The organism is Pseudomonas sp. IT-P100 (assembly GCF_949767185.1).
Taxonomy (GTDB): Bacteria; Pseudomonadota; Gammaproteobacteria; order Pseudomonadales; family Pseudomonadaceae; genus Aquipseudomonas; species Aquipseudomonas fluorescens_B.
The window spans coordinates 109027-303384 of the sequence record NZ_CATKQK010000055.1 but is presented as its reverse complement, the minus strand read 5'-3'; the positions used below and the strand labels follow the sequence as shown (position 1 = coordinate 303384).

185 protein-coding genes and 3 pseudogenes (1 of these 188 only partly in view) are annotated in these 194358 nt (G+C 59.7%); 72 read left to right on the top strand and 116 right to left on the bottom strand.

What is annotated here, in order from left to right; all coding sequences use genetic code 11:
- Window positions 1-8: 8 nt before the first annotated feature.
- Window positions 9-1307 carry an MFS transporter gene (locus ACM6IQ_RS25385; RefSeq protein WP_414880129.1) on the bottom strand — a complete coding sequence of 433 codons (1299 nt, stop codon included), beginning with the start codon at window positions 1305-1307 and terminating at the stop codon, window positions 9-11.
- Window positions 1308-1510: 203 nt separating this feature from the next.
- Here ACM6IQ_RS25385 and ACM6IQ_RS25380 point away from each other — a divergent pair, with 203 nt between their 5' ends.
- The gene (locus tag ACM6IQ_RS25380; protein WP_414880128.1) at window positions 1511-2500 is read left to right on the top strand and encodes an FAD:protein FMN transferase; all 990 of its coding nucleotides are present in this window, start codon (window positions 1511-1513) and stop codon (window positions 2498-2500) included.
- A 207-nt stretch (window positions 2501-2707) separates the two neighbouring features.
- The gene (gene sthA / locus ACM6IQ_RS25375; RefSeq protein ID WP_007907752.1) at window positions 2708-4102 is read left to right on the top strand and encodes a Si-specific NAD(P)(+) transhydrogenase; all 1395 of its coding nucleotides are present in this window, start codon (window positions 2708-2710) and stop codon (window positions 4100-4102) included.
- A 42-nt stretch (window positions 4103-4144) separates the two neighbouring features.
- On the opposite strand, the gene ACM6IQ_RS25370 is transcribed toward sthA, so the two are convergent.
- Together ACM6IQ_RS25370 and ACM6IQ_RS25365 are read right to left on the bottom strand one after the other, a co-directional pair.
- Window positions 4145-4867, bottom strand: coding sequence for a glycerophosphodiester phosphodiesterase (locus ACM6IQ_RS25370; protein ID WP_414880127.1), 723 nt, complete (start codon window positions 4865-4867; stop codon window positions 4145-4147).
- Between the two features lie 14 nt (window positions 4868-4881).
- Window positions 4882-5460 (bottom strand): PilZ domain-containing protein, encoded by a 579-nt coding sequence (locus ACM6IQ_RS25365; RefSeq protein ID WP_017339874.1) that lies wholly within the window; start codon window positions 5458-5460, stop codon window positions 4882-4884.
- 94 nt (window positions 5461-5554) lie between these two features.
- Here ACM6IQ_RS25365 and ACM6IQ_RS25360 point away from each other — a divergent pair, with 94 nt between their 5' ends.
- The 3 genes from ACM6IQ_RS25360 (at window position 5555) to ACM6IQ_RS25350 (ending at window position 8805) form a co-directional block, all read left to right on the top strand.
- A complete protein-coding gene (locus ACM6IQ_RS25360; protein WP_017339873.1) occupies window positions 5555-6805 on the top strand; it encodes a lipoprotein-releasing ABC transporter permease subunit in 1251 nt (416 codons plus the stop codon).
- Between the two features lie 7 nt (window positions 6806-6812).
- The gene (lolD, locus tag ACM6IQ_RS25355; protein WP_017339872.1) at window positions 6813-7496 is read left to right on the top strand and encodes a lipoprotein-releasing ABC transporter ATP-binding protein LolD; all 684 of its coding nucleotides are present in this window, start codon (window positions 6813-6815) and stop codon (window positions 7494-7496) included.
- A gap of 64 nt (window positions 7497-7560) precedes the next feature.
- A complete protein-coding gene (locus ACM6IQ_RS25350; RefSeq protein ID WP_017339871.1) occupies window positions 7561-8805 on the top strand; it encodes a lipoprotein-releasing ABC transporter permease subunit in 1245 nt (414 codons plus the stop codon).
- 123 nt (window positions 8806-8928) lie between these two features.
- On the opposite strand, the gene ACM6IQ_RS25345 is transcribed toward ACM6IQ_RS25350, so the two are convergent.
- The gene (locus ACM6IQ_RS25345) at window positions 8929-10278 is read right to left on the bottom strand and encodes a heavy metal sensor histidine kinase (RefSeq protein ID WP_414880126.1); all 1350 of its coding nucleotides are present in this window, start codon (window positions 10276-10278) and stop codon (window positions 8929-8931) included.
- Window positions 10278-10958 (bottom strand): heavy metal response regulator transcription factor, encoded by a 681-nt coding sequence (locus ACM6IQ_RS25340; RefSeq protein ID WP_414880125.1) that lies wholly within the window; start codon window positions 10956-10958, stop codon window positions 10278-10280. Before ACM6IQ_RS25340 ends, ACM6IQ_RS25345 begins: the two co-directional genes overlap by 1 nt.
- Window positions 10959-11113: 155 nt before the next feature.
- Here ACM6IQ_RS25340 and ACM6IQ_RS25335 point away from each other — a divergent pair, with 155 nt between their 5' ends.
- Entirely contained in the window at window positions 11114-11638 is a 525-nt protein-coding gene (locus tag ACM6IQ_RS25335; protein ID WP_017339868.1) for a plastocyanin/azurin family copper-binding protein, read from the top strand.
- Between the two features lie 61 nt (window positions 11639-11699).
- Window positions 11700-12530: an NADPH-dependent 7-cyano-7-deazaguanine reductase QueF gene (gene queF, locus ACM6IQ_RS25330; RefSeq protein WP_414880124.1), complete on the top strand. Its 831-nt coding sequence runs from the start codon at window positions 11700-11702 to the stop codon at window positions 12528-12530.
- A 167-nt stretch (window positions 12531-12697) separates the two neighbouring features.
- Here the strand turns inward: queF and ACM6IQ_RS25325 are convergent, their stop codons facing one another.
- The gene (locus ACM6IQ_RS25325; RefSeq protein WP_017339866.1) at window positions 12698-12961 is read right to left on the bottom strand and encodes a DUF4404 family protein; all 264 of its coding nucleotides are present in this window, start codon (window positions 12959-12961) and stop codon (window positions 12698-12700) included.
- Between the two features lie 109 nt (window positions 12962-13070).
- Window positions 13071-13691, bottom strand: a complete 621-nt coding sequence (locus ACM6IQ_RS25320; RefSeq protein WP_414880123.1) for an HAD family phosphatase — start codon at window positions 13689-13691, stop codon at window positions 13071-13073.
- 200 nt (window positions 13692-13891) lie between these two features.
- On the opposite strand from ACM6IQ_RS25320, the gene ACM6IQ_RS25315 reads away from it, so the two are divergent.
- A complete protein-coding gene (locus ACM6IQ_RS25315) occupies window positions 13892-14581 on the top strand; it encodes a VacJ family lipoprotein (RefSeq protein WP_017339864.1) in 690 nt (229 codons plus the stop codon).
- A gap of 61 nt (window positions 14582-14642) precedes the next feature.
- Here the strand turns inward: ACM6IQ_RS25315 and ACM6IQ_RS25310 are convergent, their stop codons facing one another.
- Window positions 14643-14942, bottom strand: a complete 300-nt coding sequence (locus ACM6IQ_RS25310; protein WP_017339863.1) for a PilZ domain-containing protein — start codon at window positions 14940-14942, stop codon at window positions 14643-14645.
- Between the two features lie 276 nt (window positions 14943-15218).
- Between ACM6IQ_RS25310 and rssB the strand changes: the two genes are divergently transcribed.
- On the top strand, window positions 15219-16403 hold the full coding sequence (gene rssB / locus ACM6IQ_RS25305; RefSeq protein WP_017339862.1) for a two-component system response regulator RssB: 1185 nt from the start codon (window positions 15219-15221) through the stop codon (window positions 16401-16403).
- The gene (rssC, locus tag ACM6IQ_RS25300; protein WP_007935262.1) at window positions 16400-16882 is read left to right on the top strand and encodes an anti-sigma factor antagonist RssC; all 483 of its coding nucleotides are present in this window, start codon (window positions 16400-16402) and stop codon (window positions 16880-16882) included. Before rssB ends, rssC begins: the two co-directional genes overlap by 4 nt.
- A 216-nt stretch (window positions 16883-17098) precedes the next feature.
- Here the strand turns inward: rssC and tal are convergent, their stop codons facing one another.
- Both tal and dusA read right to left on the bottom strand, forming a co-directional pair.
- Window positions 17099-18025: a transaldolase gene (gene tal, locus ACM6IQ_RS25295; protein WP_414880122.1), complete on the bottom strand. Its 927-nt coding sequence runs from the start codon at window positions 18023-18025 to the stop codon at window positions 17099-17101.
- 178 nt (window positions 18026-18203) lie between these two features.
- Entirely contained in the window at window positions 18204-19223 is a 1020-nt protein-coding gene (gene dusA / locus ACM6IQ_RS25290) for a tRNA dihydrouridine(20/20a) synthase DusA (protein WP_414880121.1), read from the bottom strand.
- Between the two features lie 101 nt (window positions 19224-19324).
- On the opposite strand from dusA, the pseudogene ACM6IQ_RS25285 reads away from it, so the two are divergent.
- Window positions 19325-19723, top strand: a pseudogene (locus ACM6IQ_RS25285) (integrase); the annotation flags it as partial.
- A gap of 58 nt (window positions 19724-19781) precedes the next feature.
- Here ACM6IQ_RS25285 and ACM6IQ_RS25280 read toward each other — a convergent pair.
- From ACM6IQ_RS25280 to ACM6IQ_RS25265, 4 genes and pseudogenes are all read right to left on the bottom strand, one after another.
- Entirely contained in the window at window positions 19782-20153 is a 372-nt protein-coding gene (locus tag ACM6IQ_RS25280) for a hypothetical protein (RefSeq protein ID WP_414880120.1), read from the bottom strand.
- Window positions 20138-20776: pseudogene (locus ACM6IQ_RS25275) on the bottom strand (hypothetical protein); the annotation flags it as partial. The gene ACM6IQ_RS25280 and the pseudogene ACM6IQ_RS25275, both read right to left, overlap by 16 nt.
- The gene (locus ACM6IQ_RS25270; RefSeq protein ID WP_414880119.1) at window positions 20719-21030 is read right to left on the bottom strand and encodes a hypothetical protein; all 312 of its coding nucleotides are present in this window, start codon (window positions 21028-21030) and stop codon (window positions 20719-20721) included. The gene ACM6IQ_RS25270 and the pseudogene ACM6IQ_RS25275, both read right to left, overlap by 58 nt.
- A 176-nt stretch (window positions 21031-21206) precedes the next feature.
- Window positions 21207-21476 carry a short-chain dehydrogenase gene (locus ACM6IQ_RS25265; protein ID WP_414880118.1) on the bottom strand — a complete coding sequence of 90 codons (270 nt, stop codon included), beginning with the start codon at window positions 21474-21476 and terminating at the stop codon, window positions 21207-21209.
- 479 nt (window positions 21477-21955) lie between these two features.
- Here ACM6IQ_RS25265 and ACM6IQ_RS25260 point away from each other — a divergent pair, with 479 nt between their 5' ends.
- Window positions 21956-22174 carry a hypothetical protein gene (locus tag ACM6IQ_RS25260; RefSeq protein ID WP_414880117.1) on the top strand — a complete coding sequence of 73 codons (219 nt, stop codon included), beginning with the start codon at window positions 21956-21958 and terminating at the stop codon, window positions 22172-22174.
- Between the two features lie 94 nt (window positions 22175-22268).
- Here the strand turns inward: ACM6IQ_RS25260 and ACM6IQ_RS25255 are convergent, their stop codons facing one another.
- Together ACM6IQ_RS25255 and ACM6IQ_RS25250 are read right to left on the bottom strand one after the other, a co-directional pair.
- Complete coding sequence (locus ACM6IQ_RS25255) at window positions 22269-23030, bottom strand: transporter substrate-binding domain-containing protein (protein WP_414880134.1); 762 nt, start codon at window positions 23028-23030, stop codon at window positions 22269-22271.
- 125 nt (window positions 23031-23155) lie between these two features.
- Complete coding sequence (locus tag ACM6IQ_RS25250; protein ID WP_017339851.1) at window positions 23156-24028, bottom strand: LysR family transcriptional regulator; 873 nt, start codon at window positions 24026-24028, stop codon at window positions 23156-23158.
- A gap of 268 nt (window positions 24029-24296) precedes the next feature.
- Here ACM6IQ_RS25250 and ACM6IQ_RS25245 point away from each other — a divergent pair, with 268 nt between their 5' ends.
- Both ACM6IQ_RS25245 and ACM6IQ_RS25240 read left to right on the top strand, forming a co-directional pair.
- Window positions 24297-25622, top strand: a complete 1326-nt coding sequence (locus ACM6IQ_RS25245; RefSeq protein WP_414880116.1) for an MFS transporter — start codon at window positions 24297-24299, stop codon at window positions 25620-25622.
- Window positions 25623-25626: 4 nt separating this feature from the next.
- Window positions 25627-27024, top strand: coding sequence for an FAD-dependent oxidoreductase (locus ACM6IQ_RS25240; RefSeq protein WP_414880133.1), 1398 nt, complete (start codon window positions 25627-25629; stop codon window positions 27022-27024).
- Here the strand turns inward: ACM6IQ_RS25240 and ACM6IQ_RS25235 are convergent, their stop codons facing one another.
- Window positions 27025-28347, bottom strand: coding sequence for a type VI secretion system Vgr family protein (locus ACM6IQ_RS25235; protein WP_414880115.1), 1323 nt, complete (start codon window positions 28345-28347; stop codon window positions 27025-27027).
- Between the two features lie 220 nt (window positions 28348-28567).
- Between ACM6IQ_RS25235 and ACM6IQ_RS25230 the strand changes: the two genes are divergently transcribed.
- Window positions 28568-29272, top strand: a complete 705-nt coding sequence (locus ACM6IQ_RS25230; protein WP_008029612.1) for a YebC/PmpR family DNA-binding transcriptional regulator — start codon at window positions 28568-28570, stop codon at window positions 29270-29272.
- A gap of 129 nt (window positions 29273-29401) precedes the next feature.
- Here the strand turns inward: ACM6IQ_RS25230 and ACM6IQ_RS25225 are convergent, their stop codons facing one another.
- From ACM6IQ_RS25225 to ACM6IQ_RS25185, 9 genes are all read right to left on the bottom strand, one after another.
- Entirely contained in the window at window positions 29402-30706 is a 1305-nt protein-coding gene (locus tag ACM6IQ_RS25225) for a protein kinase (RefSeq protein WP_414880114.1), read from the bottom strand.
- Window positions 30707-30817: 111 nt separating this feature from the next.
- On the bottom strand, window positions 30818-31948 hold the full coding sequence (zapE, locus tag ACM6IQ_RS25220) for a cell division protein ZapE (protein WP_414880113.1): 1131 nt from the start codon (window positions 31946-31948) through the stop codon (window positions 30818-30820).
- 229 nt (window positions 31949-32177) lie between these two features.
- On the bottom strand, window positions 32178-33224 hold the full coding sequence (locus ACM6IQ_RS25215; protein ID WP_017339845.1) for an ABC transporter substrate-binding protein: 1047 nt from the start codon (window positions 33222-33224) through the stop codon (window positions 32178-32180).
- 18 nt (window positions 33225-33242) lie between these two features.
- Window positions 33243-34358 carry an NAD(P)/FAD-dependent oxidoreductase gene (locus ACM6IQ_RS25210; protein ID WP_017339844.1) on the bottom strand — a complete coding sequence of 372 codons (1116 nt, stop codon included), beginning with the start codon at window positions 34356-34358 and terminating at the stop codon, window positions 33243-33245.
- A complete protein-coding gene (locus ACM6IQ_RS25205) occupies window positions 34355-35710 on the bottom strand; it encodes an FAD-dependent oxidoreductase (protein ID WP_414880112.1) in 1356 nt (451 codons plus the stop codon). Before ACM6IQ_RS25205 ends, ACM6IQ_RS25210 begins: the two co-directional genes overlap by 4 nt.
- 157 nt (window positions 35711-35867) lie before the next feature.
- Window positions 35868-36158, bottom strand: coding sequence for a (2Fe-2S)-binding protein (locus tag ACM6IQ_RS25200; RefSeq protein WP_017339842.1), 291 nt, complete (start codon window positions 36156-36158; stop codon window positions 35868-35870).
- A gap of 7 nt (window positions 36159-36165) precedes the next feature.
- Complete coding sequence (locus tag ACM6IQ_RS25195) at window positions 36166-36960, bottom strand: ABC transporter permease (RefSeq protein ID WP_414880111.1); 795 nt, start codon at window positions 36958-36960, stop codon at window positions 36166-36168.
- A gap of 6 nt (window positions 36961-36966) precedes the next feature.
- The gene (locus ACM6IQ_RS25190; protein ID WP_414880110.1) at window positions 36967-37836 is read right to left on the bottom strand and encodes an ABC transporter permease; all 870 of its coding nucleotides are present in this window, start codon (window positions 37834-37836) and stop codon (window positions 36967-36969) included.
- Complete coding sequence (locus ACM6IQ_RS25185) at window positions 37833-38852, bottom strand: ABC transporter ATP-binding protein (protein ID WP_017339839.1); 1020 nt, start codon at window positions 38850-38852, stop codon at window positions 37833-37835. Before ACM6IQ_RS25185 ends, ACM6IQ_RS25190 begins: the two co-directional genes overlap by 4 nt.
- 241 nt (window positions 38853-39093) lie before the next feature.
- Between ACM6IQ_RS25185 and ACM6IQ_RS25180 the strand changes: the two genes are divergently transcribed.
- Entirely contained in the window at window positions 39094-39930 is an 837-nt protein-coding gene (locus ACM6IQ_RS25180; protein ID WP_414880109.1) for an IclR family transcriptional regulator, read from the top strand.
- 39 nt (window positions 39931-39969) lie between these two features.
- Here the strand turns inward: ACM6IQ_RS25180 and ACM6IQ_RS25175 are convergent, their stop codons facing one another.
- Together ACM6IQ_RS25175 and ACM6IQ_RS25170 are read right to left on the bottom strand one after the other, a co-directional pair.
- On the bottom strand, window positions 39970-40722 hold the full coding sequence (locus tag ACM6IQ_RS25175; protein ID WP_414880108.1) for an anti-sigma factor family protein: 753 nt from the start codon (window positions 40720-40722) through the stop codon (window positions 39970-39972).
- The gene (locus tag ACM6IQ_RS25170) at window positions 40719-41225 is read right to left on the bottom strand and encodes an RNA polymerase sigma factor (protein ID WP_414880107.1); all 507 of its coding nucleotides are present in this window, start codon (window positions 41223-41225) and stop codon (window positions 40719-40721) included. Before ACM6IQ_RS25170 ends, ACM6IQ_RS25175 begins: the two co-directional genes overlap by 4 nt.
- Before the next feature lie 156 nt (window positions 41226-41381).
- On the opposite strand from ACM6IQ_RS25170, the gene ACM6IQ_RS25165 reads away from it, so the two are divergent.
- Both ACM6IQ_RS25165 and ACM6IQ_RS25160 read left to right on the top strand, forming a co-directional pair.
- Entirely contained in the window at window positions 41382-42467 is a 1086-nt protein-coding gene (locus ACM6IQ_RS25165; RefSeq protein WP_414880106.1) for a catalase family peroxidase, read from the top strand.
- Complete coding sequence (locus ACM6IQ_RS25160) at window positions 42464-43009, top strand: cytochrome b (RefSeq protein WP_017339834.1); 546 nt, start codon at window positions 42464-42466, stop codon at window positions 43007-43009. Before ACM6IQ_RS25165 ends, ACM6IQ_RS25160 begins: the two co-directional genes overlap by 4 nt.
- A 98-nt stretch (window positions 43010-43107) precedes the next feature.
- Here ACM6IQ_RS25160 and ACM6IQ_RS25155 read toward each other — a convergent pair whose 3' ends face one another.
- On the bottom strand, window positions 43108-44337 hold the full coding sequence (locus ACM6IQ_RS25155; RefSeq protein WP_414880105.1) for an MFS transporter: 1230 nt from the start codon (window positions 44335-44337) through the stop codon (window positions 43108-43110).
- Between the two features lie 94 nt (window positions 44338-44431).
- Between ACM6IQ_RS25155 and ACM6IQ_RS25150 the strand changes: the two genes are divergently transcribed.
- Window positions 44432-44878, top strand: a complete 447-nt coding sequence (locus ACM6IQ_RS25150) for a winged helix-turn-helix transcriptional regulator (protein WP_017339832.1) — start codon at window positions 44432-44434, stop codon at window positions 44876-44878.
- A gap of 81 nt (window positions 44879-44959) precedes the next feature.
- Here the strand turns inward: ACM6IQ_RS25150 and ACM6IQ_RS25145 are convergent, their stop codons facing one another.
- Together ACM6IQ_RS25145 and ACM6IQ_RS25140 are read right to left on the bottom strand one after the other, a co-directional pair.
- Complete coding sequence (locus tag ACM6IQ_RS25145) at window positions 44960-46111, bottom strand: M14-type cytosolic carboxypeptidase (RefSeq protein WP_414880104.1); 1152 nt, start codon at window positions 46109-46111, stop codon at window positions 44960-44962.
- Window positions 46112-46595: 484 nt separating this feature from the next.
- Window positions 46596-46937 carry a DUF6124 family protein gene (locus ACM6IQ_RS25140; RefSeq protein WP_017339830.1) on the bottom strand — a complete coding sequence of 114 codons (342 nt, stop codon included), beginning with the start codon at window positions 46935-46937 and terminating at the stop codon, window positions 46596-46598.
- Window positions 46938-47066: 129 nt separating this feature from the next.
- Here ACM6IQ_RS25140 and ACM6IQ_RS25135 point away from each other — a divergent pair, with 129 nt between their 5' ends.
- Window positions 47067-47714 (top strand): LexA family protein, encoded by a 648-nt coding sequence (locus ACM6IQ_RS25135; protein ID WP_017339829.1) that lies wholly within the window; start codon window positions 47067-47069, stop codon window positions 47712-47714.
- Window positions 47715-47753: 39 nt separating this feature from the next.
- On the opposite strand, the gene ACM6IQ_RS25130 is transcribed toward ACM6IQ_RS25135, so the two are convergent.
- The 4 genes from ACM6IQ_RS25130 to ACM6IQ_RS25115 are packed head-to-tail and all read right to left on the bottom strand — an operon-like array spanning window position 47754 to window position 53322.
- Window positions 47754-49709: an acetyl/propionyl/methylcrotonyl-CoA carboxylase subunit alpha gene (locus tag ACM6IQ_RS25130; RefSeq protein WP_414880103.1), complete on the bottom strand. Its 1956-nt coding sequence runs from the start codon at window positions 49707-49709 to the stop codon at window positions 47754-47756.
- Window positions 49709-50524 carry a gamma-carboxygeranoyl-CoA hydratase gene (locus ACM6IQ_RS25125; protein WP_414880102.1) on the bottom strand — a complete coding sequence of 272 codons (816 nt, stop codon included), beginning with the start codon at window positions 50522-50524 and terminating at the stop codon, window positions 49709-49711. The genes ACM6IQ_RS25130 and ACM6IQ_RS25125 overlap by 1 nt, the downstream gene beginning before the upstream one ends.
- 13 nt (window positions 50525-50537) lie before the next feature.
- Window positions 50538-52145 (bottom strand): carboxyl transferase domain-containing protein, encoded by a 1608-nt coding sequence (locus ACM6IQ_RS25120; RefSeq protein ID WP_253429386.1) that lies wholly within the window; start codon window positions 52143-52145, stop codon window positions 50538-50540.
- Window positions 52146-52158: 13 nt separating this feature from the next.
- Window positions 52159-53322, bottom strand: a complete 1164-nt coding sequence (locus ACM6IQ_RS25115; protein WP_017339825.1) for an isovaleryl-CoA dehydrogenase — start codon at window positions 53320-53322, stop codon at window positions 52159-52161.
- A gap of 331 nt (window positions 53323-53653) precedes the next feature.
- On the opposite strand from ACM6IQ_RS25115, the gene ACM6IQ_RS25110 reads away from it, so the two are divergent.
- Window positions 53654-55345, top strand: coding sequence for an AMP-binding protein (locus ACM6IQ_RS25110; protein ID WP_414880101.1), 1692 nt, complete (start codon window positions 53654-53656; stop codon window positions 55343-55345).
- 683 nt (window positions 55346-56028) lie between these two features.
- Here the strand turns inward: ACM6IQ_RS25110 and ACM6IQ_RS25105 are convergent.
- The 3 genes from ACM6IQ_RS25105 to ACM6IQ_RS25095 form a co-directional block, all read right to left on the bottom strand.
- Window positions 56029-56928: a hydroxymethylglutaryl-CoA lyase gene (locus ACM6IQ_RS25105; protein ID WP_414880100.1), complete on the bottom strand. Its 900-nt coding sequence runs from the start codon at window positions 56926-56928 to the stop codon at window positions 56029-56031.
- Window positions 56929-57134: 206 nt separating this feature from the next.
- Window positions 57135-57536, bottom strand: coding sequence for a MerR family transcriptional regulator (locus ACM6IQ_RS25100; RefSeq protein WP_017339822.1), 402 nt, complete (start codon window positions 57534-57536; stop codon window positions 57135-57137).
- Between the two features lie 132 nt (window positions 57537-57668).
- Complete coding sequence (locus tag ACM6IQ_RS25095) at window positions 57669-58598, bottom strand: LysR family transcriptional regulator (RefSeq protein WP_008148497.1); 930 nt, start codon at window positions 58596-58598, stop codon at window positions 57669-57671.
- 176 nt (window positions 58599-58774) lie between these two features.
- On the opposite strand from ACM6IQ_RS25095, the gene ACM6IQ_RS25090 reads away from it, so the two are divergent.
- A complete protein-coding gene (locus ACM6IQ_RS25090) occupies window positions 58775-60004 on the top strand; it encodes an acyl-CoA dehydrogenase (RefSeq protein WP_017339821.1) in 1230 nt (409 codons plus the stop codon).
- Between the two features lie 39 nt (window positions 60005-60043).
- Here the strand turns inward: ACM6IQ_RS25090 and ACM6IQ_RS25085 are convergent, their stop codons facing one another.
- Window positions 60044-60853, bottom strand: a complete 810-nt coding sequence (locus tag ACM6IQ_RS25085; RefSeq protein ID WP_017339820.1) for a TatD family hydrolase — start codon at window positions 60851-60853, stop codon at window positions 60044-60046.
- 235 nt (window positions 60854-61088) lie between these two features.
- On the opposite strand from ACM6IQ_RS25085, the gene ACM6IQ_RS25080 reads away from it, so the two are divergent.
- The 3 genes from ACM6IQ_RS25080 to ACM6IQ_RS25070 all read left to right on the top strand — a co-directional run bounded on the left by ACM6IQ_RS25080 (window position 61089) and on the right by ACM6IQ_RS25070 (window position 63606).
- Window positions 61089-62510 carry a transglycosylase SLT domain-containing protein gene (locus tag ACM6IQ_RS25080; RefSeq protein ID WP_414880099.1) on the top strand — a complete coding sequence of 474 codons (1422 nt, stop codon included), beginning with the start codon at window positions 61089-61091 and terminating at the stop codon, window positions 62508-62510.
- Window positions 62511-62615: 105 nt separating this feature from the next.
- Window positions 62616-63050, top strand: a complete 435-nt coding sequence (locus tag ACM6IQ_RS25075; protein ID WP_017339818.1) for a DoxX family protein — start codon at window positions 62616-62618, stop codon at window positions 63048-63050.
- Window positions 63051-63297: 247 nt separating this feature from the next.
- A complete protein-coding gene (locus tag ACM6IQ_RS25070; protein WP_017339817.1) occupies window positions 63298-63606 on the top strand; it encodes a hypothetical protein in 309 nt (102 codons plus the stop codon).
- A gap of 3 nt (window positions 63607-63609) precedes the next feature.
- On the opposite strand, the gene greB is transcribed toward ACM6IQ_RS25070, so the two are convergent.
- From greB to ACM6IQ_RS25055, 3 genes are read right to left on the bottom strand one after another with little or no spacing between them, the layout of a single operon-like run.
- A complete protein-coding gene (gene greB, locus ACM6IQ_RS25065) occupies window positions 63610-64107 on the bottom strand; it encodes a transcription elongation factor GreB (protein WP_017339816.1) in 498 nt (165 codons plus the stop codon).
- Window positions 64108-64141: 34 nt separating this feature from the next.
- A complete protein-coding gene (locus ACM6IQ_RS25060) occupies window positions 64142-66646 on the bottom strand; it encodes an ABC transporter permease (protein ID WP_017339815.1) in 2505 nt (834 codons plus the stop codon).
- Entirely contained in the window at window positions 66646-67329 is a 684-nt protein-coding gene (locus ACM6IQ_RS25055; protein ID WP_017339814.1) for an ABC transporter ATP-binding protein, read from the bottom strand. The genes ACM6IQ_RS25060 and ACM6IQ_RS25055 overlap by 1 nt, the downstream gene beginning before the upstream one ends.
- A gap of 10 nt (window positions 67330-67339) precedes the next feature.
- Here ACM6IQ_RS25055 and ACM6IQ_RS25050 point away from each other — a divergent pair, with 10 nt between their 5' ends.
- The 3 genes from ACM6IQ_RS25050 to ACM6IQ_RS25040 all read left to right on the top strand — a co-directional run bounded on the left by ACM6IQ_RS25050 (window position 67340) and on the right by ACM6IQ_RS25040 (window position 69365).
- Window positions 67340-67945, top strand: a complete 606-nt coding sequence (locus ACM6IQ_RS25050) for an arylesterase (RefSeq protein ID WP_017339813.1) — start codon at window positions 67340-67342, stop codon at window positions 67943-67945.
- A 56-nt stretch (window positions 67946-68001) separates the two neighbouring features.
- Entirely contained in the window at window positions 68002-68295 is a 294-nt protein-coding gene (locus ACM6IQ_RS25045; RefSeq protein WP_003226812.1) for a hypothetical protein, read from the top strand.
- Window positions 68296-68393: 98 nt separating this feature from the next.
- Window positions 68394-69365 (top strand): L,D-transpeptidase family protein, encoded by a 972-nt coding sequence (locus ACM6IQ_RS25040; protein WP_017339812.1) that lies wholly within the window; start codon window positions 68394-68396, stop codon window positions 69363-69365.
- Window positions 69366-69488: 123 nt separating this feature from the next.
- Here ACM6IQ_RS25040 and oprI read toward each other — a convergent pair whose 3' ends face one another.
- Complete coding sequence (oprI, locus tag ACM6IQ_RS25035) at window positions 69489-69740, bottom strand: outer membrane lipoprotei OprI (protein ID WP_002553018.1); 252 nt, start codon at window positions 69738-69740, stop codon at window positions 69489-69491.
- 644 nt (window positions 69741-70384) lie between these two features.
- On the opposite strand from oprI, the gene ACM6IQ_RS25030 reads away from it, so the two are divergent.
- Window positions 70385-70672, top strand: coding sequence for a GNAT family N-acetyltransferase (locus ACM6IQ_RS25030; protein ID WP_008057026.1), 288 nt, complete (start codon window positions 70385-70387; stop codon window positions 70670-70672).
- A gap of 62 nt (window positions 70673-70734) precedes the next feature.
- On the opposite strand, the gene ACM6IQ_RS25025 is transcribed toward ACM6IQ_RS25030, so the two are convergent.
- Window positions 70735-71811 carry a 3-deoxy-7-phosphoheptulonate synthase gene (locus tag ACM6IQ_RS25025; protein ID WP_017339811.1) on the bottom strand — a complete coding sequence of 359 codons (1077 nt, stop codon included), beginning with the start codon at window positions 71809-71811 and terminating at the stop codon, window positions 70735-70737.
- Window positions 71812-71972: 161 nt separating this feature from the next.
- Window positions 71973-72416 (bottom strand): PilZ domain-containing protein, encoded by a 444-nt coding sequence (locus ACM6IQ_RS25020; protein ID WP_017339810.1) that lies wholly within the window; start codon window positions 72414-72416, stop codon window positions 71973-71975.
- On the opposite strand from ACM6IQ_RS25020, the gene ACM6IQ_RS25015 reads away from it, so the two are divergent.
- The 5 genes from ACM6IQ_RS25015 (at window position 72415) to cysB (ending at window position 76531) form a co-directional block, all read left to right on the top strand.
- Window positions 72415-72801: a thioredoxin family protein gene (locus tag ACM6IQ_RS25015; protein ID WP_031319037.1), complete on the top strand. Its 387-nt coding sequence runs from the start codon at window positions 72415-72417 to the stop codon at window positions 72799-72801. The genes ACM6IQ_RS25020 and ACM6IQ_RS25015 overlap by 2 nt on opposite strands.
- Window positions 72798-73754: a putative 2-dehydropantoate 2-reductase gene (locus ACM6IQ_RS25010; protein WP_414880098.1), complete on the top strand. Its 957-nt coding sequence runs from the start codon at window positions 72798-72800 to the stop codon at window positions 73752-73754. Before ACM6IQ_RS25015 ends, ACM6IQ_RS25010 begins: the two co-directional genes overlap by 4 nt.
- A 25-nt stretch (window positions 73755-73779) precedes the next feature.
- Window positions 73780-74685 carry a 5'-nucleotidase gene (locus ACM6IQ_RS25005; RefSeq protein WP_017339807.1) on the top strand — a complete coding sequence of 302 codons (906 nt, stop codon included), beginning with the start codon at window positions 73780-73782 and terminating at the stop codon, window positions 74683-74685.
- 94 nt (window positions 74686-74779) lie between these two features.
- Window positions 74780-75283: a universal stress protein gene (locus tag ACM6IQ_RS25000; RefSeq protein WP_017339806.1), complete on the top strand. Its 504-nt coding sequence runs from the start codon at window positions 74780-74782 to the stop codon at window positions 75281-75283.
- Window positions 75284-75556: 273 nt separating this feature from the next.
- Window positions 75557-76531 carry an HTH-type transcriptional regulator CysB gene (gene cysB, locus ACM6IQ_RS24995; RefSeq protein WP_008148549.1) on the top strand — a complete coding sequence of 325 codons (975 nt, stop codon included), beginning with the start codon at window positions 75557-75559 and terminating at the stop codon, window positions 76529-76531.
- Window positions 76532-76539: 8 nt separating this feature from the next.
- Here cysB and ACM6IQ_RS24990 read toward each other — a convergent pair whose 3' ends face one another.
- The gene (locus ACM6IQ_RS24990; RefSeq protein ID WP_017339805.1) at window positions 76540-77022 is read right to left on the bottom strand and encodes a GreA/GreB family elongation factor; all 483 of its coding nucleotides are present in this window, start codon (window positions 77020-77022) and stop codon (window positions 76540-76542) included.
- A 2-nt stretch (window positions 77023-77024) separates the two neighbouring features.
- The gene (locus tag ACM6IQ_RS24985; RefSeq protein ID WP_017339804.1) at window positions 77025-77435 is read right to left on the bottom strand and encodes a hypothetical protein; all 411 of its coding nucleotides are present in this window, start codon (window positions 77433-77435) and stop codon (window positions 77025-77027) included.
- Window positions 77436-77559: 124 nt separating this feature from the next.
- On the opposite strand from ACM6IQ_RS24985, the gene earP reads away from it, so the two are divergent.
- Together earP and ACM6IQ_RS24975 are read left to right on the top strand one after the other, a co-directional pair.
- A complete protein-coding gene (gene earP / locus ACM6IQ_RS24980) occupies window positions 77560-78702 on the top strand; it encodes an elongation factor P maturation arginine rhamnosyltransferase EarP (protein WP_414880097.1) in 1143 nt (380 codons plus the stop codon).
- 48 nt (window positions 78703-78750) lie between these two features.
- A complete protein-coding gene (locus ACM6IQ_RS24975; RefSeq protein ID WP_007943632.1) occupies window positions 78751-79320 on the top strand; it encodes an elongation factor P in 570 nt (189 codons plus the stop codon).
- A gap of 161 nt (window positions 79321-79481) precedes the next feature.
- On the opposite strand, the gene ACM6IQ_RS24970 is transcribed toward ACM6IQ_RS24975, so the two are convergent.
- The 4 genes from ACM6IQ_RS24970 to ACM6IQ_RS24955 all read right to left on the bottom strand — a co-directional run bounded on the left by ACM6IQ_RS24970 (window position 79482) and on the right by ACM6IQ_RS24955 (window position 82800).
- Window positions 79482-80495 (bottom strand): alpha/beta hydrolase fold domain-containing protein, encoded by a 1014-nt coding sequence (locus tag ACM6IQ_RS24970; RefSeq protein ID WP_414880096.1) that lies wholly within the window; start codon window positions 80493-80495, stop codon window positions 79482-79484.
- A 32-nt stretch (window positions 80496-80527) separates the two neighbouring features.
- Window positions 80528-80947, bottom strand: coding sequence for an organic hydroperoxide resistance protein (locus ACM6IQ_RS24965; protein WP_017339801.1), 420 nt, complete (start codon window positions 80945-80947; stop codon window positions 80528-80530).
- Between the two features lie 365 nt (window positions 80948-81312).
- A complete protein-coding gene (locus tag ACM6IQ_RS24960; RefSeq protein ID WP_031319036.1) occupies window positions 81313-81774 on the bottom strand; it encodes a MarR family winged helix-turn-helix transcriptional regulator in 462 nt (153 codons plus the stop codon).
- 69 nt (window positions 81775-81843) lie between these two features.
- The gene (locus tag ACM6IQ_RS24955; protein WP_017339799.1) at window positions 81844-82800 is read right to left on the bottom strand and encodes a LysR family transcriptional regulator; all 957 of its coding nucleotides are present in this window, start codon (window positions 82798-82800) and stop codon (window positions 81844-81846) included.
- A 111-nt stretch (window positions 82801-82911) separates the two neighbouring features.
- Between ACM6IQ_RS24955 and ACM6IQ_RS24950 the strand changes: the two genes are divergently transcribed.
- Window positions 82912-83661, top strand: a complete 750-nt coding sequence (locus ACM6IQ_RS24950) for a sulfite exporter TauE/SafE family protein (RefSeq protein ID WP_031319035.1) — start codon at window positions 82912-82914, stop codon at window positions 83659-83661.
- On the opposite strand, the gene ACM6IQ_RS24945 is transcribed toward ACM6IQ_RS24950, so the two are convergent.
- Window positions 83651-84505, bottom strand: coding sequence for a LysR substrate-binding domain-containing protein (locus ACM6IQ_RS24945; protein ID WP_414880095.1), 855 nt, complete (start codon window positions 84503-84505; stop codon window positions 83651-83653). The two genes, ACM6IQ_RS24950 and ACM6IQ_RS24945, sit on opposite strands and share 11 nt — an antisense overlap.
- Window positions 84506-84601: 96 nt before the next feature.
- Between ACM6IQ_RS24945 and ACM6IQ_RS24940 the strand changes: the two genes are divergently transcribed.
- Both ACM6IQ_RS24940 and ACM6IQ_RS24935 read left to right on the top strand, forming a co-directional pair.
- Window positions 84602-84817, top strand: coding sequence for a DUF1127 domain-containing protein (locus tag ACM6IQ_RS24940; protein ID WP_017339796.1), 216 nt, complete (start codon window positions 84602-84604; stop codon window positions 84815-84817).
- A 64-nt stretch (window positions 84818-84881) separates the two neighbouring features.
- Window positions 84882-86108, top strand: a complete 1227-nt coding sequence (locus ACM6IQ_RS24935) for a winged helix-turn-helix domain-containing protein (protein WP_414880094.1) — start codon at window positions 84882-84884, stop codon at window positions 86106-86108.
- A 111-nt stretch (window positions 86109-86219) separates the two neighbouring features.
- Here the strand turns inward: ACM6IQ_RS24935 and ACM6IQ_RS24930 are convergent, their stop codons facing one another.
- Complete coding sequence (locus ACM6IQ_RS24930; RefSeq protein ID WP_017339794.1) at window positions 86220-87566, bottom strand: class II 3-deoxy-7-phosphoheptulonate synthase; 1347 nt, start codon at window positions 87564-87566, stop codon at window positions 86220-86222.
- 149 nt (window positions 87567-87715) lie between these two features.
- Here ACM6IQ_RS24930 and ACM6IQ_RS24925 point away from each other — a divergent pair, with 149 nt between their 5' ends.
- The gene (locus tag ACM6IQ_RS24925; protein ID WP_414880093.1) at window positions 87716-88471 is read left to right on the top strand and encodes a spermidine synthase; all 756 of its coding nucleotides are present in this window, start codon (window positions 87716-87718) and stop codon (window positions 88469-88471) included.
- Between the two features lie 177 nt (window positions 88472-88648).
- On the opposite strand, the gene ACM6IQ_RS24920 is transcribed toward ACM6IQ_RS24925, so the two are convergent.
- Complete coding sequence (locus ACM6IQ_RS24920) at window positions 88649-89440, bottom strand: crotonase/enoyl-CoA hydratase family protein (RefSeq protein ID WP_017339792.1); 792 nt, start codon at window positions 89438-89440, stop codon at window positions 88649-88651.
- A 420-nt stretch (window positions 89441-89860) separates the two neighbouring features.
- Here ACM6IQ_RS24920 and ACM6IQ_RS24915 point away from each other — a divergent pair, with 420 nt between their 5' ends.
- Complete coding sequence (locus ACM6IQ_RS24915; protein ID WP_017339791.1) at window positions 89861-91534, top strand: DEAD/DEAH box helicase; 1674 nt, start codon at window positions 89861-89863, stop codon at window positions 91532-91534.
- 232 nt (window positions 91535-91766) lie between these two features.
- Here ACM6IQ_RS24915 and ACM6IQ_RS24910 read toward each other — a convergent pair whose 3' ends face one another.
- From ACM6IQ_RS24910 to minC, 8 genes are all read right to left on the bottom strand, one after another.
- Window positions 91767-93923, bottom strand: a complete 2157-nt coding sequence (locus ACM6IQ_RS24910; protein WP_031319034.1) for a mechanosensitive ion channel family protein — start codon at window positions 93921-93923, stop codon at window positions 91767-91769.
- A 78-nt stretch (window positions 93924-94001) separates the two neighbouring features.
- Window positions 94002-94178 carry a hypothetical protein gene (locus ACM6IQ_RS24905; protein WP_017339789.1) on the bottom strand — a complete coding sequence of 59 codons (177 nt, stop codon included), beginning with the start codon at window positions 94176-94178 and terminating at the stop codon, window positions 94002-94004.
- Window positions 94179-94444: 266 nt separating this feature from the next.
- Window positions 94445-95734, bottom strand: coding sequence for a M18 family aminopeptidase (locus ACM6IQ_RS24900; RefSeq protein WP_017339788.1), 1290 nt, complete (start codon window positions 95732-95734; stop codon window positions 94445-94447).
- Between the two features lie 75 nt (window positions 95735-95809).
- The gene (locus tag ACM6IQ_RS24895; protein ID WP_414880092.1) at window positions 95810-96916 is read right to left on the bottom strand and encodes a hypothetical protein; all 1107 of its coding nucleotides are present in this window, start codon (window positions 96914-96916) and stop codon (window positions 95810-95812) included.
- A gap of 49 nt (window positions 96917-96965) precedes the next feature.
- A complete protein-coding gene (locus tag ACM6IQ_RS24890; protein WP_017339786.1) occupies window positions 96966-97601 on the bottom strand; it encodes an RluA family pseudouridine synthase in 636 nt (211 codons plus the stop codon).
- Window positions 97602-97692: 91 nt separating this feature from the next.
- Complete coding sequence (gene minE, locus ACM6IQ_RS24885; protein ID WP_007944431.1) at window positions 97693-97947, bottom strand: cell division topological specificity factor MinE; 255 nt, start codon at window positions 97945-97947, stop codon at window positions 97693-97695.
- Entirely contained in the window at window positions 97947-98759 is an 813-nt protein-coding gene (gene minD / locus ACM6IQ_RS24880; protein ID WP_017339785.1) for a septum site-determining protein MinD, read from the bottom strand. The genes minE and minD overlap by 1 nt, the downstream gene beginning before the upstream one ends.
- Before the next feature lie 201 nt (window positions 98760-98960).
- Window positions 98961-99698: a septum site-determining protein MinC gene (gene minC / locus ACM6IQ_RS24875; RefSeq protein WP_031319033.1), complete on the bottom strand. Its 738-nt coding sequence runs from the start codon at window positions 99696-99698 to the stop codon at window positions 98961-98963.
- A 118-nt stretch (window positions 99699-99816) separates the two neighbouring features.
- On the opposite strand from minC, the gene ACM6IQ_RS24870 reads away from it, so the two are divergent.
- The 3 genes from ACM6IQ_RS24870 (at window position 99817) to ACM6IQ_RS24860 (ending at window position 104837) form a co-directional block, all read left to right on the top strand.
- Window positions 99817-100749, top strand: a complete 933-nt coding sequence (locus ACM6IQ_RS24870; RefSeq protein ID WP_017339783.1) for a lipid A biosynthesis lauroyl acyltransferase — start codon at window positions 99817-99819, stop codon at window positions 100747-100749.
- Window positions 100750-100783: 34 nt separating this feature from the next.
- Window positions 100784-101953, top strand: coding sequence for a patatin-like phospholipase family protein (locus tag ACM6IQ_RS24865; RefSeq protein WP_414880091.1), 1170 nt, complete (start codon window positions 100784-100786; stop codon window positions 101951-101953).
- Window positions 101954-102026: 73 nt separating this feature from the next.
- Entirely contained in the window at window positions 102027-104837 is a 2811-nt protein-coding gene (locus ACM6IQ_RS24860; protein WP_414880090.1) for an RHS repeat domain-containing protein, read from the top strand.
- A 68-nt stretch (window positions 104838-104905) separates the two neighbouring features.
- Here ACM6IQ_RS24860 and ACM6IQ_RS24855 read toward each other — a convergent pair whose 3' ends face one another.
- From ACM6IQ_RS24855 to puuE, 8 genes are all read right to left on the bottom strand, one after another.
- Entirely contained in the window at window positions 104906-105691 is a 786-nt protein-coding gene (locus ACM6IQ_RS24855; protein ID WP_017339779.1) for an outer membrane protein OmpK, read from the bottom strand.
- 374 nt (window positions 105692-106065) lie between these two features.
- Window positions 106066-106851 (bottom strand): outer membrane protein OmpK, encoded by a 786-nt coding sequence (locus ACM6IQ_RS24850; protein ID WP_414880089.1) that lies wholly within the window; start codon window positions 106849-106851, stop codon window positions 106066-106068.
- Window positions 106852-107007: 156 nt separating this feature from the next.
- Complete coding sequence (locus tag ACM6IQ_RS24845) at window positions 107008-108366, bottom strand: nucleobase:cation symporter-2 family protein (protein WP_414880088.1); 1359 nt, start codon at window positions 108364-108366, stop codon at window positions 107008-107010.
- Window positions 108367-108470: 104 nt separating this feature from the next.
- Window positions 108471-109763, bottom strand: coding sequence for a urate hydroxylase PuuD (locus ACM6IQ_RS24840; RefSeq protein ID WP_414880087.1), 1293 nt, complete (start codon window positions 109761-109763; stop codon window positions 108471-108473).
- A gap of 50 nt (window positions 109764-109813) precedes the next feature.
- On the bottom strand, window positions 109814-110317 hold the full coding sequence (locus tag ACM6IQ_RS24835) for an ureidoglycolate lyase (RefSeq protein WP_007898831.1): 504 nt from the start codon (window positions 110315-110317) through the stop codon (window positions 109814-109816).
- A gap of 115 nt (window positions 110318-110432) precedes the next feature.
- A complete protein-coding gene (alc, locus tag ACM6IQ_RS24830; RefSeq protein WP_017339775.1) occupies window positions 110433-111428 on the bottom strand; it encodes an allantoicase in 996 nt (331 codons plus the stop codon).
- Between the two features lie 88 nt (window positions 111429-111516).
- A complete protein-coding gene (gene uraD / locus ACM6IQ_RS24825; protein ID WP_414880086.1) occupies window positions 111517-112032 on the bottom strand; it encodes a 2-oxo-4-hydroxy-4-carboxy-5-ureidoimidazoline decarboxylase in 516 nt (171 codons plus the stop codon).
- Window positions 112029-112955, bottom strand: a complete 927-nt coding sequence (gene puuE, locus ACM6IQ_RS24820) for an allantoinase PuuE (RefSeq protein ID WP_017339773.1) — start codon at window positions 112953-112955, stop codon at window positions 112029-112031. Before puuE ends, uraD begins: the two co-directional genes overlap by 4 nt.
- 420 nt (window positions 112956-113375) lie before the next feature.
- Between puuE and uraH the strand changes: the two genes are divergently transcribed.
- Entirely contained in the window at window positions 113376-113729 is a 354-nt protein-coding gene (gene uraH / locus ACM6IQ_RS24815) for a hydroxyisourate hydrolase (protein WP_017339772.1), read from the top strand.
- Window positions 113730-113922: 193 nt separating this feature from the next.
- Here the strand turns inward: uraH and ACM6IQ_RS24810 are convergent, their stop codons facing one another.
- The 3 genes from ACM6IQ_RS24810 to ACM6IQ_RS24800 all read right to left on the bottom strand — a co-directional run bounded on the left by ACM6IQ_RS24810 (window position 113923) and on the right by ACM6IQ_RS24800 (window position 116721).
- A complete protein-coding gene (locus ACM6IQ_RS24810) occupies window positions 113923-114549 on the bottom strand; it encodes a LysE family translocator (protein WP_017339771.1) in 627 nt (208 codons plus the stop codon).
- Between the two features lie 79 nt (window positions 114550-114628).
- Window positions 114629-115978, bottom strand: a complete 1350-nt coding sequence (locus tag ACM6IQ_RS24805) for an NCS2 family permease (RefSeq protein ID WP_414880085.1) — start codon at window positions 115976-115978, stop codon at window positions 114629-114631.
- 296 nt (window positions 115979-116274) lie between these two features.
- A complete protein-coding gene (locus tag ACM6IQ_RS24800) occupies window positions 116275-116721 on the bottom strand; it encodes a MarR family winged helix-turn-helix transcriptional regulator (RefSeq protein WP_017339769.1) in 447 nt (148 codons plus the stop codon).
- Window positions 116722-116803: 82 nt separating this feature from the next.
- Between ACM6IQ_RS24800 and ACM6IQ_RS24795 the strand changes: the two genes are divergently transcribed.
- Window positions 116804-117970, top strand: a complete 1167-nt coding sequence (locus tag ACM6IQ_RS24795; protein ID WP_414880084.1) for a PLP-dependent aminotransferase family protein — start codon at window positions 116804-116806, stop codon at window positions 117968-117970.
- Window positions 117971-118057: 87 nt separating this feature from the next.
- Here ACM6IQ_RS24795 and ACM6IQ_RS24790 read toward each other — a convergent pair whose 3' ends face one another.
- The 7 genes from ACM6IQ_RS24790 to ACM6IQ_RS24760 all read right to left on the bottom strand — a co-directional run bounded on the left by ACM6IQ_RS24790 (window position 118058) and on the right by ACM6IQ_RS24760 (window position 122971).
- Window positions 118058-118429, bottom strand: a complete 372-nt coding sequence (locus tag ACM6IQ_RS24790; protein ID WP_017339767.1) for a glutathione S-transferase N-terminal domain-containing protein — start codon at window positions 118427-118429, stop codon at window positions 118058-118060.
- 100 nt (window positions 118430-118529) lie between these two features.
- Window positions 118530-119075 (bottom strand): GTP cyclohydrolase I FolE, encoded by a 546-nt coding sequence (gene folE / locus ACM6IQ_RS24785; RefSeq protein WP_010456659.1) that lies wholly within the window; start codon window positions 119073-119075, stop codon window positions 118530-118532.
- Window positions 119076-119473: 398 nt separating this feature from the next.
- Window positions 119474-120148, bottom strand: a complete 675-nt coding sequence (locus tag ACM6IQ_RS24780) for a polysaccharide lyase family 7 protein (RefSeq protein ID WP_084323848.1) — start codon at window positions 120146-120148, stop codon at window positions 119474-119476.
- A gap of 308 nt (window positions 120149-120456) precedes the next feature.
- Window positions 120457-121191 (bottom strand): XRE family transcriptional regulator, encoded by a 735-nt coding sequence (locus ACM6IQ_RS24775; protein WP_017339765.1) that lies wholly within the window; start codon window positions 121189-121191, stop codon window positions 120457-120459.
- 93 nt (window positions 121192-121284) lie between these two features.
- Window positions 121285-121842 carry a Smr/MutS family protein gene (locus ACM6IQ_RS24770; protein WP_017339764.1) on the bottom strand — a complete coding sequence of 186 codons (558 nt, stop codon included), beginning with the start codon at window positions 121840-121842 and terminating at the stop codon, window positions 121285-121287.
- 86 nt (window positions 121843-121928) lie between these two features.
- The gene (locus tag ACM6IQ_RS24765; protein ID WP_017339763.1) at window positions 121929-122249 is read right to left on the bottom strand and encodes a hypothetical protein; all 321 of its coding nucleotides are present in this window, start codon (window positions 122247-122249) and stop codon (window positions 121929-121931) included.
- A gap of 131 nt (window positions 122250-122380) precedes the next feature.
- On the bottom strand, window positions 122381-122971 hold the full coding sequence (locus ACM6IQ_RS24760) for a cysteine hydrolase family protein (protein ID WP_017339762.1): 591 nt from the start codon (window positions 122969-122971) through the stop codon (window positions 122381-122383).
- 239 nt (window positions 122972-123210) lie between these two features.
- Between ACM6IQ_RS24760 and prmB the strand changes: the two genes are divergently transcribed.
- Window positions 123211-124119, top strand: a complete 909-nt coding sequence (gene prmB, locus ACM6IQ_RS24755) for a 50S ribosomal protein L3 N(5)-glutamine methyltransferase (RefSeq protein ID WP_017339761.1) — start codon at window positions 123211-123213, stop codon at window positions 124117-124119.
- A gap of 110 nt (window positions 124120-124229) precedes the next feature.
- On the opposite strand, the gene ACM6IQ_RS24750 is transcribed toward prmB, so the two are convergent.
- Together ACM6IQ_RS24750 and ACM6IQ_RS24745 are read right to left on the bottom strand one after the other, a co-directional pair.
- Window positions 124230-125021, bottom strand: coding sequence for a hypothetical protein (locus ACM6IQ_RS24750; RefSeq protein WP_017339640.1), 792 nt, complete (start codon window positions 125019-125021; stop codon window positions 124230-124232).
- Window positions 125022-125119: 98 nt separating this feature from the next.
- Window positions 125120-126119: pseudogene (locus tag ACM6IQ_RS24745) on the bottom strand (alpha/beta hydrolase).
- A gap of 83 nt (window positions 126120-126202) precedes the next feature.
- On the opposite strand from ACM6IQ_RS24745, the gene aroC reads away from it, so the two are divergent.
- From aroC to mtnC, 5 genes are read left to right on the top strand one after another with little or no spacing between them, the layout of a single operon-like run.
- On the top strand, window positions 126203-127294 hold the full coding sequence (gene aroC / locus ACM6IQ_RS24740; protein ID WP_007914036.1) for a chorismate synthase: 1092 nt from the start codon (window positions 126203-126205) through the stop codon (window positions 127292-127294).
- 28 nt (window positions 127295-127322) lie between these two features.
- Window positions 127323-128474 carry an MFS transporter gene (locus ACM6IQ_RS24735; protein ID WP_414880083.1) on the top strand — a complete coding sequence of 384 codons (1152 nt, stop codon included), beginning with the start codon at window positions 127323-127325 and terminating at the stop codon, window positions 128472-128474.
- Entirely contained in the window at window positions 128471-129097 is a 627-nt protein-coding gene (locus ACM6IQ_RS24730; RefSeq protein ID WP_017339637.1) for a methylthioribulose 1-phosphate dehydratase, read from the top strand. The genes ACM6IQ_RS24735 and ACM6IQ_RS24730 overlap by 4 nt, the downstream gene beginning before the upstream one ends.
- Before the next feature lie 20 nt (window positions 129098-129117).
- Entirely contained in the window at window positions 129118-129663 is a 546-nt protein-coding gene (locus ACM6IQ_RS24725) for a 1,2-dihydroxy-3-keto-5-methylthiopentene dioxygenase (protein ID WP_017339636.1), read from the top strand.
- Window positions 129664-129667: 4 nt separating this feature from the next.
- Complete coding sequence (gene mtnC, locus ACM6IQ_RS24720) at window positions 129668-130351, top strand: acireductone synthase (RefSeq protein WP_414880082.1); 684 nt, start codon at window positions 129668-129670, stop codon at window positions 130349-130351.
- Window positions 130352-130452: 101 nt separating this feature from the next.
- On the opposite strand, the gene ACM6IQ_RS24715 is transcribed toward mtnC, so the two are convergent.
- Window positions 130453-130731, bottom strand: a complete 279-nt coding sequence (locus tag ACM6IQ_RS24715) for a DUF3509 domain-containing protein (protein ID WP_017339634.1) — start codon at window positions 130729-130731, stop codon at window positions 130453-130455.
- A 332-nt stretch (window positions 130732-131063) separates the two neighbouring features.
- Here ACM6IQ_RS24715 and ACM6IQ_RS24710 point away from each other — a divergent pair, with 332 nt between their 5' ends.
- Together ACM6IQ_RS24710 and ACM6IQ_RS24705 are read left to right on the top strand one after the other, a co-directional pair.
- Window positions 131064-132902, top strand: a complete 1839-nt coding sequence (locus tag ACM6IQ_RS24710; RefSeq protein WP_414880081.1) for a long-chain-acyl-CoA synthetase — start codon at window positions 131064-131066, stop codon at window positions 132900-132902.
- Window positions 132903-132998: 96 nt separating this feature from the next.
- On the top strand, window positions 132999-133517 hold the full coding sequence (locus ACM6IQ_RS24705) for an ankyrin repeat domain-containing protein (protein ID WP_414880080.1): 519 nt from the start codon (window positions 132999-133001) through the stop codon (window positions 133515-133517).
- 156 nt (window positions 133518-133673) lie between these two features.
- On the opposite strand, the gene ACM6IQ_RS24700 is transcribed toward ACM6IQ_RS24705, so the two are convergent.
- Together ACM6IQ_RS24700 and xthA are read right to left on the bottom strand one after the other, a co-directional pair.
- Window positions 133674-135014: a substrate-binding domain-containing protein gene (locus tag ACM6IQ_RS24700; protein ID WP_017339631.1), complete on the bottom strand. Its 1341-nt coding sequence runs from the start codon at window positions 135012-135014 to the stop codon at window positions 133674-133676.
- Between the two features lie 228 nt (window positions 135015-135242).
- Window positions 135243-136055 carry an exodeoxyribonuclease III gene (gene xthA, locus ACM6IQ_RS24695; RefSeq protein ID WP_017339630.1) on the bottom strand — a complete coding sequence of 271 codons (813 nt, stop codon included), beginning with the start codon at window positions 136053-136055 and terminating at the stop codon, window positions 135243-135245.
- A 331-nt stretch (window positions 136056-136386) separates the two neighbouring features.
- Between xthA and ACM6IQ_RS24690 the strand changes: the two genes are divergently transcribed.
- From ACM6IQ_RS24690 to ACM6IQ_RS24660, 7 genes are all read left to right on the top strand, one after another.
- Complete coding sequence (locus tag ACM6IQ_RS24690; RefSeq protein ID WP_017339629.1) at window positions 136387-137037, top strand: GNAT family N-acetyltransferase; 651 nt, start codon at window positions 136387-136389, stop codon at window positions 137035-137037.
- Between the two features lie 66 nt (window positions 137038-137103).
- Window positions 137104-138831 (top strand): autotransporter assembly complex protein TamA, encoded by a 1728-nt coding sequence (locus ACM6IQ_RS24685; protein ID WP_414880079.1) that lies wholly within the window; start codon window positions 137104-137106, stop codon window positions 138829-138831.
- Window positions 138828-142496, top strand: coding sequence for a translocation/assembly module TamB domain-containing protein (locus ACM6IQ_RS24680; RefSeq protein ID WP_414880078.1), 3669 nt, complete (start codon window positions 138828-138830; stop codon window positions 142494-142496). Before ACM6IQ_RS24685 ends, ACM6IQ_RS24680 begins: the two co-directional genes overlap by 4 nt.
- A 213-nt stretch (window positions 142497-142709) precedes the next feature.
- Entirely contained in the window at window positions 142710-143183 is a 474-nt protein-coding gene (locus ACM6IQ_RS24675; RefSeq protein ID WP_017339626.1) for a MarR family winged helix-turn-helix transcriptional regulator, read from the top strand.
- Window positions 143180-144649: an efflux transporter outer membrane subunit gene (locus ACM6IQ_RS24670; protein ID WP_414880077.1), complete on the top strand. Its 1470-nt coding sequence runs from the start codon at window positions 143180-143182 to the stop codon at window positions 144647-144649. The genes ACM6IQ_RS24675 and ACM6IQ_RS24670 overlap by 4 nt, the downstream gene beginning before the upstream one ends.
- A 15-nt stretch (window positions 144650-144664) precedes the next feature.
- Window positions 144665-145867 (top strand): efflux RND transporter periplasmic adaptor subunit, encoded by a 1203-nt coding sequence (locus tag ACM6IQ_RS24665; RefSeq protein WP_414880076.1) that lies wholly within the window; start codon window positions 144665-144667, stop codon window positions 145865-145867.
- 241 nt (window positions 145868-146108) lie between these two features.
- The gene (locus ACM6IQ_RS24660) at window positions 146109-147638 is read left to right on the top strand and encodes a DHA2 family efflux MFS transporter permease subunit (RefSeq protein ID WP_017339623.1); all 1530 of its coding nucleotides are present in this window, start codon (window positions 146109-146111) and stop codon (window positions 147636-147638) included.
- Between the two features lie 21 nt (window positions 147639-147659).
- On the opposite strand, the gene lpxH is transcribed toward ACM6IQ_RS24660, so the two are convergent.
- Entirely contained in the window at window positions 147660-148388 is a 729-nt protein-coding gene (gene lpxH, locus ACM6IQ_RS24655) for a UDP-2,3-diacylglucosamine diphosphatase (RefSeq protein WP_017339622.1), read from the bottom strand.
- Complete coding sequence (locus ACM6IQ_RS24650) at window positions 148385-148891, bottom strand: peptidylprolyl isomerase (RefSeq protein ID WP_017339621.1); 507 nt, start codon at window positions 148889-148891, stop codon at window positions 148385-148387. Before ACM6IQ_RS24650 ends, lpxH begins: the two co-directional genes overlap by 4 nt.
- A 277-nt stretch (window positions 148892-149168) precedes the next feature.
- Here ACM6IQ_RS24650 and ACM6IQ_RS24645 point away from each other — a divergent pair, with 277 nt between their 5' ends.
- Both ACM6IQ_RS24645 and cysS read left to right on the top strand, forming a co-directional pair.
- Window positions 149169-150869 (top strand): glutamine--tRNA ligase/YqeY domain fusion protein, encoded by a 1701-nt coding sequence (locus ACM6IQ_RS24645; RefSeq protein ID WP_017339620.1) that lies wholly within the window; start codon window positions 149169-149171, stop codon window positions 150867-150869.
- Between the two features lie 17 nt (window positions 150870-150886).
- Complete coding sequence (gene cysS, locus ACM6IQ_RS24640; RefSeq protein ID WP_414880075.1) at window positions 150887-152269, top strand: cysteine--tRNA ligase; 1383 nt, start codon at window positions 150887-150889, stop codon at window positions 152267-152269.
- Window positions 152270-152497: 228 nt separating this feature from the next.
- On the opposite strand, the gene ACM6IQ_RS24635 is transcribed toward cysS, so the two are convergent.
- Entirely contained in the window at window positions 152498-154345 is a 1848-nt protein-coding gene (locus ACM6IQ_RS24635) for a sigma-54-dependent Fis family transcriptional regulator (RefSeq protein WP_017339618.1), read from the bottom strand.
- Window positions 154346-154663: 318 nt separating this feature from the next.
- On the opposite strand from ACM6IQ_RS24635, the gene ACM6IQ_RS24630 reads away from it, so the two are divergent.
- Genes ACM6IQ_RS24630 through ACM6IQ_RS24605 form a run of 6 tightly spaced genes read left to right on the top strand, consistent with a single transcriptional unit; the run spans window position 154664 to window position 160600 of the window.
- Window positions 154664-155758, top strand: a complete 1095-nt coding sequence (locus ACM6IQ_RS24630) for an ABC transporter ATP-binding protein (RefSeq protein ID WP_017339617.1) — start codon at window positions 154664-154666, stop codon at window positions 155756-155758.
- A complete protein-coding gene (locus ACM6IQ_RS24625) occupies window positions 155758-156855 on the top strand; it encodes an ABC transporter ATP-binding protein (protein WP_017339616.1) in 1098 nt (365 codons plus the stop codon). Before ACM6IQ_RS24630 ends, ACM6IQ_RS24625 begins: the two co-directional genes overlap by 1 nt.
- A complete protein-coding gene (locus tag ACM6IQ_RS24620) occupies window positions 156852-157718 on the top strand; it encodes a carbohydrate ABC transporter permease (protein ID WP_008032762.1) in 867 nt (288 codons plus the stop codon). Before ACM6IQ_RS24625 ends, ACM6IQ_RS24620 begins: the two co-directional genes overlap by 4 nt.
- 8 nt (window positions 157719-157726) lie before the next feature.
- A complete protein-coding gene (locus ACM6IQ_RS24615; protein WP_017339615.1) occupies window positions 157727-158527 on the top strand; it encodes a carbohydrate ABC transporter permease in 801 nt (266 codons plus the stop codon).
- Window positions 158528-158537: 10 nt separating this feature from the next.
- The gene (locus ACM6IQ_RS24610; RefSeq protein ID WP_031319023.1) at window positions 158538-158810 is read left to right on the top strand and encodes a DUF2160 domain-containing protein; all 273 of its coding nucleotides are present in this window, start codon (window positions 158538-158540) and stop codon (window positions 158808-158810) included.
- Between the two features lie 47 nt (window positions 158811-158857).
- A complete protein-coding gene (locus tag ACM6IQ_RS24605; protein WP_017339613.1) occupies window positions 158858-160600 on the top strand; it encodes an extracellular solute-binding protein in 1743 nt (580 codons plus the stop codon).
- Window positions 160601-160729: 129 nt separating this feature from the next.
- On the opposite strand, the gene ACM6IQ_RS24600 is transcribed toward ACM6IQ_RS24605, so the two are convergent.
- The 24 genes from ACM6IQ_RS24600 to ACM6IQ_RS24485 all read right to left on the bottom strand — a co-directional run bounded on the left by ACM6IQ_RS24600 (window position 160730) and on the right by ACM6IQ_RS24485 (window position 187745).
- Entirely contained in the window at window positions 160730-161107 is a 378-nt protein-coding gene (locus ACM6IQ_RS24600; protein ID WP_414880074.1) for a type II toxin-antitoxin system VapC family toxin, read from the bottom strand.
- Window positions 161104-161403 (bottom strand): type II toxin-antitoxin system Phd/YefM family antitoxin, encoded by a 300-nt coding sequence (locus ACM6IQ_RS24595; protein WP_414880132.1) that lies wholly within the window; start codon window positions 161401-161403, stop codon window positions 161104-161106. The genes ACM6IQ_RS24600 and ACM6IQ_RS24595 overlap by 4 nt, the downstream gene beginning before the upstream one ends.
- Window positions 161404-161568: 165 nt before the next feature.
- Window positions 161569-163032 carry an NADH-quinone oxidoreductase subunit NuoN gene (gene nuoN, locus ACM6IQ_RS24590; RefSeq protein ID WP_017339610.1) on the bottom strand — a complete coding sequence of 488 codons (1464 nt, stop codon included), beginning with the start codon at window positions 163030-163032 and terminating at the stop codon, window positions 161569-161571.
- A gap of 7 nt (window positions 163033-163039) precedes the next feature.
- On the bottom strand, window positions 163040-164572 hold the full coding sequence (gene nuoM / locus ACM6IQ_RS24585; protein WP_017339609.1) for an NADH-quinone oxidoreductase subunit M: 1533 nt from the start codon (window positions 164570-164572) through the stop codon (window positions 163040-163042).
- 40 nt (window positions 164573-164612) lie between these two features.
- On the bottom strand, window positions 164613-166466 hold the full coding sequence (nuoL, locus tag ACM6IQ_RS24580) for an NADH-quinone oxidoreductase subunit L (RefSeq protein ID WP_017339608.1): 1854 nt from the start codon (window positions 166464-166466) through the stop codon (window positions 164613-164615).
- Entirely contained in the window at window positions 166463-166771 is a 309-nt protein-coding gene (gene nuoK / locus ACM6IQ_RS24575) for an NADH-quinone oxidoreductase subunit NuoK (RefSeq protein ID WP_007946416.1), read from the bottom strand. The genes nuoL and nuoK overlap by 4 nt, the downstream gene beginning before the upstream one ends.
- 2 nt (window positions 166772-166773) lie before the next feature.
- Entirely contained in the window at window positions 166774-167277 is a 504-nt protein-coding gene (nuoJ, locus tag ACM6IQ_RS24570) for an NADH-quinone oxidoreductase subunit J (RefSeq protein WP_084321326.1), read from the bottom strand.
- 9 nt (window positions 167278-167286) lie between these two features.
- The gene (gene nuoI / locus ACM6IQ_RS24565; protein WP_007946418.1) at window positions 167287-167832 is read right to left on the bottom strand and encodes an NADH-quinone oxidoreductase subunit NuoI; all 546 of its coding nucleotides are present in this window, start codon (window positions 167830-167832) and stop codon (window positions 167287-167289) included.
- Between the two features lie 12 nt (window positions 167833-167844).
- The gene (gene nuoH, locus ACM6IQ_RS24560; RefSeq protein WP_017339606.1) at window positions 167845-168852 is read right to left on the bottom strand and encodes an NADH-quinone oxidoreductase subunit NuoH; all 1008 of its coding nucleotides are present in this window, start codon (window positions 168850-168852) and stop codon (window positions 167845-167847) included.
- The gene (gene nuoG / locus ACM6IQ_RS24555) at window positions 168849-171563 is read right to left on the bottom strand and encodes an NADH-quinone oxidoreductase subunit NuoG (protein ID WP_414880073.1); all 2715 of its coding nucleotides are present in this window, start codon (window positions 171561-171563) and stop codon (window positions 168849-168851) included. The genes nuoH and nuoG overlap by 4 nt, the downstream gene beginning before the upstream one ends.
- A gap of 137 nt (window positions 171564-171700) precedes the next feature.
- Window positions 171701-173056, bottom strand: coding sequence for an NADH-quinone oxidoreductase subunit NuoF (nuoF, locus tag ACM6IQ_RS24550; RefSeq protein ID WP_017339604.1), 1356 nt, complete (start codon window positions 173054-173056; stop codon window positions 171701-171703).
- Window positions 173053-173550: an NADH-quinone oxidoreductase subunit NuoE gene (nuoE, locus tag ACM6IQ_RS24545; RefSeq protein WP_007946422.1), complete on the bottom strand. Its 498-nt coding sequence runs from the start codon at window positions 173548-173550 to the stop codon at window positions 173053-173055. Before nuoE ends, nuoF begins: the two co-directional genes overlap by 4 nt.
- A gap of 2 nt (window positions 173551-173552) precedes the next feature.
- Window positions 173553-175337 carry an NADH-quinone oxidoreductase subunit C/D gene (gene nuoC, locus ACM6IQ_RS24540; RefSeq protein WP_017339603.1) on the bottom strand — a complete coding sequence of 595 codons (1785 nt, stop codon included), beginning with the start codon at window positions 175335-175337 and terminating at the stop codon, window positions 173553-173555.
- 72 nt (window positions 175338-175409) lie between these two features.
- A complete protein-coding gene (locus ACM6IQ_RS24535; RefSeq protein WP_007946424.1) occupies window positions 175410-176084 on the bottom strand; it encodes a NuoB/complex I 20 kDa subunit family protein in 675 nt (224 codons plus the stop codon).
- A gap of 10 nt (window positions 176085-176094) precedes the next feature.
- Window positions 176095-176508, bottom strand: coding sequence for an NADH-quinone oxidoreductase subunit A (locus ACM6IQ_RS24530; protein ID WP_003223812.1), 414 nt, complete (start codon window positions 176506-176508; stop codon window positions 176095-176097).
- A 546-nt stretch (window positions 176509-177054) separates the two neighbouring features.
- Entirely contained in the window at window positions 177055-178380 is a 1326-nt protein-coding gene (gene aceA / locus ACM6IQ_RS24525; RefSeq protein ID WP_008032724.1) for an isocitrate lyase, read from the bottom strand.
- A 501-nt stretch (window positions 178381-178881) separates the two neighbouring features.
- A complete protein-coding gene (locus ACM6IQ_RS24520; protein WP_414880072.1) occupies window positions 178882-179643 on the bottom strand; it encodes a secretin N-terminal domain-containing protein in 762 nt (253 codons plus the stop codon).
- Window positions 179644-179878: 235 nt separating this feature from the next.
- Complete coding sequence (locus ACM6IQ_RS24515) at window positions 179879-180304, bottom strand: GNAT family N-acetyltransferase (RefSeq protein ID WP_017339601.1); 426 nt, start codon at window positions 180302-180304, stop codon at window positions 179879-179881.
- Complete coding sequence (locus tag ACM6IQ_RS24510) at window positions 180297-181466, bottom strand: cupin domain-containing protein (protein ID WP_017339600.1); 1170 nt, start codon at window positions 181464-181466, stop codon at window positions 180297-180299. The genes ACM6IQ_RS24515 and ACM6IQ_RS24510 overlap by 8 nt, the downstream gene beginning before the upstream one ends.
- An 86-nt stretch (window positions 181467-181552) precedes the next feature.
- Window positions 181553-182923 (bottom strand): adenylosuccinate lyase, encoded by a 1371-nt coding sequence (purB, locus tag ACM6IQ_RS24505; protein ID WP_017339599.1) that lies wholly within the window; start codon window positions 182921-182923, stop codon window positions 181553-181555.
- A gap of 127 nt (window positions 182924-183050) precedes the next feature.
- The gene (gene hflD, locus ACM6IQ_RS24500; RefSeq protein WP_017339598.1) at window positions 183051-183674 is read right to left on the bottom strand and encodes a high frequency lysogenization protein HflD; all 624 of its coding nucleotides are present in this window, start codon (window positions 183672-183674) and stop codon (window positions 183051-183053) included.
- Entirely contained in the window at window positions 183671-184816 is a 1146-nt protein-coding gene (gene mnmA / locus ACM6IQ_RS24495) for a tRNA 2-thiouridine(34) synthase MnmA (RefSeq protein WP_017339597.1), read from the bottom strand. Before mnmA ends, hflD begins: the two co-directional genes overlap by 4 nt.
- A 59-nt stretch (window positions 184817-184875) precedes the next feature.
- Entirely contained in the window at window positions 184876-185322 is a 447-nt protein-coding gene (locus ACM6IQ_RS24490; protein WP_017339596.1) for an NUDIX hydrolase, read from the bottom strand.
- 197 nt (window positions 185323-185519) lie between these two features.
- Window positions 185520-187745: an NADP-dependent isocitrate dehydrogenase gene (locus ACM6IQ_RS24485; RefSeq protein ID WP_017339595.1), complete on the bottom strand. Its 2226-nt coding sequence runs from the start codon at window positions 187743-187745 to the stop codon at window positions 185520-185522.
- A gap of 494 nt (window positions 187746-188239) precedes the next feature.
- Between ACM6IQ_RS24485 and icd the strand changes: the two genes are divergently transcribed.
- Entirely contained in the window at window positions 188240-189496 is a 1257-nt protein-coding gene (gene icd / locus ACM6IQ_RS24480) for an NADP-dependent isocitrate dehydrogenase (protein ID WP_017339594.1), read from the top strand.
- Window positions 189497-189557: 61 nt separating this feature from the next.
- Here the strand turns inward: icd and ACM6IQ_RS24475 are convergent, their stop codons facing one another.
- Window positions 189558-189845 carry a cold shock domain-containing protein gene (locus ACM6IQ_RS24475; protein WP_031319021.1) on the bottom strand — a complete coding sequence of 96 codons (288 nt, stop codon included), beginning with the start codon at window positions 189843-189845 and terminating at the stop codon, window positions 189558-189560.
- A 225-nt stretch (window positions 189846-190070) separates the two neighbouring features.
- Between ACM6IQ_RS24475 and clpS the strand changes: the two genes are divergently transcribed.
- Both clpS and clpA read left to right on the top strand, forming a co-directional pair.
- On the top strand, window positions 190071-190433 hold the full coding sequence (clpS, locus tag ACM6IQ_RS24470) for an ATP-dependent Clp protease adapter ClpS (RefSeq protein WP_015094394.1): 363 nt from the start codon (window positions 190071-190073) through the stop codon (window positions 190431-190433).
- A gap of 30 nt (window positions 190434-190463) precedes the next feature.
- On the top strand, window positions 190464-192734 hold the full coding sequence (gene clpA / locus ACM6IQ_RS24465) for an ATP-dependent Clp protease ATP-binding subunit ClpA (protein ID WP_017339592.1): 2271 nt from the start codon (window positions 190464-190466) through the stop codon (window positions 192732-192734).
- 142 nt (window positions 192735-192876) lie between these two features.
- On the opposite strand, the gene infA is transcribed toward clpA, so the two are convergent.
- The 3 genes from infA to aat all read right to left on the bottom strand — a co-directional run.
- Window positions 192877-193095 (bottom strand): translation initiation factor IF-1, encoded by a 219-nt coding sequence (infA, locus tag ACM6IQ_RS24460; protein ID WP_002553999.1) that lies wholly within the window; start codon window positions 193093-193095, stop codon window positions 192877-192879.
- 100 nt (window positions 193096-193195) lie between these two features.
- Complete coding sequence (locus tag ACM6IQ_RS24455) at window positions 193196-193903, bottom strand: arginyltransferase (RefSeq protein ID WP_017339591.1); 708 nt, start codon at window positions 193901-193903, stop codon at window positions 193196-193198.
- Between the two features lie 57 nt (window positions 193904-193960).
- Window positions 193961-194358 carry the 3' portion of a leucyl/phenylalanyl-tRNA--protein transferase gene (aat, locus tag ACM6IQ_RS24450; RefSeq protein WP_017339590.1) on the bottom strand. The gene runs 283 nt beyond the window's last position, so 398 of the gene's 681 nt are visible here — the last part of the coding sequence; its start codon lies off the right edge, out of view — the gene reads right to left on this strand; the stop codon is at window positions 193961-193963.

Sequence of the window (194358 nt, the reverse complement as noted above, 5' to 3'; positions counted from 1 at the left end):
GCGATCTATCAGGTGCGGCCGACCACCGCTGCTTGCGCAGTCCGCAGTTCATGCCGATTGCCTTTGAACAGCACCAGCGTCGCAATCAATCCAAGCACCGCCGCGCCACTGAGCCAGATCCCCGGTGCTGCCTTGTTGTCCAGCACATGAATCAGGTACGTACAGGCTGCCGGTGTAAACCCACCGAAGGTTGCGGTCGCCAAGCTGTAGGCCAAAGAGAAACCGGTCGTACGAACTTCCACCGGCATGATTTCGGTCAGCGCTACGACCATGGCGCCGTTGTACGAGCCGTACAGGAACGATAGCCACAACTCGACAATCAGCAAATGGTTAAAGCTCGGGTTTGCAACCAGCCACGACAGGGCCGGGTAGGCAGTGAGAATCGCCAGGATAGTCGCTGCGAGAAGTAACGGTTTTCGCCCGATTTTGTCGGACACAGCGCCCATCACCGGCAGCCAGAAAAAGTTCGACAGGCCGATGCACACCGTCACCAGCAACGCATCCAGGTCCGACAAATGCAGTTCGGCTTTGCCGAAGGTCGGGGTGTAGGCGGTGATCAGGTAAAACGACACGGTCGTCATGACCACCAATGCCATGCCGGCGATGACAATGCCAAAGTTCTGACCGATCGAGCGGACGATTTCCCGCAGGGTAGGGCGATGTTTTCGTGCCTGGAACTCAGGGGTTTCTTCCAGCGAACGGCGAATCACGAAGATCACCGGCACAATCATGCAGCCGATCAGGAACGGCACGCGCCAGCCCCAGTCACCCATTTCTTCCGGGCTGAGCCAGTGGTTCAAGACAACCCCCAGCAGGCCGGCGAAAACCACCGCCGCTTGCTGACTGGCGGACTGCCAACTGACGAAGAAGCCTTTGCGTCCCGGTGTGGAAATCTCGGCCAGATACACCGAAACACCGCCCAGCTCCACGCCCGCCGAGAAACCCTGCAACAGGCGACCGAACAGCACGAGCAGCGGCGCGGCCACGCCCAATGTGGCGTAACCCGGCACGCAGGCAATCAACACCGTGCCCGCGGCCATCATCGCGAGGGTGATGATCAACCCTTTGCGACGACCATGCCGGTCGATGTAGGCACCGAGGAAAATCGCACCCAGCGGACGCATGAGAAAGCCGGCGCCAAACGTGGCCAGCGATAACATCAGGGAGGCGAAAGCACTGTCGGTGGGGAAGAAAGTTTTCGCAATGGCCGTGGCGTAAAAGCCGTAGACCATGAAGTCGAACATCTCCAGGAAGTTTCCGCTGACGACGCGAAAAATCGCTTTGCCGTTGCTCGTATTGGAAGGCATTTGTAGGTACTCGCGCTGGTAAATCTTGTTTGAAACGCTGCGCTTGTGGGAACGAGATCGGCAAGTCGCTCTCGCGGCCACAGGTTTTGCGTCTGGCTCACGGGCGCTGGCAGATCTCGCTCTCATGCGCTCTGAGCCCCATAATGGCGGGCGCGGTTTTGAGGGGAGATGAAGATTTGTTAACTGGACGGTGGGGTGGACTTATGGTGCTGGCCGGCGTTTTGTCCGGTTGTGGCAACGGCGCCAGCCTGGAACGCTTCGACGGCCCGACCATGGGCAGTCGTTATTCCATCCAATACGTAAGACATTCCTCTGCGCCCGGGCCGAAAGCGGTGCAGGTCGAAGTAGAAAATATCCTCGCCGAAGTGGATCGCCAATTCTCGACCTATCGCAGCGACTCGGACACTGCTCGCTTCAACGCATTGCCGGCCGGCCGCTGCCAGGTCATGCCCGGCGCTGTACTCGAATTGATCCGTGTGGGTGAGCAGTTGTCGTCCCAAAGCGACGGCTCCTTCGACTTGACGGTGGAACCGCTGCTCAACCTATGGGGATTCGGTCCGCAGGCGCGTGAAGAAAAAGTCCCGAGCGCCGAAGCGCTTGCCGAGATGCAGCAACGCGTCGGCCACACCCACTTGCGCATCGAGGGTGATCAGCTGTGCAAGGACGCGGCCGTCGAGGTCGATTTCAATAGCATCGCGGCGGGCTACGCGGTCGACACCATTGCCGCAAGGCTCGAAGCCATGGACATCCACAACTACCTCGCCGAAGTCACTGGCGAACTCAAGGCAGCGGGCAAGAAACCCGACGGTTTACCCTGGAAGATTGCGTTGGAGGAGCCCCGCGATGACCAGCAAGTGGCTCAGCGCATCATCAATGTGGACGGCTATGGCGTGTCCACTTCCGGGGACTACCGCAATTATTTTCAGCAGGATGGGAAACGTTATTCCCACACCCTTGATGCCCACACCGGTGCGCCGGTCTTACACGCCCTGGCGTCGGTCACGGTGATTCATCCTTCAGCGTTGATGGCCGATGGCTTATCGACGCTGTTGCTGATTCTCGGTCCTGAACGGGGTTGGGACTATGCCGAAACTCACAATATCGGTGCATTCTTTGTGATTCGTGCCGATACAGGTTTCGTCACACGAACCAATCAGGCTTTTGAACGCCTCAGTGGCGGTAAAACCGAATGATTGCGGCGATTCGCGCATTGAAGACTGGCGTTGTAGTGCAGGCAAAAGTAGCCTACGACGCGACCAAGGGTTAATGTGCGCGGCGTTGACGCTTCTATAGACTGTGTCCGGGTTCTGCACTGGCCCCAAATTGTTCCTTCACGCCGCAGATCGGCGTGATTTAGCCGCAGGTGCCGAGGGCGCCGCGGCCTGTTCTGAGGAGTACGCATGGCTGTCTACAACTACGACGTGGTGGTGCTGGGTTCCGGCCCGGCGGGAGAAGGCGCGGCAATGAACGCCGCCAAAGCAGGGCGCAAGGTGGCGATGGTCGACAGCCGTCGCCAGGTCGGCGGCAACTGCACCCACCTGGGTACCATCCCGTCCAAGGCACTGCGTCACTCGGTCCGGCAGATCATGCAGTTCAACACCAACCCGATGTTCCGGGCCATTGGTGAGCCGCGCTGGTTTTCGTTCCCGGACGTACTGAAAAGCGCCGAGAAAGTCATTTCTAAACAAGTCGCTTCGCGCACCGGCTACTACGCCCGTAACCGCGTCGACGTGTTCTTCGGCACCGGCAGCTTTGCCGACGAGCAAACCATCGAAGTGGTCTGCGCCAATGGCGTGGTCGAAAAACTGGTGGCCAAGCACATCATCATCGCCACCGGCTCGCGTCCTTATCGCCCGGCGGACATCGATTTCCATCACCCGCGTATCTACGATAGCGACACCATCCTCAGCCTCGGCCACACCCCGCGCAAACTCATCGTTTACGGCGCTGGGGTAATCGGTTGCGAATACGCATCGATCTTCAGCGGTCTGGGCGTATTGGTAGAGCTGGTAGACAACCGCGGTCAGCTGCTGAGCTTCCTCGACTCGGAAATTTCCCAGGCGCTGAGCTACCACTTCAGCAACAACAACATCACGGTTCGCCATAACGAAGACTACGACCGCGTCGAAGGCGTGGACAACGGCGTGATCCTGCACCTCAAGTCCGGCAAGAAGATCAAGGCCGACGCCTTGCTCTGGTGCAACGGCCGAACCGGTAACACCGATCAGCTGGGCCTGGAAAATATCGGCGTCAAGGTCAACAGCCGTGGCCAGATCGAAGTCGACGAGGCCTACCGCACCTGCGTACCGAACATCTACGGTGCCGGTGACGTGATCGGCTGGCCGAGCCTGGCCAGTGCCGCGCACGACCAGGGCCGTTCGGCCGCTGGCAGCATCGTCGACAACAACAGCTGGCGCTTCGTGAATGACGTGCCGACCGGCATCTACACCATTCCGGAAATCAGCTCGATCGGCAAGAACGAGCAGGAGCTGACGCAGGCCAAAGTGCCGTATGAAGTCGGCAAGGCATTCTTCAAGAGCATGGCGCGTGCGCAGATTGCCGGCGAGCCTCAGGGCATGCTGAAGATCCTGTTCCACCGCGAGACGCTGGAAGTGCTGGGCGTTCACTGCTTCGGTTATCAGGCGTCGGAGATCGTGCACATCGGTCAGGCGATCATGAGCCAGCCGGGCGAATTGAACACGCTGAAGTACTTCGTCAACACGACGTTCAACTACCCGACCATGGCCGAAGCCTATCGGGTAGCGGCGTACGATGGCCTCAACCGGCTTTTTTGAGTGGCTCCGGCCGGTGGCCTGAGCCGGCCGGGGAGACCGATTTCAGCAATTCTCGAGCGTGGCAGTGGCCAAACCGGGAAAGTCTGTAATCAGGCTGTCAACGCCGAAGTCGGCGAGTCTGCGCATCAGCGCGGGCTCGTTGACTGTCCACACCGACACATGCAACCCCTGACGCTGCGCCTTCGCCAGGCGTTCCGGCGTACACAGGGTCCAGTTCAGCGCCAGAATTTCACAGCCATAGCTTGCCGCGACCTTCAGCGGGTCGAGCCAGGCGTATTCGGCCACCAGTCCGCGGGACACGTCCGGCACCAGGTCCAAAGCCGCTTTCAGCACTTCTCGCGAACTCGAGGTGATGGTGACCTTGTCGAGCATGCCAAAACGCTGGGCCATTTCGCGAATCGCCAACACGGTGGTCGCGGCGCGGGTGCGTGAAGCGCTTTTGACTTCCAGCTGCCAGTGCTCGAAGTCGCATTTCTCGAACAATTCTTCCAGCGTCGGGATCGGGCACGGCTTGATCCAGCCCGGGCCACCCTTGCGTGCGTCGTAGGTCACCAGCTCGGCAGCGGTGTGCTCGACCACCTTGCCGCGGCGGTCGGTGGTGCGCTTGAGGGTCGGGTCATGAATGACCATCAACTCGTTGTCCATGGACAGGTGCAGGTCCAGTTCGCAGCGGCGCACGCCGTGCTTGAGGCATTCCTGAAAGCCGGTCAGGGTGTTTTCCGGTGCTTCGCCCTTGGCGCCGCGATGGCCGTAGATGAGGGTCACGGTTCTTCCTTAATTTAAATGCCTGATTCGTTTTCGCGGGCCAGACGTCGTTCCTGGGCCTGCTTCTGCAAAATGTAGCGGGCCAGCAGTTGGCGCTGGGCATCCGTCGGACGTTCGAACTCGGTGCCGACGTCGTAGCCGTCGCCCTTGCGATCGCAATGGGTAACGCGCGCCCGCAGCAACAGGCCGAGGGCTTGCGGCATCAGCACCAGTTTCACCGACAGGTGCGTGCCCGCGGCAATCGGTGTGGGGTGCTGGAAGTCGACGCCACCCTCGGAGATGATCACAGGCTGCGGCTCGCCGATCTGTCCGAGCACGGTGATGGCGATCACCTGGCTGAGCAGATCGATGCGTTTGTTCTGGGATTTCAGGAACGCCGCGAGGTTGCGGTCGCGCTCGCTGATCTGGCGCAACAGGTGTTGCGATTCGAATTCGCTCAGGTGCAGTTCGCTGAGCAGGTTGAAGAGTGGGGAAGCATCCTGCAACACTTCCTGGCCTGCGGCTTCGGGAGCGGACAGGGGCCGAATTTCCAGTGCGATCGTGTCCTCGATACGGTAGTATTCGCGGCGATCTTCTTCATCTAATGTCGACATGGCGAACCCATGGTAGCGGCGGTGGTCTGAGTGTAAAGCTGGTTATCGACCCCCGCCACAAGGACGTTCCTTTTCCCTCCGAACAAGCCCCGACATGTTCAGACCTCTCTTCGTATTTATTGGCACGCGTTATACCCGTGCAAAGCGTCGCAATCATTTTGTGTCGTTCATTTCCCTGACTTCGATGATCGGTCTTGCCCTTGGCGTGATCGTGATGATCGTGGTGCTGTCGGTCATGAACGGCTTCGATCATGAGATGCGCACCCGCGTGCTGGGCATGGTGCCCCATGCGACCATCGAGTCCGGCGAGCCGATCAGCGACTGGCAAGACCTCGCCGCCAAGGTCAAGCAGAACCCGCAAGTGACGGCCGTGGCGCCGTTCACCCAGATGCAGGGGTTGCTGACCAACAACGGCAAAGTCTCCAAAGTGCTGCTCAATGCCATCGACCCGGCGCTGGAACGCCAGGTATCGATCATCGACAAGTTCATGCTGCAGGGCAAACTCGATGACCTCGCACCGGGCAGTTTCGGCATCGTCATCGGCGACAAGGCGGCCGCCAAGCTCGGCGCGGCCATTGGCGACAAGCTGACCTTCGTCGCGCCGGAAGTCACCGTGACCCCGGCCGGCATGTTCCCGCGCATGAAACGCTTCACCGTGGTCGGCATCTTCCATGTCGGCGCGGGCGAGATCGACGGTTACCTGGGCGTCACCAACCTGCAGGACCTGGCGAAGCTGCACCGCTGGAAACCGGATCAGGTGCAGGGCATCCGCCTGAAGTTCGACGACCTGTTCCAGGCCCCGCGCACCGCATGGAACATCGCCCAGCAACTCGGTGAAGACCATTTCTACGCCCGCGACTGGACGCGCACCCATGGCAACCTGTATCAGGCGATCCGCATGGAAAAAGCCATGATCGGTCTGCTGTTGCTGCTGATCGTTGCCGTCGCTGCGTTCAACATCATTTCCACGCTGGTGATGGTGGTGAACGACAAGAAGGGCGACATCGCGATTCTGCGCACCCTCGGCGCCACGCCGGGCTCGATCATGGCGATCTTCATGGTGCAGGGCACCGTCATCGGTGTGGTCGGCACGCTGATCGGCGCCGTGGTTGGTATCTTCGCCGCGCTGAACGTCAGTGCCGCAATCTCGGCCCTCGAAGGCCTCATCGGCCACAAGTTCCTCAACGCCGACGTGTACTTCATCGATTACCTGCCGTCGCAAGTGCAGAGCCAGGATGTGTTGATGGTCTGCGCCGCCGCGTTGATCCTGAGTTTCCTCGCCACCCTGTATCCAGCCTGGCGTGCCGCGCGCACCCAGCCTGCGGAGGCGCTACGTTATGAGTGAGTCGGGCATGAGTGATAAAGCAATCTTGAGCTGCCGCAACCTGGGCAAATCCTACGAGGAAGGCCCGGAGTCGGTAGAGGTTCTGGCCGGTCTGCAACTGGAGCTGCATCCGGGTGAGCGCGTAGCGATCGTCGGCACGTCGGGGTCGGGCAAAAGTACCTTGCTCAACCTGCTGGGCGGCCTCGATACGCCAACCAAGGGCAGCGTCTGGCTCGACGGCCAAGAGCTTTCGGCTCTGAGCGAGAAGAATCGTGGCCTGCTGCGTAACCGTTCCCTCGGGTTCGTGTACCAGTTCCACCATTTGCTGCCGGAGTTCACCGCACTGGAAAACGTCTGCATGCCGCTGCTGATCGGCAAGACCGCGATCCCGGAAGCGCGCCAGCGTGCGACGGCGTTGCTGGAGCGGGTAGGGCTGGGCCATCGCCTCGAGCACAAACCGGCGGAATTGTCCGGTGGCGAACGTCAGCGTGTGGCCATCGCCCGCGCCCTGGTCAACAAGCCAGGCCTGGTGATGCTCGACGAGCCGACCGGCAACCTCGACTCCCATACCGCCCAAGGCATTCAGGATTTGATGCTGGAACTCAGCACCTCGATGCGCACGGCGTTCCTGGTGGTGACCCACGACATGAACCTGGCTCGCCAGATGGATCGCGTCCTGCATTTGCAGGAAGGTTGCCTGACGCCTATCTGATTGGTCGAAACCCGATGTCTGAAAAGACGTCGGGTCTTTTTGTTTTTATACGGTGCCCCAGCGAATGTTCAGACCGTTATCGATCTTTATCGGCACGCGCTATACCCGCGCCAAGCGCCGCAATCGCTTTGTTTCGTTCATCTCGATGACCTCGATGATCGGCCTCGCCCTCGGCGTGCTGGCGATGATCGTGGTGTTGTCGGTGATGAACGGGTTCCAGCGCGAAATGAGCTCGCGCATCCTCGGCATGGTGCCCCACGCAACCATCGTCGGCGTCAAGCCGATCGACGATTGGCAACCGGTGGCCGCCGCCGCGATGAAAAACCCGGAAGTGACCGCCGCCGTGCCGTTCACCGAGATGGAAGGCATGCTCTCCTATAAAGGCACGATGCAGCCGATTCAGGTCAGCGGCGTCGATCCGGCACTGGAAGGCAAGGTCTCGATCGTTGCCCAGCACATCGTTCAGGGCCGTCTCGATGCCTTGAAACCGGGCGAGTTCGGCGTAGTGATCGGCGAGATCACTGCGCGACGTTTCCGCTTGAATGTCGGCGACAAGATCACCCTGATCGTGCCGGAAGTCAGCAACGCGCCGGGCGGAATTACCCCGCGCATGCAGCGACTGAACGTGGTTGGCGTGTTTAAGGTGGGTGCCGAGCTGGACGGCTCGATGGCACTGATCCACGTCGCCGATGCCGCGCAGATGCAGCATTGGGAGCCGAATCAGGTGCAGAGCGTGCGCCTGGCGGTGAAAGATTTGTACGCGGCGCCGCAGGTTTCCAGCGACATCGCTGGCGGCTTGGGCGCCGCTTACAAGGCTGACGACTGGACCCACACCCAGGGCAGCCTGTTCAGCGCGATGAAAATGGAAAAAACCATGATCGGCCTGTTGTTGCTGATGATCGTTGCGGTAGCGGCGTTCAACATCATCGCCACCCTGATCATGGTGGTGAACGACAAAGGCGCGGACATCGCGATCCTGCGCACCATCGGCGCCACGCCACGACAGATCATGGCGATCTTCATGGTCCAGGGTACGGTGATCGGGGTGGTTGGCACCTTGATCGGCGGCGTGCTCGGCGTGATCGCCGCACTGAACGTGAGTGAGTTGGTGGGCTGGATGGAGCGGGTGAGCGGGCAACACATCTTCAGTTCCGATGTGTATTTCGTCAGTAACCTGCCTTCGGAGTTGCAGGGCGGGGATGTGTTGTTGATCTGCTCGGCGGGGTTTGTGTTGAGCTTCCTTGCCACGGTATACCCGGCGTGGCGTGCGGCGAAGATCGAGCCGGCTCACGCGTTGCGGTATTCGTAATCAGTTGTACTGCCATCGCGAGCAGGCTCGCTCCCACAGGGTTATGAGTCGTTCACTACGGTGTGATTGAACTCGATCTACTGTGGGGGCGAGCCTGCTCGCGATGTGGCCAGACTGCTTGCCTCAATCTCTCTTTGGCAACTCGATCACAAACCTGGTCCATCCATCGGCCGATTCGCAACGAATTTGCCCGCCATGGGCACGAACGATCGACTGGGTAATCGCCAATCCCAACCCCGCATGTTCACTGCTGCCTTCCTGTCGAGCCGGATCCGCCCGGTAGAAGCGATCGAAGAGTCGCGGTAGCAACACCCCGTCTATCCCATCGCCGCTGTTCTCAACCGTCAGGCTCAAACCTTCTGGTCGCTCAACAATCCGCACCCTGACCTCACCCTTGGCCGGCGTGAACCGCAGCGCGTTATCCAGCAAATTCGAAAGCGCCCGGCGCAACATACTCCGGTCTCCCACCAGGCGCGCGGTGCCTTCGCGGCTCAATGTCACTTGGGCGTCCTCGGCCAGCGGTGCAAAAAACTCCAGCAACACATCCGCTTCTTCCGCCAGTTCCAGCTGTTCACGTTTTGGCATCAACAATCCATGGTCAGCCTTGGCCAGGTACAACATGTCGTTGACCAGTTGCGCCATCCATTGCACTTCTTCGAGGTTGCTGTGCAGCGCTTCGCGGTAATCCTCGATGGGGCGCGGGCGGGTGAGGGTGACCTGGGTGTGCGTCAGCAGGTTCGACAGCGGCGTGCGCAGCTCATGGGCGATGTCGGCAGAAAACGCCGAGAGACGCTGAAACGAGTCGTCGAGGCGTCCGAGCATGGCGTTGAAGTGGTGGGCCATTTCCGCGAGTTCTGGCGGCATGTCGTCTTCGGGCAGGCGCGCGTTGAGCGATTGCGCCGAAACACCGCGTGCGACCGCACTCATGCGGCGCAATGGACGCAAACCGCTGCGCGCCGCCCATGCACCGAGCAGCGCCGTGGCCAGGGCCGACAAACCCACGGTGAGCCAGATCAGGTGTTGCATGCGCTGCAGAAAATGCTGGTGATGGGTGATGTCCAGCAGCAGGGTCAATTGCGGTGAGTCAGGCTTGTCCACAAACAACGGCGCATTCAGGACGCGGTAGTCGGTGTCGTTGTCATTGATGGTCGACAAGCCCGGTTTGTGCGGCAGCTTGTCGGGCAAGCGCGTCGAACTGTCATACCAACGCTGGCCGTCGCTGCCGGTAATCCTCAGTGAAAGATCCGCCTGACGGTTCAATTCTTCCGCCAGCCTGACTTCGCTGTCGCTGGACTGAAGATCGTGAAGCGCTCGACGCAAACCAATCAACTTGCCGCTCAGCAATTGCTGGTCCAGCTCAACGAAGTGCGCCTCGCTGGCGCGACTGAACAACACCCCGGCGAACAATGAAACCACGGCGGTGCAGGCGGCAAACAGCAGCGCCAGGCGGCTGCTCAAGGACAGTCGGCGCATCAGGCAGGACGCTCTTCAAGGACATAACCCATGCCGCGCACGGTGTGGATCAACTTGTTCGGGAACTCATCGTCGATCTTCAGGCGCAAGCGGCGGATGGCGACTTCGATGACATTGGTGTCGCTGTCGAAATTCATGTCCCAGACCTGGGACGCAATCAGCGACTTGGGCAGCACTTCGCCCTGACGTCGCAGGAGCATTTCCAGCAGGGCGAATTCCTTGGCGGTCAGGTCGATGCGTTGGCCGCTGCGCTCGACGCGGCGGCGGATCAGATCCAGGCGCAAATCGGCCAGTTGCAGGTTGGTTTCCTGAGGCGCGGCACTGCCACGGCGCAACAGGCTGCGGACCCGGGCCAGCAGTTCGGAGAAGGCGAACGGCTTGACCAGGTAATCGTCGGCGCCGAGTTCGAGGCCGTGGACCCGGTCCTCCACCGCATCTCGTGCCGTCAGAAAAAGTACCGGCGTGTCGAGGCCGGCGCTGCGCACGGCTTGCAGGATCTGCCAGCCATCGCGCCCCGGCAGCATCACATCGAGGATCAATAGCGCGTAATCGCCGCTCAGCGCCAATTGCTGGCCGGTGCTGCCGTCAGCCACCAGCTCCGTGTTGAAACCGGCCTCGGCCAGGCCTTGGCGCAGGTAGTGGCCGGTTTTCGGTTGGTCTTCGACGATCAGCAGTTTCATGGGCGACTCGAGGCAAGTGGAACGAACGCTTTATACCGTGGGCAGCGTCAGTACAGTCCAACCTGACAAAGTTGTAATCTGGCTGTCAGGTTGTGGGCAGTGGCGGCAGTTTAAAGTTTTCCACAGGCTGAACCTTATCTTGTTGGAGTACGACTATGTTTTTGCGCAAACCTCTGATGCTGGTCGCGTGTCTGCTGGCGCTGAGCTCACCGGCGTGGGCAGCGCCGGCGCAAACCTACGACTTCGGTCAACCGGCCCCGGCTGCAAAGGCTGATCGAAGCGTCGAAGTGGTGATGGGCGACATGTCGTTCACTCCGAAAGCCATCGATTTCAAGGCGGGTGAGACAGTTCGCTTTGTTCTGGTCAATAAAGGCCAGTTGCTGCACGAATTCAACCTCGGCGATGCGGCGATGCATGCAAAACATCAGCAGGAAATGTTGAAGATGCATCAGAGCGGCATGCTCACGCCTACAGGCATGAAGGAAATGGGCCACGGTTCGATGGCTGGCATGGATCACGGAATGATGAAACACGATGACCCGAATAGCGTCCTCGTTGAACCTGGCAAAACCGCGGAGCTGACCTGGACCTTCACCAAGGCCACCAGCCTGGAATTTGCCTGCAATATCCCTGGCCATTATCAGGCAGGCATGGTCGGCAAGTTGACTGTCAGTCAGTAAGCACTCAAAGGCGGGCACAAAGGCTGGTAGAATCCGCTGATTCTTCAGTCAGGTTTCCGCCATGCATCCCGCAGCCGAACACTCGCCGCTGGGCAAATCCAGCGAATACATCGCCACGTACACGCCGTCCTTGCTGTTTCCGATCCCGCGCACCGCGAAATGGGCAGAGCTGGGTCTGACGGCTGAAACCCTGCCGTACAAGGGCGTGGATTTCTGGAACTGCTTCGAGCTGTCGTGGCTGTTGCCGTCCGGCAAGCCTGTGGTGGCGATCGGCGAATTCAGCATCCCGGCGGATTCGCCGAACATCATCGAATCGAAGTCGTTCAAGCTGTACCTCAATTCGCTGAACCAGACGCCGTTTGCCGACACCGCGAGCCTTGAAGCGACGCTGGTGAAAGACCTGTCCGCTGCGGCGGGTAAGCCGGTTGGCGTGCGGATTCGCAGCCTGAAAGACGTTGAAGCCGAAGGCGTCGTGGCGCTGCCGGGCGTGTGCATCGATGACCTGGAGATCAGCGTCAGCAACTACGAGCATCCGCGGCCGGAGCTGCTGCGTTGCGACGAGTCGCGCATTGTCGAGGAAAGCGTGCACAGTCATTTGCTCAAGTCCAATTGCCCGGTCACCAGCCAGCCGGACTGGGGCAGCGTGGCGGTGGAATACCGTGGCGCGGCGCTGGACCATGCGAGTTTGCTGGAATACATCGTGAGTTTTCGCCAGCACTCGGACTTTCATGAACAATGCGTGGAGCGGATTTTCCTCGACCTGCAACGGTTGCTGAAGCCGGAGAAGCTGACGGTGTATGCGCGCTACGTGCGGCGTGGCGGGTTGGACATCAATCCGTATCGCAGCACTGAAGACATCCAATTGCCGAACCACCGTCTGGTCCGTCAATAAAGTACCAATGTGGGAGCTTGCTCGCCATGAGTCCAGCACGTTCAGCATTGATGTTGACTGACACTCCGCAATCGCGAGCCGGCTCGTTCCCACAGGGATTGCGTTACAAATCGCAGATATGAAAAAGCCCCGCTAGCGATAGCGGGGCTTTTTTGTATCCGGCGGGTTCAGATCCCCATACTGCCCAAGGCGTGCACGATGTTGCGCAGTGTGCCGGCCAAGGTAGGGTGCTCAATTTCGAAGCGCTCTACGGCCAGATTCACATTGTCGGCGAGGTTGGTGTCCTGAGTTTTTGTTTCCAGCTCAAGCTCAAGTTCGATCTGTTGCATCAGCGCATGCAGGTCTTCGCGCTCGGCTTCGGTCAGCGGTGGATTCTGTTCCAGTTGCTCGCGCAGAGTGTTGAGCTGTTGTTGCAGTTCGCGGGCAGGCATGGCGTTCTTCCTTTTATCGATAGGCACTGGCATAGACCGCGGCAGTGCGCCAAAGGTCTATGGCTGACCTTTAGATTAATCCACTCGCGCGAAACCTGCATGATCCCGGTCAGGGCTTTTCACCCTTGAGACGACGCAGGCTGATATCGGCCAGGCAAGTGTCGAGTTCGCCCAGGTGATCGATCACCGAATGCACGCCCAGACTGAACAACTGCACTGTCGCCTTGCCGCGCAGGTGTTCGCGTTCTTTCTGGCTCAAAGCCTGCCATTCGCTGGGCGCCAGCCCGCAGAGCGAGCCGCAGGAGGCCAGGCCAATCGTCCACAGCCCGGCATTCAGGCCCGACTGCAGCAGTCGCGGTTCGCCGCTGACCAGCACGCAGCCATCCAGGCGCTCGACATTCAACGCCATCAAGGCTTGCCAGCACGCATTCGGCGCGGGCCAGGGATTGATTGTTGCGGGGTGTTGCGAAGGTTTGATCCATTCCGGCAGAGCGGCGGCCAGGGAATGGCTAAGGGCAGGGGTGAGTTCGTCGAGCCAGGCGCAGGGAATCTGCTGACGTTGCAAGCTGTGCAAACTATCCAGGGCGCCCGGTGTGACCTCAGCGTGCTCGGCACAGTGGGTGCCGTGCTGACGCGTCCGGGCGCCGAAATCCACCAGGCAACCGCTGAGGCCGAACAAGACGGCGGTCAGGCTGGGCGTGGCGAGGGGCAAGGTTTCGGCGTGCGGCATGTCAACGTCCTTGAAATAGCGACAAGGCTATGCGCAGCCGGTGACAGTTGGATGACATAGATGTGAATCACTTACACTCAGGGCGAATCATCCGAAGGCCATCACGCACGATACTGCCTAAAGCGGCTTTTCCATCTTATACTAGCCAGCTTAATGCCCGGGCCAAGACGCCCGCGCCAGTACAAACCAAGGAGTTTTCTATGCGCTGGAGCAATCATCTAGCTCAGCTTTGTGTATGCGCCAGTGCCTTACTGGCTCCGTTCGTTGCCCAGGCAGCCACGGAAGATGACCCTTGGGAAAGCATCAACCGTCCCATCTACAAATTCAACGACGTGGTCGACACCTATGCGCTGAAGCCTTTGGCGCAGGGTTACCAGTTCGTCACCCCGCAGTTTCTCGAAGACGGCATCCACAACATGTTCCGCAACGTCGGTGATGTCACCAACCTTGCCAACAACATCTTGCAGGCCAAACCGGCCGCCGCCGGGGTCGATACCGCGCGCTTGATCTTCAACACCACCTTTGGCGTGCTGGGCTTCTTCGACGTGGGCACCAAAATGGGCCTGAATCGCAGCGACGAAGACTTCGGTCAGACGTTGGGCTACTGGGGCGTAGGCAGCGGTCCGTACGTGATGCTGCCGTTTCTCGGCCCAAGCACTCTGCGTGATGCGCCGGCGAAATACGTCGATGGCTACACCGGCCCATACCCGTACATTCACGATGTGCCGGTGCGTAACTCGATCTTCGGTCTGAACATTGTCGATACCCGCGCCAGCCTTCTGTCCGCCGAGAAGCTCATCACTGGCGACAAGTACACCTTCATCCGCAATGCGTACTTGCAGAACCGCGAATTCAAAGTCAAGGACGGTCAGGTCGAAGACGATTTCTGATCACGACCGGTAAAACGAAGAAGGCGGCCTGTTGGCCGCCTTCTTTGGTTTTGGATCCCGGTTATTTCATCTTCAAGATTGTAAGGCCGAGTTTCTGACTGCCGCCGTCCTGTTCTTTGACCCACACCACTTCGGTGTCGGCCTCGAGGCCTTTGAGTGCCGCATGATCGGAATCGATCCGTACGCTAAGGCGGTCACCTGCCTTGAACAAACGAGGCGCCTCAACCTGCATGCCACTGCTGGAAAGGTCGATACAGACGCCTGCAACCTCGTCTCCTTCATGAATCAGCGCAACGTCGGCATCCACCCGCATGCGGATGAAATCACGCTTTTCGCTGTAGTCCCGATCGGTTTGACTCATGGGCTTGGTCCTTCCATTGGGTTACGGTTTTGCCTGTTCTTATAACTCCCGGTGATTTGACAAGTAAAGACGTCAAGCGACCATCGGCGTGAGCTTGAAACGCCCCGCGGATGGGAGTACCGTCTGCGCCTTAGAAGGGCACCTCTGGTGTGCCTGCGAGTAGGGTGAATGCCCGAAAGCGGTGCAACAGAGAGGCTAGAAAGCGAATCCAGTAGTGTGCGCGGGGTCAATTGCCCAGCCTGCTACGCCAACCTAATTCTGGCGCCGTTTGCCCACATGCCAAAAACCAGTGCCACGCTGCTGATAATCGATGATGACGAAGTAGTGCGCGCGAGCCTCGCCGCCTATTTGGAAGACAGTGGTTTCAGCGTCTTGCAGGCCAGCAATGGCCAGCAGGGTCTTCAGGTATTCGAGCAAGACAAGCCCGACTTGGTCATCTGCGATCTTCGCATGCCGCAGATGGGCGGACTCGAACTCATCCGCCAGGTCACCGAGCGGTCACCGCAAACCCCTGTGATTGTGGTGTCGGGTGCCGGCGTGATGAACGACGCGGTCGAGGCCTTGCGCCTGGGCGCAGCGGATTACCTGATCAAGCCTCTCGAAGATCTGGCTGTGCTCGAGCACTCCGTGCGCCGGGCCCTGGATCGCGCGCGCCTGCTGCTGGAAAACCAGCGCTATCGCGAGAAGCTGGAAAAGGCCAATCGCGAGCTCGAAGCCAGCCTGAACCTGCTCCAGGAAGACCAGAACGCCGGTCGCCAGGTGCAGATGAACATGCTGCCGGTCAGCCCGTGGACCATCGACGAGTTCCAGTTTGCTCACCAGATCATCCCGTCGCTGTACTTGTCGGGTGATTTCGTCGACTACTTTCGGGTCGACGAGCGTCGGGTAGCGTTCTACCTGGCGGACGTTTCCGGCCATGGCGCCTCTTCAGCCTTCGTTACCGTGCTGCTGAAATTCATGACCACGCGCTTGCTGTTCGAATCCAAGCGCAACGGTACATTGCCGGAATTCAAGCCTTCAGAGGTCCTTGGTCATATCAACCGGGGCCTGATCAGTTGTAAGCTGGGTAAACACGTCACAATGGTCGGTGGAGTCATCGACGAGGAGACAGGTTTGTTGACCTATAGCATCGGCGGTCATTTGCCGTTGCCTGTGTTGTACACGCCAGACAGTGTCCGTTATCTGGAAGGGCGTGGCCTGCCGGTGGGCCTCTTCAATGAAGCCACCTACGAAGACCACGTGCTGGAACTGCCGCCGACGTTCAGCCTGACGCTGATGTCTGATGGCATTCTGGACCTTTTGCCAGAGCCTACACTCAAAGAAAAAGAAGCGGCTTTGCCCCAACGGGTCAAGGCAGCGGGCGGCACCCTGGATGGGCTGCGGCAGGTTTTTGGATTGGCCACGCTAGGGGAGATGCCGGATGATATCGCCCTGTTGGTGTTGAGCAGGAATCTTCAATGAGTACCGGTAGAATCCAGTTCGCCGAGCAGGACGGCACCTTTGTCCTGAAGTTCGTCGGTGAAGTTCGCCTGACCCTGTGTTCGGCGTTGGATGCGACTATTGAGCGGATCTTCACGGCGTTGAACTTCAACGCGATCGTGATCGACCTGACCGAAACCCGCAGCATCGACAGCACTACCCTTGGCCTGCTGGCCAAACTGTCGATCCTGTCGCGGCAAAAGGTCGGCCTGCTGCCGACCGTCGTCACCACCCACGAAGACATCACCCGTCTGCTGCAATCCATGGGCTTCGAGCAGGTGTTCAACATCGTTGACCGCCCGATCCCGTGCCCTGAATGCCTGACCGACCTGCCTGACCAGGATCAGTCCGAGGAAGTGGTGCGGATCAAGGTGCTTGAAGCACACAAGATCCTGATGGGGCTGAACGATTCGAATCGTGAAGCGTTCCATGATCTGGTGAATGCCCTGGAGCGTCACTGATCCCTGTGGCGAGGGAGCTTGCTCCCGCTGGGCTGCGAAGCGGCCCTGAAACATCCACGTCGTTGGGTCAGCCAAACCCCGGTTAATCGCTTTACGACTGCTGCGCAGCCGAGCGGGAGCAAGCTCCCTCGCCACCGTTCTTGATCTGCCTCAAAGCCGCACAAAAAAAGGGCGAACCCAATGGGTTCGCCCTTTTTGCATGGCGTCGAAACTACATCACAACTTGGCCTGCAACAGCGACTCAAGCTTCTCCTGATCACGGGCAAACTGACGAATCCCCTCAGCCAGTTTCTCGGTTGCCATCGCATCTTCGTTCGACAACCAACGGAACTGCGCTTCATTCAGGCTCAAGCGCGCTTCGCCGGCATGACCCGGAGCGAGTTTACGCTCCAGTTTGCCTGTGTCCGCCGCCAGCTTGTCGATCAAGTCAGGGCTGATAGTCAAACGGTCACACCCGGCCAACTGCTCGATCTGATTCAGATTACGGAAGCTCGCGCCCATGACCACGGTCTTGTAGTCATTGGCCTTGTAGTAGTTGTAAATGCGCGTCACCGATTGCACGCCCGGATCATCCGCACCGGTGTAGTCGTTGCCGTTGGCCTTCTTGTACCAGTCGTAGATCCGGCCCACGAACGGCGAAATCAGGAACACACCCGCATCGGCGCACGCGGCCGCCTGGGCGAACGAGAACAGCAGCGTCAGATTGGTCTGGATGCCTTCTTTTTCCAGAATCTCGGCAGCGCGGATACCTTCCCAGGTGGAAGCGATCTTGATCAGCACGCGGTCACGGCCGATGCCGGCCTTGTCGTACAGCTCGATCAGACGGTGCGCACGCTTCAATACGGCGTCAGTGTCGAACGACAGGCGCGCATCCACCTCAGTGGAAATACGGCCCGGAATCACCTTCAGAATCTCTTGCCCTACCGCAACGCCAAAACGGTCGCTGGCCAGGCCCACGTCGCCCTTGCAGTCGTTGACGCAAGCGTTCAGCAACTCGGCATAAGCGGGAATGGCCGCCGCCTTGAGCAGCAGGGAAGGGTTGGTGGTAGCGTCCACCGGTTTAACGCGAGCAATCGCTTCGAAGTCGCCGGTGTCGGCAACCACGGTGGTCATCTGTTTGAGTTGTTCCAGCTTGGAAGTCATGGGCGTGCTCTGTCCTATGGGTCTAATGACATTACCCGAGCGCTGACAGCCACTCAAGGGCGCATGTACGTATCGAAGGCCCCAGCGGCAACAACCTGAAAACGGCTGTTTGAATGGCGGGGCGCGGTGTCCGTAAATACGATGCCAAATCCGGGCGCAGGTTCAACCCGGGTGACCGTTAGCGTCCTTTCAGCAACTGCGCCGCCTGGTCCAGCAACACCAAAGGTTCCTTGGCCTTGTGAATATCCACCGACAACAACTGCCGAAACTTGCGCGCCCCCGGAAACCCGGTGCCCAGCCCCAGCACATGCCGGGTGATGTGGTGCATGGAACCGCCCGCATCAATATGCGCCGCTATATAAGGCCGCAATTGCGCCAGCGCCTCGGCCCGGCTGATCACCGGCGCCGTGCTGCCGAACAGTTGCTGATCCACCTCGGCCATGACATAAGGATTGTGATACGCCTCGCGCCCCAGCATCACGCCATCAAACGTCTGCAAATGCTCGTGACAGGCCTCCAGCGTCTTGATCCCGCCGTTGAGAATAATCTCCAGTTCCGGAAAATCCTTCTTCAACTGCGCCGCCACGTCATACCGCAGAGGCGGAATGTCGCGGTTCTCCTTCGGCGACAACCCCTCCAGAATCGCAATCCGCGCATGCACGGTAAAACTCGTGCACCCGGCATCGCGAACGGTGCCGACGAAATCACACAACTCCTCGTAACTGTCCCGTCCGTTGATCCCGATCCGATGCTTCACCGTCACCGGAATCGACACCGCATCGCGCATCGCCTTCACACAATCCGCCACCAACTGCGGATGCCCCATCAACACCGCGCCGATCATATTGTTCTGCACCCGATCACTCGGGCAGCCGACATTCAGGTTCACCTCGTCGTAACCGTGTTCCTGCGCCATGCGTGCGCAAGCGGCCAGGTCCAGGGGAACGCTGCCACCGAGTTGCAGGGCGAGCGGGTGTTCGGCTTCGTTGTGACGCAGGAAGCGGTCGTGATCGCCGTTGAGCAGCGCGCCGGTGGTGACCATTTCGGTGTAGAGGAGGGCGTGCTTGGAGAGCAGGCGCAGGAAGAAACGGCAGTGGCGGTCTGTCCAGTCCATCATGGGCGCCACGCTGAAGCGGCGGGACGGCTCAGAGCGGGCAGGGCTAGTGATTGCGGGGGCTTCAGGTTTTTCGAAATTCATTGGTACTGATCTTTTATACGGCAGTTTTTACCCATTTTTCCTTGTTTCTGAAGTCGGTTGCTAAAATGTAGCAAGCGAATTCGGCAATGTAGCAACTGGAAATGGGCACGATCACATCACGCAAGCGCAAGGACAATTCGACGGCCTACACGGCGCAGATACGGATCAATCGGGACGGGAAGACAGTTTATCAGGAAAGCCAGACGTTCGACCGTAAGCAGGTCGCCCAGGCTTGGATCAAGCGCCGCGAGACGGAGTTGGCCGAGCCTGGTGCCATTGCACGCGCTAACCGTAAGGGTGTGACGGTCAAGAAGATGATTGAGCAGTACCTGGACGAGTACGAAAAGATCCGTCCGTTGGGCAAAACCAAAAGCGCAACGCTGAATGCTATCAAGGACACCTGGCTGGGCGAGCTCGGCGACTCGGCGCTGACCAGCCAAAAACTGGTGGAGTTCGCTCAATGGCGAATGAGCAAGGAGGGTGGTGGTGTCCAAGCGCGGGGTTCGAATCCCTATCTCAGAAGCTCTATTGCGCCGGCTGAGGCTATTCTTATGGGGGCTACAATGACTGAAAATGATGAAATTTCATGATCTCCTTCCAGATGTAACCGTAGCTGTAACATAGCCATGTAACTTTTAACCGGTCGAAGCTACGTCGTAGCCAACTGCTTTCTCGCGCTTTGAGTTCTTTGGCTATTTCATCCAGTAACCATTCATCCTGAAAACCGGTCCAAACAGGAGGGACGGGCGTTTCAAGGTTGCTGAAACACACGGGCGCGACCTCTGAGTACAAGATGTCTTCAACGACCTTTGGGTCATAGCCCCGGATTCGCTCTGCGATAGAGGCGTAGTCGACAACGCTGTCTACAAAGGCCTCTGCCAGCGCAATCTGGATGTTCGCTCGTTCCGCAGGAGTCAAAATATGTCCCAATGGGCCAGCTCCTCTAGCTCTGCGTCGAACGTATCAGCCGCGACCCCGCCAGCAATGCCACCGGCAATGCTTCCAATGAGAACAACGGCTATGGCACAGGCCGGAGCTCCAGGACCACAAAGAGCGGATATGCCCAAGCCCGCCAGAACCCCCCCTGCCGCACCACCACCCAGGATGGTGGCTTGACGGGCCGTTTCTTTGGCCTTGTCGTCTGCGTTCAGTATTTGGTAAGTGGCAAGCACCGCTGTCATGATGATGCCAACCTTGCCCATAACGGACATGATTTTGGTGCCAGAAGTGAACTTGGCATTGGCACTGCCAGACCGCTCTAGAGCTTTGTACAAGACTTCTTTCTGTTGAGCCTTAGAAAGTTGTTCGTAATTTTTGTTGAACTGAGTTTGAGATTTTCCGTTCAGGATTTCGCTGTGTGTTTTCCCAGTTTTCTTCTTTTTTTGCACGATGGCCAGGCCCTGAGCAGAGGTCAGCTTGCGGTGTTCGAACATGATTTTGTTGCGCATCTCATTGCTGAATTTTGTCGCGTCCTCAACGCTGATATTGCCGGCTCTCACCTCAGCAAATATCTGCTGTGACATTCGTCGAATATTGCCCTCTGTAGTTGCTTGAGCGCCGAGCTGAAATTTGGACTTTTGGGGCTGCCGTTCTGATTAAAAAAAGCGAAACGCTCTTTCCATTTTGGGCTGGCGGTGTCGGTTTGCAATTCATCCGTGTTGCTCATGTTCTGTCCTTTTTTCGGGTGGCGCTCGGTCGAGGTATCGACCAGATTTTCTTTCCGTGTGCTTGGTATCGCGTTTTTTGCATGCTGCAGGCCAGTGGCCAATGTTGCGGGGTGAGTTTCCGGCAGCGTATGAAATTTCACAAGCCATTATGTTTGGCCGAGACTTCGTTCGTTTTCCCTCATGTACCCGCAAAGAACTGCAAGTTGATCTTGAAGATCATCAACGTCGTGCTGATCGTCGGTGCTTGTTTCTGAGCGCGTGCTCGGGTGATCCATGAGTTCGAAGGGGCGTCCGGGGAGGGCGCCCCTTTGTGACGTCAGGACTTTTCGGCATCCATACGTCGCGCAACGACATCCAGAACATCACAGCCATCACGCAACGGTATGCAGCAAAGCATTGCGAAGTCGCTGAGAATCACCGAGTCCGTGGTGATGTCGCCGCGCATTGCGAGGTTTTCGAGGATCTGTGTTACCGCGCCAATTCGGTAGCGTGCGGTGCTAAGCAGTGAATGCAGCGGTTGGGTGGTGTTTACATACAGCGAGGGAAGGTCATCGGCATTGCTGGTTAAAGCCATAAACTCTTTCATGTGAAGCTCCATTAATTTGAGAAAACTACTGCTCATTCGTCGCCAAACGAATGGGTGGTAGCTGTACGCGGGTTGGCGAACCGGGCAATGGAGAAACCGGCAGACCCGAAGGTCTCCCGCGCACAGCCACCATAAAACAGGCAGCTAAGTGCGTTCCGAAACGCTTCGAAAATGGTCGAAGGATTCAGTTCAATTGCCATCGAGTCGCCAAACCCGACACGCCATTTGGGCGTTGGGTGGACTATAGGCCTCGTGACAAAAGTGCAGCAATGGACAAGTGTACGGACAATTCCGAGTGTCGTGTAGGACGTTGCTCTTTCAACGATTTGTCAGGGGAGCGACCTTTTTCGCATCAACAAACCGCAGCAGCTGAACCAATGCTGTCGCCCTGCAAAGTTTCATAATGCGCAGCCGCTTCCGGGCCTACGATGACGAGCAAAGCTCACATCACCACGCCCCAGCCCACAGGAAACGGAAAAATGATCTCGAACCTCGCCAAAGCCTTGCTGATCGGTGGTGCGTTGCTGTTGAGCGCCTGTTCGGGGGTAAGCACCCAAAGCAATTATTCAGAAGACCTCCAGCCATCTGCCGGCTTTGGCCCTGGCCCTACCAATAATCACAGTCAGTTGAATTTCCATGGCAGTGCGCTCGGTAACAGCTTCGGCGAGTACAGCTCGGGGTTGTTGCACGACGACTAGAGTGTGACGCAACGGCGCGGTATTCCTGCCGTTGCGTGTTCTCCGAGGGGGCGACTACTGCGCAGCCGAACGCAGGCGTTGCCAACGTGGTCGGCTATTTGCTCTCAGGCGTCGCAATCCATTCACCCAAGACCTTCTGGTATTTCCCTGTCACCTTGGCCAGATGCAACCACTGATCCACATACAACTTCCAAGTCATGTCATCACGCGGCAGCAAATAAGCCTTCTCGCCATACTGCATGAACTGCCCCGGATTCACCGCGCACAATCCAGGTTTCAGTTTCTGCTGATACAGCGCTTCCGACGCATCGGTAATCATCACGTCGGCCTTCTTGTCCAGGAGCTCCTGAAAGATGGTCACATTATCGTGAAGGCTCAATTGCGCCTTGGGCAGGAAGGTGTGAACGAAGGCTTCATTGGTGCCACCGGCCGGTTCGACCAGTCGAACCGAAGGCTGGTTGATTTGCTCGACGGTCTGGTACAGCGCCTGATCCTCGCAGCGCACGAGGGGGATTTTGCCGTCGACGTCCAGCGTGGTGCTGAAGAACGCTTTTTTCTGCCGCTCCAGCGTGACCGAAATCCCGCCCATGCCGATGTCGCATTTTCCCGCGAGCAAGTCGGGCATCAGGGTTTTCCAGGTGGTCTGCACCCACTCGACCTTGACGCCGAGGCTGTCGGCCAGCGAGCGGGCCATGGCGATGTCTATTCCCGAGTATTCGCCGTTCTCTGCTTTGAAGGTATAGGGTTTGTAGTCCCCGGTGGTGCAAACGCGCAGTTGGCCTTGCTGAATGATGTTGTCCAGATGCGATGGCTCTGCCTGAGCGCCAAACGAGAGGGCGAGCAGCCCGGCAAGCATCGATAAGCGTTGTGTCGTCTTCATTGTTTTCCGGCTTCCATGAGGGATTGGATGCGTTTCTTGGCGCCTCGCTTGAAGTGCGAAAGATCGCAGCCTTTGCCACCTCCTACAAGGGCGCCGTGCGTTCACTTCAAACTCTCGCGAACCATGTCCAGAAACGTCGCCACCACCCGCCGTGAACTCTGCTCGCGCAAGCACACCAGTGTCTCCGTCAGCCGCCGTGTGCAATCGGTGATGGGTAACGCACACACCCGCGAATCCGCGCCAAATTCCGCGGCCGAGACCACGCCCACGCCAATCCCCACGACCACTGCCTCACGCGCCGCTTCCCGACCTTCGACCTGAATCGCCGGACGAATGCGAAACCCCGCCCGGGCCATTTCCTCCTCCAGCGTCTGACGCGTCACCGAGCCGATTTCCCGCAGCACCAGCGGGGTGTCGTCGAGGTCGGCCAGGCAGATCGACTCGCGGTCGGCCCACGGATGATTGCGTGAAACAAACGCCACCATCGGGTCGTTACGCAGCGCGACCGAGATCAATCGTTCATCGCTGACCTCACGCCCGAGCAACGCCAGGTCGGCCTGATAGTTGAACAGCCGAAACAGCGATTCATCGGTGTTGCCGGTTTCGATTTTCACGCTGATGCCGGGATAGCGCTCGCAGAACCGCGCGATCTGCGGCAGGACGTGGACCGGCGCATCCACCGCCAGGATCAGGCTGCCGGTCTGCAACGCCTGGGAGTCCTGCAGCAACTCCTGCGCCTCGGCCTCAATCACAAACAGCCGCTGGGTGATGCCGAGCAAGCGTTCGCCCAGATCGGTGAGGCGCACCGAGCGTTTGTTGCGGTGGAACAGCAACACGCCAAAGCGTTCTTCGAGTTTGCGCACCTGGTCGGAAATCGCCGGTTGCGTGAGGAAAAGCCGCTCGGCGGCTTTGGTAAAGCTTCCGTGAACAGCCACGGCGTGGAAGGCTTTGAGCTGGGCGTGGGAAACCGACATCGAAACCTCCAGTAACAAGCTGAGCTTATATTGGAAATACGATAAATCGATTTCACTTATTAATCAGTAATTGTTTTTATCGGCCTCAGTTGCGGTGACTGGTCGGTCGAACAGCCTCCGTGACCATGAGCCTGCGCGTGTAATTGCAGAACTCATCTGACCGGTATCGCCTCAGGGAAGCAGCGATATCGCAGTGCTCAACAATAAAAACACAGGCGTTATTTCTCAAATTCTGCCGGCACACTCACACCCTGAGGTCAGAACCACAATGAACAAGCACATCGGCACCATCAAGCGTTGGCGCGTGCAGATCTTCGCGATCACCTGGCTCGCCTACGCCGCTTTCTACTTCACCCGCAAAGCGTTTTCCGTGGCCAAACTGGGGATCGCCGAAGACCCCACGTTCACCCTCGACAAAATGGCCATGGCCAACCTCGACGCCATCTACCTCGCCGCTTATGCCGTCGGGCAATTCACCTGGGGCATCCTTGCCGACCGTTTTGGCCCGCGGGTCGTGGTGCTCGGCGGGTTGCTGATTTCCGCCGCCGCCGCGCTGGTGATGGGCAGTTTTGCCACGTTACCGATTTTCGCCACCTGCATGCTGATTCAAGGCCTGGCCCAGTCCACCGGATGGTCGGGGTTGTGCAAGAACATCGGCAGTTTCTTTCCCGCCGAACAGCGCGGGCGGGTGCTCGGTCTATGGAGTTCCTGCTACGCCTTTGGCGGGCTCGTGGCTTCGCCGTTTGCCGGTTGGTGGGCGTACACGCTCATCGGCAGCTGGCACGCGGCGTTCATTTCCAGTGCGGCGGTGGTTGGGCTGGTCGCCGTGCTGTTTTTTATTTTTCAACGCAACAAACCCGAAGACGTCGGCTTGCCGGCGGTGGAGCCTGAGCCGGAGCTGACCGCCGAGGAGGCGCACGCTCAAAGCAAGATCAGCGTGCTGGAACCGCTGAGGGAAATCCTGCGCAATCGCACGGTGCTGGTTCTCGGTCTCGCGTATTTCCTGCTGAAACCGGCGCGCTACGCGATTCTGCTGTGGGGCCCGGTGATCGTTTTCGAGCAGATGCCGACGGTGGGTAAAGTCGGTGCGGCGATCATTCCGACGGCGTTCGAACTGGCCGGGCTGCTTGGGCCGATCTTGCTGGGGCTGGCCTCGGACAAGCTGTTCGGTGCCCGGCGCATGCCGGCCTGCGTGCTCAGTCTGTTGGCGCTGACCGTTTCCCTGGCGTTGTTCATGGGAGCACTGCACACCGGCAGTGTGATGCTGGTGGTGGCATTGTTGTTCGTCATGGGCCTGACCCTGTACGGGCCGGACTCGATGATCAGCGGCGCGGCAGCCATCGATTTCGGCACGGCCAAGGCTGGCGCAACGTCGGCAGGCTTCGTCAACGGTTGCGGTTCGGTCGGAGCGATTCTGGGCGGCTTGCTGCCGGGTTACTTCGACTCGGTCACCGTGTTCATTATCTTCGCCGGTTGCGCGTTGTTCTCTGCGCTGGTGCTGATCCCTTACTGGAACAGCCGCCCGGCGGGCCTGCAGGCCAAAAGTGCGTTCGTGCCTAACCGGCCGATGAGTGTCAAACCCCTGCGTACCTGAGGAAATACCGATGAGACCTTTCTGGCTGGAACAGGCGCTGGCGGCCGAGTCCTGCGCGCCGTGCGAACCCTTGGTGGGCGATACCCGCGCCGATGTGTGCATCGTCGGCGGTGGCTACACCGGGTTGTGGACCGCGATCATGCTCAAGGAGCAGAACCCGGAACTGGATGTGTTGCTGATCGAGGCGGACATTTGCGGTGCCGGCGCCAGTGGACGCAACGGCGGTTGTGCGCTGTCGTGGTCGGCCAAGTATTTCACCCTGGAAAGGTTGTTCGGCGTCGAAGAGGCGGTACGTCTGGTCAAGGAGTCCGAGCGCAGCATTTACGCGATTGGCACCTTCTGCGAACAGTACGGCGTGGACGCCGATTACCGCCTCGACGGCACGCTCTACACGGCGACCAACCGCGCTCAATGCGGTTCGACCGACGCGGTGATCGCAGCGCTCGAACGCAACGGCATCAACTCCTTCACTCAGCGGCCGGTCGCGGATGTACAACGCATGGCCGGGTCGAGCAAACACCTGGAAGGCTGGTTTTCACCGGCCGCCGCGAGCGTGCAGCCGGGCAAGCTCGTGCGCGGTTTGCGCCGGATTGCATTGCAGTCGGGTGTGAGGATCCATGAAAACACAGCGATGACCGGGCTGGAGGAGGGCAAGCCGGCAGGCATTCAAACAAAGAACGGCACTGTCCGCGCGGACCGGGTCGTGCTGGCGATGAACGCGTGGATGGCCCGCGCGTTCCCGCAGTTCGAACGCAGCGTGGCGATTGTCTCCAGTGACATGCTGATCACCGAGCCGCGGCCGGATCTGCTCAACGAAATCGGTTTGACCAGCGGTGTCACGGTGCTCGATTCGCGAATTTTCGTGCACTACTACCACAACACCCCGGACGGCCGGATCATGCTTGGCAAGGGCGGCAACACGTTCGCCTACGGTGGGCGAATGCTGCCGGTGTTCGATCAGCCGTCGCCCTATGCCGGTGTGTTGAAGCACAGCCTGAGCGAATTCTTTCCGGCGTTTGCCGAGGTCAAGGTCGAGGCCACCTGGAACGGACCTTCGGATCGCTCGGTCACAGGGCTGCCGTTCTTCGGTCAGATGAGTGCCCACGGCAATGTGTTTTACGGTTTTGGTTATTCCGGCAGCGGAGTCGGACCGTGCCATATGGGCGGGCAGATTCTCGCTTCGATGGTCCAGGGGCTGGACAACGCCTGGACCCGTTCACCGCTGGTCAACGGTCCTTTGGGCTTTTTTCCGCCGGAGCCGATTCGCTACCTGGGCTCGCTGATGGTGCGCAACGCCATCCGCCGCAAGGAGCGCGCCGAGGATCACGGGCACCGGCCAAGGCATCTGGATGTGCGCCTGGCGAAATTCGCGGCGGCGGCCGGCAAGGCAGACAAGGGCTGATCAGGTTTTGCGGTTGACCAGCCAGTCAAGCAGCAGGCGGTCATCGCCCCTGGGGTGCGGGACGGGGCGAGGCGGGCTGTTTACGGTGGCGTACAACACGGGGCGGTCCGGATCACCGTCGAGAAAACTGATGAGCACCTCGGTTCCGGCGACCGGCAGCCTGGACGGATCGATCCGGCCATCCGGCGCAACGACGACCATGGGCAGCCAGAATCCGCTGGACTCGTCCTCCTTGGTCTGCGGGGTTGGCCATAACCTGACCTTTATCCGGCCTTGATCATCCAGCTCCGCTGGCTGGCCGACTGGGCCCAGCACCCGGGCCGTCTGGAAACCCGGAATGGTGGGTCTGGCCTGTGTGAGCGCGGGCCGGAATACCGTTGACCAGGGAATGGCGGTGAACTGATTGCTGTAACGCCGCACCCTGTCGGTTGCGTTGCGCTCAAGAATCGACGGCTGCCGGCCCTGATGCCGGATTTCGGTCAGCAGCCATTGATCGTTGAAGTTCGGCAGCGGATGTTCCGACACTTGTACGATTCGTCCGCTGCGCAATGCGCTCTGGTTGCTTTGGCCCTGCATCCGCCCATGTCGGCAGCGCAGGCGTTCCAGTGTCCGGCGGCTGAGCTGGTCGCGTTCGAGCGTATGTGGGGCGAGGGGCGCGGTGAGGGGGTGCGAGGTGTGGCACTGGAACAATTCACTGATCACCGGCACGTTCACAGTAGGAGACGCATCGCCGTGAAAAGGCAGGAGCAACGGTTCTTGAGGGAAACTCAGGCTGTCGTCCGCCAGCACCAGCACGTGACCGTCCCGCTGATGTTCGAAGTGATAGTGGATGCCTTCTTCTTCGCAGAGTCGTTGCAGGAAGGCCAGGTCCGTCTCATCGAACTGAATGCACAACGGCCTGGCGGGATAGCGCCCGTTCGGCAGTTCAAAGCGGTAGCTGTCTTCAGGCAGGCCGTTTTCTTCGAGCAACTGGCGCAGGATGGCGGGCACATCGAGTTGATGAAATACCCGGCGGCAACGCTGCCGGTCGAGGTTTTGCAACCAGGGCACCACCGCCAGCCTGTAGCCGACCCGGTGCAGGTCGCGATGTTCGCGGGTGGCGCAGTGGATGATGCCGTGAATGCCCTGGCCCTCCGCCAGGCTGAAGAACACCGGTTGTTGCAGCAGGCGATCCAGGCTCATGGCCGGCGCCAGGCCGATCACTTCGATGTCGAATCGGTAAGGCTGGTTGAGGGCTTCAAGGCCATGGAACTGCAACGCCTGCAAACTCAAGTTATCGTTCAGCAGTGTCAGGGTGAAGGGACTTTCCTTGTCGTTGTGCATTCGAACGCGCTTCTGCCAGGGAGTACGGGCGCAGAGGGTACGAAACCGTGGCCCCTTGTAGTCACCGCAAATCGAATTTTCAGAATCGCCCTACAACCAGCGGTGAAGATGTCGATTCGACGAGATGGAATTTTTGGTCGATTGCCAACTTTAGGCCGTATAAACTTGCACAAAGCGTCGGCCAATAGATGTCTCGGCGCCACAGATAAGAGAGTGAGTAATGGGCGCACAGTGGAAGGTTAAACACAAAGAAGCGGCAGCCAACGCCAAGGGCAAGATCTTCGGCAAACTGGTGAAGGAAATCACCATCGCTGCGCGCAACGGTGCCGATACCGCCACCAACGCACACCTGCGTCTGGTAGTCGAACAGGCGAAAAAGGCTTCGATGCCCCGCGAAACCCTGGAACGTGCGATCAAGAAAGGCTCCGGCCAGCTCGGCGAAACCGTGCAATACCATCGCGTGACGTATGAAGGGTTCGCTCCGCATCAGGTGCCGCTGATCGTTGAGTGCGTGACTGACAATATCAACCGCACCGTCGCGGAAATCCGCGTCGCGTTCCGCAAGGGGCAATTGGGCGCATCCGGTTCCGTGGCCTGGGATTTCGACCATGTGGGCATGATCGAGGCGTCCCCGGACAGCCCGGATGCCGATCCGGAAATGGCTGCCATCGAAGCCGGCGCTCAGGATTTCGAGCCTGCCGACGACGGCGCAACCTTGTTCATCACCGAAGCGACCGACCTGGATTCGGTACAGAAAGCCTTGCCCGAGCAGGGTTTCACCGTGTTGTCGGCGAAGCTGGGTTACAAGCCGAAGAACCCGGTCAGCGGCTTGAGCGACGAGCAGATGGCTGAAGTTGAAGCTTTCCTGGAAGGCCTGGATAACCACGATGACGTGCAGGACATGTTTGTCGGGTTGGCCGGTTAAACCACATCGCTGAGATCTAAGTGTGGCGAGGGAGCTTGCTCCCGCTGGACGGCGAAGCCGTCCCAAAAGCGGCGGCTGCTGCGCAACCGAGCGGGAGCAAGCTCCCTCGCCACAGGTTTTGTATTACCTTCAGTTCAACCTGGCCAGCTCCCGCACAATCTCGCTGAACCCCGGCCGCGCCAGCACATCCGGCTGACTGCAACGCTGCTGCAAATCTTCCAGCCGCTCATGCACCTCATCGCTCAACCCCGAATCGATCCGCTCCAGCAATTCCCCCAATAGCACCCCAAACGCACGCACCTCGATCCGTTGCAATGCACGGCTTTCAAGGCTGTCCTCCGTCGAATGGAAAGACGCTGCGCCAAAGTCCCCTAACAGGCAATCACCCTGTTCGTTCCACATAATGTTGTGGCCATAGAGGTCGCCGTGGGTGATGCCCTGACGGTGCAGATGCTCGGCTACCGACGCGATGCCACAGGCGATCCGCAGGGCCACGCCAGCGCTGAAGCGGGTGTCGCTGGCGTAGACATCGCGGCTGCAGGACGCCAGGCTCGGCAACCCGGCGAGGTTGCGATAACTCGGTTCGATCAGCTCCATGACCAGCCCGGCCTGCGCCTGCGGGTGATCGATGATCCGTCCTTCGACCCGGATCAGGTTAGGGTGAAGACCGGCGGTCATGCAGGCGTTCATTTCGTGCAGCGGCGAGCCATCGCTGGTCATTTCACCCTTGTAGAGTTTCACCGCGACCGGCGTTGCCTGTTTCCACAACGCCTGATGAATGACCCCGGAGGCGCCTTCTCCCAATTGTTGTTCCAGACTGAGCTGCGACCAGGGAATCGTCGGCGTGGCCTCGAGCACGGCCGCATCCGCCTCTGTTTCCAACGGATTACCGGCGTAAGCCAGCCAGGTCAGGCTTGGCAGGGTCAGCAGCCATTCGGGCAGTTCGGTCAACTGGTTGGCGGCGATGCGGGTCAGCTCGAGGCGATGGCAATTGCTCAGGCTCTCGGGCAAGCGCTGCAATCGATTGCCGGCCAGCATCAGCTTTTGCAGGTGCGGACGTTCACCCAGTTCGGCGGGCAGTTCGCTGATGCGGTTGTCCGTGAGGATCAGCCAGCGCAACAGCGGTGGCAGCGCAGCGCCCGGTACGGTTTCGATGCGGTTGGACTTGAACCCGAGCATGGTCAGCGCGGCGCACTGGCCAAGGCAGGCGGGCAACTCGCTGAAATGGTTGCGGTCGCAGAACAACACACGCAAACGGGTCAGGCGGTGAAAGTCGTCTGGCAGGGCGCTCAAGGCGTTGCCACTGAGGTTGAGCACCTCGAGCGAGTCCGCGAGGTCGAGGATTTCCCTGGGGAATTCCGTCAGGCCGGCGGCCAGGTCCAGGCGAGTGGAGCCAGCCAGCAGGCCGGCGCGCAGTTGCGCAAGGGTATCCATGAACAGATTCGCTATTGATCGAAGGTAGGGCGCGGGGGCCTGAAAAAGGGCGACATGATAGCGGTAAAGATGCGGTGACGGTCAGGAACTCTGCGCGAGCAAGCCCTGTGGTCAGACCGGTTCCCTGACCTCCACCAACTGCCCCAGCCGGCTGCGGGTGCGTGCCAGATCAATGGCATCGCCGCCCAGGTTCTCGCGCAACGACCGCTGGCCCAGCAGGATCAAATGCTTGTCCTGGTCATACAAAACGTCCACCAGATTGATGAAGCGCTGCTGCGCGGCGATCGGGCAGTCGGCGAGGTTGGGCAGCCCGTCGATGATCCAGTGATCGAAACGGCGGCACAGTTCCAGGTAATCCATGACCGCGGTGGGGTGGTCGCACAGGTCGGCGAAGGTGAATCCGATGGTGCGTCCTTCGCAATACCGGGCTGGAAGATGTCGAGCCCCGACGGGCAGAGCAATGGCCGGCGCGTCGGGTTCGGGCAGGTTGAACGCCTGACGCTGTGCCACGGTGGCCGGCCAAATGTAGTGGCCTTGGGTAAACAGCTGCTGGGCGTGATGTCTCGCCTGACTGCGGTAATCGTGAGGGCCGCCGACTTCCATCACTTGCATGCGGGCGTTTATCAAGTCGATCACCGGTTTGAAACGCGCATGGTAGAGCGGGTTGGGCAGCAAGCCTTCGGGTGGGTAATTCGACGTGACCAACAGCAGGATGCCGCGGCGGAACAGGGCCTTGAACAACCGCGTAATGAGCATTGCATCGCCGATGTCATGGACGTGAAACTCGTCGAAGCACAGGACCCGGCAATCGCTCAGCAGCTCGTCCAGCGTGGTCGCCAGCGCATCAGGGTGGTCGCGATGACTGAACATGCCCTGGTGCAGGCGGGCGAAAAACTCATGAAAGTGCAGGCGCTGTTTTTCCGCGATGGGCACGGCCTGGAAAAAACCGTCGAGCAACCAGCTCTTTCCGCGACCGACGGCGCCATGCAGGTAAAGCCCCGGCAATGGTTTCGATGAAGTACCAAGCAGCACCGCGGCGTGCTGCGCCATGCAGTCGATCACGCGCTGTTGGCTGTGGCTGAGTGTGTAACCCTGGGAATGAGCCTTGTGGCGAAAGTAGTCGTGGACGGCGCGTCCCGTCGCGCAATGACTGGCGGAGGCGGTCGATGCCTTGCCGAAGAGGCGGCGCAGCGCAGGCCAGCGTGGTGTGAATCGCGAACGGTCAGGCGGTCGAACGGCCACTGATATCACCCCGTTATCGTCAGGCAGGCTCACCGAGCTGCGGCGGCGTAGTGTAACCAATACGGGAAATTGGCTGCCAGTTGTGTAGACAAGTGCGGGGTGCAAAACGGGGGGCTGGCGGTGAAGTTTGTTACTTGGCGCGGACCTGTAGGCGCGGGCAAGTCGAATCGTCGCACCGCCGCTCCCACAGGGTTTTGCATTGTTTTACTGACAGTGCCGCGTCAGTTGCCTACCGCTCGATACTGCGATTCCACCGCGCATTCCACGCCGGGCGCTGTTCGTTGACCTGATCCCAGTCGATGGCAATCGCCGTTGTCAGGTACTGCTTCATCGCCTCGACCTGGCCGCGAGTCTTGTCGGTGGTCGGGGTATTCGGGTTGGACGGGATCTGATCGCCATCTTCAAGCGCAGCGGCTTGCGCCTCGGGCGTCAGCAGAAACGCGGCGAGCTTCTGTGCCAGTTCCGGCTGGGTGTTGTTGGCGATGGCGCATTCGGCAACGTTGAGCACCACCGCGCCTTCCTTCGGTTGCGCGTACTCGATCGGCATGCCTTTGAGTTTCAGCGCCGTGACTTGCGTCGGTGTCAGCGGGAACAGCGCCGCTTCGTCGGTCTGGAGCATTTCGGAAATCTTCGCCGAGCTCGGAATGTATTCCAGCACGTTGCGTCCGACAGTGTTCGGCCACGCCTTGAAGCCGGGTTCGACGTCGGTTTCGCTGCCACCCTGAATCCGGTTGAACATCAGGAAACCGTGCAGGCCGAAGGTTGACGAGGCCATCGACTGGAACACCAGTTTGTCCTTGAAACGCGGGTCGGCCATGTCCATCCACGAGGTCGGCGCGGCCCAGCCTTTTTCCTTGAACAATCGCGTGTTGTACGCCAGCCCCGTGACACCGAGGCTGACCGCCACGGCCTGGTCCTTGATACGGCCCTTGGCCGGAATCTGCGCCAGGGTCGGGCTGTCCTCGAGTTTGTCGCACAGGCCCATGGCGATGGCGCGGTACATGATGCCGTCGTCGAGGAACATCACGTGCATCTGCGGGTTGCCTTTGCTGGCCTGGACCTTGGCCAGGATATCGGCGGAGGTGCCGGGCACAATCACCACTTTGACGTTGTTGGCTTTCTCGAACACCGGCAGCACCTTGTCGGCGTAGAGCCGCTCCATGGTCCCGCCGTTCATGCCGAGGTAAAGCGTCGGCTCGGCCTGGGCCTGGGTGACCGTGAGCAAGGCGCCCAAGCAGGACATACCGAGCAGTGCAGTGCGTTTGACGTTATTCATTGGCGCGACCTTCCTCTATCAAGCAACGGAGATGGAGTGAAACCGGGTGATGGAAAACGCATCCAGCGACGTGGTTGAAGCGCCGCTGCAGATGATCTCGGTGAGCGCCTGGCCCACCGCAGGACCGATCTGGAAACCTGCGCCGGCAAAGCCGAACGCGTGCAACAGACCGGGTTGAGTGCCACTGTGGCCGATCACCGGCTGGCGGTCGGGCAGGTAACCTTCGGTGCCGCTCCAGGTACGAATCGCCTGGGCGCCTTCAAGAAACGGGTAGAGCTCGACCGCCTGGCGCAGGATCTCGATCACCGCGTGTTGACCGGGACGGGCGCGGGCGTCGTCGAGGGCAAAGCCCTGACCGCCGCCCAACACACAATTGCCGCGCGCGACCTGGCGCGCATAGATGCCGCCGCCCTCGACACCGGTGCTGGCGTTCATCACCCACGGCAGCGGCTCGGTGACCAGCATCGCCGGGTGCCCGGCGTGCATCGGCACGGCTTCGCCGAATTGCTCGGCCAGTTTTCCCGCCCACGCGCCGGCGCAGTTCAACACCCAGGGGGCCCGCAGTTCGAGACCGTTTTGAGTGCTGATGCGAAAGCGCTGGCCGTCGTGCTCCACCGCGCCCACCGCGCATTGTTCATGGACCTGCGCGCCGTGGCGCCGTGCTGCACGGGCAAACGCTGGCGATACCAGGCGCGGGTTGGCGTGACCGTCATCCGGACAAAACGAGGCACCGACCGCCACCTCGCCGACCCACGGAAAGCGCGCGCGCAATTCACTGCGATCGAACACCTGCAAATCGAGGCCAAAGCCCTGACTGCTGGCGGCATAGTCCTGCAACGCGCGCAGGTCATCGAGGCTGCGCGCCAGTTTCAAGTGGCCGCTGCGCTGGTACTCGCCGTCAATGCCGATCAACTGCGGCAACCGGCTCCAGATCTCGTGGGCACGTTGCGACAGCGGCAGTTGCGACAGCGGTCGGCCCTGGCGGCGCACGCCACCGTAGTTCACGCCGCTGGAATGCGAGCCGCAAAAATCCCGTTCCAGCAGCACCACGCGACGGCCCGCCTGGCTCAGGAAAAGCGCCGCGGAAGCCCCGACAATGCCGCCGCCAATGATCACTGCATCGACTTCGATCATGGTTCGATCTCCAGACCAAACGGCAACGGTTTGATCGGCGCCTGCGCTCGCAGTCGACCGATCCCGGACACCGCCCGCTGACTTTCGCAGGCGATGATTTCCGCCGCCGCGGCACCACACATCCGACCCTGGCAGCGGCCCATGCCGACCCGGCAATGGGCCTTGACCCGATTGATTTCCCAATGGCCTTCGCGCACCACTTCGCGGATGTCCCCGGCGCGCACTTCTTCGCAGCGACAGATCATTACGTCGTCAGCGGTATCGGCCGCCCAGTTTTCGGGGAATACGAAAGCGCGTTCCAGACCATGACGGAAGGTATCGATCCGTCCAAGTGCCTGCTCCAATTGCCTGCCACGCTGCGGCGCGATCGGGTAGTCGTTGTCTTCGAGCAAGGCGAGGGCGGCGCGTTCGCCGGCCATTTCCGCCGCGTCGGCGCCCATGATGCCGGCGCCGTCACCGGCCAGGTAAACCTCGGCGACACTGCTGCGACCGGTGCTGTCGCGTTGCGGCAGCCAGGCGCGGTTGAGCGGGTTCCAGGCGAATGCGCAGCCGAGCAGATCCGCCAGTTGGGTTTCGCTGCGCAGGCCGTGGGCGAAGGCCACGGCATCACAGTCCAGCGAATGCTCGCCGCTTGAGTTGGACCAGCTCAGCGACTGCACCCGTTGTTCGCCGTTGATGCGTTTCAGGGTTGCACCCTGATGCACCGGGATGCCGTGGGCGGTCAACCAGCTGCGGTAATAGATGCCTTTGGCCAATGTGCCCGGTTGCGACAGCAGGACGGGCAGGGCACGGGCCTGAGCGCTGAACGGCGAGCTGTCGAGTACCGCAACCACTTTGGCGCCGGCCTTGGCATATTGATACGCCACCAGATACAGCAACGGACCGCTGCCGGCGAACACCACTCGTTCACCGATGGCGCAGCCCTGGAATTTCAGGGCGATCTGCGCGGCGCCGAGGCTATAGACACCCGGCAGCGTCCAGCCCTGTACCGGCAAAACCCGGTCGGTGGCGCCGGTGGCGACGATCACCCGAGAGAACTCCAGACGTGCCGCGCAGCCCTCGTGCAAGGTGTCGAGTGCACCGTCTTCGGCGTTCCACACCAGGGTGTCGGGACGGTAATCGAGCTGGTCGCGCAACTCATCAATGGTTTGATGCAACGCCTGCGCCTTGCGGGCTTCGAAGCCATACAGCTTGACCGCCGAACGTTTGAAATTCGCCGGCTGACGCCGATAAATCTGCCCGCCGCCGCGTGCGGCTTCGTCCAGCAGAATCGGGCGTATGCCATGCGCAACCAAAGTCTGCGCCGCACGAATCCCGGCCGGCCCGGCACCGATGATCACCACGGACTTCATACCCACCCCCCTTGAGCCGACCACCGCTGAAACCCTGTGGGCGCCAGCCTGCTGGCGATGACGGTGGCACATTCAAAAATGGGGGAGGCTGATACTCCGTCATCGCGAGCAGGCTGGCTCCCACAGGGGGTTGGGGAGAGGCAGTTGAAAGGTGGGTTCATAGGGCACGCCCCGGTTCGCGGCTGATGTGTTGGCCGGCTTCGAGCAACGTCGAACACGCGCGCACCCGCCGGCCATCGCCCAGCCGAACCCAGCAGTCCTGGCACGCCCCCATCAAGCAAAACCCGGCGCGAGGCTCGGCGCTGAAATCGCTGCCGCGCAAATGCTCGCTGCACGTCAGCACCGCGGTCAGCACGGTGTCGCCGAGCAGCCCGCTGGCCGGTTGGCCGTCGAGGGTAAAGTCCAGGGCCGGGCGATCGCCTTCGGCCAGTCGTTTCAGCAGAGCCATGGCGCCCTCATTGTTTACCCACCAGAACCCGATCCAGGCCGTACACCCGGTCGAGCAGAATCATGGTCGCCGCGGTCAGCGCAATCACCAGGGCCGATACCGCCGCCATCATCGGATCGATGGATTCGGTGGCGTACACGTACATGCGCACCGGTAAGGTTTGCGTGGCCGGCGAGGTGACGAAGATCGACAGCGTGACCTCGTCGAAACTGTTGATGAACGCCAGCAGCCAGCCACCGGCGACCCCCGGCAAAATCATCGGCAAGGTGATCTGGCGGAACAGCGTGAAGCGCCCGGCACCCAGCGATTGCGCGGCGTGTTCGGCGCTGCGATCCAGGCCGATGGCCGACGCCAGCACCAGACGCAACACATACGGTGTGATCACCAGCACGTGAGCAAAAATCAGCCAGGCGAAGCTGCCGTTGACGCCCATCAGCGCGAACAGACGCAGCAGGGCAACCCCCAGCACCAGGTGCGGAATGATGATCGGCGACAGGAACAGGCCGTTGAAAAAGTCCCGGCCGGGGAACTCGAAGCGAGTAATCGCCAACGCTGCCGGCACTGCAATCAACGTCGCCAGACTGGCGGCGCTGAACGCCAGGATCAGGCTGTTGTAAAACGAATCGACAAAGTCGGCGCGCTCGAACACCGCACGGAACCAGCGCAAGGAAAATTCCGTGGTCGGCAGGCTCAATGTGTTTTCCGGGGTGAACGCGACGAGGCACACCACCACCAGCGGCGCCAACATGAACACGACCACCAGGGTATGGAACAGCAGGGCGAAAGGACCGTTCTTGGACATGACGAGTTATCCCAATGACTTCTTGTAGCGGCCTTCGATCATCCGGTTCCACGACAGCATGATCAGCAGGTTGAGCAACAGCAGCGCGACGGCGATGGCCGCGCCCATCGGCCAGTTGAGTTCCGACAGGTACTGGTCGTAGATCAGCGTGGCGACCATCTTGATGCGGCGCCCGCCGAGCAGGCCGGGAATGGCGAAGGAGCTGGCGGCGAGGCCGAACACGATCAATGTGCCGGAGAGCACACCGGGCATGATCTGCGGCAGCACCACTTTGCGAATCACCGTGAGATGGCTGGCGCCCAGGGACAACGCCGCTTGCTCGGCGGCGGGGTCCAGTTTCTGCAGCGAGGTCCAGACCGGAATGATCATGAACGGCAGCATGACGTGGACCAGCGCGATCACTACCGCGAACGGTGTGTAGAGCAGCTTTACCGGTGAGCCACCGAAGGCTTGCAGGGTCTGGTTGACCAGGCCGTCGGCGCCGAGCAACAGGCTCCAGCCGAAGGCGCGCACCACCACCGAAATCAGCAACGGCGTGAGGATCAGAATCAGGAAAATCGAGCGCCAGGGCGCGCCCATGCGGCTGAGGATGTAGGCTTCGGGCACGCCGATCACCACGCACAGCAAGGTGGTCAGGGCGCTGATCCAGAACGTGCGCAGGAAAATTTCGTAGAAGTACGGGTCACCCAGCAGGCTGCTGTAATGGTCGACGGTGTAGGCGTTACCGTTGATGCCCGAGCTGTAGTCGAAGACGTTGAACGACAACACCAGCGTCAGCAGCAGCGGGATCACCAGCAGGCAGACGTACAACGCCAGCGCCGGTGCCGACAACAGGTAACCCTGGCGTCCCTGGCGAAGGGCGACGAGCGTGCTCATGCCGACACCTCGTCGACACTCAGCACCCGCAGGAGCGCCGCGTCCCAGTCCAGGCCGACGGCCGTGCCTTCGTTCATCGGCGCCGAGCCATCGTTGCGGCGCACCACGCAGAGCTCGCCCAGGGGCGTGGAAACGCCGTAGAGCCATTGGCTGCCGAGGAAGAAGCGGCTGACGATCTGGCCTTGCAGACGGCCGTGATCCTTTTCCCGCAGATCGATTTTTTCCGGGCGCAGGCTGAGGGTCAGTTCACCGCCGCTGCGCACCTGAACCACACCCGCACTGTCACGCTCGCCGGGCAGCAGATTGGCCTTGCCGACGAAGCCGGAAATGAATTCGGTGCGCGGGTGTTCGTAAAGGGTGTAGGGCGCGTCGATCTGGGTAATGCGCCCGGCCTGCATCACCACCACGCGGTCGCTGATGGACAGCGCTTCGGACTGGTCGTGGGTGACCATCAACGTGGTGATTCCGACTTCGCGCTGGATGCGACGGATCTCGAACTGCATCTCTTCGCGCAGGTTGGCGTCGAGGTTGGACAACGGCTCGTCCAGCAACAGCACCGGCGGTTCGATCACCAGCGCTCGGGCCAGGGCAACACGCTGGCGCTGACCGCCTGACAGTTCTCGTGGGTAACGCTCGGCGTGCTGGTCCAGACGCACCAGTTTCAGCACCCGGTCCACACGCTGCTGCAACTCGCCGTTGGGCACCTTGCGCATGCGCAGGCCGAAGGCGACGTTGTCTTTGACGGTCATGTGCGGGAACAGTGCGTAGCTCTGGAACACCACACCCAAACCGCGGCTGGCAGGTTTGGCGTGGGTGATGTCGCGACCGTCGAGCAAAATGCGCCCGCTGGTGACTTCGACGAAGCCGGCGATCATTTGCAGGGTGGTGGTTTTGCCGCAGCCGGAGGGGCCGAGCAGGGAAACGAACTCACCTTTCTCGACCGAGAGGTGGGTGGCGACGACGGCGTCGATCTCACCGTAGCGTTTGCCGAGTCCTTCAAGTTGCACAAAAGCCATAACTGCGCTCCACCTGAGATTGTTATGCGCGGCCTGAGGTCGCGCTTTTTTGTATGGGCAGATACGAAAGGTGTTGCCGGGTGCGTTGGCGCTCGACTTGAGTCGGCTGCCGCTGTTGTTCGAATCGCCCCTGTGGACGCAGATTAGGACGAAGACTAGGATGGGCTCAATGGCCTATTTCACTGAATCGATGGTTATTTTTAGTTTCATTCAGTGAGTAAATTAATCGTCGAGAATTAACATGAATGATTCCACTGAGCGGAATGAAAATAAAAATGAAGTCGGCGTCGGTGCCGTCTCAAGACTGTTTGCCGTGTTGCGCACGTTGGGTGACACCGTCGAGGGCGGCGAGCGTGTGACGCAACTGGCCCAGCGCATCGGTTTGTCGCAACCGACCACGCACCGTCTGCTGCGCAGCCTGATGGACGAGGGCATGGTCGAGCAGGACGTGCGCAGTAAACGCTATCGCCTGAGCCTGGATTTTTTTGCCCTGGCAGCGCGTGCCGGCAACACCGGAAACCTGCGCGAGCTGGTTCGGCCGTCGTTGCTGCGGCTCTCGGCCTCGTTGGGGGATTCGTTGTTTTTGCTGGCGCGCAGCGGGTTTGATGCGATCTGCCTGGACCGCAGTGAAGGGCCGTTTCCGATCCGTACGTTTACCGGCGACATCGGCGGGCGGGTGGCGCTGGGTGTGGGGCAGGGCAGTCTGGCGATCCTGGCATTCCTGCCGGAAGAGGAACGTGACACGGTGATTCATTACAACTTGCCGCGGCTGAAGGATTTTCACCTGTATGACGAGGTGTTCCTGCGCTCGGAAGTCGAGAACGTGCGTGCCCTCGGTTACGCCGGGCGCAACACCGGCGTGTTGCAGGGCATGGCTGGTGTGGCGGTGCCGATTCTTGATCGTGAAGGGCGTGCGGTGGCGGCGTTGAGTGTTGCCACCGTGAGTGATCGGCTCGGGCCGGATCGTTTGCCCACGGTAGTGGACATGCTCAAGCGCGAAGCGGCGCTGATCGGGCCGCGGATCAATCCGTTTGATCCGCTGTTGCGCCGGCCATCTCAAGTCTTCGGGCAGGGTTGAATACGGTTAACAATCCTCCCACAGGGGACGGTGGTGTATTCAGAACTGAACGGTTTGCTTGAGCATTTTCGCCGCAGGCGTGTCTGTCGGGCTGACCATCGCGTAGTTGTAACCGCTCCCCGACCAATACTCGGCCTGTAATTCACCGTCACTGCGACTGCCCCTCGGCAGCAGGAAGTTTCTCGGTCCCGGCGGGCGCACGTAGAAGCTGACTTTGTGCCCGCTGCGATCCTCGTAAACCACCATCGCCGCCGGCCCTTGTTCGGTGCTGAGCAAGCGCCCGCTGACCGGTTTGAACCCTGCGCCGGACAGGTCCGGCAAGCGATGGGCCTGGGTGAAATAACGGTCGAGCCAGCCCTGCATATCACCGTCGTCGCTGACCTTGTAATCGGCCGGCAGCATGCCTTGCTGGGCAAACAGCCGATAAGCCTGCATCGCATCGGCCATCGGTGCCGCAGCGCTGAGAAGGGTCATTTCCCGCGCCTGCCAGCCGCCGATTCCGCCGATGCTCACAGCGATCAGCAACACCGCAGCGCTGGCCAGGTGACGGCGTGATTGGCGCTTGAGGCGTTGGCGAATCAGCGCCGGGTCGAGGTCCGGGTTGGCCGGTTGCTGCAATGCGCCACTGAGGGCCGCGCGCAGTTGCTGGGCGTCCTGCTGCCAGGCGCGCACCTGTGCAGACATTTCCACGTTACCGGCCAGAAAATTCTCCACCAGGCGTCGGTCGTCATCATTGAGTTGGTGGTCCACATACGCGTGCAGGTCACGCTCGCTCGGGGGCATGCTGATCATTTGAGTCTCCGCAGAGAAGGGCGGGTGATTTCGCCGTCGCTGAGTTGGCGCAAGGCCTGGCGGGCGCGGGACAGGCGCGACATCACGGTGCCGACGGGAACGTCGAGAATCTCGGCGACCTCCTTGTAACTCAGGCCTTCGACCGATACCCAGAGCAACAAGGCGCGCTGCTCGGTGTTGAGCTGATCGAAGGCTTGCAAGGTCGATTGGGCGATCACGGTGCGTTCTACCGACGGTTGGGAATCGTCCCGTCCGGTAAAGAATTCGAGCATCCGCGCATAACGCCGAGCGCGGCGGTGAGCGTCGAGAAACTGCCGATAGAGAATCGAAAACAGCCAGGCCCGCAAGTCGCCCTCGGGACGCTTTTCGCTCCAGCTCGACAGCGCCCGCTCAAGGCACGACTGCACCAGATCGTCGGCGCTGCTGGGGTTGCGCGTCAACGACACGGCAAACCGGCGCAATCTGGGAATGATTTCACTCAGTTGTTCGTCGATATCGTTCATCACATTCTGACTAGTCACTACGCTGGACTAGGGAGACGCCCGGGACTCGAGGTTATTCCACGCTCGAAAAAATAAATACCGCGCGATGGAATAAACCCGCATGGCGTTCGTCTGCTTGATCCTTTTCACTTGTGGCCGATGGCCCTGGAGTCTTTCATGGTAGATCGCTCATCACCGCCCACCCGGCCACCGTTGAGTGCCGCGAGCCTGACGTTGCGCCTGGCCGGCATTGCCGTGGTGATCGCTGTCGTGGCCGGGGCTTTTGCCTACGTCAACGGCACCTTTGACCCACAGCGCCTGACGCCGAAAAAACTGATCAACGTGTTGGAAACCAACAATGGCGTGCACCCGGGGTTCCGGCGTAATCACTCCAAAGGGGTATGCGTGATCGGGCACTTCGAGAGCAGCGGTGAAGCGCGCAGTTATTCCAGCGCTCAGGTGTTCAATGACGCGCGGACTCCGGTTGTGGGGCGTTTCGCGTTGCCGGCCGGCAATCCTTACGCACCGGACAACAGCGTGCCGATCCGCAGTCTCGCACTGCGTTTCACCCAGGCCAACGGCCAGCAGTGGCGTACCGGGATGAACAGCATGCCGGTGTTCCCGGTGGGCACGCCTGAAGCGTTTTACCAATTGCAGCAGGCCCAGTCGCCAGACCCGGCCACCGGCAAACCGAACCCGGCAGCGGTGCCGGCGTTCTTCGGTGCGCACCCGGAAGCAGCGCCGTTCCTGGCCTGGATCAAAACCGCCAAGCCGTCCGCCAGTTACGTCACGGAAACCTACAACAGCGTCAATGCGTTTTACCTGGTCAACGCCGCCGGGGAACGGCAAGCGGTGCGCTGGAGCATGGTGCCGGTGGCACAGGACGCAGCAGGTGCCACGGCCCCAGAGGGCGGTGACTTCCTCGAGAAAGACCTGGTTCAGCGGATCGCCGCAGGACCGTTGCGTTGGAAGCTCCAGATCACACTGGCCGACCCCGCTGATCCGGTGAACGACGCCAGCAAAACCTGGCCTGAAGGTCGCAAAGTGGTGAACGCTGGCACGCTGGTGCTCGAAAGCACCCAGCCGCAACTCAATGGCGAATGCCGGGACATCAACTATGACCCGCTGGTCTTGCCATCCGGTATTGAAGGTTCCGACGACCCGTTGCTCGCCGCTCGTTCTGCCGGTTACGCCAGTTCCTACTTGCGCCGCACCAGTGAAGTCAGCCAACTGCCCGCCGCTAAACAGGAGGCTCAACAATGAGCGCCCAACCGAACCACTTCGCGCCACTGGCGCGACTGCTGCACTGGCTGATGGCGTTGATGATCATTGCCATGCTGTTCATCGGCGCGGGCATGGTCGCTTCTGTATCAGAGCGTCATGAATGGCTGATCCATCTGCACAAACCGCTGGGCATTGCGATTCTGCTGCTGGTGATCGTGCGCCTCGGCGTGCGCTTTTCAACCCGACAGCCACCGCTTCCCGCGGACTTGCCCGGCTGGCAGGCGCTGGCGGCCAAGGCTTCGCATGTCTTGCTGTACGCCTTGATGTTTATCCTGCCGCTGCTCGGTTGGGCAATGATTTCGGCGGCGGGCGACCCGGTGATGCTCAGCAGTTCGCTGCAATTGCCCTCGATCGTGCCGGCGAATGCGCAGCTGTTTGCGTTCCTGCGCAAGGCGCACGGGTATCTGGCGTATCTGCTGTTTCTGACCGTGCTGCTGCATCTGGCGGCGGCGTTGTTTCATGGTTGGGTGCGGCGTGATGAGGTGCTGGACAGCATGTTGCGGGGCAAGGATCGCACCTGATTTGATCTGCCGAAATCCATTGTGGCGAGGGGATTCATCCCCGTTGGGCTGCGAAGCAGCCCCAATGCGGTTTGTCAGATAAACCGCAGTGGATGAAATTACGACTGCTTCGCAGCCGAACGGGGATGAATCCCCTCGCCACAGGTTTCGTGTGCTTTCGTGGGCAGCGTCCGCCACCAATAGACCAATGCCACGGCGTTGATACCTGCCCCCAGCAGGCAAACGCCGAGCCACCCGCCCCACGCATACATCGCCGTCGAACCGATCGAACCCAACGCGCTGCCAATCGAATAGAACAGCATGTAACCCGCGGTAAGACGGCTTTGGGCTTCGGGGCGCACGCTGTAGATCATGCTTTGGCTGGTCACGTGCACGGCTTGCAAGCCAAGATCCAGGGTAATCACACCCAGCAACAAGGCCCACAAGGAGGATTGGGTCAGGGCGATCGGCAACCAGGAAACCAGCATCAATAACAGTGACAACCCGCTGGTCCATTGACCCAAACCGCGATCGGCCAGATGCCCGGCACGTGCAGCCGCCAATGCACCGGCGGCACCGGCCAGTCCGAACAATCCGATTTGCGTGTGGGACAACGACAGCGGCGGGGCGCTCAGCGGCAACACCATGGGTGTCCACAGCACCATGGCGCTGGCGAAGGTCAGCAACGCGAGAACCGCCCGTTGACGCAGCACCGGTTCTTCCTTGAACAATGTGAACACCGAACCGAGCAACGTCGCATAAGAACTGGCGGGTTGCGTGTTCTCATGTTTCGGCAGTACGCGAAACAGCAGCAACGCCATCACAAGCGTCAACCCCGCCGACAACAGATAAATCGACCGCCACCCTGCCAGATCAGCCATCCCACCCGCGACTGTCCGGGCCAGCAGAATGCCAACAACAATGCCGCTGGTGACCACGCCGACCACGCGCCCGCGCTGCGCCGGGATGGCCAATGTCGCGGCGTAGGCCACCAACACTTGTGTCACCACCGCCAGTAACCCGGTCAACGTCATCCCGATCAACAACCAGGTACTATTCGACGCGAGGGCGATCATCAACAAGGTCAGCGCCGACAGCAGGGTTTGCGTGACGATCAAACGTCGACGGTTCAGCAGATCGCCAAGCGGCACCAGCAACAACAATCCGACGCCGTAACCTACCTGGGTGAGCGTGACGACGATGCCGATGGTGGCCGGGTCCATGGCAAATGCCTCGGCCATGGCATCGAGCAAGGGCTGGGCGTAATACACGTTACTGACGGCCAGGCCGCAGGCTACGGCGAACAGCAGTACAACGCCGGTGCTGAGTGTTGTTTGAGTGGGCTTCATGCCGGGCTCCCAATGTGGTTTCAAAATAAAACCAGTTGTACGGTAAGTAAACTGGTTTTATATTGCAACCACGTTTGTTTTCGAGGGCGCAGTCATGGCCAAACGCACAAGCATGCAAAGCGCCGAATGCCCGGTCGCCCGTTCACTGGATGCCATTGGCGATTGGTGGTCGTTGTTGATCGTGCGCGATGCATTCGACGGCATTCGCCGGTTCGGTGAGTTTCAGCGAAGTCTGGGCATGGCGAAGAATATTCTCTCGGCGCGATTGCGCACGCTGGTGACCCACGGGATTTTCGATCTGGTGCCGGCATCGGACGGCAGCGCCTATCAGGAATATGTGTTGACGGAGAAGGGCAAAGGGTTGTTTCCGCTGATCATTGGTTTGCGGCAGTGGGGGGAGGCGTTCTTTTATGAGGACGGGGAGGCGCACTCGCGGGTGGTTGACCGGGATAATGGTCGACCTGTCCGGGCACTGGAGTTGCGCGCCGAGGATGGGCGCTTGTTGGGACCTGAGGATTGCGTGCGGGTCGCGGCAGAGTAAACATCAAAAGATCGCAGGTTTCGCCCACTCCTGCATTGAACCGTGTAGGAGCTGGCGAAGCCTGCGATCTTTAGATCTTGGTTAGCGCAGGGTGCCAACCATATCCGCAACAGTCGTCAACACATCCTTGCCCAACTGCTTCGACCGCTTGCCCGACCAGCCCGTCAGCGGGTTCGGTGCGTCATCGTTGTCCTTGAACGGCATTTCCAGGGTCAGCGACAGGCAGTCGAATTTCTCGCCAATGCTGTTGCACGCCAGCGTCATGTTGGCTTTGCCCGGCTCGTCGCGGGTGTAGCCGTGTTTGGTCTGGAAGTCTTTGGTCAAATGTTTCAAGTGATCGCGAAAGTGAGTTTCCAGCTTTTCGATCCGCGGCGTGTAGCCAGGGTTGCCTTCGCAACCGGCGGTGAACACGTAAGGGATTTCTTCATCACCGTGGATGTCGAGGAACAGGTCGACACCATATTTTTCCATCTGCTGCTGAACGAACAGGACTTCCGGGCTGACTTCCTGGCTGGCGCTCTGCCAGGCGCGGTTGAGGTCCTGGCCCATGGCGTTGGTGCGCAGATGACCGTGGAAGGCGCCATCCGGGTTCATGTTTGGCACCAGGTACAAATCGGCGCTGGCCAGCAGTCTGTTCAGGACGGGATCGTCGTGCCTTTCCAGGCGTTCGATCACACCTTCCATGAACCATTCGGCCATGTGCTCGCCGGGGTGTTGCTGGGCAATCATCCAGACCTTGCGCTGGCCTTCGGCACCGGTGCCTTTGCGCAGCAGCTGAATGTCACGCCCTTCAACGCTTTTGCCGGTGGCCAGCAGTTCGGTGCCGGCCTTGGTCAGCGCCTGCTCGATCAACCAGTCATGGCGGCCACGGCTGTAGGGTTCGAAGTAGGCAAACCAGGCGTGGGTCGCCGTGGCTTCGAGGCTGAAACGCAGGCAGTCGCCTTCGAAAATGGTCGGCACCCGGAACCAGTTGACGTGATCATAGGACGCCACCGCCTGATAACCATCCCAGGCTTTGTTGTATGAGGATTTGCTGGCATTGCTCAGACGAAACCAGTGCTCCTGACCGACGTGCAACCCGCTGGCCTTGAAGTGAAACCACTGGAAATGCTGGCTGCGGGTGTCAGGCTTGATGGCCAGCAACGCTTGCAACGGATTGCTGATATCCAGCACTTCAATATTGCCGCTGTCGAAGTTTGCACTGATGCTGAAAGAGGATTTAGCCACGGTCATAGTCGATTCCTGAATATGATTTTTATGGCTGCTACTTTACACGCTGGGAAGGGAAAAACCGGGGGAAATTGCGGGGTGTAGCGGGGGGCGTCCTCCTTGACGCAGACGCAGCTTAGAGACTGCGCGATTGATTCTCAAGTGCTATTTTTCGCGAGTTTGGGCCAATGTTGCCGGGCTTCTCTTGCCAACAGATATTCTTTTGATATTATCCGCGCCATCGAATTTGCAGCACATAAAGACTTCATTAGCCTGAAGGTCAAGCCAGAATAACTGGCAAAAAAAAAGACCCGGCAAAAAGCCGGGTCAAAAACCGTGATTAGCCTGATGAGGAGATAGTCCAGGAGACCGACCTAAGGTCACTTGGACAATCGACTGATCTCGCGACCAGCTGCATGCAATAATAATCATTCTCGTTTGCAAGTCAAATGATTTTATCTGCGCGATTGGAAAATTCTTTTCGCGCCCTCGAATTACTCCTCCTTTCTTATGCGTGATGATCCTCGTCCAGGGACCGATCCAGCAGCGCCTTGGCCATATCGATCATATGCACCGTCGAAAATGCCAGGGCCCGGTGGACACCGTGCAGACTATTCGCCGATTCGGATGCCGTGGCCGCGGCGCAGCACAGCAGATCTGAAGCACGCACCAGCGCTTCCTCGCTGCTGACGTTGCGGTTCACCTCGAAAAAGCGCTCTTCTTCCACCTCCTCGGACACAGCTGGTTTCAAGTAATAATCCAGTGCCCGTTGTGCGGCAGCCGAGCCTTTTGGCGAGGTGAGGGAGGTGTCGATTTGCAGATCGGGCAGGTCGTTGCTGGGGATAGTCATGGCGATGGCAAGCTCCGTGATAGATTCAGATCCGTGATCCAATCCTAGTACGAAGTGTATTTGTGACGAGAATTTAAATACTACAATTTGTGTTTTGATGGGGAGAGGCGCCCACGTATCGTGCCGCACATGGATAAATGGATTGAATTGGTCAAGGCCAAGATGAGTGAACTCAACGTCACTCAAGAGATACTCGCCGAGCGCCTCGGAATGTCCCAGGGCGGCATCGGCCATTGGCTGAACAAACGCCGCCAGCCGGGCATCGATGACATGAACCGGGTATTACACGCGCTGGGCATGGAATTTCTCGAAGTGGCGCTGGTTATCCGCGAGCCGGACACGTCGAAGGAGGACAGCCAGGATCTGGTGCGAAAGTACAACCCGTACTTCCGCTACCCGGTCAGTGACTGGCGAGAATCCTGCGAGGTGCGCGACGGCGAGCCGACGGTGTACGACAAGGCGCGATTCGAGCTGACCGATTACCACGCTCAGGGCGCGGCGTTCTGGTTGAGGGTGACGGGCGATGCGATGACCGCACCGACTGGCGTCAGTATCGCCGAGGGCATGATGATCCTGGTGGACCCGGCCATTGTGCCGGAGCCCGGAAAACTGGTGATTGCCCAATGGCCGGACAGCACCGAGGCGACCTTTCGCAAGCTGATCGAAGAGGGCGGGCAGCGTTACCTGGTCCCGCTCAATCCGACATATCCGAAAGCCCTTTTCACTGAAGCCTGCCGAATCATCGGCGTAGTGGTTCAGGCAACGGCCAGGTTCTGATCAGATCGGTCCTCGCGAGGCGTAGGACCGATCTTGATGTCAGGCTTCTTCCAGCTCGACCAACGCACTGCCTTCGCTGACCATTTCGCCTTCCTGGCAATACAACGCCTTGATCACCCCGGCGTGTGGCGCACGAATGCTGTGCTCCATCTTCATCGCTTCCAGCACCACCAGTTGCGCCCCGGCTTCGACCGTTTGCCCGGCCTCCACCAGCACCCGCACGATGCTGCCGTTCATGGGGGCGGTCAGTCCGCCGTGATGGCTGTGACTGGCTTCGACGGCGCTGATCGGGTCGTAGGCCTCGATGCGGCGCAATTCACCTTCCCATTGCAGATACACAATGCCGTCGCGGCGGATTGCCCGATGCTGGCGGCGCACGCCGTTGCGTTCGGTGAGCAGTTGCTCGCCCTTGAGTTGCGCGCTTTGGGCATTGCGGTCGCCCAGCGTCAATGCGCGGTCCTGACCTTCACAACTCAGGTGCAAGGTGATTTCGGTCGGCAGGCCGGACCGAAAACCGTTGCTGTTGGCCCAAGGCGAACTCAGGTCATCGACGCGCGGTGAACGAGAGTGGCTCTGGGCGAACGCCTGCGCCGCGGCTTGCCAGAATTCATCGCTGAGTTCCGAGGGCTCCGGCAGCAGTTGCTCCTGATAACGCGGAATGAACCCGGTATCCAGTTCGGCCGCCGCAAACGCCGGATGACCCACGATTCGACGCAGGAAGTTGATGTTGGTCTTGAGCCCACCAATCGCGAACTCATCGAGCATGCTCAACAAGCGCAGGCGTGCCTGCTCACGATCCTCGCCCCAGGCAATCAGCTTGCCCAGCATCGGGTCGTAGAACGGCGAAATCTCATCGCCTTCTTCAACACCGCTGTCGACTCGACGCCCCGGACCTTCAGCCGACTCTCGATACAACTCCAGACGCCCGGTGGCGGGCAGGAAATCATTGCCCGGATCTTCGGCATACAGCCGCACTTCAATCGCATGCCCGATCAACGGCACCTGATCCTGGGTCATCGGCAGCGCTTCACCGCGCGCCACGCGAATCTGCCAGGCCACCAGATCGAGGCCGGTGATGGCTTCGGTAACCGGGTGCTCGACTTGCAGGCGTGTGTTCATCTCCATGAAGAAGAACTCACCGCGCGCATCCAGCAAGAATTCCACGGTGCCGGCACCGACATAACCGATGGCCTGCGCCGAACGCACAGCGGCTTCGCCCATGGCGCGACGCAGTTCCGGGCTGAGGCCTGGCGCGGGGGCTTCTTCGACGACTTTCTGGTGCCGACGCTGAATCGAGCAATCCCGTTCGTTGAGGTACAGGCAGTTGCCATGCCGGTCGGCGAAAATCTGGATTTCCACGTGGCGGGGTTTCAGCAGGTATTTTTCGACCAGCATCCGCGAATCGCCGAACGAGGATTGCGCCTCACGCTGGGCCGAGGCCAGGGCTTCGGCCAGTTGGCTGACGTCCTCGACCACTTTCATGCCTTTGCCGCCACCGCCCGCCGTTGCCTTGAGCAGCACCGGGTAGCCGATGCGTTCGCAGGCGTCGCGGAAGGTATCGAGGTCTTGAGCTTCGCCGTGATAACCCGGCACCAGTGGCACGCCAGCGGTTTCCATCAAGGCCTTGGCGGCGGACTTGCTGCCCATCGCATCGATGGCCGAGGCGGGCGGGCCGAGGAAAATCAGGCCCGCTGCTTCGATCGCCCGGGCGAACCCGGCGTTCTCGGACAGAAAGCCGTAGCCCGGATGAATGGCCTGAGCGCCGCTGGCCTTGGCGGCAGCGATCAGTTTGTCTATTTGCAGGTAACTGTCGGCGGCCTTGCTGCCGCCGAGGTCGACGCGGATATCCGCTTCGCGGCTATGCCGGGCTTCACGGTCGGTGGCGCTGTGCACGGCGACGGTGGTCAGGCCCAACGCCTTGGCGGTGCGCATCACCCGACAAGCGATTTCGCCACGGTTGGCCACCAGCAGAGAGGTGATAACAGGTGCGCTCATCAACGCGGCTCCTTGGGGGTGGGTTCGGCCTGCCAGCTCGGCGGACGCTTTTGCAGAAAGGCCCGCAGACCTTCCTGGCCTTCGGGGCTGACGCGGATTCGCGCGATGGCATTTTCGGTGTAGCGGCGCAGCGCCGGCGTCAGCGCGCCGTTGCCGACTTCACGCAGCAAGTCTTTGCTGACGCGCATGGCCGCGGGGCTGTTGAGCAGCAGATTGTCGATCCACTGATCGACTTTCTGTTCCAGCTCATTGATCGGATAGCTCTCCGACAACAAACCGATTTCCCGCGCCCGCTGCCCGCCGAAGCGCTCGGCAGTCAGCGCATAACGGCGTGCCGCGCGTTCGCCGATGGCTTGCACCACGAATGGGCTGATCACCGCCGGTGCCAGGCCGATGCGTACTTCCGACAGGCAGAATTGCGCATCGTCGGCGCCGATCGCCATGTCGCAGCAACTGATCAGGCCCAGCGCGCCGCCGAACGCCGCACCTTGCACCACGGCCAGGGTCGGGACTTTCAGCTTGGCCAGGTTGTACATCAACTCCGCCAGTTCCCGCGCGTCGTCGAGATTGGTGTGGTAATCGAGCTCGGCCGATTGCTGCATCCAGGCCAGGTCGGCGCCAGCGCTGAAATGCTTGCCGCGTCCACGCACCAGCAAGAACCGCAGGCTGGCATCGCCCGAGACCTTGTCCAGGGCGAGGATCAGTTCGCGGATCATTTCAGCGTTGAACGCGTTGTTCTTTTCTTCGCGGCTCAGCCACAGGGTGGCAAAACCCCGCGGGTCGGTCTGCAGCTCGAGGGTGTTGAAGTCGCTCATGAGGTTCTCCCGATCACATCCGGAACACGCCGAAGCGGCTCGGTTCGATTGGCGCGTTCAACGACGCGGACAAGGCCAGGGCCAACACGTCGCGGGTTTGCGCCGGGTCAATGACACCGTCATCCCACAGCCGTGCACTGGAGTAGTAAGGGTGGCCCTGTTCCTCGTATTGATCGAGGATCGGTTGCTTGATCTCGGCTTCCTGCTCGGCGCTGAAACCCTGGCCACTGCGCTCTGCCTGCTCGCGTTTGACCTGCACCAGAACGCCCGCCGCTTGCTCGGCACCCATCACGCCGATGCGTGCGTTAGGCCACATCCACAGGAAGCGCGGATCGTAGGCCCGCCCGCACATGCCATAGTTACCGGCACCGAAACTGCCGCCGATGATCACGGTGAATTTCGGCACCTTGGCGCACGCCACGGCGGTCACCAGTTTCGCGCCGTGCTTGGCGATGCCGCCGGCCTCGTATTTCTGGCCGACCATGAAGCCGGTGATGTTTTGCAGGAACAGCAGTGGAATGCCGCGCTGACAGGCCAGTTCGATGAAGTGCGCGCCTTTCTGCGCCGCTTCAGCGAACAGGATGCCGTTGTTGGCGAGGATCGCGATCGGGTAACCGTGCAGGTAGGCAAAACCGCACACCAGCGTAGTCCCGAACAGTGCCTTGAATTCATCGAACACCGAGCCGTCCACCAGTCGCGCAATCACTTCGCGCACGTCGAACGGTTGCTTGGCGTCCGCCGACACGACGCCGTATAACTCGTCGCTGTTGTAGAGCGGGGCGATGGGCGTGCGTTGCTGGACTTCACCGAGCTTGCGCCAGTTGAGGTTGGCGATGCTGCGCCGGGCAATGGCCAGGGCGTGTTCATCGCTCTCGGCGTAGTGGTCGGCGACGCCGGAAATCTTGCAATGCACATCGGCGCCGCCCAGATCCTCGGCGCTGACCACTTCACCGGTCGCGGCTTTTACCAGCGGCGGACCGGCAAGAAAGATCGTCGCTTGCTCGCGAACCATGATTGCTTCGTCCGCCATTGCTGGCACGTAGGCACCACCGGCAGTGCACGAGCCCATGACTACCGCGATCTGCGGAATGCCCATGGCGCTCATGTTGGCCTGGTTGAAGAAGATCCGCCCGAAATGCTCGCGGTCCGGGAACACTTCATCCTGGCGCGGCAAGTTGGCGCCGCCCGAATCCACCAGATAAATGCACGGCAAGCGATTCTGCTGGGCGATGGTCTGGGCGCGCAGGTGCTTCTTCACGGTCAGCGGGTAATACGAGCCACCTTTCACGGTGGCATCGTTGGCCACGATCATGCACTCGACGCCTTCCACACGACCGATCCCGGCGATCACGCCAGCGGCCGGCACGTCTTCGCCATACACCTCGTAAGCCGCCAGTTGGCTGATCTCGAGAAACGGTGAGCCCGGATCGAGCAGGCGATTGATTCGTTCACGGGGCAGCAATTTGCCCCGCGAGGTGTGGCGTTCTTGCGCTTTCGGGCCGCCACCTTGCTGCACTTGGGCGAGCAGGGTGTGCAGGGCGTCGACCTGTTTGAGCATCGCCGCGCTGTTGGTCGCGAACTCCGCCGAACGGGGGTTGAGCTGGGTATGCAGGATAGCCATGGACAGCTCCGTCTCAGCGGGTTTCGTTGAACAGTTCGCGACCGATCAGCATGCGACGAATCTCACTGGTGCCAGCGCCGATTTCGTACAGCTTGGCGTCACGCAGCAGACGACCGGCCGGGAATTCGTTGATGTAGCCGTTGCCGCCGAGAATCTGGATCGCGTCGAGGGCCATTTGCGTGGCGCGTTCGGCGCTGTAGAGGATCACGCCTGCGGCGTCCTTGCGGGTGGTTTCGCCACGCTCGCAGGCTTGAGCGACGGCATACAGATAGGCGCGGCTGGCGTTGAGCTGGGTGTACATGTCGGCGACCTTGCCCTGGATCAGCTGGAATTCGCCGATGCTCTGGCCGAACTGCTTGCGGTCGTGGATGTACGGCACGATCAGGTCCATGCAGGCCTGCATGATCCCGGTCGGGCCGCCCGAAAGGACAACGCGTTCGTAATCGAGGCCGCTCATCAGCACTTTCACGCCGCCATTGAGTACGCCGAGAATGTTTTCTTCCGGCACCTCGACGTCATCGAAGAACAGTTCGCAGGTGTTCGAACCGCGCATGCCAAGCTTGTCGAATTTGTTGCTGCGGCTGAAACCTTTCCAGTCGCGTTCGACGATGAAGGCGGTGATACCGTGCGGACCTTTTTCCAGGTCGGTCTTGGCGTAGATCACGTAGGTGTTGGCGTCCGGACCGTTGGTGATCCAGGTTTTGCTGCCGTTGAGCACGTAGTGATCGCCACGTTTGTCGGCGCGCAGTTTCATCGACACCACGTCGGAGCCGGCATTCGGTTCGCTCATGGCCAGGGCGCCGATGTGCTCGCCGCTGATGAGCTTCGGCAGGTATTTGCTTTTCTGTTCGTGATTGCCGTTGCGGTTGATCTGGTTGACGCAGAGGTTGGAGTGCGCGCCGTAGGACAGGGCAACCGACGCCGAGCCCCGGCTGATTTCTTCCATGATGACCACGTGGGCCAGGTACCCCAGGCCAGCACCGCCGTACTCTTCCGGCACGGTAACGCCGAGCAGGCCCATGTCACCGAATTTGCGCCACAGGTCGGCGGGGAACAGGTTGTCGATGTCGATCTGAGCGGCGCGCGGGGCGATCTCTTTGGCGACGAAGGACTGAACCTGATCGCGCAGCATGTCGATGGTTTCACCGAGGGCAAAGTTCAGGGATGGGTAGCTCATGGGTCACCTTTTGGCTTTTTTGTAGGGCGGGGAGGGCCGTGATGCAGCTCTCACCTTTACGTTAACGTAAGCCTGTGACGAATGGCTGTCAATCACCCTTTACGTTAACGTCAACTTGAGCGAGAGTAGAGGCAGTTCTGAAAAGACCAGCGTCGCATTCTGTGGCGAGGGAGCTTGCTCCCTTCCGAGCGCGAAGCGGTCGCAAATCGGCAAGTCAGGTGTAGCAGAAAGCACGCTGGCTGATGATTTCACGACTGCTGCGCAGCCGAACGGGAGCAAGCTCCCTCGCCACACAAGCCTCGCTCCTACAATAAAGACAATAGGGGTCGTCATGGATCAACCCAGTGCAAGCCCGCAACGCAGCTACACCCGTGGTGCTCAGGACAAAGCCTTGCTGGCGATGACCATAGGTCAGGCGTTCGATAACACCGTCGCGAAGTACTCGGCTGGAGAGGCGCTGGTCGTGCGTCATCAACAGCTGCGTTTCACCTGGCAGCAACTGTCCGACGCCGTGGACCTGCATGCCAGGGCATTGCTGGCGCTGGGCCTGCAAGCGGGAGATCGCCTCGGCATCTGGGCACCGAATTGCGCGCAGTGGTGCATCAGCCAGTTCGCCAGCGCGAAGCTCGGCGTGATTCTGGTCAACATCAACCCGGCGTATCGCAGCTCTGAACTCGAATACGTGTTGAAGCAATCGGGTTGCCAATGGCTGGTCTGTGCGGGCTCTTTCAAGACCTCCAACTATCACGGCATGCTGCAAGGGCTGGTGCCCGAGCTGGCTGAGCAATCCATCGGACAGTTACGAAGTGAACGCCTGCCTGACCTGCGCGGGGTCATCAGCCTGGATGCGCAACCGCCATCGGGTTTCCTGCCCTGGTCGCAACTGGCCGATCTCGCGGCCAGCGTGTCCGCCGAACAGTTGCGCGAGCGTCAGGACAGCCTGCACTTCGATCAACCGGTGAACATCCAGTACACCTCCGGCACCACCGGTTTCCCCAAGGGCGCGACCCTCAGCCACTACAACATCCTCAACAACGGTTACATGGTCGGCGAAAGCCTCGGCCTGACCGACCAGGATCGGCTGGTGATCCCGGTGCCGCTGTATCACTGCTTCGGCATGGTCATGGGCAACCTCGGCTGCATCACCCACGGCAGCACCATGATCTACCCCAATGATGCGTTCGATCCGTTGCTGACCCTGACCACTGTCGCCGAGGAGAAAGCCACCGCACTCTATGGCGTGCCGACCATGTTTATCGCAATGCTCGATCAGCCGCAGCGAGCCGAGTTCGACCTGTCGACCCTGCGCACCGGAATCATGGCCGGCGCGACCTGTCCGATCGAAGTGATGCGCCGGGTCATCAATGAAATGCACATGAGTGAAGTGCAAATTGCCTACGGCATGACAGAAACAAGTCCGGTGTCTTTGCAGACCGGTCCTTCAGACGAGCTGGAATTGCGAGTCACCACGGTCGGTCGCACCCAGCCGCAGCTTGAAAGCAAAATCATCGACGAGGCGGGTAACCTGGTGCCGCGCGGCACCATCGGCGAACTCTGCACCCGTGGCTACAGCGTGATGCTTGGCTACTGGAATAACCCGCAAGGTACCGCCGAAGCCATCGATCAGGCCGGCTGGATGCACACCGGTGATCTGGCGAGCATGAATGAAGAAGGCTATGTGTGCATTGCCGGACGCAACAAGGACATGATCATCCGCGGCGGTGAGAATATTTACCCGCGGGAGCTGGAAGAGTTCTTCTTTACCCACCCGGCGGTGGCGGACGTGCAAGTGATCGGCATTCCGTGTTCGCGCTATGGCGAAGAGATTGTCGCCTGGATCAAGTTCCACCCGGGCCACAGCGCCACGGAGCAGGAGCTGCAAGCCTGGTGCAAGGAACGCATCGCGCACTTCAAGACGCCGCGTTACTTCAAGTTCGTCGAGGATTTTCCGATGACGGTGACTGGCAAGATCCAGAAATTCCGGATGCGCGAGATCAGTATCGAGGAGTTGCGCATCAAGTAGGGTTGATCACAAACCAATGTGGGGGCGGGCTTGCTCGCGAAGGCGGTGTGTCAGTCAATGAATGTGTCGACTGATGCATCGCATTCGCGAGCAAGCCCGCTCCACATTTTGATTGGGGGAAAACCTGAATCGCAGAAAGCACAAAGGGGAGCCGAAGCTCCCCTTTAATTTTCGTTGCGTGTGCTCTTTTTTTATTATTGAGGGGCGGTCTGTTTTTGTTTTTGGTAACCGTGACCCTTTACCGCTGTTTTTATCGATCCCCATCCGGGATCAAGAGCAAACGTATTTTTTTGAGCGCTGATCTGCTTTTTCGCTGAGCGATCCAACCAGTTCGGGAGCTACCTGAAGGTAGTTTTATTGTTCTCTGCCCGGTTGCGGGTTACTCCGAAAAGCACCCTGAAAACCACACCTTCTCCAAAAAAATCTGTTAGCTGCGTCTCTGCCGTGTTGTTCTTGTTATGTCAGAGTCGTTTCGTCTTATTTTTATTGGTTTGCTGCTTTTTATTCTTGTTATGCCATAGAGATAGCAGAAGCCGTGCCAACTTTTAAAAATTCTTTAAAATCAACGGTTTAAGTTTTTGTCGGATTTTTCACTCAGTCAGAACCCGACAATTTGTTTCCGTGTTACTCGGTTGAGCCCCCACATTTCGACATGGCGGTAACACCTGGACACATCCGCGCACTTATTGCGCGCTACGAGCCTTGGCCACGCGCGAACCGGTCGGACGGCCCAGTACTGTACAAATCTGCTGGCCAGCCAGAATCAAGGCGTCCAGATCAATACCGGTGTCGATGCCCAAGCCATTCAACAGATAAACCACGTCTTCGGTGGCAACGTTACCGCTGGCGCCCTTGGCGTACGGGCAGCCGCCGAGACCGGCGATCGAGCTGTCGAACACCGCGATACCTTCGAGCAGGCTGGCGTAGATATTGGCCATGGCCTGGCCGTAGGTGTCATGGAAGTGCCCGGCGAGTTTTTCCCGCGGCACGTCGGCGGACACCACGTCGAACATCTTGCGCGTCGCACCTGCCGTGCCGGTGCCGATGGTGTCGCCCAGGGAGATTTCGTAGCAGCCCATGCCGTAGAGCTCCCGGGCGACCCGGGCAACCTGTTCCGGTGCGACGTGACCTTCATACGGGCAACCCAGCACACACGACACGTAGCCGCGCACGCTGACGCCGTGTTGTTTGGCAGCCTCCATGATCGGCGCAAAGCGCTCCAGGCTTTCATTGATCGAGCAGTTGATGTTGCGCTGGGAGAAGGCTTCGGAGGCCGCGGCGAACACCGCGACTTCCTTGACCCCGGCGGCGACCGCATCCTCGAACCCGCGCAGGTTGGGGGCGAGGGCGCCGTAGGTCACGCCCGGTTTGCGCTGGATCTGCGCGAAGACGTCGGCGGAGCCGGCCATCTGCGGCACCCATTTGGGCGAGACGAAACTGCCGACTTCTATATAGCTGAGGCCGGCAGCGGTCAGCGCGTCGACCAGTTGCACCTTGTCGGCAACGCTGATCGGTTGGGCTTCGTTTTGCAGACCGTCGCGGGGGCCGACTTCGACCAGGCGTACGTGGGTTGGAAGAGACATGGGAATCGACCTGTGCTGATTGTCTGAATGTTGGCACTGACCCTGTGGGAGCGGGTTTGTGGCGAGGGGATTTATCCCCGTTGGGTCGCGAAGCGGCCCCGCCCTTCAAAGTCCAACTGCATGAATAAGTTGACGCCTGCTTCGCAGTCGAACGGGGATAAATCCCCTCGCCACAAAGGCTAGCTCCCACAGAGGAATGTGTTGACCTACTGAACCACCGACTGGCTTTTCATCGTTTCTTCCAGAGCCTGGGTGCAGCGCTCCTGCGCCGTGTCCAGTTCCAGCTTCATCTGCTCGATGTCGAGCATCTGCTGTTCCAATTGTTCGCGGCGTTCGGCGATTTTGTTGAGCATGGTTTGCAGCTGCTTCTGGTTGCCGCCGGTGGGGTCGTAAAGTTCGATCAGCTCACGGCATTCGGCCAGGGAGAAGCCTATGCGCTTGCCCCTCAGAATCAGCTTCAGGCTGACCTTGTCCCGGGGCGAATAGATGCGTTCCTGGCCACGGCGCTCGGGGCTGAGCAGGCCTTGCTCTTCATAAAATCGAATGGCCCGCGTGGTGATGTCGAGTTCGCGGGCGAGGTCGGAGATGCTGTAGGTCTGGCTGCTCATGGAAGCGCTCGAAAAAGGTCATGGCGCTAAGCTAAAGGCAGGTTGACGTATACGTCAAGGGGCGGGGTTCTGTGGTGTTACCCCTGGCCTCTTCGAATTGCCTGCGATTTAGCGATAACTCGGTGCATTGCCTTACACCTTATCGAGCTTCTTCTCATGCGCCGTCACCTGCTGGCACAGCTCGATCATCTGCTCGCGCATCCAGCGGTTGGCCGGGTCCTGGTCGGTGCTTTCGTGCCAGTAAAGGTGGGTTTCCACTGGTGGTACATCGTTGACCGGCAGGTTCACTGAATACAAATCATGACGACGGGCGAAGCGTTCCGGAACGGTCATGACCATGTCGGTCTGCTGCAACACCTGCGACGCCATCAGGTAGTGCTGGGAACGCAAGGCGATCTTGCGCTGAATGCCCATTTTACCGAGCGCGAGGTCTACATGGCCGAGACCGCTGCGGCGGCTGGAAATATGGATGTGGGTCAGCGACAGGTAATCATCGAGGGTGAATTTCTCCTTGCCCGCCAGCGGATGGCCCTTACGCATGGCACACACGTAGCGGTCTTCCATCAGCTTGACGTGACGCACCTGCGGGTCGGTGTTGAGCGGCGCGTCCACCGCAAAGTCGAGACGCCCGGCCGCCAGTTCCTTGGTGGTCTCACGGCGCTTGGACAGAAAGCTTTCGATGATGACCGTTGGCGCCAGGCGACGAAGGCGCTGGAACAGCGGCGGCAGGATCACCGCTTCGGTGAGGTCGGTCATACTGATGCGGTACGTCTTGACTGCCTGCAACGGGTTGAAGATGCGGCTTTCCTGCACCGACACCCGCAGCAGCGAGAGGGCGTTGCGCACCGGACCAATGATGTTTTGCGCCATCGGCGTCGGCACCATGCCTTGGGCCGTACGCACGAACAACGGATCGTTGAACGTCTCGCGCAAGCGGGCCAGAGCGTTCGAGACCGCAGGCTGAGTAATGCCGACAATCTGCCCGGCGCGGGTCAGGTTGGCTTCGGTGTAGATCGCGTCGAAGACGATGAAAAGGTTGAGGTCGACCTTGCTCAGATTCATTGCGCTGCACTCTTATTGTTGGGGCGTTTTGATGAGGCCGTGGGCCTCGGCAATCACCCGATCATATATCGGTGATGAATGTTAATACACGCCGAGAATAGGCTAGGTAAATTTTCGTAGCTGTTCTAGCATCGATTGCATGACCTAAACAACCTCCCTCAAGAAGGTAGCTGCTCATGGATTTCGCTTATTCGCCCAAGGTGCAAGAACTGCGTGAGCGCGTGACCGCGTTCATGGACACCTACGTTTATCCCGCCGAAGCCGTGTTCGAACGCCAGGTTGCCGAGGGCGACCGTTGGCAGCCGACTGCGATCATGGAAGAACTCAAACTCAAGGCCAAGGCCGAAGGCCTGTGGAATTTGTTTCTGCCTGAGTCCGAACTCGGCGCCGGCCTGACCAACCTCGAATACGCGCCATTGGCAGAAATCATGGGCCGCTCGCTGCTGGGCCCCGAGCCGTTCAATTGCTCGGCACCCGACACCGGCAACATGGAAGTACTGGTGCGTTACGCCAACGAAGAACAGAAGCAACGCTGGCTCGAACCGTTGCTGCGCGGTGAGATCCGCTCGGCGTTCGCCATGACCGAGCCGGACGTGGCTTCCTCCGACGCCACCAACATGGCCGCCCGCGCCGTGCGTGACGGTGACGAGTGGGTGATCAACGGCAAGAAATGGTGGACCTCGGGTGCCTGCGATCCACGCTGCAAGATTCTTATTTTCATGGGCCTGAGCAATCCCGACGCGCCGCGCCACGCCCAGCATTCGATGATTCTGGTGCCGGTGGATGCCCCTGGCGTGAAGATCGTCCGTCCGCTGCCGGTGTTCGGTTACGACGATGCACCACACGGCCACGCCGAAGTGCTGTTCGAAAACGTGCGGGTGCCGTACGAAAACGTTCTGTTGGGTGAAGGACGCGGCTTTGAAATCGCACAGGGTCGCCTTGGCCCTGGCCGGATCCACCACTGCATGCGTTCGATCGGCATGGCCGAGCGTGCACTGGAACTGATGTGCAAACGCGCGGTGAACCGCACCGCGTTCGGCAAACCGTTGGCGCGTCTGGGCGGTAACATCGACAAGATCGCCGACTCGCGGATGGAAATCGACATGGCTCGCCTGCTGACCCTGAAAGCGGCGTACATGATGGACACCGTCGGCAACAAAGTGGCGAAGAGCGAAATCGCGCAGATCAAGGTGGTCGCACCGAATGTGGCCTTGCGCGTTATCGACCGGGCGATCCAGATCCATGGCGGGGCAGGGGTTTCCAACGATTTCCCGCTGGCCTACATGTACGCGATGCAGCGCACCCTGCGCCTGGCCGACGGCCCGGACGAAGTTCACCGCGCGGCGATCGGCAAGTTCGAGATCGGCAAGTACGTGCCAAAGGAAATGATGCGCAGCAGTCACTAAGACCGCTGTATCGCGGGCCTGCTTCAGGCCCGCGATACGTCATCCTGCTATTAAAGGCAGCCCGAAAAAGGCTCGCGCACACGCGGTGCTGTGAGCCGCCAGTTCTTCCTCGCTTTCCCCGCGATGCAATGCCACTTCCCGCAACACTTCAGTCAGATACGCCGGTTCGTTACGGCCATTCTTCGGCTTGGGCCGCAAGCTGCGCGGCAACAGATACGGCGCATCACTCTCCAGCATCAACCGCCCGCGCTTGATTTCTTTCACCAGCGGATGCAGATGCGTGCCGCGACGCTCGTCGCAGATCCAGCCGGTGATGCCGATGTGCAAGTCCAGGTCGAGGTAGCTGAACAGCGCTTTCTTCTCGCCGGTGAAGCAATGCACCACGGCGGCCGGCAACTGATCTCGATAATCCCGAAGAATTTCCAGAAGACGCTGACTGGCGTCGCGCTCGTGGAGGAATACTGGCAGTTGAAGCTCGATCGCCATTTCCAGGTGTTGTTCCAGGACTTTTTCCTGTTGCGGACGCGGGGAGAAATCGCGATTGAAATCCAGGCCGCATTCACCTACGGCCACCACGTTTGGCTCTTTGAGCAAACTGCGCAGACGCTGGGCGCTGTCGGCGTTCCAGTCGCTGGCCGAGTGCGGATGAATGCCGGCGGTGGCGAACAGCCGTTGCGCCGTGTCATCCAGTTGCTGGCACAGCTCCAGCGCCTGTTCACTGCCCTCGACACTGGTGCCAGTGAGCACCAATTGGCAGACCCCGGCGGCATACGCGCGGTCGAGTACAGCCTGGTGCTTGCCGGCAAAACTGGGGTTGGTCAGGTTGACGCCGATATCGATGAGTTGCATGGTGCTACCTCGGACCAAAGGCTGGAAAGCATATCAGAGCTGTAGATTTATAAGAAAAGCCAAGAACTACAACGAGTTAAAGCTGTCTTTTGATGCCGCGAGGCAAGCCGGGGTGGTCAGCGTGCCATCACTGTGCCAGTCTTTCGCACTTTGCCAGCGCTCAAGGCGCTCTGTTTCTGTCGTTCGGTTTCATGGAGATTTTTGAAATCGGCCCAGTATTCTTTCCGGAGAGTGGATGACACGTCCCTCGATTTTGATACTGCTGTGTGGTTCTCTGCTGTTGCCGATGCCCGCGGTTGCGCGTCTGGCCGGCCCGCTGCAAGCCGTGCCGGCGGTCAAGGTGCGCGATCTGCAGGAAATCCGCAGCAGTCGGGTGCTGAAGGTGCTCGTCAACCAGAGCCGCAACAGCTCCGGCGAAGTCCAGGGCCAGGCCATCGGCGTCGAATACCATCGGTTGCGTGCTTTCGAGCAATACCTCAATGGCCACGCCCGCGACGGTCAGGAAGTCACCCTCAAGATTATCCCCAAAGCCAAGGATCAACTGCTTGGCGCATTACAGCGCGGGGAGGGCGATCTGGTTGCGCCGGGGGAATTGCTCGATCTGCAACCGGGTTACGCCGTCAGCGCCAGTGAGCCTATTGCCAGCAACATCCCGCTGGTGCTGGTCGGCATCAAAGGCGAGAAGCGCTACACCCACCTTGAGCAACTTTCCGGTAAAACCCTGGCATTGCCCACCGGCAGTGCCGCCGGGGAAGCGATCAGTCAGATCAATCAAAAACTCGCCCTGCACAAGCTGGCGCCAGTGAAAATCGAGTGGGTCGATCCGAGCCTGGCGGTTGAAGACGTGCTTGAAATGGTTCAGGGCGGCATCTTTCACCTGACCATTGTCGAGCAACCGATTGCCGAGCGCTGGGGCAAGATCCTGCCCAAGCTGCGCTTTGATCGGCAGGTGCTGATCAGCGAGCCAGGGGAAGAGTTCTGGTTTGTGCGCCGCGATGCGTCGATGCTGCGGGCAAGCATCGACCGCTTCCTCATTGGGTACAAAAAGCCATCGGACCAGGATGTGGCTTTCCTGAGGATCTATCGTCGCTTGTATCAAGTGCACTATCCATTGGCCAAGGCTGATCGCCAGCGCCTGGAAAAACTCCGGCCGGTACTGCAGAAGCACGCCGATGCTCAAGGCATGGACTGGCTGAACCTGGCGGCACTGGCATTCAAGGAATCCGCGCTCCAACCCAATGCCCGCAGCGGTAGCGGCCCCACCGGCCTGATGCAGATCACCCCGTCGGCGGCCCAGCGGGTGGGGGTCGGCAACATTCAGAATCTCGATGCCAATGTGCAGGCCGGTGCCAAGTACCTGGCGATGATCCGCCGCAAGTTTTTTGCCAGCCCCAAACTCAACGAGCGTGAGCGCATGGCGTTTGTGCTGGCGGCCTACAACATCGGGCCGGAGCGGGTTCAGGGCATGCGCGCCGAGGCGCGGCGGCGTGGTTTGAATCCCAATCAGTGGTTCTTCCAGGTCGAGCGGATCGCCATGGAGCAGGTGGGAATGGGTCCCGTCAGCTATGTTAATAGCGTGAACAAGTATTACCTGGCGTTCGATCGGGAACGGGAGTCGTTGGAGCCCCAGGGGCAGAAAGTGGCCTCACGGAAATAATCGACTAAACTGATTGTTATGACGAAAAAATTGCGCTTTTAACATTCGATTTATTGATTAATATGGCGGCCAACCAACACACAAACTCACAATGGATGACACAGCATGAGCTCACTGATCAACAAGGTACTGTTTACCCGCGCTGGCTACGGCCTGACTGTTTTGCGGATCTTCGTCGGCATCATCTTCGCAGCCCACGGCGCGCAGAAGCTTTTTGGGGCGTTCGGTGGTTACGGTCTGGCCGGCACCGCGCAGTACATGGAGAGTATCGGCCTGACACCGGGCTACCTGATGGCGACGCTGGCGGGTGGTACTGAGTTCTTCGGCGGTCTTGCCTTGATCATCGGCTTGCTGGTCCGTCCAGCGGCCCTCGGCCTGGCTTTCCTCTCGCTGGTGGCGATCTTCTCGGTGCACCTTCCTAACGGTTTGTTCATGGCCAACAACGGTTATGAATTCGCCCTGGCCCTGCTCGGTGGCAGCATCGCCGTGCTGATCGAAGGCGCCGGCAAACTGTCGGCCGACCGCGCCATCGCTGGCTGACCGCTCTGGCTCAACAAAAAGGCCCGCATTGCGCGGGCCTTTTTGTTGTGCGTCATTCTTGACACTGTCCAGTCAGCTTCTCTAGGATGCTGCTCATGCGCCGATTTAAACAGCTACTTGCGGGGCGCCAGGTGACTCATTCAGTTGCCGATAGAAGCCTGAAACAGGCTTCGAAATACCGCTAAAGCGCTGGTTCGGTGTTGCCTCTCACCTGCCATGCAGACTTTTGAGGCAGAGACACGACACGATGAATGCACTAAACCCCGTTGTACGCCCCGCGCCGATCACGGCACACCTTACCCAGCGCAATCCAAAAATCCTGCTTGGCGGCAAACATCAGCCGACGCTCTTGCGTTATCTGGATGGCTGGCCGCGTCGCACCGGCGGGCCTGCAGCGTTCCTGATCCAGTTTGTCGAAGACAGTGAGTCACTGGCCCGATTTGCCAGCGACAGCTTCGACCTGGCGGTGATTCAGTCACCCAGTCTCGAAGACGCGCCTGAAATGATCAAGCAACTGACCCGCGTGGCCCGACAAGGGTTGATCACCCGCCGCTGAGGCCTAGGGGTATTCAATCGCCACGATGTACACGCATTGCTCACCGGTCGGCGTCTGGACTCGAACTTCGGCGTCCAGTGCCTTGCCGATCAGGGCGCGTGCCAACGGCGAGTCGATACTGATCAGGCCCAGTTTCAAGTCCAGCTCATCCGGGCCGACGATGCGATAACGCGACTCCTTGCCGTCCTCGTCCTCGATCGTGACCCAGGCGCCGAAGTAAACCTTGTTCGGATCGCTGGGCTTTTCGCTGACCACCTTGAGTGCTTCCAGGCGTTTGGTCAGAAAACGCACGCGGCTGTCGATCTCGCGCAGCATCTTTTTGCCGTAGGTGTATTCGGCATTTTCGGAGCGATCGCCCTGCGCTGCGGCCTCGCTGACCGATTGCGTGACCTGCGGTCGGCGCACATGCCAGAGCTCATGGAACTCGGCCCGCATCCGCGCTTCACCTTCCGGGGTGATCAGCGCGGTGCCAGCTGTGCGAGGAGGGCGATAACGGCTCATGGCAACTTCTTGTGATTGAGGAGGCTTGAGTCTATCAACCCTCGCGCAACACTGTCAGGGGGCTGGCGTTCAAGGCTCGACGGGTACCGAACACGCCGGCACCGCCGATCAGCGCAGCACCGATCAATGGCAGTACCAACAGCCATGGATGCGGATGCCAGGGCAGGTCGAACGCGTAACGGTACAGCACCAGGCTCACCAGTTCCGAACCCAGCGCTGCCAGCAATCCGCTGACCGCGCCGAGCAGGCCGAACTCGATTCGCCGGGCCTTGACCAGCAACTGTCGCTCAGCCCCCAGCGCGCGCAACAAGGCGCCTTGACGGATGCGTTCATCCAGCGTCGCTTGCAGGCCCGAGAACAACACCGCCATCCCCGCCGCCAACACGAACAACAGCACGTATTCCACCGCCAGAGTGACCTGGGCGAGGATGCTGCGCAGTTGCGCAAGCAACGCTTCGACTTGCAGGATGGTCACCGCCGGAAAGGCGCGTGACAGGTCGACAATCTGCTGGTCATGACCGGCTGCCAGATAGAAGCTGGTCAAGTAAGTCGCTGGTAAATCCTTCAATGTCCCAGGTTGGAAGATCATGAAGAAGTTCGGCTGGAAGTTGTCCCAGTTGATCTCCCGCAGGCTGGTGACTTTCGCTTCGCGATTGACCCCACCGACGGTGAACACCATGTGATCGCCCAGCTTGAGTTTCAGGCTTTCGGCCACTTTGCCTTCTACCGACACGCCGGGAATGTCATCCGCAGGCTGTTCGCTCCACCAGTTTCCCGCGGTGAGCTTGTTGCCCGTCGGCAGGTCCGCCGCCCAGGTCAGGCTCAGGTCGCGCTGGATTGCCCGATCTCCGGCCGAGTCCTTGCTGACGATCTCCTGCACCGGCTCGCCGTTGATGCTGATCAACCGTCCCGGCACCACCGGGTACAGCGGCGCCGATTGGGCTGACAGTTCGATCAGGCGATCGGTGAAGGCCTGTTTGTCTGCCGGCAGGATGTTCAGCGCGAAATAGTTCGGCGCATTTTTCGGCAACTGGTTTTGCCAGGTGTCGAGTAACTCACCGCGCAGCAAGGCGATCAACGCCATGGACAGCAGAATCAAACCGAAGGCCAGGGATTGTCCGGCGGCAGCCAGTGGATGACGCAGCAATTGGCCCAGCCCGAGACGCCACGGCAACGAAGCACGCGCGAGCATCCGGCGCAGGCTTTTCAGCAGCAGCAACAGCAAGCCGCCCAATACCAGCGCCGCAATCACGCCACCGCCGAGCAGGGCGAAGGTTAGCAGCAGGTCGAGGCTCAGGCGCCACATGATCAGCCCGAGAGCGCCCAAGGCCACGCCGTAGACCATCCAGGTGCTGGAAGGAATCGGCAGCATGTCGCGGCGCAATACCCGCAATGGCGGAACCCGGCCCAGCGCCGCGAGGGGCGGCAAGGCAAAACCGGCCAGCGCCACCAGCCCGGTGCCGATCCCGGCGATGGCCGGAAACAGGCCGCCCGGTGGAACGTCGGTGGGCAACAAATCATGCAACAGCGCGAACAGGCCAAGCTGCGCCAGCCAGCCGATCAACGCGCCGCTGATGCTGGCCAACAGTCCGAGCACCGTCAGCTGCAAACTGAACAGGACCATGGTTTCCCGGCGGGACAGCCCCAGGCAGCGCAATAGCGCGCTGGCATCGAAGCGGCGGGTGGCGAAACGCGTTGCCGACAGCGCCACCGCCACCCCGGACAGCAGGACCGCCACCAGGCTCGCCATGTTCAAGTAACGTTCGGCTTTACCCAGCGCGCCGCCAATCTGCCGGTTGCCATCGCGGGCATCCTGGATGCGCTGGTTGGCGGCGAGGCCGGGTTTGATCAGTTGGCGATAGGTTTCCAGCGCTTCGGCTTTGCCGCGCCAGAGTTCGCGGTAACTGACACGGCTGCCGGGTTGCACCACGCCGGTGGCGGCGAGGTCGCTGAGGTTGATCAGCACGCGCGGCGTCAGGCTGTAGAAATTGCCGGCGCGATCCGGTTCGTAAGTCAGCACTCGCGCGAGTTTGAGAGTGCGCATGCCGACGTCGATGCTGTCGCCGATCTTCAGATCCAGGGCGGTCAGCAATCGTGCCTCGACCCAGGCCTCGCCGGGTTTCGGTCCGCCCCCGGTCTCTTCCGGAGCAAAGGGGGCGGGGGCGCTTTTCAGTTCGCCGCGCAGGGGATAGACCTCGTCTGCGGCTTTGATGCTGGACAGCTGAATGCCGTTGTCGGTGGCGATGACGCTGGAGAACTCCACCACTTGCGCATGTTCAAGGCCCAGCTCAGTCCCGCTTCTGATCTGTTCGGGCCGCGCCGGTGAACTGCCCTCAAGCAGCAGATCGGCGCCAAGGAATTCGGTGGCACGCAGCATCATGGCGCCATTCAGGCGAGCGCCGAAGTAACCGATGGCGGTACTCGCCGCCACCGCCACCAGCAAGGCGAAGAACAACACCCGCAATTCGCCGGCGCGAGCGTCGCGCAGCAATTGGCGAATGGCGAGACTGAACAGGCGCAACAGCGGCAAGCGTGCCATCAAGGCTCCAGAGGGGCGACCAGCAGGCCGGCTTCAAGTCGGATCAGGCGCCGGCAGCGATGTGCCAGGCGTTCATCGTGAGTCACCAGCACCAGGGTCGTGCCGCGCTCCTTGTTCAATTCAAACAGCAAGTCGCTGATGCGCTCGCCGGTATGGCTGTCGAGGTTGCCGGTGGGTTCGTCGGCGAACAACACATCGGGCTCGGCGGCAAACGCACGGGCAATCGCCACGCGCTGCTGTTCCCCACCGGAGAGCTGGCGTGGCGAGTGGGTCAGGCGCTGGCCGAGACCAACCCTTCGCAGCAATTCGGTGGCGCGCTCGCGAGCGTCTTTGCGGCCATCGAGTTCCAGTGGCAGCATGACGTTTTCCAGGGCGTTGAGACTGTCGAGCAGCTGGAATGATTGAAAGACAAAGCCCACGTGTTCGGCGCGAATTCGCGCCCGCTGGTCTTCATCGAGATTGCTCAGGCTTTGGCCGGCGAGGGTGACTTCGCCGCTGCTCGGCAGGTCGAGGCCGGCGAGCAGGCCGAGAAGGGTGGATTTGCCTGAACCGGACGCGCCGACGATGGCCAGGCTGTCGCCCTTGTTCAGTTCCAGGCTGAGTTCGTGCAGGATAGTCAGTTCACCTTCCGCGCTGGGAACCACTTTGCTGAGGTTCTTCGCGGTGAGAATGCTTGCGCCCATGGAGAATCCGATGCGTGTGTGGTTTTTGAGTGCTGGCCTGGCCCTGATGTGCATGGCCCAGAACGCAGCGGCGGGTACAGTCCTGATCGTTGGCGATAGTATCAGCGCCGGTTTCGGACTGGATACCCGCGTTGGGTGGGTGTCGTTGCTTGAGCAACGGCTCAAGCGCGAAGGTTTCGACGATAAGGTGGTCAACGCATCCATCAGCGGCGACACCAGTGCCGGAGGCCAGGCGCGCCTGCCTGCGCTGCTTGCAGAGCATAAACCGGAGCTGGTAATCCTCGAGTTGGGCGGCAACGACGGCCTGCGCGGAATGCTGCCAACGCAATTGCAACAAAACCTTGCAGCGATGATCGACAGCTCCCGCGCCAGTGGGGCGAAGGTGCTGCTGCTCGGCATGCAACTGCCACCCAACTACGGCGCGCGCTACACCAAGGCCTTCGCCGAGGTATACAGCAACGTCGCCACCGAGAAAAAAATCCCGCTGGTGCCATTTTTTCTCGACGGCGTGGGCGGTCATCCAGACCTGATGCAGGCCGACGGCCTGCACCCCGCTGCGGGGGCTCAGGACAAGTTGCTGGAAAATGTCTGGCCGACACTGAAACCGCTGCTTTGACGCTTTTCTAGCGGCGGCGTTTCGGCTAAGGTGGCGCCCCCGATTTGGAGCCCCCGATGCCGCGTCCCGCCTGGTCACTTTTTGCCTACCAACTGATCGAGCCTGACGAACAGCTGGATCTGTTCGCCTGCCAGGAAGTGCGGGTACATCTGGTGACCCGTCAACTGGAGCTGGGTGGCTCGGCCGATCGAACCCTGTGTGGCAGTCTGCTTCCGGCGCAACCGCGCTGGTCGAGCGTCGACCGCCGCGTTTTCCAGGACCAGCGCCTGTGCTCGCTGTGCCGGGCGATTCTGGAATCGCAGAAACGCGGCACTTCGCCGATCTGGCCAGAGCTGCGCTTCGAGCTTTGAGGCAATAAAGATAGCGTGCTATCGGCCGACTCCCCGAATTTACGGGCGCCGGTGTACAATCCCGTTTTTATCCCCTGACCCTGCGAAGGATTTACCGGATGTTGCCGCGCTTTCCTGCCGTCACCCGCTGCCTGTCTCTTGCCGCCCTTTGTGTGGCAGGTCCCGTAGCCGCATTGGAGTTGCCCCTGCCACCGCCCGGTGAAGACATCGTCGGCCAGGTTCAGGTCATCAAGGCCAAATACGAAGACACCTTCGCCGACCTTGGCACCACTTACGATCTGGGTTATTCGGAAATGGTCGCGGCCAACCCTGGCGTCGATGCATGGCTGCCGGGCGCCGGTACCGAAATCGTGTTGCCGACGCGTTTCATCCTGCCGCCAGGACCGCGTGAAGGTATCGTCATCAACCTGGCTGAATATCGCCTCTACTACTATCCGAAAGGCCGGAATGTGGTCTACACCTTCCCGCTGGGTATCGGTCGCGAGGGTTGGGGTTCACCGATCGCTCACACCACCATCACGGCCAAGACGCCGAACCCGACCTGGACGCCTCCAGCCTCGATCAAGGCCGAGCACCTTGCAGACGGTGATCCGTTGCCAAACGTCGTGCCGGCCGGCCCGGACAACCCGCTGGGGCCGTTCAAGTTCAACCTGGGTACGCCGGGTTACCTGATCCACGGCTCGAACAAGAAGTTCGGGATTGGCATGCGCACCAGCCACGGTTGCTTCCGCATGTTCAACAACAACGTGCTGGAAATGGCGAGCATGGTGCCGGTCGGTACGTCGGTGCGCATTATCAGCGACCCGTACAAGTTCGGTGTCAGTGGCGGCAAGGTCTATCTGGAAGCGCACACGCCGCTGGACGACAAGGGCAACCCTTCTGTGGTCGACAAACACACTGCGGTGATCAACGCGATGCTCAAGCGTGAGGACATCACCAACAACCTGCGCATGAACTGGGATGTGGTCCGCGACGTGGTTGCTGCCGAAGATGGTCTGCCGGTGGAAATCGGAGTGCCGAATACCTCGGCGCCGATGGTGACGAGTGCACCGCTCGACCCGCTGCAGTAAGGCTTGAACAGAACCCGCCGATGCAGGCTGCGTCGGCGGGTTTTTTATGGCGGGTACAAAACGACCGGCCATAAAAAAGCCGACCCAAAAATGGGTCGGCTTGATAACAATCCCGAAGGATTATTACTTGCGGCTAGCTTTGTCCAGCATGCGCAGAGCACGCTCGTTAGCTTCGTCAGCAGTCTGTTGTGCTTTTTGAGCAGCAGCCAGAGCTTCATCAGCTTTACGGTAAGCTTCGTCTGCACGAGCCTGGGAGCGAGCAGCTGCGTCTTCAGTAGCGGTCAGACGTGCTTCGGTTTCTTTCGATACGCTGCTGCAACCGGTAGCCAGAACTGCGGCCAGAGCCAGAGCAGAGAATTTCAGAACGTTGTTCATCGTGTTCCCCTTCAAGGACTTTCTATTAAGTAGCTGTCTCCTCAGAGTGAGGAAATAGCCGGCGTACATACTACCCATTACTTGTCGTAAGTAAACTGACGTAAAGCAAGAAGCCAAAAAAATTGTAGGCGTTGATTCTTTTTCGAGCAACTTTTACTTGCATTTGATTAAAAAATATCCAGCTGCAAAGCCCGCGCTGAGCGAGTTGGCACAAAAAAGTTCCCGGCAGCCGCGAGTGTTTTCACGGTCTTGGCTAAAGTCTGTCTACATGGATTCGTCTACACTTTTGTTCGGGATTTGCGGTGCACCTCTCATATCTTTCTCCTAGTTGAGGTGACTTAAAAGAAGGGCGCTCGTCTTAAGTCTCAACATCCGGCAATGTTCAGGCGATCGACCACCCGGGATCTTCGGTCGAGCACGCCCCTGCGTAACCCCGGAGCAGCACCGACCCAACCTTGCATGATGACGAGCGTACCTTGAGCATTTTCTGCCAATGGTGCCTACTATTTGATACGTGCTCGGTTGCGCGAGATCGGTGCTGTTCTTCTCGGTGTCCATTCAGGCACGGGGTGGCGTAGATGTTCCTTCGCCGGAAAAACATCGGTAAGGTAGGGGTCGGAATCAAAGACCCGCGAGGAGTAGTGATGAGTGAGGCGTTGTCCATCCACCATGACCAGGCTGGTCATCAGTTCGAGACCAATGTGGACGGTCATCGTGCCTACCTGACCTATATGGATCTCGGGAAACAGACCCTGGATATCTATCGCACGTTCGTGCCCAATGCCTTGCGTGGTCGCGGTATTGCGGCAGCCTTGACCGAGAAGGCACTGGAATACGCCGAGGAAATGGGCTACACCGTCATTCCTTCGTGTTCCTACGTGGAGCGCTACATGGAGCGTCACCAGCGGCATGCGGCCAAGCTGAGCCAGTAAAACGAACGCATAAAAAAACGCCGGGTTTATAGCCCGGCGTTTTTTTATGCGCTGAAAAGTGATCAGGTGCGGGCGCGTTTCGGCAGCACGTCCTTGAGCTTGGCATGCATGCTGCGCAAGGTGTTTTCGGTAGCGGACCAGTCGATGCAGGCATCGGTGATCGACACGCCATATTGCAGGTCGGCGAGGTCTTTCGGGATGGCCTGGCAGCCCCAGTTCAGGTGACTTTCGACCATCAACCCGATGATCGACTGGTTGCCTTCGAGGATCTGGTTGGCGACGTTTTCCATCACCAGCGGTTGCAGTGCCGGGTCCTTGTTGGAGTTGGCGTGGCTGCAGTCGACCATGATGTTCGGTTTGATCTTCGCTTTGTTCAGCGCTTGCTCGCACAGTGCGACGCTGACCGAATCGTAGTTCGGTTTGCCGTTGCCGCCGCGCAGCACCACGTGGCCATAGGCATTGCCCTTGGTGGTGACGATCGACACGCCACCTTCCTGGTTGATGCCCAGGAAACGGTGCGGGCTGGAAACCGATTGCAGGGCGTTGATCGCCACCGTCAGGCCGCCGTCGGTGCCGTTCTTGAAGCCGACGGCCGAAGACAGGCCGGAGGCCATTTCACGGTGAGTCTGGGATTCGGTGGTGCGCGCTCCGATGGCCGACCAGCTGATCAGGTCCTGCAGGTACTGCGGGGAGATCGGGTCGAGGGCTTCGGTAGCGGTCGGCAGGCCCATCTCGGCCAGGTCCAGCAGCAGCTGACGACCGATGTGCAAACCGTCCTGAATCTTGAAGGAGTCGTCCAGGTACGGGTCGTTGATCAAGCCTTTCCAGCCGACGGTGGTGCGTGGCTTCTCGAAATACACGCGCATGACCAGATACAAGGTATCGGACACTTCCGCCGCCAATACCTTCAGGCGCTCGGCGTATTCGTGGGCAGCCTTGATGTCGTGGATCGAGCACGGCCCGATGACGACGAACAGGCGGTGGTCGGTGCCATCCAGGATGTTGCGAATGACTTCGCGACCCTTGGTGACGGTGCGCAGGGCAGCGTCGCTCAGAGGGATATCACGCTTGAGCTGATCGGGAGTGATCAGCGTCTCGTTGGAGGCGACGTTTAGGTCGTTGATCGGTAAATCAGCCATCGTTTACTCGTCAGGTCACGGGTGCCGGCCGCCAGCGAACCCGCGCGGCGGAGCACAGCAAATTAAGCGCGTCGGGAGCGGAACCTTAGCGCGTTACACCGTGGCTCGACAATGGGCAGACAGCGGTTTTAGGGGCATTCGCAACGAATTGATAACGTCCCTTAATCCATCACCGCCTGTGCAAATGCCTTGCGAACCGTATCGTGGGAGAACTCGTCGGCGTGCTGCTGGACCCATTCGAGGGCCAGCGCCTGGGTTTCCTGCAGGTCGTCGTGGGCGTCATGCAGGCGACAGTAACGTTCGATCTGGCACACCTGTTCGCCCATTCGGGCACTGAACATCATCTGCTCGTCAACAAAGGCAATGCCCACCAGATAACCGTGTTTGCGTCGCAGGCACCAGGCGACGTAGCCCAGAAAACGCAAATCGGGGTTCAAGGTCGGGATGCGAACTTCCAGCGCCGTGCCGTGACGCCAGGCGCGGTGATAATTGCAAGCCATGCCCCCGAGGCTGATAGTGTGCAGCTGTTGCCGTGAAATACACTCAGGTTTGAGCAACGTTAATTCGACGGGCACATCGTCAGGATGAGGAATAAAACGTCCCATGAGCACGGACTCCATGTGTCGGCCATCTGACATTGTTTCCCCCAGTATAGTGGCCGAATCGGAACTGACCGATTTCGACGCCGACCAACGGTTGCTGGCGATGAGCGGGGTGTCGCTGGTTATATTCACCAGCGTCGGCTGTGCCAGCTGCCGTTTTGCCCGTGAGCAATTGCCAAGGCTCGATCTGCAGGTCGATCGTTTGTGCTGGATCGATGCCGGGGACAATGGCGGGGTGGTCGAGCGTTATCAGGTCTTTCATTTGCCGGCGCTGTTTGTGGTGCGCGACGGTGAGTTTTTCGGAGCAATAAAATCGCGCCTGACCAGCACCGAGCTCAATGCGGCCGTGGGGCAGGCGCTGACCAGAACAGCAGAGGAGTTGCCATGACGGGTGCAGTTGCCAGGCCGACCATCGGTATTATCGGAACCGGTGCAATCGGTGGTTTCTACGGGTTGATGCTCGCGCGTGCCGGTTTCGACGTGCATTTTCTGTTGCGCAGCGAATTCTCGGCGGTGGCCGAACGCGGGTTGCAACTCGACAGCGCGGTGCACGGTGCGCTGACCTTGAATCCGGTTCAGGCCTATTCGTCGGCCGAAGACATGCCGCCCTGCGACTGGCTGCTGGTGGGCGCGAAGACCACCAGCAATGCCGGTCTGGCGCCGGCGATCATTCAAGCGGCGGCACCGAACGCCAGGGTGCTGTTGCTGCAAAACGGCCTGGATGTCGAAGACAGTCTGCGAGCCTTGCTCCCGGATTCCCTGCACCTGCTCGGCGGACTCTGCCTGATCTGCGTCCATCGCACGGGCCCGGGTGCGATCACTCATCAGGCCCTCGGCGCGGTGAACGTCGGCTACCACAGTGGCCCCGCCACCGATGAACAGGCGCGAATGGCAATTGTCGAGGAAGGCGCCGGGTTGTTCCGCAGCGCCGGCATCGACTCCCAGGCCATGCCGAACCTGCATCAGGCGCGCTGGCAGAAACTGGTCTGGAATATCCCTTACAACGGCCTGTCGGTGCTGCTTGGCGCGGGCACCACACCGTTGATGACCGATGCCGACAGCCGGGAACTGATCAAGGCCTTGATGGCCGAAGTGGTTCAGGGCGCCAAGGCCTGTGGTCACGACATGCCGGCGGGTTACGCGGACTATCTGTTCATGATGACCGAAAAAATGCCGGACTACTGGCCGAGCATGTACCACGATTTTCTGCACAAGCGACCGTTGGAGCTGGCGGCCATTTACGCCCGGCCACTGGCGGCAGCCAAGGCCGCCGGTTGCGAACTGCCGCGAATAGAAGCGTTGTATCGCAGTTTGAGTTTTATCCATCGACGGAATACCTGAGTCGATCAACCCGAGGGGGAAGGGCATGGCAAAGACGATTGACGACAAACTGGTGCTGGCGATTTCTTCGCGCGCGTTGTTCGACCTGAGCGAAAGCCACAAGGTTTACCTGTCGAGCGGTGTCGAGGCCTATCGGCAATATCAGATCGAACACGAAGACGAAATCCTCGAGCCCGGTGATGCCTTCCCGTTGGTGGAAAAACTCCTCAGCCTCAATACCCGCCTCGGCCGCGCCAGGGTCGAAGTGATCCTGGTGTCGCGCAACAGCGCCGACACCGGGCTGCGGGTGTTCAATTCTATTCACCATTACGGACTGGCGATCTCCCGTGCGGCATTTGTCGGTGGGCGCAGCCCGTACCCGTATCTCAAAGCGTTTGGTTGCGACCTGTTTCTGTCGACCCACGCCGAAGACGTGCGCAGTGCGCTGGATGCCGGCTTCGCTGCGGCGACCATTCTGTCGGGCGGTGCCAGCCGTGCCGCGAGCGATGAATTGCGCATTGCCTTCGACGGTGACGCGGTGCTGTTTTCCGACGAGTCGGAGCGTGTTTATCAGGCGGGCGGCCTGGAGGCGTTTCAGGCCAGCGAGCGCGAAAGTGCCCGCGAGCCACTGCGCGGTGGGCCGTTCAAAGGCTTTCTCGCGGCGCTCAATCTGTTGCAGCGTGAGTTCCCGGAGGACGCCTGTCCGATCCGCACCGCGCTGGTCACCGCCCGTTCGGCGCCGGCCCATGAGCGGGTGATCCGCACGTTGCGCGAGTGGGACATTCGCCTGGATGAGTCGTTGTTCCTCGGCGGCCTGACCAAGTCCGCTTTCCTCGAAGCCTTTGCCGCCGACGTGTTTTTCGACGATCAGGCCGGCCATTGCGAGTTGGCTCGTGAGGTGGTCGCTACCGGCCATGTGCCCCATGGCATAAGCAACGAGCAAAAGGTTTAACCCCGCCGTTCAACGCGTTACGCGAGACGTCGTACTCGCCAAGGCACTGCTAAGCTGAATCAATCTCCGCCATGTTGGCACTCGAGGAGGTCATATGATTCGTTCGATGCTGTATGCCACTGACCTCGGCCTGTACGCGCCCTTAGTGATGCAGCATGCCCTGGAGCTGGCTCGAACATTCGATGCTGACTTGTATGTGGTGCACGCGGTTGAGCCGATGGGTTTGTTTGCCGAATCGGTGCTTCAGAGTTACCTCGATGAACAGGCGTTGAACGAGTTTCACAGTCAGGGCCTGAACACCGTCATTGCCAATATCGAGCAACGGGTGCTCGACAGTTTTCGTGAGGAGTTGGGGGACGAGGGGGCGCACGATCTGGACCGGATTCAGGCGGTGCGGGTGCTTCAGGGCGATCCGTCGCAGGTGATTCTCGACCAGGCGCAGAAACTCTCCGTGGATTTGTTGATCGTAGGTAGTCATAGCCATGGTGCTGGCGCGGAAACGCCTTTGGGCAGGACCGCAGCGCGGGTGTTGCAGTTGGCTCGGGTCCCGGTCTATCTGGTGCCGCTGGTGGAACGCCGTCGCCAAGGGGATCGTTAGTGTCCTGCCTCGCAAATACTGTTTCTTTTTTGACGGCGTCTGTTTCTGCCATGCTGCGTTGCCGCTCCTCGCCATAGCGGGCTATGAGTCATCGCGGCGCCTTGCCTGGCAGCAACAGCCACTCGTCAAAAGAGAAACGTATTTACGAGACAGGACACAGAACACGAATAGTGGCGTTCTGATAAAAAAGTTCTAGATTTATTCTTCAAGCCATTAATATAGTTATATACCGTCGCTGATGCCCGTGGCGTCTACCTGCTTTGAGGGATTCATATGAAGCTTCAACAACTGCGCTACATCTGGGAAGTGGCGCACCACGACCTCAACGTTTCCGCTACAGCCCAAAGCCTTTACACCTCGCAACCGGGTATCAGCAAGCAGATCCGTCTGCTGGAAGACGAATTGGGCGTCGAGGTCTTTGCTCGCAGCGGCAAGCACCTGACCCGCGTCACCCCAGCCGGCGAGCGCATCATCACCACCGCCGGCGAGATCCTGCGCAAGGTTGAAAGCATCAAGCAGATCGCCCAGGAGTTCTCCAACGAGAAGAAAGGCACCCTGTCGATCGCCACCACGCACACCCAGGCGCGTTACGCGTTGCCGCCGGTGATCAGCAATTTCATCAAGCAATACCCGGACGTTGCGCTGCACATGCACCAGGGTTCGCCGATGCAGATCGCCGAAATGGCCGCTGACGGCACCGTCGATTTCGCCATCGCCACCGAAGCCCTCGAGCTGTTCGGTGACCTGGTAATGATGCCGTGCTACCGCTGGAACCGTTGCGTGGTCGTGCCTCAGGGCCACCCGCTGACCAAGCTGTCGAAGCTGACCCTTGAAGCACTGGCCGAATACCCGATCGTGACGTACGTGTTCGGTTTCACCGGTCGTTCGAAACTCGACGAAGCCTTCAGCCATCGCGGCCTGACGCCGAAAGTGGTGTTCACCGCCGCCGACGCCGACGTGATCAAGACCTACGTTCGCCTGGGGCTGGGTGTGGGCATCGTGGCGAAAATGGCGGTTGATGCAAAACTCGACAGCGATCTGGTGATGCTCGATGCCAGCGACCTGTTCGAGTCCAGCATCACCAAAATCGGTTTCCGTCGCGGTACCTTCCTGCGTGGCTTCATGTGCGACTTCATCGAGAAATTCGCCCCGCACCTGACCCGCGAAGTCATGGCCAAAGCCATTCAGTGCCACAACAAGCAGGAACTGGAAGAGCTGTTCGACGGCGTCGAACTGCCCGTTCACTAATCTACGGTTTACACCACCTCGGTGACAGAAAACTGTTGCCGAGCGCCCGCCACCAGAATCTCCACCTCGTCCCCTTCGAACTTGCCCAGCAGGCTTTTGCCCAGCGGTGAGCGAGGGGTGATGACGGTAATCCATTGCCCGACAAGATCGACCTTCAAGCCTGCCGCGTCGGGGGCCAGAAACAGCCATTGTTCACGACCCTTTTCGTCTTCCAGACCCAGCAGGGCGCCGACTTCGATGCCGCGTTGATCGTCGTAAGGCCGTAGCGTCAGGCTCTGGCACAGCGCCAGCGATTGCCTGATTTCCTCGACCCGTTTCGCCTGCCCGGCCGCCAGGTATGACGCCTCCAGTCCCAAGGTGTCGTACTTGTTTTCGGCGATGTTTTCTTCGTGGGTCGCCGTTTCGTACGCGGTTTGCGCGGCACGTTCGGCGATGTCGAGATCGACTCGCAGCTTGTCGAGAATCAATTGGTGGACGGCTTGTTTATTCATGGTCAATCGCAGAATTGCAGAACGTTGGCGCGGCTTTTTTCGCTTGGCGCGGTCTGGTCCTGCTGCAGCCAGAACTGGCATTTCGGATTGGCCAGATTGCGGCGGGTGCTGCGGGCCTGATCCAGTCGTTGCTGCTGTTCGTTCTTGCGCAGGTTCTCTTCGTATTGGTCGAACAGCGGGCTCTGGGGTGGAATGTCCGGAACCGGTTGCGCGACCACAGGTGGTTTCGCCAGTTGCTCTATCGCTTGCGCGACCGGCGCCAATTGCTCGTTGAACAACAGTCGGGAAGCGAGCCAGCAGGTCAGCGCAATAGCCAGGAATCCCAGCCACAATCCGAGGGCAATGCTGCCGGTCAGTTGCAGGGCATTGAGCTGAATCGGCAAGCGGCGGCGCGGGTTGGGGCGGTAGGGCATGACTGCCTCCTGGCGGGTGGTCGCGGGCGAGTGGCGATTGTCGCATGAAGATTAATCGCCGTCGGCTCTTCTGCACGGAGTAATTTATGCGGACAATCGGCGCCTTTGCCAACGGGAGCCTGGAATGCCTCAATTGAAAACCCGCTGGGATATTTTTTGCGCCGTGGTCGACAACTTTGGCGACATCGGCGTGACCTGGCGCCTGGCCCGACAACTGGTCACCGAGCATTCGCTGGCGGTGCGTTTGTGGGTCGACGACTTGCGGGCCTTCGAGCGACTCTGTCCGCAGATCGACATCCATGTCGCGCAGCAATGGCAGGACGGTGTCGAAGTCCGGCAATGGCCAGCCGACTGGTTACCCACCGACGCCGCCGATGTGGTGATCGCCGCATTCGCCTGCCAGCTGCCGAGCGGCTACATGGACGCCATGGCCGCGCGGGAAAAGCCGCCGTTGTGGATGAACCTTGATTACCTGAGTGCTGAAGACTGGGTTATCGGCTGCCACGGTTTGCCGTCGGTAAAATACAAAAGTGTGCAGAAGTACTTTTTCTTTCCGGGTTTCCAGAAGGGCACCGGTGGCTTGCTGCGTGAAAGCGGATTGCTCGAGCGACGCCGGCAATTTCAGCAAAGCCCCGAGGCTCAGCGAAAATTCCTGCAAGGGTTAGGGATTGATCGCGCGCCAGGTGCACAGCTGATCTCGCTGTTCGCCTATGAGAATAGCGGCCTGGCGAGCTGGCTGGATGTGATGGCTGCCGATTCGACACCGACGCATCTGTTGGTGCCCGAAGGGCGGATTCTGGGTGATGTCGAGCGTTGGCTCGGTGTCGAGGGATTGGCGGCGGGCGCCGTGCATGTGCGCGAGGCCTTGACCGTGCAAGTGCTGCCGTTCGTCCGACAGGAGCAATACGATCACCTGCTCTGGTGCTGCGATTTCAATGCTGTGCGCGGCGAAGATTCGTTTGTCCGCGCTCAGTGGGCGGGCCGGCCACTGCTCTGGCACATCTATCGGCAGGACGAAGACATTCACCTGGACAAGCTCGAAGCGTTCCTGACGCTGTACACAAAAGGCCTGTCTGCGCCCGCCCGCGAGGCGATCAGCGGTCTTTGGCGTGCGTGGAATGCCGGGCATGATATGTCGGGTCACTGGCTGACAACCCGTGAACACTGGCCGGAACTGCAAAAACATGCCGAAGCGTGGTGTCTGGAACAAGCCTTGCAGGCAGATCTTGCCGCGGCGCTGGTACAGTTTTACCTAAATTGGATATGATACGCGGCCTAGATTTTTGTAAATCCCATCCAAATTCGGATATTCGCAATGAAAACTGGTAAAGAACTGAAACCCGGTACCGTGATCCGTCTCGAAAACGATCCTTGGCTGGTTCAGAAAGCTGAATTCACCAAGTCTGGTCGTAACAGCGCGATCATGAAGACCAAGCTGAAAAACCTGCTGACCGGTTACAAGACCGAGATCGTTTACAGCGCCGACGACAAACTGGACGACGTAATCCTCGACCGCAAAGAAGCGACCCTGTCCTTCATCAGCGGCGACACCTACACGTTCATGGACACCACCGACTACACCATGTACGAGCTGAACGCTGAAGACATCGAAGCCGTTCTGCCTTTCGTTGAAGAAGGCATGACCGATGTTTGCGAAGCGATCTTCTTCGAAGAGCGTCTGGTTTCCGTAGAACTGCCGACCACTATCGTGCGTCAGGTTGACTACACCGAAGGTTCCGCTCGCGGCGACACTTCCGGCAAGGTGATGAAGCCTGCCAAACTGAAGAACGGTACCGAGCTGTCGGTTGCTGACTTCATCGAAATCGGCGACATGATCGAGATCGATACCCGCGAAGGCGGTTCCTACAAAGGCCGTGCTAAATAAGCACCGCTTCAGGAATGAAAAGCCCGACCATTGAGTCGGGCTTTTTTGTGGCCGAATATCAAGATCAAAAGATCGCAGCCTTCGGCAGCTCCTGCATGAGTTTTGTATTCCCTTGCAGGAGCTGCCGAGTGAAACGAGGCTGCGATCTTTTGCTTTTTGCTTTATTTCAGGTGTTGCTTAAGCTCTTCAGACGCTTGCAACATCGCCGAACGCACCGCAGGCACCTGGCTCACCACATTCAACAAGCCGTAGTCGTGAATGATGCCGTTGTAGCGAACCGCCGTCACCGGCACGCCGGCCTCGTCGAGTTTTCGGGCGTAGGCCTCACCTTCATCGCGCAGCACATCGGCGCCGGCTGTTTGCACCAGCGCAGGTGGCAAGCCTTTGAGCTGGGCAGTGGTCGCGCGCAGTGGCGAAGCGTAGATCTCGTTACGTTGCTTGGCGTCAGTGGTGTAGTTGTCCCAGAACCACTTCATCATGTTCTTGGTGAGGAAGTGCCCCTCGGCAAACTGGTTGTAAGACGCCGTTTCAAAGTTTGCGTCCGTCACCGGCCACAGCAGCACCTGGAACCTGATCGCCGGGGTGCCTTTGTCTTTGGCCATCAGCGCAACCACGGCCGCCATGTTGCCGCCGACGCTGTTGCCGGCCACGGCCAGGCGCTTGCCGTCGACATTGATTTCTTTACCGTGCTCAGCCACCCACTGGGTCGCGGCATAAGCCTGGTTGATCGCCACCGGGTAATGCGCTTCCGGCGAAGGGGTGTAATTGACGAACACCGCCGCCGCCCCCGAACCCGTGACCAGATCCCGAACCAGGCGTTCGTGGGTCGGGAAATCCCCCAGCACCCAGCCGCCGCCGTGGAAGAACATGAACACCGGCAGCTCGCCTTTCACCCCGGCCGGACGGACGATGGTCAGGCTGATGGGTTGGCCGTCGACTTGAATGGTCTTCTGGCTGACGTCCGCTTTTGGCAGCGTCAATTCCACCCCGGCTTGCGCGCCGACCAAGATGGCCCGGGCATCTTTCGGTGAAAGCTGTTCCATCGGTTTGCCGGTGCCGGCATTCAGAACATCGAGGAACGCCTGGGTGTTGTGCTCAACCCCGTCGCCCGCGAATGCACTGTGGATGGACAGGGCGAGAAGGGTACCGGTCAAGACTTTGCTGAAAGTGTTCATGTTCGTTTCCTGTTTGGTCTAGGAATCAGCAGTTAGACGGTAACGTGCAGGCGCACATCGACGTTGCCACGGGTGGCGTTGGAGTACGGGCAGACCTGGTGGGCAGCATCGACCAGGGATTGCGCATCGGCTTGTTCAAGACCTGGCAGGCTGACGTGCAGATCGATGTCCAGACCGAAACCACCAGGAATCTGGCCGATACCGACATGGGCGGTGATCGATGCGTCGGCCGGGATGCTGCGTTTGGTCTGGCTGGCGACGAATTTCAGCGCGCCGATGAAGCAGGCCGAGTAACCGGCGGCGAACAGTTGTTCAGGGTTGGTGGCTGCGCCGCCAGCACCGCCGAGTTCTTTCGGGGTAGCGAGTTTGACGTCGAGGATGTTATCGCTGGAAACCGCACGACCGTCACGGCCACCAGTGGAAGTTGCGATTGCGGTGTAGAGAGTTTGCATGGTGTACGCCTCGTTTGGATTTGTTTGTTTGCGCTAAATGTTTGCGCGCTAAGTAAGTGCGAGGTGAATGTATCGCGCTAATATTTTGCGCGCAAGATAAATTTTGAAAAAAGTTTGGCGAGCGTGGTGAGGCCCGGGAGTGATTGCCGGCAAGACTATTGAATTAGAGCGGTTCAGGCAGGATTTTCGGGCAGTAAATTTTTTCGAGGCGAGGGGCAGATGAAGCGGAGTCCCGAGGTCACCACAAAAAAAATGTGGGAGCGGGCTTGCTCGCGAATGTGGTGTGTCAGTCAACACATGTGCTGAATGTCACACCGCATTCGCGAGCAAGCCCGCTCCCACATGGATGTGTGATGGTTTGAAGATTACAGGCTGTCTTGCAGATTGCTCCGCAGCACTTGCAGCTCTGCCTGCAGTTTCTGCAGTCTCTCCAGCGTCATCCCGCTGGCGCCGAGGATGCACTGGGGAACTCCGCGAGCCTTGTCCCGCAAGGCGCGACCCTGTTCGGTGAGTTCGACAATCACAACTCGCTCGTCTTCGCGGCTGCGGGTGCGGCTGAGCAAGCCTTCGGCTTCCAGGCGTTTGAGCAGTGGCGTCAGTGAGCCAGGATCGGTCAGCAGGCGCGTGCTGATTTCGCCTACGGTCAAACCGTCCTGTTCCCACAACACCATCATCGCCAGGTATTGCGGATAGGTCAGGCCCAGCGCTTGCAACAGCGGCTTGTAGACCTTGGTCATCAGCAGCGAGGTGGAATGCAGGGCGAAGCAGGCCTGATTATCCAGCAGCAGGGCGTCGCAGTTATCGGAGGTGTTGCGCTCGGTGTTCATTTCGAAGCCTTGATCAGTGATCGTCATAAATCTAGCGGGCGAATCTTTAATGCGCCAGACAATTCTGGACTAGTGCCGGTCCAGGTCGGTTTGCAGCGCCAGGTCCCATGGCGGAATCGGACTGAAGCGGGTTTTCAGGTATTCCAGCAACAAACGACTGCGGGAATTGGGCTGCTGCTCCAGGCGCAAGGCATAGATGCCGGTGGTGTCCGAAGGTGGCAGACCATTTTCGCAAAACAGGGGCAGTAGCTCACCACGCAACAAATATTCGCTGGTCAGCCAGGTCGGCAGATGCGCGACACCCAACCCGGCCAATGCCCCGCAGGCCAGCGCCTCGGCATTGTTGGCGCTCATGCGGATGCGCGACGGGCGGTGCGTTTGCATTTGCCCATCCCGCTCGAAACGCCAGGCGAAGGGTGGGGCGAGGCCATCCCAGTCGAGGCCGTCGTGTTCAATCAACTGCGCCGGGTCGGTCGGTACGCCGCGACGCTTCAGATAGTCGGGGCTGGCGCAGGCGATGCGCACCATGCTCGCCAGCGGTGTGGCTACCAGTCGGGTGTCGGCCATTTGCCCGGTACGCAGCACCAGATCAACCTTGCCCAGGTTCAAACCCTGCATGTCGACAAAACTGTCGATCAAGTGCAGTTGCACATCGAGACCGGGGTAGAGCACCAGAAAATCAGCGATCACCGGCGCCAGGTGCCGCCGGCCGAACGCGGCGGGGGCGTCGATCCGTATCAGGCCTTCCGGCGCACTGCTCAGGGACACCGCTTCGGCCCGCGCCAGTTGCAGTTCGGCCACAATCCGCCGCGCCCGTTCGGCGAATGCCAACCCGGCCGGCGTCGCGCGCACGGCATGGGTACTGCGGATAAACAACTGGCTGCCGACGGCGTTTTCCAGGCTGTCGATGCGCCGCGCCACGGCCGACGGTGTCAGCGGATAACGGCGGGATGCGCCGGAGAAACTGCCGGTTTCCAGTACATCGAGGAACAGGCCCAGTTGTTCGGTTAACTGATTGGGGTTCATGGCGTAGTCAGTGCTTATGCAAAGTTGGCACAGCCATTGTGCGTTGCTATGCGTTTCCCCGCCAGCGCCGACTGCGTAGGATGGATCGCCTGAGATGAGAGGACATTGGCCGTGATTGAATTTTTGATGTATCTGGTATTCGGTGCCGCCCTGGGAACCCTGGGCGGGTTGTTTGGGATTGGCGGAGGGCTGATCGCCATTCCGTTGCTGGGGGTGTTGTTCGGGCTCGATCAGCAGATTGCCCAAGGCACTGCGCTGGTCATGGTGGTGCCGAATGTGATGCTGGCGCTGTGGCGCTATCACCAGCGCAATAAAATCGAGTTGCGTCACGCGCTGCCGCTGGCGTCGATGGGTTTTTGCTTTGCGTGGATCGGGTCGATCTGGGCGGTGGGCATCGATGCGGAAACCATGCGCGTAGGATTTGTCGCATTCCTGATCGCACTGTCGGCCTACAACCTGGTGCGAATGTTCTACGCCAATGTATCGGTCAGTTCGCAGATGAATTACTCATGGCCATGGCTGGGCGTGCTCGGCGCGGCTTCCGGGACCATGGGTGGATTGTTCGGTGTGGGTGGGGCGGTAGTGGCAACGCCCGTGCTGACCAGCCTGTTCGGCACCAGCCAGGTGGTTGCCCAAGGCTTGTCGCTGGCACTGGCGTTACCCAGCACGGGCGTCACGCTGGTGACTTATGCCGTGCATCATCAAGTGGACTGGATGATCGGTGTGCCGTTGGCCATCGGCGGTCTGCTGAGCATCAGTTGGGGCGTGAAGATCGCCCACACCATACCGGAGCGGCTGCTGCGCGCGCTGTTCTGTGGCTTCCTGGTGCTGTGTGCGGTGATGCTCGCCTTTAAAGTTTGAACCCTTCGACGATGTGTTCGGCCAGGCACTCGGTAATCGGCGACGGGTTGTGCAGGTTGCGCACCAGCATGATGCTCGCCTCGGGCAAAATCGGCAGATCTTCGGCTTCACCGAGAATGCGCATGTCGGGGGTGATCAGGCTTTCCAGTTGTGCGGTCACGGCCAGGCCGGCACTCACCACCGCCATGATCGCCGACAGGCTTGAACTGTTGTAGGCCACGCGATAATCGCGGCCCATGGCATCGAGGGCATTGCAGGCCCATAAACGGCAGAAGCAATCGCTGTTGAACATCGCCAGCGGCAGCGGCGTTTGCTCATGGGCACTGAAGCATTGCGCTTCGGCCCAGACAAAACGTTCCTTGCGCAGCAGTTGCCCGATCTCGTTGCCCGGCTCACGGGTGACGATGGACAGGTCCAGGTCCTGGCGCAGCAGCAATTGTTTTGATGATTCACAGTGGACTTCGATCTGGATCAGCGGATACGACTGGGCAAATCGCCGCAGGATGCCCGGCAAAAAACGCATCACGTAATCGTCGGGTGTGCCGATGCGTACCATGCCGACCATGTGCGGTTCGCGCAACGTGTTGAACACTTCGCTGTGCAGCTTGAGGATGCGCCGCGCGTAGCCCAGCAACACCTGGCCTTCAGCGGTGAGGCGCACCTGACGGCCGTCGCGCTGAAACAACTGGCGCTGCAACACATCCTCTTCCAGCCGTTTCATCTGCATGCTCACGGCGGACTGCGTGCGATTCACCAGCTCGCCGGCGCGGGTAAAGCCGCCCTGATCGGCGATGGCAACGAAGGTGCGCAGCACTTCGGTATCGATACTTGGGAAGGCGGACATTGATCAATCTCCGAGATGTATTGCATCAGAAACATTCGTTGGATTGATCTTAGCTCCGGCGCGACACTTGAGCCATCCCAAACGGAGGGCAACAAGATGAAAGGTCAAAAAGGCTATGTCGAAGTAGAAAAACATTCCATCCATGTGGTGACAGATCTGTTGCACAAAATCAGTCGCTGGTACGAATTGCACCGTGAACGCGAGTTGTTGGCGGGCATGAGCGACGAAGCGCTGAAGGACATAGGGCTCAGTCGTGCGGATGTCGAGCACGAAACCATCCGCCCATTCTGGGATGACCCGATGCACAAATGAGTAACCCACAACTACACAAACCGTCTCCCGGTAAGGTAGGTTGCGAGCAGACAAGGAGATGTTCATGCCCGCAACGCTGTCCTTTTCCATCAAACAGGCTCGACGCCTGGCGCTGGCCGCCCAAGGGTTCAATGGGCGCCAGCCGCCGGCGACGATCAAAGCGGTCCAGCTCAATCGCCTGATCGAGCGGCTGGGCATTTTGCAGATCGACTCGGTCAATGCGTTGGTGCGTTCGCACTACCTTCCCTTGTTTTCCCGCCTCGGCAACTACTCATCCGACTTGCTCGACCAGGCTGCCTGGAGTTCGGGCCGTCGACGCACGTTGTTCGAATACTGGGGCCATGAAGCCTCGTTGCTGCCCCTGTCGATGTACCCGTTGATGCGCTGGCGCATGCGGCGGGCGACCCGGGGTGAAGATATCTATCAGCAACTGGCGCGATTCGGGCGTGAGCAGCAGGACACCATTCGCCGTGTGCTGGCCTCGGTTCAGGAGCTCGGCGCGCTGGGTGCCGGGAGTCTGTCGACGCGCCAGGAGCGGGCAGGACCTTGGTGGGACTGGAGCGCGGAAAAGCATGCGCTGGAGTGGTTGTTCGCCGCTGGTGAGGTGACCGTGGCTGGGCGACGTGGATTCGAGCGACTTTATGATTTGCCGGAGCGGGTCATTCCCTCCGCGATTCTGCAGCAGCCGTTGCTCTCGGAGGACGAGGCCCAGCGCGGGCTGTTGCTGCATGCCGCGAATGCTTTGGGGGTGGCGACGGAGAAGGACTTGCGCGACTACTTTCGCCTGAGCCCCGGTGATGCGCGTCCCCGCTTGGCAGAATTGGTGGAAACGGGGCAATTGCTGACTTGCGAGGTTCAGGGTTGGCGGCAACCGGCATTTTGCCTGCCGGAGCCCAAAGTGCCGCGCAAGGTCGAAGCCAGCGCCTTGCTTTCACCGTTCGACTCGCTCATCTGGGAGCGCAGTCGCACCGAGCGCTTGTTCGATTTTCGCTATCGGTTGGAGATCTACACGCCGCCGGACAAGCGGGTCTACGGCTATTACGTGCTGCCTTTTTTACACAACGAGCGGATTGCCGCACGGGTGGATTTGCGCGCGGAACGGGCATTGGGGCGGCTCGCAGTGCATGCTGTGCATGAGGAAGAAGCGGGGCTGGACGAGGAGGGGATGCTGGCGTTGGCGGTCAATTTGCGGCGGATGGCGGATTGGTTGGGGTTGGAGCGGGTTCAGTTGAATTGTCCGCGGGCGAGTGCGGCGCGGTTGCGGGTGGCATTGGCACAGATAGATGGGTGACTAATCTGGGCTAATCGCCAGCAGGCTGGCTCCCACAATGGATCTGTGTCGTACACAAAACCATGTGGGAGCTAGCCTGCTAGCGATAGCGGTACATCAGGCGATCAAAAACTACCGTCGAACCTGCTTCAAAGTTTCGGCAATCAAAAACGCCAGCTCCAGTGACTGATCAGCATTCATTCGCGGATCACAATGGGTGTGATACCGGTCCGACAACCCGTCCTCGGTAATCGGCCGCGCACCGCCAATGCACTCGGTGACATTCTGCCCGGTCATCTCGATATGGATGCCACCGGCATAACTGCCTTCCGCTTCGTGAACCTGGAAGAACTGCTTCACCTCGCCAAGAATCTGCGCAAAGTCGCGGGTCTTGTAGCCGCTGCTGGCCTTGATGGTGTTGCCGTGCATCGGGTCGGAACTCCAGAGCACCTGTTTGCCTTCACGTTGCACTGCGCGGATCAGTGCCGGCAAGTGATCGCCGACTTTGTTCGCGCCCATTCGCGCGATCAGGTTCAAGCGGCCTGGATCGTTGTCCGGGTTGAGCACGTCGATCAGGCGGATCAGGTCTTCCGGGTTCATGCTCGGGCCGACCTTGACCCCGATCGGGTTGTTCACCCCACGCAGGAATTCGACGTGCGCACCGTCCAGTTGGCGGGTACGGTCGCCGATCCACAGCATGTGCGCCGAGCAGTCGTAGTAATCGTTGGTCAGGCTGTCGCGACGCACGAAGGCTTCTTCGTAGTTCAGCAGCAGCGCTTCGTGGGCGGTGAAGAAACTGGTTTCGCGCAATTGCGGCGAACTGTCCATGCCACAGGCGCGCATGAAGGCCAGGGTTTCATCGATGCGGTCGGCGAGGTGGCTGTATTTTTCCGCCAGCGCCGAGTTGGCGATGAAGTCCAGGTTCCACTTGTGAACTTGATGCAGGTCGGCAAAACCGCCCTGGGCAAAGGCGCGCAGCAGGTTCAGGGTGGCGGTGGACTGGTGGTATGACTGGAGTAGCCGCTCCGGATCCGGAACGCGGCTTTTTTCGTCGAAACCGATGCCGTTGACGATATCGCCCCGGTAGGCCGGCAGGGTCACGCCGTCGATGGTTTCGTCGTTGGCCGAGCGCGGCTTGGCGAACTGGCCGGCCATGCGCCCGACCTTGACCACCGGGCAGCCGGCGGCGAAGGTCATGACGATCGCCATTTGCAGCAGCACTTTGAAGGTGTCGCGGATTTTCGCGGCGGAGAACTCGGCGAAGCTTTCGGCGCAGTCGCCGCCCTGCAACAGAAATGCGCGACCCTGTGTCACTTCGGCAAACTGACGGCGCAATTCCCGGGCTTCACCGGCAAACACCAGCGGCGGATAGCTGGCCAGGGTTTGCTCGACGTGCAGCAAATGTGCCGCGTCGGGATAAACAGGTTGTTGCTGGATCGGCAGGGCGCGCCAGCTGTCAGGGCTCCAGGGTTGGCTCATCACGGTCTCGGTTGTTTTACGCTCGGGTGTTCATGTTATCAGCAAATTAGTGCGTGACCTGTTCCCGTCGCTTCGCGGACAATCGCGCTTTTGCCGCCTCATGTTGCGGTGTACTACGTTGCCGGGCCTGGTAACGATCAGGAGACGAAATGACTGAGGAGCGCGTCGAGCATCTGCTCGCCGAGGTACAGGACGAGTTCGGTGTGATTCGTGTGCTGGAAGTGGCCGATTACCGTTTTCTCGAGTTCGGTGATGCCATCGAACAAAGCTGTGTGTTCACCGCCGACCCGAGCTGGCTCGAATACGATTACACCCGGGCAATGCTTGTTGGTGCGTTGTGTCACGGGCAGCCGGAAAGCGCGCTGTTCCTCGGCCTCGGTGCCGGCACGTTGACCCAGGCCTGCCTGAAATTCCTGCCGCTGGAAGATGTCGAGGCCATCGAACTGCGCCCCGACGTGCCGCGCCTGGCCATCGAATACCTTGGGCTGGATGACGATCCTCGACTGTACATCCGGGTTGGCGATGCACTGGAATTGCTGGCGACGGCAGAGCCGGCGGACCTGATTTTCGTCGACCTCTATACCGATGTCGGGCCGGGTGTCGGGCACCTGGCCTGGAGTTTTCTGGAAAATTGTCAGAAACGCCTGAATCCGGGCGGTTGGCTGGTGATCAATCAATGGGCCACCGACGACGGCAAACCATTGGGCGCGGCGTTGTTGCGCGGGCTTTATCATCGGCATTACTGGGAGCTGCCGGTGAAGGAGGGCAATGTGATTCTGATTGTGCCTTCGGAACTGGATCAGGACCTGGACATGGACGGATTGGTTGCGCGGGCCGAAGAGCTGGCGCCGCGGTTGGGGTATTCGTTGCAGTCGCTGATCAAGGCGATTCGCCCGGCGAGCTGATGCGGGTGTGATCACTTGTGGCGAGGGGATTTATCCCCGTCCGACCGCGAAGCGGTCGCAAAGTCGGCGAATGTGGTCTGCCTGAATGGCCATGGCGCTGGTTTTGGGGCTGCTTCGCAGCCCAACGGGGATAAATCCCCTCACCACAGAAGCTCCCTCGCCACAAAAGCCGTCTTGTCAGCAGCCTTTGAACACGCCGGGCCGCTTCTCGATCATCGACCGCACACCTTCCTTCGCATCCTCACTCGCCAACAGCTTCTTCACCAGCGCCGGCAATCCCTGCGCCGCCGCGGTTTCCCCTTCATAACGTGCCTGCCGCGCCGACATCAGCGTCGCCTGAACCCCCAGCGGTGCCTGCCGGGCAATCCGCTCAGCCAGTTCAATCGCCCGCGGCAACAAATCCTCGCTGGCCATGACTTCCTGCACCAGGCCCAAGTGCAGCGCATCATGGGCATCGAACTCATCGCCGGTCAGCAGCCAGCGCATGGCGTTGCCCCAGCCTGCAACCTGATGCAGGCGCAACGTCGCGCCGCCAAACGGGAAGATCCCGCGTTGGACTTCTTTCTGGGCGAATCGGGTGTTGCTGGCACACAGGTTGATATCGGCGGCCAGCATCAGCTCGATACCGATGGTCAGGCAATAACCTTGTGCGGCGACGATCACCGGTTTGCTGACGCGCGGACCTGCAAACACCCCCCACGGATCGCACCCTCCGGGCGGCACCTGCCAGCCTTCGGCCAGCGCTGCGCTGGCATTGACCAGGTCGAGCCCGGCAGTGAAATGCTCGCCATGGCCGAACACCACCGCCACCCGCGCCTCGCTGTCGGCCTCGAATTCGCCGTAGGCCAGGCTGAGGGCATTGAGCAGGTCGAGATCGAAGGCGTTGCGCTTGGCCACCCGATCCAGGCCGATCAACAGGACATGGCCGTGCCGTTCGCAGGTCACACGGCTGGTAACGGGTTGATTCATCACGCAATTCCTCGAGCGGGAAGGGGTTTGAGACTGCAGGACTGCGTCACAAGGGGGAACCGTTTTAGCGCCATCGCCAGCAGGGCCGGGCCTTTGAAAAATAGACTGCTGCACGATTATCTGCAAAGCCTGTGACATAACGGTGTATGCGTCAGATTTCCGACAAATAATGCTCCCTTTTTGGGCGAATTCCGGTATAGTGCGCGCCGGCCTTTAACCGGGCCGCGTTTAGGTAGCGCAATTCCCCGAAGTCAGCTTCGGCTGCACGTCCGCACAGCGGACTCTCCCTTGACGAATCTTTTTCATTCATTCGTTTTCGCAAATCCCCGCCGACAAAGCAGCCAGGGCGACTCTTGAGTCTTACACGGCATGCGCAGCTTTGGAGCATGGGTCTTTGCGGATGCACTTAGAGGCAGACCCATGACCCAGGAAACCGGCGGCTTCGCCGCTTTTAATCTTAATCCGAATATTCTTGCAGCCGTCATCGCGACTGGCTACGAAGAGCCTTCGGCTATTCAGCAGCAATCGATCCCGATCATCATGGCCGGTCACGACATGATTGGTCAGGCGCAAACCGGTACGGGTAAAACCGCCGCGTTCGCCCTGCCGATCCTGCATTGCATCGATCCTGCCAAGCGCGAGCCGCAAGCCCTGATCCTGGCGCCAACCCGTGAGTTGGCGCTGCAAGTAGCAACCGCTTTCGAAACCTACGCCAAGCAAATGCCGGGCGTAACCGTTGTGGCCGTTTACGGCGGCGCGCCTATGGGCCCACAACTGAAAGCAATCCGTAACGGCGCACAGATCGTTGTCGCCACCCCGGGCCGTCTGTGCGACCACCTGCGTCGCGACGAAAAAGTCCTGTCGACCGTGAACCACCTGGTTCTGGACGAAGCTGACGAAATGCTCAAGCTGGGCTTCATGGACGACCTGGAAGTCATCTTCAAGGCTCTGCCAGCGACCCGTCAGACCGTATTGTTCTCGGCCACCCTGCCACAGTCGATCCGCGCCATTGCCGAACGCCACCTGCGCGATCCGCAACACGTGAAGATCCAGACCAAGACTCAGACCGTTACCGCGATCGAACAGGCTCACCTGTTGGTTCACGCTGACCAGAAGACCTCGGCTGTATTGAGCCTGCTGGAAGTCGAAGACTTCGACGCCCTGATCATGTTCGTGCGCACCAAGCAAGCGACCCTGGACCTGGCCAGCGCCCTGGAAGCCAAAGGCTACAAAGCCGCTGCGCTGAACGGTGACATTGCCCAGAACCAACGTGAGCGCGTCATCGATTCCCTCAAGGATGGCCGTCTGGACATCGTTGTGGCGACCGACGTTGCTGCTCGTGGCCTGGACGTTCCGCGCATCACTCACGTATTCAACGTTGACATGCCGTACGACCCTGAGTCCTACGTTCACCGTATCGGCCGTACCGGCCGTGCCGGTCGCGAAGGTCGTGCACTGCTGCTGGTGACTCCGCGCGAGCGCCGCATGCTGCAAGTGATCGAGCGTGTAACCGGTCAGAAAGTTGCCGAAGTCCGCCTGCCGGACGCTCAGGCAGTTCTCGATGCGCGCATCAAGAAACTGACCAACAGCCTGTCGCCGCTGGTTGGCGATGCCGAGTCGACTCACGGTGATCTGCTGGATCGCCTGACTGCCGATATCGGTTGCACTCCGCGTGCATTGGCCGCTGCTCTGCTGCGCAAGGCCACCAATGCTCAGGCGTTGACCCTGGCTGCGATCGAGAAAGAACGTCCACTGGTGCCGAACAACGCACCGCGTGGCGATCGTCCAGAGCGTACCGGTGATCGTCCGGACCGTGGTGATCGTGAGCGTCGCGCTCCGGTTCCATTGGCCGAAGGTCGTGCCCGTTGCCGTACCGCGCTGGGTGCGCGTGACGGTATCGCTGCCAAGAACCTGCTGGGCGCCATCCTCAACGAGGGTGGTCTGGCGCGTGAAGCCATCGGTCGCATCCAGGTGCGTGACAGCTTCAGCCTCGTCGAGCTGCCGGAAGATGGTCTGGAGCGTCTGCTGACCAAGCTGAAGGACACTCGCGTTGCCGGTAAGCAGTTGAAGCTGCGTCGCTATCGCGAAGATTGATCCGCCTTCGGGTTGATTGATCGAACATAAAAAATCCCCGACTGGTTCGGGGATTTTTTTATGCCTGAGATTAGCGCTGTGGCGAGGGAGCTTGCTCCCGCTGGACTGCGCAGCAGTCCCCTTCTTTTCAGATAGAGAGGGGGGGCGCTTGCGACCCAGCGGGAGCAAGCTCCCTCGCCACAGGTTTGCTTCGCAGGCTCGGCAGCTGCTACAGGCGATCGGGTCGCGGCGGTTATTCTGTTGCCGGGCCGCCACCCGCCGTCACCACTTGCACGGTCATGCGCGGCATCGCCAGATCGAGCCCGGCTTCGTCCAGGTGACGTTTCAGGGACAGGTTGAAGGCGCGGGAGACTTCCCACTGCTTGATCGGCGCGGTCTTGAATCGTGCCCGAAGTATCGCGTTGCCGGACTCGAAACTCTCGACCCCTTGAATCTCCAGCGGCGACCAGATGTTGCGCCGTTGCAGCGGATCGTTGCGCATCTTCTGGCCGACGTCGCGCATCAGTTTGATTGCGTTATCGATGTCCATGTTCGAGGGGATCGCCACGCGGAAGATCGCGTAGCCGAACTCCCTGGAGTAATTCTTGATGCTTTTGATCTCGCTGAACGGAATCGTGTGGACGATGCCGTCGATGTCCCGCAGGCGAACAGTGCGAATGGTCAGGCCTTCGACAGTGCCGAGGTGGCCGCCGACATCCACGTAGTCGTCGATGGCCAGGGAATCTTCGATGATGATAAACAGCCCGGTGATCAGGTCGGCGACCAGTGACTGTGCACCGAAACCGATGGCCAGACCGATGACGCCGGCGCCGGCCAGCAATGGCGTGACGTTCATGCCCATGTTCGCCAGGGCGACGATCAACGCCACGATGAAGATCGCCACGAACAGCACATTGCGGATCAGCGGCATCATTGTCTGCGCGCGGGCATTGGCCAGGCCTTTGCGCGAGCGGGTGAGGGCGTGGTGCACCGCGGTGTCGCTGAGAATCCAGATCAGCCAGGCAAAAATCAGCGTGCCGCCGAGGCTGAACAGTTTGACGCTGACTTCATGGCCTTCACCTTCGGTGAACGCAATCAGCGACATGCCCCAGACGCGCAGGCCCAGTTCGATGAATGCCAGCCACACCAGCAAATGGGCAAGGGTATAGAAGAAGCTTTTCAGGCGTTCGGAATACAGCGCATGACGCTTCACGCCACGTTGCGGTTTCAGCGCATGGCGACGCACCAGCCCATTGATGACCATGCACAACACCAGCAGCACGGTGCAGATCAGCGACTGACGCAGTGCGGTACTGGTGTCGCCGGCCGAGACGAAGGTGGCGAACAGCGAGATGGCCACCAGTACCAGCGCCGGCACGTACCAGAAGGTCCCGAGAATATCGATGGTGTCGCTCAGGGCGCGGCGGGTCAGGCGCCGGGACAGCGGCTGGTTGCGGATCAGGTGGGCGATGGGGCGCCGGAAGCGCAGGATGAACAGGCCGGTAGACAGCGCGGCCAGCACATTGGCGATGGTGGCGGCGGTGTGCGCCAGGTGGCTGCCCAGGCTGGTCACCAGTCGCGGATCGCTCAGGGCTTCACCGAACGCGGCGAAACTGCCGATCAGCCACAACGGCCGAAAGGCCTGATGCCGCAGGATGTACAAGGCGCGGTGACGATGCGGACCGTCGAGCAGGGAAAAAGCGATCACGCAGATCGCCGAAAAACACGTGCCGACCACCAACGCATAGGCCAGCACCATGGCCAGGCTTTTGCCCAATGACGAGGGCAAGGCGTAACTCATGTACACCGTGATGACCAGGGCGATCAGCCAAGGGCCAAGTTTGCGCAGGGCAAACCGCAGCATGTCGAGGGCCTTGGGGTGTTGCGGCAATTCCTCGGTCAGGCCGAAGCGCATCCGCACCCGGTGCCCGAGCCAGATCAGTGCGGCGGCCAGCAGGCTCCAGATCATCAGGATCATGGCGAAGGCAAAAATGATCGGCAGCCATTCATTGACCGGTAGCGCCAGTGCTATCAGTTCGTCTTTGGCCAGATTGAATTCTTCGGACCAGCGCGTAAGCGGGCTGTCGGCGCCGGAGAACTGTTTTTCGAAATTGGCCAGCGTTCCGCCGATCAGGCCCAGCACGCCTTCTTCTTTGGTCGGTTGGGCTTTTTTGGTGGCGTCGCGCAACTTCTTCAGGTCGGCCAGCAACTTGCTGCGTTGCTGATCGTTCTCCAGCGACTTGATGACTTCGTCGAGTGATTGCCCCAGAGGTTCTTGCGCCTCCGGCTGGGTTTTCGCGGAGCCGTTGAGCAGGCTCGGCAAACCGGCGGCCTCGGCAGGCGTGATCGGCAGCAGCGTCATGAGGCAGACGAGGAAAAGACAGGGCAGGGCAAAAAGACGAGCGAACACTAGGCGGTCAACCTTGAAAGGAGCAGATCGACCGAGTGTACGAGCCCGCCAAAATCAATGCGAGCGAGGGGCGAGGATTTATTCGTTGAGTTTGGCGAGGATCTTGAAGACGACGGTGGCGAGGATGGTCAGCATGCCGATCCACATCGCGAACACGCCGACATTCTTGTCACGGAAATTGAAGCCGATGGCCAGCAGGATCATCCCGGCAAGAATCGGGATCAGCATGGCGTGGAATGAAGACATCGAGATCATGGGCGACTGCCTTGTCTAAGGGGGTATTTCAAGTCTAGGTGGGTTTTGGGTGGTCGGTAGTGATGTGTATCAGAATGAGCCGCGAGAACCGCGGGATTATTGTGGCGAGGGAGCGTGCTCCCGCTGGGCTGCGGAGCAGCCCCAACACCAGCCATCGCGTTCTTCCTGGCAGACCGCATTCGTCGGTTTTGCGACTGCTTGGCAGTCGAGCGGGAGCAAGCTCCCTCGCCACAGAGGATTCTCTGCAGATTTCCTTTGCTTGGTGATTACGGCAATTCCTGGCAGGCGTAAAACGCGCTCAGCACTTTCACCAGGTGCGCCAGGTCGTGGCTGCCGCACAACTCGCGGATCGAGTGCATGGCGAACGTCGGCAAGCCGATGTCCACGGTGCGCACGCCCAGGTGGCTGGCGGTGATCGGACCGATGGTCGAGCCACAGCCCATGTCGCTGCGTACCACGAAGCTTTGCACCGGCACTTCCTCGGCCATGCACAGATGGCGGAAGAACCCGGCGGTTTCGCTGTTGGTGGCGTAACGCTGGTTGCTGTTGACCTTGATCACCGGGCCGGCGTTGAGTTTCGGGCCGTGGTTGGCGTCGTGCTTGTCGGCGTAGTTGGGGTGCACGCCGTGGGCGTTGTCGGCCGAGACCAGCAGGGACTTCTGAATGGTGCGTACGAATTCATCACCATCAGGCAGCAGGCGACGCAGGGTCTGCTCAAGCATCGGGCCGTCGGCGCCGCACGCGGAGCAGGAACCGACTTCTTCGTGGTCATTGCAGACCAGCACGCAGGTTTCGTCGGTTTCAGCCGTCAGCAAGGCCTGCAGGCCGGCGTAGCACGACAGCAGGTTGTCCAGGCGCGCGCCGGCAATGAAATCGCCATGCAGGCCGATGACCGCCGCGCTTTGGGTGTCATAGAAACTCAGCTCGTAATCGAGCACCACGTCGGCGTTCAAGCCATGCTCCAGCGCCAGCTGGTTGGTGAGCACGGCGCGGAAGTCCACACGCTCATCGCCGGCAAACTGCGCAAGGATCGGCGGCAGCTCGGTCTGGGCGTTGATGGCCCAACCCATGTTGGCTTCACGATTGAGGTGAATGGCCAGGTTCGGAATGATCGCAATCGGTGCCTTGAAGTCGATCAGCTGGCTCTCGACCTTGCCGTCGCGGCGGAAGGTCACGCGGCCGGCCAGGGAAAGGTCGCGGTCGAACCAGGGGGCGAGCAGCGCGCCGCCGTAGACTTCGACGCCCAGTTGCCAGAAACCCTGGCGTTGCAGTTCCGGCTGGGGTTTGACCCGCAGGCACGGGCTGTCGGTGTGGGCGCCGACCAGGCGAATGCCGCCGTGCAGCGCTGAATGACGGCCCATCTTGATGGCGACGATCGAAGAGTCATTGCGGGTGACGTAGTAACGGCCGTTGGCCTCGGTGGACCAGGGCTCGCGTTCATCGAGACGCTGATAACCCGCCGCTTCCAGACGCTGAACAAGGCTGGCGGTGGCATGGAACGGGGTAGGGGAGGCCTTGAGGAAATCGATCAGGCCTTGGTTCAACTCTTCGCGCATAAGTAGCTCCAGACAGCAATGGCGCCAGTTTAACGTATTGGCTTGGGGCTTTGGGCGTGACGTTCGCCACAGTCGTCAACCCGCTGCTGCGACCCGTTTTTTCAGGTAGGACATGATGATCTGCTCGTCTTCAGGCTTGTCCGGTTTGGGCAATTGTTTCGGCCAGCCCTTGTGATGAGTACCCAAGAGTGCCTCCCGACGGGCTTCGTCCCAGCGAAAAATTTCCCGCGAGGCGGATTCCCACCATTCGTGTCGGCATGCCGTGTAGTAGGGGTGATCGGGTGCAGCGCTTCCATATAGCAGGTCGCGACCGATCTTTTTCAGCGCACCTTTATGGTTGCGCAGCTTCCATTTGATTTTCAGTCGCTGCCAGGCGGACGGGTACGGCTTGACCCGTGGTACATCGCGGCACCACTCCACCAGCTCGGGGCTGAACGCCTCCCCATGCTGTGCAAAGAAAAACGCCTGCATCCCATGGAAAAAGCGTTTTTCCGCGAAGTAGTGGTAGATGTACTTTCTCGCTTCGCGCACCGGCTTGTCGCGCATCGCGAACGACAGGGCGATTTGCTCGATCGTGTGAATATCGAAGCTGTCACGGGTCCATTCGTCGATGAATTCGATCGACGCTGCCAGCAGGGGCGCGTCGCGGTCGGTCAGGCCGCAGAGTCCGCTGTTGTACAGCTTGAAACCGTCGTCTGCGGTGATGCCGTGAGTGCGCAGGTATTCGCCGAGCTTCACGTATTCGTCGCGTTTGCAGACATCCCGCCAGCAGTATTCGAGGCGATCCATCAGGTAGTGCCCGGGCTTGATCTGATTGAAGATCTGGTTCGGGTCGCTGGTGAACAGCGTGTCAGTGTCGACGAACAGGGTTTTTTCCGCGAGCTTGAGGCCTTCCGCCATGGCGCAGGCCTTGCGGCGATGGTGGTAGCCGTTTTCACCCTGCCACAGGGTCAGTGTTTCCTGGGTCAGCATGACGGTTTCAACCGGCCAGCCGGCGTAGTCCTCGGGGCGGTCGGTGAGGATTCTGATGCTCGGAAGCTTGCCGTTTTTCGAATGGGACAGCGCAGTCAAAATACTGAATTTGGCTTCGCGTCGGTAAACATCCTGATTGCCGTAGATCAGATAAAGCAGTTGATGTCGGGTTTTCTTGACAGGTGCTGCAGGGGAAACAGTACAACTCATCGGGATAAAATCCTTTTGCTAAAACGGGCGACTGCCTGTCAGCCTGCGCTTAAAACGGTGCCGGGCACTCGAAGCGCAAGCGTTCGCCGCTCTGCGGGTGAGTAAAGCTGAGCATGCTCGCATGCAGGCACAGCCGTGGCCAGGCGGCCAGCGCCTGCTCATGGGCATAGAGGCCGTCGCCCAGCAGCGGATGGCCGATGGAGAGCATGTGCACGCGCAACTGATGGGAGCGGCCGGTGATTGGTGTCAGTTCGACCCGGCACCAGTCGCCGCAACGTTCGAGTACGCGCCAGAACGTCAGGGCGTTTTTGCCGAACTCGTGGTCCACCACGTGGCGCGGTTTGGTCGGCGGATCGTAGCGCAACGGCAGATCGATGCTACCGCTGTCCAGCTCCGGTTGACCCCAGCACAGGGCTGTGTAGGCCTTCTCGGTTTCGCGGTCGTGAAATTGCCGAGACAGTTCGCGATGGGTGTCCGGGTCACGGGCCAGCAGAATGATGCCGGACGTTTCCCAGTCCAGGCGATGGACGATGCGGGCTTCCGGGTAGCCGTTTTCTTGCAGGCGGGTGATCAGGCAATCCTTGTTGTCATCGGCCCGGCCGGGGACGGACAGCAACAGGGTCGGTTTATCCACCACCAGTACGGCGGCGTCCTGATGGATGATACGGATGTTGGACAGCGGCATTAAAACAGCCTCGTAACAAACGCCAACGGCGACTCAGGCCCCCTCCATTGGCAGAGGGGGCCTGAGTCGCCGTGGCTCCTGCCGGATCGACTCAGCGATCTGGCAGGGTGATATTGAGTTCCAGAATCGAGCAGCTACCCTGGTTTTCCAAGGCGACGTGCACGTCATCGGACCCGATATTGACGTACTTGCGGATCACCTCGACCAATTCCTTCTGCAAGGCGGGCAGGTAGTCCGGCGTACTGCGTTGGCCGCGTTCATGCGCCACGATGATCTGTAGACGCTCTTTCGCTACCGAGGCGGTACTTGGCTTCTTGTTAGCACGAAAGAAGTCAAAAATGTTCATTACCGGCCTCCAAACAGACGCTCAAAGAATCCTTTCTTCGTCACATCGAGAAACCGATGCTCCACGGTTTTACCCAGCAGGCGTTCAACGGCATCGCTGTACGCCTGACCGGCGTCGCTCTGGTCGTCGAGGATCACCGGCACGCCGGAGTTGGACGCCTTGAGTACCGCTTGGGACTCAGGGATCACACCCAGCAGGGTCACGGCGAGAATTTCCTTGACGTCTTCGACGCCGAGCATTTCGCCGTCGCTGACGCGTTGCGGGTTGTAACGGGTCAGCAGCAAGTGTTCCTTGATCGGCTCTTCGCCGTTTTCAGCGCGACGCGACTTGCTGGCCAACAGGCCCAGCATGCGGTCCGAGTCACGAACCGAGGAGACTTCCGGGTTGGTCACGACAATCGCTTCATCGGCGAAGTACATGGCCAGGTGAGCACCTTTCTCGATGCCGGCCGGGGAGTCGCAGACCACGAATTCGAAGTCTTCCTTCAACGCCATCAGGACTTTTTCCACGCCTTCGACGGTCAGCGCGTCTTTGTCGCGGGTCTGACTGGCGGCCAGTACGTAGAGGTTTTCCAGGCGTTTGTCTTTGATCAGGGCCTGTTGCAGGTTGGCTTCGCCGTTGACCACGTTGACGAAGTCGTACACGACGCGACGCTCGCAACCCATGATCAGGTCGAGGTTACGCAAGCCGACGTCGAAGTCGACGATAACTGTTTTGTGACCGCGCAGTGCGAGGCCGGTACCGATAGCAGCACTGGTGGTGGTCTTACCCACACCACCCTTGCCGGATGTAACCACGAGAATCTTGGCCAAGGTGTTTCACCCCTAAGGAAAAAGGACATTTAGCCCCTGAAAAACATCTCTAGAAAAACTACTGCAGTCGGACAGCCTTGGCTGGAATCCGGTCCAGAACGGCGCTTACCTTCGATAAACACTGCTTTTGGCCTTTTTCCTACTTCGTTTGAGCCGTATTCGCTACGTTTTAGAGATGCTTGGAAAATGCGGCAGTATCCGTTAAAGCCGAATGATGTTCAACACATCGCCCGACAGGCTGACCTGTACGCCGGCACCCCATAAAGGGTCGCGCCGCAGATCCTCCGAAACCTTGTAGTGGCCTGCGATGGAGACCAGTTCAGCGCTCATTTGCTGACAGAAAATCCTGGCTTTCGTGTCGCCTTTGACCCCGGCCAGTACGCGACCGCGCATCGGGCCGTATACATGGATGTTCCCGTCGGCGAGAAGTTCCGCCCCCGGGCTGACCGACGAGATTACGACGAGGTCGCAACCCTGTGCATAAATCTGCTGGCCGCCGCGCACGGGCGAAGTGATGATTTTCGTCGGTTTGATCGTCGGTTCCGGCGGTTTTTCCGGTTTTTTCGCAACGGCCCCTTCAAGCGGGTCCAGCGGCCGCTCGCGGGCGCCGGACGGTGGCAGCACCGGCAGGTCGACCGCGATGGCGGCAGCGATGTCTTCGATACGGCTGGCGCGGATCGCCAACGTACGCAGACCGTGCTGGCGACAGACGCGCATCAGGCCTGGCAGATCGACCGCGCCTTCGCTGGCCGGAAGCTTGTCCAGCGCCAGTACCAACGGTGCGTTGCTGAAGAAGCCAGGCGCCTGGGCGACCTTGGCGGCCAGTTGCCGATCGAGGCTCTCGAGGTCGTTGCGGGCCAGCTCCAGCACCGTAATGGCGAGCATGCTGCCCTTCAACTGGAACACGGGATCTTGGTCTAGCAGGTCGGTTTGGCTCATGGTCGGCATACAACGGCTTGTCACTAAAAGTGCCGAGACTTATAACGAGAACGCTCGCCAGCCGCAAGCCGGGTCGAACGATGTAGAATGCGCGGCCATCGTCTTTCCGGAAGCTTTAATGGATCGCCCGCGTTTTCGAAAAACATTTCTTATGCCGCGTTTCTGGCCGCTGTGGTGTGGGCTGGGGCTGTTGTGGCTGATTGTTCAATTGCCGTATCCGGCGTTGCTGTCAATCGGCCGCGCCCTCGGCGCATTGATGTATCGCGCGGCGGGCGACCGACGGCGCATTGCCAGGCGCAATCTGGAACTTTGCTTCCCGGAAAAGTCTGCTGCCGAGCGCAAACGCCTGCTCAAGGAAAACTTTGCCTCCACCGGCATCGCTTTCTTTGAAATGGCCATGAGCTGGTGGTGGTCCCGGGAGCGTCTGGCGAAACTGGCCCACGTCGAAGGGCTGGAACATCTGAAGAAAGCCCAGCGCGACGGCAAGGGCGTGATTCTGATGGCGGTGCATTTCACCACGCTGGAAATCGGCGCGGCATTGCTCGGTCAGCAGCACACCATTGATGGCATGTACCGCGAGCACAAGAATCCGTTGTTCGATTACATCCAGCGCTGTGGCCGCGAACGGCATAACCTCGATTCGCTGGCCGTGGAGCGCGAAGACGTGCGCGGCATGCTCAAGTTGCTGCGGGCCGGCCGTGCGATCTGGTACGCACCGGATCAGGACTACGGCGCCAAGCAAAGCATCTTCGTGCCACTGTTCGGCATTCAGGCGGCGACCGTCACCGCCACCAGCAAATTTGCGCGGCTGGGCAAGGCGCTGGTGGTGCCGTTCACCCAGGAGCGTCTGGCGGACGGCAGCGGTTATCGACTGGTGATCCATGCGCCGCTCGAGGGTTTCCCCGGCGAGACCGAAGAAGCCGATTGCCTGCGGATCAACCAATGGATCGAAGGCGTGCTGCGCGACTGCCCGGAGCAATACCTCTGGGCCCATCGCCGCTTCAAGAGCCGTCCGCCGGGCGAGCCCAAGCTGTACGCAAAACGCGGTTGAACCCCTATCCCATCAAGCACCATGGAGCGTTGCGATGAGTCCTGCTGAACCGGTTACAGGGTTGATTCTTTCCGGCGGCGGGGCTCGGGCGGCTTATCAGGTCGGCGTATTGGCGGCGATTGCCGAACTGCTGCCGCTGGGGGCAGACAATCCGTTCCCGGTAATCGTCGGCACCTCGGCCGGGGCGATCAACGCCGTCAGTCTGGCCAGCGGCGCGATGGATTTCCGGGGCGCGATTGAGCGTCTGACAGCCTTCTGGCAGGGTTTCCGCAGTCACCTGGTGTTGCGCAGCGATTGGCCGGGGGTGATTCATCAGGCCAGTCGGTTTGTCAGCCACAGTTTGCTCGGCATCGGCGCTCAGGTGCCGGTGGCCTTGCTCAACAGCTCGCCGCTGCGCGGGTTGCTCAACGACAAACTGCAAATGACCGGCATCGCCGAAGCCATTGCGCACAAGCAGTTGCAGGCCGTCGCGGTCACCGCGTTTGGCTATGAATCCGGACAAGCCGTGACGTTCTATGAGGGCGGGGGCACCATCGACGCCTGGTTGCGTCATCGACGAATCGGCGTGCCGACGCAATTGACCGTCGACCATTTGCTCGCCAGCTCCGCCATCCCATTACTGTTTGCCCCGGTGAAAATCGGCGAAGAATATTTCGGCGACGGCGCGGTACGCCAATCCGCGCCGATCAGCCCGGCCCTGCACCTGGGCGCCAATCGCGTGCTGGTGGTGGGCGTCAGCGGCAACCCACGCGGCGTTGACCCCGAGCAACCGCTGCAACGCGCCTACACCGGCCAGCAACCGACGCTCGCGCAGATCGGCGGGCACATGCTCAACAGTACGTTCATTGACAGCCTGGAAAGCGACATCGAGTTGCTGCAGCGCCTGAACCAGTTCAGTCACCTGATGCCCGATGGCACGCCGACCCGTGCGCTCGGCGTAGCGCCGGTGGAGGTGTTGGTGATTTCGCCGAGCCAGCCGATTGATGAAATTGCTGCGCGTCACCGTCAGGAGTTACCGGCGGCGTTGCGTCTGTTCCTGCGCGGGCCGGGGGCGACCAAGACCAGCGGGGCGGGGGTGTTGAGTTACTTGCTGTTCGAGGCGGGGTATTGCAGCGAGTTGATTGATCTGGGGCGGCGGGATGCATTGGCCAAGCGGGATGAGTTGAGTCGGTTTCTTGGGCTAACGGTGCCTGAAGTCGCTTGAGCTGTCAGTTGTGACAGTAGACATTTACTTGCCTCTACGATCAGATTGAAGCCCTCCGGCAGAGGGTTGCAAGATGGCTGCTGCGCAATGGATCGATGCTCACACGCCAACAGTGACGGTGACGGACCCGCGCGTGTTGGCGGTGCGAAATGTCGCTTATTGTCGTCATCCGCTGAACACATCGATTGATACGCGCATTACCCGTAACCACTTCGATCCTGCCGGGCGGCCATTCGCTGCCTGGGACCCACGGCTGTGGTTAACAGCACCCAAACCCAATCTTCAATCCGGATTCGATTTGCAGGGCCGGCCATTGTTGGTGGACAGCGTCGATGCCGGTTGGCGACTGAGTTTGTTTAATCAGGCGGATGCGGTTTGCTCGTCCTGGGATGGTCGCGGCGGTCAACGTCACACTGAATTCGATCAGCTTCAGCGTGCAATAACTGTTACTGAGCAGATGGCAGACGAGCTGCCGCGGGTATCTGATCGGTTCACCTATGGTGCTGCCGATGACGAGTTCGCCGTTCATAACCAATGCGGACAACTGATCTGCCATGACCACCCGGCCGGCAGTCGGCGCCTCTGCGAATACGGAGTGGGTGGTTTGCTGCTGTCGGAGCGAATGCGTTTCCTGCGCGATCTGGAGCCGACGGATTGGTCGTCCGCGTTCGCCGATGCCGGACTGGAAGACGAAGTGTTCGAGACGACGCAGCTGTACGGTCCTTTGGGGGAGATGCGAAGTCAGACTGATGCCATGGATAACGTCAGATCGTTCACTTACGACCGGGCAGGGCAATTACGTGAGGCCCGACTGAAGCTGGCAGGGCCCTTGGAAGAGCCGCGTTTGCTGGTCAGTGAGATCCGCTACGACGCCTTGGGCGGGGTCGTCAGCGAATGCGCTGGAAATGGCGTCACCACCACCGCCCGTTACGCAGGTGAAGACGGGCGCCTCCTGCAATTGCAATCTTGCAATGTCGAGGGCAAGCCGCTTCAGGATTTTAATTATGCATATGATCCGATGGGCAACATCACCAGCATCGAAGACAAGGCTCAACTGACGCGTCATTTCAACAATCAGCGAATCGATCCGGTCTGTAGCTACACCTACGACAGCCTTCACCAACTGATCGAAGCCACCGGCAGCGAAGTCAGTCAGCCGAGCTACGGCCCAGCGTTGCCGTCGTGGCAAACCCCGCCGCTGGATCCCAGCCAGTTGCGCAATTACATCCAGACCTTCAACTACGACGCAGCAGGTAATCTGCAAACCCGCCATCACAGCGGTGCAGAAACCTTCGAGATGTTTACCTCGCCAGACAGCAATCGCAGTGTTGCGGATAAAGCCAATCTGGTCGACGGCTTCGACGCCAATGGCAATCAACTGGCGTTGTTGCGCGGCCAAAAGATGGGTTGGGACATTCGCAATCAGTTAAGCCGGGTCACGCTGGTCAGGCGTGGCGACGGCCCTGACGATACCGAATGTTATTGCTACGACAGTCCCGGGCATCGACTGCGAAAGGTCCGACTGACCCAGGCTGCGAGTCGTACGTTGCGGGCGGAAGTTCTCTACTTGCCGGGGCTGGAAATTTATCGTGATTCGGCGACTGGCGAAGAACGGCACGTCGTGAGTGTCGAAACCGGGCGCAGTCAGGTTCGAGCCTTGCACTGGGTTACGAAGTTGCCTCGCGATGTTCCTGATTACCAGCTGCGGTTTTGCCTGAGCAATCACCTGAATTCCAGCACGCTGGAGTTGGATGAACAGGGTGGCGTGCTGAGTCGGGAGGTTTATTACGCGTTTGGCGGGACGGCGTTGTGGGCGGGGGCAAGCGAGACGGAAGGCAAGTACAAGACGATTCGTTATTCGGGTAAAGAGCGGGATGCGACGGGGCTTTATTATTATGGGTATCGGTACTGCGCACCGTGGTTGCAGCGGTGGGTGAGTCCAGATCCTGCCTGGTTTGTAAACGGTTTGAATTTATTTGGATATGTCTTAAATAACCCGCTGACGCTCAAGGACGTGGATGGTTTGTCGGGGACAGATTTTAATGATCTTCTTCTTGTAAGCAATCATGAAAAAGCAAGGGAAACTAAAGGGGCGGCTGTAAGTGCACGACAGACAACTTTGCTAAAGGAGTCAAATATAGTTCCGGATAAGCATGAGCGTACTTATCTGGAGGCTTATGCCGCGGACTCAGGGTACTTTGTCAATGACTACCTAAGGTTAGGGGAAGAGAGAGAGTATTCCGAGAGTTATTTTCCTAAAGATGCTCGCGTAGCAAGCGACAATGTATCTCGCGTTTATGACTTGGCTGATATAGTTAGCGCGCTTCCTCACACCGGTGATGTAACACTGTATCGGGGGGGATCAGGGCGCAGAGGGACGTCGGGTGCTTTTTTCAGGCAAGGTCGATTGGGGGTCGGGAATATATTGATCAATACTGATTTCGCCTCTTTTACCGAAAATCCTATCGTTGCCGCAGAATTTGCGGGATTTCACTCAAATGATGAAAGTCGTAAGTTTGACGAGACTTCTGTGATTTTTGAAGTCAATCAGCATTTTAGTCCTAAGCCCATATCTCCTTTATCCCCGCGAAGCGGTTATCCTTTCTATGAATCTGAGTCACTGGCAAATCCCGGTGCAGCGTTTGAAATTATGTCCGTAGAACTATTGGATGTATTGCTTGAGGGGCAGAAGCAAAGCTATGTAAAGGTTTCAATGAAAGAAGTGACCCCTCCGAAGATAGCGGTGGGTAATGGAACTTTTGGGTCAACGATCGTTTTACCGGACAATGTCTTCGATATGCGTACGGGAGAACCTATTGATTTTGATGTTTTTGAGCAACGCTTAGGGAATTCATCGAAGCGGCTTCTAAGCGCTTACTACTAAGGTCGGCGACGTCGAAGATGTTCGCCCGGTATCTTGGCTGCCGGGCGATATCTATTAATCAGTTTTGATCAGAAGTGAAACTTCACCAAGAAACTCGTCGTGCTCTGATCAGTCTTGAAGTACTGGCTGTCTTCAATTCCGTACTTGTTTTTCCAGTAGTCGTATTCCACCCCCACATACAACTGCTTCTCGCCAATGTTCAGTGCTTTACCCAAGTCGTACTTAACCTGCGGATTAAAGTGCAGGTTGGCGTGGTAGTCGCCTTTTGAGTTCGAATCGTTGTCGACCACCCAGTCCATGAAACCGTCGATCAGGATGTTCGAGTCACCCACGGGAATGGTGTAGGACCAGACCGGGGTGATCTGCCAGACGTTATCCCCGGCGCGTGGGCCTTCGGTCTGACGGTTGTAGAAGTTCAGCTGGAAGTAATCGAAGCCCGGGATCGCCAGGTCGAAACCCGGACCGATCAGGTAGGACTCGGTATCGCCTTCACCGAACTCGTAGGTCATGGCCAGCAGCACGTCTTTGACCGGACCGAACCCTATCTTCTGGTCCAGGACCTTGCCCAGGGAAATACGTGGGCTGAATTCCCCGTAATAGGTGTTCGGGCCGACGTTGAAATCCTTTTCGCCGTTGTAGAAGATCTTGTCGACGAAGAAGAAGTTATCCCCGTATTTCCATCCATCGGCGTGTTCGAAAGTCACGGTCTGCTGAATGCGCGGGTTGACCTGGAAGTCCTTGCCATACAGGTAGGTCAGGCTGTTGTTCTGCCATTGCAGCAAGTCGCCGGCCATGGCCTGGCCTCCGGCCAGCAAGGATCCCGCCAGCATCAGGCTAGTGCACGTACGTTTCATTCGGTTGCTCCCAAAAGTAGGTGTTTCACGTTGTTTTTTTAAGATCGGCGCTCTGGTGTGGCGCCTTTATCTGTAGCGTTAAAAAATCATCCAATCGGTGAGCTTCAGTGCTGTCGGCAAGCGCTGCGCCAAGGCTTTCGAAAAGCAAAAAAACTCCCGTTCGGCGGCTCAAGAGCCGTCGATTGAGAGGGGGGTTGGAATGCCTTGTTACCGTCCAGGGCCGGGATAAGTTGGCTTTCTGGTCAGGAATTAAATCCGGGCTTTTTTTTAAAGCGGATTCGGGCGGCCGCGGAGAATACTGACTCCTTGGCCAGGTCTCAAGTGCCCCGCAACAGCGCACCGACGACAGGTTTGGAGCACGGTTGCGGGTCATCTTAAAAGTGCACCTTCACCAGCAGGCTGGTGGTGTTCTCATTCGTGTCGAAGTTGGCGTTGTTTTCGATGCCGTATTTGTCTTTCCAGTAGCTGTATTCGACGCCGACGTACACTTGTTTCTCCCGCCAGCCCAAGGACTTCCCCAGGTCATATTTGATCTGTGGGTTCAAGTGCAGGTTGGCGTGGTAGGTGCCATGTGAGTTCTGGTCGTTATCCACGACCCAGTCGATATAGCCGTCGATCAACAGGCTCGAATTGCCCACTGGCAGGGTGTAGGACCAGGCCGGCGTGATCTGCCAGACATCGTCGCCGGGGCGCGAGCCTTCGGTCTGGCGGTTATAGAAGTTCAAGGTGAAATAGTTGAAACCCGGTACCGCGAGGTCGAAACCGGGGCCGATCAGATAGGCCTCGGTGTCGTCTTCGCCATTCTCGTAGGTCATGGCCAGCAACACGTCCTTGATCGGGCCGAATTCGAAACGGCGGTCGAGGATTTTGCCCAAAGACAGGCGTGGACTGAACTCGCCGTAATAGGCGTGCACCCCTTTATTCCGGTCTTTCTCGCCGTTGTAGTAAGTGCTGTCGACGAACAGGAAGTTGTCGCCGTACTTCCAGCGGTCGGCGTGTTCGAAAGTTATCGTCTGCTGGATCGACGGGTTGACCGCGAAATCCTTGCCATACAGATAGCTCAGGCTGTTGGTCTGCCACAGCAGCAGATCGCCGGCCATGGCTTGGCTCGCGGCCAACAGGCCGCCGGCCAACAGCATGTTTTTTTGTGTCCGAATCATCTGTTGCTCCCTCTTGTTTTTATTGTTCGTGGCGAGGGGATTTATCCCCGTTCGGCTGCGAAGCAGCCGTAAAACAGGCGAATGCGGTTTGCTTGAGAGAATGCTGGGGCCGCTTCGCGACCCAGCGGGGATAAATCCCCTCGCCACAGAGTTCGATCAGTGCGGGTGCGCGTGGCAGTCGTTGATCGCCGCGCGTTCGCGGCCGCCGAGGATGTTGAACAGCAGGTTCAGCGCCAGCGCGCTCAACGTCGCCATGGCGATGCCGCTGTGAGTGATCGGACTCATCCACAGTGGCAGGTGCGCAAAAAACTCCGGACGCACCACCGGTATCAATCCCATGCCGATGCTCACCGCCACCAGCAACTGGTTTCGACGGTCACCGATGTCGGCTTCCTGAAGAATCTTGATTCCGGTGGCGGCGACCATGCCGAACATCGCAATGGCTGCACCGCCCAATACCGCTGGCGGAATCGAGGCCACGAGGAACGCTGCCTTGGGCAGCAGGCTCAGCACGATCAGCAAGCCGCCGGCAACGATGGTCACCGAGCGGCAGCGCACGCCGGTCATCTGCACCAGGCCGATGTTCTGCGCGAACGAGGAGTGGGTGAAGGTGTTGAAGAACCCGGCGAAAAACGACGCGCCGGCATCACACAACAAGCCGCGACGCAGCATCCGTGGGCAGACGTCCTGGCCGGTGATTTTGCCCAGTGCGAGGAACATCCCGGTGGACTCGACGAAGATGATCACCACCACCAGGCACATCGACAGGATCGGTGCGAGTTCAAACTTCGGCATACCGAAATGCAGCGGTGTGACGATCTGCACCCATGGCGCCTGTGCCATGCCGCTGAGGTCGACCATGCCGATCACACCGCAGATCGCATAACCGAGGCACATGCCGATCAATACCGAAATGTTGACCCAGAAACCGCGCATGAAACGATGCACCAACAGGATGGTGGCCAGCACCAGCGCGGCGATGGCCAGGTAAATCGGTGAACCGAACTGAGCGGCACCCGCACCGCCGCCTGCCCAGTTGACGGCCACGGGGAACAGCGACAAACCGATCGAGGTGATGACGGTGCCCGTTACCAGAGGCGGGAAGAAACGCACGACTTTGGACATGAACGGCGCGATGAGCATGCCGAAGAAGCCGGCGGCAATGGTCGCGCCGAAGATCCCCTGCAGACCGATGCCGGGCATGCCGGCCATGGCGACCATGCTGCCGACCGCGGCGAAACTGGCGCCCATCATCACCGGCATGCGAATGCCCATCGGGCCGATGCCCAGCGACTGGACGATGGTGGCGATGCCGGCCACCAGCAGGTCGGCATTGATCAGGAAGGCTATTTCTTCACGACTCAGGCCTGCGGCCTGCCCGATGATCAGCGGCACCGCGATGGCGCCGCCGTACATCAGCAAAACATGTTGCAGACCGACCAGGATCAGTTGCAAAAGGGGCAAACGCTGAATGGCGGGTGCGTCGGGGATGCGCGCTTCGGATAGCTCGGACATGCAACACCTCGGATCTTTTTTATTCTTGTGATTTTGTGCATCAGGGTTGACCGCGGCGCGGTCATTCGCGGGCAAGTCGGATCGCCCGCGAAGCTTTTCAACGCTTAGTTGGTCGGAGCTCCCTGAACAATCCACGCGCCGATCAGGTCACGTTCCTGCTGGGTCATCTGGGTGATGTTGCCCAGTGGCATGATCTGGCTGGTGACGGCTTGTGCCTGGATGCGCGCCGCGTTCTGGCGGATCTGCTCGGGGGTGTCGAACATCACGCCGGCCGGTGCTGCACTGAACAGCGGGCTGGTCGGTTTGGCCGAGTGGCAGACCGAGCAACGTTCCTGGATCACGCTGTGCACCTTGTCGAAACTCGGGCCGGCGTTTGACGCCTGGACCGGTGCTTCAGCAGGTTTCGCGACTGCGGGTTTGGCCCCCCCGCCCACGGCGGTTTCCGGCAACGGCTGGTACTCGATGGTGCCAGGAGCCTTCGCCACTTCCGGTGCGCTCGGCATCTGCGCCGGGCCGGTGACGTAAGCCAGGCAGATCATGCCCACGGCAGCGACGGGCAGGGTCCAGGCAAACTTGTGGCTGTCATGACGGGTGTTGAAGTAGTGACGCACCAACACTGCCAGCACCGCGATCCCGGCCAGGATCAGCCAGTTGTACTGGCTGCCGTAGGTGCTCGGGAAGTGGTTGCTGATCATGATGAACAGCACCGGCAAGGTGAAGTAGTTGTTGTGCCGTGAACGCAGCAAGCCTTTGGCCGGCAGCGCCGGATCCGGCGTGCGGTTCTCGGCGATCGCCGCCACCAGTGCGCGTTGCGCCGGCATGATGATGCGGAACACGTTGCCGACCATGATGGTGCCGATGATCGCGCCGACGTGCAGATACGCACCACGACCGCTGAACACTTTGCTGAAGCCGTAGGCGGCGCCAATGATCAGCACGAACAGGATGAAACCGAGCAGGGCAGGGCGTTTGCCCAGGGCCGAGTCGCAGAGGAAGGAGTAGACGAACCAGCCGACGAACAACGAAGCGATGCCCAGGGCAACACCTTCAGGGCCGGTCAGGCTGCTGCCTGGTGCCAAGAGGTATAGCGTCGGGTTGGAGTAGAACACCACGCACAGCAGCGCGATCCCCGACAGCCAGGTGAAGTAGGCCTCCCATTTGAACCAGTGCAGGTTGTCCGGCATGGTCGGTGGGGCCAGTTTGTATTTTTCCAGGTGGTAGATACCGCCGCCGTGGATCGCCCACAAATCACCGGCCAGACCGCTTTTCGGGTTGACCCGGTTGAGGTTGTTCTCCAGCCAGACGAAGTAGAACGACGCACCGATCCAGGCCACGCCAGTAATCATGTGAACCCAGCGCACGCTCAGGTTCAGCCATTCCAACAGATGTGCTTCCACAGTCTTTACCTCTCGCCCGTCACTCTGTTGTCGAGTGATCGGACCTTCTCTTATTGGTGGGGGGCGAGGATCAAACGCTCATCCTCTTTGAAAAAATGCTCATCGCAGTTATTGCCTGTGCCACTGCGATCAACCACCAGGAAGTCATCCCGCTTTTCGATCGTCAGCACCGGATGGTGCCAAACGCCGCGATGGTAATTAATGCCCTGCCTGCCGTTGGTGACGAAGGCGCGGACCAAGCCTGATACAGGTTCATCGCCAAGTGGCGCGACCACGATCAGAAAGGGGTTGCCGAGCAGCGGAATGAAAGCCTGGCTGCCCAGCGGGTGACGCTCCAGCATGCAGACGGTCAACGGCATGTCCTGCGCGTCGGCGCGGAAAATGCTGATGATCGCCTTGTCCTCTGGCGTGGCGGTTTCCACCGTCGCCAGTTTGTGAAAGCGCATGGTCGAACCGTTGTTGATCATGAAGTGATCGCTGCCGTCGGTTTCGATCACGTCACCGAAAGGGGCGAAGGCTTCTTTGGTCAGCGGTTCAATCGTCAGTGTGCGCATGCTGTTTTTATCCGAATTCTGTGTTGTTGGTTCTGTTGCTATCGCCAGCAGGCTGGCTCCCACAGGGGAACGCATTCCAAATGTGGGAGCCAGCCTGCTGGCGATGGGTTTGCGCTTATTTAGCGACCTTGCCCAATACGCGCAGGCGACTCACACCACCGTCCGGGAACACGTTCAGGCGGATATGGGTGATCGGGCCCAGTGCCTTGATCTGCTCGGCGAAGGTGTGTTCGGCGTGCATTTCCAGTTTCTGCGCCGGCAGCAGTTCACGCCAGAACAGCGATTGGGTTTCGATCTGGCTGTCGGTGCCACCCTTGACGAACGCGCCCTGGATCGAGCACGTGTCCGGGTAGTTGCCCTTGAAGTGCAGGGTGTCGACGATGACTTTTTCGATCTCGCCGGCATGACCCAGCGCGACGATCACCCAGTCATTGCCCGGCGTACGGCGACGTGCGGTTTCCCAGCCGTCGCCCATGTTGATGCCACGGCCCGGGTTGAGGATGTTGCTCATGCGGCCGAAGTGTTCGTCGGAGCAGGCGAGGGCGCGGCCACCGTTCAGGGCTGCGGCCAGGTCGACCTGCTCGTTGTCGCCGACAGCGGACCAGTCGCGGAACGGAATGCCGTACACACGCAGACGGGCCACGCCACCATCCGGATAGATGTTGAAGCGCAGGTGGCTGAAGGCCTGGTCGTTATTGATTTCGTGATAGTGATGGCTGTTGCCTTGGAGCTCGACGGCCGACAGTACTTCAGTCCACTGAGTGTTTTCGTCCGGTTCGCCCGAAGCGAGGAAGCAGGCTTCCAGGGAGGCCGACGGTGGGAAGTTGCCGGTGAAGAATGAAGTGTCGATGTCCACGCCTTTGATCGAGCCGGGCACGCCCAGGCGGATCACGGCGCTGTCGTAGCCTTCGAAGCGCTTGCGGCGCGACTCCCAGCCGTCCATCCACTTGCCGTTGTCATCGAACACGCCCTCCTTCCACACGGCCGGGGTCGGTTGGAACAGACGGTTGGCGTCTGCGAACCAGTCATCGGTGACCGAGATGATTTTGGTGCCCAGGCGGGCGTCGGCCAGGTTGACGAACTTCTCGAAAGGTACGGCGTAAGCTTTCATTCTTCTTGTCTGCCTTTAATTAGTTGGCTTGGGATGCTCTCAGGGCCCTGGGCGATGTATGCGTTCAGTGTCGCTCGGGCCAAGGTCGCTATAGGGTCAGTAATCGGAACAGGGCGATCTTGTTGATCTCCGCCAGCGCGCATTTGAATTCGGTATCTGCCGAGTTGTGAATGCGCGTTTCGAACGCCGCGAGGATCTGATGCCGGTTGCTGCCTTTTACCGCCATGATGAAGGGAAACTTGAACTTGGCCTTGTAGGCGTCGTTCAGCTCGGTGAAGCGCTGGAACTCTTCGGCCGTGCATTGGTGAATACCGGCGCCAGCCTGTTCATTGGTGCTGGCTTCGGTGAGTTGGCCCTGAACGGCAGCTTTGCCGGCCAGGTCCGGGTGAGCGTTGATCAGGGCCAGTTGGCGTTGCTGATCGGCGCTCAACAGGATGTCGCTCATGCGCTGGTGCAGGGTTTCGATCTCGTCGATCGAGGCGTCCTGGCCCAGGTCGAAGGCCTTCTCGGCCACCCATGGCGAATGTTCGTAGATGTCGGCGAAAGCGGCGACGAATGCGTCGCGGCTCAGGGTCGAGGGTTTCAGTGTCTGGAACTGGCTCATTTTGCAGCCCCTTGGTACGGGTGGGTTTCGTGCCAGTGGCGAGCGATGTCGACGCGGCGGCTGAACCACACCTGTTCATGACTTTTAGCGTATTCGATAAAGCGCTTGAGCGAGGCCAGTCGGGCTGGACGGCCGATCAGGCGGCAGTGCAGACCGATCGAGAGCATTTTCGGCGCTTCGGCGCCTTCGGCGTACAGCACGTCGAACGCGTCTTTCAGGTATTCGAAGAAATCGTCGCCCTTGTTGAACCCCTGGACCTGAGTGAAGCGCATGTCGTTGGTGTCCAGGGTGTAGGGGATCACCAGGTGCGGCTTGCCGGTCGGGTTGTTCGGTTCCCAGTAGGGCAGGTCATCGTCGTAGGTGTCGCTGTCGTAGAGGAAACCGCCTTCTTCCATCACCAGGCGACGGGTGTTCGGCCCGGTGCGACCGGTGTACCAGCCCAGTGGGCGTTCGCCGGTGATTTCGGTGAGGACGCGGATCGCTTCGAGCATGTGCTCGCGTTCCTGCGCTTCGTCCATGTACTGGTAGTCGATCCAGCGGTAACCGTGGCTGCAGATTTCATGGCCGGCATCGACCATCGCACGGATCACGTCCGGGTGACGCTGGGCGGCCATGGCCACGGCGAAGATGGTCAGCGGAATGTCGAATTCCTTGAACAGTTTCAGAACCCGCCAGACGCCGGCACGGCTGCCATACTCGTAAAGGGATTCCATGCTCATGTTGCGCTCGCCTTGCAGCGGCTGCGCCGAGACCATCTCCGACAGGAAGGCTTCGGATTCTTTATCGCCGTGCAGGATGTTGCGCTCGCCGCCTTCTTCGTAATTCAGGACGAAGGACAGGGCGATGCGGGCATTGCCCGGCCAGTGTGGGTGAGGAGGGTTACTGCCGTAACCGATCAGGTCGCGTGGGTAGTCAGCGCTCACTGCAGTCTTCCTTCTTGTTCGTTGACAGTTTGTGTGGCGTGCCTGCAAGTGGGAAGTCAGGCTGGCGTCACAGCGATGGGCTGATTGTATACAACTTTATATCCACTTTGTAAGCCTGAATTTTCGCATTTTTCATCAACTGTCATCTTCACAGGTTATTGCAAGAAACCTGCCTGATTGGTCAGCTAATGGATGGAAGGTCCTCGGGTCGCATGGTTTACCCGCGGATTCGCTGGCAAATCCGGAATGGCGGTAGTCAGGCGAAAAATGTCGTTTTTATTGTGTACAATTTTTATTAAAAGTGTCTTAATCAGTCGCTCGCCGCAGCTTTTCGTGCTCCGAATCGGTGCGGTCTCCTTTTCAACTGACTTCAGGAGGCGCGAGGTCTGACTGCTCTACGCAGGCAGGCGCGCAGAATCAATGGGACGTTTGACTACACACGTTTTGGACGCTGCACACGGTTGCCCGGGCAGCTCGATCAAGGTCGAGCTGTACCGCGTTGAGGGCTCGCAACTGGAATTGGTCGCCAGCGCGATCACCAACAGCGACGGCCGTGTCGATGCTCCGTTGCTGCAGGGCGATGACTACCGCACCGGGGTCTATCAGGTTCAGTTCCATGCGGGCGATTACTACCGCGCCCGTGGCGTTCAGTTGCCTACGCCTGCGTTCCTGGATGTGGTGGTGCTGCGTTTCGGCATCTCTGCGGAGCAGGATCACTATCACGTGCCGCTGCTGATTTCGCCCTACAGCTATTCCACGTACCGCGGCAGCTGATCCCCCAAGCAGCTGCCTCCTCCGAGAAGCGACTGCGCATATAGCTTCTTTGGTCTTTCGCCCGCTCACACTGCGGGCTTTTTTTTGCCTGTAGAAAAAATCTCGCAGCCTCCTTGCACTCGACAGCTCCTACATGGAAACGCATTCCGCTGTAGGAGCTGTCGAGTGCAAGGAGGCTGCGAGCTTTTGGTCTTTAACGGCTCAACAGCGACGCAGCCCCTGCACCACTGAACAACCCCGCACTCACCCGGTTAAACCAGCTCTGCCCCTTGCCACTGCGCAGATACCGCGCCGCACCATGCGCACCGAGCCCGTAAGCCAATTTGCACAGCAGATCCAGCACGGTCCAGGTCGCGATCATTACCAGCAACTGCGGAAGGAACGGTTGCTCGGCGCTCAAGAACTGCGGCAGGAAAGCGGCAAAGAACAGAATGTCTTTCGGATTACTGGCACCCAACATGAACGCGCGCCCGAACAGGGCACGGAAGCGTGGAACCGGCGCAGCCTGAGGCACTTCAGCGCCGACCGATGGCAGGCGCGACTGCTGCCAGCTCTGCCAGGCGAGGTAGAACAGGTACAACGCACCGACGATTTTCAGCGCGCTGAACAGCTGTTCCGACGCCAGCAACAACGCGCCCAACCCCAGTGCCGACGCACTGAGCAAACAGATCGAAGCAAACACGCCACCCAGAAACGCCGGGTAAGAACGACGCAAGCCGTAATTCAGACTGTTGCTGATCATCAGCAAAGACAGGGGCCCCGGGATCAGGATCACCACCAGCGCAGCGCCGCTGAACAGCAGCCAGGTTTCCAGACTCATCACTTTCCTCCATTTGCACAAAAGCCTCACCCGACGGGGTGAGGCTGTTTTGAACCACTGTTTTTGAATCGTGTACGGCTTACAAGAAAATGAACTTGGCAATGAAGATCGCGCAAAGCACCCACAGACTGACGGAAATGTCCTTGTACTTGCCGGTGCCGGCCTTCAGCGCCACATAGGTGATGAAGCCCAGCGCAATTCCGTCGGCGACCGAGAAGGTCAGCGGCATCATGATCGCGGTGACGATCGCCGGAATGCTGTCGGTCGCTTCGTCCCATTCAATGTGCGCCATGCCACCCATCATCAGCATTGCTACATAAATCAGCGCGCCGGCGGTGGCATAGGCAGGGATCATGCCAGCCAGCGGGGCGAAAAACATGGCTGCAATAAATAGCGCACCTACGGTCACTGCGGTAAGACCAGTCCGACCACCCGCGGCGACGCCCGCGGCACTTTCCACATAGCTTGTTACCGGAGGAACACCCACTACCGCCCCGAATACGCTGGAGGCGCTATCGGCTTTCATGGCACGGGAAAGGTTTTCAATCCGGCCGTCCGCATTCACCAGGTTGGCGCGCTGGGCGACGCCCATCAGGGTGCCGGCGGTGTCGAACATGTGCACGAAGAGGAAGGCCAGCACCACGCTGATCATGCTGACGTTGAACACGCCGGCGACGTTCATGGCCATCCAGGTCGGTGCCAGGCTCGGCGGTGCCGACATGATCCCTTCGTAATGCACCAGGCCCAGGCCCCAACCGGCCAGCGTCACGGTGATGATGCTGATGAGGATCGCACCGAACACCTTGTGGTAGCTGAGCACGGCGATCATCAGGAAGCAGATGGCGGCCAGCAGCGGTCCAGGTTCGCGCAACGAGCCAAGCTTGATCAGGGTGGCCGGGCTATCGACGACGATACCGGCGGTTTTCAAGCCGATCAGCCCGAGAAACAAACCGACCCCCGCGCCCATCGCAAAGCGCAGGCTCACCGGAATGCTGTTGAGCAGCCATTCACGGATTTTGGAAAAGGTCAGGATCATGAACAACACCCCGGAAACAAACACCGCGCCAAGGGCGGTCTCCCAGTTGTAGCCCATGGTGCCGACCACGGTGTAGGTGAAGAAGGCGTTCAAGCCCATCCCCGGCGCCAGGCCGACCGGCCAGTTGGCGTACAGGCCCATCAGCAGGCAGCCCAGCGCGGCGGCGATACAGGTGGCTACGAACGCGGCGCCGTGATCGATCCCGGCGTCAGCCATGATGTTGGGGTTGACGAAGATGATGTAAGCCATGGTGATAAAGGTTGTCAGACCGGCAATCAGCTCGGTCTTCACCGTGGTGCCGTGCAAGCTGAGTTTGAAGATGCGCTCCAGCCAGCCATTGCGTAATGGCGGCGAGAGTTCGAGCGTCGGGGCTTCGGATTTGCGGCTTTCCACAGCGAGTACTCCTCAAGAGTTTTATTGTTATTTCCAGGGCCGGACCCATGAGGGTGGCAGCGGCCCTTTGAGGCATTCGCGAATTTGTTGACCTGTTAGTCAGGAACTCGCACGCAGTGGATTATGCTTTTGTATACAAATAATGCAAATAATGTTTTTGATTTTGTAGACGAAAAGTTCGCTGATAGGGATATATGGGCTTCGAGGGCCTCATCGCCAGCAGGCTGGCTCCCACAGGTTCTGTGTAAACCACAGATCACTGTGGGAGCAGCCTGCTGGCGATGGGGGCAGAACAGTCAATCAACAACAGCCTGACTTTTCCCAAGAGCCAGATTCACCGCCAACCACCCATTCACCGCCACCTCTCCAGCTTCGGCGAACACCCGCTCCAGCAATTTCACTTGCTCGCGCCTCAACGACTGCTCAAACCGTGCGCCATCCCCGGTCAGTTGCAGCAACCGTTTACGCTTGTCGGTCTCGGACGCAACGCTGTCCACCAGATGCATTTCCACCAACTGCCGCAACGGAATGTTCAACGCCTGCTTGCTCACACCCAACAACGCCAGCAATTCCTTGACGCTCAGGTTCGGGTAGCGGGCGATGAAAAACACGATGCGTTGATGCACCCGGCTCAAGCCGCGACGCTCGAGCATTTCGTCGGCCTTGGCGGTAAACGCCTGGTAGCCGAAGAAAAACGCTTCCATGGCCTGCTGTTGGGATATTGGATTTTTAAGGTCAAGCATGTTGACGTATCCGTTCGGGTTATCGTAATTTCGGTCAACCAGTTTGACTTATTTTCCTCTGGCCTCGCTACCGGTGACCCCCATGGCTTTTTCCGAACGTGTCTCGCGCCTTAAAAGTTCTCTGATCCGTGAAATCCTTGCCGCAGCCCAACGGCCGGAAGTGATGTCGTTCGCCGGCGGCCTGCCGGCCGAAGCCATGTTGCCAGCCGTCGAATGGGCCGACATGCCGCTGTCCATGGGCCAATACGGCATGAGCGAAGGCGAGCCAGCGCTGCGTGAAGCGTTGGCGGCGCAGGCGCGAGCATTGGGCGTGCCGTGTGAGGCCAGCCAGGTGCTGGTGGTCAGCGGTTCCCAGCAGACCCTCGATCTGGCGGCCAAGCTCTACATCGACAAAGGCACCGAGATCCTGCTTGAAGCGCCGACATACCTGGCCGCGTTGCAGATCTTTCAACTGTTCGGTGCCGACTGCATCACCGTGCCATTGGAGGCCGATGGTCCGAATCTGGTGGAACTGCGCGCGCGCCTGGAAAAGCACCGCCCTGCGTTCATCTACTTGATCCCGACCTTTCAGAACCCATCGGCGGTGCGCTACAGCGAAGCCAAGCGCGACGCCGTGGCAGCCTTGCTGGATGAGTTCGGTGTCACCCTGATCGAAGACGAGCCGTACCGCGAGCTGACATTCGACGGCGGCAGTGCCACGCCGATCGTCAGTCGTTTGAAAAAGACCAGCTGGATCTACACTGGCACCGTGTCGAAAACCCTGTTGCCGGGGTTGCGCGTCGGTTACCTGATTGCCAGTCCTGACCTGTTTCCGCACTTGCTGAAGCTCAAGCAATCCGCCGACTTGCACACCAATCGGGTTGGCCAGTGGCAAGCGCTGCAATGGATCGGTACAGAGAAATTCCAGCAGCACCTGAGTGAGTTGCGGGACTTCTACCGGGTTCGGCGGGACGCGTTTCAGTCGGCGCTGGAAACCCATTTCTCTGATCTGGCCGATTGGAACGTGCCGCAGGGTGGGCTGTTTTTCTGGCTGACATTGAAGCAACCGCTGGATACGCGGACGTTGCTCAAGGCAGCGTTGGTCGCGGATGTGGCGTTCATGCCGGGTGAGCCGTTTTTTCCCGAGCCGGATAACCATCCGGGGCATCTACGGCTGAACTTCAGCCATATCGATCCGGCGCGGCTGGATGAAGGGCTGCAGCGATTGGCGGCGGTGGTGCGTCAGGCGCAGGCGGCGAACGCAGCTTGAGGGGAGGGTAGAAACAAATAAACCGGCCATTGGGCCGGTTTATATTTGTCTGGATTTTGTGGCGTCCGTAAGGACACCGCCAAAACCTCAGGCTGCCGCAAACCGCTTATCCAGATAATCAATGATCACCTTGGATTCATACATCCAGGTGGTCTGGCCATTCTCTTCAATGCGCAGGCACGGCACCTTGATCTTGCCACCCTGTTCCAGCAGGGCCTGGCGATCCTGCTCGTTGTTCTTCGCATCACGCAGCGCCACTGGCACGTTCAAGCGACGCAAGGTGCGGCGGGTTTTCACGCAGAACGGGCAGGCGTGGAACTGATACAGGGTCAGGCTTTTGGCAGCCGTTTCGATCTGGGCCTGAGCAGCAGCGGGGCGCTGCTTCTTGCCGGGGCGGGTGATGAAATCGATGAAGATGATCAGTTGGCCAAGGCCGACACGAAGCGCTTTTACGAACACGGTATAAGCCTCACGGGGCGAAAGAAGGCGCGCAGCTTACCTGATTTTTCACAGACGAAAAAAAACCGGCGATGAATGCCGGTTTTCCTTGTGTTGCCAATTATTTGATCAGGCTGAGAAACTCGCTGCGGGTAGCCGCGTTTTCGCGGAACTCACCCAACATCACCGAAGTGATCATCGACGAATTCTGCTTCTCCACACCGCGCATCATCATGCACATGTGCTTGGCCTCGATCACCACCGCAACGCCCAGGGCGCCGGTGACTTGCTGGACCGCATCGGCGATCTGGCGGCTGAGGTTTTCCTGGATCTGCAGACGGCGGGCGTACATATCGACGATCCGCGCGACTTTCGACAGCCCCAGCACCTTGCCGCTCGGGATGTAGGCAACGTGGGCCTTGCCGATGAACGGCAGCAGGTGGTGTTCGCACAACGAGTACAGCTCGATGTCTTTCACCAGCACCATTTCGCTGTTGTCAGAGCTGAACAAGGCACCGTTGGTGACTTCTTCGAGTGTCTGTTCATAGCCGCGGCAGAGGTACTGCATGGCTTTGGCGGCACGCTTGGGCGTGTCGAGCAGGCCCTCGCGGGAGACGTCCTCGCCCAATTGGCCGAGAATCGCGGTGTAATTCTGTTCCAGTGTCACAGAGGCTGATTCCATAAGGGTTTCAGAGGGGTACTGTTTCTGTCTGTACCAATTGTGTGCCAATCAAGCTCTTTTCAGGCTTCCCGGGTTCACTCCAATCGCTGCTGGAGTTGCTCCATCGGGGGCAGGTCGATAGCAATATCTGAACGCCAAGACCGAGTTGAGTGGCAATAAACGCAGGGTTCATCCCCGACATGGGGCACATGGTAGCGTATGTGTGACGGCAGTTGTATTGCCAGCGGGCGCGAAGCCCAAAATCGGTCATTGCGGTCCGTAGGTGTTTTGTCGGTCACGCGGGCCTGTCGGATTTTATCCGCATCCCGCTACAACCTGTCGCCAGGCTGCAGCAGTGATGATTCCCTGAACCTTGTTTTGCTCATCTGGCCGAGCAGGTGGTATCAGGCGTGGGTGATCGACAGGTCGCTGATGATGCAGACAGAACCGTCTAGCGGGTCAGTGGTGTCGGAGTAATCGATCTGGTTATACACACCGCCGTGAAAGGCGAGAGTTTTCGTGTCCCAGGTGTTGTCCAGACGCATGATCGCGGACGTGGATTTGACGCCGTTACAGCTGGCCGATACAGAAACGGCGCCACTCGAGTTGGCGTGAATGTTGATTTTGAAAAGTGCGCCGAGCGGTACGTTCTCCAACACCGTCGAGTTGACCGGATCGTCCTGAAGGTAGCTTGATCGGAAACCCATGGTGATTTTTCCTTTGTTCCAGAACACCTTTACCGGAGGTCGTTCTGAACCCTTCACATGAATCTGGCCAATCACGACTTTCTGCAGCGAGTTGACTTTGGTCAGTCGCATTTCCTGGCGGTTCCAGTGGTCCGCCGCGCTGGAGAACAGCCAGTAACCTGGCTCCTTCCACTCACAGCGAGTTCGATGTGTGCTCTTGCTCGAGGCTCCAAGTGTCGGCGCCGTCATCTGCAGCGAACCATCATCAAGCATCGAGATGACGTCGGGGCATTCGATCAGCGCGCGCCAGCCGATGAGCTCAAGTGCAATCGGGTTGGTGTCGGAGATTGGCAGCGGGGTAGCGATGGTGAAGTTGCTGATGTCTACAGTCATGGTTTTTGCCTCAGTCCATTGATGTCGCTTTTGGCTCTGGTGAGCCTTGTGTTTGATGCAGGCCTACATCCCACTGCCCACTCAGTGAATGGGCAGAAGTGATAGTTGGCAGCCTCCGATCGATTTCCCGTTGGCTTGAAAACAAATATAGGCTTTCCCATATTCCAAGTAAACGGGTATTCCCATATTTTATTCCGTGCCTATATTTCAGGTGCAAAAAAAGCCCGCACTTGGCGGGCTACTTGTTGGCGTCGATTTGCCGTATTGTGTGTCATGGCACTGAACGTCACGCATCACCGCAATCCGGTTCACCGCGAATACATTGCCCACCAAAAGACATGGCCCAGGATCGCAATCTGCTGTTCCTGGATCTCGGCGAAGGTGTAGTCCTCGTCCGGATGCTCGTCACGGTTGAAGCTGCGCAAGCGGATGCCGGTTGGCAGTCGGTAGACTTGTTTCACGCGCAGTTGGCCGTTGTGGTTGATCGCATACATGTCGCCGTCGACGATGTCGCCCAATGAGTTCTTACCGATGTTCATGCCAACGGTGGCGCCGTCGCGCAGAACCGGGAGCATGCTGTTCCCGCTCACCACCACGCACTTGGCGTTGTCGAACTGCACGTTATTGTGACGCAGGTCTTTCTTGAAGAAGCGCAGCCTGGTGCTGTCGTTCTCTGCGATCACGAAACGGCCTGAACCAGCCGCCAGCTCGACTTCACGCAGGAAGGGGACATACACCTCATCGTCATCCAGGGGGGTGTTGTCGTCCCAAGGCTCGATGTCTGACATCGAAATGCCTGGAGGGGGGCGATTCAACGGAGCGGCATCGGACACGCCTTTAAGCATGTCACCGACACCTTCAGCCAGCCACATTGGTGATACGCCACACACTGACGCGATCTGGGCAACAAAGGCTGTTGCCTTTGATTTTCCGCGCTCGAGGTCGGAGATTGAGGTTTGCGTCAGCCCTGCGCGCTCGGCCAGCTCGGTCTGATTGAGCCTGGCGTGTTGGCGGGCTGTTTTGAGTCTATCTTTGAATTCCATCTGCGAAGTATTACGGGAGCTCCCATATCATTGCAAGCCGGGATCCCTGTACTGAGTGGTCAGCCTAAGCCAAACCAGCGTGGCGCAACGACTTTACTCGTCGCGACCTTCCATCATCGTTCGTTTAAGCATCACATAAACCGCTCCGGCGCCGCCGTGTCTGGCCTGGCACGAGGTGAAGCCGAGCACTTGTGAATGCTGGCGCAGCCAAGTGTTGACGTGGCTTTTGATCATTGGCCGCTTGCCGTCCAGGCGCACGGCTTTGCCGTGGGTGACGCGCACGCAGCGGATTTCGAATTTGGTCGCTTCGGCCAGGAACGCCCAGAGGGTTTCCCGGGCCTTCTCCACACTCATGCCGTGCAGGTCGAGGCTGCCTTCGAACGGGATCTGCCCGATCTTGAGCTTGCGCATCTGGCTTTCCTGAACGCCGTCGCGCGCCCACATCAGCTCGTCTTCCGGGCCGACGTCGATCACGAACTGATCGGACAGACCGTCAACGGTGGTGGCGTCTGTGCGCACGGTGGCAGCCTGGCGCAGCTTGGCGATCTGCGCGCGGTCAGCCTTGGGTTTGCCGGTTTCGGCGCGGTCGTGCTTGATCGGCTTGACGCCTTGGATCGCGCTTTTGAACAGGGAAAAATCGTCGTCTTGCATGTCAGCCTCCGCGAAGGGCGGCCAGTTTACCCAAGTCGAGACACGATCGATAACAATTGGGGCCCGAAGCGGGCCGAGCCATCAATTCAGTCGTGTTTTTTCATCAAATGCGGGGACATGTTCAGCTCTCGCGACTGGCGCGCGCGGCGACGGCAACGCCGCCACAGCCAGACGCCCAGGTAGAGCAGGAACAGACCGACCGCCAGAATGATTGCCGAGCCCAACGGGCTGGCGTTCAGTTCGCCGAGTGCCGGCGGGCGCCCCAGCAGGCTGGCGGCGCCGGCCATCGCCAGCAACACACCGCAGGTCGCCAGCAAGGCAGCAAAGGCTGCGCCGAATCGAAAACGCCAGTTGCTTTGGCCTTTGGGCCGCAAGCGGCGTGCGTCAAAACCATCGGATAACTTCATTCCGACCTTCCTCAATGGGTATCGGCCCTTCGACCGGGAGTTGACCGGGATGTTCCTGAGGCTATGACATTTACAGCTAATGAGAGGCTTTTGCGGATGAGCGGCGGCATGAACCGCTCATCAAGCGTCGATCAGATCAGATCTTGAGTCAGGGCAAGGGTGGCGAAGTTATCCGCCATGATCGCCATTTCGGTCTGCTGAACGTGGTCTGCGCTCAACACGCCGCCCTTGTAAGGCAAATCGCGGGTTGCGCAGGCGTCTTCAACCAAGGTGCAACGAAAGCCCAGGTTTTTCGCGGCGCGCACAGTGGTGCTGACGCTGGAATGACTCATGAAACCACACACGATCAGGTCCAGCGAACCCAGGTTCTGCAAGCGCTCCAGCAGCTCGGTGCCGTGAAACGCACTCGGCAGCAGTTTGCCGATGATGGTTTCGTCGGCCTGTGGTTCCAGGCCCGGGATGAACTCACCGCGTTCGCCTTGTGGGTCGAACAACCCGCCGACGGTGCCGAGGTGGCGTACATGCACAATGGGCCGGCCGGCTGCGCGGGCAGCGCTCACCAGTTGCTTGATGTTCGCGACGGCAGCATCCATGCCGACCAGGGCCAGGGGGCCGCTGAGGTATTCTTTCTGGGCATCGATGATGACAAGGGTCGCGTGACCCAGTTTGGCTGCTGCGTAACCGCGGCCGCTGAGTTGAAACATCGTTTGTGGAACGGACATTCTGGGGCTCCTTCGGGTGGGGCTTTTGCGACATTGTCCTCTGGCTGAGCGCTTCTGTGAATCGCTTCCATCGCAGGGGCCGTCGTTGCTGGCCCGCAGCGTTGTCAAGATACTCGTTTTGTTCAATAGCAAACGCGAAAAATGGAAGTGTCCTACCTCTGAGCCGATGTTTTTCCTGCGTCGTCGTGGCGCGTTTTGGCTGGTAGAATCGCCAGTCGTTTTTTCTGGAGTTTGCCCCCGTGATCACTTCCCGTCTTCGTACCCTGCGCGACCATATCCGTTGGGCCGTCAGCCACTTCCATGGGGAGGATCTGTTTTTCGGCCATGGGACCGACAACGCCTGGGACGAAGCCCGTCAACTGGTGTTGGGCGCGTTACACCTGCCGTGGGAAATTGCTGACAGTTACCTCGACTGCAACCTCGAAGAGGACGAGATCGTCAAACTGCAGCGCATGCTCAAGCGCCGTATCGAGGAACGCATCCCGACTGCTTACCTGCTGGGCGAGGCCTGGTTCTGCGGCATGTCGTTCATTGTCGACGAGCGTGTGTTGGTCCCGCGTTCACCGATTGGCGAGCTGATCGAAAAGCGTTTCGAACCGTGGCTCGGCGCCGAACCTGCGCGGATTCTCGACCTGTGCACCGGGTCCGGTTGCATCGGTATCGCGTGTGCCTATGAGTTCCAGAACGCCGAAGTGGTGCTGGCCGACCTGTCGTTCGAAGCGCTGGAAGTGGCCAATAAGAACATCGAGCGTCATGGCGCCGATGAGCGGGTATACACGGTTCAGGGCGATGGGTTCGACGGTTTGCCGGGGCAGCGCTTTGACTTGATCGTGTCGAATCCGCCTTACGTCGATGCCGAGGATTTCGCCGACATGCCGCAGGAGTACCAGCACGAACCCGAGCTGGGCCTGGCCTGTGGCGACGATGGTTTGAACCTGGTGCGCCGCATGCTCGCCGAAGCGGCGGATCACCTGACTGAGAAGGGCTTGCTGATTGTTGAAGTGGGCAATAGCCAGGTTCACGTCGAGGCGCTATACCCGGAGGTCGACTTCGCCTGGCTCGATTTCGAGCGCGGCGGTCATGGCGTGTTCATGTTGACGGCGCAGCAGTGCCGCGATCATCAGGCGTTGTTTGCTTCCCGCGTTTAATCGTCTGAAGCTTCGCGAACAAGCCCGCTCCCACACTGGATTTGCGTTGTTCACAAATCCCCTGCGGGAGCGGGCTTGCTCGCGAATGGTCGCGCCACGGTCTCAAGCCTTCAACGGTGCGTCGCAATCCAGATCAGCAACCCCGCCTGAAACACCGCAAACGCCACCAGGCACGTAATGGTGAAACGCAGCCCCGCGTCTTCACGCTTGTACTTGCTGACCTTTTCCTCGTGCTTCTTCAGCTTCACTTCCTGCTCGGCCAGATTCTGCTCGGCCTGCTGGAGCATCTGCGCCGCTTCGAGAATTTCCACCTGCTGCAGTTTCTCGCTGTTCCAGTCGGCCAGCAGGTCGCCTACCTGCACTTCTTTGACGCTGCCCTTCAAATGCTGGGCATCGGCATACGCCACCTCAAAACCATGCGCTTTCAGAAAACGATCGCGGCGCAGGCGCGTGTCTTCGTTGAGCGCATCCTTGTTGTTCAGGTCAGTGCCGTCGACGGTGTAGCCAGGCCAGCGCTTTTTCGCCCAGGTAATGCCCTGGGCCGCCATGTAGCGCCCGATGCCACGGTTCATCGGCTCGATCTGCAAACCGCTGTCCGGCCCGAAATGCACGCGCTTGGTGGCGTGATCGACCCACACGTCGAGGTGATTCTGTTCCTTGCGCACCCGCTGGCCGGGCAGCGAAATGGTCATGCGCAACAGGCTGCGCTGCTTGTCGTTGCGTTCGGCATAGCCGAATTCAACAAAGCGCAATGGCCGCCCGCCGGTATTGCGATCGGTCTGCAACGGCGCCAGGCGGAGCATCTTGTGGTGCTCGACGTGGACGTCCGCCCACGGCAGCTCAACCACTGGCGGTGCGTCTTTTTCAGCGGTGGTGTCGGGTGAAGTCGGGGTATCAGTCATAACGGCGAGATCCTGTCCAAGCTCAGCTTGTCGCCAGTCTTGGCGCTGGCGACAAAGGCTTATCGGCCGTTTTTTTCAGGACTGGAGGGCAAAAGAGCTTAACTGGAGCGAAGTCCGTCAATAAAGCCGAGGATTCGCGTGCCGAGCTCGGCCGCCAGCGGCAATTGCGGATCTTTATAAGAGGCCAATTGCCGTTTGACGTCGTTGGGCACGATGCGCAAGACGTGGTTCATGCCGTCGATCAGTGCCAGTTCGGCGTCGGGTTTCGCCGCCTTGAGCAACCTGGCATCGTCGACACCGACCTGAATGTCGTTGCTGCCCTGGATGATCAGCGCCGGCATTTTCAGTTTGGCAAACGCCGCCGCCGGGTCCTGGCGGAACAGCGAAATCAGGTACGGCTGCACACTCGGGCGGAAAATCACTTGCAACTGCGGCGGCACGTTGTCGTCGGTTTTCCCGGCCTTGAGGCTGTCGAGCAACTCATTGCTGCGCAGCATCAGCGGCGGTGGCAGGCGATTGCTCAACTGTTGGCGCAGCACTTGATCGATGGGGCGAGCACTGCCGGACATGGAAATCACCGCCGCGGCATCGACGCTCGGCGCGGCGAGGCTGGCGATCAACGCGCCTTCGCTGTGGCCCAGCAGGATCAACTGGCCGAATCGCGGATCGGTCTTGAGCTTCCGGCCCCAGGCTTCGGCGTCGGCCACATAGGCTTCCACCGACAGGTTGCGTTCGTCCGGGGTCGCCGCGAGGCTCGCCGCTACGCCGCGCTTGTCGTAACGCACGCTGGCAATGTTGTGTTTGGCCAGCACCCAGGCGAGGCGCTTGAGGCTGTCATTGCGCCCACCGTCGGGGTTATTGCCGTCACGATCCGTAGGACCGGAGCCGGAAATGATCAGGACAACCGGCACGGGGTTGTCGGATTTCGGCAGCAACAGCGAGCCGAAAAGCTCCCCGGTGCCGGTATCCAGCGTGATTGGCCGTTGCAGGACAGTGGCCTGTACAAAGCCGGTAAACAAGGTAAGGCTCAAGGCTAAAACTCGCAGCATCATCACGCCATCATTTACAAAGGTGCCGGTTGGACTCGCGAGCACCCATAAGGTTCGAGGATGAACTACTTGGGTAGCCTGCGTATACTGGCGCGCATTAAGTATTCAGGTTCATTTCACGGAGCGTCCTGCATGTCCGGCAATACCTACGGCAAGCTGTTCACTGTCACCACCGCTGGCGAAAGCCATGGTCCGGCGTTGGTCGCCATTGTCGACGGCTGCCCGCCGGGTCTGGAGATTTCCCTGGAGGATTTGCAGCGCGACCTCGACCGCCGCAAGCCCGGCACCAGCCGCCACACCACCCAGCGTCAGGAGGCGGACGAAGTCGAAATCCTCTCCGGCGTTTTCGAAGGCCGCACCACCGGTTGCTCGATCGGCCTGTTGATCCGCAACACCGACCAGAAGTCCAAGGACTACTCGGCGATCAAGGATCTGTTCCGTCCGGCCCACGCCGACTACACCTATCACCACAAGTACGGCGAACGCGATTACCGCGGCGGTGGTCGCAGCTCGGCGCGGGAAACCGCCATGCGCGTGGCGGCCGGCGCGATTGCCAAGAAATACCTGGCCACCCAGGGCATCGTCATTCGTGGCTACATGAGCCAGCTCGGCCCGATCGAAATCCCGTTCAAGACTTGGGACTCGGTGGAAGAGAACGCGTTTTTCAGCCCTGACCCGGACAAAGTGCCGGAGCTGGAAGCCTATATGGACCAGCTGCGCCGCGACCAGGATTCGGTCGGCGCGAAGATCACCGTGGTCGCCGAAGGCGTGATGCCGGGCCTCGGCGAGCCGATCTTCGACCGCCTGGACGCCGAACTGGCCCATGCGCTGATGAGCATCAACGCGGTCAAAGGTGTGGAAATCGGCGCCGGTTTCGCCAGCGTTGCCCAGCGTGGCACCGAACATCGCGATGAAATGACCCCGGAAGGTTTCCTCAGCAACAACGCCGGCGGCATTTTGGGCGGTATCTCGTCCGGTCAGCCGATCGTCGCGCACCTGGCGCTGAAGCCCACCTCGAGCATCACCACGCCGGGCCGTTCCATCGACATCCATGGCAACCCGGTGGACGTCATCACCAAGGGGCGCCACGATCCATGCGTCGGCATCCGCGCAACACCGATTGCCGAAGCGATGATGGCCATCGTGCTGATGGATCACCTGTTGCGTCACCGTGGGCAGAATGCCGATGTGCGCGTTAGCACGCCGGTGCTGGGTCAGCTTTAATGGCTGACCTCACAGTCGCTGCGGTCTGATGACCGTGGCGGCGCTGCCGTACTGGCGGCTCTCCAGTTTCTATCTGTTCTATTTCGCCTTGCTCGGTTCGACAGCGCCGTTTCTGGCGCTGTACTTCGATCACCTGGGTTTTTCCAGCGCACGCATCGGCGAGCTGGTGGCGATCCCGATGCTGATACGTTGCGTCGCGCCGAACATCTGGGGCTGGCTCGGTGACTACACCGGCCGGCGCCTGGCCATCGTGCGTTTCGGCGCGGTCTGCACGTTGCTGACGTTTTCGCTGATTTTCGTCAGCAAGTCCTACGCCTGGCTGGCGATGGTCATGGCGTTACATGCATTTTTCTGGCACGCCGTGTTGCCGCAGTTCGAAGTCATCACCCTCGCGCATTTGAAGGGCCAGACGCAGCGCTACAGCCAGATTCGGTTGTGGGGCTCCATCGGTTTCATCATCACCGTGGTGGCGCTGGGCCGTTTGTTCGAGTGGCTCAGCCTCGACATTTACCCGGTGGCGCTGGTGCTGATCATGGCGGGGATCGTGGTCAGCAGCCTGTGGGTGCCGAACGCCCAGCCCGTTCAGGGCGAACGGATTGCCGGTGACGGCTTTCTCAAGCAATTGCGCCATCCCGGGGTGTTGGCATTCTACGGTTGCGTGGCGCTGATGCAGATGAGCCACGGCCCGTATTACACCTTTCTGACCTTGCACCTTGAGCGATTGGGGTACAGCCGTGGCCTGATCGGCATGCTCTGGGCGCTCGGCGTAGTCGCCGAAGTCTTGATGTTCCTGGCCATGAGCAAGATCCTTGCGCGCTTCTCGGTGCGCCGCGTATTGCTGGCGAGTTTTCTGCTGGCGGCGCTGCGTTGGCTGTTGCTGGGTTCGTTCGCTGAATTTGTCTGGGTGCTGCTGTTTGCCCAAGTGCTGCACGCCGCCACATTCGGCAGCTTTCACGCCGCTGCCATCCAGTTCGTGCAACGTAGCTTCGGTGCGCGCCAGCAAGGGCAGGGCCAGGCGTTGTATGCCGCGCTGGCCGGCACCGGCGGCGCACTGGGCGCGTTGTACTCCGGCTACAGCTGGAATGCCCTCGGGGCCACGTTCACCTTTAGTATTGCCAGTCTCGCAGCCTTCGCCGCTGCCGTTATCATTGCCACACGTATGCAAGAGGACAGGCCATGAGCCTTACCCGTGAACACCTCGCCCAGGAAATCATCGACGCCGGGCGTTTTCTGTATGGCCGCGGCTGGTCGCCGGCCACCAGCAGCAACTATTCGACCCGGCTGTCGCCCACCGAAGCCTTGCTGACCGTATCCGGCAAGCACAAAGGTCAGTTGGGCCTTGATGATGTGCTGGCCACGGATCTGTCCGGCAACAGCCTGGAGCCGGGCAAGAAACCGTCCGCCGAAACCTTGCTGCACACCCAGCTCTACAACTGGCGCCCGGAAATCGGTGCGGTGCTGCACACCCATTCGGTGAACGCCACGGTGCTGTCGCGCCTGACGCCTGAAGATTTCATCGAGTTCGAAGACTACGAACTGCAAAAAGCCTTCAGCGGCGTATCCACTCACGAATCCCGGGTGCGCGTGCCGATTTTCGACAACGATCAGGATATTGCGCGGCTCGCCGCCGAGGTGCAGCCTTGGCTGGAAGCCCATCCCGATTGCGTCGGCTATCTGATCCGCGGTCATGGCCTCTACACCTGGGGTGCGCGCATGAGCGATGCGCTGCGGCAAATCGAGGCCTTTGAATTTTTGTTCGAGTGCGAGTTGAAGACCCGCTCGGTTTTAAACCGCAAAGCATGAACCGTTAAGGAGTTGCCCTGATGAGCAGCCTGTCCGTCTACCACGTCTCAAGCCCTGACATCCCGAACAAGGTGCTGACCCATTTCGAAGACATCGCCTCGACCCTGGCCGAGCAGGGCGTGCGCTTCGACCGTTGGCAAGCGGCGGCGAAAATCCAGCCCGGCGCCAGCCAGGAAGAGGTGATCGCCGCGTATCAGGAGCAAATCGACAAACTCATGACCGAACGCGGCTACATCACCGTCGATGTGATCAGCCTGAACAGCGACCACCCGCAAAAAGCCGAGTTGCGCGCCAAGTTTCTCGACGAACACCGCCATGGTGAAGACGAAGTAAGATTTTTCGTCGCCGGCCGTGGCTTGTTCACCCTGCACATCGACGATTACGTTTACGCCGTGCTGTGCGAGAAGAACGACCTGATCTCGGTGCCGGCCGGCACGCCGCACTGGTTCGACATGGGCGAGCATCCGCATTTTGTCGCCATTCGCCTGTTCAACAATCCCGAAGGCTGGGTGGCCAATTTCACCGGCGAAGACATCGCCAACCGCTTCCCGCGTCTTGAGGACTGAGTCGATGCCGATCAAAGCGATTCTCACCGACATCGAAGGCACCACCAGCGCGGTGAGTTTTGTGTTCGACGTGCTGTTCCCGTATGCCGCCAGACACCTGCCGGACTTTGTTCGCCAGCACGCCACGCGCGCCGATGTGGCCGAGCAACTGGCCGCCGTTCGCCGGGACAACAATGAGCCGGACGCGGACGTCGAGCGCGTTATCGAGATCCTCCTGGGCTGGATCGCCGAAGATCGCAAAGCCACGCCGCTCAAGGCGTTGCAGGGCATGGTCTGGGCGCAGGGCTATCAGGCCGGGCAGTTGAAAGGCCATGTATACCCGGACGCCGTCGAGGCGCTGAAGCGCTGGCATCAGGAAGGTTTCCAACTGTTTGTTTATTCCTCCGGTTCGATTCAGGCGCAGAAACTGATTTTCGGCTGCTCGGAGGCGGGGGACTTGTCGCCACTGTTCAGCGGTTATTTCGACACGACGTCGGGGCCCAAGCGTGAGGCGCAGTCTTACCAGCGCATTACCCAGGCGATTGGCTTTGACGCGACGCAGATTCTGTTTCTGTCCGATATCGTCGAAGAGCTGGACGCGGCGCGGGCGGCGGGTATGGCGACGTGTGGGCTGGCCCGTGAAGGCGGGGAGTTGGCGGGGCACGTGACCGTGGACAGCTTCGCCAAAATCGATCCCTCCACGTTTTAACGGTCGGAACACCGCCCACAGGGGAATGGTGTAGTTCCAGAAACAACTCAGGCCGTGCAGCGAAAGCTGTCACGGCCTGTTTGTTTACAGCGAGAGCGCGTTTATGCCGAATGATAAGTCGGCAATGCAAACCGCTGCTGGCTCTGCAGCATGGAAATCTGCGGCAGTTCGCTGGCCTGTTCAGCCAGGTCGCGGCGGATGGCGCTGATCACCCACGACAGCTGATCACCGGCGTGCAATTGCTGGTAGGAAATGGAACGTTTGAACACTTTGCCTTCGGTGCTGCGCAAGGTCAGCAGAATGCCGCCGTCCGGACGAGGCTGGGTGGTGACTTCGAAGTTGGAGAACAGGGACGAAAATTTTTCTTGGATCAGGTTCATGTCTATCAGCTCCGTAAGCTCTTGAATGGCAAGCATGCAGAGGTAGTTGCAGTGATTGTGCCAGCACCTGAATTTTTAAAAATCGTTATAAATCAAATAGTTAAATTCATGCCTATTTTTTGTTTTCGTGCAATCTGCATGAATGGCCATCGTGCATCCTGCATTTTGCGAGGTTGCCGGCGATTCCATTGAACCAATCGAGGCATGGGCGATCACGATGCCGGTGCGGATACAAAACATTTCAAAAACCGCGTGTACAGCTCAAGAACCGTTGACGTATTTTCGGGCTCAATCACCGTCGCCCGACAATAAAAAATCGCACGGGAACCACCATGAGCCGCACGACGAACGACACGATCACCTGGGGCATGATGCTCCGCAAGCTGCCTTTGATCGCCAAAGCCATCCCGCGGGTGGTGAAGGGCATGAAGGCCGCCAACGTCAAGGACCCGACCCAACCGTGTGGCCTGGGCTGGAGCTTCGAGCAGGCAACGCTGCGCAATCCCGAGGGCGCCGCATTGCTGCAGGGCGCCGTGAAACTCAGCTATTCACAAGTCAATCAGTGGGCCAACCGCATTGCCCATCACTTGATCGCCCAAGGCATCAGCAAGGGCGACGTGGTGGCGGTCTTCATCGAGAACCGCCCGGAATTGCTGGTGACGATCCTGGCGGTGGCCAAGGTCGGCGCGATCAGCGCCTTGCTCAACACCTCGCAGACGCGCGATACCCTGGCCCATAGCCTGAACCTGGTGGCGCCTGCGGCGATCATTGTCGGTGAGGAGTTGGTGCCGGCGTTTTGCGCGGTGCGCGAGCGGGTTTCGATCGACGCGGCGCGGACCTGGTTTGTCGCCGACCGAGACACTTACAACCAACCGGGCATTGCGCCCGACGGTTTCATCAACCTGATGTCGGCGACGGCGGACAGCCCCTGCGACAACCCTGCCAGCAGCCAGCAGGTTTTTCTCGATGACCCGTGCTTCTACATCTACACCTCGGGCACCACCGGACTGCCCAAGGCCGGCGTGTTCAAGCATGGCCGCTGGATGCGCAGCTCCGCGAGCTTTGGCTTGATCGCGCTGGACATGCGCCCCGAAGACATCGTCTATTGCACGTTGCCGCTCTATCACGCCACGGGGCTATGCGTGTGCTGGGGCTCGGCCATCAGCGGGGCGTCGGGGTTTGCCATTCGCCGCAAGTTCAGCGCCAGCCAGTTCTGGAGCGATGTGCGCAACTACCGGGCGACGACCCTCGGTTACGTCGGTGAATTGTGCCGCTACCTCGTCGATCAACCACCGAGTGCCGACGACAGCCAGCACAGCGTGACGAAAATGATCGGCAACGGCCTGCGCCCCGGTGCGTGGCGCGAATTCAAGACGCGCTTTGGCGTGAACCACATCTGCGAGTTGTACGCCGCCAGCGACGGCAATATCGGGTTCACCAACATTCTCAACTTCGACAACACCGTCGGTTTTTCCCTGATGTCCTGGGAACTGGCAGCCTACGACCACGACAGCGGCGCGCCGACGCGGGATGCCTCGGGTTTCATGCGCAAGGTGGCCAAGGGCGAGCAGGGGCTGTTGCTGGCGAAGATCGATGACAAGGCGCCCCTGGACGGCTACACCGATCCACAGAAGACCGAAAAAGTCGTGCTCCACGACGTATTCGAAAAGGGTGACCGTTACTTCAACACCGGCGACCTGCTGCGCAATATCGGGTTTGGTCACGCGCAATTCGTCGATCGCCTCGGTGACACCTACCGCTGGAAAGGCGAAAACGTCTCGACCACCGAGGTCGAGAACATCTTGCTGCAGCACCCGAACATTTCCGAAGCCGTGGCCTATGGCGTGGAAGTGCGCAACACCAACGGGCGCGCCGGGATGGCGGCGATCACGCCGGCCGAATCCCTGGCGACCCTGGATTTCAGCGAACTGCTGGCCTTCGCCCGCGAGCACATGCCGGCGTATGCGGTGCCGTTGTTTCTGCGGGTGAAAGTGAAAATGGAGACCACCGGCACCTTCAAATACCAGAAGACCCGGCTCAAGGACGAGGCCTTCGACCCAGGCAAAACCGGGGATGATCCGATCTACGCCTGGTTGCCGGGGACCGAGACTTATGTGCAGGTCACTGAACAATTGCTGGCGGACATTCACGGTGGCAAGTACCGCTATTGAATGTGGCTATGGCGCGACTTGAGAAAAAAGAAGTGACAGTGTCGGGGCCGCTCGGGAAACTGTCGGCTTTGCGAATAACTGTAAGTGGAGTCTCCAATGTCCGATCAAAGCCGCCAGATGACCCCCGAAGAAGCTGCCGAGTTTGCCGAACAGGTCTTCAACAAGTCGCGCGAGGGCGATGCGGCCATGATGGCTGCGCTGCTGACCAAAGGCCTGCCGCCGAACCTGCGCAACCACAAGGGCGACACCTTGCTGATGCTGGCCGCCTACCACGGCCATGTGGAAACCGTGAAGGTCCTGCTCGAGCACAAGGCTGACCCGGAGATCCGCAACGACAACGGCCAGAGCCCGATTGCCGGGGCGGCGTTCAAGGGTGACCTGGCCGTGGTCAAGGCGCTGGTCGAGGGTGGCGCGCAAGTGGAAGGCTCGTCGTTTGACGGTCGCACGGCGTTGATGATGGCGGCGATGTTCAACCGCGTGGAAATCGTTGATTACCTGATCAGCAAAGGCGCCGATCCGAAAGCCAAGGATGCCAATGGCGTGTCCGCGCTGGATGCCGCTAAAACGCTGGGCGCGGTGGATACCACGGCGCAGCTTGAGAAATTGCTCGGCTGATTGGCGAAAACCTGTGGCGAGGGAGCTTGCTCCCGCTTGAGTGCGCAGCATTCACAAAAATCTGCATGAACTTAAGGTTTTTGGGGCCGCTACGCAGCCCGGCGCGAGCAAGCTCGCTCGCCACAGGGTTTGTTACACATTCAAAGTCTCTTTGAGTCAGTACACCCAAACCTCAACCCGCCGATTCTTGATCCGCCCTTCATCCGCACTGTTGGCCGCCACTGGCATCTCGGCGCCAAAGCCGCGAATCTCGCGAAACACCACGCCGCTTTTCACCAGTTCCCGCCGCACCGCCATGGCCCGCAGTTTCGACAGCAGGTCGGCCCGCGCCGGATCGCTTTTGGCATCGCCAAACCCCACCAGCGTCACCTGCCGGTTGGTCTTCTGATTCTGCCGGATGTAATCGAGCACCCGCGTCAGGTCCTGCCGGGCCTTGTTATCCAGCGTCGCGCTGCCTTCCTCAAAGCGGAAATTCACCGTCAGGCGCTGGGCGTGGCGGCTGAGTGCCTGATAACCCTCGGGCATCAGCGCATTCGGCGTAACGGCCATGGCCTGGACGGTCTGGGCAATAAACCCGTTGGCCGCGACGATGGCCTGGCCTTTGCTGCTTTGGGTGAACGCCACCAAGGCTTCGGCCCAGGGATTTTTGCTATTGGGCGGCAGGTAAAAGAACAGCCGGCGTGACAGCGGATAGTCTTCGGTGGCAATCAGGCTGTTGAGCGGCATCATGGCCTGGGATTGGCCATCGACAATTGCTACGGCTTTGGCTTGACGCACGTACGGCAGGCCGATGAAGCCAATGCCTTGCGGGTCGAGGCTGACCGCGTCGGACAATTGCTCGCTGGATTCGTAACGTTTCGCTGCGCTGTTCAGCGTTTTCCCACGACGGCTGAGCACCACTTCCTTGAAGGTGTCGTAAGTACCCGATTGGTCATCCCGCGCGTACAGGTGAATCGGCCCGCCAATGCCTCCGAGTTCTTCCCAGGTGCGGGCTTCGCCGCTGAAGATGCGCGCCAGTTGCTCGGTGTTGAGTTGATTCAGCGGGTTTTGCGGATGAAGGATGATTGCCAGGCCGTCGATGGCGATGACCTGCTCGGCGCCGGGACTTTTCAGATCACCGAGGGATTGCAGGGCCAGCAGTTCGCTGTCCTTGATCGGGCGCGAAGAGGCGGCCAGGTCCGCAGTGGCATTTTTCAGGGCGGTGAAGCCGGTGGTTGAGCCGTGGGCCGCGACTTCCACCTCGACCCGGCGGCCCTGCGCGGTTTCGCCGACGACGCGCAGCTCGTTGGCGGTGTCCGGGGCTTCGCTGTGGACTTTGAGCAAGCCTTGCTCGCGCATCAAACCCTCGACCAGCGCCGGACCCAATGCCGCGCCAATGGTGTTGGAACCCTGGATGCGCAAAACCGGGCCCTGTTTAGGCGTCGGCAAGTCACCGGCCGACGCGGTGACTGGCAGCCCGGCGCACAGCATTGACAGGAATAGAACGCGCAGCGTCATGCCGGTACCTTTAAAGAACAAAGAAAGTGCCGGGAGATTAAGTCAGTAAGGTTTCCGAAAGATGACAGTTACTAAGTAAGGGAGCGAGCCTTTGTGGCGAGGGAGCTTGCTCCCGCTGGGTTGCGAAGCGACCCTGAAAAATGGGCCTGCTGCGCAGTCCAGCGGGAGCAAGCTCCCTCGCCACAAAGGGCGCGCTCCCACAGTAGTTTGTCGCTAATGCTCGGCGGATCAGCTCAACTCAAGCCAGATCGGCGCATGATCCGAAGGCTTTTCCATGCCGCGCAGTTCGTAATCCACGCCGGCATCCTTCACCCGCGGCAACAACCCGTGGGACGCCATGATCACGTCAATCCGCAGCCCGCGCTTGGGTTCATCTTCAAAGCCGCGGCTGCGGTAGTCGAACCAGCTGAAACGGTCGGACACGTCCGGGTTCAGGTGACGGAAGCTGTCCACCAGGCCCCAGTTCTTCAGTCGGGCCATCCACTCGCGCTCTTCCGGCAGGAAGCTGCATTTACCGGTTTTCAGCCAGCGTTTCATGTTGTCCGGGCCGATGCCGATGTCGCAATCTTCCGGGGAAATGTTCACATCGCCCATCACCACCAGCGGCTGTTCGTTGTGGAACTGGCTTTCCAGCAAGTGCTGCAGATCGTTGTAGAAACGCTCCTTGGCCGGGAATTTGGTCGGATGGTCGCGGCTTTCGCCCTGTGGGAAATAGCCGTTCATGATGGTCACCGGCACGCCATTGGCATCGGCGAAAGTGCCCCAGATAAAGCGGCGCTGAGCGTCTTCTTCATCGGTGACGAAACCTTTGTGCAGCGCCAGCGGTTCCTGGCGCGAGAGCAGGGCGACGCCGTAGTGACCCTTTTGCCCATGGAAATACACGTGATAGCCCAGCGCCTGAACCTCGGCCAGCGGGAACTGGTCGTCATGGACTTTGGTTTCCTGCAGGCCGATCACGTCGGGTTGATGCTTTTCGATCAGCGCCGCCAGCTGATGGGGGCGAGCGCGCAGCCCGTTGATGTTGAAGGAGACGATCTTCATGGTCGGCAGTCCTGGCAAAAGGGCGATGCTAGCTGACCTGTGGGATTGGGGCTAGGGTGGGGTGGGGCGAATTACTGTGTTCTGTCAGATCTTTATTGGCAGTACTGGCCTCTTCGCGAGCAAGTCGAATCGTCGCAGCGCTGCTCTCACATTGATCGGTGTCACCTCCCGATTATCGAGACTGGTCTATACCTTGTGGGAGCGAGCCTGCTCGCAATGACGACTTATGCACCCGCACTGATTCCAGATCAGCAAGGAACTGTATGGGCGCAGACAAACTCGTACCAATAAGAGCGCAGCCACCCGAGCTGTGCCGGGGAGATCTACCGCTATGCCCGAAACCTCGACCGCCATCGCCGATATCCACATGCTCGACAGCGGCTACTCCCGCGAAGCCCGCTCCCTGCTCTATCAGGCCTACCGCCACGAACCGACCTACGGCTACCTCTTCGAAGCCGAGCGCCCCGGTTATGAACAGCGGGTCCGCGCCACCGTGCGCGAACTGGTCAAACAGCACTTTCTTCAGGATTTGCCAGCCATCGGCCTGCTGGTCAACGATCGCTTGATCGGCATCGCCCTGATCGCGCCGCCGCAACGTCGCCTGGGCATTACCGAAAGCTGGGCGTGGCGCCTGCGGATGGTGCTCAGCACCGGGTTTCGCTGCACGCGCCGCTACCTCGAGTACCACGATGCAGTGATGGCGTGCGTGCCGTCCGACTCGGTGCACTTGCTGCCGTTGCTGGGGATTCATCCGCAATTCCAGGGCAAGCACTTCGGCGAGCAGCTATTGCAGGCGGTGCACAACTGGTGCGCGGTCGATGAACACTCCGAAGGTGTGGTGCTCGATACCGGGAATCCGCGTTATCTGGAGTTCTACAAGCGTCAGGGTTATGAAGAAATCGGCGAGGTCGCCGTAGGACCGGTCCGCGAACATGTGTTTTTCCATGCCAATCCGCAAGTGTTGCAAACCGCTTCGGCATAAACGGTAGAACTTTCACGGGACGCAAGGCTCTATCACGCTCCCAAGCTCGTGATAGCATCCGCGCCTATGAAGTTTCCAGGAAGAATTACCAGTGGCGTGCTGATGCTGATCACCAGCTGCGCGGCGCTGGCGCAAAGTGAATTGGATGTGCGGATCAAACCGTCCAACGACGAACTGAAGGCCAATATAGAAGGCTATATCGGCAGCCTCGGCGATCGTGACGAAGAAGCCTTGTTGCGCTTCAGTCGTGGCGCCGAAGAGCAGGCGCGCAAGGCTGCCCAGGCCCTGGGTTATTACCAGCCGCAGATCGACACGGACGTGAAGGGCGGCAACACGCCGCGCCTGGTCATGAATGTCGATCCGGGCGAGCCGGTGCATTTGCGCAATGTCACTATTCGCATCGACGGCCCTGCCGCTTCCCTCAAATCCTTTCGTGTACCGAAAAGCGACGCGCTGAAAACCGGTGCGGTACTCAATCATGGCCGCTACGAAGACGCCAAGCGGCTGATCCAGAACCAGGCTTCGCGTTTCGGTTTTTTCAGTGGCTACTTCACTCGGCAGAAGCTGTCGGTCGACCCGCGAGCGGGCGTTGCCGACATCGAACTGATCTACGAAAGCGGCCCACGTTATGCCCTCGGCAAAGTCAGTTTCGAGGGGGACACGCCATTCGACGAAGAACTGCTGCAACGCATGGTGCCGTTCAAGGCGGGAGCGCCGTATGACTCCGAACTGATCGCCGAACTGAACCAGAATCTGCAATCGAGCGGCTATTTCGAAGGCGTGCGCGTCGATGCCGCGCCCACGGCGTCCAGGAACGACGTGATCCCGGTGGACGTCAAACTCGAAACCCGCAAGCCACGGACGATGGGCCTCGGCCTGGGTTTTTCCACCGACGTCGGCCCACGGGTCAAGGCCAACTGGACCCGACACTGGGTCAACCCGCAAGGGCACAGCTATGGCTGGGAAACCGAAGTCTCGGCGCCACGCCAAAACGTCGGGCTGTTCTACGACATTCCACTCGACCCGCCGCTGACCGACAAACTGCGCTTCGCCGGTGGTTATCAAAGTGAAGAAATTGCCGACAAGGACAGCCTGAGCAAGTTGCTGACCCTCGGTCCCGAGTGGCACAGCAAGTTGCCCAGCGGCTGGCAGCGGGTGGTGTCGCTGAAATGGCAGCGCGAAGAGTATCGGCTCGGCGACGATTCGGGGCTGAGCACCTTGCTGATGCCCGGCGTCAGCTATTCGTACCTGAAAAGCGACAACCGCATCGATCCGCACAACGGCTATCGCCTGCAATTTGAAACCAAAGTGGCCAAGGAAGGATTGGCTTCCGACACCAACCTGCTGTACGGCACGGCGCTGGTGAAAGGCTTGACCACGGTGTTCGATAAACACCGTTTTCTCGGTCGGGTGCAGGTGGGCGGCAGCGCCACCAACGGCTACAAATCGGTGCCGCCGTCGCTGCGCTTCTTTGCCGGTGGCGATCAGAGCGTGCGCGGGTACGACTACCAGAGCCTGTCCCCGGAAAACTCCGACGGCGACCGCATCGGTGGCCGCTACATGATTGCCGGCAGCGTCGAGTATCAATATTCCATCGCCGAAAAATGGCGGGTTGCGACCTTCATTGATCAGGGCAACTCCTTCAACAAACTCGAACTGCCCGACCTCAAGACCGGCGTCGGTATCGGCGTGCGCTGGGTATCACCGGTGGGGCCGATTCGCCTCGACCTGGCCCACGCGATGGACGACGACGGCGGTATTCGACTGCACTTTTCCATGGGGCCTGAGCTGTGAAGCGTGGTTTGAAAGTAACGCTGCTGGCGATTCTGGCACTGCTGATGCTGGTACTGCTGACCGTGACCACCGTGCTGGGCACGGCGACCGGCAGCCGCTGGGCACTCGGGTTTGTGCCGGGTCTGACCGTCGAGAATTTCCAGGGTCGACTGGGCGGGCAGTGGAGCGCCGACCATCTGGTCTGGCAGCAGGACACCAGTCGGGTTGAGCTGGATAAAGTGATTTTCGCCTGGTCGCCGTTGTGCCTGACGCGCATGACCCTGTGCATCGAGCAACTGAAGGCTGATCAGGTCAGCCTGCAATTCCCGCCGGGCCCCGACGAAGAAAACAGCGGACCGATCACGCTGCCGGACCTGAAATTGCCATTGGCCATTCAACTGGGCGATGTGCAGATCGGCAGCCTGCTGTTCAATGGCAGCGAAGAACTCAAAGGCCTGCAACTGGCGGCGCACTGGACCGAACAGGGGTTGCAGATCGACTCCGTGCAACTGCAACGTGACGAGTTGAGCCTGAACCTGTCCGGTCTGCTGCAGCCCACCGGCAACTGGCCAATCAAGGCCGAAGGCAAACTGACCCTGCCAGCCCCTGAACCCTGGGCGCTGGCCCTGAAGGTTGACGGCGACCTGCTGAAAACCCTGAACCTGAAAGCCGACAGCAGCGGTTACCTGAACGGCCAACTGACCGGCGAGTTGCAGCCGCTGGTGGACAATCTGCCGGCTACGGTGCGGATCACCGCCGACGGCTTTAAACCCAGCGCCGATCTGCCGGACACGCTGCAACTCAATCAAGTGGAGCTCACCGGCGACGGTGACCTGAAAAACGGCTACCAGTTGCGCGGCAACGCCTCGCTGCCCGCCGAGCAGGGCCCGGTCGCGTTGTCGCTGCAAGGCAAGGTCGACGCCAACGGCGCGCAGATCGCCGCGCTGGACCTGACCGCCAACGACAAGCAAAGCCTCAAGCTCACTGGCGTTGTGGACTGGAGCAAAGGCCTGAACGCCACGGCGAAAATCGACTGGCTGGATTTCCCCTGGCACCGGCTTTATCCGCTGATCGATGAGCCGGAAGTGGCCCTGCGCAGCTTCAACGGTGAGGTCTCTTACACCGACGGCAACTACCTCGGCAACTTCAAAGCGGCGCTGGATGGCCCGGCCGGAGCGTTCAGCCTGAGCAGCCCGTTCGCCGGTGACCTGACGAAAATCTACCTGCAACAAATCCAGCTCGAAGCCGGGCAGGGCAAGGCCGAAGGGCACCTGAACCTGCAATTTGCCGATGGCATTGCCTGGGACACCGCGCTCGACCTCTCGGCGATCAACCCGGCGTATTGGGTTGCGGAGTTGCCGGGCACCCTGGCCGGACCGTTGCGCAGCAAAGGCGAGATGAAGAATGAAAAGCTCAGCCTGAATGCAGACCTCGATCTGAAGGGCAAACTGCGTGGCCAACCGGCCGTTCTGCAAGCGAAGGCCGATGGTGCCGGTGAGCTATGGAACCTCAGCGCGCTGAAAATCCGTCTGGGTGATAACAGCATCACCGGCAAGGGCAGCCTGCAACAGAAGCTCGCCGGACAGATCGACATCAAGCTGTCGCGCCTGGCCCAGCTCTGGCCGCAATTGCGTGGTCAGCTCAATGGCCGCGTCGATGTCGCCGGCACGCTCAAGGCGCCGCAAGGCAAGCTCGGGCTGCAAGGCACGCAGCTGGCGTTCCAGGACAATCGCCTGCAAAGCCTGAACCTTGACGCCACCCTCGACAGCGCGCAACGGGCGAAAATCGACCTCAAGGGCAGCGGCATCCAGGCGGGCGACACCTCGCTGGGCACGCTGACCGCCAGCGGTCAGGGCGATATCAAGAATCAGAAACTGGCGCTCGATCTGCAAGGCCCGCAGCTGAAGTTGGCCCTTGGCTTCGACGGCAATCTGGACAAAGGAAACTGGCGCGGACGTCTGGCCAGTGGCGATATACAGGCCGGCGGTCAGGACTGGAAACTGCAAGGTCCGGCGAAACTTGAACGGCTGGTGGACGGCAAAATCAACTTCGGTGCCCATTGCTGGATGTCCGGGCCGGCCAGTCTGTGCGGTGAAGATCAGCGCCTGATGCCTGAGCCGAAGCTGCGATATCACCTCAAGCAATTCCCGATCGACAGCCTGGCGCAGTGGTTGCCGAAGGATTTCGCCTGGAAGGGCCGGCTCAACGCCGACCTGCAACTGGACCTGCCCGCCAGCGGCCCGGACGGCCAGATCAGCCTCGACGCCAGCGGTGGCACCTTGCGCATCAAGGACAAGGATCAGTGGCTGGATTTCCCGTACCAGACCCTGAGACTCACCAGCAAACTCACGCCCAAACGCATCGACACCGACCTCAACTTCGTCGGCGGCAAGCTTGGCGAATTGAGTGTGCAGGCGCAGATCAATCCGCTGCCGAAGAACAAGCCGCTGAGCGGCTCTTTCCGTCTCAATGGCCTCGATTTGTCCGTGGCGCGACCGTTTGTGCCGATGGTCGAGAAACTGACCGGGCGCCTGAATGGCAGCGGCACGATCGCAGGCACGCTAATGGCACCTCTGGTAAACGGCAATCTGTTACTGAGCGACGGTGAAATCTCCGGGCCTGAGTTGCCGATGGACCTTGAAGCCTTGCAGCTTCAAGCGCTGATCGCCGGTGAAACGGTGCAATTGAACGGCGGCTGGAAAAGCGGCAAGAGCGGGCAGGGCAGCTTGACCGGCAGTATCGCCTGGGGTCAGGCGCTGGTGGTCGATCTGGCGCTCAAAGGCTCGCAGTTGCCGGTCACGGTCGAACCGTACGCCAAGCTCGAAGTCGCACCGGACCTGAAGATCTCGATGAAGGGCGACGAGCTGGCCATTGCCGGCAAAGTGTTGGTGCCGCGGGGTGAAATCACCGTGCGCGAGTTACCGCCATCGACAGTCAAAGTCTCCGATGACACGGTGATCATCGGTCAGCAAACCGAAGAGGGCACACCGCCACTGGCGATGAAAATGGACATCGATGTGGCAGTTGGCGAGGACAAACTGAGCTTCGCCGGATTTGGCCTCACCGCCAACCTGCAAGGGCACGTGCACATCGGCGACAACATGGACACCCGCGGCGAGCTGTGGCTCAACGACGGGCGTTATCGCGCCTATGGCCAGCGGCTGACGGTGCGTAGGGCGCGCTTGCTGTTTGCCGGCCCGATCGATCAGCCGTATCTGGACATCGAGGCGATTCGCCAGACCGACGACGTCATCGCCGGCATTCGCCTGAGCGGCAGCGCCGAGCAGCCGACCACGCAGATTTTCTCCGAACCGGCGATGAGTCAGGAACAGGCCTTGTCGTATCTGGTGCTGGGGCGTCCGTTGAGTACGACCGGTGAAGACAACAACATGCTGGCGCAGGCCGCACTCGGCCTGGGTTTGATGGGCAGTTCCGGGGTCACCGGCAAACTGGCCAGCGACCTGGGAATTCAGGATTTCCAGCTCGATACCGAAGGCAGCGGCAATACGACGAGCGTGGTGGCCAGCGGCAATATTTCCGAGAAACTCAGCCTGCGTTATGGCGTTGGTGTGTTCGAACCGGCCAACACCATTGCCTTGCGTTACAAGCTGAGCAAGAAGGTTTACCTCGAAGCGGCGGGTGGCGTGGCCAGTTCGCTGGATATCTTCTACAAGCGGGATTTCTAGACCCCTCAAAATCAAGAGATCGCAGCCTTCGGCAACTCCTACAGGGTTTTGTGTACACCTGTAGGCGCTGTCGAAGGCTGCGATCTTTTTGTTTTTCCAATCCGCCATTTATCCGCTAAATACAAAGCAACCTAACTATTACGTTGACATTCGCTGCCTAGGCAGTAACATCTCGACATACATTCTCTGCCTAGGCAGCTAATTGGTGGTCAGATGAAGCATTTCACCCCGGACGAATTCCACACGTGTCATCTCGGCCTCTTGCTCGGGCGCGCTGCGCTGCTCAAAGACCGGATCATCGACACGCACATGGAACCCCACGGCATCACCGCCGCGCAGTTCAAAGTGCTGATCATCATGGCGCAGTTCGGCGTCGACACCCCGGCCGAGCTGTGCCGTCACCTGTCGCTGGACAGCGGTTCGATGACCCGCATGCTCGATCGTCTGGAACAGAAAGGTTTCCTCGCCCGCCAGCGTTCCGAGGCGGATCGCCGTCAGGTGCAGCTTGTGTTAACTGAGCAAGGCCAACGCTTGACCGACCGTCTGCCGGAAATCGGTGCCGACGCCATGAACGAACTGGCCGGCGCGATCACTCCGGACGAGCTGAAAACCCTGGAACAGATCCTGAAGAAAATTCTGGTGGCAGCCGGTGACTCGATCACGCTGCTGCGGGTAGGTGACCAATGAGCGGCAAAACCTTGCGTGCCGGCCTGAGCCTGGTGCTGGCGGCCATGACCCTGGCCGGTTGCGCCAGCTACAGCGGCCTGACCACCGAAGGCAAAAGCCTCGATGCGAAAACCCTCAAGGCCGGGCAATCCCTCAGCGGCGTGACCCTGTCGCCCGCGGCCTGGCCGAAAAGCGACTGGTGGAAAAGCCTCGGCGACCCGCAGCTCGACGGTCTGATCCGCGAAGCGTTGCACGACAGCCCGGACATGCAGATCGCCGACGCCCGCGCCCATCAGGCCAGCGCTGCTGCGTACGCTGCCGACGCGGCGCGGATGCCGACCCTCGATGCCAGCGCCGGCGTCAGCCGTTCGCGTCTGGCGCGGGATCAAGACCCGCGAGGCGAGGGCGATGCGTACTCCACCGTGCGTAATATCGGCGCCAGTTTCAATTACAACTTCGACCTTTGGGGCGGTCAGCGTGACGCCTGGGAAGCGGCGTTGGGCCAGGCCCGCGCTGCCGAAGTCGATCAGCAAGCGGCGCAACTGACGTTGTCCGCCGACGTTGCCCGCGCCTATAGCGATCTGGGGCAGGCGCATATCATTCACGACCTGGCCCAGGAAGACCTCAAGCGCACCAGACAAATGCTCGACCTGAGCCAGCGTCGCCTGAGTTCCGGGATCGACAGTCAGTATCAGTTCCAGCAAACCGAAAGTCTCGAGGCCACGTCCGAAGCCAGTCTGATCGACGCTGAGAAACGCCTGCAAAGCACGAAAATCGCCCTGGCGGTGTTACTCGGCAAAGGCCCGGACCGCGGCAACGACATCGCCCGGCCGAAGATCCTTCAGGCCAGCGCCGTCGCGTTGCCATCGGTCCTGCCCGCCGAGTTGCTCGGTCGTCGTCCGGATCTGGTCGCCGCACGTTGGCGCGTCGAGGCGGCGAGCAAGAACATCGATGCCGGAAAAACCCGGTTCTATCCCAATCTCAACCTGAGCGCCGCGGCCGGTGCCGAATCGTTGTTGGGTGACGCGATGTTTGGTTCGGCCAGTCGTTTCTTCAACATCGCGCCGACGATTTCGGTGCCGATTTTCGACGGTGGCCGCCTGCGCGCCGACCTCGATGCCCGGGACGCCGATTACGACCTCGCGGTGGCGCAGTACAACAAAAGCCTGGTGCGAGCGTTGGGTGATGTCAGCGACACCATCAATCAGTTGCGCGATATCGGCCGGCAAATCGGCGCTCAGCAGCACGCCACCGACATTGCCCAGGATTCTTACAACACCGTGGTCCAGCGTTACGGTTCCGGCATCGGAAACTACCTGGACGTGCTCAGCATCGAGCAGCAGTTGCTCCAGGCCCAGCGTCAGCTGGCCAACCTGAATGCGGAGCGGATCGACCTGTCGATCCAACTGATGCAAGCGCTGGGCGGCGGTTTTCAGGGCGACACCCTGACCGCGGCCAACGCAACCCCAGCCACGCAGCACAACTAATTCAAGGTGATGGTCATGGCCACTGCAGAAAACACCCCAACCCCTGACAACGCGCAAGACACCAGCAACCCGCGCAAACGCAAGGTCATGCTGGTCGTTCTCGCCATCGTGGTGATCCTCGCCGGTGTCGGTGTCTGGGGTTATCACGAATTCTACGGGCGCTGGAACGAGAGCACTGACGACGCCTATGTGAACGGCAACGTGGTGGAAATCACCCCGCTGGTCACCGGCACCGTGGTCAGCATTGGTGCCGACGATGGCGACCTGGTCCATGAAGGCCAGGTGCTGATCAACTTCGACCCGAACGACGCACAGGTCGGTCTGCAAAGTGCCCAGGCCAATCTGGCTCGCACCGTGCGTCAAGTGCGTGGTTTGTACAGCAACGTCGACGGCATGAAAGCCCAGGTCAATGCTCAGCAGGCGGAAGTGCAGAAGGCTCAGGACAACTTCAACCGCCGGAAAAATCTCGCGGCAGGCGGGGCGATTTCCCAGGAAGAACTGTCCCACGCTCGTGACGACCTGATCTCGGCACAAAACGCCCTGGCCAATGCGAAGCAGCAACTGAAAACCACCAGCGCCCTGGTGGATGACACCGTGGTGTCGTCGCACCCTGACGTGATGTCGGCCGCCGCGCAATTGCGCCAGGCGTACCTGAACAATTCCCGCAGCACCTTGATTGCACCGGTGACCGGTTATGTCGCCAAGCGCTCTGTGCAACTCGGTCAACGGGTCCAGCCGGGCACCGCGTTGATGGCGGTGATTCCGCTGGATCAGCTGTGGATCGACGCCAACTTCAAGGAAACCCAGCTGCGCGACATGCGCATCGGCCAGCCGGTCGATATCCAGGCCGACCTCTACGGCAGCGACGTGAAGTTCAGCGGCACCATCGACAGCCTCGGCGCCGGCACCGGCAGTGCGTTTGCCCTGCTGCCGGCACAGAACGCCACCGGTAACTGGATCAAGATCGTGCAGCGTGTGCCGGTGCGGATTCACATCAACGCCGAAGAATTGGCCAAACACCCTTTGCGCGTTGGCCTGTCGACTCAGGTCGATGTGAACCTGCGCGACCAGAGCGGTCCGGTGCTGGCGCAACAGCCGCCGCAAAAGGCTTCGTTCAGCACCAACGTCTATGACCGGCAGTTGGCAGAGGCCGACGCCATGATCACGCAGTTGATCCACGACAACAGCGCGGCGGTCAGCAAAACCGCTCAGCGCTGACACCTAACCTGTGTGGGTGAAGCTTGCTCCCGCTCGGCTGCGAAGCGGTCGCACAGCTTTTGGGGCCGCTTCGCAACCCGGCGGGAGCAAGCTCCCTCGCCACAAAAAGCTGGCTTGCCACAAAAGCTGTTCCACCAAAGCTCTCTCACCACAGAGGCTCCCGTGCCACAAAAGCCCGCTCCCACACGGTCAGCTGTGTCTGTAACAGGCGCAGCGCCCATCAGGTTTCAAAGGACTCGCGATGAGCAATAACGCGTCTTTCACGCCGCCCAGCCTGCTGCTCAGCACCATCGGCCTGTCGCTGGCGACCTTCATGCAAGTGCTCGACACCACCATCGCCAACGTGGCGTTGCCAACCATTTCCGGCAACCTGGGCGTGAGTTCGGAGCAGGGCACGTGGGTGATCACCTCGTTTGCGGTGAGCAACGCCATCGCTCTGCCGCTGACTGGTTGGCTGAGCCGGCGATTTGGTGAGGTGAAGCTGTTTCTCTGGGCGACCATTCTGTTTGTGCTGGCCTCGTTTCTCTGCGGCATTTCCACCTCGATGCCGGAACTGATCGGTTTTCGGGTGCTGCAAGGCCTGGTGGCCGGGCCGTTGTACCCGATGACCCAGACGCTGCTGATCGCGGTCTACCCGCCTGCCAGGCGTGGCATGGCCCTGGCGTTGCTGGCGATGGTTACGGTGGTTGCGCCGATTGCCGGGCCGATTCTTGGCGGCTGGATCACCGACAGCTACAGCTGGCCGTGGATCTTCTTTATCAACGTGCCGATCGGGGTTTTCGCGGTCATGGTCGTGCGTTCGCAGCTCAAGGCGCGGCCGGTGGTGACCAGTTATCAGCCGATGGATTACGTCGGTCTGATCACGCTGATCATCGGTGTCGGCGCGTTGCAGGTGATCCTCGACAAGGGTAACGACCTCGACTGGTTCGAGTCGAATTTCATCCTCATCGGCGCGGCCATTTCCGCGATTGCGCTGGCGGTGTTCGTGATCTGGGAAATGACCGACCAGCACCCGGTGGTCAACCTGCGGTTGTTTGCGTATCGCAACTTCCGCATCGGTACGATTGTGTTGGTGTTGGGGTACGCCGGGTTCTTCGGGATCAACCTGATCCTGCCGCAATGGCTGCAAACCCAGATGGGCTACACGGCAACGTGGGCCGGGTTGGCGGTGGCGCCGATCGGGATTTTACCGGTGTTGATGTCGCCATTTGTCGGCAAGTACGCGCACAAGTTCGACCTGCGGTTATTGGCAGGCCTGGCGTTCCTGGCCATTGGCCTGAGCTGTTTCATGCGCGCCGGGTTCACCAACGAAGTGGATTTCCAGCACATCGCCCTGGTGCAACTGTTCATGGGCATTGGCGTGGCGCTGTTCTTCATGCCGACCTTGAGCATTTTGATGTCGGACCTGCCACCGAGCCAGATCGCCGACGGCGCGGGCCTCGCGACCTTCCTGCGGACCCTGGGCGGCAGTTTTGCGGCGTCATTGACGACCTGGATCTGGATTCGCCGGGCGGATCAGCATCATGCCTACATGAGCGAAAGCATCAGCACTTATGAACCCGCGACCCGGGAGGCGTTGAACAGCCTGGGCGGTGCGAGCAACCCGGCGTACGCGCAGCTCGATCATGTACTGACGAGTCAGGCGTACATGCTTTCCACCGTGGATTACTTCACGTTGCTGGGGTGGGCGTTCATGGGGTTGATCGTGATCGTGTGGCTGGCGAAACCGCCGTTTGCGGCGAAGGCCGGGCCTGCGGCGGCAGGGCATTGATTTAGCTGCGATCTTTTGATCTTAAGGGGTAGCGAAATCAAATGGCGCCAGTGCAAACCCGTGCTCATCCACCTGTAACGCCCAGCCCTGACGATCCCAGTCCCCCAACACAATGCGTTTGGCCGCTTGCTCGCCAATCTGCAACTTGTGGATGGCGGGGCGATGGGTATGGCCATGAATCAATGTCTTCACGCCATATTCCTGCATGATCCGCGGCACTTCTTCCGGCGTGACATCCACGATGTCATTGGCCTTCATCCGCGTCTGCGTCCGGCTTTCGCTGCGCAGTTTGCGCGCCAGTTTATGGCGAGTGCGCAGGGGCAGGTGGCGCAGGATGAACAGGGTAATCGGGTTGCGCAGGTAGCGACGCAGCTTCATATAAGCCTCGTCGCGGGTACAGAGGCTGTCGCCGTGCATCAACAGCACCGGCTCGCCGTTGAACTGCACGACACTCGGGTCCTTCAGCAACGTACAGCCGGCCTGTTTGCAGAAGGCCTGGCCCAGCATGAAGTCGCGATTGCCGTGCATCAGAAAAATGGCCGTGCCGCTGTCGCTGAGGTCGCGCAGGGCCTGGCAGATGGAACGCTGAAAGGGCGTCATGGCATCGTCGCCAATCCACGCCTCGAAAAAGTCGCCCAGGATGTACAACGCACTCGCCGAACGGGCGCGTCCGGCGAGCAAATCCAGAAACGCCCGGGTGATGTCCGGGCGCTCCTCTTCCAGATGCAAGTCTGAAATCAGCAGTATCACGCTTCGATGATCTCGGCTTTCTCGATGATCACGTCGTCTGCTGGCACGTCCTGGTGGCCGGCCTTGGAGGTGGTGGAAACACCTTTGATCTTGTCGACAACATCGGTGCCGGCAACGACTTTGGCGAACACCGCGTAGCCCCAGCCCTGGGTGGTCTTGGCGCTGTGGTTCAGGAAGCTGTTGTCAGCGACGTTGATGAAAAACTGGGCGGACGCCGAATGCGGCTCCATGGTACGAGCCATGGCCACGCTGTACTTCTCGTTCGGCAGACCGTTGTCGGCTTCGTTCTGGATGCTTGGGCGCTTGTCTTTCTTTTCTTTCATGCCTGGCTCGAAACCGCCGCCCTGGATCATGAAGTTACCGATGACGCGGTGGAAAACGGTGTTTTCGTAGTGACCGGCTTTGACGTACTCGATGAAGTTGGCCACGGTGATCGGGGCTTTCTCGGCATTCAGTTCCAGGACGATGTCGCCATGGTTGGTGGTCAGTTTGACTTGGGTCATGATCGGGGACTCTTTTTAGGTACTGCGTTTTCTGGGAATTCGTGGGTTTCGGGGCTATTGAGCCCTCAACCGGTCCGGCCGGTGTCGGCCAAGGTGCGCAGTTTAGCGTGCCGGGCGCGAATTTCGAGGCTGTTTTTCATTTGCATCCGATTAAATGCAGCCGTTTTCGGGCCTGTACTGTCAGCGACTTGACGGCATCGGCTATGATAAGCCCCTTTGTTTTAACCGCCGCTTTGATTTGGCCAACTGGCCGCGCACTTGTACGTTCAAGGATCCTATGAGCAAGCCCACTGTCGACCCTACCTCGAATTCCAAGACCGGCCCTGCCGTGCCGGTCAATTTCCTGCGCCCGATCATCCAGGCGGACCTGGACTCGGGTAAGCACACGCAGATCGTCACCCGTTTCCCGCCTGAACCCAACGGTTACCTGCACATCGGTCACGCCAAGTCGATCTGTGTGAACTTCGGTCTGGCCCAGGAGTTTGGCGGCGTCACCCACCTGCGTTTCGACGACACCAACCCGGCCAAGGAAGACCAGGAGTACATCGACGCGATCGAAAGCGACGTCAAATGGCTGGGCTTCGAATGGTCCGGCGAAGTGCGCTACGCCTCGCAGTATTTCGATCAGCTGCACGATTGGGCCGTTGAACTGATCAAGGCCGGCAAAGCCTACGTCGACGACCTGAGCCCGGAGCAAGCCAAGGAATACCGTGGCAGCCTGACCGAGCCGGGCAAGAACAGCCCGTTCCGTGATCGCAGCGTCGAAGAGAACCTCGACTGGTTCGCCCGCATGCGCGCCGGCGAATTCCCGGACGGCGCACGCGTGCTGCGGGCCAAGATCGACATGGCCTCGCCGAACATGAACCTGCGCGACCCGATCATGTACCGCATCCGTCACGCGCATCACCACCAGACCGGCGACAAGTGGTGCATCTACCCGAACTACGACTTCACCCACGGTCAGTCGGACGCCATCGAAGGCATCACCCACTCGATCTGCACCCTGGAGTTCGAAAGCCACCGTCCGCTGTACGAATGGTTCCTCGAGAACCTGCCCGTGCCGGCGAAACCGCGTCAGTACGAGTTCAGCCGCCTGAACCTGAACTACACCATCACCAGCAAGCGCAAGCTCAAGCAACTGGTCGATGAAAAGCACGTTTTCGGTTGGGACGATCCGCGCATGTCCACGTTGTCCGGTTTCCGCCGCCGTGGCTACACACCGGCGTCGATCCGCAACTTCTGCGACATGGTCGGCACCAACCGTTCCGACGGCGTGGTCGACTTCGGCATGCTTGAATTCAGCATTCGTCAGGATCTGGACCAGAACGCTCCGCGCGCCATGTGCGTGCTGCGTCCGCTGAAGGTCGTGATTACCAACTACCCGGAAGACAAGGTCGATCACCTCGAACTGCCGCGTCATCCGCAAAAAGAAGAACTGGGTGTGCGCAAGCTTCCGTTCTCCCGTGAAATCTACATCGACCGCGATGACTTCATGGAAGAGCCACCAAAGGGCTACAAGCGCCTGGAGCCGAACGGCGAAGTGCGTCTGCGCGGCAGCTACGTGATCCGTGCCGACGAAGCGATCAAGGACGCCGACGGCAACATCGTTGAACTGCGTTGCTCCTACGACCCGGAAACATTGGGCAAGAACCCTGAAGGCCGCAAGGTCAAAGGCGTGGTTCACTGGGTACCGGCCGCGGCCAGCGTCGAGTGCGAAGTGCGTCTGTACGATCGCCTGTTCCGCTCGCCGAACCCTGAGAAGGCCGAAGACAGCGCCAGTTTCCTGGACAACATCAACCCTGACTCGCTGCAAGTGCTGACCGGTTGTCGTGCTGAGCCTTCGCTGGGCAATGCACAGCCGGAAGACCGTTTCCAGTTCGAGCGCGAAGGTTACTTCTGCGCGGATATCAAGGACTCGAAACCCGGTCATCCGGTGTTCAACCGTACCGTGACCTTGCGTGATTCGTGGGGCCAGTGATTCAAGGAACCTCTAACGTGCTTTCGATCTACAACACGCTCACCAAGAGCAAAGAAGTCTTCAAGCCGCTGGATGGCAACAATGTGCGCATGTACGTCTGCGGGATGACCGTTTACGACTACTGCCACATTGGCCATGGCCGCAGCATGGTCGCGTTCGACCTGGTGACCCGCTGGTTGCGGTTCAGCGGGTATAACCTGACGTATGTGCGCAACATCACCGACATTGAAGACAAGATCATCAACCGGGCCAGGGAGAACGGCGAACCGTTCGACGTGCTGACCGAACGCATGATCACCGCGATGCATGAGGACGAGGCGCGCCTCAATATCCTCAAGCCGGACATGGAGCCGCGGGCCACCGATCACATCGCTGGCATGCAGACCATGATCCAGACCCTGATCGACAAGGGTTACGCCTACGCACCGGGCAATGGCGACGTGTACTACCGCGTCGCCAAGTTCATGGGCTACGGCAAGCTGTCGCGCAAGAAAATCGAAGACCTGCGCATCGGCGCGCGGATCGAAGTCGACGAGTCCAAGCAGGACCCGCTGGACTTCGTGCTGTGGAAAGGCGCCAAGCCGGGCGAGCCGAGCTGGCCGTCACCGTGGGGCGACGGGCGTCCGGGCTGGCACATCGAATGCTCGGTGATGTCGACCTGCTGCCTGGGCGAGACCTTCGACATTCATGGCGGCGGCAGCGACCTCGAATTCCCGCACCACGAAAACGAAATCGCCCAGAGCGAAGCGGCGACCGGCAAGACCTACGCCAACACGTGGATGCATTGCGGCATGATTCGCATCAATGGCGAGAAGATGTCCAAGTCCTTGAACAACTTCTTCACCATCCGCGATGTGCTGGAAAAGTACCACCCGGAAGTCGTGCGTTACCTGCTGGTGTCGAGCCACTACCGCAGTGCTATCAACTATTCGGAAGACAACCTCAAGGACGCCAAAGGCGCACTCGAGCGTTTCTACCATGCGTTGAAAGGCCTGCCGAGCGTGGCGCCGGCTGGCGGCGAAGCCTTTGTCGAGCGCTTCACCCAGGTGATGAACGACGACTTCGGCACGCCGGAAGCCTGCGCGGTGCTGTTCGAGATGGTTCGCGAGATCAACCGTTTGCGCGAGAGCGATCTCGACGCGGCGGCGGGGCTGGCGGCGCGCTTGAAGGAACTGGCCAGTGTGCTGGGGGTGTTGCAGCTTGAGGCGGATGACTTCCTGCAGGCCGGTGCTGAAGGGCGGGTCGATGCGGCTGAGGTTGACGCGCTGATTGCGGCGCGCCTGGCGGCTCGTGCGGCTAAAGACTGGGCTGAATCCGACCGGATCCGCGACCAGCTCACCGCCATGGGCGTGGTGCTGGAAGATGGCAAGGGCGGCACGACCTGGCGTCTGGCTGACTGATTGTCGTGATGGCTACGCCTTTTACAAAAGCAGAAACCCGCCTTGTGCGGGTTTTTGTTTTTGGGACGGAGCAAGTGCAGCGGTGCCCAGGCTGGCGTCATCGCGAGCAGGCTCGCTCCCACATTGGATCTTAGCTATGTTTGAGTGCTGTGCGCGGCACAGATTCCCTGTGGGAGCGAGCCTGCTCGCGATGGTCTCCAGTCGAACACAAACAGTGTGGGCGGCTGGTCATTCAGCCTGGCGCAACCGCTTGTATAAGGTGTTGCGGCTGACTCCGAGACGTCGCGCCAAATGCGAAATATTCCCCCCAGCCGCCTGCAACTGCCGATTCAAATCCTCGGCATCATTCAAATCCACCGCCAGGGTTTCCGGCGAATCCACCGGCTCCATCTCAAGATCGACAAAAAAATCATCCGGCAAATGCTCCGGCCGCACCGGTTGTTCTTCAGCCATGGCCAGCGCCACCTGCATCACGCTGCTGACCTGACGTAAATTTCCCGGCCACGGATGACGGCCGAACAGTTCGAGCACTTCTCGACTCAACCCGGCCCATTGCGACGGCTCGCGGTGTTGCTCCCACAAACGCTTGAACAGTGCCTGCTTGTCACTGCGTTCCCGTAGCGGTGGCAATTCGAGGGTCAAACCGCCGATCCGGTAATAAAGATCTTCCCGAAACCGGCCCAACTGAACCTGCTCGCGTAGCGAGCGGTTGGTCGCCGAAATGATGCGGATATCCACCGGGTACAACTCGCTGCTGCCCACCGGTTGAACACAGCGTTCCTGCAAAACCCTTAACAGTCGCGCCTGCGTCGGCAGTGGCATGTCGCCAATCTCATCGAGGAACAGCGTGCCTTTGTCAGCCTTGCGGATCAGCCCGATGCTGCCTTTCTGATTTGCACCGGTGAACGCACCTTTCTCGTAGCCGAACAGCTCGGATTCCACCAGTTCGGCGGGGATCGCTGCACAGTTGACGGCAATGAACGGCTGTTTGCTGCGAGAGCTGGCCTGATGCAGTGCCTTGACGAACACTTCCTTGCCGACGCCGGTTTCGCCGTGAATCAGCAGCGGAATGTCTTTTTCCAGCAAGCGCTCGGCCTGGCGCACGGCTTTTTCCACGCGACCGTCGCCAAAGTGCAGCGTATTGAGGCTGATCGCGGCGGGCGCGTTTGCGGCAGGTTCGGCGCTCTTTGTTTCAGAAAATAGCCGCGCCTGAATCGGTGCCTGTTTCGGGCGTTTCAACAGGCACTGGAAGCGGTTACGCCCGGAGGCCTGGAGGGAGAAGGGCAAGCCGTCCGGCTGATTCAGCAGTTCCAGCAGCGACACCTTGAACAGGCTCTCGATACTGACCCGCGACAGACTGATGCCGAGCAAATTGTCGGCCCGGCGGTTGGCGGACAGTACTTGGCCGCTCTCATCGAAAATAAGCAAACCCGCCCATTGGCTGTCGAGGTTGTTCAACCCGGTGTTGAATGTCAGTTGAAAATGCTGGCCATGGAACAGGTTGAGGATCAGCCGGTTTTCCACGGTCTGGCTCATCATCTTGACCATGCCGAGGGTGTGGGACGGCGGCAGGTAGCTGTCGCTGGACACGTCCAGCACCGCGATCACCTTGCGTTCGGCATCGAAAATCGGCGCGGCGGAACCGGTCATGAAGCGGTTGGCCTTGAGGAAATGTTCATCGTGCTCGATGTGCACTGCCTGCTCGCAGGCCAGCGCGGTGCCGATCGCATTGGTGCCGCTACAACGCTCCATCCAACTGGCGCCGGCGCTGAAGCCACGGGTCAGGCTCGGCTCGATGAAGCGCTGAGTGCCCCAAGAGGTCAGCACCTGGCCCTGGTTGTCGGCGAGCATGATCAGGCAATTGGAATTGCTCAGGATGTTCTCGTAGTAGGGCAGGACTTCCTGGTGGGTGGTCTGCACCAGTGAATGCTGGCTTTCCAGCAACTGCGCGATGCCCTCGGCCGGCAATTGGTCGAATGCCGGAGCGCTTTGGTGATCGAGACCGAACGCGCGGCAACGGGACCAGGAGTCCTGGATGATGGCGTCGTGGGAGAGCGGCGAGGCGGGTGCGGCCATGGCAGTCGATCTCTGAGCAAGCTTTTATTGTTTTTATGGTTTTTTTGCACATCACGTTGAATGTCGCACGTGATGGTTCTGGCACACCACGACTTTGTGGGGCCGTAAACAGTCCGTAGAGTGTTGTTCACTATTGTTCATTGTCAACCGTTGAACTGTTCAATTGTTCAGTCGCGGTTGTTCATTTCTGTTCAGCAACGAACCCTGTTTTTTCGCTTTTTGAAGGATTTTCAAGCCAGATCAACAACTTGCATTTTCTGGCACGAAAGTCGCTCTGTAGCTCCGGTCGCTTGACTCCAATAATAAAAAGGCCGAGCCATGTCACTCACTCTGGAGCACGTCAGCCGCACCGTCGAGGGCCAGACCTGGATCGACGATGCGTGCCTTAGTTTCGAACCCGGTTCCTTCAACGTTTTGCTCGGCCGCACGCTGTCCGGCAAAACCAGCCTCATGCGCCTGATGGCCGGTCTGGACAAGCCCGACAGCGGCCGCATCCTGATGAACGGCGTCGACGTCACCCAACGCCCGGTGCGCTTGCGCAACGTGTCGATGGTCTATCAGCAGTTCATCAATTACCCGACCATGACGGTGTTCGAGAACATCGCATCGCCGTTGCGCCAGGGCGGTGTTTCCAACGAGCTGATCCAGAGCAAGGTGCTGGAAACGGCGAAGATGCTGCGCATCGAGAAGTTTCTCCAGCGCTATCCGCTGGAACTCTCCGGTGGCCAGCAACAGCGCACGGCCATGGCCCGGGCGCTGGTGAAGGACGCCGAACTGATCCTGTTCGATGAGCCGCTGGTCAACCTCGACTACAAACTGCGCGAAGAGCTGCGTCAGGAAATGCGCGAGCTGTTCAAGGCGCGCCACACCATCGCCATCTACGCCACCACCGAACCCAACGAAGCGCTGGCGCTCGGTGGCACCACGACCATTCTTCACGAAGGCCGGGTGATCCAGAGCGGCAAGGCTGCGGAGGTCTATCACCAGCCGCAAACCGTGCTGGCGGCAGAATTGTTCTCCGAGCCACCAATCAACCTGATGCCCGGACGGATTGCCGGTAACGAAGTCAGCTTCGCCAACTTCGTGCACTTCCCGTTGAACGTGGATTTGCGCCCGGTGGGCGAGGGCGAGTTCCGCTTCGGCGTGCGCCCCAGCCATATCTCGCTGGTGCCGAGCAACGACGATGACCTCGAACTGGCGGTGACCGTCGAAGTCGCCGAGATCAGCGGTTCGGAAACCTTCCTGCACGTGCGCAACGAGCATTTCCTGCTGGTGCTGCATTTGCCCGGGGTTCACGAATACGACGTCGATGCACCGATCCGCATCTACATTCCGACCCATAAACTGTTTGTGTTCGATGCGCAGGGACGACTGGTCCAGGCGCCCGGCCGCCGTATCGCGAGGGTTGCCTGATGGCCGAAATCCGTTTGCAGAACCTCGCCCACAGTTACACCCGTACGCCGAGCGGTCCCGAGGATTACGCGATCCGCGAGATGGACCACGTCTGGGAGCAGGGCGGTGCTTATGCCTTGCTCGGGCCTTCGGGCTGCGGCAAGTCGACCTTGCTCAATATCATTTCCGGGTTGCTCAGTCCGTCCCAGGGCCACGTCCTGTTCGACGGTAAAGCGGTCAACGACCTGACCCCGGAGAAGCGCAACATTGCTCAGGTTTTTCAGTTTCCGGTGGTTTACGACACCATGACGGTGTTCGACAACCTGGCCTTCCCACTGCGCAATCAGGGCATGGCCGAAGCGAAAATTCACAGCAAGGTGCAGGAAATTGCCGAGGTCCTCGACCTCCAGGCGCTGCTGAGCAAGAAGGCGCGCAACCTCACCGCCGACGAAAAACAGAAAGTTTCCATGGGCCGCGGATTGGTGCGTGATGACGTCTCGGCGATTCTGTTCGATGAACCGCTGACGGTGATCGACCCGCACCTGAAGTGGAAGCTGCGGCGCAAGCTCAAGCAGATCCACGAGCAGTTCAACATCACCATGGTCTACGTCACCCACGATCAGCTCGAAGCCTCGACCTTCGCGGACAAGATTGCGGTGATGTACGGCGGGCAGATTGTGCAATTCGGTACACCGCGAGAGTTGTTCGAACGGCCGAGCCACACCTTTGTCGGCTACTTCATCGGCAGCCCGGGGATGAACCTGATCGAAGTGCAGCCACAACCCGGTGGCGTCGGATTCGCCTCGACGCACTTGCCCTTGTCTGACGCGCAATTGCAACGCATCGCCGAGTCCGAGTGGAAAACCCTGAAAGTCGGCATCCGTCCGGAGTTCGTGCATGTGTGGGACGAGCCGTTTGATGACGCGATGCAGGCACAGGTCGTACACGTTGAAGACCTGGGCACCTACAAGATCATGACCCTGAACCTCGACGGCGCGCCGTTGAAAGTGCGCCTGGCCGAAGACAAACCGGTGCCGGAAGGCACGGCGTACATCAGCTTCCCGGCGCAGTGGTTGATGGTCTATGCCGACGATTACCTGCTGGAGGTGCAGCCATGAACAAGGTGCAGAACAACAAGGCCTGGTGGCTGGTCCTGCCGGTGTTTTTGCTGGTGGCGTTCAGTGCGGTGATCCCGATGATGACCGTGGTCAACTATTCGGTGCAGGACATCTTCGACCAGTCCAGCCGCTACTTCGTCGGTGCCGACTGGTACAAGCAGGTGCTGCTCGATCCACGGCTGCACGACTCGCTGCTGCGTCAGTTCATCTATTCCGGCTGCGTATTGCTGATCGAAATCCCGCTGGGCATTGCCATCGCCTTGACCATGCCGACCAAGGGCCGCTGGTCGTCGCTGGTGCTGATCATCCTGGCGATTCCACTGCTGATTCCGTGGAACGTGGTCGGGACGATCTGGCAGATTTTCGGCCGGGCCGACATTGGTTTGCTCGGGTCGAGCCTCAATGCGATGGGCATCAACTATAACTATGCGGCCAACACCATGGACGCCTGGGTCACGGTGCTGGTGATGGACGTCTGGCACTGGACGTCGTTGGTGGCGCTGTTGTGTTTCTCAGGCCTGCGGGCGATTCCGGACGTGTACTACCAGGCGGCGAGGATTGATCGGGCATCGGCCTGGGCAGTTTTCCGACACATCCAGTTGCCCAAGCTCAAGAGCGTGCTGTTGATCGCGGTGATGCTGCGGTTCATGGACAGTTTCATGATCTACACCGAGCCGTTCGTGCTCACGGGCGGCGGGCCGGGGAATGCCACGACCTTCCTCAGCCAGACCCTGACGCAGATGGCCATCGGACAGTTCGACCTCGGCCCGGCGGCAGCTTTCTCGCTGGTGTACTTCCTGATCATCCTGTTGGTGTCCTGGCTGTTCTACACCGCCATGACTCACTCTGACGCCAACCGCTGAGGTCTGCCATGAGTAAAAGAAAGCTCATTCCGCTGCTGATCTACATCCTGTTCCTGCTGGTGCCGATCTACTGGCTGCTGAACATGTCGTTCAAGAGCAACACCGAAATCCTCAGCGGCCTGACCCTGTTTCCGCAGGATTTCACCTTCGCCAACTACAAGGTGATCTTCACTGATCCTGCCTGGTACACCGGTTACCTCAACTCGCTGTACTACGTGAGCCTGAACACGGTGATCTCCCTGAGCGTGGCGCTGCCGGCAGCGTATGCGTTCTCGCGGTATCGCTTCCTGGGCGACAAGCACCTGTTCTTCTGGCTGCTGACCAACCGCATGGCGCCGCCGGCGGTGTTTCTGTTGCCGTTCTTCCAGCTGTATTCCTCGATCGGTCTGTTCGACACGCACATCGCGGTGGCACTGGCGCATTGCCTGTTCAACGTGCCGTTGGCGGTGTGGATTCTCGAGGGCTTCATGTCTGGCGTTCCGAAAGAAATCGACGAAACCGCCTACATTGATGGCTACAGTTTTCCCAAGTTCTTCGTGAAGATTTTTGTGCCGCTGATTGGCTCGGGGATCGGTGTGACGGCGTTTTTCTGCTTCATGTTTTCCTGGGTCGAGTTGCTGCTGGCGCGGACGCTGACGTCGGTGAATGCCAAGCCGATTGCGGCGGTCATGACGCGCACCGTCTCGGCATCCGGTATCGATTGGGGTGTGCTGGCGGCGGCAGGGGTGTTGACCATCCTGCCGGGCATGCTGGTGATCTGGTTTGTCCGTAACCACGTGGCCAAGGGCTTTGCCCTGGGCCGGGTATGAGGAACTGATGATGGAATGGATGAGCTGGACCGTCCCGACGGCAACGTTTTTCTGTGTCATTGCCTTGATCCTGGTCGGCATGACGACCTGGGAATTGCGTTCGCCGAGCATTCTTCGGCGTGGTTTCTTGCCGATTGCCACCACCCGTGGCGATCGGCTGTTTATCGGTCTTCTCGGCAGCGCCTACCTGCATTTGCTGGTAATCGGCGTCACCGACTGGAGCATCTGGGTAGCGTCCGCGTTGTCCCTGGTGTGGCTGTTGGCTGTGATGCGTTGGGGCTAGTCGAATCGCTCGGCAATGTTGCTCCGAAACCCAATAAGGAGGTCTCTATGTTCGACAAAAACAATAAGCTGCGACATAGCATTTCATTGGCAGCCATGCTGGCACTCAGCGGTTTGAGCGCTTCGGCCTGGGCCGATGCCTATGAAGACGCCGCGAAGAAATGGATTGGCAGTGAGTTCAAGCCGTCCACCCTGACGGCAGATCAGCAGCTCGCGGAACTGAAGTGGTTCATCAAGGCCGCCGAGCCGTTTCGCGGGATGGACATCAAGGTTGTCTCGGAAACCCTGACCACTCACGAATATGAGTCCAAGGTGCTGGCCAAGGCCTTTACCGAGATCACCGGGATCAAGGTGACCCACGACCTGCTGCAAGAAGGCGACGTGGTGGAAAAGCTGCAGACCGTGATGCAGTCAGACAAGAGCATCTATGACGGCTGGGTCAATGACTCGGACCTGATCGGTACGCACTTCCGCTACGGCAAGACGGAATCGATCACCGACCTGATGGCCAATGAAGGCAAGAACTTCACTTCGCCGACCCTGGACCTCAAGGATTTTATCGGCCTTTCCTTCACCACCGCTCCCGACGGCAAGCTCTATCAACTGCCCGACCAACAGTTCGCCAACCTCTATTGGTTCCGCGCCGACTGGTTCGAGCGTGCGGACCTTAAAGCCAAATTCAAGGAAAAGTACGGTTACGAACTGGGCGTGCCGGTGAACTGGTCAGCCTATGAAGACATCGCCAAGTTCTTCAGCGAAGACGTCAAGGAAATCGACGGCAAGCGGGTCTACGGGCACATGGACTACGGCAAGAAAGACCCGTCACTGGGCTGGCGTTTCACCGATGCCTGGTTCTCCATGGCGGGTGGCGGCGACAAGGGATTGCCCAACGGTTTGCCGGTGGACGAATGGGGTATCCGCGTCGAGGATTGCCACCCGGTCGGTTCCAGCGTGACGCGCGGTGGCGACACCAATGGCCCGGCGGCGGTCTTTGCAACCACCAAATACGTCGACTGGCTCAAGGCCTACGCGCCACCGGAAGCGGCTGGCATGACCTTCTCCGAGTCCGGCCCGGTACCGTCCCAAGGCAACATCGCCCAGCAGATCTTCTGGTACACCGCATTCACGGCTGACATGACCAAACCGGGTCTGCCGGTGGTGAACGCCGATGGCACACCGAAATGGCGCATGGCACCTTCGCCACGCGGTCCGTATTGGGAAGAGGGCATGAAGCTGGGGTATCAGGACGTGGGTTCCTGGACGTTCATGAAATCCACGCCTGAGAAGCAGAAACTGGCGGCCTGGCTCTATGCGCAGTTCGTGACGTCGAAAACCGTGTCGCTGAAGAAAACCATTGTCGGCCTGACACCGATTCGCGAGTCGGACATCAACTCCCAAGCGATGACCGATCTGGCGCCGAAACTTGGTGGCCTGGTCGAGTTCTACCGCAGCCCGGCCCGCGTGCAATGGACCCCGACCGGGACCAACGTGCCGGACTATCCGCGTTTGGCGCAATTGTGGTGGAGCCACATCGCCGAAGCCGCCAGCGGCGACAAAACCCCGCAACAGGCGCTCGACGGTCTGGCCAAGGACCAGGACGCAATCATGTCCCGTCTGGAACGCTCCAAGGCCCAAGCCACCTGCGCCCCGAAAATGAACCCCGAGCGCGATGCGCAATACTGGTTCGATCAACCGGGTGCACCGAAACCGAAACTGGCGAACGAGAAGCCGAAGGGCGAAACCGTGAGCTACAACGAACTGCTGAAGTCGTGGGCGGACGCACGTAAGTAAACCGCAGAACCGAGAAAGGCGAACGGCACCGAAAGGTGCCGTTTTTATTAGTGCCTGTCCCGCCGCTGTCGCGAGCAGCCTGCTCGCGATGAGGGCATTAGAGGCAGCGCATTAATTAGAGTGGAGCGATCAGACCAAAACAGCCATATCCGTGTACTGAGCAACAACTGAGTCAGCGGTAAGGAGTTTCATGGGTTCAGTAAGGGCCGTTGCAACAATCAGGCGATCGAATGGATCTCGATGGTGATGTTCCAGGTCTTTTGCTGCAATGGCATGCTCCGAAGTTACCGGTAACTCGATGAACCCGCTTTCGAGACAGTATTGGCGGATTTCATCCAGATCAACGTTAAGTTTCCCAAGCCCGACCTTGATCGCCATTTCCCAGAAGGTCGCCGCACTGATGTAAATGTCGGCGGCGCTTTCGATGAGCTTTCTGGCTTTACCAGATAGCTTGGGATCATCGCTAAGGGTCCAGAGCAGAACATGGGTATCGAGCAGAACCCTCATTCGTGAGTTCCTTCAAAGGCATCCAGCATTTCGTCGGGCAGTGGAGCATCAAAGTCTTGAGGAAGTATAAGTTTGCCCTTCATAGCTCCAATGCGCTGTCCGTAGGTTTTCCCGACGGGAACCAGTCGAGCAAGGGCGCGACCATGTTTGGAAATCGTGATGGTCTGGCCGGCTGCCGCGTCGTCGACAAGTTTGGACAAATTATTTTTTGCTTCGGCTAACGGAACGACGATCATGGTTCCTTCCTCCTCAGATTCTGGATAAACATAGCCAGAATTTTTGCAGGCGGTAAAGATGCGTCGTGCCAACTGCTCAATGTTGGATGCAGGACGAGGCCGGTAATACGGCGAGGGCTTTCGGGGATTGTCGGGAGAGGGCAGGGCAGCGGTAACAAATCCCACAAACGCAAAAACGGCACCCGAAGGTGCCGTTTCTGTTTTCTACCGGGTATCGCTAGGCGATCAACCCGCCAACCCCGATTGTTGCACCAGGACCAGCAACGGCTGCGGATACAGACCGAGGAAGAACGCCAGTGCGGCGATGGCCAGCAGCATCACGCCGCCTGCACGTTGTTCCCAGTGCAGCTGCGCATCGTGGCGACGCAGGTTTGGCTCGATCAGGTACAGGGTGACCATGACGCGCAGGTAGTAGAACACGCCGATGGCGCTGCCCAGTACCAGGGAACCGACCAGCCACCACTGGTGCGACTCGACACCGGTGGCGATGATGTAGAACTTGCCGATGAAGCCCGCGGTCAGCGGGATACCGGCCAGGGACAGCATCATCACGGTGAGGACGGCGGTCAGGTACGGACGGCGCCAGAACAGGCCGCGGTATTCGTACAGGGCATCGGCGTCACGGCCGTTGTACGGCGAGGACATCAGGGTGATCACGCCGAACGCGCCGAGGCTGGTGATCACGTAGGTGACCAGGTACACGCCGATGGCTTCCACGGCCAGACCCTTGCTCGCCACCAGGGCGATCAGCAGGTAACCGAAGTGGGCGATGGACGAGTAACCCAGCAGACGCTTGAGGTTGCTCTGGGTCAGGGCCAGCAGGTTACCGAACAGGATCGAGGCAATGGCGATGATGGTCAGCACGTCGCTGAGTACGCCGCTGCTCGCCGCTGGCGAGATCTGGAACAGACGCACCATCACCGCGAACACCGCGACTTTGGACGCGGTCGCCAGGAACGCAGCCACCGGTGCCGGAGCACCTTCGTAAACGTCCGGGGTCCAGAGGTGGAACGGTACCAGCGACAGTTTGAACGCCAGGCCGATCAGCATCATGCCCAGGCCCAGTTGCGCCAGCGAGCTTGGCAGGCCGGTGGCCGCGAGGGCCTGGCCGATACCGACGAAGCTCAGGCTGCCGGAATCGGCGTAGAGCAGGGCCATACCGAACAACAGGAACGCGGAGCCGGCGGCCGACAACACCATGTACTTGATACCGGCTTCCAGCGAACGCTTGTTGAAGAAGGCATAAGCCACCAGACCGTAGACCGGCACCGACAACAGTTCCAGACCGATGAACAACCCGGCCAGGTGTTGCGCGCTGACCAGAACCAGGCCACCGGCGGCGGCCATCAGGATCAGCAGGTACAGTTCTTCGCGGTTGCCCGGGTAACCCGAACCACCATCGCCGAGGTAGGCGTGGGCGAGGGTCACACAGGCGAGGGTGGCGACCAGGATCAGCGCCATGTACAGGCAGGCGAAGTTATCGATCTGCAGCAGTGGAGTCACAGCCAGTGGGGCGACTTTCAGGGCTGGCAGGATCGACAGCAGCGCCAGGTTCAGACCCGCCACGGAAATCAGGAAGGTCTGCGAGTGGTTGCGGCGCCAGGCGATCGCCAGCATCACCACGATGATCGTGGCGCTGGTGATCAACAACGGCGCTAGCGCGATAAAGTGTTGAGTCGTGAATTCCATAGCGCTCTTACCGGGCCGAAGCGAGTTGAGTGAAGGCGGTGCCGAGCCATTGCTGCACGCCATGCATCGTCGCAGCAGAGGTATCGAGGAACGGTTGCGGGTACACGCCGATGTAAATCAGCAGCGCCGCAAGCCCGACCACCATGATCATTTCGCGACCGTCCATGCCATGCAGTACCGCGTCCGATTTGGCCGGACCGAAGTACGCACGGTGGATCATGATCAGCGAGTAGACCGAACCGAACACCAGGCCCGACGTCGCGATGATGGTGACCACAGGCGCAGCCGGGAAGGTGCCGATCAGGATCAGGAACTCGCCGACGAAGTTACCGGTACCCGGCAAGCCCAGCGACGCCGCTGCAAAGAACAGGCTGAGGGCCGGCAGGTAAGCGATCTTCGACCACAGGCCACCCATTTCACGCATGTCGCGGGTGTGGGTGCGTTCGTACAGCTGACCACTCAGGATAAACAGTGCCGCGGCCGACAGACCGTGCGCCAGCATTTGCATCACCGCGCCCTGCAACGCCAGTTGGCTGCCGGAGTAGATGCCGATCAGTACGAAGCCCATGTGGGAAACGGACGAGAAGGCGATCAGACGCTTGATGTCGGTTTGTGCGAAAGCCAGGAACGCGCCGTAGAAGATCCCGATCAGACCGAGGGTCATGGCGATCGGCGCGAACTCGGCCGAGGCATTCGGGAACAGCGGCAGGGCGAAACGCAGCAGACCGTAGGCAGCGGTTTTCAGCAAGATACCGGCGAGGTCAACCGAACCCGCGGTTGGCGCCTGGGCGTGAGCGTCAGGCAACCAGGAGTGGAACGGCACCACAGGCAGCTTCACCGCGAAGGCGATGAAGAAGCCGAGCATCAGGATGTACTCGGTGGTCAGCGACATCTTGGTTTTCAACAGGTCGGCGTAGTTGAACGTAATCACGCCGGTGTCGTTGAAGTTGACCAGAACCAGACCGAGGATCGCCACCAGCATGATCAAGCCGGAAGCCTGAGTGAAGATGAAGAACTTGGTCGCCGCGTAGATCCGGGTTTTCTTGCCGTCCGAAGAACTGTGACCCCAGAGCGCGATGAGGAAGTACATCGGCACCAGCATCATTTCCCAGAAGAAGAAGAACATGAACAGGTCGAGGGCGAGGAACACGCCAACGACACCGCCCAGGATCCACATCAGGTTCAGGTGGAAGAAGCCAACGTGACGTTGGATTTCTTTCCACGAGCAGAGGACCGAGAGTACGCCCAGCAGACCGGTCAGCATGATCATCAGCAGCGACAGGCCGTCGAGGGCCAGGTGCACGCTGATGCCGAAGCGTTCGATCCAGATGTGCTTGAACTCAAGCGCCCAGGTCGGATCGGCGCCGGGCTTTGGTGCAAATGAATAGTCACCGGTGGCCCACAGCCAGAGGCCGAGGGAGAGCAACAGGGACATGGTGATCAGCGCAATCCAGCGGGGGAGGGTAGCGCCGAAGCGCTCACCCATCCAGCACAGCAGGCCGCCGATAAAGGGGATCAGGATTAGCCAAGGCAGAATCATGACGGGCTCAATTCCTTTCGCAAGTTCGCAAGGTTCATATTCAGACCGCTACCAGCACGATGGCGCCGATGACCAGCACGGAGCCGGCTGCCATCGAGGCCGCGTACCAACGCAGTTGACCGGTTTCGGTACGGCTCAGGGCGGTGTGACCGCCTTTGGCCATACGCGGGATCAGACCGATGGTCTGGTCGAGCGGGTCTTTGCGCAGTACGTGGCTGATCGCAAGGTATGGCTTGACGAACAGTTTGTCGTAGATCCAGTCGAAGCCCCAGGCAGCGAACCACCAGGCCGAAAGGAAGCGGCCGATGCCGCTGTTGGCGATTGCAGTAACGAAACGACGCTTGCCGAGGAACAGCAGCGCGGCCAGCAGGATACCGGCCAGGGCAATGGCGCCCGAAGCGATTTCCAGACTGTGCTTGGCTTCGCCGCCGGCGTGGCCGACGCTTTGCGGCAGTACACCGTGCAGCGGCGGAACGATCATCGCGCCAATGGCGGTGGACAATACGATCAGCACCGACAGTGGCAGCCAGTGAGCGATGCCGTGGCCGGCGTGCGCTTCGGTCTTCGCTTCACCGTGGAACGCGATGAAGATCAGGCGGAAGGTGTACAGCGACGTCATGAACGCACCGACCAGACCGGCGTACAGCAGACCGTTGTTGCCGCTGGCGAACGCTTCCCAAAGGATTTCGTCCTTGGAATAGAAACCTGCGGTCACCAGTGGCAAGGCCGCGAGGGCCGCGCCGCCGACGATGAAGCTGGCGTAGGCCAGTGGCAGTTTCTTCCACAGGCCGCCCATCTTGAAGATGTTCTGCTCGTGGTGGCAGGCAACGATCACCGCACCGGAGGCAAGGAACAGCAGGGCCTTGAAGAACGCGTGGGTCATCAGGTGGAAGATCGCGCCATCCCAGGCACCGACGCCCAGCGCCAGGAACATGTAGCCGATCTGGCTCATGGTCGAGTAGGCGAGGATACGTTTGATGTCGGTCTGGACCAGTGCGGCAAAACCGGCGAGGACCAGGGTCACGCCGCCGACGACGCCGACCAGGTGCAGGATCTCCGGCGCCAGGGTGAACAGACCGTGGGTACGGGCGATCAGGTAGACACCGGCGGTCACCATGGTCGCGGCGTGGATCAGTGCCGAAACCGGGGTAGGACCGGCCATCGCATCCGCCAGCCAGGTTTGCAGCGGCAGTTGCGCGGATTTACCGACAGCGCCGCCCAGCAGCATCAGGGTGGCCATGACCATCCAGAAGTCGCCGGCCTGGAATTTCTGCGGTGCCAGCACCAGCAGTTCCTGGACGTTCAGCGTGCCCAGTTGCGCGAACAGGATGAACAGGCCGATGGCCATGAACACGTCGCCGATGCGGGTCACGATAAAGGCTTTGAGTGCGGCGTTACCGTTGTTGCGGTTGCTGTAGTAGAAACCGATCAACAGGTACGAGCACAGGCCCACGCCTTCCCAGCCGAAGTACAGGAACAACAGGTTATCGCCCAGCACCAGGAACAGCATGCTGGCGATAAACAGGTTGGTGTAGGCGAAGAAGCGCGAGTAACCGGCTTCACCGCGCATGTACCAGGACGCGAACAGGTGGATCAGGAAGCCGACGCCGACGACCACACCGAGCATGGTCACGGACAGGCCGTCCAGGTACAGCGCGAAGTTCGGCGTGAAGCCTTCCACCGCCATCCACTGCCACAACACCAGGGTGTAGTGACCGCCTTCAGGTGGCGCGACGTTGAATTGCCAGATCACGTAGGCCGTGACGATGGCGGACAAGCCGATGGAACCGACGCCGATCAGGGCAGACAGGTTTTCCGAGAGGCGTCCACGGGAGAACGACAGCAGCAGGAAACCTATGAGAGGGAATACGAAAGTCAGATAGAGAAGATTCATCCGCGCATCTCGCTGGCAGCGTCGATATCGAGAGTGTGGAAGCGGCGATACAGCTGCAGCAGAATCGCCAGGCCAATACTGGCCTCGGCGGCTGCCAGGCTGATCACCAGGATGAACATGATCTGTCCATCCGGCTGCGCCCAGCGGCTACCGGCAACGATGAAGGCCAGTGCAGAGGCATTCATCATCACTTCAAGACTCATCAACACAAACAAAATGTTGCGGCGGACCATCAGGCCAACCAGACCGAGGCAGAACAGGATGCCGGCGACCGCCAGACCATGCTCCATAGGGATAGCAGGCATCGTCATTGCTCCTTGGCTTCGTTGCGGCCCAAGTGGAACGCCGTGACGGCTGCGGCGAGCAGCAGCATCGAGGCGAGTTCGACCACCAGCAGATAAGGACCGAACAGGCTGATGCCCACGGCCTTGGCGTCTACGGTGGTGTGGCCGATGGCCTGGCCGCTCTGATGGGAGAACAGCACGTACAGCAGTTCAACCAGCAGCAGGGTGCCGAGAATCACCGGGCCGAGCCAGATGCCGGGCTTGAGCCAGACGCGCTCTTGCTGAACCGAGGCCGGGCCCAGGTTCAGCATCATCACCACGAACACGAACAGCACCATGATGGCGCCAGCGTAGGCAATCACTTCCAGAACACCGGCAAACGGTGCGCCGAGGGCGAAAAACGTCATGGCCACGGCGATCAGCGAAATGATCAGGTAGAGCAGGGCGTGCACAGGGTTGGTGTGGGTGATCACGCGAAGCGTGGACACCACAGCGATACCCGATGCGAAATAGAAAGCGAATTCCATCTTTCTTCCTTAAGGCAGCAAGCTCTTCACGTTGATCGGCTGGGCTTCATTCTGCGCGGAGCCTTTCGGCTTCCCGGCAATCGCCATACCTGCAACACGATAGAAGTTGTAATCAGGGTTTTTGCCGGGGCCGGAGATCAGCAGATCTTCTTTCTCGTAAACCAGGTCCTGACGTTTGAACTCGGCCATCTCGAAATCCGGTGTCAGCTGGATCGCGGTGGTCGGGCAGGCTTCCTCGCAGAGGCCGCAGAAAATGCAGCGCGAGAAGTTGATGCGGAAGAAGTCCGGGTACCAGCGACCGTCTTCGGTTTCAGCTTTCTGCAGCGAGATGCAGCCGACCGGGCACGCCACGGCGCACAGGTTGCAGGCTACACAACGCTCTTCACCATCGGGGTCGCGGGTCAGGACGATACGGCCACGGTAGCGCGGCGGCAGGTACACGGCTTCTTCCGGGTACTGCAGCGTGTCGCGCTTGCGGAAGGCATGGCCGAAGATCATCACCAGGCTGCGAAGCTGGGTGAAGAAGCCATGCACGATGTCAAATATGTACTTCATGATTCTCTATCCTCACTGAGCCGCGACGGCGGGCGTGTTGAGCAACACGATCGCAGCGGTCACCAGCATGTTGACGAGGGTCAGCGGCAGGCAGAACTTCCAGCTGAAATCCATCACTTGGTCATACCGTGGGCGCGGAATCGAGGCGCGCAGCAGGATGAAGATCATGATGAAGAACGCGGTTTTCAGCGCGAACCAGATGAACGGGATCTGCGGCAGAATGCCGAACGGACCGTGCCAGCCACCGAAGAACAAGGTCACCAGCAGCGCCGAAATCAGCACGATACCGATGTACTCGCCGACGAAGAACATGCCCCATTTCATGCCGGCGTATTCAATGTGGTAACCGTCGGCCAGTTCCTGCTCCGCTTCCGGCTGGTCGAACGGGTGACGGTGAGTCACGGCGACGCCGGCGATGAAGAAGGTCAGGAAACCGAAGATCTGCGGAATGATGAACCACAGGTTCTGGGCTTGATAATCAACGATGTCGCGCATGTTGAACGAGCCGACCTGGATCACGATGCCCATCAGCGACAGGCCCATGAACACTTCGTACGACACGGTTTGTGCCGAAGCCCGCAAGCTGCCCAGCAGGGCGAACTTGTTGTTGCTCGACCAGCCGGCGAACAGCACCGCGTAGACCGACAGACCGGCCATGGCGAAGAAGAACAGGATGCCAATGTTCAGGTCCGCCACACCCCAGGTCGGGGTGATCGGGATGATCGCGAAGGCAATCAGCAGGGCGCTCATGGCCACGACCGGTGCCAGGGTGAAGATCATCTTGTCGGCGAACGGTGGCGTCCAGTCTTCCTTGAAGAACATCTTGATCATGTCCGCTGCGATCTGGAACGCGCCGAACGGGCCGACGCGGTTCGGACCGTAACGGTCCTGCCAGAGGGCGAGCAAACGACGCTCGACCCAGCTCAACAGCGCGCCGCAGACCACTACGGCGAGCAGAATCACGATGGCCTGGATGACCGAGATGATCACACCGATCACTTCAGGAGTGAACCAAGTCATAGCGCTGCCTCCTGCAGACCATCAACGGATTTGCCAAAGATCGCGGGCGGAATGCCGGCGATACCGGCCGGCAATGCAACCAGACCGGCACCCAGCTCTTCGTTGATGCGCAGTGGCAGACGCAAGGTCTGGCCAGCGACGTTCAAGCTCAGCATGGCACCGTCGTTGACACCCAGACGGTCGGCTTCGGACTTGGCCAGCGCCACGTAGGCAGCCGGAATGCGTTCCTGAACCGGTGCGGCTTTCGAAGAGTTCTCTTCGCTGCCGAGCAGGTGGAAGAACGGCACGACCTGCCAGGTGCCCGGCGCCGGGTTGAATGCGCGCGGGACAGCGGCGAACCAGTTCAGCGAGTCACCGCTGCTTTCGATCAGGCGGGTGCCCGGGTCGCCAGCGCGGATGTGGCCACCGACTTCGTCCTGGAACTTGTTCCAGGCTTGCGGCGAGTTCCAGCCCGGAGACCAGGCAAATGGCACTTGCTGACGCGGTTCGGCCGAGCCCGAGTAACCTTCCATCGAGAAGTTGAACGCGGTGTCGTTGTCTTGCGGGGTACGCGGTTCGTGCACGCTGATGTCTGCGCGCATGGCCGTACGACCCGAGTAACGCAGCGGTTCGCGGGCCAGTTTCATGCCCTTGATGCGGAACGCGGCGGACGGTGCGGCATCAACGATACGCGCCAGTTGCGGCGTGCTCGAAGCGACGGCAGCGGTGACGTGGTCCAGCTGGGTCCAGTCGATCGGCTGGTTCAGCAGGGTGGCGCGCAGGGCATGCAGCCAGCGCCAGCCTTCGTGAACCAGGATGCTCGCGTCCATGTATTTCGGGTCGAAGACCTGGAAGAAGCGCTGGGCGCGACCTTCCTGGCTGACCAGCGTACCGTCGCCTTCAGCGAAGCTGGCGGCTGGCAGCACCAGGTGCGCGCGATCGCTGGTGGCGGTCTTCTGATGGTCCGCGACGATTACCACTTTCGCAGCGGTCAGTGCGGCATCAACCTTGGCTTTGTCGGTACGGGTGTACAGATCGTTTTCCAGCACGACGATGGCGTCGGCCTTGCCATCGATCACTGCCTGCAGCGCGTCGTCGACCGAATCGCCACCGAGCATGGCCAGGCCGAGGCTGTTGGCCTCAGGCACGATCAGGCTGATGGAGCCGTTCTTCTCGCGCAGCTTCAAGGCTTTGGCGATGTTCGCGGCGGCTTCGATCAGCGCCTTGGAACCCAGCGAGGTGCCGGCGATGATCAGCGGACGCTTGGCCGCGAGTAGGGCGTCGGCAATGCGCTTGGCCAGGTCGAGGGCTTCAGAGTCCAGGCCTTCAACCGCCGGAGCGCTGGCGTCGAGGGCGTGAGCCACGGCGAAACCGATGCGGGCCAGGTCGTCCGGAGCGGCGTGAACGCATTCTTCAGCGATGTCGTCGAGCTTGGTTTCAGCCAGGCTGGCGATGAACAGCGGGTTCAGTTCGTGCTGACCGATGTTCTTCACCGCAGCGTCGAGCCAAGGCTGAACGCGCATGGCGTCGGCCATGTCTTCGGCCTTGCCCTTGACCGATTGACGCAGGGACAGCGCCATACGGGCTGCGGTCTGGGTCAGGTCTTCACCGAGGACGAAAATCGCATCGTGGTCTTCGATGTCGCGCATGTTCGGGATCGGCAGCGGGCTGTCTTTCAGCACCTGCATGACCAGGCGAATGCGTTCCAGCTCGGAGGCTTCGATACCGGAGTAGAAGTGCTCGGCGCCGACCAGCTCGCGCAACGCGTGGTTGCTTTCGAGGCTGGCGCGGGGCGAACCGATACCGACGATGTTGCGACCGCGCAGCAGGTCAGCGGCTTTATCCAGCGCTTCGTCGAGGCTCAGCTTGGTGCCGTTGGCCAGCAGAGGCTGACGCGGGCGGTCTTCGCGGTTGACGTAGCCATAGCCGAAACGGCCACGGTCGCACAGGAAGTACTGGTTGACCGAACCGTTGAAGCGGTTTTCGATACGACGCAGTTCACCGTAGCGCTCGCCCGGGGAAATGTTGCAACCGCTGGAGCAGCCATGGCAGATGCTCGGCGAGAACTGCATGTCCCACTTGCGGTTGTAGCGCTCGGAGTGAGTCTTGTCGGTGAACACACCGGTCGGGCAGACCTCGGTGAGGTTGCCGGAGAACTCGCTTTCCAGGGTGCCGTCTTCAACGCGACCGAAGTACACGTTGTCGTGGGCGCCGAACACACCGAGGTCGGTGCCGCCGGCGTAGTCCTTGTAGAAGCGCACGCAGCGGTAGCAAGCGATGCAGCGGTTCATCTCGTGGGAAATGAACGGGCCCAGTTGCTGGTTCTGGTGAGTACGCTTGGTGAAGCGATAACGGCGCTCGTTGTGGCCGGTCATCACCGTCATGTCTTGCAGGTGGCAGTGGCCGCCTTCCTCACAGACCGGGCAGTCGTGAGGGTGGTTGGTCATCAGCCATTCAACGACGCTGGCGCGGAATACTTTCGCTTCTTCGTCGTCGATGGAGATCCAGCTGCCGTCGGTGGCGGGCGTCATGCAGGACATGACGATCCGACCACGCTTGTCGTTCTCGTCGGTGTACTGCTTGACCGCACACTGGCGGCAAGCGCCAACGCTGCCTAGGGCTGGGTGCCAGCAGAAATAAGGGATATCGAGGCCTAGCGACAGACACGCCTGTAACAGGTTGTCTGCCCCATCGACTTCGAGCTCTTTGCCGTCTACGTGGATAGTGGCCATGGTTCAAAGTTCTTCGTTGGCCCGGTGTCAGCGGGCGTGGCTAATGGAATCTTGTTATTCGCATGAATCAACTCAGCCGCTTGCGGCGTCATCACACGACAAAGCGAAGGGCACGGACCCTTCGCTTTTTTAAGCGTTTACGCGCCGACTACGATCGGCCTGGCCAGAGGCGGGACGACGGCGCTGGTAGGCGCGATGCCGGCTTCGAACTCATGGCGGAAGTATTTGATTGCGCTGCCCAACGGCTCCACGGCGCCCGGTGCGTGAGCGCAGAAGGTCTTGCCCGGGCCGAGGAAGCCGACCAGACCCAACAGGGTCTCGATATCGCCGGCTTGCCCTTCGCCGTTCTCGATCGCACGCAGCAGCTTGACGCTCCACGGCAAACCGTCACGGCACGGGGTGCAGAAACCGCACGACTCACGGGAGAAGAACTCTTCCATGTTGCGCAGCAGGGAAACCATGTTGACGCTGTCGTCCACCGCCATGGCCAGGCCGGTACCCATGCGGGTGCCCACCTTGGCGATACCGCCGGCGTACATTTGTGCGTCAAGGTGTTCCGGCAACAGGAAACCGGTACCGGCGCCGCCTGGCTGCCAGCACTTGAGCTTGTAACCGTCGCGCATGCCGCCGGCGTAGTCTTCAAACAACTCACGACCGGTGACGCCGAACGGCAATTCCCACAGGCCAGGGTTCTTGACCTTGCCGGAGAAGCCCATGAGCTTGGTGCCCATGTCTTCACTGCCTTCGCGGGCCAACGATTTGTACCAGTCCACGCCGTCGGCAATGATCGCCGGGACGTTGCACAGGGTTTCAACGTTGTTCACGCATGTCGGCTTGCCCCACACGCCAACGGCGGCAGGGAAGGGCGGCTTGGAGCGCGGGTTGGCGCGGCGGCCTTCAAGGGAGTTGATCAGTGCGGTTTCTTCACCGCAGATGTAACGCCCGGCGCCGGTGTGGACGAACAGCTCGAAATCGAAGCCGCTGCCCAGGATGTTCTTGCCCAGCAGGCCGGCTGCCTTGGCTTCTTCCACGGCACGGTTGAGGTGCTTGGCGGCGGTGGTGTATTCGCCACGCAGGAAGATGTAGCCACGGTAGGTTTTCAGCGCGCGGGCACTGATCAGCATGCCTTCGATCAGCAGATGGGGCAGTTGCTCCATCAGCATGCGGTCTTTCCAGGTGTTCGGCTCCATTTCATCCGCGTTGCACAGCAGGTAGCGGATGTTGATGGATTCGTCTTTTGGCATCAGGCCCCACTTAACGCCAGTGGGGAAGCCTGCACCGCCGCGACCCTTGAGGCCGGCGTCTTTCACGGTCTGGACGATGTCGTCCTGAGCCATGTCGGCGAAGGCCTTGCGTGCAGCGGCGTAACCGTTCTTGGCCTGGTACTCGTCGAGCCATACGGCTTCGCCGTCGTCACGCAGACGCCAGGTCAGCGGGTGAGTCTCGGCCGAACGCTTGATGCGGTTGGCAGGACCGAAGGAAGTCAGGGTCATACGTAGCCCTCGAGCAATTTGGCAACGCCGGCAGGCTGCACATCACCGAAAGTGTCGTCGTCGATCATCAACGCCGGGGCCTTGTCGCAGTTGCCGAGGCAGCAGACCGGCAGCAAGGTGAAGCGACCGTCGGCGGTGGTCTGACCCAGGCCGATACCCAGATTGCTCTGGATTTCGCTGACCACGGACTCGTGGCCGCCGATGTAGCAGACCATGCTGTCGCAGACGCGAATGATGTGACGGCCGACCGGCTGACGGAAGATCTGGCTATAGAAAGTGGCCACGCCTTCAACGTCGCTCGCCGGGATGCCGAGGATCTCGCCGATGGCGTAGAGCGCGCCATCAGGCACCCAGCCACGTTCCTTCTGGACGATCTTCAGGGCTTCGATCGACGCCGCGCGCGGGTCTTCGTAGTGATGCAACTCGTGCTCGATGGCCGAGCGCTCGGTTTCACTCAAGGTGAAACGGTCTGTCTGGATAAGCGTGCTGTTCATGCTTAGCGGTCCACGTCGGCCATAACGAAATCGATACTACCCAGGTACGCGATCAAGTCCGCGACCATGCTGCCTTTGATCACCGAAGGGATCTGCTGCAGGTGCGGGAAGCTTGGGGTGCGAATCCGGGTGCGGTAGCTCATGGTGCCGCCATCGCTCGTCAGGTAATAACTGTTGATGCCCTTGGTCGCTTCGATCATCTGGAAGGATTCGTTGGCCGGCATGACCGGGCCCCACGAAACTTGCAGGAAGTGCGTGATCAGGGTCTCGATGTGTTGCAGCGTGCGTTCTTTCGGCGGCGGGGTAGTCAGCGGGTGATCCGCCTTGTACGGGCCTTCCGGCATGTTGCGCATGCACTGCTCGATGATCTTGATGCTCTGGCGCATTTCTTCGACACGCACGATGCAACGATCGTAGGCATCGCCATTGGCGGCCAGTGGCACTTCGAATTCGAAGTTCTCGTACCCGGAATACGGGCGGGCTTTACGCAGGTCGAAGTCGCAACCGGTCGAACGCAGGCCTGCACCGGTGACGCCCCATTCGAAGGCCTCTTTGGTGTTGTAGGCGGCGACGCCGATGGTCCGGCCTTTGAGGATGCTGTTGTCCAGCGCGGCTTTCTGGTATTCGTCCAGACGCTTTGGCATCCACTCGACGAAATCCTTCACCAGTTTTTCCCAGCCGCGCGGCAGGTCGTGGGCGACGCCACCAATGCGATACCAGGCCGGGTGCAGACGGAAACCGGTGATGGCTTCGATCACCGTGTACGCCTTCTGACGGTCGGTGAAGGTGAAGAATACCGGGGTCATGGCGCCGACGTCCTGGATGTAAGTCCCCAGGAACAGCAGGTGGCTGGTGATCCGGAAGAACTCGGCCATCATGATGCGGATGACGTCGACCTTCTCGGGCACCTTGATACCGGCGAGCTTCTCGACCGAGAGCACGTAGGGCAGGTTGTTCATCACGCCGCCGAGGTAGTCGATACGGTCGGTGTACGGGATGAAACTGTGCCAGGACTGACGCTCGGCCATCTTCTCGGCACCACGGTGGTGGTAACCGACGTCCGGCACGCAGTCGACGATCTCTTCGCCGTCCAGCTGCAGGATGATGCGGAACGCACCGTGGGCAGAAGGGTGGTTCGGGCCGAGGTTGAGGAACATGTAGTCCTCGTTCGCACCGGAACGCTTCATGCCCCAGTCTTCAGGCTTGAAGCGCGCGGCCTCTTCCTCAAGCTGTTGCTTGGCCAGGGTCAGGCTGAACGGGTCGAACTCGGTGGCACGGGCCGGGAAGTCCTTGCGCAGCGGGTGACCTTCCCAGGTCGGCGGCATCATGATGCGGGTCAGGTGCGGGTGACCTTTGAAGTCGATGCCGTACATGTCCCAGACTTCACGTTCGTACCAGTTGGCATTCGGCCAGATGCCGGTGACGGTCGGTACGCTGAGGTCGCTCTCGGACAAGGCGACCTTGATCATCACGTCACTGTTACGTTCGATCGACATCAGGTGATAGAACACAGTGAAGTCGGCGCCGCTTGGCAGCCCTTGACGCTTTGTGCGCAGACGCTCGTCCACGCCGTGCAGGTCATAGAGCATGACGTACGGCTTGGGCAGGTTGCGCAGGAAGGTCAGGACTTCGACGAGTCTGGCGCGGGCAACCCAAAGCACCGGCATGCCGGTGCGGGTAGGCTGGGCGGTGAATGCCTCGGGGCCAAAACGGTTGTTCAGTTCGACGACCACATCCTGGTCGTCTGCCTTGTAAGGCGGGATGTACAGAGCACTGCCTGTAGTCATGGTTATTTATCGCTTTCGGTCAACGTAAAGAATGAAGCCAGTGTCTCGTTCTATTAAAGAAGCAGATCTGGATCAGACTTCGTCGGGGCTGCGCAGGTTGGTGACTGCGATTCGCTGTTCGCGGCGCTTTTCCTTCTCGGAAGGCATCTCGGCGCGGTAAACGCCTTGATCACCAACGACCCAGGAAAGCGGACGACGCTCCTGTCCAATCGACTCCTGCAAGAGCATCAAGCCTTGCAGAAAAGCTTCAGGACGGGGCGGGCAGCCAGGCACGTAGACGTCCACGGGCAGGAACTTGTCCACCCCTTGAACGACAGAGTAGATGTCGTACATGCCACCGGAGTTGGCGCACGAACCCATGGAAATTACCCATTTAGGTTCGAGCATTTGCTCGTAGAGACGCTGGATGATCGGCGCCATCTTGATGAAGCAGGTACCGGCGATAACCATGAAATCCGCCTGGCGCGGCGATGCCCGGATAACCTCGGCGCCAAAGCGCGCGATGTCGTGGGGCGCCGTGAAGGCGGTGGTCATTTCCACGTAGCAGCACGAAAGACCGAAGTTATACGGCCACAGGGAGTTCTTGCGCCCCCAGTTGATCGTGCCGTTAAGCACGTCTTCGAGCTTGCCCATGAAGATGTTTTTGTGGACTTGATCTTCTAACGGATCGGAAACGGTTTCCCGTTCGCCAATCGGATACTGCTCGTTAGGAGCATCGGGGTCGATCCTGGTGAGATTGTATTGCATTGCCAAAGCCTCATTGTTTCAGCTTCGCCTGCCGCTTGCGACGAGCTTCCGGAGCCCAGTCAAGGGCGCCCACTCGGAACAGGTAGACAAGACCTGCCAACAGAATTGCTATGAAAACGAGAGCTTCGACGAATCCGGTCCAGCCGCTTTCGCGGACGGACACAGACCAGGCAAAGAGAAAGAGGGCTTCGATATCGAAGATCACGAAGAGCATCGCGACCAGATAGAATTTGGCTGAGAGCCGCAAGCGGGCGCCACCTGTAGGTAGCATGCCGGACTCGAACGGTTCGTTTTTGCTGCGGCCCCAGGCTTTTGACCCGAGGAGGCTGGAGACGCCGAGCATGAAGGCGCACAGGCCGACAACGCCCAGAAGGAAAATGGCAAAGCCCCAGTTGTGGGCCATGAGTCCTGTCGCTTCGGGCATGCTGGTAATCCTTAACAGAGAGCAAAGGTCTCTGAGCTTGAAAAGAAACAAAGCAGTGACGATATGTCGCAGCAATCAATCCCGCTGATTTTATGGCACAACACCGTGCAAGTAAAATTCAGATAGCGAAATTATTTAGCGGAATAAGGACATAGCAAGCCTCCCAACCCACGCAGCCCATGCGTTGCGGGCATTAGCAGGGTTTTCATCAATATTGTTTTGTAGGGAATGTAACGAACATAGTTGCAGCTAAATGATAATCAATATTGTTTGGCTTGGTTTTTAAAGTGTTTAGCGGGTGGGTGGCCGGAAAGTTGTCTTATATGCGCGTTACTGCAAGTAGCGGGCAGGGTCGTTTTACCGTGTTTTCCTGATCGTGAGAATGCTCTGGATCAAGGTTTTTTGTCCGGACTCCTGCAGGGTTTTGCAGGGCCGGTGAAAAATCACAGGCAAAAAAACGCCCCGAACCAGTCGGGGCGTCAGATGTGCGGCGTTGCGGTTAGCTTTTATTCGGTCCGCAACGGCCGTTTGTTTCGGTGAGTCAGATCAGTGGAACTGTTCTTCTTCAGTCGAACCGGTCAGCGCGGTAACCGAAGACGAGCCACCCTGGATCACGGTGGTCATGTCGTCGAAGTAGCCGGTGCCCACTTCCTGCTGGTGAGCCACGAAGGTGTAACCCTTGGCGGCGTCAGCGAATTCCTGCTCTTGCAGTTTCACGTAGGCAGTCATGTCGTTGCGGGCGTAGTCGTGCGCCAGGTTGAACATGCTGTGCCACATGTTGTGAATGCCGGCCAGGGTGATGAACTGGTGCTTGTAACCCATGGCGGACAATTCGCGCTGGAACTTGGCGATGGTCGCGTCGTCCAGGTTTTTCTTCCAGTTGAAGGAAGGCGAGCAGTTGTACGACAGCAGTTGGTCCGGGTATTCCTTTTTGATCGCTTCAGCGAAGCGACGAGCCTCGTCCAGATCCGGCTTGGCGGTTTCACACCAGATCAGGTCGGCGTACGGCGCGTAAGCCAGGCCGCGAGCGATCGCCTGGTCGAGGCCGGCGCGCACTTTGTAGAAGCCTTCCTGAGTACGTTCGCCAGTCACGAATGGCTGGTCGTACGGGTCGCAATCGGACGTCAGCAGGTCAGCCGCGTTGGCGTCGGTACGAGCCAGGATGATGGTCGGCGTGCCGGCAACGTCAGCTGCCAGACGAGCGGCGGTCAGCTTCTGCACAGCTTCCTGGGTAGGAACCAGTACCTTGCCGCCCATGTGGCCGCATTTTTTCACGGAAGCCAGTTGGTCTTCGAAGTGAACGCCGGCGGCGCCTGCTTCGATCATGCTCTTCATCAGCTCGTAAGCGTTCAGTACGCCGCCGAAACCGGCTTCAGCGTCTGCCACGATTGGAGCGAAGTAGTCGATGTAGCCTTCGTCGCCCGGGCCTTTACCGGCTTTCCACTGGATCTGGTCAGCACGACGGAACGAGTTGTTGATGCGCTTGACCACGGTTGGAACCGAATCCACCGGGTACAGCGACTGGTCCGGGTACATCGATTCGGCGGAGTTGTTGTCCGCCGCGACTTGCCAGCCCGACAGGTAGATCGCCTGGATACCGGCTTTGACTTGTTGTACAGCCTGGCCGCCGGTCAGGGCGCCCATGCAGTTGACGAAATCTTTCTCAGGACGGAAGGACGGCTTGGCGCCCTGGGTAACCAGGTTCCAAAGCTTCTCGGCGCCCAATTTTGCAAAGGTGTGCTCAGGTTGAACCGAGCCACGCAGGCGGACGACGTCAGCAGCGGAGTAAGCGCGTGTCACGCCTTTCCAGCGTGGGTTTTCAGCCCAGTCTTTTTCGAGGGCTGCAATTTGCTGTTCGCGTGTCAGTGCCATGGAGATAAACCTCGTCGCATAGGTCTTGGGTGGAAAATTCCTGCTCCAGCCGAACACGCAATTTCAAAGGGGCGCATGAGGCAGCTCGCTGACCAGAAGCTTAGGCGGTCAAGGGATATTTGGCGGGATTGGCGACAGGATGAACGATGGGCTCGAGGGGAAGTGAGCAGGTAAGGGCGGACTGGCGGGCGCATTCGGGCGTCGTGGGCCTCTATACGAACTTCAGTGTGATGCCGGGTTTACCTAAATACGCTTCCGTCCCTCGGGACAACTTCGTTCCAGTCGGCAACCTCGTCAAACACACCTTGTGGGCGGTACAGACACGAAACGGCTCGCGGGGTAGATGCGAGCATCGCTTCGAAGGCCCTTGCCAGGGCCCCTGATTAGCGGGAGCGAGGCCATCATGCCTTTGCTTTTTTGGCTCGTCAAACGTTTTGTAGTGCTTTTTTTCAAGCACTACATCTTTGGTCTAATACGACTAATCAGTCAGTTTTCGGTGGTTTAGTCCAAAGTATCGACTTTCACCCGCAGGGTCATGTCATCCCGGCCCTGGGTCGAGTAGCTGCGGGTCAGGCCTTGTTTGTCGGCCTGAGTCTGGCGGTTCACGCCGGCCAGGGTGATCCATTCGCCCAGGCGTCCGGTGACGGTTGTGTCGGTGCTTTGCACATTCACTACATCGGGACGTTCCTGGCTCATGCGGTCACGGTTGGTACTGATCGACAGGTGAACGATGTCGCCGGTGACGCTCGCGGTAACGTAGAAACCCTGGGTGACGTTGCGGTATTCGGTCTGGCTGCGCGGGTCGCCGTAGGAATCGATCTGCGTGCTGGTCAGCGGTACGCTTTGTCCGACCTGGATCAGTGCCGGTGAGCCTTCGCTGGCCTGGACTTGCTGAATGCCGCCGTCACGGCTTTCGGTGCTGCGATTGATGATTCGGGTCTGGCTCGGTTTGGCGCCATTGACTGAATAACCCTGGTCGCCCTGGAAGTTGTTTTCGTTGGTATCGACGGTAATCAGCAGGCGCTTTGGCTGAGTATCGAGTTGGGCAACAAGGGCTTTAAGTTCGTCGATCTTGCGTTGATCGGCATTGACGATCAGTTGGTTGCCATAGGCGCTGACCTGGCCATCCTTGCCGATGAAATCCTGGGCCATCGGCAGCATGTCGGCGCTGGTGTGGTAGTTCAACGGCACGATCTCGGTGGCGGCCATGACCGAAAAACTGCAGGTCAACAGCAGCGTGGTGAGCAGGGTGCGTAGGGACATATCCGTTATCTCCGACTTCTTGATGTCTTGAGTTTGCCAGTTTGTCGGCCCGCCGTGGGGCAAGTTGAATCGTAGACAGCAAAACGCCCCGACATCGTGTGATGACAGGGCGTTTTGTGCAGTGCTTTGAAGCTTTTGTGGCGAGGGAGCTTGCTCCCGCTGGGCTGCTTAGCCGTCCAACGTTTTTGGGGCCGCTTCGCGCCCCAGCGGGAGCAAGCTCCCTCGCCACAGGGGCTCAGGCGGAATGTCGCACCATGTCCACATGCGGAATCCCGGCTTCCAGGAATTCCTCACTGACCAGGCTGAAGCCCAGGCGCTCATAGAACGCCGTCGCCTGAACCTGCGCGCTCAGCATCTGCTGCTTCAAGCCGCGCTTCTCGGCTTCACCGATCACCGCTTGCATCAGCGCATCGCCCACTTTCAAGCCGCGCCAGTCTTTCAGCACCGACACCCGGCCAACATGCCCGTCGGGCAGCAGGCGGGCGGTGCCAATTGGAAAGTCGCCTTCGAAGGCCAGAAAATGCACCGCTGTTGCATCATCTGCATCCCATTCCAGTTCAGGCGGAACGGATTGCTCGGCGATGAACACCGTCTCACGAATGCGCCGGATCTCGGCGTTATCCTTTTGCCAGTCTGCGACACGTACGTGAATTTTATTCATCAGCAAACCCCAGGCTTCCTTGCTTGATCAGTTCGCACAGCAAGCCGCGGCTGTCTTCGTCGGTCAGCCACTCGCCCAGATTGTCGGCGTGCAGGGAGTCGGCAGCGCAGATCATTTTCAACAGCTCACGCAGCTTGCCTGGCAGGTAACGGCTCTGGCCGCTGGCGAACAGCAACAGGTCGTCATCGACTTCGGACCAGGCCAGGCGTGCGCTCGGGTTGCGGATCAGTATTGCGCCTTGCTCCAGGCTGGCAAGCAGGTCGTCTTCTTCGATCTCTTCCGGGCCTACCACGAGTTCCGGGTAGCGCGGCTCGGTCATGTACTGGCCAAACCAGGTCAGCAGCAGGCGCTCGTCGCTCATGTGCTCGGCCAGCAAGGCTTTCAGGCGATCAAGGGCGTCGTGCTGAATCTGGTGCGGATCGACCGCCGGCAGGGCGTCGGCATCGGTGTAGCGCTCTTCATCGGTCAGGAACTGGCTGAGGAAGTCAGTGAAGTGAGTCAGCACTTCAGAAGCGCTCGGGGCGCGGAAGCCGACCGAGTAGGTCATGCAGTCATCAATCGCAACACCGCAGTGGGCCAGGCGCGGCGGCAGGTAGAGCATGTCGCCAGGTTCCAGGACCCACTCATCGGTGGCTTCGAAATCAGCGAGGATGCGCAGGTCCGCGTGTTGCAGCAACTTGCTCTCGGAATCGCACATCTGGCCGATTTTCCAGTTGCGCTTGCCGTGACCCTGCAGCAGGAACACATCGTAGTTATCGAAGTGCGGACCGACGCTGCCACCCGGGGCGGCGAAGCTGATCATCACGTCGTCGACGCGCCAGCTCGGCAGGAAGCGGAAGTTTTCCAGCAGCTCAGAAACTTCCGGAACGAACTGGTCAACCGCTTGAACCAGCAGGGTCCAGTCACGTTCCGGCAGTTTGCTGAATTCGTCTTCGGCGAACGGACCGCGACGCAATTCCCAAGGGCGCTCGCCGTTTTCGATTACCAGGCGCGATTCAACTTCTTCTTCCAGCGCCAGGCCGGCCAATTCGTCGGCGTCGATCGGGCTTTCGAAATCAGGAATTGCCTGACGGATCAGCAGCGGTTTTTTCTGCCAGTAGTCACGCAGGAATTCGCGCGCCGTGATGCCACCCAGAAGTTGAAGAGGAATATCAGGATTCATGTGTAACCTATTGAAAAAAAGCACTTTTCAGACGGGAATAAAAACGCCCGGCGCTGCCGGGCGTCTCAAACGGTTAAAACGGTCGATCAGATGCGCTTGGCTTGCTCTACAGCGTTACCGATGTAGTTCGCCGGGGTGAGCAGTTTCAGCTCGGCCTTGGCGGCGGCTGGCATGTCCAGGCCGTCGATGAAAGTTTGCAGCGCTTCAGGGCTGATGCCCTTGCCGCGGGTCAACTCTTTCAGCTTCTCGTACGGGTTTTCGATGTTGTAGCGACGCATCACGGTCTGGATCGGCTCGGCCAATACTTCCCAGCAAGCGTCGAGGTCGGCAGCGATTTTCTGAGCGTTGAGCTCCAGTTTGCTGATGCCTTTGAGGCTGGCTTCGTACGCGATCACGCTGTGGGCGAAGCCGACACCGAGGTTACGCAGAACGGTGGAGTCGGTCAGGTCGCGCTGCCAGCGGGAGATCGGCAGCTTGCTGGCCAGGTGCTGGAACAGTGCGTTGGCGATACCCAGGTTGCCTTCGGAGTTTTCGAAGTCGATCGGGTTGACCTTGTGCGGCATGGTCGACGAACCGATTTCGCCAGCGATGGTGCGCTGTTTGAAATAGCCCAGGGAGATGTAGCCCCAGATGTCGCGGTCGAAGTCGATCAGGATCGTGTTGAAACGGGCGATCGCGTCGAACAGCTCGGCAATGTAGTCGTGCGGTTCGATCTGCGTGGTGTACGGGTTGAAGCCCAGGCCCAGCTCGTCTTCGATGAAGGCGCGGGCGTTTTCTTCCCAATCGATCTCAGGGTAGGCCGACAGGTGAGCGTTGTAGTTGCCGACAGCGCCGTTGATCTTGCCCAGCAGCGGAACGGCAGCGACTTGAGCGATCTGACGCTCCAGGCGGTAAACCACGTTCGCCAGCTCTTTGCCCAGGGTGGTCGGCGAGGCCGGTTGACCGTGGGTGCGCGACAGCATTGGCACGTCGGCGAAACGGATGGCCAGTTCGCGGATGGCTTCGGCGGTCTGGCGCATCAGCGGCAGCATCACGTCATCACGGCCTTCGCGCAGCATCAGGGCGTGGGACAGGTTGTTGATGTCCTCGCTGGTGCAGGCAAAGTGGATGAATTCGCTGACGGCAGCCAGTTCCGGCAGCTTGGCCGCTTGCTCTTTGAGCAGGTATTCGATGGCTTTGACGTCGTGGTTGGTGGTGCGCTCGATCTCTTTGACACGCTCGGCGTGCTCAAGGGAGAAGTTTTCCGCCAGGGTGTTCAGCACGGCGTTGGCTTCGGCGGAGAACGCCGGCACTTCGCTGATGGCAGGGTGAGCGGCCAGACGCTGGAGCCAGCGCACTTCAACCAGAACGCGAGCACGGATCAGACCGTATTCGCTGAAAATTGGGCGCAGGGCCTGGGTTTTGCCGGCGTAGCGGCCGTCAACAGGGGAAACCGCAGTGAGCGAAGAAAGCTGCATGGGGTGTTCTCGGACAGTCGGGCAACGAAATGGGGCGCGTATCATACATGAAAAAATCCGCCGGTCCGTCGCCAACTGACCAGCGTATTACGCGTTACTGACTACAAAACGGTGTCGCGGGCGCGGTTCAGCTGCTGCGCATCAGCGGGTAAAGTTCTTTGAGCAACTTGCGACGGCTGACCACCAACTGCCAGCGATGACCACCCAACTGTCGCCACAGGCGCGCCGAACGAATCCCCGCCAGCAACAGTGCGCGGATCTTCGAGGCGTTGCTCGGTTGCTGCAGGTTGCGCATATCACCGTGGACCTGAATCCGTTGGCGCAAGGTGCTCAGCGTATCCTGATACAGCGCACCACACGCCGCGATCACGTTTTCGTGCGCCGGGCCGAAGTGCTCGACCTGAGACTGGATCTGCGGCAGACGCTTGCCGATCACGTCCAGCATGTCGCCACGCTTGGCCAGTTGACGCTCCAGCCCCAGCATCGCCAGGGCGTAGCGCAACGGTTCGCGCTGCAGGGTGCTCGGGTCGCGCTCGAGGGCGCCGATCAGCGCGCGATAGCCTTCGCGCAAGTTGATGTCGTCACCGCCGTAGACTTCCAGCGTGTCCTTGGGGTCGCGAATCAGCAGGCTGCCGAGCATGCACGTCAGGCCGGCTTCGGTGGTCTGGCCGGTTTTGGCGATCTTGTCCACCAGAACGGCGGCCAGAAACACGCCGCCCAGCGCCGTCAGTTGCTCCTGAGTCGGGCTCATTGCTGTGCGCCTTGAAGAGAGCCTTTGCTGGTCCACGGTTCCGCCACTTCGATTACGCCGCCGCCAAGGCAGATTTCACCGTCGTAGAACACCACGGACTGACCCGGGGTGACCGCGCGTTGCGGGTCATCGAAGACCGCGCGGTAGCCGGTGGCGGTCTTTTCCAGCGTGCAAGGCTGGTCGCTCTGGCGATAACGGACTTTGGCGGTCAGCTTGCGCGGCTCGCTCAGGTCGATCGGGTTGACCCAATAGATGTCCGAGGCAAGCAGGGCGCGGGAAAACAGGTAAGGGTGGTCATTGCCCTGGCCAACGATCAGTTCGTTGTGCTCCAGGTCTTTGATCAGCACGTACCACGGCTCGTCGCTGGCGTCTTTCAGCCCGCCGATGCCGAGGCCCTGACGCTGACCGATGGTGTGGTACATCAAGCCGTGGTGACGGCCGATGACTTCACCTTCGGTGGTCTTGATTTCGCCGGGCTGGGCCGGAAGGTATTGCTTGAGGAAATCGCTGAAACGGCGCTCGCCGATAAAGCAGATCCCGGTGGAATCCTTTTTCTTTGCGGTCGCCAGTTCGTATTTCTCGGCAATCGCACGGACCTGTGGTTTTTCCAGTTCGCCGACCGGGAACAGCGTCTTGGCGATCTGTTCGCCGCCGACGGCGTGCAGGAAGTAGCTCTGGTCCTTGTTCGGGTCCAGGCCCTTGAGCAGTTCGGTACGACCATCGATGTCGCGACGGCGTACGTAGTGACCGGTGGCGATCAGGTCGGCACCGAGCACCATGGCGTAGTCGAGGAACGCCTTGAACTTGATCTCGCGGTTGCACAGGATGTCCGGGTTCGGCGTGCGGCCGGCCTTGTATTCGGCCAGGAAGTGCTCGAACACATTGTCCCAGTACTCGGCGGCGAAGTTGGCGGTGTGCAGCTTGATGCCAATCTTGTCGCACACGGCCTGGGCATCCGCCAGGTCGTCCATGGCGGTGCAGTATTCCGTTCCATCGTCTTCTTCCCAGTTCTTCATGAACAGGCCTTCCACCTCATAACCCTGCTCGATCAGCAGGAGAGCGGAAACGGAAGAGTCCACGCCGCCGGACATGCCGACAATGACGCGCTTCTTTTGTGTGTCAGAAGGGGCTGGATCACGCATAGGGATTCAATGAGTGTCTTGAAAAAGGACGCGATTCTAACAGGCCGAAGCCCGCAAGGCTAAAGAGAAGGGCGGATCAGTTCGAGACTGTAGTGTTGGCCGTCCAGATAATCATCGATACAGCGGATGATCAGCTCACTGCGCCAGTTTGCGCGCTGTGCCAGCAGTTCGTCACGCGTCAGCCATTTTGCGCCGACAATGCCGTCGTCCAGCTGATAGTCCGGATGGTGCTTGAGCGGTTTTGCACTGAAACAGACCCGCTGGTAGGTCACGCCGTTGCTGGGGGCGGTGTAGAGGTAAATGCCCACCACGCCGGTCGGTTCGACGTCCCAGCCGGTTTCTTCCAGGGTTTCGCGCACGGCGGCTTCGATCAGGGTTTCGTCCGGGTCGAGGTGACCGGCGGGCTGATTGAGCACCGTTCGTCCGTGCTTGGTTTCTTCGACCATCAGGAAACGACCGTTGTCTTCGACAATGGTGGCGACGGTGATGTGGGGTTTCCAGTCCATGAAGCTTCCTCAAATTCCAAAGGTTGAAACACTATCCCTGTGGGAGCTGGCCTGCCAGCGATTGCGATGAGTCAGTCACCATCAATGTTGAATGATAAGCCGCTATCGCTGGCAGGCCAGCTCTCACAGGGTTTTGTGTTGTCTTCAAAAACAGAAACCCCGGCACAGGGCCGGGGCTTCTTTGCATCCTTACAACCTTAAACCAGCGCAGCGATCGCGGCGTTGAAAGTGTTGCTCGGGCGCATGGCCTTGCTGATCAGCTCGGCATTGGCGTGGTAGTAACCGCCGATGTCCACTGGTTTGCCCTGAACGGCGTTGAGCTCGGCAACGATGGTTGCTTCGTTCTCGGTCAGGGTCTTGGCCAGTTCGCCGAACTGCGCTTGCAGTGCAGCGTCTTCGGTCTGGGCGGCCAGGGCCTGGGCCCAGTACAGCGCCAGGTAGAAGTGGCTGCCGCGGTTGTCGATGTTGCCGACTTTGCGCGATGGCGACTTGTTGTTGTCCAGGAACTGGCCGGTGGCCTGGTCCAGGGTCTTGGCCAGAACCAGCGCCTTGGGGTTGTTGTACGTCACACCCAGGTGTTCAAGGGACGCGGCCAGGGCCAGGAACTCGCCCAGGGAATCCCAACGCAGGAAGTTCTCTTCCAGCAGCTGTTGAACGTGCTTCGGTGCCGAACCGCCAGCGCCGGTTTCGAACAGGCCGCCGCCATTCATCAGCGGAACGATCGACAGCATCTTGGCGCTGGTGCCCAGTTCCATGATCGGGAACAGGTCAGTCAGGTAGTCGCGCAATACGTTGCCGGTCACCGAGATGGTGTCCTTGCCTGCGCGAGTACGCTCCAGGGTGAACTTCATCGCGTCGACTGGCGCCATGATCTGGATGTCCAGGCCGGCAGTGTCGTGATCCTTCAGGTAAGCCTGAACTTTCTCGATCACTACGCCGTCGTGGGCGCGCATCGGGTCCAGCCAGAAAATCGCTGGCGTGCCGCTGGCGCGAGCGCGGTTGACGGCCAGTTTGACCCAGTCCTGGATCGGCGCGTCTTTGGTCTGGCACATGCGGAAGGTGTCGCCGGCTTCAACCGATTGCTCCAGCAGAGCGCGGCCAGCGCCGTCGGAAACCCGAACCACGCCGTTTGCCTTGATCTGGAAAGTCTTGTCGTGCGAGCCGTACTCTTCGGCTTTTTTCGCCATCAGGCCAACGTTTGGCACGCTGCCCATGGTGGTTGGATCGAAAGCGCCGTGCAGCTTGCAGTCTTCGATCACCGCCTGGTAGATGGTCGCGTAGCAGCGATCCGGGATCACGGCCTTGGTGTCGTGCAGCTGACCGTCAGTGCCCCACATCTTGCCGGAGTCACGGATCATCGCCGGCATCGAGGCGTCGACGATCACGTCGCTTGGCACGTGCAGGTTGGTGATGCCTTTATCGGAGTTGACCATGGCCAGCGACGGACGAACGGCGTAGACCGCCTGGATGTCCGCTTCGATCTGCGCTTGCTGCTCGGCAGGCAACGCCTTGATGCGAGCGTACAGGTCGCCGATGCCGTTGTTCAGGTTGAAGCCGATCTGTGCCAGCACATCGGCGTGCTTGGCCAGTGCGTCTTTATAGAACTCGGCAACGATCTGGCCGAACATGATCGGGTCGGAGACCTTCATCATGGTGGCTTTCAGGTGAACCGACAGCAGCACGCCCTTGGCTTTGGCGTCTTCGATCTCGGCAGCGATGAAGCTGCGCAGAGCGTTTTTGCTCATGACCGCGCAATCGAGGATCTCACCGGCTTGCACGGTGGTCTTCTCTTTCAGGACGGTGGTGGTGCCGTCTTGAGCGATCAGTTCGATTTTGACGGCGTCAGCGGCGTCGATCAGGGCAGCTTTTTCGCTGCCGTAGAAATCACCGGTGCTCATGTGCGCGACGTGGGACTTGGAGTCCGCAGCCCAGGCGCCCATTTTGTGCGGGTGCTTGCGTGCGTAGTTCTTGACCGACAGCGGGGCGCGACGATCGGAGTTGCCTTCGCGCAGAACCGGGTTCACGGCGCTGCCCTTGATCTTGTCGTAACGCGACTTGGCTTCTTTGTCGGCGTCGCTGGTCACGGTTTCCGGGTAGTCCGGCAGTGCGAAGCCCTGGGCTTGCAACTCTTTGATCGCGGCTTGCAGTTGCGGGACCGAAGCGCTGATGTTCGGCAGCTTGATGATGTTGGCTTCAGGCGTAACGGCCAGGTCGCCCAGTTCGGCGAGGTGGTCGGCTACGGCTTTATCACCCAATTGCTCGGGGAAGCTGGCCAGGATGCGCCCTGCAAGAGAGATATCGCGGGTTTCAACGGCGATATCAGCCGAAGCGGTGAACGCTTCTACGATAGGCAGCAGTGAATAGGTGGCGAGGGCGGGAGCTTCGTCGGTGAAGGTATAGATGATCTTCGAGCGGGTGGGCATATTCGGATTAACTCTCTCTTCTTTGCTAAAGCGTGCGCAGAAACTCGAGGGGCGCCGGGTAAGCGCGTTCGTTCAAAGTCATCCATGAGCCGAATGTCGAGGTTTGTGCGCGGTGATGTTGGGTGCATCAGTCGAGCGGCAAGCGGGTGGACTGCGATAACAATCCTGCTTTTTCAGGTCCAAAGTCTCGTGCTAGAGAGGTCGGCCGTCGTGACTCTGTGGTCAGCGGGCGGCATTATACATAGGTAGCTGGCAATCTGCCGATGGTTCATATGCAACGATTCTCGTCCATTGGTCTAAAGGTCGCAGGGGAGCGTGGGGCGTAGAGTCTTGCACCGTGCTTGAGTTTGGCGCTTTTCCCTTTGCTTTCAGGCTTGTACGCCGCGAACTATGCAGCTTTGCGGCAGATGGATGGAACATAGGGTTTGCGTGCCGATTTAACTGGGGTACGCTCGAACGAAGCCAGATGTTCAATCCAAACAATGGAGTTCAGCATGGGATACAAGAAGATTCAGGTTCCAGCAGTCGGCGACAAAATCACCGTCAACGCGGACCATTCTCTCAATGTTCCTAACAACCCGATCATCCCCTTCATCGAAGGCGATGGTATTGGGGTTGATATCAGCCCGGTCATGATCAAGGTTGTCGATGCTGCTGTTAAGAAGGCTTACGGCGGCGAGCGCAAAATTTCCTGGATGGAAGTCTACGCCGGGGAGAAAGCGACTCAGGTTTACGATCAGGACACCTGGCTGCCTCAGGAAACCCTGGACGCAGTCAAGGATTACGTTGTTTCCATCAAGGGGCCTCTGACCACGCCGGTCGGTGGTGGCATCCGTTCCCTGAACGTGGCCCTGCGTCAGCAACTCGACCTTTATGTCTGCCTGCGCCCCGTGCGTTGGTTCGAAGGCGTGCCTAGCCCGGTCAAGAAGCCAGGTGACGTCGACATGACGATCTTCCGTGAGAACTCGGAAGACATCTACGCCGGTATCGAGTGGAAAGCCGGTTCGCCGGAAGCGACCAAAGTCATCAAGTTCCTGAAAGATGAAATGGGCGTCACCAAGATCCGTTTCGACGAAAACTGCGGTATCGGCATCAAGCCGGTTTCGCTGCAAGGCACCAAGCGTCTGGCGCGAAAAGCTCTGCAGTATGTGGTCGACAACGACCGCGATTCGCTGACCATCGTGCACAAAGGCAACATCATGAAGTTCACCGAAGGTGCCTTCAAGGAATGGGCCTACGAAGTGGCGGCTGAAGAGTTCGGCGCGACCCTGCTCGACGGCGGTCCGTGGATGCAGTTCAAGAACCCGAAAACCGGCAAGAACGTCATCGTCAAGGATGCCATCGCCGATGCCATGCTCCAGCAGATCCTGCTGCGCCCGGCCGAATACGATGTGATTGCGACGCTGAACCTGAACGGCGACTACCTCTCCGATGCCCTGGCGGCAGAAGTGGGCGGTATCGGTATTGCACCGGGTGCCAACCTGTCTGACACCATTGCGATGTTCGAAGCGACCCACGGTACTGCGCCGAAGTACGCTGGCAAGGACCAGGTCAACCCGGGTTCGCTGATCCTGTCCGCAGAGATGATGCTGCGTCACATGGGTTGGACCGAAGCCGCAGACCTGATCATCAAGGGCACCAACGGCGCGATCTCCGCGAAGACCGTGACCTATGACTTCGAACGTCTGATGGAGGGCGCGAAACTGGTGTCTTCTTCCGGCTTTGGTGATGCACTGATTTCGCATATGTAAGCGAGTCGGCACAAAAAAACCGCCTTCGGGCGGTTTTTTTATGACTGGATGACCGGTCGCGTCAGTTCGATACCTTTTCATGGTGGCCATGATGGGAGGGCTTGGCGTGATCATGCTCAGTCGGCGCTGCCGTGATCTTGACGGCGTGCAATCCTTTGGGGCCCTGGATGATCTCGAAGTTTACAATTTGCCCGGCCTTGAGGGTCTTGTAGCCGTCCATTTCAATGGCCGAATAATGGGCAAAGAAATCGATATCTTTACCATCCTCGTCACGACCTTCTCTGGCGTCGGTGTTAATGAAACCGAATCCCTTGGCATTGTTGAACCATTTCACCTTACCGACTGCCATGTTCATATCCCTCTGCAACAGACTCCATCACTGGAGTATCATCCCGTACATCCGCAGTCAGATCCTGTAAATAAGATTGACTCCGCGGACCTTTTTTACCCACTGTGGGCTCTATTGGTTGTAACACCGTTTTGCCGATAGTCAAGGTGACCAGGCAGTCGGTGTTGAAATCGTTCATGACCGTCCCCACTACTGTATTCGCACAACTGACGAACCTTTCTTTCCATGCATGCAATCAGCCAGATTCGACTAACATTCAATCAGGATCGCCCTGATTTACACGACGACGATTCCGCAGGCATTGCTGTTCAGGAGGCCAAGCCTGCTTTACAGGCGCCGCCGATGTACAAGGTGGTTTTGTTCAATGATGACTACACACCGATGGATTTCGTCGTCGAAGTGCTCGAGGTGTTTTTTAACCTGAATCGCGAGCTGGCGACCAAGGTCATGCTGGCCGTCCACACAGAAGGGCGGGCAGTATGTGGAGTGTTTACCCGCGACATTGCCGAGACCAAGGCCATGCAGGTCAACCAGTACGCCAGGGAAAGCCAGCATCCGCTACTCTGTGAAATCGAGAAGGACGGTTAATCGCCGACCACTTGGGTATGAGGTGAAGCTATGTTAAACCGCGAGCTCGAAGTCACCCTCAATCTTGCCTTCAAGGAAGCCCGTTCGAAGCGTCATGAGTTCATGACCGTCGAACATCTCCTGCTGGCCCTATTGGATAATGAGGCTGCCGCCACCGTTTTGCGTGCCTGCGGCGCAAACCTCGACAAACTCAAGCATGATCTGCAGGAGTTCATCGACTCCACTACGCCGTTGATCCCCGTTCATGACGAGGATCGCGAGACCCAGCCAACCCTGGGCTTTCAACGTGTCCTGCAGCGTGCTGTTTTCCACGTACAGAGCTCGGGCAAACGCGAAGTGACTGGCGCCAACGTGCTGGTTGCGATCTTCAGTGAGCAAGAGAGTCAGGCAGTGTTCCTGCTGAAACAGCAGAGCGTTGCGCGCATCGATGTCGTCAACTACATCGCTCACGGCATTTCCAAAGTGCCGGGGCATGGCGATCACTCTGAAGGTGAGCAAGATATGCAGGACGACGAGGGCGGTGAGTCTTCTTCCTCAGGCAATCCTCTGGATGCTTATGCCAGCAACCTCAACGAACTCGCGCGCCAGGGCCGTATCGATCCGCTGGTCGGTCGTGAGCTCGAAGTCGAGCGTGTCGCGCAGATCCTCGCGCGTCGGCGCAAAAACAACCCGCTGCTGGTGGGCGAGGCGGGCGTGGGTAAAACCGCGATTGCCGAAGGCCTGGCCAAGCGCATTGTCGACAACCAGGTGCCGGATCTGCTGGCCAACAGCGTGGTGTATTCCCTCGATCTGGGGGCCTTGCTGGCCGGGACCAAATACCGTGGCGATTTCGAGAAACGCTTCAAGGCGTTGCTCAACGAGCTGAAAAAACGTCCGCAGGCGATCCTGTTCATCGACGAGATCCACACCATCATCGGTGCGGGTGCCGCGTCCGGTGGCGTCATGGATGCCTCGAACCTGCTCAAGCCGCTGCTGTCGTCCGGTGATATCCGGTGCATCGGTTCGACCACCTTCCAGGAATTTCGCGGGATCTTCGAGAAGGACCGTGCTCTGGCACGACGCTTCCAGAAGGTCGATGTGTCGGAGCCTTCGGTGGAGGACACCATTGGCATCCTGCGCGGCCTGAAAGGGCGTTTCGAGCTCCATCACAATATCGAATACAGTGATGAAGCCCTGCGCGCCGCTGCCGAACTGGCCTCGCGTTACATCAATGACCGGCACATGCCGGACAAGGCGATCGACGTCATCGACGAGGCGGGTGCCTACCAGCGTCTGCAGCCGATCGAGAAACGCGTGAAACGCATCGAAGTGCCTCAGGTCGAGGACATCGTCGCGAAAATCGCGCGAATTCCGCCTAAGCACGTCACCAGTTCCGATAAAGAACTGCTGCGTAACCTTGAGCGTGACCTGAAGCTGACGGTGTTTGGTCAGGATGCCGCAATCGACTCGCTGTCGACTGCGATCAAACTGTCACGTGCCGGCCTCAAGTCGCCAGACAAGCCTGTCGGTTCGTTCCTGTTCGCCGGCCCGACCGGTGTCGGTAAAACCGAAGCGGCGCGTCAGTTGGCCAAGGCGTTGGGTATCGAACTGGTTCGTTTCGACATGTCCGAGTACATGGAGCGCCACACCGTATCGCGTCTGATCGGTGCGCCTCCTGGCTATGTCGGGTTTGATCAGGGCGGTCTGCTGACCGAAGCGATCACCAAGCAGCCTCACTGCGTGCTGTTGCTCGATGAGATCGAGAAGGCGCATCCGGAAGTCTTCAACCTGCTGCTGCAGGTCATGGACCACGGTACGCTGACCGATAACAACGGGCGCAAGGCGGACTTCCGTAACGTGATCGTCATCATGACGACCAACGCCGGTGCCGAAACCGCAGCGCGTGCTTCGATCGGTTTCACCCATCAGGACCACTCGTCCGATGCGATGGAAGTGATCAAGAAGAGCTTCACGCCGGAGTTCCGTAACCGTCTGGACACCATTATCCAGTTTGGTCGCCTCAGCCATGAGGTCATCAAAAGCGTGGTGGACAAGTTCCTTACCGAGCTTCAGGCGCAGCTGGAAGACAAGCGCGTGCAGCTGGAAGTGAGCGATGCGGCGCGCAGCTGGCTGGCGGCGGGTGGCTACGACTCGGCAATGGGCGCTCGACCAATGGCGCGTTTGATCCAGGACAAGATCAAGCGTCCGCTGGCGGAAGAGATCCTCTTTGGCGAACTGGCCGACCATGGCGGTGTGGTACATATCGATCTGAAGGACGGCGAGCTGACCTTCGAGTTCGAAACCACGGCGGAAATGGCCTGACGTTCAATCGCAATAAAGCAAAAGGCGCCGAAAGGCGCCTTTTTGCTGTCTGGAGTTTGTACGCTGCCCTGCATGGGGAATTCGTCAAATCCCGGACAAACAAAAACGCCCGGCATAAGCCGGGCGTCTTGTATTGACTTGATTAGCGAGCGCGGTAAGTGATGCGCCCTTTGCTCAAGTCATAGGGCGTCAGCTCGACGCGCACTTTGTCACCGGTAAGAATACGAATGTAGTTCTTGCGCATCTTGCCGGAGATATGCGCGGTTACGACGTGCCCATTTTCCAACTCCACGCGAAACATGGTGTTGGGCAGGGTGTCGACGACAGTGCCTTCCATTTCGAAGCTGTCTTCTTTCGACATGCAGTAAAGCCCTCGGTGTCCAATGAATGGCCCGGTGCAACTGCGCCAGGCAAAAGCGGCGTGCATTGTGCCCGAAAAATGGGGTTTAAGCCAAGGGGTTCTAGTTCAGGATGACCCAGCGCTGATTAATCAGCAGTTCGATGGGGCGATATTGGGTCTTGTAGCTCATCTTTTTGCAGTTTTTGATCCAGTAGCCCAGGTAAACCGCTTCCAGCTGCAGCCGCTGGGCTTCGGCGATTTGCCAGAGGATCGCGTAGCGCCCCAGGCTGCGTCGTTCCTCAGAGGGTTCGTAGAAGGTGTAGACCGCCGACAGACCGTTCGGCAGCAAGTCGGTCACGGCCACCGCCAACAGTTGGCCATCCAGGCGAAATTCGTAGAAACGGGAAAACGGCAGGTCACGCACCAGGAACGTCGAGAACTGGTCACGGCTCGGCGGGTACATGTCGCCGTCGGCATGCCGCTGTTCGATGTAGCGCTGGTACAGGTCGAAGTATTCTTCGCTGAACTTGGGTTTGGCGGGACGTACCTGCAAGTCGGCGTTGCGCTTGAAAATGCGTTTCTGCTGACGGTTGGGCGTAAATTGCGCCACGGGAATGCGCGCCGGCACACACGCATTGCAATTCTGGCAATGAGGCCGGTAAAGATGATCGCCGCTGCGGCGGAAACCCATTTCAGACAGGTCTGCATAGACATGCACATCCATGGGCTGGCTAGGGTCGAGGAACAAGGTCGTGGCCTGCTCCTCGGGCAGATAACTGCAAGAGTGGGGCTGAGTGGCATAAAACTTCAAACGCGCCAACTCGGTCATGATCAACCCTCGGGGATAAGCTTTGAATTAAGTGTAAGCCACCGGCGCAAAAGTCGCTCAGCAAACCCAGCTGGCGCGGTTGGGCTGATCCAGATGCTGCGTCAGGTAGCGGGCAAACTCGCGACGCGGAATGGCCCGGGCGCCCAGGCTGTGCAAATGGTCGGTGGGCATCTGGCAATCGATCAGCACGAAACCCGAGTCTTTCAGATGTTTGACCAGGGTGGCAAAGCCAAATTTGGAGGCATTGTCGGCGCGGCTGAACATGGACTCGCCGAAAAACAGCTGGCCCATCGCTAATCCATACAGCCCGCCGACCAGTTCACCCTGGTCCCAGACCTCAACCGAATGCGCGTAGCCACGCTGGTGCAGTGCGAGGTAGGCGTTCTGCATGGCCTCGGTGATCCAGGTTCCGTCGGCGTAATCCCGGGGTGCGGCGCACGCGCGGATGACCGCGG

Excerpts from the sequence above, each read along its gene's own strand:
- ACM6IQ_RS25315 (WP_017339864.1), top strand. The coding sequence starts at position 13,892 with ATGCGCTGGAGCAATCATCTAGCTCAGCTTTGTGTATGCGCCAGTGCC.
- ACM6IQ_RS25215 (WP_017339845.1), bottom strand. The coding sequence starts at position 33,224 with ATGAATAACGTCAAACGCACTGCACTGCTCGGTATGTCCTGCTTGGGC.
- ACM6IQ_RS25005 (WP_017339807.1), top strand. The coding sequence starts at position 73,780 with ATGGCAAAGACGATTGACGACAAACTGGTGCTGGCGATTTCTTCGCGC.
- ACM6IQ_RS24835 (WP_007898831.1), bottom strand. The coding sequence starts at position 110,317 with ATGCGCACACTGACGATTGAACCGCTGACCAAAGAAGCCTTCGCCCCT.
- nuoH (WP_017339606.1), bottom strand. The coding sequence starts at position 168,852 with ATGACTTGGTTCACTCCTGAAGTGATCGGTGTGATCATCTCGGTCATC.
- nuoF (WP_017339604.1), bottom strand. The coding sequence starts at position 173,056 with ATGACCCTGACTTCCTTCGGTCCTGCCAACCGCATCAAGCGTTCGGCC.
- icd (WP_017339594.1), top strand. The coding sequence starts at position 188,240 with ATGGGATACAAGAAGATTCAGGTTCCAGCAGTCGGCGACAAAATCACC.
- nuoM (WP_017339609.1), bottom strand. The coding sequence starts at position 164,572 with ATGATTCTGCCTTGGCTAATCCTGATCCCCTTTATCGGCGGCCTGCTG.
- ACM6IQ_RS24660 (WP_017339623.1), top strand. The coding sequence starts at position 146,109 with ATGAGCAATAACGCGTCTTTCACGCCGCCCAGCCTGCTGCTCAGCACC.
- ACM6IQ_RS24945 (WP_414880095.1), bottom strand. The coding sequence starts at position 84,505 with ATGTCCGCCTTCCCAAGTATCGATACCGAAGTGCTGCGCACCTTCGTT.
- ACM6IQ_RS25385 (WP_414880129.1), bottom strand. The coding sequence starts at position 1,307 with ATGCCTTCCAATACGAGCAACGGCAAAGCGATTTTTCGCGTCGTCAGC.
- ACM6IQ_RS24860 (WP_414880090.1), top strand. The coding sequence starts at position 102,027 with ATGGCTGCTGCGCAATGGATCGATGCTCACACGCCAACAGTGACGGTG.
- ACM6IQ_RS24605 (WP_017339613.1), top strand. The coding sequence starts at position 158,858 with ATGTTCGACAAAAACAATAAGCTGCGACATAGCATTTCATTGGCAGCC.
- ACM6IQ_RS25190 (WP_414880110.1), bottom strand. The coding sequence starts at position 37,836 with ATGAGCACGCTCGTCGCCCTTCGCCAGGGACGCCAGGGTTACCTGTTG.
- ACM6IQ_RS25160 (WP_017339834.1), top strand. The coding sequence starts at position 42,464 with ATGAGCGCCCAACCGAACCACTTCGCGCCACTGGCGCGACTGCTGCAC.
- ACM6IQ_RS25310 (WP_017339863.1), bottom strand. The coding sequence starts at position 14,942 with ATGAGTCAAACCGATCGGGACTACAGCGAAAAGCGTGATTTCATCCGC.
- cysB (WP_008148549.1), top strand. The coding sequence starts at position 75,557 with ATGAAGCTTCAACAACTGCGCTACATCTGGGAAGTGGCGCACCACGAC.
- ACM6IQ_RS24650 (WP_017339621.1), bottom strand. The coding sequence starts at position 148,891 with ATGACCCAAGTCAAACTGACCACCAACCATGGCGACATCGTCCTGGAA.
- nuoE (WP_007946422.1), bottom strand. The coding sequence starts at position 173,550 with ATGAACAGCACGCTTATCCAGACAGACCGTTTCACCTTGAGTGAAACC.
- ACM6IQ_RS24780 (WP_084323848.1), bottom strand. The coding sequence starts at position 120,148 with ATGACTGTAGACATCAGCAACTTCACCATCGCTACCCCGCTGCCAATC.
- ACM6IQ_RS24690 (WP_017339629.1), top strand. The coding sequence starts at position 136,387 with ATGCCCGAAACCTCGACCGCCATCGCCGATATCCACATGCTCGACAGC.
- ACM6IQ_RS25120 (WP_253429386.1), bottom strand. The coding sequence starts at position 52,145 with ATGGCTATCCTGCATACCCAGCTCAACCCCCGTTCGGCGGAGTTCGCG.
- ACM6IQ_RS25135 (WP_017339829.1), top strand. The coding sequence starts at position 47,067 with ATGGATAAATGGATTGAATTGGTCAAGGCCAAGATGAGTGAACTCAAC.
- ACM6IQ_RS24490 (WP_017339596.1), bottom strand. The coding sequence starts at position 185,322 with ATGGACTGGAAACCCCACATCACCGTCGCCACCATTGTCGAAGACAAC.
- purB (WP_017339599.1), bottom strand. The coding sequence starts at position 182,923 with ATGCAGCTTTCTTCGCTCACTGCGGTTTCCCCTGTTGACGGCCGCTAC.
- ACM6IQ_RS24990 (WP_017339805.1), bottom strand. The coding sequence starts at position 77,022 with ATGAATAAACAAGCCGTCCACCAATTGATTCTCGACAAGCTGCGAGTC.
- ACM6IQ_RS24955 (WP_017339799.1), bottom strand. The coding sequence starts at position 82,800 with ATGAACCCCAATCAGTTAACCGAACAACTGGGCCTGTTCCTCGATGTA.
- ACM6IQ_RS25255 (WP_414880134.1), bottom strand. The coding sequence starts at position 23,030 with ATGCTTGCCGGGCTGCTCGCCCTCTCGTTTGGCGCTCAGGCAGAGCCA.
- ACM6IQ_RS24685 (WP_414880079.1), top strand. The coding sequence starts at position 137,104 with ATGAAGTTTCCAGGAAGAATTACCAGTGGCGTGCTGATGCTGATCACC.
- ACM6IQ_RS24510 (WP_017339600.1), bottom strand. The coding sequence starts at position 181,466 with ATGAATCCTGATATTCCTCTTCAACTTCTGGGTGGCATCACGGCGCGC.
- ACM6IQ_RS24925 (WP_414880093.1), top strand. The coding sequence starts at position 87,716 with ATGACTGAGGAGCGCGTCGAGCATCTGCTCGCCGAGGTACAGGACGAG.
- tal (WP_414880122.1), bottom strand. The coding sequence starts at position 18,025 with ATGACTTCCAAGCTGGAACAACTCAAACAGATGACCACCGTGGTTGCC.
- ACM6IQ_RS25050 (WP_017339813.1), top strand. The coding sequence starts at position 67,340 with ATGCGTGTGTGGTTTTTGAGTGCTGGCCTGGCCCTGATGTGCATGGCC.
- ACM6IQ_RS24625 (WP_017339616.1), top strand. The coding sequence starts at position 155,758 with ATGGCCGAAATCCGTTTGCAGAACCTCGCCCACAGTTACACCCGTACG.
- ACM6IQ_RS24715 (WP_017339634.1), bottom strand. The coding sequence starts at position 130,731 with ATGAACCTGATCCAAGAAAAATTTTCGTCCCTGTTCTCCAACTTCGAA.
- ACM6IQ_RS25320 (WP_414880123.1), bottom strand. The coding sequence starts at position 13,691 with ATGCCGCACGCCGAAACCTTGCCCCTCGCCACGCCCAGCCTGACCGCC.
- ACM6IQ_RS24870 (WP_017339783.1), top strand. The coding sequence starts at position 99,817 with ATGGATCGCCCGCGTTTTCGAAAAACATTTCTTATGCCGCGTTTCTGG.
- ACM6IQ_RS24960 (WP_031319036.1), bottom strand. The coding sequence starts at position 81,774 with ATGAACACCGAGCGCAACACCTCCGATAACTGCGACGCCCTGCTGCTG.
- ACM6IQ_RS24890 (WP_017339786.1), bottom strand. The coding sequence starts at position 97,601 with ATGCCGCTGTCCAACATCCGTATCATCCATCAGGACGCCGCCGTACTG.
- ACM6IQ_RS25095 (WP_008148497.1), bottom strand. The coding sequence starts at position 58,598 with ATGAATCTGAGCAAGGTCGACCTCAACCTTTTCATCGTCTTCGACGCG.
- ACM6IQ_RS24920 (WP_017339792.1), bottom strand. The coding sequence starts at position 89,440 with ATGAATCAACCCGTTACCAGCCGTGTGACCTGCGAACGGCACGGCCAT.
- ACM6IQ_RS25030 (WP_008057026.1), top strand. The coding sequence starts at position 70,385 with ATGAGTGAGGCGTTGTCCATCCACCATGACCAGGCTGGTCATCAGTTC.
- ACM6IQ_RS25265 (WP_414880118.1), bottom strand. The coding sequence starts at position 21,476 with ATGAAAGAGTTTATGGCTTTAACCAGCAATGCCGATGACCTTCCCTCG.
- ACM6IQ_RS24800 (WP_017339769.1), bottom strand. The coding sequence starts at position 116,721 with ATGCTTGACCTTAAAAATCCAATATCCCAACAGCAGGCCATGGAAGCG.
- ACM6IQ_RS24965 (WP_017339801.1), bottom strand. The coding sequence starts at position 80,947 with ATGCAAACTCTCTACACCGCAATCGCAACTTCCACTGGTGGCCGTGAC.
- nuoG (WP_414880073.1), bottom strand. The coding sequence starts at position 171,563 with ATGGCCACTATCCACGTAGACGGCAAAGAGCTCGAAGTCGATGGGGCA.
- ACM6IQ_RS24765 (WP_017339763.1), bottom strand. The coding sequence starts at position 122,249 with ATGAAGTTATCCGATGGTTTTGACGCACGCCGCTTGCGGCCCAAAGGC.
- ACM6IQ_RS24615 (WP_017339615.1), top strand. The coding sequence starts at position 157,727 with ATGAGTAAAAGAAAGCTCATTCCGCTGCTGATCTACATCCTGTTCCTG.
- uraD (WP_414880086.1), bottom strand. The coding sequence starts at position 112,032 with ATGAGCCAGTTCCAGACACTGAAACCCTCGACCCTGAGCCGCGACGCA.
- uraH (WP_017339772.1), top strand. The coding sequence starts at position 113,376 with ATGGGACGTTTGACTACACACGTTTTGGACGCTGCACACGGTTGCCCG.
- dusA (WP_414880121.1), bottom strand. The coding sequence starts at position 19,223 with ATGAATTTCGAAAAACCTGAAGCCCCCGCAATCACTAGCCCTGCCCGC.
- ACM6IQ_RS25340 (WP_414880125.1), bottom strand. The coding sequence starts at position 10,958 with ATGAAACTGCTGATCGTCGAAGACCAACCGAAAACCGGCCACTACCTG.
- earP (WP_414880097.1), top strand. The coding sequence starts at position 77,560 with ATGCCTCAATTGAAAACCCGCTGGGATATTTTTTGCGCCGTGGTCGAC.
- ACM6IQ_RS24515 (WP_017339601.1), bottom strand. The coding sequence starts at position 180,304 with ATGAATAAAATTCACGTACGTGTCGCAGACTGGCAAAAGGATAACGCC.
- ACM6IQ_RS25180 (WP_414880109.1), top strand. The coding sequence starts at position 39,094 with ATGAATGATTCCACTGAGCGGAATGAAAATAAAAATGAAGTCGGCGTC.
- nuoJ (WP_084321326.1), bottom strand. The coding sequence starts at position 167,277 with ATGGAATTCGCTTTCTATTTCGCATCGGGTATCGCTGTGGTGTCCACG.
- ACM6IQ_RS25235 (WP_414880115.1), bottom strand. The coding sequence starts at position 28,347 with ATGCACAACGACAAGGAAAGTCCCTTCACCCTGACACTGCTGAACGAT.
- ACM6IQ_RS25115 (WP_017339825.1), bottom strand. The coding sequence starts at position 53,322 with ATGAGCTACCCATCCCTGAACTTTGCCCTCGGTGAAACCATCGACATG.
- ACM6IQ_RS24970 (WP_414880096.1), bottom strand. The coding sequence starts at position 80,495 with ATGAACACTTTCAGCAAAGTCTTGACCGGTACCCTTCTCGCCCTGTCC.
- alc (WP_017339775.1), bottom strand. The coding sequence starts at position 111,428 with ATGAAAGCTTACGCCGTACCTTTCGAGAAGTTCGTCAACCTGGCCGAC.
- ACM6IQ_RS24725 (WP_017339636.1), top strand. The coding sequence starts at position 129,118 with ATGAGCAGCCTGTCCGTCTACCACGTCTCAAGCCCTGACATCCCGAAC.
- ACM6IQ_RS24905 (WP_017339789.1), bottom strand. The coding sequence starts at position 94,178 with ATGATCTCGATGTCTTCATTCCACGCCATGCTGATCCCGATTCTTGCC.
- ACM6IQ_RS24670 (WP_414880077.1), top strand. The coding sequence starts at position 143,180 with ATGAGCGGCAAAACCTTGCGTGCCGGCCTGAGCCTGGTGCTGGCGGCC.
- ACM6IQ_RS25380 (WP_414880128.1), top strand. The coding sequence starts at position 1,511 with ATGGTGCTGGCCGGCGTTTTGTCCGGTTGTGGCAACGGCGCCAGCCTG.
- ACM6IQ_RS24530 (WP_003223812.1), bottom strand. The coding sequence starts at position 176,508 with ATGCCCGAAGCGACAGGACTCATGGCCCACAACTGGGGCTTTGCCATT.
- ACM6IQ_RS25015 (WP_031319037.1), top strand. The coding sequence starts at position 72,415 with ATGAGCACGGACTCCATGTGTCGGCCATCTGACATTGTTTCCCCCAGT.
- ACM6IQ_RS25080 (WP_414880099.1), top strand. The coding sequence starts at position 61,089 with ATGACACGTCCCTCGATTTTGATACTGCTGTGTGGTTCTCTGCTGTTG.
- ACM6IQ_RS25325 (WP_017339866.1), bottom strand. The coding sequence starts at position 12,961 with ATGCCTGCCCGCGAACTGCAACAACAGCTCAACACTCTGCGCGAGCAA.
- ACM6IQ_RS25010 (WP_414880098.1), top strand. The coding sequence starts at position 72,798 with ATGACGGGTGCAGTTGCCAGGCCGACCATCGGTATTATCGGAACCGGT.
- ACM6IQ_RS24610 (WP_031319023.1), top strand. The coding sequence starts at position 158,538 with ATGGAATGGATGAGCTGGACCGTCCCGACGGCAACGTTTTTCTGTGTC.
- ACM6IQ_RS24750 (WP_017339640.1), bottom strand. The coding sequence starts at position 125,021 with ATGACTGATACCCCGACTTCACCCGACACCACCGCTGAAAAAGACGCA.
- ACM6IQ_RS25075 (WP_017339818.1), top strand. The coding sequence starts at position 62,616 with ATGAGCTCACTGATCAACAAGGTACTGTTTACCCGCGCTGGCTACGGC.
- aceA (WP_008032724.1), bottom strand. The coding sequence starts at position 178,380 with ATGGCACTGACACGCGAACAGCAAATTGCAGCCCTCGAAAAAGACTGG.
- ACM6IQ_RS24485 (WP_017339595.1), bottom strand. The coding sequence starts at position 187,745 with ATGCCCACCCGCTCGAAGATCATCTATACCTTCACCGACGAAGCTCCC.
- ACM6IQ_RS25365 (WP_017339874.1), bottom strand. The coding sequence starts at position 5,460 with ATGTCGACATTAGATGAAGAAGATCGCCGCGAATACTACCGTATCGAG.
- ACM6IQ_RS24850 (WP_414880089.1), bottom strand. The coding sequence starts at position 106,851 with ATGATTCGGACACAAAAAAACATGCTGTTGGCCGGCGGCCTGTTGGCC.
- nuoN (WP_017339610.1), bottom strand. The coding sequence starts at position 163,032 with ATGGAATTCACGACTCAACACTTTATCGCGCTAGCGCCGTTGTTGATC.
- ACM6IQ_RS24865 (WP_414880091.1), top strand. The coding sequence starts at position 100,784 with ATGAGTCCTGCTGAACCGGTTACAGGGTTGATTCTTTCCGGCGGCGGG.
- lolD (WP_017339872.1), top strand. The coding sequence starts at position 6,813 with ATGAGTGATAAAGCAATCTTGAGCTGCCGCAACCTGGGCAAATCCTAC.
- ACM6IQ_RS24710 (WP_414880081.1), top strand. The coding sequence starts at position 131,064 with ATGAGCCGCACGACGAACGACACGATCACCTGGGGCATGATGCTCCGC.
- hflD (WP_017339598.1), bottom strand. The coding sequence starts at position 183,674 with ATGAGCCCGACTCAGGAGCAACTGACGGCGCTGGGCGGCGTGTTTCTG.
- nuoL (WP_017339608.1), bottom strand. The coding sequence starts at position 166,466 with ATGAATCTTCTCTATCTGACTTTCGTATTCCCTCTCATAGGTTTCCTG.
- ACM6IQ_RS25130 (WP_414880103.1), bottom strand. The coding sequence starts at position 49,709 with ATGAGCGCACCTGTTATCACCTCTCTGCTGGTGGCCAACCGTGGCGAA.
- ACM6IQ_RS24520 (WP_414880072.1), bottom strand. The coding sequence starts at position 179,643 with ATGTCCCTACGCACCCTGCTCACCACGCTGCTGTTGACCTGCAGTTTT.
- ACM6IQ_RS25055 (WP_017339814.1), bottom strand. The coding sequence starts at position 67,329 with ATGGGCGCAAGCATTCTCACCGCGAAGAACCTCAGCAAAGTGGTTCCC.
- ACM6IQ_RS25225 (WP_414880114.1), bottom strand. The coding sequence starts at position 30,706 with ATGGATACCCTTGCGCAACTGCGCGCCGGCCTGCTGGCTGGCTCCACT.
- ACM6IQ_RS24535 (WP_007946424.1), bottom strand. The coding sequence starts at position 176,084 with ATGCAATACAATCTCACCAGGATCGACCCCGATGCTCCTAACGAGCAG.
- ACM6IQ_RS24930 (WP_017339794.1), bottom strand. The coding sequence starts at position 87,566 with ATGAGCCAACCCTGGAGCCCTGACAGCTGGCGCGCCCTGCCGATCCAG.
- aroC (WP_007914036.1), top strand. The coding sequence starts at position 126,203 with ATGTCCGGCAATACCTACGGCAAGCTGTTCACTGTCACCACCGCTGGC.
- ACM6IQ_RS25360 (WP_017339873.1), top strand. The coding sequence starts at position 5,555 with ATGTTCAGACCTCTCTTCGTATTTATTGGCACGCGTTATACCCGTGCA.
- ACM6IQ_RS24810 (WP_017339771.1), bottom strand. The coding sequence starts at position 114,549 with ATGAGTCTGGAAACCTGGCTGCTGTTCAGCGGCGCTGCGCTGGTGGTG.
- ACM6IQ_RS25230 (WP_008029612.1), top strand. The coding sequence starts at position 28,568 with ATGGGCGCACAGTGGAAGGTTAAACACAAAGAAGCGGCAGCCAACGCC.
- ACM6IQ_RS25350 (WP_017339871.1), top strand. The coding sequence starts at position 7,561 with ATGTTCAGACCGTTATCGATCTTTATCGGCACGCGCTATACCCGCGCC.
- mnmA (WP_017339597.1), bottom strand. The coding sequence starts at position 184,816 with ATGCGTGATCCAGCCCCTTCTGACACACAAAAGAAGCGCGTCATTGTC.
- ACM6IQ_RS25175 (WP_414880108.1), bottom strand. The coding sequence starts at position 40,722 with ATGATCAGCATGCCCCCGAGCGAGCGTGACCTGCACGCGTATGTGGAC.
- ACM6IQ_RS25085 (WP_017339820.1), bottom strand. The coding sequence starts at position 60,853 with ATGCAACTCATCGATATCGGCGTCAACCTGACCAACCCCAGTTTTGCC.
- ACM6IQ_RS25070 (WP_017339817.1), top strand. The coding sequence starts at position 63,298 with ATGAATGCACTAAACCCCGTTGTACGCCCCGCGCCGATCACGGCACAC.
- ACM6IQ_RS24760 (WP_017339762.1), bottom strand. The coding sequence starts at position 122,971 with ATGTCCGTTCCACAAACGATGTTTCAACTCAGCGGCCGCGGTTACGCA.
- oprI (WP_002553018.1), bottom strand. The coding sequence starts at position 69,740 with ATGAACAACGTTCTGAAATTCTCTGCTCTGGCTCTGGCCGCAGTTCTG.
- ACM6IQ_RS25145 (WP_414880104.1), bottom strand. The coding sequence starts at position 46,111 with ATGACCGTGGCTAAATCCTCTTTCAGCATCAGTGCAAACTTCGACAGC.
- ACM6IQ_RS24705 (WP_414880080.1), top strand. The coding sequence starts at position 132,999 with ATGTCCGATCAAAGCCGCCAGATGACCCCCGAAGAAGCTGCCGAGTTT.
- ACM6IQ_RS24915 (WP_017339791.1), top strand. The coding sequence starts at position 89,861 with ATGACCCAGGAAACCGGCGGCTTCGCCGCTTTTAATCTTAATCCGAAT.
- ACM6IQ_RS25090 (WP_017339821.1), top strand. The coding sequence starts at position 58,775 with ATGGATTTCGCTTATTCGCCCAAGGTGCAAGAACTGCGTGAGCGCGTG.
- ACM6IQ_RS25335 (WP_017339868.1), top strand. The coding sequence starts at position 11,114 with ATGTTTTTGCGCAAACCTCTGATGCTGGTCGCGTGTCTGCTGGCGCTG.
- ACM6IQ_RS24845 (WP_414880088.1), bottom strand. The coding sequence starts at position 108,366 with ATGTCCGAGCTATCCGAAGCGCGCATCCCCGACGCACCCGCCATTCAG.
- queF (WP_414880124.1), top strand. The coding sequence starts at position 11,700 with ATGCATCCCGCAGCCGAACACTCGCCGCTGGGCAAATCCAGCGAATAC.
- ACM6IQ_RS24455 (WP_017339591.1), bottom strand. The coding sequence starts at position 193,903 with ATGACCGAGTTGGCGCGTTTGAAGTTTTATGCCACTCAGCCCCACTCT.
- ACM6IQ_RS24475 (WP_031319021.1), bottom strand. The coding sequence starts at position 189,845 with ATGGCAGTCGGTAAGGTGAAATGGTTCAACAATGCCAAGGGATTCGGT.
- rssC (WP_007935262.1), top strand. The coding sequence starts at position 16,400 with ATGAGTACCGGTAGAATCCAGTTCGCCGAGCAGGACGGCACCTTTGTC.
- ACM6IQ_RS25210 (WP_017339844.1), bottom strand. The coding sequence starts at position 34,358 with ATGATCGAAGTCGATGCAGTGATCATTGGCGGCGGCATTGTCGGGGCT.
- ACM6IQ_RS24630 (WP_017339617.1), top strand. The coding sequence starts at position 154,664 with ATGTCACTCACTCTGGAGCACGTCAGCCGCACCGTCGAGGGCCAGACC.
- ACM6IQ_RS25205 (WP_414880112.1), bottom strand. The coding sequence starts at position 35,710 with ATGAAGTCCGTGGTGATCATCGGTGCCGGGCCGGCCGGGATTCGTGCG.
- clpA (WP_017339592.1), top strand. The coding sequence starts at position 190,464 with ATGTTAAACCGCGAGCTCGAAGTCACCCTCAATCTTGCCTTCAAGGAA.
- ACM6IQ_RS25105 (WP_414880100.1), bottom strand. The coding sequence starts at position 56,928 with ATGTCTCTTCCAACCCACGTACGCCTGGTCGAAGTCGGCCCCCGCGAC.
- mtnC (WP_414880082.1), top strand. The coding sequence starts at position 129,668 with ATGCCGATCAAAGCGATTCTCACCGACATCGAAGGCACCACCAGCGCG.
- ACM6IQ_RS24700 (WP_017339631.1), bottom strand. The coding sequence starts at position 135,014 with ATGACGCTGCGCGTTCTATTCCTGTCAATGCTGTGCGCCGGGCTGCCA.
- ACM6IQ_RS25260 (WP_414880117.1), top strand. The coding sequence starts at position 21,956 with ATGATCTCGAACCTCGCCAAAGCCTTGCTGATCGGTGGTGCGTTGCTG.
- ACM6IQ_RS24935 (WP_414880094.1), top strand. The coding sequence starts at position 84,882 with ATGCCCGCAACGCTGTCCTTTTCCATCAAACAGGCTCGACGCCTGGCG.
- ACM6IQ_RS24735 (WP_414880083.1), top strand. The coding sequence starts at position 127,323 with ATGACCGTGGCGGCGCTGCCGTACTGGCGGCTCTCCAGTTTCTATCTG.
- ACM6IQ_RS24795 (WP_414880084.1), top strand. The coding sequence starts at position 116,804 with ATGGCTTTTTCCGAACGTGTCTCGCGCCTTAAAAGTTCTCTGATCCGT.
- ACM6IQ_RS24665 (WP_414880076.1), top strand. The coding sequence starts at position 144,665 with ATGGCCACTGCAGAAAACACCCCAACCCCTGACAACGCGCAAGACACC.
- ACM6IQ_RS25040 (WP_017339812.1), top strand. The coding sequence starts at position 68,394 with ATGTTGCCGCGCTTTCCTGCCGTCACCCGCTGCCTGTCTCTTGCCGCC.
- ACM6IQ_RS24620 (WP_008032762.1), top strand. The coding sequence starts at position 156,852 with ATGAACAAGGTGCAGAACAACAAGGCCTGGTGGCTGGTCCTGCCGGTG.
- ACM6IQ_RS25200 (WP_017339842.1), bottom strand. The coding sequence starts at position 36,158 with ATGGCTCTGCTGAAACGACTGGCCGAAGGCGATCGCCCGGCCCTGGAC.
- ACM6IQ_RS25125 (WP_414880102.1), bottom strand. The coding sequence starts at position 50,524 with ATGAGCGACTTCAACACCCTCGAGCTGCAGACCGACCCGCGGGGTTTT.
- ACM6IQ_RS24635 (WP_017339618.1), bottom strand. The coding sequence starts at position 154,345 with ATGGCCGCACCCGCCTCGCCGCTCTCCCACGACGCCATCATCCAGGAC.
- xthA (WP_017339630.1), bottom strand. The coding sequence starts at position 136,055 with ATGAAGATCGTCTCCTTCAACATCAACGGGCTGCGCGCTCGCCCCCAT.
- ACM6IQ_RS24895 (WP_414880092.1), bottom strand. The coding sequence starts at position 96,916 with ATGAGTTGTACTGTTTCCCCTGCAGCACCTGTCAAGAAAACCCGACAT.
- ACM6IQ_RS24855 (WP_017339779.1), bottom strand. The coding sequence starts at position 105,691 with ATGAAACGTACGTGCACTAGCCTGATGCTGGCGGGATCCTTGCTGGCC.
- ACM6IQ_RS24600 (WP_414880074.1), bottom strand. The coding sequence starts at position 161,107 with ATGAGGGTTCTGCTCGATACCCATGTTCTGCTCTGGACCCTTAGCGAT.
- ACM6IQ_RS25140 (WP_017339830.1), bottom strand. The coding sequence starts at position 46,937 with ATGACTATCCCCAGCAACGACCTGCCCGATCTGCAAATCGACACCTCC.
- ACM6IQ_RS24675 (WP_017339626.1), top strand. The coding sequence starts at position 142,710 with ATGAAGCATTTCACCCCGGACGAATTCCACACGTGTCATCTCGGCCTC.
- ACM6IQ_RS24770 (WP_017339764.1), bottom strand. The coding sequence starts at position 121,842 with ATGCAAGACGACGATTTTTCCCTGTTCAAAAGCGCGATCCAAGGCGTC.
- ACM6IQ_RS25100 (WP_017339822.1), bottom strand. The coding sequence starts at position 57,536 with ATGAGCAGCCAGACCTACAGCATCTCCGACCTCGCCCGCGAACTCGAC.
- ACM6IQ_RS25020 (WP_017339810.1), bottom strand. The coding sequence starts at position 72,416 with ATGGGACGTTTTATTCCTCATCCTGACGATGTGCCCGTCGAATTAACG.
- ACM6IQ_RS25245 (WP_414880116.1), top strand. The coding sequence starts at position 24,297 with ATGAACAAGCACATCGGCACCATCAAGCGTTGGCGCGTGCAGATCTTC.
- ACM6IQ_RS25170 (WP_414880107.1), bottom strand. The coding sequence starts at position 41,225 with ATGAACGATATCGACGAACAACTGAGTGAAATCATTCCCAGATTGCGC.
- minC (WP_031319033.1), bottom strand. The coding sequence starts at position 99,698 with ATGAGCCAAACCGACCTGCTAGACCAAGATCCCGTGTTCCAGTTGAAG.
- ACM6IQ_RS25185 (WP_017339839.1), bottom strand. The coding sequence starts at position 38,852 with ATGGCTTTTGTGCAACTTGAAGGACTCGGCAAACGCTACGGTGAGATC.
- sthA (WP_007907752.1), top strand. The coding sequence starts at position 2,708 with ATGGCTGTCTACAACTACGACGTGGTGGTGCTGGGTTCCGGCCCGGCG.
- infA (WP_002553999.1), bottom strand. The coding sequence starts at position 193,095 with ATGTCGAAAGAAGACAGCTTCGAAATGGAAGGCACTGTCGTCGACACC.
- ACM6IQ_RS25110 (WP_414880101.1), top strand. The coding sequence starts at position 53,654 with ATGGATCAACCCAGTGCAAGCCCGCAACGCAGCTACACCCGTGGTGCT.
- ACM6IQ_RS24730 (WP_017339637.1), top strand. The coding sequence starts at position 128,471 with ATGAGCCTTACCCGTGAACACCTCGCCCAGGAAATCATCGACGCCGGG.
- minE (WP_007944431.1), bottom strand. The coding sequence starts at position 97,947 with ATGAACATTTTTGACTTCTTTCGTGCTAACAAGAAGCCAAGTACCGCC.
- greB (WP_017339816.1), bottom strand. The coding sequence starts at position 64,107 with ATGAGCCGTTATCGCCCTCCTCGCACAGCTGGCACCGCGCTGATCACC.
- ACM6IQ_RS24645 (WP_017339620.1), top strand. The coding sequence starts at position 149,169 with ATGAGCAAGCCCACTGTCGACCCTACCTCGAATTCCAAGACCGGCCCT.
- ACM6IQ_RS25060 (WP_017339815.1), bottom strand. The coding sequence starts at position 66,646 with ATGGCACGCTTGCCGCTGTTGCGCCTGTTCAGTCTCGCCATTCGCCAA.
- ACM6IQ_RS24775 (WP_017339765.1), bottom strand. The coding sequence starts at position 121,191 with ATGGAATTCAAAGATAGACTCAAAACAGCCCGCCAACACGCCAGGCTC.
- nuoI (WP_007946418.1), bottom strand. The coding sequence starts at position 167,832 with ATGAAGTACATATTTGACATCGTGCATGGCTTCTTCACCCAGCTTCGC.
- ACM6IQ_RS25000 (WP_017339806.1), top strand. The coding sequence starts at position 74,780 with ATGATTCGTTCGATGCTGTATGCCACTGACCTCGGCCTGTACGCGCCC.
- nuoC (WP_017339603.1), bottom strand. The coding sequence starts at position 175,337 with ATGACTACAGGCAGTGCTCTGTACATCCCGCCTTACAAGGCAGACGAC.
- ACM6IQ_RS25195 (WP_414880111.1), bottom strand. The coding sequence starts at position 36,960 with ATGTCCAAGAACGGTCCTTTCGCCCTGCTGTTCCATACCCTGGTGGTC.
- ACM6IQ_RS24900 (WP_017339788.1), bottom strand. The coding sequence starts at position 95,734 with ATGCGCGAAGAGTTGAACCAAGGCCTGATCGATTTCCTCAAGGCCTCC.
- ACM6IQ_RS25250 (WP_017339851.1), bottom strand. The coding sequence starts at position 24,028 with ATGTCGGTTTCCCACGCCCAGCTCAAAGCCTTCCACGCCGTGGCTGTT.
- ACM6IQ_RS25025 (WP_017339811.1), bottom strand. The coding sequence starts at position 71,811 with ATGGCTGATTTACCGATCAACGACCTAAACGTCGCCTCCAACGAGACG.
- ACM6IQ_RS25045 (WP_003226812.1), top strand. The coding sequence starts at position 68,002 with ATGCCGCGTCCCGCCTGGTCACTTTTTGCCTACCAACTGATCGAGCCT.
- ACM6IQ_RS24985 (WP_017339804.1), bottom strand. The coding sequence starts at position 77,435 with ATGCCCTACCGCCCCAACCCGCGCCGCCGCTTGCCGATTCAGCTCAAT.
- ACM6IQ_RS24975 (WP_007943632.1), top strand. The coding sequence starts at position 78,751 with ATGAAAACTGGTAAAGAACTGAAACCCGGTACCGTGATCCGTCTCGAA.
- rssB (WP_017339862.1), top strand. The coding sequence starts at position 15,219 with ATGCCAAAAACCAGTGCCACGCTGCTGATAATCGATGATGACGAAGTA.
- ACM6IQ_RS25345 (WP_414880126.1), bottom strand. The coding sequence starts at position 10,278 with ATGCGCCGACTGTCCTTGAGCAGCCGCCTGGCGCTGCTGTTTGCCGCC.
- ACM6IQ_RS25155 (WP_414880105.1), bottom strand. The coding sequence starts at position 44,337 with ATGAAGCCCACTCAAACAACACTCAGCACCGGCGTTGTACTGCTGTTC.
- ACM6IQ_RS25150 (WP_017339832.1), top strand. The coding sequence starts at position 44,432 with ATGGCCAAACGCACAAGCATGCAAAGCGCCGAATGCCCGGTCGCCCGT.
- ACM6IQ_RS25165 (WP_414880106.1), top strand. The coding sequence starts at position 41,382 with ATGGTAGATCGCTCATCACCGCCCACCCGGCCACCGTTGAGTGCCGCG.
- nuoK (WP_007946416.1), bottom strand. The coding sequence starts at position 166,771 with ATGCCTGCTATCCCTATGGAGCATGGTCTGGCGGTCGCCGGCATCCTG.
- clpS (WP_015094394.1), top strand. The coding sequence starts at position 190,071 with ATGCATGCAATCAGCCAGATTCGACTAACATTCAATCAGGATCGCCCT.
- ACM6IQ_RS24940 (WP_017339796.1), top strand. The coding sequence starts at position 84,602 with ATGAAAGGTCAAAAAGGCTATGTCGAAGTAGAAAAACATTCCATCCAT.